Below are 191,563 nucleotides of genomic sequence, written 5' to 3'. Positions count from 1 at the left end.
CGCTGCTCTACCGACTGAGCTAACGACCCACTGTATTAATGGATCTATGATAACGCATTTGCTCTAGAATCGAAAGAATAAATTCATTCGTTCAAGCTAATTGGTTAAATTACAAACGATGAAAACAAAACAGAATCCAATAAAAAATGGATCCTGTTTTTCAAGTATTAGAAATACTAAGAATTAGTACGCTAACACTGCACGACGGTTTTTAGAATATGCAGCTTCATCATGACCTAATACTGCAGGTTTTTCTTCACCGTAAGATACTGTGCCTAATTTACCAGCATCAACACCTTTACCAGCTAAATAACCTTTAACTGCATCTGCACGACGTTGGCCTAATGCGATGTTGTATTCTGGTGTACCACGTTCATCAGTGTTACCTTCTACTAATACTTTAGCAGCTGGTGTTGCATTTAAATATGCAGCGTGCGCATCTAAGATTTGAACGTATTCACCAGTAATGTCATATTTATCAAAACCGAAATAAACGGTATTGTAACGTTGTTGAAGATCAGCAACAGAGTAACCGCCAAAAGTTTGAGCAGCACCATTGCCTGCAGCATCGTTGTTAGATGAACTACAAGCTGCTAATGCAGCTACAGAACCTGCAACTAATAATGATTTAACAAATTTGTTCATTAGATTTCTCCTAAATGAGTTTTTTATTTAGTTAAGTATGGAGACCAAGCTGGAAATTTAACTTGACCATCACTTCCTGGAAGGCTCGCCTTAAAGCGACCATCTGCAGAAACCAATTGTAGCACCTTTCCTAAGCCCTGTGTAGAACTATAAATAATCATAATTCCATTTGGAGAGAGGCTTGGACTTTCGCCTAGAAAAGATGTACTAAGTACCTCTGAAACGCCCGTTGTGAGATCTTGTTTAACTACATTATTGTTACCATTAATCATCACAAGTGTTTTTCCATCTGCACTAATTTGCGCGCTGCCGCGACCACCCACTACTGTTGCACTACCACCGCTTGCATCCATTCGATAAACTTGTGGCGAACCACTTCTATCGGATGTAAATAAAATTGAATTTCCGTCTGGCGACCACGCTGGTTCAGTATTATTACTCGCACCACTCGTCAATTGAGTAGGTGTACCGCCATTTGCTCCCATAACGTAAATATTCAGAACACCATCACGAGAAGAAGCAAAAGCTAAACGAGAACCATCTGGCGAAAAGGCTGGCGCGCCATTATGCCCTTGAAAAGATGCCACTACTTTACGTGTGCCAGAATTTAAATCCTGTACAACAAGTTGTGATTTTTTATTTTCAAACGATACATAAGCCAAACGCTGGCCGTCTGGAGACCAAGCTGGAGACATAATTGGTTGGGCACTACGATTGACGATAAATTGATTATAGCCATCATAATCTGCTACACGAACTTCATAAGGTTGCGAACCACCATTTTTTTGCACAACATAAGCGATACGAGTTCTAAAGGCACCACGGATCGCAGTTAATTTTTCAAAAACTTCATCACTCACAGTATGTGCGCCATAGCGTAACCATTTATTTGTTACTGTATAGCTATTTTGCATTAATACAGCCCCTGGTGTACCTGATGCACCAACCGTATCAATTAATTGATAAGTAATACTATAACCATTACCCGATGGAACCACTTGTCCAATTACAATTGCGTCAATTCCAATATTCGACCAAGTCTCAGGATTCACCTCTGCAACTGAAGTTGGGCGTTGAGGCATTTGAGACACCGCAATAGGATTAAACTTACCACTGTTACGTAAATCATCTGCAACTATTTTGCTAATATCTTCTGGTGCAGAACCAACAAATGGCACGACAGCAATAGGGCGCGCACCATCAACCCCTTCATCAATGACAATGCGTACTTCATCGCCAGCGAATGCATTGCTTCCAACAGCAAGTACAATCGCGAATACGCTCACTAAACGTTTTAATAATTTCATTTTGTTACCTTTAAAATTTAACAATAAATTTTTCTAAAGAATTATCGAATATCAAAGTCAATAATTGGTGATTTATATTTTTCATAAATTTCATCTGATGGCGCAGCTGGAACTTTTTTCGTTCTAGCCACCGCACTTAATGCAGCTGAACAAATATCATCAGAGCCTGAAATTTTTTGATACCCCAAGATTGTGCCATCTCGACCTAATTGAATTTTAATACGACAAACCTTTCCTGCAAAACTTGGATCTTTTAAGAAACGACGTTGAATCTCTTTCTTAATTACACCTGCGTATTGATCCCCAACCTTACCACCATCGCCAGAGCCAAGTGCAGCACCGCTACCTTGAGTTCCACCTTTATTTGTGTTTCCCCCTTTAGATGCACTGCCGCCACCAATATCTCCGCCATTTAAGAAATCATCTAGGCTTGCTTGATCTGCTTTACGTTTCGCTTCCGTAGCAGCTTTAGCTTTTGCCTCAGCAGCGGCTTTCGCTTTAGCTTCTGCATCAGCTTTTGCTTTAGCTTCAGCGGCGGCTTTTGCCTTAGCTTCCGCTTCTACTTTTGCCTTAGCTTCTGCATCAGCTTTCGCTTTTGCCTCCGCTTCAGCCTTTGCTTTAGCTTCAGCAGCGGCTTTTGCCTTAGCTTCGGCTTCTAGTTTTGCCTTAGCTTCCGCCTCTTGTTTTGCTTTTTGAGCAGCAATTTCTGCTGCTTTCGCTTTAGCCTCTTCTTCAGCTTGTTTTGCCGCAGCAGCTAAACGTTTAGCCTCTGCATCTGCTTTTAATTTTGCAGCTTCAGCCGCTTGTTTAGCCCTAGCCTCTTCAGCTTGCTTCTGTTTTTCCAACGCTTCTTGACGAGCTTGCTCTTGTTGTTTTTTTATTTCTTGCTGACGTTGCTGTTCTTGCTGACGTTTTAACTCTTCTTGTCGTTGAACTTCTTGTTGATGCTTAATCTCTTCTTGATTAGGCTCAGGTGGTTTTTCTTCCACAACAGGTTCTGGGCGTTTTTGTTTATCCGATTGCCCTTTTTTTTGTTGTTGAATACGCCCCCATTCCTGAGCAGCCGTACCCGTATCAACAATCACTGCCCCTATTACATCTCCTTCACCTTCTCCACCACCCATAATTTCAACGGTGTGATAAAGCGAACTTAAAATCAATAAGCCAAACAAGATAAAGTGCAAAAGGATAGAAATAGCAAAAGCATTGATTCCTTTCTTTTGTCGATTATTTTGCACGTGTTACCTACTTAGCTAAATGGGATTTGTCATTAAACCTACAGATTTAATGCCTGCAAGATGAAGTAAATTCAATGCCTTAATCACTTCTTCATAAGGCACTTCTTTAGCTCCGCCTACTAAAAATAGCGTATTATTATCCTTATCAAATTCCTGTCTAGATAATTGAGTAACCATTTCTTCTGTTAAACCTTCTTGACGTTCTCCGCCAATAGAAATCGCATATTTTCCAATGCCTGCCACTTCAAGAATGACGGGGACTTTATCTTCATTAGAAACCTCTTGGCTTTGCACAGAATCAGGCAATTCAACTTGAACGCTTTGACTAATAATAGGGGCGGTTGCCATAAAAATTAACACTAAAACTAAAAGCACATCTAAAAAAGGCACAATATTAATTTCAGATTTAATTGCTTTACGCTGACGACGAGCCATATATTCCTCTAAAATTTTAACTTATTTTTACCGCACTTTTTCTTCAAAGTGCGGTCAATTTTCCCTATTTTTAGTGAGGGGCTTTACCAAAGGCTTGACGGTGTAAAATCGTCGTAAATTCATCAATAAAATTACCGTAATCTTGTTCAATGGCATTCACTCGTAAACTTAAACGGTTATAAGCCATTACTGCAGGAATTGCGGCAAATAAACCAATCGCAGTGGCAATCAAGGCCTCAGCGATACCTGGCGCTACCATCTGTAACGTTGCTTGTTTTGCACCACTTAATGCCATAAAAGCGTGCATGATACCCCAAACAGTTCCGAATAAACCAATATAAGGGCTAACAGATGCCACTGTGGCTAAGAATGGAACTCGGCTTTCCAAACTTTCAATCTCACGGTTCATCGCAAGATTCATCGCGCGCATTGTGCCTTTAATAATCGCTTCAGGTGCGTCTGGATTTACTTGTTTTAAACGTGAAAATTCTTTAAATCCCACGCAAAAAATTTGTTCGCTGCCCGTTAATCCATCGCGACGATTAGATAGCCCTTCATAAAGTTTATTTAAATCTTCTCCTGACCAGAAACGATCTTCAAACGTACGTGCTTCTTTTAAGGCATTCGTTAAAATACGGCTACGTTGAATAATAATTGCCCAAGATATGATTGAGAAAGAAATCAAAATCACAATTACCAATTGCACAACAATACTTGCTTTTAGAAAAAGATCTAAAAAATTCAATTCTGCAGTCATTGCATACTCCGAAAAATTATTTTAAGTGATGAAACGCCGCTTTAACTTCTTTGGGAAACGCCACAGGTTTCATCTTGCCTAGATCAACACAGGCTACTTTAACAGTAGCCTTTGATAACATCAGGGTGTTGCGCATCAGTCTCTGTTCAAAAAGGATTGTAGCTCCTTTTACTTCTGAAACCTCTGTTTCCACCATAAGTAAATCATCCAATTTTGCTGCCACGCAATAATCAATGGCGAGCGTTTTGACAACAAATGCGAGTTGTTGTTCCTCTAGTAAGGTTTGTTGCGTAAAATTTAATGTACGCAAATATTCTGTTCTTGCTCGTTCAAAAAAATGCAAATAGCGAGCGTGATACACTACGCCACCTGCATCAGTATCTTCATAATACACACGAACAGGAAAAGAAAAGCAATTATCCAACATATTCTCACCCAATTGGTCGCAATAAACCTTGTATTCTAGAACCAGTTTTTGGGATAAGCAAGCTATCTATGAAAAAACTCAATAAGATTTTATTCATTTTAAAACATCTAAAATTTTTACCGCACTTTTAGTCTGACTAGCAAAAGATAAGGTAATGACAAATCATTTTTAACCTTTCTAATTGAGCAAAATCCATTCAAAACATAACCTTTCTTTAAAAATAGCCTCTATGTAATCTTAAGCCACCAGTATTTTTATTCTTGATATTTAGCGTTTCTATGCGACAATCTTTGCGGTTATTTACTTTAAAAATATGTTTTACTAGATGGATTACGAAAATCAAATTGCCAATATTTTCTCACTAAATGGCGAATTAAGCCAAAATATCAAAGGTTTTCGTCCTCGAGCTGAACAACTTGAAATGGCATATGCTGTAGGTAAAGCAATTCAAAATAAATCTTCTCTTGTAGTTGAAGCTGGAACGGGTACAGGAAAAACCTTTGCATATCTCGCACCTGCTTTAGTTTTTGGTAAAAAAACCATTATTTCTACAGGATCTAAAAATCTTCAAGATCAGCTTTTTAATCGAGATCTTCCAGCTATTAAAAAAGCCCTTAATTTCACGGGAAAAATTGCGTTGCTAAAAGGTCGGGCAAACTATCTTTGTTTAGAGCGTTTAGATCAAGTGATTGCTCAAGGTGTGCTTGGAGATAAGTCTGTTTTAGCTGAATTAAGTAAAGTACGAAAATGGAATAATAGTACTAAAACAGGCGATTTCACAGAATGTATCGAGCTTGCAGAAGATAGCCCAATTATTCCTCAACTGACGAGTACAGCGGAAAGCTGTTTAGGCACCGATTGCCCTAATTATTCAGAATGTTATGTAGCAAGTGCGCGTAAAAAAGCATTAAATGCTGATTTGGTTGTAGTTAATCATCATTTATTTTTTGCTGATATGGCTGTGAAAGAAAGTGGTTTTGGCGAACTTATTCCGAATGCAGAAGTGATTATTTTTGACGAAGCTCATCAGTTACCCGATATTGCCAGTCAATATTTTGGTCAATCTTTAACATCACGCCAGCTTTTTGATTTGTGTAAGGATATTAATATTGTTTACCGCACAGAACTTAAAGATATGCATCAGCTTGGCACAACATCTGATACCTTACTGAAAGTGGTACAAGATTTTCGTTTATTACTGGGTAATGGGAGTAATGTTCGAGGAAATTGGCGTGAGCTTTACAGGCAAAGTGCGGTGAAAAAAGCCTTTGAATTATTACAAGAGAAAATAGATTTTTTATCTGAAGTAATTAAATTAGCACTTGGTCGTTCCCAAACTTTAGACAGTATTTTTGAGCGTGTTGAGTCCATTAAAATCCAACTCAAACGTTTATCTGAAACAAATATTGTGGGTTATTGTTATTGGTATGAAGGAAATGGTCGCCAGTTTGGTTTACATATTACGCCATTGACAGTAGCAGATAAATTTGGTGCTCAGCTCGAAGCGAAAGAAGCCGCTTGGATATTCACATCTGCGACATTAGAAGTGGGGGGAACTTTTAATCATTTCTGCCAACGTTTAGGCATTGAAAATGCGACACAAAAAATTTTATATAGTCCCTTTAATTATTCTGAGCAGTCTTTGCTTTGTGTGCCTCGATATTTGCCGAATACTAATCAAGTGAATACATTAAATTCACTAGGCGAAATGTTATTACCTGTGATTGAAGCAAACAAAGGGCGTTGTTTTGTTCTTTGCACTTCCTATTCAATGATGCGTGGTTTAGCAGAATATTTCCGTGAAAAAAGTCATCTTTCGATTTTATTACAAGGCGAAACCTCAAAAGGCAAATTACTCGAACAATTTATAAAAGAAACGCATAGCGTTTTGGTGGCAACTTCTAGCTTTTGGGAAGGTGTAGATGTGCGAGGCGATGCACTTTCTTTAGTGATTATTGATAAACTTCCTTTTACTGCGCCAGATGAGCCTTTGTTGAAAGCTCGCATTGAGGATTGTCGTTTACAAGGTGGCGATCCATTCAATGATATTCAAATTCCTGAAGCGGTAATTACCTTGAAACAAGGCGTTGGACGTTTAATTCGTGATGTTACAGATCGTGGCGTTGTGATTATTTGTGATAATCGATTAGTGATGCGCAATTATGGCGAAACTTTTTTGAAAAGTTTACCTAACTCAAGTCGTACCCGTGATCTCAACAAAGTGATACAATTCTTACAAAATAAGTAAACGAGAATAATAATGCAAAATTTAACTTTATTGGCGTTGGACACCTCTACTGAAGCCTGTTCAGTCGCTTTATTGTATCGTGGTGAGAAAACACATATTAATGAACTAGCACAACGCACACACACTAAACGAATTTTACCTATGATCGATGAAATTTTGGCAAATTCGGGTTTAGGTTTAAATCAAGTTGATGCTTTAGCTTTTGGGCGTGGGCCTGGTAGTTTTACTGGCGTTCGTGTTGGTGCGGGGATTGCACAAGGTTTAGCGTTTGGTGCGGATTTGCCTGTCATTCCAATTTCAAATTTAACCGCAATGGCACAGGCGGCATTTGAATTACATCAAGCAGAAAATGTCGTTGCCGCAATTGATGCCAGAATGAATGAAGTCTATTTTTCTCAAGTAGTGAGAGAAAAAGTGCGGTCAGATTTTGGGGAAGTTTTTCAATGGCGAGAAATCATTAGCGAACAAGTTTGTTCTCCAGAACAAGCGATTAATCAGCTTCAAAATGATAACGCATTTAGAGTAGGGACAGGTTGGGCTGCTTATTCTCAATTTACTGAAAAAAATCTAACTGGCTCAGATATAGAACTACCTAATGCCTTATATATGTTAGAACTTGCACGAGTAGAATTTTTGCAAAAACACACAATTTCAGCTTTAGAGATTGAACCGATTTATTTGCGAAACGAGGTTACTTGGAAAAAATTACCAGGGCGTGAATAAGTTTAAATAACTGGAGGATAGAAAATGAAAGGAAAAATCACCTTATTTTTTACCGCACTTTGTTTCGGATTAACGGGCTGTATTGCACCACCAAAAGGGTTAGAAAAAGAGCGATTCTCAATTAATTCCTATCGCGAGATTTCTCCTCAGGATTTGACCTGTCATTGTAAAACAGTTCGACTTGGAGGAAAAATTGTCAATACTACCGTTTTAGCAAATCAAACAAAAATTGAAGTGTTAAGTTTACCCGTATCATCAATTTCAGGTAAACCATTTGTTGAATTGCAATCCGATGGTCGCTTTATCGTGTATTTCAACGGTTTTGTTGAGCCTGAAAATTTAAAAGAACGTTATATTACTGTAGGTGGTCAATTAGCTGGAACAGAGAAAGGCAAAATAGAACAAGCTGATTATACTTATCCTGTTGTTCAAGCGGATAAATACCGTATTTGGACACTCAGTACTACCTATGATTATCCAACAGATGATTGGGATGAAGATGATGATTGGGGATTTTTTAGATGGAGACATCGCCTTTGGTATGTTCAGCCTCAAATTCACTATTATTTGAATTAAATGATAAAATCTTAAGATTTTCCAACAAATTAGGATAAAAAATGGAAAAAATTTGGTTTCAAAATTATCCAGAAGGTTCTGAAAAATTTTTGGATACCTCAAAATATGAATCTATTTTGGATATGTTCGACAAAGCAGTGCGTGAACATCCAGATCGCCCCGCTTACATTAATATGGGGCAAGTACTTACTTTCCGTAAATTAGAAGAGCGCAGTCGTGCATTTGCCGCATATTTGCAAAATGAATTTAAACTTCAACGTGGCGATCGCGTGGCATTGATGATGCCAAATTTATTGCAATATCCCATCGCACTTTTTGGCATTTTGCGTGCTGGCTTAATTGCAGTAAATGTCAATCCACTTTATACACCGAGAGAATTAGAACATCAGTTGCAAGATAGTGGTGCGGTAGCGATTGTCGTGGTATCAAATTTTGCTTCTACCTTAGAAAAAGTTGTTTTCAATACTAATGTCAAACACGTTATTCTTACCCGAATGGGCGATCAACTTTCATTTGGTAAACGTACTTTGATTAATTTTGTTGTGAAATATGTGAAAAAACTCGTGCCGAAATACAAATTACCGCACGCAGTGACGTTCCGTGAAGTATTGAGTATTGGTAAATATCGCCAATATGTTCGTCCAGAAATATCGCGTGAGGATTTAGCCTTTTTACAATACACTGGCGGCACAACAGGCGTGGCGAAAGGTGCAATGCTGACACACGGAAATATTATAACCAATGTCTTCCAAGCAAAATGGATTGCAGAGCCATTTATTGGCGATCATTCTCGCACTCGTTCAGCTATTTTAGCCTTGCCTCTTTATCACGTATTTGCCTTAACGGTAAACTGCTTATTATTTTTAGAGTTAGGTGTCACGGCGATCTTAATCACCAATCCGAGAGATATTGAAGGATTTGTGAAAGAGTTGAAAAAATACCGTTTTGAAGCAATCACTGGTGTGAATACCTTATTTAATGCGTTGTTAAATAATGAAAATTTCAAAGAAGTTGATTTTTCTGCGTTGAAACTTTCTGTGGGTGGCGGTATGGCTATTCAACAGTCTGTAGCAACACGTTGGCACGAATTAACGGGCTGTAACATCATTGAGGGGTATGGAATGACGGAGTGTTCGCCATTAATCGCCGCTTGTCCAATTAATGTTGTGAAACATAATGGTACTATTGGCGTGCCAGTGCCAAATACTGATATAAAAATCATTAAAGATGACGGTTCAGATGCAAAAATTGGCGAAGCTGGCGAATTATGGGTGAAAGGCGATCAAGTAATGCGAGGTTATTGGCAACGACCAGAAGCAACCAGTGAAGTATTAAAAGACGGTTGGATGGCAACAGGCGATATTGTCATTATGGATGAATCATATAGTTTACGCATTGTGGATCGTAAAAAAGATATGATTTTGGTTTCTGGCTTTAATGTCTATCCAAATGAAATTGAAGATGTCGTTATGCTGAATTACAAAGTGGCTGAGGCTGTGGCAATTGGTGTTCCTCACGCAGTTTCTGGCGAAACGATAAAAATCTTTGTCGTGAAAAAAGACGATACTTTAACTCGTGATGAACTTCGCAACCATTGTCGTCAATATCTCACTGGCTATAAAATACCAAAAGAAATTGAGTTCCGAGACGAACTGCCAAAAACTAATGTTGGTAAGATTTTACGTCGGGTTTTACGCGATGAAGAAATCGCAAAACGTACAAAACATTAATGTCAAAATGGGATAGCAATATCCCATTTTTGTTCTTTTCAAATAAAAAATCACTATGATAAAAGAATGTCAAAATCCACCGCACTTTAGGGTCATTGCGGATAATGCTACGCTATTAGAAGTTTGTAATTTAGCCCAACAGAAAAGTGCGGTCGCCTTAGATACAGAATTTATGCGTGTTTCCACTTATTTTCCTAAGTTGGGATTAATCCAACTTTATGATGGAGAACGCGTATCTTTAATTGATCCTTTAGCGATTACGGATTTTTCGCCTTTTATTGCACTATTAGCCAATCCTAAGGTATTAAAAATCTTACATTCTTGTAGTGAAGATTTATTGGTTTTCTTACAAGAATTTGATCAGCTTCCACACCCAATGATTGATACGCAAATTATGGCCCGCTTTATTGGGCTGGGTGCATCAGCAGGCTTGGCAAAATTAGCACAACAATATTTAAATATAGAAATCGATAAAGGTGCAACTCGCACCAATTGGATCAAACGCCCCCTTTCTGATATTCAACTTCAATATGCCGCAGGCGATGTTTGGTATTTGTTACCGCTTTATCATATTCTTGAAAAAGAGTTAGCAAAAACACCTTGGGAACAAGCAGTAAGAGATGATTGCGAACTGGCTCTTTCTAAAACGCATAAATTACAAGAGCGAGATTCAGAAAAAGCGTATTTAGATATTCCAAATGCTTGGAAATTAAATTCATTAGAATTGTCTCGTTTAAGAATCTTGTCGCAGTGGCGACAAAATGTCGCAATAGAACGTGATTTAGCACTTTCTTATATTGTGAAATCAGAACATCTTTGGAAAGTGGCAAAGAATAATCCACGTAATACATCTGAAATGTTAGAAATGGGATTAACTGAAAATGAAGTGCGTGTGCGTGGTAAGAAAATTCTACAATTACTTTCTCAAGCAAGACGTATTTCGTCTAATGACTATCCTGAACCTATTGAACGTATTTCTGAAGATCCTCGTTATAAAAAAACAATTCAATTATTACAAGAAAAAGTGAATAGCCTAACACCAGCAGGTTTAACCCCTGAAATCGTTGCAAGTAAACGCACTTTGGATGAATTAATTAAATGGGTTTGGAAATATGATTGTTCTCAAGATAAACTACCAGAATTGCTGATTGGATGGCGAAAACCTATTGGTGAGAAGTTAGTTGATGAACTTAGGTAAATATAAAAAAGCGTTGGGCAAATAGCTCAACGCTTTTAGTTTCTACTCGTAGAGTTTTTTCACTTGTTCAGGTGTCATCACTCGTTGATATTTACTAAATTCTTTTGCCATATAGTAAGCACCAAAATTTGTTAAGTGATCTTGATCAGCGTACAATAATTTTCCTTCTGCCATAACGCTATCTTTTGGTAAATACTGTTGAGCATCTACCCAATAAACATTAGGAATATCTTTGATTAAATCGTGAATGATTTTGTTACTCGCATCAATATCGCCCATTCTACGAATTGGTTCCAAATATTTTTCAAGTCCATATTTTCCCAGTAAATATCCACGAATAGGCGATCTGCTAATAGAACTGTTATTTGCAAAGATATAAACTGATTTTGATTTAGCAAGTAATTTAACTGTTTCTACAAAACGATTTTGAAAGTCATCAACTAAGTATGATTGAGCATTAAATCGCGGAACAGGTTGCCCTCCCATTCTTAAATCATAAAATTCAGAAATAAAAACTACATTATATTTTTGTATTTCATCCCATTGTTGTAAGCATTGATTACTTACCTTAGATTTTTTATCAACTAACACTCGGCATTCAGGACCAGTATTTAAAATATCTGATTTCCATCCTTCAATATAGCCTACATAATCCAAGAATTGTTCCAAATGCCCAGCATGAGAATCACCGATAGTGATAATTTTACTTGGATGAGAATTTTTATGTGTAGAAAACGGAATATCTAATTCAATATGTTCTTTTTCTTTTCTAATTTGTTTTCTTTCATAGGTGTTATAACCAATAATAAAAAGAGAAGGAATTAGATAAAGATAGATAAATGCCTGTTTAAAGTTTAGTTTCGATTTTCTAATTGGTTGTTCGATTAAATAATAACTTAGAACTGAAAAAATTATTGTTAATATTATTACTATAGCGATAGATTGATTATTAATTTGTTTTTCGCCCGTTATATAATAAGCAAACGCAATAAAAATCCAATGATATAAATAAAGAGAATAAGAAATTTTTCCAATAAACACTATTGCTTTATTAGATAAACATAATTTAACGATGTTATTTTGTGATGTGGTATGAATAATTAATGCTGTAAAAATACAAGGAAGAATTAAAGTAATACCTGGAATAAATGCAATATTATTATTCATTAAAAATAAGCAGGAAAATAATAGTAATGTACTTAATATTGCAATAAGATTGCTTGCTTGCTTGCTTGCTTGCTTGCTTGCTGAAAGATTATGATAAATTGCCAACAAAGATCCTACAAGTAATTCAGGAAATCTTAGGTTAGAGAGATAATAAATATTAGGCTGATGCAATACTTCTTTGTAAAAGTTAGCTGAAACAAAAGATGTCGCAAGTAAAATAAAAAACAAAATTAGCGTTATAATAAACAATACTTTAATTTCTCTAAATTTTTTATAAGCTAAAATGAGGATAAGTGGAAAAATAAGATAGTATTGTTCTTCTACGGCTAATGACCAAATATGTAATACAGGGTTTTCATTCGCACTTAAATCAAAATAACCTTGTGTTAATCCTAGATAGAAATTAGATAGGAATGCAATAGCTAATTCAATGGTTTTTCTTAATTTATTGAAATCATTATAAATAAAAATAGCAGACGCAATGAAAGACACTAATGCCATCACTGTAATAAAAGCAGGATAAATTCGTTTAATACGTCGAGTATAAAATTGTTTAAGCGAAAAAGAATTCTGTTGAATTTCTGTGATAATAATACCCGTAATCAGAAAACCAGAAATAACAAAGAAAATATCCACCCCAAGAAAACCACCAGATAACCAGTTTTCATTAAGATGATAAATAATGACTGAAATAACAGCAATTGCGCGTAGTCCATCAATTTCTGGACGATATTTAATAGATGACATAATATTCCTTTAATAAAAATATAAACCGCACCTTTATTTCTGCGTCAAAAGTGCGGTTATTTTTTTATGTGTTTTTACACGTTGAATCGAAAGTGCATTACATCGCCATCTTGTACGATGTAATCTTTGCCTTCTAAACGCCATTTACCCGCTTCTTTTGCACCGTTTTCACCGTTGAATTGGATAAAGTCTTCGTAAGCGATAACTTCTGCTCGGATAAAGCCTTTTTCAAAGTCGGTGTGGATTACAGCGGCTGCTTTTGGTGCGGTTGCGCCGACTGAAACTGTCCAAGCTCGTACTTCTTTTACGCCAGCAGTGAAATAAGTTTGAAGATTTAAAAGCGCATATCCTGCACGAATTACACGGTTCAATCCTGGTTCTTCAATGCCTAAATCTTGTAAAAACTCGACTTTTTCTTCATCATCAAGTTCTGCAATTTCAGATTCAATCGCTGCACATACAGGAACAACAACAGCGCCCTCTTTTTCGGCAATTTCACGAACGCGATCTAAGTATGGATTATTTTCAAAACCATCTTCATTTACGTTTGCGATATACATTGTTGGTTTTAACGTTAAGAAGTTGTAACTCTTGATTGCTTGCAATTCTTCTTTATCTAACCCAACAGAACGAATCATTCCTGCATTTTCCAGCACAGGGAGAATTTTTTCCATAACGGAAAGTTCAAATTTAGCTTCTTTATCGCCACCTTTTGCACGTTTTTGTAAACGTTGGATTGCTCGTTCACAACTGTCTAAGTCTGCTAAGGCTAATTCAGTGTTGATAGTGTCAATATCATCAAGTGGGTCAATTTTCCCTGCAACGTGTACAATGTCATCGTTTTCAAAACAACGCACTACGTGACCAATTGCGTCTGTTTCGCGGATGTTTGCTAAGAATTTATTACCTAAGCCCTCGCCTTTGCTAGCACCTGCAACTAAGCCTGCAATGTCCACAAATTCCATCGTGGTAGGTAATACGCGTTCAGGCTTAACGATTTCTGCCAATGCATCTAAACGCGGATCTGGCATTGGCACGACACCAGTATTTGGTTCGATAGTACAGAATGGATAGTTTGCGGCTTCAATACCAGCTTTAGTGAGCGCGTTAAAAAGAGTAGATTTGCCGACATTTGGCAATCCCACAATACCACATTTGAATCCCATAATTTTTCCTTATTTTGAGTAAAACGGTTGTAAAACTAACCGCACTTTTAAATTTTAAAACTATTTAAACGGTTGGTCGCTTTGACCATTCCATCTTTGAAAATCATTTCCACACAATCAGTGGCTTCATCTAGCACTTTTTCAAGTGCATTGCGATCTGCTGGCGATGGTTTATTTAAGACGTAACCTGCCACTAAATCACGATGGCCTGGATGCCCAATGCCAATGCGTAAACGGTAGAAATTATTGTTATTGCCTAGTTGTGCCACAATATCTTTTAAGCCGTTATGCCCACCATGTCCACCGCCTTGTTTGAGTTTTGCGATGCCAGCAGGTAAATCTAGTTCATCGTGAATAACCAAAATTTCTTCAGGTTTAATACGGTAAAAATTTGCCAATGCCCCAACCGCTTTACCGCTTAAATTCATAAAAGTTGTTGGCACTAAAAGGCGTACTTCTTTTCCATTCACTAAAGTGCGGGCAGTTTTTCCGAAGAATTTACTTTCTGGATTTAGTGAAACGTTAAAACGACGTGCCAAGCGTTCAATAAGCCATTCGCCTGCATTGTGGCGTGTATCTGTATATTTATCGCCAGGGTTGCCTAAACCAACAATAAGTTTTATTTCTGACATTTTTATTTGATGATGTAAAAAATAGTGGCGTATTGTAGCGAAAAAGCCTTAAATTCTCAATCTATAAGGCGGAAACAAAGAGGTAATTTATTGCTCGTGATTTATCATTAAAAGTCACCGCACTTTTCCGTTATAATGGCTAAAATTTTTTAATGAAGAAGTAAAAATGAATCAGATTAACATTGAAATCGCTTATGCTTTTCCCGAACGTTATTATTTGAAATCTTTTCAAGTTGATGAAGGAATCACCGTGCAAACGGCGATTACGCAATCGGGGATTTTAAGCCAATTTCCAGAGATTGATTTGAGTACAAATAAAATTGGGATTTTCAGTCGTCCAATAAAATTGACTGATGTATTAAAAGAGGGCGATCGTATTGAAATTTATCGTCCATTACTTGCTGATCCGAAAGAAATTCGCCGTAAACGTGCAGCAGAACAAGCTGCCGCTAAAAATAAAGAAAAAGGAGCTTAAAAATGACCGCACTTTCATCTATTGATTTTTGTTTACCTGAACATATCACGCCAGAAATTTTTCTACGGGATTATTGGCAGAAAAAGCCACTTGTAATTCGTAACGGTTTGCCTGAAATTGTTGGGCAGTTTAAGCCACAAGATATTATTGAACTTGCACAAAATGAAGATGTTACTGCTCGTTTAGTGAAGACATTTTCTGATGATAATTGGAAAGTTTTTTTTAGCCCTTTGAGCGAAAAGGATTTCCAAAAATTGCCAGAAAAATGGTCTGTGTTAGTTCAAAATTTGGAGCAATGGTCGCCTGAATTAGGGCAACTTTGGAACAAATTTGGCTTTATTCCTCAATGGCAACGTGACGACATTATGGTGTCTTACGCGCCGAAAGGTGGCTCTGTTGGTAAGCATTATGATGAATATGATGTATTTTTAGTGCAAGGCTATGGCCATCGTCGTTGGCAAGTGGGTAAATGGTGTGATGCAAGCACTGAATTTAAACCCAATCAATCGATCCGAATTTTTGATGATATGGGCGAATTAGTCATTGATGAAGTAATGAATCCAGGGGATATTTTGTATATTCCAGCCCGTATGGCACATTATGGCGTGGCTGAAGATGATTGTTTAACCTTTTCTTTTGGCTTGCGTTATCCAAATTTAAGTAATTTGATTGATAGCGTAAGCAAAAGTTTCTGTCATCAAGATCCAGATTTGAATTTAAGTGAATTTGATTTACCGCTACGTTTAAGCCAGTCTGTACAAGCTACAGGTAAACTTGCAGATGAAAATATTCAAGCGATGAAACAGCTTTTATTGGATAAATTGGCTCATTCAGAAGCTTTTGATGCGTTGTTTAAGCAAGCCGTAGCAAGTGCGGTAAGTTCTCGTCGTTATGAGTTATTGGTTTCTGATGAAATGTGCGATCCCGATGAAGTGCGGTCAATTTTAGAAGAAGATGGCGCATTCCTTTCTCAAGACAACAATTGTAAATTGCTTTACACCGAAAATCCGTTGCGAATTTATGCGAACGGCGAATGGTTAGATGAACTTAATATAATTGAGAGCGAAGTATTAAAACGCTTGTCTGACGGCGAAAGTTTAGATTGGGTATTTCTATCTAATTTAGTGAATGAAACCGAAGATCCCGAAACTTCAATGGATTTACTGTTGGATTCCATTTGTAATTGGGTTGATGATGGTTGGGCGTTAATTGAATAACATGTCAGACAATATTTATTCCGTCTCTCAACTAAATTCTGCTGCGCGTCAGATACTTGAGGGCAATTTTTGCCAAATTTGGCTAACGGGGGAAATTTCCAATTTTACCCAACCTGTGTCTGGACATTGGTATTTAACGCTGAAAGATGAAAATGCACAGGTGCGTTGTGCAATGTTTCGTATGAAAAATTTGCGTGTAGCTTTTCGTCCACAAAATGGAATGCAAGTGCTTGTGCGTGCCAATGTGAGTTTATATGAGCCTCGCGGCGATTATCAACTTATTATTGATTCTATGCACCCAGCAGGCGAGGGATTATTGCAACAGCAATTTGAAGCGTTAAAAATGAAGTTGGCTGCGGAAGGTTTATTTGCTCAAAATCTCAAGAAAAATCTACCGCACTTTAGTAAAGCAGTGGGGATTATTACTTCTTCTACAGGTGCGGCATTGCAAGATATTTTGCATATTTTGGCACGCCGTGATCCAAGTTTAAAAGTCGTCATTTATCCCACTGCGGTTCAAGGCAAAGAGGCAACTGCAGAAATTGTGCAAATGATTGAACTTGCCAATTTGCGACAAGAAGTAGATGTATTAATTGTGGGTCGTGGTGGAGGTTCATTAGAAGATCTTTGGTGTTTTAATGAAGAAGAAGTGGCGCGAGCGATTTTTCGTTCAACCTTACCTATTATCAGTGCGGTGGGACACGAAACAGATGTGACGATTGCCGATTTTGTGGCAGATCTTCGTGCGCCGACCCCTTCTGCTGCGGCAGAGTTAGTTAGTCGTAATCAAGATGAATTATTGCAACAACTTCGCCATCAACAGCAACGTTTAGATATGGCATTTGATCGTTTATTTACGCGAAAAAGCCAGCGTTTGAAACAGCTTGCCTTACGATTGCAAAATCAACATCCACAGAATCAGCTACGTGCTCAACAAGCAAAAAATGAACAGCTTACGCATCGCTTGCAACTTGCTATGTTGCGTCAGTTTGAAAATACACAACAAAAATTCACCGCACTTTCTGTTCGTTTAAAACAAAATCCATTGCCATATCGAGTGCAACGTCATCAACAACGCTTAGAACAACTTCAAGTGCGGTTAAATTTTTGCGTAAATCGCCAAGTGACGGAGCGTCAAAATAAACTGGCAACGTTATGCGGAAAATTGGATGGTTTAAGCCCGTTGAAAGTATTGGCAAGAGGTTATTCCATTGCGGAAAACCCGCAAGGTAAGGCCATTGTTAGCGTGAAAGATGTCAATCAAGGGGACTTAATTACAACCCAAGTGGCTGATGGAAAAATTATGAGTAAGGTTTTGTAGAATATCTGTTTTGTAAAAATGGAGTAAAACATTATCTTACGAAAAAAGAATGCCGTGATTATTGAATAAATTATCACGGTATTTTATTTTGTGACTCACTTCAAACTTTCAACAAAAAGTGGAAACCTTCTATTTTTTTTGTAGTCTTTTAAGCGTATGATTTTGCGTTCAGTTTTGGAGAAAACAGATGTCAGAAATTCAACATTTTAGCCAACAAGATATAGAAATATTGGGAGAACAAACTTTATATGAAGGTTTTTTCACGCTTAAACAAATCCAATTTAAACATAAACTTTTTGCTGGAGGGCAAAGTGGCATCGTAACCCGAGAATTACTGATTAAAGGTGCCGCCTCAGCAGTTATCGCTTATGATCCAAAAGAAGATTCTGTGATTTTAGTCGAACAAGTTCGTATTGGCGCGGCTTATCATCCTGAATCTCATCGTTCGCCTTGGTTACTTGAACTCATTGCAGGTATGGTGGAAAAAGGCGAAAAGCCAGAAGACGTTGCTTTGCGTGAGAGTGAAGAAGAAGCAGGGATTCAAGTCAAAAATTTAACACATTGTTTAAGTGTGTGGGATAGCCCAGGTGGCATCGTGGAGCGGATTCATTTATTTGCAGGCGAAGTGGATAGCGCACAAGCAAAAGGCATTCACGGTTTGGCTGAAGAAAATGAAGACATTAAAGTGCACGTAGTAAAACGTGAACAGGCGTATCAATGGATGTGCGAGGGGAAAATTGATAATGGCATTGCAGTGATTGGATTGCAGTGGCTTCAATTAAATTATGCTCAGTTACAACAAAGTTGGAAACGTAGCTAGGGGGCATTAATGAAAAATACGTTTGTTTATCAGGCGGAAAAGCCTGTTATAAAGTTATTACAAATTACCGATCCCCATTTATTTAAAGATGAAAGTGCGGAATTATTGGGGGTAAATACACAAGCAAGTTTTGCTCAAGTATTAAAGGAAATTCAGCAAGAAAATCATGAGTTTGATGTGATTCTTGCTACAGGCGATCTTGTGCAAGATAGTAGCGATGAAGGTTACATTCGTTTTGTAGAAATGATGAAACCTTTCAATAAACCTGTGTTTTGGATTCCAGGAAATCACGATTTTCAGCCTAAAATGGCAGAATTTTTAAATCAGCCTCCAATGAACGCAGCAAAACATCTTCTATTGGGCGAACATTGGCAAGCCTTATTGTTGGATAGCCAAGTTTACGGTGTACCACATGGGCAACTAAGCCAGCATCAACTTGATTTATTAAAAGAAACCTTAGGAAAAAATCCAGAACGCTATACCTTGGTTGTATTACATCACCATTTATTACCAACTAATTCCGCGTGGCTTGATCAACATAACCTTCGTAATTCTCACGAATTGGCAGAAGTGCTTGCGCCTTTTTCCAATGTGAAAGCTATTTTATATGGGCATATTCATCAAGAAGTAAATAGTGAATGGAATGGTTATCAAGTAATGGCAACACCAGCGACTTGTATTCAATTTAAACCTGATTGCCAGTATTTTTCTCTTGATACCTTACAGCCTGGTTGGCGTGAAATTGAGCTACATTCAGATGGTTCAATTCGTACCCAAGTGAAACGTATTCAGCAAGCGGAATTTTTGCCGAATATGCAAGAAGATGGATATTAAATTTTGTGGACGTTTTAAAAATCACTTTCATAGTAAGCATTTTTAAAACGTCCACTATTCTAACCCAATAAAAGTGCGGTCAAATTTTTAATTGTTTTTAACGATTCGCCAGTTCAAAAATCATCGCTTCTGCTTGGCAACTAAAAGTGAAAGAAGCATTTAATTGAACGCCGTTTTCAACTGCCACGATTTCGCTTTTAATTTCGCAAGGATCGCTTTCTATATCGCGCGCTTTCTTCGTTAATCGCTCAAGCGCTGCATTGGCATCAGCTTCTGTGCTATAAAATTGATGTACTTCTACGCTACAGTCAGAGCCATCAATAATCGTGCCTACATCAACACAGCTACAAGTTAAGGATTCTTCTGCTTTGCATTTTACGGTCATTTTCTTTTCCTTATATGAATATTTTTGTGCATTTTATCATTTTTCTTTTTCCCCATAAATGACAAAAATTGAACAAAACAATCCATTAAATGCAAAAAGCTCCTGCTAACTAGTCGTAGCTCTAATAAAAATAAGGAATAGAGTTGCACTCAATAGATTCGGGCTTTATAATTGCCCAGATTTTTATTTATAACAAAGGGTTCCAAATGAAAAAATTTAATCAATCTATATTAGCAACAGCAATGTTGTTGGCTGCAGGTGGTGCAAATGCGGCTGCGTTTCAATTGGCGGAAGTTTCTACTTCAGGTCTTGGTCGTGCCTATGCAGGTGAAGCGGCGATTGCAGATAATGCTTCTGTCGTGGCAACTAACCCAGCTTTGATGAGTTTATTTAAAACGGCACAGTTTTCCACAGGTGGCGTTTATGTTGATTCTAGAATTAATATGAATGGTGATGTAGGTGTAGGTGCTTCTATAACAGGTGCTTCAGTGAAAATAACAAGGAACGGCTCAGCTTCACAGCGTAATGTTGTTCCTGGTGGCTTTGTGCCAAATCTTTATTTCGTTGCGCCAGTGAATGATAAATTCGCGCTGGGCGCAGGAATGAATGTCAATTTCGGTCTAAAAAGTGAATATGGCGATAGTTATGATGCTGGTATATTTGGTGGAAAAACTGACTTGACTGCTATCAACTTAAATTTAAGTGGTGCTTATCGAGTAACAGAAGGCTTGAGCCTAGGTTTAGGGGTAAATGCGGTTTATGCTAAAGCCCAAGTTGAACGAAATGCTGGTCTTATTGCGGATACTGTTAATGATAACCAAATAAAACAAGCACTCTCAACACAGCAAACAACATTAAGAGATCTTCCTAAGCATTTGACCTCTAAAGACAAATCTGTTGTGTCATTACAAGATAGAGCCGCTTGGGGCTTTGGCTGGAATGCAGGTGTAATGTATCAATTTAATGAAGGTAACAGAATTGGTTTAGCCTATCATTCTAAAGTGGACATTGATTTTACTGACCGCACTGCCACTAGTTTAGAAGCAGAGGCTATCAAGGCAGGTAAAAAAGGTGATTTAACCCTTACATTGCCAGATTACTTAGAACTTTCTGGTTTCCATCAATTAACTGACAAACTTGCTGTGCATTATAGTTATAAATATACCCATTGGAGTCGTTTAACAAAATTACATGCTAGCTCTGAAAATGGTAAAAAAGCGTTTGATAAAGAATTACAATACAGTAATAACTCTCGTGTTGCATTAGGGGCAAGTTATAATCTTGATGAAAAATTGACCTTACGCGCAGGTATTGCTTACGATCAAGCGGCATCTCGTCATCAGCGTAGTGCTGCAATTCCAGATACCAATCGCACTTGGTATAGTTTAGGGGCAACCTATAAATTCACCCCTAATTTATCTGTTGATCTTGGCTATGCTTACTTAAAAGGCAAAAAAGTTCACTTTAAAGAAGTAAAAGCAATAAGTCAAGCTACACTCACATTGGATACAACTGCAAATTATACTTCTCAAGCACACGCAAATCTTTACGGTTTGAATTTAAATTATAGTTTCTAATCCGTTAAAAAATTTAGCATAATAAAGCACACTTCCACACCAAGTGTGCTTTTTTTTATAAAATAAGGCAAAAATGACCGCACTTTATTACACTTATTATCCCTCGCCAGTGGGACGGCTTTTGATTTTATCTGACGGCGAGAGCATTACGCATATTGATTTTGAAAAAGAGCAATATGCGCCTAATCCCAAATGGCACAAGCAAGATGAATTGCCTGTTTTTCAAAAAGTGCGGTTAGCTTTTGAACGATATTTTAATGGGGAAGTTGAGCGGTTTGCAGACATTCCCTTAAAACCAGAAGGCACCGCGTTTCAACAAGCCATTTGGCAAGCCTTGCGAGAAATTGCTTATGGCGAGCTTTCAAGTTATGGCGAGCTGGCGTTACGGATTAATAATCCTAAAGCTGTTCGTGCCGTGGGCGGCGCGGTGGGGAGTAATCCCATTAGTATTATTATTCCTTGTCATCGCATTTTAGGCAAAGATCGGACTTTAACTGGTTTTGGCGGTGGCTTAGAGGCAAAACGTTTTTTATTACAGTTAGAAAAAATTCCCTATATTGATAAAGGCACTGAAAATACTAAGCCTCGCTTTTTTAAGAAATATCACGAATGATTCCACAAACCCTTGAACAATTACTTTCCCAAGCACAATCCATTGCTGGCTTAACTTTTGGGGAGTTAGCTGGTGAACTGCATATTCCTGTTCCGATTGATTTAAAACGTGATAAAGGCTGGGTAGGCATGTTATTAGAGCGTGCTTTAGGCGCAACGGCAGGAAGTAAAGCTGAACAGGATTTTTCTCATTTAGGTGTTGAACTAAAAACATTGCCGATTAATGCTGAGGGTTATCCTCTTGAAACCACCTTTGTGAGCCTTGCCCCGTTGGTACAAAATTCTGGGGTTAAATGGGAAAATTCTCACGTTCGTCATAAACTTTCTTGTGTACTTTGGATGCCTATTGAAGGCAGTCGCCATATTCCATTGCGTGAACGCCATATCGGTGCGCCAATTTTATGGAAACCAACCGCTAAGCAAGAACGTCAATTAAAACAAGATTGGGAAGAATTGATGGATTTAATTGTACTTGGCAAATTGGAGCAAATTACCGCTCGAATTGGTGAGGTTATGCAACTTCGCCCGAAGGGTGCAAATAGTCGCGCTGTGACAAAAGGCATAGGAAAAAATGGCGAAATTATAGATACCTTGCCTTTAGGTTTTTATCTAAGAAAAGAATTCACCGCTCAAATTTTGAACGCATTTTTAGATGTAAAGCCACTTTAACTTGATTTTAATACTCGTCAAAAACACGGAAAAAACCGACCGCACTTTTTAGCTCGTTGCCGTAAAAAATTAAAGGGATCCGATTTCGTTCCCAAGGTGGCACGCTTAATTCTTGCCAGATTTTTTTTATATCTTCTCTTGGGCGTTTCGGATGATGTTTAATTTTGCCCGAATAACCAAAACGAATAGAAATAGGCAAGTCCGTTTTTTCTAGCGTCACAGAAAAATCCTGCCAGTGGAAAATCAGATTATGTTCATTTTCTTGAACAGTGAGATTGCCTAAATTATCAGGTAAATTTAGCGTATTTTGTTCTAATTTTAGGGAGCATTTGGTTAGATCAGAAAACGGCTTAGTTAAATATAAACTATCTTGATAACGTCGAATAACTTTATTTACAAGCTGAAATTGAGGATTTGCCTCTTCTTTTGCAAAAACGACATCATTAATAAGCTGTGTAAGTTGGCGTTTACTTGGCATTTCAAGTTGGTTTTCCGCAAGCCACATACGCAAAAGTGCGGTTTGTTTTGCGAGAGAATATTGGCGGAACTGGCACAGTTTAAATTGGTTTTTAATTTGACAATGTTGTGCAAAGGCTTCACTCAATAAATCATTAATTAACTGTTGTTGCTCAAAACAATGTTGTGCGGAACGTTGCACGGCTAAATCAAAATAAGCCCAGCGTTCACGTAATTCTGGCAAAATTTCATTGCGTAAGAAATTGCGATCAAATCGATTATCTTTATTACTTTCATCTGTAATCCAGTTGAGTTTTTCTTTTTGAGCATAATCTTCTAACTGTGGGCGAGTAAAACTTAACAACGGGCGTAAAATTGGCATGCCGAATAATACGCTTTGTTGTTGCATTGCGCCTAAGCCTTGTAGCCCACTGCCACGTTTTAGTGCTAAGAAAAATGTTTCTGTTTGATCGTTTAGATGATGTGCTGTAACCAGCATTTCTTTCGTTTGAAGATGTTTTTTTATGGCTTGATAGCGTGCTTCACGCGCCCCAGCCTCAATGCCATTGGTTTTATCTACTTGTACTCGCTCAATAATCAACGGAATTTGAAATTGATCGCATAAGTCTTGGCAATGTTTAGCCCAACTGTCGGCATTGGGGCTTAATCCGTGATGAATGTGGATAGCTCGTACTGATAAAGGCGGTAAGTGCGGTTGTTTTTGACGAAGTTTTGCAAATAAAGAAAGAAGTACAGTAGAATCCAAACCACCACTCAAGGCGATAAGAAACCCTTGAGCGGTGGCTTTTTGGAGTTGTTTTTCAATGTCTGAAAGTAAATCCATTAGGCAACTTTTTCAGCTTTATAGTTACTGCTTGGATTAAGAATTTCAAAACGTGCAGCAATGGTTTGTAACTCGTAAGAACCCAGTTCAAAGGTGGTTTTCATTGTGTTTTCTCCTTTGTTGTATATTTAGATCAAAAAAGAGCGGCAAAAATCACCGCTCTTTTAGAATGTTAGTTAGCAATAACCGTAAGACATTAAACGTTCATAACGTCTATTTAATAATTCTTCTTTGCTTAGTCCGTCAAGTTCTGATAAATCTTCTTTTAAACGAAGTTTTAAGTTTTCAGCTATTTCTAGATAATTACGATGCGCACCACCTAAAGGTTCTTGCACAATGCTATCGATAAGATTTAATTCTTTCAAACGGCTTGCAGTTAATCCCATTACTTCCGCTGCAGTCGATGCTTTTTCCGCACTTTTCCAAAGAATAGAAGCGCAACCTTCAGGCGAGATAACAGAATAAGTGGAATACTGCAACATATTCACTTTATCGCCCACGCCAATAGCTAATGCACCGCCCGAACCGCCTTCGCCGATAACGGTACAAATAACAGGAACGGTAAGTTGTGCCATTTCGCGTAAGTTGCGAGCAATAGCTTCCGCTTGACCACGTTCTTCTGCGCCAATACCTGGATAAGCCCCTGGAGTATCAATAAATGTAATAATTGGCAATTTAAAACGTTCAGCCATTTCCATTAAACGTAACGCTTTACGATAGCCTTCGGGGGCTGGCATACCAAAATTGCGTTGTACTTTTTCTTTTACAGAACGACCTTTTTGATGACCGATAACCATCACTGGGCGACCATCTAAACGTGCCAAGCCACCAACAATCGCTTTATCATCAGCAAAAGCGCGGTCGCCAGCAAGTTCTTCAAATTCCGTAAAAATATGTTCAATATAATCTAATGTATAAGGGCGGTTTGGATGACGTGCCATACGTGAAACTTGCCAAGCATCAAGGTTAGCAAAGGTTTTTTTAGTGAGTTCGTTACTTTTCTTTTGTAAGCGTTTGATTTCATCAGTTAAATCAACTTTATCATCCGATGCTGCATGTAATGCTTCAATTTTTGCTTCTAATTCTGCAATCGGCAATTCAAAATCTAAATATTCTTGGTTCATTTTGTTATCCTAAAAAGACCGTAAAAATCGACCGCACTTTATCAAGAATTAAACTGTGGCGCAAATGGTTTTCACTGGTTGGGCAAGCTCATAATCGCTCTTTTTTGAAGAGTGATAAGACAAATAAAAACGCTGAACAAATCACAACGGAAGGCCCAGCAGCGGTATCATAAAAGGCTGATAAGATTAGCCCAGCTATAATTGACAACATACTGACTACAATCGCCCAGCCCACCATAGATTCAGGTGTTCTCGCAAAGCGACGAGCGGTTGCCGCAGGGATTATTAATAAGGATGTGATTATTAATGCACCGACAAATTTCATACTCAAGGCAATAGTCAATGCGGTTAATATCATTAAAATAAAACGCATTTTTTTGATATTAATGCCTTCAACTTGCGCGAGTTCTGGCGATACGGTGGTGGAAAGTAAGGATTGCCAAAAGTAAATTAATGTTGAAAGCACAATTATCACGCCAATGCCAATATAAATTAAATCGGTATAATTAATTGCGAGCAAATCCCCAAATAAATAATTCATTAAATCTACCCGTACATTCCGTAATAATCCTACTGTCACAACGCCGAGAGATAAACAGCTATGGGCGATAATGCCGAGCAAGGTATCAATAGAAAATTGCGTATTGCTTTCTAACCACACCATTGCGATAGCAAGAATTAAGGTCAGCACCACAATCGCAATGTAAGGATTGACTTGTAAGAAAATCCCTAACGCCACACCGAGCAAGGCAGAGTGAGAAAGTGTGTCGCCAAAATAAGCCATTTTCCGCCACACTACAAATACGCCAAGTGGCGCAGTAATAAGTGAAAGCAAAATGCCTGTTAAAAAGGCTGGAAATAAAATTTCAAACATTATTTATCCTTATTTTGACAATGCACTGCTGATGAATTACAACCGCACACATCTCCGTGTAAAGTGTGATGATGATTGTGATGATGGGTATAAAAGCCGATATTTTGTGCGATCTGATTTCCCCATAAACGCATAAATGTTGGATCATTTGAGAGAACATCAGGCGTACCTGCACAACAAATATGTTGGTTAATACACAATACTTCTTTACTGTCTGCCATCACAATGTGTAAATCGTGTGATACCATCAATACAGCACAATTTAATTTTTGTTGGGTTTGATGAATGAGCTGATAAAGTTCTGCCTGCCCAGTAATATCTACGCCTTGAGTGGGTTCGTCTAGCACAAGTAAATTTGGTTTATTTAAAATTGCACGCGCCAATAATACCCGTTGCATTTCGCCACCAGATAGTTTTTGCATATTATTTTTGCGTAAATGTGAAATAGAAAGTTGCTCAAGTGCGGTGGATATTTCTTGTGTTTTAATGCCTTTTTTTAGCGAAAGAAATCGCTCAACCGTGATGGGTAAACTATGATCTAAATGGATTTTTTGTGGAACATAACCAATACGAACATTTTTACTATAAATGACTTCGCCAGAAGTGGGCGTTTGTAGTTTTAATAAGGTTTTTAATAACGTTGATTTTCCGCCACCATTTGGCCCCACAATGGTAATAATAGAATTGGGATAGATATTTAAATTAATATCTTGCAGAGCGGTTTTTTGTGCGAAAACCACATTGATATTTTTTAATTGAATGAGCGGTTGTTGGTTTTGCTCGTTGCGAATGGCTGTGATATTCATAAAATCGCCGTGTTTTCAACAATGGTTGGGGAAAATAACGCATTTTTATAGAATTCTCAAGATTTTCTCTCTTGTGTCGAATATTTAAGCATTTGAATAATGCTTTTTCCATAGGAATGAATTTTCTTTATAATCTGTAGTCTGAATGCTGAAAACTTTTTTATTTTAGGGATGCCAGTGCAACACGTAAAATTAGCTCGAGATAGACGAAAAAAACGCACATATATAAAAGTAGGCGTGTTTTTTGTTGCTATTCTGCTTATTTTGACAGGCATTTTACTTACAATAAAAGACAAATCTGAAGAAAATCCCATATTTTCCACCTCTGACAGTGGGGAATATCACGAGTTAAATACATCGCCAAATAAAAATTCCACCGCACTTCAACCTGATGAAGATGCCACCTCTTATGATGATGAACTGCAAGCAAAAGATGATGAAGTTGATGAAGTAAAACTATCTTCAGATGATCTCGGTACTTTACCTCAACACGCACAAGACGCACTCAATGGTTTATTAGACGCGGCCGATCAAGCCATAAGAATTACTGATCAATTTAGCTATACGGTAACCGAAGGGGATACGTTAAAAGATGTTTTAGTTTTATCTGGTTTAGATGATTCATCAGTACAACCGTTGATTAAGCTTGATCCCGAATTAGCCCACTTAAAAGCAGGTCAGCAATTTTACTGGATTTTAAATAAAAATGATAACTTGGAATATTTAAATTGGCTGGTTTCTGAAAAAGAAGAACGTATTTATGAACGTCTCGAAGATGGGAAATTTAAACGCCAAGTTATTGAAAAGAAAAGTATTTGGCGAAAAGAAGTATTAAAAGGCGAGATTCAAAATTCTTTAAATAGTAGTTTAAGAGAACAAGGTCTTGATACGCGACAAATTAGCCAACTTAGTAACGCCTTACAATGGCAAGTGAGTTTACGAAAACTAAAAAAAGGCACTCAATTTGCCATTTTAGTTTCTCGTGAATATTTAGGCGATAAACTTACAGGTCAAGGTAATGTTGAAGCGTTACGTATTTCATCTGGTGGTAAAAATTATTATGCAGTGCAAGCGGCAAATGGTCGTTATTATAATCAGCAAGGGGAAACTTTAGGCAAAGGTTTTGCTCGTTATCCATTGCAGCGACAAGCGCGAGTTTCCTCCCCTTTTAATCCAAATCGTCGCCATCCAGTAACAGGACGTGTTCGTCCCCATAAAGGCGTGGATTTCTCTGTTTCTCAAGGCACACCAGTTATTGCACCAGCAGATGGTACAGTTGAAAAGGTCGCTTATCAGGCTGGCGGTGCTGGGCGTTATGTTATGTTGCGTCACGGGCGTGAATATCAAACTGTTTATATGCACTTGAGCAAATCCTTAGTAAAAGCAGGGCAAACCGTTAAAAAAGGCGAACGTATTGCGCTTTCTGGTAACACGGGCATTTCTACGGGGCCGCATTTACATTATGAATTTCGTATTAACGGTCGAGCAGTGAATCCTCTTACTGTTAAATTACCCGGTACTAGCAGCGGTATGAGTTCAGCTGAACGTAAACAATTCCTTGTTCGTGTTCGTGAAGCAGAAAAAATGTTAAAACCTTAGCTATATAAAGTGCGGTCAAAAATGGTCGCATTTTTACCTTATGTAAAATAATATTTACACTTTGTTGTAAAGAAATTATCATAGCCATATCTTAATTATTTCCATTCCCTGAATATGACGATTTCTAAATTTGATCCTCAAAAACCCTTCGATTGTTTTGTTGTACAAAGTGAAGCGATGAAAAGTGCGGTAGAAAACGCGAAACGTTTTGCTATGTTTGATGTGCCTTTGTTAATTCAAGGCGAAACGGGGACAGGAAAGGATTTGTTAGCGAAAGCCTGCCATTATCAGAGTTTACGTCGAGATAAAAAATTTATCGCAGTAAACTGTGCAGGATTGCCTGATGAAGATGCGGAAAGTGAAATGTTTGGTCGAAAAGTTGGCGACAGTGAAACCATTGGTTTTTTTGAATACGCAAATGAGGGTACAGTTTTACTCGATGGTATTGCTGAACTTTCATTGGGTTTGCAGGCTAAATTATTGCGTTTTTTAACGGATGGATCTTTCCGTCGAGTAGGCGAAGAAAAGGAGCATTATGCAAATGTGCGCGTGATTTGCACATCACAGGTTCCACTCCATTTGCTTGTTGAGCAAGGTAAAGTTCGTGCTGATTTATTTCATCGCTTAAATGTTCTCACTATTAATGTGCCTGCATTACGCAATCGCGTTGCAGATATTGAGCCACTGGCACAAGGTTTTTTACAGGAAATCAGTGAAGAATTAAAAATTGCAAAACCAACTTTCGATAAAGATTTTCTTCTTTATTTGCAGAAATATGATTGGAAAGGGAATGTTCGTGAGCTTTATAACACCCTTTATCGTGCCTGCTCTCTGGTACAAGATAATCATTTGACTATCGAAAGTTTAAATCTTGCTCCGCCACAAAGTGCGGTAATTTCTTTGGATGAATTTGGAAATAAAACCTTAGATGAAATCATCGGATCTTATGAAGCACAAGTTCTAAAATTATTTTATGCAGAATATCCAAGCACGCGAAAATTAGCTCAACGTTTAGGCGTTTCCCATACTGCGATTGCGAATAAATTGAAACAATATGGAATTGGAAAATAATTTTCCGATTTGAAATGGAAAAAGTGCGGTTGAAATTTCCTAAGAATTTTCAACCGCACTTAATAAATATTGATTGTCCATTAATGGTGTTGTGATTACTCTGCTTGAGTTTCCACGTTTTCAACTGCTTCTGTTGGAGCAGTATGATGATTATTATTGTGATGCGAAACTGAACGAGCAGGTACAACCGTTGAAATTGCGTGTTTATATACCATTTGGTTCACTGTGTTTTTTAATAAAATCACGAATTGATCGAATGATTCAATTTGACCTTGAAGTTTAATTCCGTTTACAAGGTAAATTGATACAGGAATGCGTTCACGACGAAGCGCATTTAAATAAGGATCTTGTAAAGATTGTCCTTTTGCCATTTTGCTATCCTTTGTTGTCGTTATTATGAAATTTGTTGATAGAAACGAGTTGTCTCCGTGTGTAAGTGTAGCAATAAACAGAAATATTGTCTATTTGCTTTCCCGCAACTTTTGCAAAATTGCTTTCATTTGATGATCTAGTGGTGCATTGAAACGTAGTGTTTCGCCATTTTTAGGGTGTTCAAACCGAATTGAAAAAGCGTGCAAAAACAAACGATTTAATCCTAATTCATTCATTTGTTTATCAAAATCTTTATCGCCGTATTTATCATCTAATGCAATAGGATGCCCAGCATATTGTGTATGCACACGAATTTGATGGGTTCGCCCTGTGACTGGTGAAGCCTTCACAAGCGTAGCATTTATATAGCGTTCTTCAATGCTGAAGCGGGTTTCAGATGGTTTTCCTTGCTCGCTGACACGCACAATGCGCTCTCCGCTAGATAATTCATTTTTCAAAAGAGAGGCTTGAATAACTTTTATATGGGATTGCCATTGCCCACGTACTAACGCTAAATAATCTTTTTGAACGGTTTTGACGCGAAGTTGTTCGTGCAAATTGCGTAATGCTGAACGTTTTTTGGCAATTAATAAAATGCCTGATGTATCGCGATCTAAACGATGAACCAGTTCTAAAAAGCGTGCTTCTGGGCGTAATGCTCGTAAGGCTTCAATCACACCAAAATTTAAACCACTTCCGCCATGCACCGCGATTCCTGAGGGTTTATTTAAAATAATCAAGCAATCATCTTCAAACAAAATTTGGTTTTCAAGTGCGGCAACTTTATTGAGATTTTTTGAAATCGGCACATCATTTTTTTCAGCCACACGCACAGGTGGAATGCGTACAACATCGCCTGTTTGCAATTTATATTCTGGTTTAATTCTGCCTTTGTTTACTCGCACTTCGCCTTTACGCACAATGCGATAAATTAAACTTTTGGGTACACCTTTGAGTTTTGCTAATAAATAATTATCAATTCGTTGTCCACTTTCATCTTCACTAATTGTCAGCATTTTTACCGATGAATTAATGATTTTTTCATTTTGTTTTGTCATTTTTTTTCCTTTTGAAAATCGCTGCAAATCATATCATAAAGGCACTATAAACGTAATATGAACGTCACTCTATGAACGCAAATTCGCCTTGCTAATTAATCGTTTTCTATGGATAATAGAGCCTCTTTTTGCGCCTAAGAATTTGCGTAAAAAAGGATAAGTTTTGTTGGTAAAAACTCAATGCAGCAATTGGCATAAGACATTGATAATCAACATTTTTCTTAAAATAAATCAGCCATTTGCAACGCGTGCGGAATATCGCGTTGTTTTATCAAGCAAATATTTATGCTTAATAACGTTATCAATGCACCCAGCAACATACAGTCGTGAGATTGACTGGCGCGAGAAACACGAGGTCGATAACGAAGCAAAGTGCGGTTTATTTTGAGTTTTTTTTAAATATTTAATAAGAGAATTGACAATGAAAAGAATGTTAATCAATGCAACTCAAAAAGAAGAGTTGCGTGTCGCGCTTGTCGATGGACAACGCCTTTTTGACTTGGACATTGAAAGTCCAGGACACGAACAAAAAAAAGCGAATATCTACAAAGGAAAAATTACTCGCGTTGAGCCAAGCTTAGAAGCGGCTTTTGTAGATTATGGTGCAGAACGTCACGGTTTTTTACCTTTAAAAGAAATTGCCCGTGAATATTTTCCTGATGATTATGTTTTTCAAGGTCGTCCGAATATTCGCGATATTTTGACTGAAGGACAGGAAGTTATCGTTCAAGTTAATAAAGAAGAAAGAGGAAACAAAGGTGCAGCCTTAACTACTTTTGTTTCTCTTGCCGGTAGTTATTTGGTGTTTATGCCGAATAATCCACGGGCAGGAGGAATTTCTCGCCGTATTGAGGGCGATGAACGTACTGAACTAAAAGAGGCATTAAGTTCATTAGATGTGCCTGACGGTGTAGGCTTAATCGTCCGTACTGCTGGTGTGGGAAAATCGCCAGAAGAATTACAATGGGATTTAAAAGTATTATTACATCATTGGGAAGCGATCAAACAAGCTTCACAAAGTCGTCCAGCTCCATTTTTAATTCATCAAGAAAGCGATGTGATTGTACGCGCTATTCGCGATTATTTGCGTCGTGATATTGGTGAGATCCTGATTGATAGCCCAAAAATTTTTGAGAAAGCGAAAGAGCATATCAAACTTGTGCGTCCTGATTTCATCAATCGCGTGAAACTTTATCAAGGCGAAGTGCCACTTTTCAGCCACTATCAAATTGAATCTCAAATTGAATCCGCATTCCAACGTGAAGTGCGTTTACCTTCTGGCGGTTCAATCGTTATTGATGTAACTGAAGCATTAACCGCCATTGATATTAACTCCGCACGTTCTACTCGTGGTGGCGATATTGAAGAAACGGCATTAAATACCAACCTTGAAGCGGCAGATGAAATCGCGCGTCAATTACGTTTACGTGACTTAGGTGGTTTAGTTGTTATCGATTTCATTGATATGACACCAATCCGCCATCAACGTGAAGTAGAAAATCGTATTCGTGATGCGGTTCGTCCAGATCGCGCCCGTATTCAAATTAGCCGAATTTCTCGTTTTGGTTTGTTAGAAATGTCACGTCAGCGTTTAAGCCCATCATTGGGCGAATCTTCGCACCATATTTGCCCTCGTTGTCAAGGAACAGGCAAAGTGCGTGATAATGAATCTCTTTCTTTATCTATTTTGCGTTTGCTGGAAGAAGAAGCATTAAAAGAAAACACTAAGCAAGTGCATACCATTGTGCCAGTACAAATTGCCTCTTATCTTCTTAATGAAAAACGCAAAGCAATCAGCAATATTGAAAAGCGTCATAATGTCGATATTATTGTTGCCCCAAATGAAGCAATGGAAACACCGCACTTTAGCGTTTTCCGCTTACGTGATGGCGAAGAAGTAAATGAATTAAGCTATAATTTAGCGAAAATTCACTGTGAGAAAGATGAAAATACTGAAGAATCACTGGTTTCTCGTAATGTGGAAACAACAGCTGTTATTGAACAACCAGCGGTTGAAAGTGCAGTAGTTGCGCTTTCTATTTCAGAAGCAGCCCCAACGCCAGTTGAGCGTAAATCAAATGAACCCTCTTTGTTAGCTAAAATTATTGCGAAGATTAAAGGTTTATTTGCGACTAAATCTGAAGAAAACAAACCGAAAAATAACCGCACTTCGCGCAATCCTAATCGTAATCAACGCCGTTCACAGGATCGTCGTTCTTCTCGTCGTCCACGTTCTGAAAATAACGAAACAGAAAGAACCGAAGAACAGGTTCGTAATGTCCGTGAGCGTAATCAACGCCGTCCGCGCCGTAACTTAGTGGAAGAAAGTATCGCTGAAAGTGCGGTAAATTCTACACCTGTTTTTGAGGCTAAAGAAGAAAGAACTGAGCCTGTCACTCAACGCCGCCAACGCCGTGATTTACGTAAACGCGTGCGCGTTGAAGATAATGAAACAGTTGTTGAAAATAACTTCAGCACGACTGAAAAAATGCCAGAAGTGGATGTAATTACGGTTCAAAATAATGATGAAAAACCCGTTCATCAGAACCAGCGTTCTGAACGTCAAGAGCGTCAGCGTCGTACTCCACGTCATTTACGTGCAGCGAATAATCAGCGTCGTCGCCGTAATCAAGAGCCAAAATCGCCAATGCCATTATTTGCTGCGGTGGTTTCGCCTGAATTGGCAAGTGGCAAGGCTTGGATTGATTATTCAACGGTAAATCTGACAAAAGAAAATCATTTCTTATCTGTGGATGAATTGCTTGAGCAAGAGAAAACTAAAAAAGGGTTTATCACGCCAGCAATGGGAATTATCGTTGAAGAAAAATCCCCTGATGTAAAACCTGCATTAGATTTTATTACTCAACCAGCTAATGAATCGGTACAGAAAAAAGTACAAGAATCTTTAGATCGTTTAAGTTCATATAAACCTCAAGAAGTTGTTGAATCTATTGATCCAGCAATTAATGTAGATGAACCTGAAACGCTCGAGAAAGTATCAAAATTTGTCCGCACTTATGAATTTAATGGACGTTTAGGAACAATTTCTTCAGTGCCCCATACAAAAGCGGAGATGACTTTAGCAAAAGCAAATGATGAAATGCCAGAGGCTTTCCCGATTAGGGCTTGGCAGGATTCTCGTTATTATTTCTATGGAAAAGGCGCGGCAGGACATCATTGTGCAATTAGCCACGTTTATTCTGAACCAACCCGCGCAAAATCAGAATAATCAAAAATAAAAATAGAATTGACGTAACCAACATTACGTCAATTCTTTTTATTTTATAAATACAGTTTGATTGAAAGCATAAAAAACCAATCAGTCAAATTTTAAGGCGGATCAGGAAACATCAGGTTCTAGAAGCATAAAACGCATTGGCTTTGGTTTTATTGGTAGTATTGACTATGACATTACACCGAATATTACCTTAGACTTAGGTTATCGTTATAACGATTGGGGACGTTTAGAAAACGTGCGTTTTAAAACTCATGAAGCCTCTTTCGGTGTGCGTTACCGTTTTCAATTAAACAAATTTAGTTTTCTATTTAAGCGGTCAAATTCTTCTCATTATTTGCAAAATGAGGGAAAAATTTGACCGCTTGTTTTTTCTTGAAAAGAAGCGTAAACTTCATCCAATTTTTAGTCGGGGTGCCGAAAGGCTGAGATGATACCCGTGAACCTGAAACAGTTAGCACTGACGTAGGAAACTAATATGCCACATATTCAACCTTTCTCTATCACGATTTTATCCTGTTTATTTTCCCAATTTTCTACATTTTATTACATCCGCTAATTGCTCACAGTGAATAGCGGGCATTTTTGTTTATTTTATATTCAACACAAGGAATGCTTATGCAATCAATTTATCTCTCCAAAATCCGTGAGCAGAATCCGCTCATTCATAACATTACCAATATTGTGGCAGCGAATTTTAGTGCCAATGGCTTGTTGGCATTAGGAGCTTCGCCTTTGATGTCGGCGAATATCGAAGAAATGCAGGAAGTACCGAAAATCAGTCAAGCATTGGTCATTAATATTGGTACGCTGATTGGTAAAGATCGGGAGGCGATGTTGCAGGCAGGAAAAACAGCAAATGAGGTTGGAATTCCTGTAGTGTTAGATCCTGTTGGTGTGGGGGCAACCAGTTATCGCCGTGAGACCATTCGCCAATTGCTGGCAGAAGTAAAATTCGCACTTATTCGTGGTAATGCAGGTGAACTGGCTGCCATTGCAGGCGAGGCGTGGCAGGCAAAAGGTGTAGATGCAGGGCAGGGCGAAGTGGATTTAAAAGCCGTTGCCGAGAAAGTGGCTCAACGCTATGGCTGTACGGTGTTGATTAGCGGGGTGGTGGATATTGTCAGCGATGGCACACAAACTGCGACCGTTCACAACGGCACGTCATTGTTCCCGAAAGTTACGGCTTCGGGCTGTTTATTGAGTGCCGTGTGTGCTGCATTTTTAGCGGTAAGTGAAGGGAATTATTTTTCTGCGACATTAGAAGCCTGTGTAGCATACACCATTGCAGGCGAGTGTGCGGCGCAAGGCTTAACCACACAAGTGGGACAGTTCCAAATCCGTTTGCTGGACGAGCTTGCTGCACTTTCCCCTGAAACCATTGGACAAAGAGGGCGCATTAATGAGTAATGTGAAACAAGTTTTAACCATCGCAGGGTCAGACAGTGGCGGTGGTGCAGGCATTCAAGCGGATCTTAAAACCTTCCAAATGCGCGGCGTGTTTGGTACATCCGTAATTACAGCTGTTACTGCACAAAACACACTTGGCGTATTTGATATTCACCCTATTCCACTGAAAACAATTCAAGCACAACTGGAAGCGGTCAAAAATGATTTCCAGATTGCAAGTTGCAAAATTGGTATGTTGGGCAATGCAGAAATTATTGAATGCGTCGCAGATTTTCTTGCTGATAAGCCTTTCGGCACGCTGGTGCTAGATCCTGTGATGATCGCCAAAGGCGGCGCCCCGTTATTGCAACAGCAAGCGGTGAGTGCATTAAGCAAAAAATTGCTGCCGTTGGCGGATGTGATTACACCGAACATTCCCGAAGCGGAAGCATTAACGGGGATTGCGATTGTGGACGACATCAGTATTCAACAAGCCGCAAAAGCGTTGCAAAAACAAGGAGCGAAGAATGTGATTATTAAGGGCGGACATTCGCTCAATTCGCAAAGTGAGCTGTGCCAAGATTGGGTTTTACTTGCAGATGGTCGTCATTTTACTTTGCAAAGCCCCCGTTTCAACACGCCGCATACACACGGTACGGGCTGTACCTTTTCTGCCTGTTTAACCGCAGAGTTGGCGAAAGGCGAACCGTTGCAAAGTGCGGTAAAAACAGCGAAAGATTTTATTACCGCAGCGATTTCTCACCCATTGAATATTGGGCAAGGACAGGGGCCGACAAATCATTGGGCTTACAGTCGCCTTTAAGGATTGAAAGATGAAAAATATTCAAAAAATCTTACCGCTTTACTTTGTGGCAGGCACGCAAGATTGCCGTCATTTGGGCGAGAACTTGTCAGAAAATTTATTATTCGTGCTTAAACAAGCGTTAGAAGGCGGAATTACCTGCTTTCAATTTCGGGATAAAGGCAAATTTTCGTTAGAACATACGCCCTCAGCACAGAAGGCATTGGCGATGAGTTGTCGTGATTTGTGCCGTGAATATGGCGTACCGTTTATTGTAGACGACAACGTTGATTTGGCGTTGGAAATCGAGGCGGATGGCATTCACGTTGGGCAAAGCGATATGCCTGTGCAAGAGATTCGAGCTAAAACAGATAAACCGCTAATTATTGGTTGGTCGGTGAATCGTTTAGACGAGGCAAAAATTGGGGAAAATTTAGCGGAAATTGATTATTTTGGAATTGGCCCGATTTTTCCAACTCAATCAAAAGAGAATCCGAAACCAACACTAGGAATGGCGTTTATTCAAACTTTGCGAAATGCGGGGATAACTAAACCGCTTGTGGCAATTGGTGGGGTGAAATTAGCTCACGTTAAAACCTTACGAGAATTTGGGGCGGATGGTGTGGCAGTGATTACTGCAATTACGCACGCCGATAATGTGCAAGCCGCAACAAAAGCATTACGGGAGGCAAGTGATGAATACGCAAAATAGTCTAAAACAGGTCGCGACAGCGACGATGGTCGGCACGGCGATTGAGTATTTCGATAACTACATTTATGCAATGGCAGCGGTATTGGTATTTAACCATCAATTCTTCCATGCCACAGATCCACTTTCAGGGCAGATTGCGGCACTTTCCACTTTAGCACTTACTTTTATTGCTCGTCCTTTGGGGGCAATATTATTCGGGCATTTCGGTGACCGTTTCGGGCGGAAAAATACTTTTGTGATGAGCTTACTGTTGATGGGTGTTTCCACTGTGGTTATCGGTTTGTTGCCAACTTATGACAGCATCGGTATTTGGGCGACAATTTTGCTCTGTTTATGCCGTATTGGGCAAGGTATCGGTTTAGGCGGAGAGTGGGACGGTGCAGCGTTAGTTGCGGTCGAAAATGCTCCAGAAGGTAAACGAGGTTGGTATGGCACTTTCCCACAACTGGGTGCCCCGCTTGGCTTGTTGTTGGCAAATGGCGTATTCTTAGGCATTACGGCGATTTTCGGGCAAGAAGCTATGACTGAATGGGCGTGGCGGATACCGTTTTTATCTTCCATTATCTTAGTGGCAATTGGCTTATATGTTCGCCTAAAACTGACTGAAGCCCCGATTTTCCTCGCTGCACTTAACAAGCCAAAACCTAAACGCTTACCAATGTGGGAAGTTTTCACAACCCATTTCAAGCCGTTTTTCTTGGGGATGTTAATTTGTATTGCAGGCTATGTGCTGTTCTACATTATGATTGCCTTTAGCCAAATTTACGCCAAATCTGCTCCAACGGTTTCGGAAGCAGGCTATGCGATGGGATTGGGATTTTCACCACAAATTTTTACCGCTTTATTGATGGCAAGTGCGGTTTCTTTGGCAATAACGATTGCCGTTTCGGGCAAATATATCGACAAAATTGGTCGCCGTATTTGGCTCATTTGGACAACTGTTGGCGTTGCGATTTTTGGTTTATCCTTGCCGTTATTTCTCGAAAACGGTACAACTACCAGTCTGTTTTGGTTTTTATTCATCGGTATGGGGTTAATTGGAATGGGCTATGGGCCATTAGCGAGTTTTTTACCTGAACTCTTCCCTACTCACGCCCGCTATTCAGGTGCTTCTTTAACCTATAATATTGCAGGCTTATTCGGGGCAAGTGTTGCGGCAATCATTGCCTTACCGCTGAATGCTCACTACGGCTTAAAAGGTGTGGGGATTTATTTAACCCTAAACGCTGTGTTGAGCTTGGTTGGATTATGGTTTATTTCAGAAACGAAAGATAAATTACTATCCTAAGATTTGAGGAATTAAATACAACCTATTAAGCGGTTAAATTTTACATAAAATTCTACTAAGAATTTAACCGCACTTTCCTTTACAAGCCAAATATTTTCTCTACAATACCCCACCTAACGATTTACCTTGTGTAAATCCCTGACCTGAAATCAGACAAAAGAGAATATTATGACAACCCAATTCAAACCAGAATTACTTTCCCCTGCTGGCTCCCTTAAAAATATGCGCTACGCCTTTGCTTATGGTGCAGATGCCGTTTATGCAGGACAACCTCGTTATAGCTTACGTGTACGTAATAATGAATTTAATCACGCTAATTTAAAAATCGGGATCGATGAAGCCCATTCCCTTGGCAAAAAATTCTATGTGGTAGTAAACATTGCACCCCATAATTCTAAACTCAAAACTTTTATTAAAGATTTACAACCCGTGATCGATATGAAACCAGATGCTTTAATTATGTCTGATCCGGGCTTAATTATGTTGGTGCGTGAAAACTTCCCCAATATTGATATTCATCTTTCTGTGCAAGCCAATGCGGTAAACTGGGCAACAGTGAAATTCTGGAAACAAATGGGATTAACTCGTGTGATTTTATCGCGCGAACTTTCAATCGATGAAATTGCTGAAATTCGCCAACAGGTGCCAGATATTGAACTCGAAATTTTTGTACACGGTGCATTATGTATGGCGTATTCTGGTCGTTGTTTGCTTTCTGGCTATATCAACAAACGTGATCCAAACCAAGGCACTTGCACCAATGCTTGCCGTTGGGAATATAAAATGGAAGAGGGTACGACAGATGAAGTAGGCAACATTGTGCCAAAAATCGATCCTGCTCAACAAATTGAAGTGAAAAATGTAGCACCAACCTTAGGCGAGGGTGCAGTAACGGATAAAGTCTTCCTTTATACAGAATCACAAAAGCCTGACGAGCAAATGACGGCGTTTGAAGATGAACACGGTACCTATTTTATGAATTCAAAAGATCTACGTGCCGTACAACATGTGGAAAAATTGACCGCACTTGGTGTGCATTCTTTAAAAATCGAAGGCCGTACAAAATCATTTTATTATTGTGCAAGAACTGCTCAAGTTTACCGCAAAGCCATTGATGATGCAGCCGCAGGCAAACCATTTGATGAAAGCTTAATGGATACGTTAGAATCCCTTGCGCATCGTGGTTATACCGAAGGTTTCTTACGTCGCCATACGCACGATGAATACCAAAACTACGAATATGGCTATTCTATTTCTGATCGTCAGCAATTTGTCGGTGAATTTACGGGCAAACGTAACGAACAAGGTATGGCTGAAGTAGCAGTAAAAAACAAATTCTTACTTGGCGACAATGTAGAAATGATGACACCACAAGGCAATATTAATTTCAAAATTGAAAAAATGCTAAATCGTAAAAATGAAACGGTTGATGCAGCACTAGGTGATGGGCATTTTGTATTCTTAAATGTACCACAAGATATTAACTTAAATTACGCTTTATTAATGCGTAATTTAGTTAATACCAATACAAGAAACCCACATTGCTAGTGTGATATAAAACAGAATTTAAATCATACCTAATTAAACATTACTGTTACTTGGCTTGCGTCGTTTGCCGATATTTTTCGTATCCTTATGACGCAATTTTACTTTTTTCTTCGCCTCTGTTTTTTTCTTTTCTTCACGTTTTTCTTTAATACGTGCCTTTTGTTTTTTGCTGACAGATTTCACTTCACCATCTTTTGGTGGCTTAGTGCGAGGCTCTAAACCCTCTAAAATGCGCGCCTTTAAAATTTCCTCAGTATAGCGTTTGATTTTACCTAGCAACTTGTAATCATGGGCTTCGACAAAAGAGACTGCCGTGCCCTTTTTACCTGCTCGCGCGGTACGTCCAATTCGATGCAAATAAGTATCCGCACTATACGGCAAATCAAAATTCATAACATGGCTTACATCGTCAATATCAATACCACGCGCAGCCACATCCGTTGCAACCAATACCGTCACAATACCTGATTTCAACTTATCAATCGCATTATTACGTTGAGTTTGTGCCATTTCGCCCTCTAAATACGCGGAACGAATGCCTCGTTTACGCAATGTTTCAGAAAGTTCACGCGCATCTTCACGACGGCGAACAAATACAATTCCACGCGTCACTTCTTCAGTTTCAATAAAACGTGCGAGCAATTTGATTTTGTGTTCATTGCTGTCTGCGTGGTAATACCATTGGTTGATTTTTTTTCTCTCTCGACGGCTTGGTTCCGCATCTACTTTCACAGGATCATTCAATAAACGAGCTGCGAAATCGACCAATAGCTCCCCTTCTAAGGTTGCAGAAAATAACAAGGTTTGTTTTCGCCAACGGGTTTCAGCTGCAATTTTTTCCGCATCTTGTCCAAATCCCATTTGTAACATTCTATCGGCTTCGTCAAAAATCAGCATTTCAACGGAACGGCAATCAAAATTTTCTGCCTTAATGTATTGCAATAAACGACCGGGCGTTGCCACCACCAAATCTTGATTGGTATTGAACACATCACCGTGATTTTGATACGCCACGCCACCTGTAATTGTCGCAATATTTAAATGGGTGAACTGCGCTAATTCTTCCGCTTGTTCTGCCACTTGCATTGCTAGTTCACGGGTTGGTGTTAATACCAAAATACGCGGCGGGCCTGGTTTACGACGCGGATAATCCAATAAATGTTGTAGCGCAGGTAATAAAAAAGCAGCAGTTTTCCCCGTTCCCGTTGGTGCCGAGCCTAATACATCACGCTCTTCCATTGCGGCAGGAATGGCTTCCATCTGAATAGCTGTTGGGCGAGAATAACTTTTTTTCTCAAGCGCCTTTAAAAGTTCGGGAGAAAGATCAAATTGTTCAAATTGGGATAAATTCATTATTGTGCGGTTCTTTGTTAAAATTAGTGGGGATTATACCTGAAAGTGCGGTCAATTTACGAAAAATTTATGAGCGGATTTACCTTTAAACAATTCCATATCAATCAAAATTCTTGTGCCATGAAAGTCGGTACAGATGGCATTTTGTTAGGTGCTTGGACTGATGTAAAACATTGTAAAAATATTTTAGATATGGGGAGCGGCACAGGATTATTGGCTTTAATGTTGGCACAACGAACTGAAGAAAACTGCCAAATTCAAGCGGTTGAATTGGATCCCATTGCAGCAAAACAAGCGCAAGAAAACATCAATAATTCAGTGTGGAAAAACCGCATCCAACTTATTCAAACGGATATACAACATTTTCTACAAACCACTGAACAAACCTTTGATTTAATTGTGGCAAATCCACCTTATTTTGAACAAGGTATCGCTTGTAAAAATGAGGAAAGAGAATTGGCTCGTTATACCAAGCAAAGCCACTTAAATTGGTTAGAATGGGCAGCCACGCGCTTATCTGAAAATGGGAGAATAAGTTTTGTTTTGCCTTATGATGCAGGCAAAACGCTTATAAAATCCACCGCACTTTTTTGCATAAAACAAACGAATGTCATCACTAAAATAGGAAAAACGCCCCAGAGAATGTTGCTTACCTTTGCCAAACAACCCGAAGTTTTAATGCAAGATCAATTGGTAATTTATGATGCGGATAATCAATACACTGAAGCGTTTATTGAATTGACTAAAGACTTTTATTTGAAATTTTAAAGGGGAAATCGTTTCCCCTTTAATCATACACTATCTAAAATACCACTTCGCTAACAACACACCCGCATTCACTGCAATGTTTAAGCCTGATTTAATTGGACTTGCGAGCGTTAAACGCACTTGTGTATCTTCTGGCGTCGCTAAACTTTCCGTAGAACTTTCACTTAGCACAAAAACCACTTTATTTTTTAACCGCACTTTATCCAATGGGTCGCCTTGTTTATTGTGCGATACGTGAATAATTTGATAGCCTGATTTACGCAAGTGCATCAAAGCCGAATCAATATCATCCGTTTCTAACACACGAATATATTCTGCGCCACCTTCTGCTACACGCATAGAGGCTCCCGAATACAGATTTTCCACATTATCGGCGACAATATTTTTCACGCCAAAATAAGCACAAGTACGCAATACACCTCCGATATTTTGTGCATTATTCACGTTGTCCAATAGCACTAAACAATCTTCTTTATGAGGAATATCCAAATACCCTTGCAACGTGAAAGCACGCGGTTTCTTCACCAATAAGCAAATGCCACCGTGATGTTCTGTTCCGCTCACTCGGGCTAATTCTTCACTATCTACAACGTGATAAGCCTTCTTGTTTTCGGCTAAATAACTCAATACCTCGCCAATTTTGTGTGACATTTGCACGGTTGCCCACAATCGAACAATACTTTCAGGACGCTCTGCAAATAAAGCTAAACAGGCATTTTCACCGTAAACCTTCATTTCTTCCGCACGGTTTTTCTTAATTTTTTCAGGCGCACGAGGAGAAAGCGCACCAGTTTTCTTTTCTTTCGTTTTATAAACCGTACCCGTACTTTTTATTGTCACTTGAACCTTAGGTTGTTCTGTATTTTTATTTGATGGTGCGCGAGATAAAGAAAGTTGCTTAATTCTAGTTTCTTTCACTTCTTGTTTATCACGAGGAAAACGAGATTTTTCGTTTCTATTTCCATTAAATTTATCATTAAAGTGCGGTCGATTTTGGCTTGGTTTTTCTCTGTATTTTTCACCTACTGAGCGTTCTTGAAAGGTTTTGCCTGCGGATTGAAAAGACGGTTTGCGTTTGTCGTTCATAGGGTTTCCCTGAGTAAAAATGGCTGTTTTTTAGCCAAAAAATGCTAAAATTTGTGAGCATTATAACGAAAAAAAGCCTTTTTTCTATTAATAAGCACGTGAAATATTGTAAACTAACGCACTAGTCTTTAATCACGAGATGGATTATGTTAATCAATAAAACCAAACGAGCTGAACAAAATTTAAATAATTTGCCATTCCTTGCTTTGCAAGCTGAGCAAATTGAATTTTTGGGTAGCTCGGCTGAATTTAAAACTCAAATTATTGAATTAATCAGAAACGCAAAAAAACGTATTTATGTCACCGCACTTTATTGGCAAAAAGACGAAGCGGGACAGGAAATTCTCGATGAAATTTATCGCGTGAAGCAAGAAAATCCACACTTGGATGTAAAAATTCTCATAGATTGGCATCGTGCACAACGCAATTTATTAGGGGCGGAAAAATCTGCCACTAATGCAGACTGGTATTGCGAGCAACGCCAAACTTATCAGTTACCTGATGATCCGAATATGTTCTTTGGCGTGCCAATTAATACGCGAGAAGTTTTTGGTGTATTGCATGTCAAAGGCTTTGTATTTGATGATACGGTGCTTTATAGCGGTGCAAGTATTAATAATGTCTATCTTCATCAATTTGAAAAATATCGTTACGACCGCTATCAAAAAATCACTCATGCCGAATTAGCTGATTCAATGGTAAATTTCATCAATGATTACTTGTTAGATTTCAGTGCAGTTTATCCACTTGATGTGACCAACCGCCCTCGTACTAAAGAGATCCGCGGTAATATTCGAGCTTATCGTAAAGACCTTGCTCAAAATGGAGAATATTCATTAAAAAGTGCGGTGAAATTACCGAATGTTTTAAGCGTATCGCCACTGTTTGGCTTAGGCGCATCGGGCAACGAATTAAATCAAGTAATTGAAGATTTATTCTTACAAGTACAAGAAAAATTGGTGATTTGTACGCCATATTTTAATTTCCCACGCACATTGCAACATAAAATAGCAACATTATTGGAAAGCGGTAAACAAGTAGAAATTATTGTTGGCGATAAAGTCGCAAACGATTTTTACATTCCACCAGAACAACCATTCAAAATGGCGGGGGCATTACCTTATCTTTATGAAAGTAATCTTCGCCGTTTCTGTGAAAAATTTGAGACTCAAATTGAAAATGGTCAGCTTGTGGTGCGTTTATGGCGTGATGGCGATAATACCTACCACTTAAAAGGTGTGTGGGTAGATGACCGTTATATTTTATTGACGGGCAATAATCTTAACCCTCGAGCATGGCGTTTGGATGCAGAAAATGGCTTATTAATTTACGATCCACAACAACAGCTTTTAGCCCAAGTGGAAAAAGAGCAAAACCAAATTCGCCAACATACAAAAGTATTAAAACATTACTCTGAATTAGAAGAATTGAATCAATACCCAGAACCAGTGCAAAAACTTTTGAAAAAATTTGCACGAATTAAAGCAGATAAATTGGTGAAAATGATTTTGTAATTATAAGAAAAGTTTTATGTTTTTTTCTTAAATTCGCTTCCAGTATTAATCTGATAAATTTTGTGGCAATCGTTCTAAAATGGCTTTCCAATAGGTTGAAGAACGTAAATTATGTTTACGGATGCAATCCACTACTGCATCTGCATTTCCCTCAAGACAAATTTGTTGCATTTCTAAATAAAATTGCTTTGTTAATTCACGGTGTTTTTTTTCTTTAAAAAATAACAACCCTATTCGCTGATAAACGCCTTTTAAACTATTGAAAATTAAACGATAAAAGGGTTTGTTGGCAACAACAGTAAATTGACGAAATAATTGGTAATCAAATTCTGTGTAATCTTGTGCTGTGTTTTGTAATTGCTCTAATTCAGCAAAAAGTGCGGTTGATTTTTGAGGGGAATTTTTTACTGCTTCATAAATGTAAGATTCCGACATTTTACTACGTAAAGAGAGCATATTATCAATAATTAAGGGCGCGGACTGCATATCCAAAGCAATTAGGGTTTCAATAATATTCGGCCCTGCAGCATCCCAAATATTATTTACTTTGGTGGGTTTGCCGTGCTGAATTGTTAGCCAACCATCACGAGCCAAACGTTGTAAAACTTCACGTAGGGTGGTGCGAGTTACACCAATCTTATCGGCTAAATCACGTTCTGATGGCAAATTACTGCCCGAAGGAAAAACATCTTGCCAAATACTCTTTACAATATATTCCTCTGCTAAAGCTGCTGGACTTTGGGCTTTTAAAATGTCGTTATTGTTTTGCATTACAATTAAAAATCAGATAAAAATCAAAAAAAATGCAATTTTATAAAAAAATTACTTGGTTTTTATTATCCTTTAAAGGGGGATATATTACAATGTTCGCGTGATAAAAATAATGGAGTTCACTATGACAAACATTCAGGCTTTTATGAAAAACTTTCTTGGGGCAAGTCCAGAATGGTACAAACTTGCCATTGTGGTTTTTCTTATTATAAATCCAATTGTTTTCTTTTTTATTAGTCCTTTTATTGCGGGTTGGTTACTCGTTGCAGAATTTATTTTCACATTGGCAATGGCATTAAAATGCTACCCTCTTCAACCGGGTGGTCTATTAGCAATTGAAGCTATTATTATTGGAATGACAAATGCCAAACACGTCAAAGCAGAAATTATGGCAAACTTTGAAGTGATCTTGCTACTGATATTTATGGTGGCAGGTATTTTCTTTATGAAACAATTACTGCTTTATGTATTTACTAAATTACTTGTCAAAATTCGTTCTAAAATTGCACTTTCTATTGCCTTTTGTTTTAGTGCTGCTTTTTTATCGGCTTTTCTCGATGCTTTAACGGTTGTTGCTGTTATCATTAGTGTCGCAATGGGATTTTATGGTGTGTATCACAAAGTTGCATCAGGCAATAATTTAATTGATGTGGTTGATATTTCAGACGATAGAAAAATTATTGAACAACAGCACGAAATCTTAGAAAAATTCCGTGCATTCTTACGTAGTTTAATGATGCATGCGGGTGTAGGAACTGCACTCGGTGGTGTAATGACCGTTGTTGGAGAACCACAAAACTTAATTATTGCAGAACAAGCAAAATGGAACTTTATGGAATTTTTCCTCCGTATGGCACCCGTGACTATTCCTGTGTTTATCTGCGGATTACTCACTTGTTTCTTGGTCGAAAAATTCAAATTATTTGGTTATGGCGAGAAATTACCAGACGAAGTGTGGAAAATCTTATCAGATTTAGATCGTACTAATTCAGAAAAAATGTCTAAACAAGATAAAATTAAATTAGGTATGCAAGCGTTAATCGCAATTTGGTTAATTGTTGGATTAGCATTCCATCTTGCCGCAGTCGGTTTAATTGGTTTAAGTATCATCATTTTTGCTACATCTTTCACTGGTGTGACGGATGAACATACTATCGGTAAAGCCTTTCAGGAATCTTTACCCTTTACTGCATTGCTCGTTGTATTCTTTTCTGTTGTTGCAGTAATTATTGATCAAAAACTTTTTTCACCAATTATTCACTTCGTTCTTTCTGCGGAAGAAAATACACAACTTGCTTTATTCTATGTGTTTAATGGCTTGCTTTCTTCTATTTCTGATAATGTATTTGTTGCAACGGTTTATATTAATGAAGCTAAAGCTGCACTGACTAATGGAGTAATTGCACCGCATCAATTTGAATTGCTTTCTGTTGCCATTAATACAGGTACAAACTTACCATCAGTTGCAACACCAAATGGACAAGCTGCTTTCTTATTCTTATTGACTTCATCAATTTCGCCATTAATTCGCCTTTCTTATGGCAGAATGGTTTATATGGCTTTACCTTACACGATTGTACTTTCAATCATTGGTTTACTGGCTATTGAATTTATTTTACCAGCTGCCACAATTTGGTTAGCAAGTTTAGGTTTAATTTTGCCAATTTAAGGAGAAAAAATGCTCGCGCTATTAAAACAATTTTCCGAAAAACGTTTTGTGTGGTTTTTATTGGCTTTTTCAAGTTTAGCCTTAGAATCCACCGCACTTTACTTCCAATATGGAATGGGCTTACAACCTTGTGTGCTCTGTGTTTATGAACGTTTAGCAATGATTGGCTTATTTGTAGCGGGCATTATCGCGTTACTTCAACCTCGCGCTTTCATACTTCGATTAATCGCCTTGGCTTTAGGTTTATTCAGCAGTATTAAGGGCTTATTGATTTCATTTCGTCATCTTGATTTGCAAATGAATCCAGCTCCTTGGAAACAATGTGAGTTTATTCCAAATTTTCCCGAGACTTTACCATTTCATCAATGGTTTCCATTTATATTTAACCCGACTGGCTCTTGTAATGAAAGCCAATGGTCATTATTTGGTTTAACGATGGTGCAATGGCTAGTGGTTATTTTTTCACTATATGTGGTTATTCTCACATTATTGTTAATCGCACAAGTGATTAAAACACGGAAACAAAGAAGATTATTTAACTAAAAAAATACGGTGAAATTTCACCGTATTTTTTATTACATTAAAATCAACCGCGCTTTATTCAACGGTAACTGATTTTGCTAAGTTACGAGGTTGATCTACATCAGTGCCTTTAATTAAAGCCACATAATAAGAAAGTAATTGCATTGGAATGGTATAAAAAATCGGTGCAACAATATCATTGACTTTTGGCATCGTGATGATTTTCATTCCTTCACTTGGCGTAAATCCTGCTTCTTTATCGGCAAATACATATAATTGACCGCCACGAGCTCGCACTTCCTCAATGTTCGATTTTACTTTTTCTAATAATTCATTATTTGGTGCAACAACAATCACTGGCATATCAGCATCAATTAACGCTAATGGCCCGTGTTTCAATTCTCCTGCCGCATAGGCCTCAGCGTGAATATAAGAAATCTCTTTCAATTTCAAAGAAGCCTCTACCGCAATTGGATAAAACGCACCACGGCCTAAGAAAAGCGCATGATGTTTTTCAGCAAAATCCTCTGCTAAAGCTTCAATTTCTGTATCAAAGGCTAACGCTTTTTCAATTTCAGTAGGTAAAGATTGCATTGCTTTAATAATTTTACGTTCTTTTTCTACAGAAATATGCCCTTTAACTTTACCAAGTGCCGTTACCAGCATTAATAATGCAGCGAGCTGTGTCGTAAATGCTTTTGTCGATGCGACCCCAACTTCAACACCAGCACGCGTCATAAATGCAAGATCTGATTCGCGTACGAGCGAAGATCCAGCAACATTACAAATTGTTAATGCTGCCATGTAGCCCTTTTCTTTCGCTAAACGAAGTGCGGCTAAAGTATCGGCTGTTTCGCCAGATTGAGAAAGGGTAATCAATAAGCTATTTGGACGGGTAACAAATTTGCGATAACGAAACTCTGATGCAATTTCAACATCACAGCTCACTCCAGCTAAAGATTCAAACCAATAACGTGCCACCATACCTGCATTATAAGATGTACCACAAGCAACAATTTGAATATGCTCAACTTTTTCTAAAATGCCTTTTGCACCATTACCGATTGAATCAACAATCACATTTTCGTGATTAATACGCCCTTCCATTGTATTAATAAGTGCGGTTGGCTGTTCGTAAATTTCTTTCTGCATAAAATGACGGAATTTGCCTTTCTCTGCCGCGTCATTTTCAAGATTAGACTCGTGAATTTCACGTTTAGCCTTATTACCGTGAGTATCATAAATATCAACTGTACGACGTGTAATTTCTGCAATATCTCCTTCTTCTAAAAAGATAAAACGGCGGGTAACACTTAAAAGTGCAAGTTGATCTGAAGCTAAGAAATTTTCACCGATACCTAAGCCAATCACAAGTGGACTACCAGAACGAGCTGCCACTAAATGTTCAGGATGACGGCTGTCCATTACCACCATACCATATGCGCCCGTGAGTTGTTTTACCGATTTCTGCACAGCCTCTAAAAGGGAATCCGTGCTACGCATTTCCCATTCAACTAAATGCGCGATCACTTCAGTATCTGTTTGCGATAAAAAGACATAACCACGAGATTTTAATAATTTGCGAAGTTCTTCGTGATTTTCAATAATACCGTTATGTACTACAGCAAAAGTACCTGATGAATGCGGATGCGCATTAGTTTCTGATGGTTCACCGTGAGTTGCCCAGCGAGTATGTGCAATTCCCGTTCCACCAATTAATGGTTTTTCTGATACGGCTTCATCTAAAGCTTTAACTTTGCCTAAACAACGAATACGTTGTAATTCATTTTGTTTATTGATTACTGCAACACCAGCTGAATCATAACCACGATATTCTAAACGATGTAAACCATTAATTAAGATTTCCGCTACATCTCGTTGCGCTACTGCACCGACAATACCACACATAAGTTTTCCTTATTTATTCTATTACTAAGTTTGTTTTTACATTTGCCACGCGTTTACACAATAAAAAAACCCTGCGCAATCGACAGGGCTTCATTTCATTGATGTTATCAATTATTTGATTGCATCTTTTAATGCTTTACCAGATACAAATGCTGGCACTTTAGATGCTGCGATTTGGATTTCAGCACCAGTTTGTGGGTTACGACCAGTACGAGCAGCACGTTCATTTACTTTAAATGTACCGAAACCGATTAATTGTACAGGCTCACCTTTTTTTAGGCTTGCAGTAATTGCATCTAAAGTCGCTTCTAACGCTGCTTTAGCTTGTTTTTTGTTTAACTCTGCAGCGTTTGCAATTGCATCAATTAAATCTGTTTTGTTCATAAATTTGTACCTTCTGTTAAATAAAAAGTTTGATTCTTTAAAAGTATCTTTGCGAATTTGTCGCAAAAACTGTGCAAAGGATAATCTAACTTGAGATGAATTAAAAGCATGATTTCTAAAAATTGTGACAAATCTCACGTTATTGATGAAATTCTATACCAATGTTAGATATACCCTCAGTCCGAATTTCATTTTTTAAAGCTAAAATTAATTCAATATCACGTTTTTCACATTCTTTAAGCAAACGATAAACTTGCCATTGCACATCAAGTTCTGTTTGAATATCTTCATTTTCTTTTAGTTTACTTTCTGACCAATCTCGTCCAGTTTCTGTTTCCAATAATGCCCTTATTGTTCCCAACGAAATTAAGCTTATTTCCACCGCTTTTTCTAAGGTTTCGCCCGCAATAATGGCGTGTAAAATTTCAGCTAAAGCCTGACAGGCATCTAACGCTGGCACAACACCAAAACTATCATAATCATTCACATCAGGAATAATGCTTTCTAATTTCTCCAACTGATTTTCAAAGTTGATTTTGACATCTTTAATTGTTAAATATTCCCACACCAAATTGAGAATATTTTGATACGTTTTGGCTTCAGCGCTAAGCTCGTTCATTTGACAGAACAATTTAAAATTTGGTGCCATACGTTCACATAAAGCAGCCATAAAAGTAAGATGTTGCCAACTTTCTAAGTTTTCTAAGCGTTTATGAATCGGATTTCGCATCTTATTTCCTTAATTCGTAAGAGTTGGAATATTTATTAATCGCATTTATGTTCCGCTTTACAAAGTTCAAGCGTCACATGAATTAATTTGCGAGCGATAGTACCCGTTGGCGGTAATTCTGGCAAGGGTTGATCATAAGAAAACCATTGTGCATCGTGAATTTCACTTTCCTGCAATGTTATTTCTCCGCTTTCATAATCAGCCAGAAAACCGACCATTTGAGAATTTGGAAATGCCCAAGGTTGGCTACCGAAATAACGAAGATTTTTTATTGAAATCCCTGTTTCTTCAAAAACCTCTCTCTGCACTGCTTGTTCAAATGTTTCCCCTACTTCGACAAAACCTGCAAGCGTCGTGTATATTCCTCCGTTAGGACTATAATGTCGCTTATGATTTGCCAATAGAATTTCGTGACCACGACGAACCGCAACAATAATTGATGGGCAAATCACAGGATAAGTTTGATACCCACAGTGAATACATTGCACTGCAAGCTCTTCTTGAATTTGTTGTGTTTTATGACCGCACTTTCCACAGAATTTATGGGTTTTCAGAAAATGATTAATTTCCACACCTCGGCTTAATATATGGAATTCATCCTCTGGCAGTGAAAGCAAGTTACGCAAACTCACATATTCTCGTTCATCACTTTCTTGCTCAGCCACAAGCCACAACGGATGATTTTTCCATTCTCCAATTTGCATTGCCTGTAATCCTTCCAGATCAATATCTTTAGCGATACCAAAAGGCAATTCATTATTCACTAAATACAGATTAGAACCTTGTGTAAGCAACCAATAACCAAAATCATCTTGTTGAAGTATTTTCATTTTTTCTCCATAAAAATAACCGCACTTTCAAAAGTGCGGTCATTATAAATCTTCTTTTATAACTCACTAATAATAAGAATGTTCGCCACGTTGATGCTCAGTTATATCTTTTGCACCTTTTAATTCATTCGGGAATAAGCTAACAAGTTGTTTTTCTACGCCATCTTTTAACGTAACATCCACCATTGAACAACCGTTACAGCCACCACCAAATTGTAAAACTGCGTAACCATCTTCAGTAATTTCAATTAAGGTTATACGTCCACCGTGATTTGCAAGCTGTGGGTTAATTTGAGTTTGAATTACATATTCAACACGTTCAATCAATGGCGCATCATCAGCCACCTTACGCATTTTGGCATTCGGTGCTTTTAAGGTCAGTTGCGCACCAAGCTCTTCGGTAACATAATCAATTTCTGCTTCTTCTAAGAAAGGCAAACTCACTTCATCAATAAATGCAGAAAAAGTATTATATTTCATTTCAATATCGCTTTCTTCCACGGCATTCGGGGGGCAATAAGATACGCCACATTCCGCATTAGGCGTGCCCGGATTAACCACGAAAATACGAATATTCGTTCCTTCTTCTTGCGTGTCTAAAAGTTTTCGAAAATGCACTTGTGCGGCATCAGAAATAGCGATTTGCTGGGTTGCTTGTTCCATAATTATGTCCTAAATACTTGAGAGAAAGTATCGGGAATAATACGCTTATCGCGCTTTTTTTTCCAGTGCTTTATATTAAGCTCGTGCCAGCCCCCACACTTGAATCTCCTCCACACCTAATTTTCGCAACAATTTTGAGATTTCATTGAGTGTAGAACCAGTAGTAATCACATCATCCACCAATGCTATACGACGATAAGGAAACTCATTTTTCAAAACAGCAAGAGAAAAGGCATTTTTTAAATTCTGACGACGATCTTTTGCACTCAAACCACGTTGAGCGTGGGTGTGTCTCACACGTTTTACGATATTGTTCAAATTAGGAATATCCAGCCAACGACTTAATTGCCGAGATAATAAATCAGCCTGATTATAACCCCGTCGCCACTGACGAAAATGATATAAAGGCACTGGAATGATTGCCTCTGGCAATTTAAGTTGATGCGTTCGTTTAGCATCACGCACCGCAAGATATAAAAGCCGAGCTAAAGTGCGGTCAATCCAAAATTGATTTTGAAATTTAAAACGCTGAATCAATATCGAAAGAGGTTCAATATAATGCCCAATAATGACCATCTTATCCCAACTTGGTTCTTGTTTAAGACAATTCCCACAATGCTGCGCATAATATTGCAATTCCACACCACAATGACCGCAATAAGGAAAAGATTTAATTTGTTTTTGGCAACCTGAACATAGCCCATTTTTTGCAATATGAAGATTGCCACGACAGTGGATACAGCGAAAATTAAAAAAATTCATCGTCTAAAAAAGTTATTTTTTCCCCGCACTTTTTTGTTTCAACGCCTCTAACGTTTCTCCTGCTTTTAAAATATGTGGCGTCACGAAAATCACGAGCTCACGTTTTTGATGTCGTTCACTTTCTTTGCTAAATAATCGTTTAATAACGGGTATATCGCCAAGCAATGGCACTTTATCTTCGCTTTTCGTGATTGTGTCGTGAAATACGCCGCCAAGCACAATGGTTTCCCCATCTTTGGCAAAAACCTGAGTATTAATTTCTTGCTTATCAATAGAAACCACCTCATTTTGTCCATAAGCGACACGAGAACCAGGGGAATTTTGACTCACCAATAAATCAAGTAAGATATTGTTATCTTTAGAAATATGTGGCGTCACTTCCAAACCAAGCACCGCCTCACGAAATTCCACAGACTGCGTATCGTTACGAGTATTACTCACGACGTAAGGAATTTCTGTCCCCTGTTTAATGCTTGCACTTTTCTTATTGGTAGTGAGTAAGCGAGGACTTGCAATAATTTCTACATTATTTTCACGCTCCAACGCACTCAATTCTAAATCAAGCAATCGCCCATTAATTTTCGCGACTTGTAATGCTATAGAGCCAGCAGGTGTCGTCGTTGTCGCAAAATTTACATTAAGATTATCCGCAATATTTTCAAAGCTATTGCCTGTAAGGCTGCCCGCAACTCGTCTTGCATTTTCAGTTGGATTAAAAATCCCCCACCGAACGCCAAGTTCTTTCAAACTCTCATCCGTAATTGTCACAATTCGCGCTTCAATAGCGATCTGTTCAATAGGCTTATCCATTTCAGCAATCAGTTTTTTGATATTTTGCACAAAACGAGGTTCATCCTGAATAACCAGCAAATTACTGCGATCATCAAAGGTAATGCTCCCCGCAGGAGAAAGCAAAGATCCACTTCCTGTTGTTAAGGATTTCATTAATTCAGAGGCTTTAGCAAAATGAAGTTTTATCGTATGACTCACTAAGTGCGGTTCATTTGTCGTAAGATTTCCTGCAACCTGACCTTTGCCAGATTGACTGCCGTTTAAATAATAAACCCCATCATCTTTATTCAAAGTAAGATGCTTACTTTTTGCGATTATTTGTAGCAAACGTGGCATATCAATATTGTTTAATTTCAAAGAGATCTTGTTTTCCAATATATCTCCAATCACTAAATTCACATCTTGTTGGAAAGCTAATTGCTCCAGTGTTTGGGCTAAAGGTGCTTGCGATAAACGAATAAAAAAACGTTCGTTATCTGTTTTAGGATTAGCAAAAACGATTAATGGCAAACAAAAACATACTAAAAAATAACCGCACTTTAAAAGATATTTCTTCATAATCTTCCTTTAAAAACTTAATTTTTTCCATTCACTACTATCACATTGCTCTCCGAGCTTGCGCATAAATTGAACATTGTTTTGGTTGATTTTTTCTACAATATAGCCCTCTTGAGCCACATCAACGCCCTCTAAAACGCTGTAAACTTGCAAAGCCTGATCTTGCAATAAGGCAAAGGCTTTATCTTCAGAAATCACTACGCCCACCAATTTTAAAGCGTTCAAAGGAATTTCAGCCGCTTGGCGATTTTCATCCGCTCCGCATAGATTATTAGGTACATCTGAGGAAATTATTTCTGTCTGTTCCATTACTGTTTGTGCGTTATCAAACTGAGAACGGTTACGCTGTGTTTTATCGAAAGGATCTTGTCCCCAAGTGCAATTTATAAAAAGCAATGCTGTTAGGAAAAACCAATACTTCATTTTGTCTCCCTATCTAACTGAAAAATAATCTCGGTTTGCAATGGGCTGTCTTCGGGTTTGATAAACTGCAAGCGACTCACTGAAAGCTGTGACGAATTAGCCAAAAGTGCGGTTAAAAATGTCTTCGTTTTCTCAAAATGACCTGTAAGCTGTAAATGCAAAATAGGCTTTTGCCCCATTTCCCAACGTAAATGCTGAGATAAACCGTTGCGTGCAGCTAAACGTTGAATTTGTTTATTCAAAGGAATAATTTGTGCAGCCAGTTCTGGAGAAAGTTTTCGACTTTCCGATTGCTGCTGTAAAGAAGTTAAAATTTTCTGTTGATGCAACAATTCTGAACGTTTCACCGCTAACTCATTTTCAATTTCATGGAAACGTGAACTCCCCTCGATATAATCTAAAACGGGGCGAAAAATCACCGCACTTAATAGCAATAAAAAGGTTAAACCGTGCACATAAAAAGGCTGACTTAGCCATTTTCCAAAAGGAGTCAAAGGATCGTTAAAAAAAGCTTTCATTTTTCCGCCCCTTGTTCCACATCAAAGTGAAAAAACAATGTATCTTGTTCAGGTTGAACCTGACTTAATTTCACATTGGGAAAATGTTTCTTTAAAAATTGATGAATCAGTTCAAATTCTGTTTGATCTTGCGCGTTACCTTCCAAGCTTAAGTTATTCGCATCTTGTTTAAATTTATTCAGTTCTCCTTGTTGAAAAGGTAATTCACTTAGCTGTTGTAAACTCTTTTTTACTTGCTCGTTGGGAATAGATGTCAAAACTTCACCAACTTTCACCGCACTGCGTAACTGATCAATTTGCATGGTATTTTTATGAAGCTGTTGATTAAGTTGTTCAAACGACTTTTGCTGTGCCTGCAAATTTTGTTTCTGTTGTTCAATCAAATTGCTAAAAGCCAACATTAAATTAATAGCAAGCAAGATAAATAAAGCGATATAAAAAGCTAAACGACGTAAACACTTTTGATGTTGATAAGTACGCCAAGGCAATAAATTCATCGACATTTAACCACCCACTTTTTGTTGATGTAAATCTTTTTGCCATAGCGCGTTGCCAAGTGCAATAAAAGGGAGTTCTGTTTCTACTCGCTGCCAATTTTCTAGTAATGGTGTATGACTTGAGGGAATTTGATAAACAAAAACTTGTTCAAGTTGTCCTTCAAAACGTTCGGTAAATTGTTCATAAAGTGCGGTCAAATTTTCGTGAGATTGTAAAATTTGTGATTGCTGAGATCTTTCACAAATCGCCAAGCAATAGTCATCTTCTTGAAATAAAAATAAGGTATTTTCTGACCGCACTTGTTCATTCAACAAATATTGAAATGCACGCAAAACAGCATTTGATGCAACATCCAATACATTAATTTTAAATGGCTGAAAATCTTGCAAATAAGTTTGAGCAGTACTTTTACGAATTGCAGTAACCTCTAATCGAAAACCTTGCTTTAACGGGGTAGAACGATAATCAAACCACAATTCTTCTAAAAAAATAGGCAGCTCTTTCTCAATCACAAATTTACATTGTTGATGACATTCTTGCGCATTTAACACTTGTGGCAACATTAATACTTTCGACCAAGTTAAGTGAGCGGGAATGCTTGCTACAAACTGCAAAGGAAAGGTTTTCCCTTGATATTGTGTTTTTAGCTGTTGTAAAAAACGATTTTTAAAATAACGATCATTAACAAAGATTTGATAACTTTGTGGCTGTTCGAGATCATCAAACCACACAAAATCAAAATAACTCTGCTTACGATGAATGCCGATTTGTAAAGTGCGGTAATTTTTCAGGGAGAATTGCATATTCTTTCCTATTCTTTAAAGGCTGAATCTTTTATACTTAACAACCAAATCATAGGTCTCTTGACAAGAATATTCATTAACGAAGCGAGAATTTTACGATGCGGATCGCAAAATTAATATTAAACACCCTATTAACTTTATGTATTTTAGGTTTAGTAGCAGGCGGAATGTTGTATTTCCACCTAAAATCTGAATTGCCCTCAGTCGAAGCATTAAAAACCGTTGAATTACAGCAACCAATGCAGATTTATACGGCAGACGGTAAATTAATTGGCGAAGTGGGTGAGCAACGCCGTATTCCAGTGAAATTAGCCGATGTGCCACAACGCTTAATTGACGCATTTTTAGCGACGGAAGACAGTCGTTTTTACGATCATCACGGATTAGACCCTATTGGCATTGCCCGTGCATTATTTGTCGCAGTGAGTAATGGCGGTGCATCACAAGGCGCAAGTACGATTACTCAACAATTAGCGCGTAACTTTTTCTTAACCTCAGAAAAAACCATTATTCGTAAAGCTCGTGAAGCCGTGCTTGCGGTAGAAATCGAAAATACCCTCAACAAACAAGAAATCTTAGAGCTTTATTTAAACAAAATCTTTTTAGGCTATCGTTCTTATGGTGTTGCAGCGGCAGCACAAACCTATTTCGGTAAATCATTGAATGAATTGACCTTATCGGAAATGGCTATTATTGCTGGTTTACCTAAAGCACCTTCAACAATGAATCCGCTTTATTCGCTAAAACGTTCAGAAGAACGCCGCAATGTGGTGCTAAGCCGTATGTTAGATGAAAAATACATCAGCAAAGAAGAATATGATGCTGCATTGAAAGAGCCGATTGTGGCGAGCTATCACGGCGCAAAATTTGAATTTCGAGCCGATTATGTCACTGAAATGGTGCGTCAAGAAATGGTGCGTCGTTTTGGCGAAGAAAATGCTTACACCAGTGGTTATAAAGTATTTACCACTGTACTTTCAAAAGACCAAGCTGAAGCCCAAAAAGCTGTGCGTAATAACTTGATTGATTACGATATGCGTCACGGTTATCGCGGTGGCGCGCCATTATGGCAAAAAAATGAAGCAGCTTGGGACAATGATCGCATTGTCGGTTTTCTACGCAAACTACCTGATTCAGAGCCATTTATTCCTGCGGCAGTGATTGGAATAGTGAAAGGCGGTGCTGAAATATTGCTTGCCTCTGGAGAAAAAATGACCTTATCAAGCAATGCAATGCGTTGGACAGGCAGAAGCAATCCTGTGAAAGTCGGCGAGCAAATTTGGATTCGTCAGCGTGCTAATGGGGAATGGCAATTAGGACAAATTCCCTCAGCAAATTCAGCATTAGTTTCTCTTAATTCAGATAATGGCGCGATTGAAGCAGTGGTGGGTGGCTTTAGCTATGAACAAAGTAAATTCAATCGAGCCACACAATCTTTAGTTCAAGTGGGTTCTTCTATTAAACCATTTATTTACGCGGCAGCATTAGAAAAAGGCTTAACACTTTCAAGCGTATTACAAGACAGCCCGATTTCTATTCAAAAACCGGGACAAAAAATGTGGCAACCGAAAAACTCGCCTGATCGTTATGATGGCCCGATGCGTTTACGCGTAGGATTAGGTCAATCCAAAAATATGATTGCTATTCGTGTGATCCAAACGGCAGGTATTGATTTCACAGCAGAATTTTTACAACGTTTTGGTTTTAAACGTGATCAATATTTTGCAAGTGAAGCCTTAGCACTTGGCGCGGCCTCTTTCACGCCATTAGAAATGGCGCGAGCTTATGCCGTGTTTGATAATGGTGGCTTCCTCATTGAACCTTATATCATTGAAAAAATTCAAGATAACACGGGTAAAGACTTATTTATTGCAAACCCTAAAATTGCTTGCATTGAATGTAATGATATACCTGTAATTTATGGCGAAACCAAAGACAAAATCAACGGCTTTGCCAATATTCCTTTAGGCGAGAGTGCCTTAAAACCAACAGATGACAGCACCAATGGCGAAGAATTAGATCAACAACCTGAAACTGTACCTGAACTGCCAGAATTACAGTCAAATTTCACCGCACTTAAGGAAGATGCAATTGATTTAATGGCCGCAGCAAAAAATGCTTCGTCGAAAATAGAATATGCACCACGTGTCATTAGTGGCGAACTTGCTTTTCTCATTCGTAGTGCCTTAAATACAGCAATTTATGGCGAACAAGGTTTAGACTGGAAAGGCACCAGTTGGCGTATCGCACAAAGCATTAAACGTAGCGATATAGGCGGTAAAACAGGTACTACCAACAGTTCAAAAGTGGCTTGGTATGCAGGATTTGGTGCAAACTTAGTCACTACAACTTATGTCGGGTTTGATGATAACAAACGAGTACTTGGGCGTGGAGAAGCAGGTACAAAAACAGCCATGCCTGCTTGGATCACTTATATGAAAACGGCTTTAAGTGATAAGCCAGAACGTAAATTGCCACTGCCGCCAAAAATTGTGGAAAAAAGCATTGATACTTTGACAGGTTTGCTTTCTCCAAACGGTGGACGCAAAGAATATTTTATCGTGGGAACAGAACCAACTCGAACCTATCTTTCGGAAATGCAAGAGCGTGGTTATTACGTTCCTACAGAGTTACAGCAACGCTTAAATAATGAAGGCAATACGCCAGCGACGCAACCACAAGAACTCTTCTAAAATGACCGCACTTTAGTACATAATCGGGCGAGTCAATTGGCTCGCCTTCGTTATTAAACAAATAAGGAATATATTATGCTGAGTTATCGTCACTCATTTCACGCTGGCAATCACGCCGATGTCTTGAAACATATTGTTTTAATGCTCATTTTGGAAAATCTTAAACTCAAAGAAAAAGGCTTTTTTTATTTGGATACGCACTCTGGCGTGGGGCGTTATCGTTTATCTTCAAACGAATCAAAAAAAACGGGGGAATATAAAGAAGGTATTGGACGCTTGTGGGATCAAACAGACTTACCCGAAGATGTTGCTCGTTATGTAAAAATGATCAAAAAACTCAATTATGGTGGCAAAGAACTACGTTATTACGCAGGTTCTCCATTAATTGCCGCGGAATTGTTGCGCCCACAAGATCGCGCACTATTGACCGAGCTTCATCCTAGCGATTATCCAATACTTCGCAATAATTTTAGCGACGACAAAAATGTCACCGTAAAATGTGACAATGGCTTTCAACAAGTCAAAGCAACGCTTCCGCCAAAAGAACGCCGAGGCTTAGTACTAATCGATCCGCCTTATGAATTAAAAGATGATTATGATCTTGTCGTCAAAGCCATTGAAGAAGGTTATAAACGTTTTGCCACTGGCACTTATGCGATTTGGTATCCTGTTGTATTACGCCAACAAACTAAACGTATTTTTAAGGGCTTAGAAGCAACGGGAATTAGAAAAATTCTAAAAATTGAGCTCGCTATTCGCCCAGATAGCGATCAACGAGGAATGACTGCGAGCGGTATGGTGGTAATTAATCCACCTTGGACATTAGAAACCCAAATGAAAGAAATTTTGCCTTATCTCACAAAAACGTTAGTTCCAGAAGGTACTGGAAGCTGGACAGTCGAATGGATTACACCAGAGTAATTCTCCATTATAAACGCCACTAAATTTCACCGCACTTTATAGCTTAAAAGTGCGGTAAGATTTTCTAAGATTTTAAATAAATCCCACAGTTCCCAAAAGCCCATTTTTTCGCTAGAATGCACGCAATTTTTGACTTAATAAAGGATAACATTATGTTTGGAAAAGGCGGTTTAGGCGGCTTGATGAAACAAGCCCAACAAATGCAAGAAAAAATGCAAAAAATGCAGGAAGAAATCGCACAACTAGAAGTAACGGGTGAATCTGGTGCAGGTTTAGTGAAAATCACAATTAATGGTGCACATAACTGCCGTCGCATTGACATTGATCCGTCTTTAATGGAAGACGATAAAGAAATGTTAGAAGATTTAATCGCGGCTGCTTTTAATGATGCGGTGCGTCGTGCAGAAGAATTACAAAAAGAAAAAATGGCATCAGTTACCGCTGGAATGCCATTACCACCAGGAATGAAGTTTCCGTTTTAATCGAACACTTGTCTTCCCCTGCTTGCGGGGGAAGGTGTCGCAAAGCGACGGAAGGGGGTTCCCCCTAAGCCTTCGGTAGCTTCCCCCGTAAATAGAGGGAGCGGAAAGTAGCCTTATATTTCATCTCAAATTATGCAAAGCAGCCCACTTTTAGAACACCTTATTGAAAACTTACGTTGTCTTCCTGGCGTAGGGCCTAAATCTGCGCAACGTATGGCTTATCATCTTTTACAGCGTAATCGTAGCGGTGGAATGAATTTAGCTCGAGCACTCACAGAAGCTATGTCTAAAATTGGCCATTGTTCACAATGTCGAGACTTTACGGAAGAAGATACTTGCAACATTTGCAATAATCCACGCCGTCAAAATTCAGGTTTGCTTTGTGTCGTTGAAATGCCAGCAGATATTCAAGCGATTGAGCAAACAGGGCAATTTTCAGGACGTTATTTTGTTTTAATGGGACATTTGTCTCCACTTGATGGTATTGGACCTCGTGAAATTGGCTTAGATTTACTGCAAAAACGCTTAGTAGAAGAATCTTTCCACGAAGTGATTCTTGCAACAAACCCAACTGTGGAAGGCGATGCAACAGCAAATTACATTGCTGAAATGTGCCGCCAACATAATATCAAAGTGAGTCGTATCGCTCACGGTATCCCTGTCGGAGGGGAACTTGAAACTGTGGACGGCACAACGCTTACTCACTCTTTTCTAGGTCGTCGTCAAATCGACTAATCTCCTCATACCATTATGCGTTTATTTATCGCCGAAAAACCAAGCCTAGCTCGTGCTATTGCTGACGTACTCCCCAAGCCCCATCAACGTGGGGATGGTTTTATTAAATGTGGCGATAATGATGTGGTAACTTGGTGTGTAGGGCATTTGCTCGAGCAAGCGGAACCCGATGTCTATGATCCTAAATTCAAACAATGGCGTTTAGAACATCTCCCTATCATTCCTGAAAAATGGCAACTTTTACCGCGAAAAGAAGTTAAAAAACAACTTTCTGTGGTAGAAAAACTAATCCATCAAGCTGATACACTCGTTAATGCAGGAGACCCTGATAGAGAAGGACAATTACTTGTAGATGAAGTGTTCAGTTATGCCAATTTATCTGCCGAAAAACGCGATAAAATTTTACGCTGCTTGATTAGCGACCTAAATCCAAGTGCGGTAGAAAAAGCGGTTAAAAAATTACAACCCAACCGTAATTTTATTCCTCTTGCCACATCCGCTCTCGCACGAGCTCGCGCCGATTGGCTTTATGGCATTAATATGACCAGAGCCTATACCATTCGTGGCAGACAAACTGGCTATGATGGAGTGCTTTCGGTTGGACGAGTGCAAACCCCTGTGCTAGGTTTAATTGTACGTCGAGATTTAGAAATTGAGCATTTCCAGCCCAAAGATTTCTTTGAAGTACAGGCTTGGGTTAATCCAGAGAGCAAAGAAGAAAAAACTCCAGAAAAATCAACCGCACTTTTCAGTGCCTTATGGCAACCTAGCAAAGCTTGCGAGGATTACCAAGATGATGACGGCAGGGTGCTCTCTAAAGGATTAGCAGAAAACGTTGTAAAACGTATTACAAATCAACCTGCAGAAGTCACCGAATACAAAGACGTTCGTGAAAAAGAAACGGCGCCCTTGCCTTATTCACTTTCTGCGTTACAAATTGATGCAGCAAAGCGATTTGGTATGTCCGCTCAAGCCGTATTAGATACGTGCCAACGCCTATATGAAACTCATCGTTTGATTACTTATCCGCGTTCTGATTGTCGCTATTTGCCCGAAGAACATTTTGCCGAACGACACAATGTATTAAATGCAATTTCAACCCATTGTGAAGCTTATCAACGCTTACCAAATGTCATTTCAACTGAACAGAGAAATCGCTGTTGGAATGATAAAAAAGTAGAAGCTCACCATGCAATCATTCCGACTGCCAAAAATCGTCCAATACATCTAACACAAGAAGAACGAAATATTTACAGCCTTATCGCTCGCCAATATTTAATGCAATTTTGTCCTGACGCAGAATATCGTAAAAGTAAAATCACATTAAATATCGCTGGCGGTACTTTTATAGCTCAAGCGCGAAATTTACAAACGGCTGGGTGGAAAGAATTATTAGGCAAAGAAGACGACACAGAAAATCAAGAACCCTTATTACCAATAGTAAAGAAAGGACAAATTTTGCATTGTGAACGCGGAGAAGTGATGAGTAAAAAAACTCAGCCGCCAAAGCCTTTCACGGATGCAACCTTGCTTTCAGCAATGACGGGCATTGCACGATTTGTGCAGGATAAAGAACTCAAAAAAATCCTGCGAGAAACCGATGGATTGGGTACAGAGGCTACTCGCGCTGGCATCATTGAATTACTTTTTAAACGCGGTTTTTTAACAAAAAAAGGGCGAAATATTCACAGTACAGAAACTGGAAGAATTTTAATTCAAGCGTTACCAGATATTGCCACCCAACCAGATATGACAGCTCATTGGGAATCGCAACTCACAGACATTAGTCAAAAACAAGCAACCTATCAACAATTTATGCATAACTTGAATCAAATGTTGCCTGATTTAGTCCGTTTTGTAGATCTTAATGCATTAAGACAATTAAGCCGCATTAAAATGATTAAATCCGATAGGGCGAAACCTAAAAGTGCGGTAAAAAAATCGAGTAAATCAAACGGTCAAACTGATTAAAGTTAAACCAATTAATATTTTTTTTATGCAAAGCACTTGCGAGAAAATTGAATTTTCTATAACATTCACGACCAGTTTTCTTGCAAAATTGCAAATTAGAGAGAAAAAATGTATCAAGTTCTTTTATTTATTTATGTTGTTGTCGCGATTGCCTTGATCGGGTTTATTCTCGTTCAACAAGGTAAAGGGGCGAACGCAGGCGCATCTTTTGGTGGTGGCGCATCAGGTACAATGTTTGGCTCTGCTGGTGCAGGTAACTTTTTAACACGTACTAGCGCGATTTTAGCAACCGTATTTTTTGTTATTGCTCTTGTTTTAGGTAACATGAATTCACATAAAGGCAATGTTCAAAAAGGTGCTTTTGACGATTTATCACAAGCTGCAGAGCAAGTTCAGCAACAACAAGCAGCTCCAGCGAAAGACAATAAAAATAGCGACATCCCACAATAAAATAGGATTAGCATAAAAATTAAAGCTCTGGTGGTGGAATTGGTAGACACGCTATCTTGAGGGGGTAGTGACCACAGGTCGTGCGAGTTCAAGTCTCGCCTAGAGCACCAAATTAAAAAATATACAGCACTAAAAGCATTACAAAGCCTTGATTCTACTGAAATCAAGGCTTTTTTATTCCCTATACGACTCCACTATAAACACTATCGAACCTTAGAATTTTAGTAATAGACTTAATAATATATTCACACTAAGGCAAAAAAATCTATTACTAAAACAGCATAGAGACTTGTAAATACTAGGATTATCGCCTAGTTTGTTATATTACTAAGTAGGGCTATTTTATGGCATACTTAACAAATCCGCTTTCTGACACCCAAATTAAAAAAGCAAAACTGAAAGAAAAAGATTGCTCCTACTTTTACAAACGATTCACGAATACATCCATAACTAAAAGGACTAAGCCCTGTAGATTACAGAGCTTAGTCCTTGATTTCATAGTCTAACTTTTTCAATGAAAATTATTTTTTACATTAAAAATGCGGTATTATTCCGCATTGTTTTTCGATTTAATAATGGCGTAAACCACACCTGTTGATAAAGCACCAATCGCAATTGCACCAAGATATTTCAATGGCTCAGACACAAATGGAATGACAAATAATCCGCCGTGCGGAGCTTGTAAGGTAATATTTAATCCCATTGAAATCGCACCAGCCACCGCACCACCAATCACAGAGCTAATAATGACTCGAATTGGATCTGCTGCCACAAATGGTAATGCACCTTCAGAAATAAAACATAAACCAAGAACAAATGATGCTTTCCCTGCATCGCGTTGGCTAACGGTAAATTTATTGCGAGCAATCCAAGTGGCAACTGTCATACCAATTGGAGGAACCATACCTGCGGCCATTGCCGCAGCCATTGGTGTATAAACTTGGGAAGCAATCAATCCAACCGAAAAAGTGTACGCTGCTTTATTTACTGGTCCGCCCATATCGATACACATCATTGCGCCGATAATTGTGCCTAAAACAATCGCATTCACTTCGCCCATTAAAGTAAGCCAATTACTTAGCTCTTTCATAATTTCAGCCACTGGTGGATTGATGAGGTAAATCATCGTCAAACCAACAATCATCGAACCTAAGAGCGGTAAAATTAAAATCGGTTTTAATGAAGTCAGACTTGCTGGAAATCGAATAATCACATTTAGCCCTTTCACCACATAGCCCGCTAAGAAACCCGCAATAATACCGCCAAGAATCCCTGCACCCGCTTCACTTGCCAGCATCCCAGCAATCAAACCAACTGCAAGTCCTGGACGATCAGCGATAGAAAATGCAATGTAACCGGCAAACACGGCAATCATTAACTTGAACGCCACACCACTACCGATATTTATCAACATATTGGGAAGATCTTGAAAAACTCCTGTATTTTCAATTACATTAAAACTGAACATAAAGGAAATCGCGATCAACAATCCACCAGCAACCACTAACGGTAACATATGAGAAACACCAGTCATTAAGTGTTTGTACACACCTTTTTTCTCACGGCTTTCTTCTTTCGTTCCCGCATTATTTCCACCATCAAAAATTTTGGCCTCTTTAAATGCTTTATCAAATTCTTGCTCAGTTTTCTTCAGGGCTAATCCTGTTGAAGTGCGGTACATTGGTTTACCTTTAAATTTATCTAAAGGCACGTCAATATCTGCTGCAACAAATACCAGATCAGCCGCCGCGACTTCTTCTGCAGTAATTTCATTGCCAGCCCCAACTTGACCACGGGTTTCAACTTTTACATTCCAACCTTGCTTTTTCGCATAGGCTTCAATCGCTTCGGCTGACATAAACGTATGTGCAACGCCAGTTGGACAAGCCGTTACCGCAACAATATTTTTTACACCAGAAACCCCCGTAAAACTCACCGCACTTTTCGGTGCAACATAATCAGCCCCATTGGCTAAGGCATTTGCCAACGTGACCTCAGGAGAAATCATGGCGATAGCTTCGCCGATAATAAAGACTTTTTTACCAACTAAATCGGGATTATTTGGTAAGACAGAACCAAATACAAGAACAAGATCTGCTTCGGCTGGTGTTTCTACAATAGAGACATTTGCTTTTTGTGCAGCTGCTCGAAAAACTTCATGTAATAAATAGGCTTTCGCATCGCCTACATTAGCTGATTGGGTTAAAAATAACTTCATACTATCCTTTAATCATCGTTATTTGTACTTTTTCTAAAATGGGGTCAAGTAAACTCAAATCACTCACACCGACATTACTTTGAGACACCGCAAAAGCGGACACAGCCGTAGCAAAAGCTAAGGTTCCTGCTTTAGATAAACCTTTTTCAAAACCATAAATTAAACCAGCTACCATGGAATCGCCTGCTCCAACGGTACTCACGACATTTTCACATTTTGCTGGTTCGGCTTTGAGCACGCCTTCATTATTAATCCATAAAGAACCTTTTGCACCCATTGAAATAATCACGTTTTCAATGCCTTCCGCTTTGAGTTGCTGTGCAGCGGCAATAATTTCTTCAAGACGATTTAATGAATGACCAACCCAAGCCTCAAGTTCTCGATGATTGGGTTTTACTAACCAAGGTTTCGCTTTTAATCCAGCGGTGAGCGCAGCATTGCTACTATCAAGCACCACTTTAACGCCAGCTTGATGAAGCTGCTTCAACCAATCAGCAAACAATTCAGGAGACACACCTCGAGGTAAACTGCCACAAACTGCGACAATGTCATAATCTAAACAATAAGCCAAAGAATCCGTTACAAATTGTTGCCAAACTTGTGGGCTTATTTGATATCCCAAGAAATTTAAATCTGTCACATCCGCTTCAGTCTCGGTAATTTTTACATTGATACGCGTTTTGCCATCAACACGGTGGAATTTATCTTCCAAACCGTGCTGATTAAACATTTGCTCGAAATCAGCTGAATTATCCTTGCCCAAAAAGCCACCGACTGCAACATTAACGCCTAAATCTTTTAGTACTTTTGCGACATTAATGCCTTTTCCAGCAGGGAATAAGCCCAATGTTTCTACCGTATTTACTTCGCCAAGTTGAATACGATTTAAACGCCCAACTAAATCATAGGCGGCATTTAAGGTAATGGTTACGACGCTTGCCATACTATTCCCCTAAACCCGATTCAATCACAGCACTGATTCCGTCAATAGCTTGTTGTGCTTCTTCGCCCGTCGCAACAAAACGTAAACGAGTCCCTTTCACTACGCCTAATGCCACAATTTTCATCAAACTTTTAGCACTCACTAATTGAGAATTACGATCAAGGTTTTGAACTGCTACGGAAGCATTATATTTCTTCACTTCGTTTACCAATATTGCACTTGGGCGAGCGTGCAAACCTTGCTCATTTTTAATCACAAACACGGCCTCAATGGCATTTGCTGGCAAATTATCATCTTCTGTTACCGCAGGTATGTGAATTTGATCGCCCATAATCTCAATGGTATCGGGTTCAGACGGTGGCACTGCCGAAACATTCTCTCCCAAGCCATTGGCTATCGCTTTGCCCAATGATTCTATCGCTTGTTTGGCATCTTCTCCCTCTGCCACAAAACGTAAACGATGACCTTGTGTTACACCAAGCGCAACAATCTTCATCAAACTTTTTGCGCTGACGACTTCACTTTCACGAGTAAGATTTTGCATGGTTATTTTAGAAGTGAATTTTTTCACTTCATTAACCAAATTTGCACTTGGGCGAGCATGTAAACCGTGTTCATTACGAATCGTAAAGGTTCCTACAACAGCACCTTCTACAGATTGAGTTTCAACATCACTCGATGAACCCAAAAGTGCGGTCAAAATTTCTGTTGAATTACCATTGAGCAAGGTTGTTTGAACATCGTCATCTAATAAACGCGCCAAAGTTGGATTAATTTGATCACCGACGGCTGAAACGGTTATCACGCCTTTTACGGCCTTGCCATTGTGGCTAAAAATTGTTTTAGCACGACTAAATGCTAAGGCATTTTTCACATTTCCTACGACAGAGTCCGTTACCCATAACCCTTTGCCAAGCGGTAATGCCGCATTATTTATCACTTCAGAAATAAAGCGATTTTCTACCGCACTTTGCACCTGTAATTGCCCCGCATTAATCGCAACTAAAGTTAATAAACTTTGGGTATTTACATCTAAACTGATATTGGCAGCAGGAATTTCAAATGGCTCAATTGTCTCGCCCATTAAAATCGCACAAAATTCAGCCACGTCAGTTATTTTTGCTAATTTTGCTGCGGTATCTTCATCGCTCAATACATGGGTTAGTTGGCGCAATAAGGACAAATGTTCATCAGAGCGTGCCGCAATACCAATCACGACATAAGCAATATTTCCTTCGCCCCATTCTATGCCTTGAGGAAATTGAAACACTTGCACGCCCGTTTTCTTTACCATCAAACGAGTATCCAAGGTGCCGTGAGGAATAGCGATGCCATTGCCTAAAAAGGTCGAGGTTTGCAGCTCGCGCGCTAACATTCCTTGCAAGTAACCATTTTCAACATTGTCTGCTTGAACCAATGCGGACGCTGCCATTTCAATTGCTTGTTGTTTATCAGCTGCATTAGCATTTAAATGAATGTTGCTTTCCGAAAGTTCTAACATTCTTGCTCCTTAATAATTTAAAAAGAAAGCTGCGGATGAAACAAATCGACCAGCAGCTTATTGAAAAACAATTATTTAGATGTACAGGCTTTCAGCAGCGCCTCACTACCTTGCACAATATATTCATCATTTTCTCCGCGAGCTTCGCCTTTTTGTAAATCACGCATCGCATCATAAATACCTTGAGCCATACTTTGCGAATCTACTTTTTCCCAACAGCTTACACTTAAACGTTTAAGATTAGCTTGCAATGCTTCCGCATGTAACACACCGCTATAATAAGCATATACATCAGAATCATGACCGCCTGTATAAAGTTTATCCTGAATTTGTTTCACAGGAACTAAAATACGACCTAAATACCAGTCATTCGCACCACTTGCAAAATTATCTACAAAGAAATTTTCATTCACACGACCTTTATATGTCGCCACAGTCGCTTCATAAGCAGCTGCATAGGATTTTTGATCGATTTTATCTTTATCTAAATCAATCACTTTTTTATCGTTCCCCATAAATGGAATATAGTTAGTAACCGATGACCAAGAAGAACAACCTGCCAATATTAACGTAAAAAATAAAACAGAGATTTTTTTAAACATAGTCATACCTGATTAAAGTTAATAAAACGCCGCCATTATACTGTCTGAAGGGGATTAAGCAAGGAAGCCTGTAAGGCTTATCTAGGCAAATGTTAATTTCGTATAAAATCAGTAAAATCAGACCATTGCTCAATACGAAAAGCGCGAATGTCTGTATAAGCCTCTTGAACGCCCTTTGGATGATAATCTTGAGTGTCTTTTACAACTAAATCAAAAGCAATCGCGTACATAGTTTTCCTTATTCAGCTTCGGGATCTTCAAGTAGGTGAGATAAGCGATAAATGTCTTTTTCACCAGATTGTAACAATGTGATATTCACCAACACATCACCATCTGGCAAAAATTCCGCAACCTCGCCAACCACATAAGGCACGCCAAATTGCCCAAATTGCTTAATACAGCCTGTTGGAATTTGTTGTCTTAGTTCCATATTTAACCTCAAATTTTTTATGGTTTTATAACATAATTTTGTAGAGAAATGGATAAAAATTTACCGCACTTCTACTCCTGCTCTTTTACTAAAGACACCAAAATCTGATCGATTTTAAAGTTTTCCGTATCAATCACTTCAAACTTGTATTTTCCGTAAACCACAGAATCGGTTTTTTTCGGGATTTTACGTAACATATACATCATAAAACCACTGATAGTTTCGTAGTTTTCTTCATCGGGAAAATAAGCAATATCTAATACTCGAGTTACCTCTTCTAATGGCGTTGCACCATCAATCAGCCACGAGTTTTCATCACGGCTCACAATATATTCTTCTTCGTTAGAAACCAATTCCCCCATAACAATACTCATCACATCATTTAGCGTAACAATACCCACTACAAGAGCATATTCATTCACAATAATCGCAAAATCTTCGCCAGTAGATTTAAACAATTCCAACACTTCGTAAAGAGAAAGCGTATCAGGCACAAATAGTGCTTTACGGAGTAGTTTAGGATCTGTGAGCACCACATTTTCATTTTGCAAATACATTGTGAGCAAAGTATGGGATTCGATATAACCTAAGATTTTGTCGAGGCCATTGTCACAAATCACAATTTTAGAATGGGAATTACGAGAAAGCGTATCCATCACTTCTTGGCGAGAAAAAGTGCGGTCTAAATATACGATGTTTTCACGGGTTGTCATTGTGGAAGTTACCGTACGGGCTTGCATATCGAAAATATTTTCGATCAAATAATGCTCTTGAGTTTTTAATACACCAGCTTCTGCGCCTGCTTCAACTACGGCGAAAATATCTTCAGAGGTCATGCCATCTTCACGCACAGTAGAAATGCGAAATAGACGGAAAAAGGCATTAGCAAGCGTATCAAAAAACCACACAAGCGGTTTAAACACATACATACTAAAATTCATAATACCCACAACGCGCAACGCCACCATTTCAGGATAAGTAATAGCAATTCGTTTTGGAATAAGATCGGCAAATAAAATAAACAAACAAGTCACTAATATAAAAGCGATTGTAGAGGCGGTTGGCTCAATCCAATTTCCTTCAAAAGAACGATTTAAAATATCTGCAATATAAGGACTTAGCGCACTTTCGCCAATTCCCCCACCCAAAATCGCCACCATATTCAACAAAATTTGAACCACCGTAATAAAACGACCAGGATGCTCTTGTAATTTAAGCACTTGAAGTGCGCACACATCGCCTTCATTTGCAAGAGATTGCAATTTTAACTTACGAGAACTCGCCAGAGAAATTTCAGCAGAAGAAACAACTGCACTACTTAAAATTAAAGCCACAATTGCCAAAATAGTATGAAATAATTCCATAATCATTACTCAAAAATATAAAAGAAAACGACCGCACTTTGCGACCGTTTGGGATATTACTTATCGCTGTCAAACCAGCCGCGAATAAATTGGATAGACAAAAATAATATCGCCAGCAAGAATACATATAAAATCCACGAAACAATCGGATTGCTTGGTGTGTCATCAGCAGTAATTTCTTTAATTGAGGTTGCATTACGATATTCATCCACGATCGTAATACGCCAACCATAGTATTTAATTTGCACAAGTTTGTTGTCATTACCCAAAGCCTGCGCTTCAGCCTGTAAATTGGCTGAGCCAAATTTGAAGTAGAACGGGAACCCCCAACGTGTATCTTCATTGCGATACACCATAATTTTGCCATCGTCATTTTGCGTATTGATGTAATACACATCGCGTGTTGGGCCATCAGCTGGATTCGATTTTGTGATGGGGCCATCCTTATCAACACGTTTAACTTCTACGCCAGTAACACGTGTCACATCGTAATGAGGAAATACATAATTCACTACGGAAAACATAAAACCGTGGAATAAAAAAACAACAATAAATAAGAAATATTTAAAAAACTTTCGCATACTTTTCCCTTATCAGAACTGTGCATTTATTCTACACGAATTTTAAATAAACGCTCGAAATTTTGTGTAGTGATTTGAGCAAACGCCTCTGCAGAAACGCCCTTTAAGGTTGCCACGTATTCACATACTTCTCTCGTATAAGCGGGTTGATTTTCTTTTCCTCTGTAAGGCACAGGCGCAAGATAAGGCGAATCTGTTTCCACCAATAAGCGTTCCATTGGTACATAACGAATAACCTCACGAATCGCTTCGGCATTTTTAAAGGTTACAATGCCAGAACAAGAAATGTAAAAACCTAAATCCAACGCTTTTTTCGCAAATTCCATGGTTTCCGTAAAACAATGAATAACGCCACCGCACTTTTCAGCATGCTGTTCGCGTAACATTGCAATGGTGTCATCGCCTGCAGAACGTGTATGAATAATCACAGGCTTATCTAATTGGTTTGCAATATCGATTTGGCTACCAAACACCACTTGTTGCGCCGCTTTATTGTCCGCACTGTAATAATAATCTAATCCAATTTCGCCAATAGCAATCACTTTCGGATCTTGCGCCAAACGCAATAAACGTTCTGCGTCATAAGATTCCTCTTCAAAATCAAGGGGATGAACACCACAAGCAAGCGAGACATTATTAAATTCCCGTAAAGAGTCATAAGCCTGCTCAAAACGGCTTAAGGTTACACCAATCGCAAGCAAATGTTTCACATCACGCGCGCGTGCTTTTTCCACCACATCTGCAATATTTTTGTGTAAATTTTCATAATCCAACGCATCTAAATGGCAGTGGGAATCAACAATGAACATAATTATTTTTCCTTATGCCTAAGGCTTTAACGCCATAGACGATATATCTTTAATTTATTGCGTTTCAAATACTTCTGTGACTAATCGCGTCAAGCCATCTAATAGCATCAATTCAACATTCACGCCATTAATCGTCAGCAAATCTGACCGCACTTGTTGCATAATTTTGATTGCTTGTAATAAACCAAGGGCAGTTTGCTCATTACTGAATTGTTCGATGCCACGCCCGAGATCCGCAACTTGTCGATGACTATCAATTTCAAGTTTATGTTTTAAACAATCAGAAAGAAAAGCCAAAATCCAATCCACTTGCTGAACATAGCGTTCTTTGTCAAACAACGGAAGCAATTCCAATGGCGAACGTCGGCGATAGAACACCCAAAATTGACGTAAGAAGTTTTTACGCTGTTCAATAAATCCTTCTTGTAACGTTTCTAATGCTAAAAGCGGTCTTCCAAGATTCATCGCAAGTGCGGTCAAAATTTCCTGATTTTCTACCGCACTTTTTGATTTCAACCAATCAACAGCCGTTTGTTCATTAGGCACGGAAAGATTCCACACTTGGCATCGACTGTAAATAGTTGCTAACAAACTTGCCGAACTATCCGCTTGAAGCAAAAAATAAGTATTTGGACGAGGCTCTTCCAATGTTTTCAATAATGCATTAGCAGCCGCTTCCGTTAAACGTTCCGCCCCTTGCACATACACCACTTTATTGCCGTTTTGTTGTGCGTGCTGCGCAACAATTTCATTAATGTCGCGTACTTGATCAACGCCAATATCCTTACCGTCAATGGGGCTTAATTCGTGATAATCTGGATGGCTATGGGCTTGCATTAAATGACAAGAATGGCATTGACCACAAGGTTTATCGCCTTGAGCTACACACATTATTTTCTGTGCAAGTGCATTAAATAAACTCTCTACGCCTAAACCAGAATCAGCTTTAATTAGCACAGCATGATGCCCCAACCCTTCGTCAAAGGTTTGAGCAATTTGATGATAAATTGGCGTTAGCCAAGGGTAAAGTGCGGTCATTTTTCGTTTGATTTCCACCAATTTTTAACCGCTCTTTCGATATCAGCTTGAACAAGTTCAATACTCTGCTCTGCATTAATCATTACTGCTTTTGGATTATCTTTTACTAACTCTAAATAGCGTGCTCGAGTACGGTGAAAAAAATCCAAATCCATTTGCTCAATACGATCTAATTCACCACGTCCACGAGCTCGCGCTAAACCGACAATCGGATCTATATCCAAATAAATTGTGAGATCTGGCTCAAAATCACCTAATACGGTTTCTTTCAAGGTGAGCATAAAATGAGGGTCTAATTGACGTCCGCCACCTTGATACGCCTGAGATGACATATCGTGGCGATCACCTACCACCCATTTTCCTTGCATTAAAGCAGGTTTAATCACGTTATCCACCAACTGAATACGAGCCGCATAAAGCATTAATAACTCTGCTTTATGTGTCACGGGTTCTTCGGTTTCATGTTTGATGAGATGACGTAATTTCTCTGCCAATGGTGTTCCACCAGGCTCGCGTGTAAATACGACATCTTGAATAGCAAGTTCATGCAAAACTCGCACAACAGACTGATGAGCAGAACTTTTCCCCGCACCTTCCAAACCTTCAATGACAATAAATTTTCCTTTCATATTTTCTTCCGCACTTTTATTTGGCATTTTTCTGACTGCGATACCAGCGTAAATATTCTTGCACCGCTTTGTTATGTTCATTCAAATTTCGGGTAAATTTATGCCCACCTGAACCATCTGCCACAAAATAATAAAAATCTGTTTTTTCAGGTTTTGCAACAGCCTGTAACGAACTTTCACTTGGCATAGCAATAGGCGTTGGCTGCAATCCATCAATCACATACGTATTATAAGGTGTCTTGGTTTCTAAATCTTTTTTGCGAATATTCCCATTGTAATTTTCGCCCATACCATAAATTACCGTTGGATCCGTCTGTAATTTCATTTTTGCTTTTAAACGGTTGATAAATACAGAGGCCACTTTTGCTCTCTCATTAGCAATACCCGTTTCTTTTTCTACGATAGAAGCCAAAATCAACATTTCATAAGGATTCGCTAAAGGTAAATCCTCATCGCGCTCGTTCCAAGCCTTATTTAATGCCTTTTTCATTCGCTCGGCCGATCGCTTAAGTAGCTCTAAGTCTGTGGATTTAGGCGTATAGTTATAAGTATCAGGATAAAGCCAACCTTCCACATTTTTTAGTTCAAGATTTTGACCGACATCTGGCAAGTCAAGTAATGTGAAAATGTCTTCGTTACTCTTATCTTTCAAGGTTTGCACCAAGTGCGGTGCATTTTCAAGATCTTTTCGCCAATCCTTGAAGGTTTTTCCTTCAATCCATTTTACATTGAACTGCACTTCCTTACCTGAATTAAGCAAATCCAGTAAATCTTGCACAGTTTTAACATTCTCAAGAGAATAAGTCCCTGCTTTTATTTTATTTAGCTCAGGTTTCAACTTCAGCAAATAAGGTAATAATTTCCCATCAGCAATTAACTTTTCTTGCTCAAAAAGTGTGGCTAATTTTGAACCTGTTGTGCCACGTTCAATAGTTAAAAGTTGATCTGCCTGCACATTTACTGGTGTTTTTACAAATTCAGTCATTTTGTAATAAGCAAAACTCGCCACGCCCGCTAAAATAAAAATTAAAAGTAAAATCGCAATTAAAAATTTCTTCATAAGCTATAAGAAAGAGAAAATAAAAAACAACAAAAGGGGCAATTAAGCCCCTTTATTTTTGATACTTTGTTATTTATTAAAATACTGAATATTCGCTCTTTTACGCAATGCTTTAACCCAATCGTTCGTCGCATCTTGTAATTGAGTATTTACTAAACGTTCATATGCTTTTTGTGTGTAGGCTTCTGCTGTAAGATCGCCATCACTTACGCCAGTTACTTCCAAAATATGCCAACCAAACTCAGTTTTAAATGGTGCAGAAATCACACCTTGTTTACTTTTCATGACGGTTTGCGCAAACTGTGGTGCATAAGTTTCTGGGAACGCATAACCTAAACTACCGCCATTCGCACCCGATAAATAATCTTTAGAATATTTTAAAGCCGCATCAGCAAAAGTTGTTTTACCTGCAATAATATCAGAACGAATTTTAGCTAATTGTTTTTTTGCTTGAGCATCATTTAACAATGGATTAAGTTTTAACAAAATGTGACGCACTTCGTATTCTTTACCTGTAACTTTTTGTGCAGTGCCTTGTGATTTTGCCTCATCCAACATTTTTTGACCAAGTGCAACCACTTCTTCACGCGTTACATCAATACTTTCTTGAATAGCTTTGTTACGTACAGCCCCCATCACCATTTGATTGGCAATTTGCTGACGGAATGTATTTAATGAAATGCCTTGATAATCTAACGCATCCAAAAATTGACCATAAGTTAAGCCATTTCTAGCTGCAGTGTCTTCCACAACACGATCGATTTCACGAGGATCAATTTTCACACCAGATTCTTGAATCGCTTTTTGCACTAAAAGATCATCAATAATTTTATCAAGTGCACTTTGGCGATCGCCTTTTTTACCCATATTGGCACGAACTTGGCTTTCTAAAATAGGAATACCATCTACTGTCGCGACAACACGTTCCTCCGCTTGTGCCATAGAAGTAAAAGCAACACAACCTAAAGTAGCCAATAAAAAAGATTTTAGAATAAATTTTTTCATTTTCATCTCATCAAAAAAGAGTCCATAACGTTGGTTAGAGTAACAATTCTATTGAAGGTTCACAATAGATAAGATTTATTTCCCTAGAATAGCAACTTCGTAACAGCCATCTTGTTTTTCAGTACGAACTTGTACAAGTTCATCACGGCTTGTTGGCACATTTTTACCTACGTAATCAGCACGAATGGGTAATTCACGATGGCCACGATCAACAAAAATCACTAATTCAATTTTTGCAGCACGACCAAAATCAGTAAGCGCATCCATTGCCGCTCGAATGGTTCGACCAGTAAACAACACATCATCAACCAAAATGACGGTTTTATCTTGAATATTCAAATATTGTGATGAACCACTATAAACTGGCATTTTATCTTCCTGATCAACCAAAGTTAAATCATCTCGATAAAAGGTAATATCCAGTTCCATTGAAGGTAAATTTATACCACTTAACTCTTCAACTCGACGTTGTAATAATTCTGCAATTTCCGCGCCACGGCGTTTAATTCCAACAATAACAAGATCATCTAAGGTTTGATGTTTTTCAATAATTTCGTGAGAAATACGCGAAATTGTGCGAAGAAAACGATCATGATCAATAATAATTTTTTCCATTTTTCCCAGCTTTATCAATAGTATTTCAATGCACAAAGTATAAAGAAAATACGCCTAAAAAGCGACGGCATTTGCACCATGTTTCTTGTTCGTTATACTATCCAAAACATTCCATCAAAGGAAATAAAATTATGCACTACTCTATTCAAGATTTTATTCAACTCATCGCCCAACTTCGCAATCCAAATGGCGGATGCCCTTGGGATTTAAAACAAAATTATGAATCCATGATTCCTTGTTTAACGGAAGAAACTTACGAAGTAATCGAAGCCATTGAGAAAAAAGACATACCAAATTTACGTGAAGAATTAGGGGATTTATTGTTGCAAGTCGTTTTCTTCAGCCAGCTTGCAACGGAAGATAAATACTTTACTTTTGACGATGTGTTACAAGATATCGCTGAAAAAATTGTACGCCGTCATCCTCACGTGTTTGGTGATGCAAAAGCGGGGGACGAAACAGAAGCTCTTTCCCGTTGGAACGAAATGAAAGCCAAAGAAAAACAAGGTAAAAGTGAAGAAACCTCTATTTTAGATAATGTGCCTCGTGCTTTGCCTTCTCTTACGCGAGCAACAAAATTACAAAAACGTTGTTCAAAAGTAGGGTTTGATTGGGAAGAAATTTCACCCGTATTTGACAAAGTGCGGGAAGAATTAGAAGAAGTTCAAGCTGAAATTAACCGCACTTCGATTGAACAAAATAAAGTAGAAGAGGAAATCGGCGATTTATTGTTCGCAACCGTCAATCTTGCTCGCCACTTAAAATGTGATCCTGAAGATGCATTGCGGAAAGCAAATTTAAAATTTGAACGTCGTTTTCGAGCAGTAGAGCAAGCGGTTCAACAACAAGGTAAGCAAGTGAATAATGTGCCACTTATTGAATTAGATTTGTTATGGGATGAAGTGAAAAAACAAGAAAACTAATTGAGAAGTGCGGTAAAAATTTCTCTCATTTTTTACCGCACTTTCTTCGTTAAAGTTGCTGAATATCCAGTGCCATTTGGTCTAGCATTTCATAACGTTTACGATACATAGAACGTTTTTTACTTGCGATATCTTCTAATTGTTTGCGTTCAATATCTAAAGGTAATTGCCAATAGTTATGGCGATATTCTCCTTGGTTTTCTTGCCAAAATTCATCGTAATTAAACAAAATCTTACTGCGCGCAGAAAGACGATATTTTCCTTGCGCTTTGTGCGGAATGCCCACTAACTCACATTGCCATTTTTCAGCAAGCATTTTGAACGCATTAACCAACATAAACATTGGTCGCATACCGTGTAATGCTTTCGTAGCCTGTTTCACAAGTTCTTGTGCATTGTCGCTTGAGGGGCCTTGAATTGAGGCGATAAGCAATTTATTCGGGCTTAAAAAAGTGAAAGACGCATCATATACTCGTTCGTTATTTTGATTGCGAATATTAATAGAAAAATATCCTTCAAAGGGATCGATATGATTAATACTCAACGATAAACGCAAATCCTCAGTTAATTGGGTTAGCACGATATGTTGTTGATCTAATAATTGTTGGCAAAGCGAACGTCCCATTTTTTCTTCTGCCAAACGTAAATTCTCCGTAATCGCCGTTAAACGTTCTGAAGCAGAAAAACGTTTATCGCAAAAGGTCGTCAGAATTGTATTAGTACGATAATAATCTTGTGTAAATAAAGACTGCCATTGCGTTTCTGTATTAAGGAAATCCACTAATTGATGACATTGCTTTTGATATAACCATTTATAGCCATAATAGCGTAATTTTTCCCGCACTTGTTTAAGAAAAGGGCGATCCTTAGAATAAGGATACATTTGAACGTAAGTGGGGAAAATAAAATGATTTTTCGTGGACATAACTCAATATTTTGTGAAATTTAATAAAATTTTTCGTTATTTTAGCCATTATCACTTCATTTGCCAAAATTCTTTTTTGTTTAAAACCCACTTTATAACTCAGATTTTGTTATAATCTTTTCCTTGAATTCCTTTTTCCCTACCCCAATATTTACCCAAATTATCGGAACGAAATTATAAGAGAGACCAATTATGGCGAAGAATACCCAACGTACAATGCCCGTATTGCCATTACGCGATGTTGTCGTTTTTCCTTATATGGTGATGCCACTTTTTGTAGGGCGCGTAAAATCAATTAATGCCCTTGAAGAAGCGATGAACGATGACAAACAGATTCTTTTGGTATCCCAAAGAGAAGCTGATTTGGAAGAACCTACCCCTGAAGATTTATTTGATGTGGGTACCATTGCTAACATTATTCAGTTATTAAAATTACCTGATGGCACAGTAAAAGTGCTAGTTGAAGGTCAAAATCGCGCGAAAATTAACAGTCTTGAAGACGGCGAAAAGTGCTTTTCCGCCCAAATTACCCCTATCGAAACCACTTATGGCGATGAAAAAGAGTTAGTGGTGGCAAAAAGTGCGGTACTTTCTGAGTTTGAAAATTATCTTACCCTCAACAAAAAAGTGCCTACAGATATTCTCAATGCCCTTCAACGTATTGATGATGTTGATCGCTTAGCTGACACAATGGCTGCCCATCTCCCTGTAAGCATTCGCCATAAACAAAATGCGTTAGAACTCGCTAATGTGCAAGAACGTTTAGAATATTTGCTTGGTATGATGGAAGCAGAGGCTGATATTCTCCAAGTGGAAAAACGGATTCGCGGTCGTGTCAAAAAACAAATGGAGAAAAGCCAGCGTAACTATTATTTGAACGAGCAAATTAAAGCCATTCGTAAAGAAATGGATGGTGGCGAAAATGAAGATACCATTGATGAAGTTGAACAACTGCATCAAAAGGTGGAAGCGGCAGGCATGCCAGCTGATGTACGCGACAAAGTAGAAAATGAATTACAAAAACTTAAAATGATGTCAGCCATGTCTTCTGAAGCAACGGTAATACGCAGTTATATTGAATGGATGATCCAAGTGCCTTGGCATCAACGTTCTAAAGTGAAAAAAGACATTGTTAAAGCACAGCAAGTTTTAGATACCGATCACTATGGTTTAGATCGCGTAAAAGAACGCATTCTTGAATATTTAGCAGTACAAGCGCGTTTAAACAAAGTGAAAGGCCCGATTCTTTGTTTAGTTGGCCCTCCAGGTGTAGGTAAAACTTCTCTTGGTCAGTCTATTGCCAATGCTACTGGTCGTAAATATGTACGTATGGCATTAGGCGGCGTGCGTGATGAAGCAGAAATCCGTGGTCACCGTAAAACCTATATTGGTGCATTGCCAGGTAAATTAATTCAAAAGATGGCAAAAGTGGGCGTAAAAAATCCATTATTCTTGCTTGATGAAATCGACAAAATGGCATCCGATATGCGAGGTGATCCTGCATCAGCATTGCTTGAAGTATTAGACCCTGAGCAAAACACCACATTTAACGATCACTATTTAGAAGTGGATTATGATCTTTCTGATGTGATGTTTGTAGCAACATCAAACTCTATGAATATTCCAGGCCCATTATTGGATCGTATGGAAGTTATTCGTCTTTCTGGTTATACAGAAGATGAAAAACTTAATATCGCAATGCGCCATTTATTAGCAAAACAAATTGAACGTAATGGTTTGAAGAAAGGCGAACTTACCGTAGAAGAAAGTGCAATTTTAGATATTATCCGCTATTACACACGTGAAGCGGGCGTACGTGGATTAGAACGTGAAATTTCAAAAATCTGCCGTAAAGCCGTGAAAAATTTATTAGTAAATCCAAAACTTAAATCTATCACGGTAAATTCAGATAATCTGCACGATTATCTTGGCGTAAAACGTTTTGAATTTGGTAAAGCTGACACGCAAAACCGCATTGGTGAAGTGACTGGTTTAGCTTGGACAGAAGTGGGCGGCGATTTACTCACTATTGAAACTGCCTCTGTTGTGGGCAAAGGAAAACTTTCTTTCACTGGTTCATTAGGCGATGTGATGAAAGAATCCATTCAAGCGGCAATGACCGTTGTGCGCGCTCGTGCGGATAAATTGGGTATCAATGCTGAATTCCACGAAAAACGTGACATTCACATTCACGTTCCAGATGGTGCAACACCAAAAGATGGCCCAAGTGCAGGTATTGCAATGTGTACTGCATTAATTTCTTGTTTAACAGGTAATCCTGTGCGTGCTGATGTGGCAATGACGGGAGAAATCAGTTTACGTGGTAAAGTATTACCAATCGGTGGATTAAAAGAAAAACTTCTTGCAGCACATCGTGGCGGAATTAAAACCGTATTAATTCCAAAAGAGAACGTTAAAGATCTTGAAGAAATTCCAGAAAACGTAAAACAAAATCTTGCAATTCATGCGGTAGAAACCATTGATGAAGTGCTTGGTTTTGCATTGGAAAATCCACCAGAGGGCATTGAGTTTGTTAAAGTGAAGGCTAAACCTAAAGCACCACGCCGTAAAGTGACGAGTAAATCAGAAAGAGCGGTCAATTAATTGAATGTTTTAGGGCTTGTGAAAACAAGCCCTTTTATTGATTTTAGAGATGATAATTTCATCTTTACACAAGGTTAATTTATACTTTTCCAAATTGAAAACTTGTTAATAACACAATGCCAAAACTTCCTCCACTTTCCCTTTATATACACATTCCATGGTGCGTTCAAAAATGCCCTTATTGTGATTTTAATTCGCACACACAAAAAGGCGATATACCAGAACAAGACTATATTTATCATCTTCTGCAAGATTTGCAGGCTGATTTGCAACGCTTTAAAGATTCTATTCAACAACGAAAACTCCATTCAATTTTTATTGGTGGCGGTACACCAAGTTTGTTCTCGGCAGAAAGCATTGCGTATCTCTTAAAAGAAATAAAAAAACAGATTGATTTTGAAGATAATATTGAAATCACATTAGAAGCGAATCCTGGCACGGTAGAAGCTGAACGCTTTAAAGGTTATGTTTCAGCAGGCATTACGCGAATTTCTATGGGAATTCAAAGTTTCAATGATGATAAATTACAACGTCTTGGGCGGATTCATAATGCAGCAGAGGCAAAAAGTGCGGTCAATTTAGCGAAAGTTTCTGGGCTAAAAAGTTTCAATTTAGATTTAATGCACGGTTTGCCGAACCAAACGTTGGAAGAAGCCTTAGATGATCTTCGTCAAGCAATTGAGCTATCTCCTCCCCATATTTCTTGGTATCAGCTCACTATTGAGCCAAATACGATGTTTGCTTACCGACCACCTAAATTGCCAGATGATGACGCACTTTGGGACATTTTTGAGCAAGGTCACCAACTTTTAACGATGGCAGGCTACCAGCAATATGAAACCTCAGCTTACGCAAAAGCAGGTTTTCAATGTAAACATAATTTGAATTATTGGCGATTTGGAGATTATTTAGCCATTGGCTGTGGCGCACACGGGAAATTGACGTTTCCGACTGGCGAGATTACTCGCTTTTCTAAAACCAAGCACCCGAAAGGTTATTTGCGTGGCGAATATCTTTACGAAGAAAAAAACGTGCCAGAAATTGACCGCCCTTTTGAGTTTTTTATGAATCGCTTTCGTTTGTTAGAAGCGGTACCCAAACAAGAATTTGAAGATTACACAGGCTTGTCGCAAAGTGCGGTGAAAAATCAAATTGATTTTGCCATTCAACAAAACTATATTGTGGAAAACGCTGATTCTTGGCAAATCACTGAACACGGCAAGTTATTTCTCAATGAACTTTTGGAATTATTTTTAACGGAATCATAGTTCATCCGTTAAACCTCTCATTGCTGAAAAATTACACTTGTTTATTAAATACTCTCGTAATAAAGTAACACAATCGTTTACTTATTAAGATAAGGAAAAGAAATGAATCAATTAGAAATGAAAAAACTCGCCGCACAAGCTGCATTACAATATGTAAAAGCAGATACGATTGTTGGGGTGGGAAGTGGCTCCACAGTGAACTGCTTTATTGAAGCTTTAGGTACAATCAAAGATAAAATTCAAGGTGCCGTTGCGGCTTCAAAAGAATCAGAAGAATTATTACGTAAGCAAGGTATCGAAGTATTTAATGCAAATGATGTCTCTAGCTTAGATATTTATGTGGATGGTGCGGATGAAATCAATCCACAAAAAATGATGATTAAAGGCGGCGGTGCAGCACTCACTCGTGAAAAAATCGTTGCTGCATTAGCGAAAAAATTTATTTGTATTGTGGATTCAAGTAAGCAAGTGGATGTGTTGGGTTCAACTTTCCCATTACCAGTTGAAGTGATTCCTATGGCACGCTCACAAGTAGGCAGAAAATTAGCCGCACTTGGTGGCTCACCTGAATATCGTGAAGGGGTGGTGACTGACAACGGCAATGTGATTTTAGATGTACACAACTTCAGTATTTTAAATCCAGTCGAAATGGAAAAAGAATTAAACAACGTTGCAGGTGTCGTCACTAATGGGATATTCGCGTTACGTGGTGCAGATGTTGTGATCGTCGGGACGCCTGAGGGTGCCAAAGTTATTGACTAATTCATAATAAAAATCATAAGGAAGCAAACATGACAAACAAAGTCTCTCTAGACAAATCAAAAATCAAATTTGTATTGTTTGAAGGTGTGCACCAAAGCGCACTTGATACGCTCCATGCGGCAGGCTATACCAATATTGATTACTATAAAAAAGCACTAGATGGCGATGAATTAAAAGAAGCCATTAAAGATGCACATTTTATCGGCTTGCGTTCTCGCACCCATTTAACGGCAGAAATGATTGAGGCCGCACCCAAATTAATTGCTGTGGGATGTTTCTGTATTGGTACCAACCAAGTGGATTTAAATGCAGCAAAAGTGCGTGGAATTCCTGTATTTAATGCCCCATTCTCAAACACTCGTTCCGTCGCAGAACTAGTATTAGGCGAGATTTTATTACTTATGCGCAATGTGCCACAAGCTAATGCCGAAGTACATCGTGGCGTCTGGAATAAATCAGCGACTGGATCTCATGAAGTGCGGGGTAAAAAACTAGGAATTATTGGTTACGGCCACATTGGTTCACAATTAAGTATTATTGCGGAATCATTGGGCATGGATGTATATTTCTACGATATTGAAAATAAACTTCCGCTTGGCAATGCTAAACAGCTTCGTGGCCTTCAAGAATTACTCAGTTCTTGTGATGTGGTTTCATTACATGTGCCAGAACTGCCCTCTACCAAAAACTTAATGAACGCTGAGCGTATCGCACAATTAAAACAAGGTGCAATTTTGATCAATGCTGCGCGTGGCACAGTGGTAGATATTGATGCTCTCGCTCAAGCCTTAAAAGATGGGAAACTTCAGGGTGCCGCAATTGATGTATTCCCCGTTGAGCCCGCTTCAATTAATGAAGAATTTATCTCGCCGTTACGTGAATTTGATAATGTGATTTTAACGCCACATATCGGCGGCTCAACAGCGGAAGCACAAGAAAATATCGGTTTTGAAGTGGCAGGCAAATTTGTCAAATATTCAGACAACGGATCAACCCTTTCTTCGGTAAACTTCCCAGAGGTCTCTTTACCAGAACACGAGGGAACAAAACGCTTATTGCATATTCACGAAAATCGTCCTGGTATATTGAACAAACTGAACCAAATTTTCGTCGAAGCTAACCTCAATATTGCAGCGCAATATTTACAAACTGACCCGAAAATTGGTTATGTTGTCGTAGATGTAGAAACGAATGACGCATCGCCATTACTGACGAAATTGAAGGAAATAGATGGCACAATTCGTGCGCGAGTGCTTTACTAAATAGAAAAAAGATCAGGTTAATGCCTGATCTTTTTTTGCTTTCTTATTCAGTAATCGAATAAGGTAACTGCACTCGCTCTAACAATATTTCACTATTCAGCAACCTAAATTGTTGCTCTGAATCAATGTCGTTATTCATCACAACTTGCAACCATAAAACACCGTCTAAATTGACCGCACTTGTAATCGTACCAGTCTTACGCCAATTGGCTTCAAGCTGCATTTCAATTTCACTGCCAATTTCCGCTTCCTGCTGGGTTTGCGCTTTAAAAATAAACATTGCGCGTTTGTTTGTACCACGATATTTCGCACGAGCCACAGTTTCTTGTCCGATATAGCAACCTTTGGTAAAAGAAATAGCTTGCTCAATAGCCTGTAAATTTAACGCTTGTGGGATAAATTCATTTTGCGTTTGCGGACTTAAATTTGGCAATCCTGCTTGAATATCAGCTACTTCCCAAATTTTTTCATCGCCATTAAAATTCACGGGCAATTCACTTTCATTCAATAAAATTGAACGTTGTTCATCAATTTCTAATGAAAAGTGCGGTGTAATTTTTCCACATTTTTCACCTATTACGCCAATGATTTGCCAATCACGTAAATCAAAACTGACTTTTGAAAATACCGCATATTTTTTCAAAGCATCCAGACCGCTTGGCAAAATATCTTTCTTAACGAGTAAAAAGAATTGTTCACTACTTACTTTAAACAAACGATAAATTGCATTCATTTTACCTTTTGGGTCACAGTGAGCTGTAAGTGTCGTTGCGCCACTTGCTAATCGCACAACATCAGAAGTTAATTGCCCTTGCAAATATTTTTCTGCATCCGCACCCTGTACTTCAATCAGCTGATATTGAGTAAGAGAAATAAATTGAGACATTCTGCTTTCCTATTCTAAATTCTGAATTTGCTCACGCATTTGTTCAATAAGCACTTTTAGCTCCACCGCAGAAGCCGTGATATCGGCATTAATGGATTTAGACGCAAGCGTATTCGATTCACGATTCAACTCTTGCATCATAAAATCTAATTTACGGCCAACCGCGCCGCCTTTTTTCAAAATATTCGTGGTTTCTTTCACGTGCATTTGTAAACGATCGAGCTCTTCCGCCACATCAACGCGTTGAGCGAGTAAAATCATTTCTTGTTCCACACGTTGCGGATCAAGATTAACTTGAGCATCTTCAAAACGTTGCAATAAACGTTCACGCTGCCATTGTAAAACTGCTGGCATTTGTGACCGCACTTTATCCGCTTCCACAGCAATGGCATCTAAGCGTTGTTGAATAATATCGTTCAGTTTTTCCCCCTCACGACCACGCATTGCAATAAAATCTGTCAGTAAATCATCAAAGGCTGTCAATAAATCTTGACTAATCGCATCTAAATCTTGCTCTTGTGCTTCCACCACGCCGGGGTAACGCAACACGTCTGTCAAATTAATTTCCCCTTCTCCAGCCTGAGCTTTAATCCATTGCAAAGACTGAATCACTTGATTCGCAAGATCTTTATTTAAATTCAATTCTGCATTTGTTTGTTTTTTTGTTTCAATGCGCAAAGAACATTCAATTTTACCGCGAGTAAGACTTTGACGAAGTTTCTCACGCAACGTGTTTTCTAATCCGCGAAATTGCTCGGGCAAACGGAAAAAGTTTTCTAAATAACGTTGATTAACGGAACGAATTTCCCATACCGCATCACCCCAATCTTTTTTCACTTCAAGGCGTGCAAAGGCGGTCATACTGTAAATCATAAGTTCTCCTATTTTCTCTTAGCTTTGTCTTAGTTGATTCGCTAAGTATTGTAACGAGATGAACACAGAAAGGGAAAAGAAAATTAACACAATAAAAATCTGGAAAATTATACCTCTTAAGTAAACATTTTTGATAAATTTTAACGATAGTAAAAATGTACTAAAAACACAATTTTTTTCAAAAAAATTGCTTTTTTTAATTTTAAAGTGTATTTTTAAGGCAATATAAAATCTAATAACATTTGAGCGAGCATATACAATATGAATTTTATCTGCACTTACCATCATCACCACACCTGATTATCTTTCAGGCGTGATTGTATGTTTGGAAGATAATAAAATATCTTCCGAGTGTGATAAAAATCAGTGTAAAAGCAATAAATACCCCTCGGAAGGCAATTTTCGAGGGGTTTTCTTTTATCTCAACTTTAAAATAGGAAAAACATTATGACAAACACAACAATGCAACCAAACCGCCTTCGTATTGCTTTGCAAAAAAAAGGGCGTTTAAGCCAAGATTGTGCCATATTACTTAAACAATGTGGCGTGAAAATTAATTGGAATGAACAACGTTTAATCGCTTATGCGGAAAATTTGCCGATTGAAATTCTTCGCGTACGTGATGATGATATTCCTGGATTGATTTTTGATGGCGTAGTGGATCTTGGGATTATTGGCGAAAATGTGTTAGAAGAGGAAGAGCTTGGTCGCCGTGCAGCAAATGAAACAGTTACATACAAAAAACTTCGCCAACTTGATTTTGGTGATTGTCGTCTATCACTTGCGGTTGATCGCGATTGTCATTATGAGAATGTGAAAGATCTTGCTAATAGGCGTATTGCAACTTCTTACCCGTATTTGCTCAAACGTTATATGAATGAGAATGGGGTGTCGTTTAAAAGTTGTTTATTAAATGGTTCAGTAGAAGTCGCACCTAGTGCGGGTATTGCTTATGCGATTTGCGATTTAGTATCATCAGGGGCAACGCTTGAAGCAAATGGCTTAAAAGAAGTGGACGTGATTTATCGTTCTAAAGCTTGTTTAATTCAGCGTGCTGAACCGCTTGAATCAACTAAACAAGCTCTTGTGGATAAACTACTCACTCGTATTCAAGGTGTGCAGCAGGCAGCAGAAAGTAAATATATTATGCTCCACGCTCCGAAAGAAAAACTTGAAAAAATCACTGCGCTTTTACCTGGCGTTGAAAATCCGACCATTTTACCATTAGCCAGTGATACAACTCGGGTAGCAATGCACGTAGTGAGCCAAGAAAATTTATTTTGGGAAACAATGGAGCAGTTAAAAGAGGCAGGAGCTAGTTCAATTTTAGTGTTACCAATTGAGAAGATGATGGAGTAAATGTAGTGCGAGCTTTGACTCACCATTTAAATAATCAATATCTCAAAATGGTGGGTTATCATCCATTTTACGGATACAAAGGAAAATAAACAATGCAAACAATTATTTGGAATCATTTATCAGAAACTGAAAAACGCAAAGTCATTATGCGTCCAGTCCAACAAAATGGGAAAAACATTCAGCAGGCAGTTAATGCCATTCGTGAAAATGTGGCATACAATGGCGATCGGGCGTTATTTGAACTCTGTGAAAAATTTGATGGCGTGAAGTTAGATAAACTCATTGTTTCGGCAGATGAAATTCAAGCGGCAAGTAGTCGGATTTCTGTAAAACTTCGCAATGCGATTGAGCAAGCCAAAACGAACATTGAAGCCTTTCACAAAGCACAGCAAAATCAGGAAATTGACCTAGAGATCCAAGAAGGCGTGCGTTGCCAAGTTGTGACTCGTCCAATTTCTTGTGTAGGGCTTTATATTCCGGGTGGTTCAGCACCGCTGTTTTCCACCGTATTGATGTTAGCTATTCCTGCTAAAATTGCAGGTTGTAAAAAAATCGTGCTTTGTTCACCGCCACCGATCTCAGATGAAATTCTCTACACTGCTCATCTTTGCGGTGTGGAAACTATCTACTCTATAGGTGGTGCTCAAGCAGTTTTTGCGATGGCTCAAGGCACGGAAAGCGTGGCGAAAGTAGATAAAATTTTCGGACCTGGAAACGCATTTGTGACAGAAGCAAAACGTCAGGTAGCACAAAATAGTACGGCGATTGATATGCCAGCGGGACCTTCAGAAGTGTTAGTAATTGCAGATGAATCGGCAGATCCTGAATTTGTGGCAAGCGATTTACTCTCTCAAGCGGAACATGGGGCAGATAGCCAAGTGATTTTGGTGGCGACCTGTGAAACTCTGGCAAAAGAGACCGCACTTGCGATTGAACGCCAACTTGCTCTATTACCTCGTGCTGAAACCGCTCGAAAAGCGTTAAACCACAGCCGTATTTTTATAGCAGAAAGCCTTGAACAAACGGTAGAAATTAGCAATGAATATGCCCCTGAACATTTAATTGTGCAAACAAAAAACGCCCGTAAATTATTACCATATTTAGATAACGCAGGCTCAATTTTCTTAGGTGCATATTCGCCTGAAAGTATGGGCGATTATGCCAGTGGCACAAACCACGTTTTGCCTACTTATGGTTACACCAAAACTTATTCTAGTCTAGGATTAGCTGATTTTAGTAAGCGAATGACAGTACAAGAACTCACACCAAAAGGTTTTAAAAACCTTGCTGAAACGGTGGAAGTGATGGCAGAAGCTGAGCAATTGGCAGCACATAAAATGGCAGTAAGTGTAAGATTGGCGAAACTCAATATCTAAGATATTAATTGTAGATCTAAGCACGACACGTAAGCAGTCAAATTTTCATACAACAATACGAAATATGTATGAATGATTACAATTCGCACATTTTACAATGGAAGAAAACAATAATGACAATCACAACTTTATCCCGACAAAATATACAAGCCTTAACGCCATATCAATCCGCTCGAAAACTCGGCGGCAATGGTACGATTTGGCTGAATGCAAATGAATATCCAACCTCGCCTAAATTTCAGCTTTCGGGTAAGGATTTAAACCGCTACCCCGAACCTCAGCCTCAAAGAGTGGTACAGGCTTATGCGAATTATGCGGGCGTTTCAACTGAAAATGTACTCGTTACTCGTGGCGGTGATGAAGGCATTGAATTGATAATCCACACTTTTTGCGAACCCAAACAAGATGCCATTTTATTCTGTCCTCCGACTTACGGAATGTATGCAGTGAGCGCTGAAACGGCAGGTGTGCTAAGTAAGACCGTGCCTTTAACTGACGATTTTCAGCTTAATTTGCCAGAAATCAAAAATCATCTTAATGATGTAAAAGTAGTCTTTGTATGCAGCCCAAATAATCCGACAGGTAATTTGCTCAAGCAATCAGATATACTCGATCTTTTGCAAATCACGGCAGGCAAAGCGATTGTGGTGGTGGACGAAGCCTATATTGAGTTCTGTCCTGAAGCAAGCGTTATTAATTTGCTTAAAAATTACCCGCACTTAGCAATTATCCGCACGCTCTCTAAAGCCTTTGCTTTAGCTGGATTGCGTTGTGGTTTTGTGTTAGCAAACCCTGAGCTAATTGACATCCTAAGTAAGGTAATCGCTCCATATCCTATCCCTGTGCCGAGTGCTGATCTTGCGGAACAAGCGTTAAGACCTGCGAACATCGCCACTGTTCAAGCTCTCACACAAGAACTTCTTTCCAATCGTCAATGGCTTGCTAAAGCTCTTTTAGTTTTACATCAAGTGGAAAAAGTGTATGAAAGTGAAGCTAATTATCTGTTGATCAAATGTCAAAACGGACAAGCTGTGTTTAAGGCATTGTGGGAACAAGGAATTATTTTAAGAGACCAGAATAAGACATTGCATTTACAAAATTGTATTCGCATTACTGTGGGAACAAGGAATGAGTGTGAGAAAGTTGTTGAAGCAATTAAGGAGGTAAAATGAACCACCTCCGATTTAAGTCACAGAGCGATTCGAGATTATTTAGTTTTATACTGTTTGTATAAAGCAAATGATAAACCTCATACCATTCATATAACATACACGGAGAAAAATATGCAACCTACTCTTTTTATCGACCGAGACGGCACATTAATTGATGAACCAAAAACTGATTTCCAAATTGACAGTTTAGAGAAACTAAAATTAGAACCGAAAGTGATTCCCGCACTCCTCAGACTGAAAGCGAAATACCGTTTTGTGATAGTTTCTAATCAAGATGGGCTTGGTACGGACGCTTTTCCTCAAACAAATTTTGATAAGCCCCACAATGTAATGATGGCATTATTTGAATCTCAGGGCATTACCTTTGATGAAGTACTCATTTGCCCGCATAAGCCCGAAGAAAATTGTCTATGTCGCAAACCAAAAATTAAGTTGCTTGATCACTATATTCGTAAAAATTTATTCGATATTGACCGCTCTTTTGTCATTGGTGACCGAGAGACCGATATGCAATTAGCAGAAAATCTAGGTATTCGAGCTATTCAATACGATCCACAGAAAATGAATTGGGATCTGATTGCAGAAAAATTGTTGGGGGAAACGGTCACAAATTGTGGCAAACGTCCGCCACGTTTTGCAGAAGTAATTCGTCAAACTAAAGAGACCGATATTAAAGTGCAGGTTTGGCTAGATGAAGCTGGTGTAAATGAAATCAAAACCGGCGTTGGTTTTTTTGACCATATGCTCGATCAAATCGCCACACACGGTGGGTTTAGAATGAACGTGCAGTGTAAAGGCGATTTATGGATTGACGAACATCACACGGTGGAGGACACCGCTCTCGCCCTTGGACAAGCACTGAAACAAGCCATTGGTGACAAACGTGGTATTGCCCGTTTCGGCTTTGTGCTTCCAATGGACGAATGTAAAGCAGAATGTGCTTTAGATTTATCGGGCAGACCTTGGATCAAATTCAATGCCTGCTTTAAACGCGATAAAGTGGGCGATTTTAGTACGGAACTCACTGAACATTTCTTTCAATCTTTGGCATTTTCAATGCTTGCCACGCTTCATTTAAATGTCACGGGTAATAACGATCATCATAAAATAGAGAGCTTATTTAAAGCCTTTGGGAGAACATTAAGACAGGCGATTCGGATTGAAGGAAATGAAATGCCAAGTTCAAAAGGAGTTTTATAGTTGAAAGAGCGGTTAATTTTTGTCGTATTTTTGCAAAATTCGACCGATTGTAAAAGGATAAAAAAATGACAAACATCACGATTATAGACACAGGTTGTGCCAACCTTTCTTCTGTAAAATTCGCCTTTGACCGATTAGGTTACAATACCGAGATCACTTTTGATCTCAATAAAATCAAATCTGCCGATAAGCTGATTTTACCTGGCGTAGGCACTGCAAATGCAGCAATGTATAATTTACAAGAACGTCAATTGATCGAAACCATTCAAAATCTAACACAACCAGTGCTAGGAATTTGTTTGGGTATGCAGTTAATGACCGAATTTTCCGAAGAGGGTAATGTGCCGACCTTAAACCTAATAAGCGGAAAAACTAATCGAATTCCCGATACGGGTTTACCGTTACCTCAAATGGGATGGAATCGCGTGCAATTTGTAAAAAACTGTCCGTTATTTGATGGTATTGTGCAAAATAGTCACTTCTATTTTGTGCATAGTTATGCAGTTAGCCCGAATGAACATTCGGTGGCAATAAGCAATTATGGTGTGAATTTTTCTGCTGCGATAGCGAAAGAGAATTTTTACGGTGTACAATTTCATCCCGAACGTTCGGGTAAAAATGGTGCGTTGTTGCTAAAAAATTTTGTGGAAAAAGTACCGTTTTAATCACTAGATCATATAGTCATACAGGATCAAACACAATGAAACAATCTATTATTATCCCTGCTCTTGATCTTATCAATGGTCAAGTTGTGCGGTTACACCAAGGCGATTATGCCAAGCAAACCACCTATTCTGACAATCCAATTAAGCAATTTGATAATTATGTACGTCAAGGAGCAAAACAACTACATCTAGTCGATTTAACGGGAGCGAAAAATCCCCAATCAAGACAAACCGCACTTATTGGAAAAATCGTTGAAGCAACACAATGTAAAGTACAAGTGGGAGGAGGCATTCGTACAGAGCAAGATGTGGCAGATTTATTGGCTGTGGGTGCGAATCGCGTGGTGATTGGTTCAACCGCCGTAACTCATCGTTCAATGGTAAAAAACTGGTTCATCAAATATGGTGCGGAAAAATTTGTTCTAGCATTAGACGTGAATATTAATGCAAGCGGTCAGAAAATCGTTGCGATTAGCGGTTGGCAGGAAGAAAGTGGTGTACTATTAGAAACGTTGATCGAAGATTTCCAAACGGTTGGCTTACAACAAGTTTTATGTACCGATATTTCACGCGATGGCACCTTGACAGGTTCAAATATTGGACTTTATCAAGAAATTTGTGAGAAATATCCACCTATTCAGTTTCAATCTTCTGGAGGGATTGGTTCACTGGCTGATATTGAGGCTCTAAAAGGCACAGGTGTGTCAGGTGTAATTGTAGGTCGAGCTTTATTAGAAGGAAAATTTACGCTTTCGGAGGCAATCAAATGTTGGCAAAACGGATAATTCCTTGTTTGGATGTACGTGATGGACAGGTGGTAAAAGGGGTACAATTCCGTAACCACGAAATTATTGGCGATATTGTGCCACTTGCTCAACGCTATGCGCAAGAAGGAGCTGATGAATTGGTATTTTATGATATTACGGCTTCATCAGACGGTCGTACTGTGGATAAAAGTTGGGTAGAACGAATCGCTCAGGTAATTGATATTCCGTTTTGCGTAGCAGGTGGGATTAAAACCATTGAAGATGCGGAAAAATTGTTTGCATTTGGGGCGGATAAAATTTCGATTAATTCCCCTGCTCTCGCTGATCCAACGCTCATTTCTCGCTTAGCAGATCGCTTTGGCGTACAAGCGATTGTAGTAGGTATTGATAGTTGGTTTGAACAGGAAACAGGTAAGTATTGGGTAAACCAATATACAGGCGATGAAACACGTACCCGACAAACTCATTGGCAGTTGTTAGATTGGGTAAAAGAAGTACAACAATGCGGTGCAGGAGAAATCGTGCTAAATATGATGAATCAAGATGGTTTACGAAACGGGTACGATTTAGCCCAGCTCAAGCTGGTGCGAGGAGTATGTAGAGTACCTCTAATTGCATCTGGCGGTGCGGGTAAAATGGTACATTTTCGTGATGCTTTTATTGAAGCAAAAGTAGATGGGGCATTAGCTGCCAGCGTATTCCATAAACAGATTATTGAAATTGGCGAGTTGAAATCCTACCTTGTGAAATCAGCCATCGAGATTCGGAGTGAATAATGAATATTACTAAAATAGACTGGCAAAAAGTTAATGGTCTTCTTCCTGTTATTATTCAAAATATAAGTACTCGTGAGGTACTAATGCTTGGCTATATGAATGAAGAAGCCCTTACAAAAACCATCAAAGAACGTAAAGTAACTTTCTTCTCTCGTACCAAACAACGATTATGGACAAAAGGAGAAATCTCGGGCAATTTTTTAAATGTGGAAGAAATGAGCTTAGATTGCGATAACGACACTTTGCTCATTTTAGTTGATCCCATTGGGGCAACTTGCCACACAGGTGAATACAGCTGCTTCCATCAATTTACCTCTCCACAATCAGAGAACAAGAAGCAACAATTTGCAAATTGGGCGTGGTTTATAAAATTAGAACAACATTTAAAAGAAAAGAAAAATGCAGATCCTTCTAATTCTTATACTGCAACATTACACGCAAAAGGTACCAAAAAAATCGCCCAAAAAGTGGGGGAAGAAGGTGTGGAAACTGCCTTGGCTGCGGTCGCACAAGATAAAGCAGAAGTCATTTCTGAAGCTACAGATTTGGTCTATCACTTAACCGTATTATTACACAATCAAGATCTTCAGTGGTACGAAATTATCGCAAAACTACAAGAACGCCATCAAGGGATTGGATTACATCCAGAAGGAGGAAATAAATAAGAAAATTGTCAGGCAATATTAAGTGAGCAATTAGAAGATTTGTTTGGGCAATTCAATATCATCGTAAAATACAGTGAAACTGTGGTAATTAAATGTATTGATAAACAACAAAATTTAGGAAATATCATTTTATTCCTTCTTCTTAAGCAACAATATAGCAAGGAAGATAGTAAAAAATTCACAATTTATAAATTTTATTTACAGACTGTAAATTATACAATACAATTATCGTAAATTTTTTATTACATCATAAGGAAACAAAAATGAACAAAACTGTAGGCAGCACACTTCTTGTTGCTGGTACGATGATTGGCGCGGGAATGTTGGCTATGCCACTCACTTCCGCTGGCATTGGCTTCGGCTTTACTTTAATCTTGTTATTGGGGCTTTGGGCATTATTAACTTTTAGCGCACTTTTATTCGTTGAGCTCTATCAAACTGCGGAAAGTGATGCAGGTATCGGCACACTTGCAGAACAATATTTTGGTAAAGCAGGACGCATTATTGCCACAGCCGTGCTAATTATTTTCTTATATGCATTAATTGCCGCTTATATCAGCGGTGGTGGTTCACTACTAAAAGATTTATTACCAAAAAGTTTTGGCGATAAAGTTAGCGTCTTATTATTTACCGTGATTTTCGGTTCATTTATTGTCATCGGCACACATAGCGTAGATAAAATTAATCGCGTGTTATTTTTCGTTATGCTTGCTGCCTTTGCTGTGGTGTTAAGCTTAATGTTGCCAGAAATCAAATTTGATAACTTAATGGCGACGCCAATTGATAAGGCTTTAATTATCTCTGCAAGCCCTGTATTTTTCACGGCGTTTGGTTTCCACGGTTCCATTCCAAGTTTAAATAAATACTTAGATGGCAATGTAAAAGCATTGCGCTTCTCTATTTTGGTCGGCTCTGCCATAACACTTTGTGCTTATATTCTATGGCAACTATCCACGCACGGCTTGCTTACACAAAATGAATTTTTACAAATCTTAAAAGAAGATGCGACTTTAAATGGCTTAGTAAAAGCAACCTTCGCCATCACTGGAAGCAATGTGATCGCAAGTGCGGTAAAATTATTTTCTACATTAGCACTTATCACTTCTTTCTTAGGTGTGGGATTAGGATTGTTAGAATGTATTGAAGATTTACTAAAACGTTCATTTAACGTTACAGCAGGCAGAATTTCACTTGGTTTACTGACTTTTATTCCACCACTTGTTTTTGCATTATTTTACCCAGAAGGTTTTATTTTAGCACTAGGCTACGCAGGTCAAATGTTTGCATTCTACGCCGTAGTATTGCCAGTTAGCCTTGTTTGGAAAGCTCGTCGTATTCACCGCAATTTGCCATATAAAGTGTGGGGAGGAAATCTGACTTTAATTATCGTATTGGTATTAGGCGTGATCATTACATCCATTCCATTTGCGATTCGTGCGGGTTATTTACCCTTTGTTGTAGGTTAAAAACAAACTAAAAATTTACCGCACTTTTTATCTAAAAAAGAGTAAATATTGTCCTAATTAATTTAGATAAAAATTTCAGACAAAACTTATCATTAATCTTATACAACAAAAAGGCTAAGTTCTAAAATTATAGAACTTAGCCCTTAAACTAAATGAAGTTCACTTCATCTATATTATACTTTCAATTATCGTCTTGTTTTCAATAGTTTTTCAGTGAGTTCATAAGCTCGAAGTTTTGCTAACTCTTTAGAAAGTTTTGCAACAAGTAAGTCATGATCTGCATCAGATCCGCGAGATACTATATTTTCTTCTGCTTTACGTTTTGCTTCGTGAATACGATCTGCATCTAATTCACTACCTCGAATAGCAATATCTGCTAATACTGTCACAATATTTGGTTGAACTTCTAAAAAACCACCAGAAACATAGATAACTTCTTCATTCCCATCTTTAAGAGTAAATTTAACAATCCCAGGCTTAATTGCTGTTAGCAATGGCGTATGTCCTGGCAAAATACCAAGCTCCCCTTCCACACCAGTTACCTGAATTTGTTTTACTTCACCTTCAAAGATTTTCTGCTCTGCGCTTACTATTGTTAAATTAAATGTCGCCATTTTGTTCTCCTTCAAATGACTTGAAGTGATTACATATTTTTGGCTTTTTCTAACACTTCATCGATTGAACCAACCATATAGAACGCTTGTTCAGGAATATGGTCATATTCGCCCTCTAAGATACCTTTGAAGCCACGGATGGTGTCTTTTAATGTCACGTATTTACCTGGTGAACCTGTGAAGACTTCTGCAACAAAGAATGGTTGTGATAAGAAACGTTCAATTTTACGTGCACGTGCTACCACTAATTTATCTTCTTCAGATAATTCATCCATACCAAGAATTGCGATAATATCTTTCAATTCTTTATAACGTTGTAAAATACCTTGTACACCACGAGCAACATCATAATGTTCTTGACCAACAACAAGCGGGTCTAACTGACGTGAAGTTGAATCTAATGGATCCACTGCAGGATAAATACCTAATGACGCAATTTGACGACTTAATACAACAGTTGAGTCTAAATGTGCGAAAGTTGTTGCTGGAGATGGGTCAGTTAAGTCATCCGCTGGTACGTACACCGCTTGCACAGAAGTGATAGAACCTGTTTTGGTTGAAGTGATACGTTCTTGTAACACACCCATTTCTTCTGCCAATGTCGGTTGGTAACCTACTGCGGATGGCATACGACCTAATAACGCAGATACTTCCGTACCAGCAAGGGTATAACGATAGATATTATCCACAAAGAATAATACATCTCGACCTTCATCACGGAATTTTTCAGCCATAGTTAAACCAGTCAATGCAACACGTAAACGGTTACCTGGTGGCTCGTTCATTTGACCATAAACCAAAGATACTTTATCTAATACGTTAGAATCTTTCATTTCATGATAGAAGTCATTACCTTCACGAGTACGTTCGCCTACACCCGCAAATACAGAGTAACCTGAATGCTCAATCGCAATATTACGAATCAACTCCATCATATTTACGGTTTTACCTACACCTGCACCGCCGAATAAACCAACTTTACCACCTTTTGCGAATGGACAAATTAAGTCGATCACTTTGATACCAGTTTCTAATAATTCCGTACTGTTTGATTGTTCTTCATAGCTCGGTGCCGAACGGTGGATAGCCCAACGCTCTTCTTCACCAATTGCTCCTTGTTCGTCAATTGGTTCGCCCAACACATTCATAATACGACCAAGTGTTTTTGTGCCTACTGGTACTTGAATTGGGTTATTTGTGTTTTCTACTTTTAAGCCACGTTTTAAACCATCAGATGTACCCAATGCAATACAACGAACTACTCCGCCACCTAATTGTTGTTGCACCTCAAGTGTTAAACCTGATTCAACTTTTAATGCATCGTAAACTTTTGGCACTGCATCTTGTGGAAATTCAACGTCAATCACCGCACCGATGATTTGTACAATTTTTCCTGCTGACATTACCGTTCCTCTTTTCTTAAATCGCCGCCGCACCGGCTACGATTTCATTCAATTCATTTGTGATACTTGCTTGACGAGCTTTGTTGTACACCAACCGCAGATCATTAATTAAATTACCTGCATTATCCGTTGCTGCTTTCATTGCTACCATTCGAGCCGCTTGTTCTGAAGCTAAATTATCTACAACCGCTTGATAAATTTGGGACTCTAAATAACGAACTAAAAGGCTATCTAAAAGTGCCTTTGGTTCTGGCTCATAAAGATAATCCCAAGTCTGTTGTCTTTCATTTAAATGATCGTCTTTAGATTCTGGTAAAGGAACTAACTGTTGCACAACAGGTTTTTGCGACATCGTATTAACAAATTTATTGTATGCAATATAAATTGCATCAATTTCACCATTACGATAAGCATCAAACATTGTATTTGCCACACCAATTAACTCTTCTAGAACGGGCGTATCGCCTAAACCAGAAAGCTGACCTTTGATATTAAATCCAAAGGAACGGAAAAAACTAATCCCTTTTGAACCTATTAAGCCCAAATCTGTAGAAATATTTTGTTCTTTCCAATTTTTTATTTGGTTAAGTGTGGTTTTGAATAAATTAACATTTAACCCACCACACATCCCACGATCTGTTGAAATAACCAAGATACCGATTTTCTTCACTTCGCGCTCAACTAAGAACGGATGTTTATAACCGATACTTGCCTTAGACACATGACTAATAACATTACGGATAGTTTCAGAATACGGACGAGATGCAGCCATACGATCCTGCGTTTTACGCATTTTCGAGGTTGCCACCATTTCCATTGCCTTAGTGATTTTTTGTGTACTTTGTACACTGGCAATTTTGGTTTTTATCTCTTTTGCACCTGCCATCTTATCTCTCCGTTACTACCAAGCACTATTCGCTTTAAAACCATCTAAAATACTTTTTAACGTATCTTTGATTTCATCATTATAGTTACCGGTTTTATTAAGCTCTTGCATAAATTCAGCGTGATTACGGTTAGAATAATCTAAAAGTGCGGTCTCAAAACTTGCAATTTTTGATAATTCCACGTCATCCAAATAACCAAATTCAACAGCAAACAATACAACCGCTTGTTCTGCAACAGATAATGGTGCGAATTGTTTTTGTTTTAATAATTCAGTTACTTTTTCACCGTGAGAAAGTTGCTTACGAGTCGCATCATCTAGATCTGATGCAAACTGTGCAAACGCTGCTAATTCACGATATTGAGCTAGCGCGGTACGAATACCACCCGCTAATTTCTTAATAACTTTAGTTTGCGCTGAACCACCAACACGAGATACCGAAATACCTGGGTTTACCGCAGGACGAATACCTGAGTTAAACAAGTTAGATTCTAAGAAGATCTGACCATCGGTAATAGAAATTACGTTGGTTGGAACAAACGCAGATACGTCACCAGCTTGGGTTTCAATAATAGGAAGTGCGGTTAAAGAACCTGTTTTTCCTTTCACTTCACCTTTAGTGAATTTTTCTACATAATCTTCATTTACACGAGAAGCACGTTCTAGTAAACGAGAATGTAAATAGAACACATCACCTGGATAGGCTTCACGACCTGGTGGACGACGTAATAATAATGAAATTTGACGATAAGCTACGGCTTGTTTTGATAAATCATCATAAACAATTAACGCATCTTCGCCGCGATCACGGAAATATTCCCCCATCGCACAACCAGCATAAGGGGCTAAATATTGTAACGCTGCTGATTCAGATGCAGATGCAGCTACCACGATAGTATTTGCAAGCGCACCATGTTCTTCTAATTTACGCACGACGTTTGCAATAGTAGAGGCTTTTTGACCAATCGCAACATAGATACATTTAATACCTGAATTACGTTGATTAATAATAGCGTCAATTGCTAACGCAGTTTTACCCGTTTGACGGTCACCGATGATTAACTCACGCTGACCACGACCAATCGGTACCATAGAATCGACAGCTTTATAACCAGTTTGAACAGGTTGATCAACAGAACGACGATCGATAACACCTGGCGCAATCACTTCTACTGGTGAGAAACCATCATTTTCAATTTCGCCTTTACCATCGATTGGCTGACCAAGCGTATTAACTACACGACCTAATAAACCACGACCAACTGGTACTTCAAGAATACGACCTGTACATTGAACTTCCATACCTTCCGCTAAATCTGCGTAAGGTCCCATAACTACAGCACCAACAGAATCGCGTTCAAGGTTAAGTGCCATCGCATAACGATTACCTGGTAAGGCGATCATTTCACCTTGCATCACATCGCTTAAACCGTGGATGCGAATAATACCATCGCTTACAGAAACAATTGTCCCTGTATTACGCGCTTCACTGACCACGTCGAATTGAGCGATGCGTTTTTTAATCAATTCACTAATTTCAGTTGAATTTAGTTGCATCTTGTATTCCTCTTATAATTGCAACTCGTTTGCGAGACGAGTAAGTTGCCCACGGCTACTTCCGTCAATCACAAAGTCTTCAGTACGAACAATCACACCAGCAATAAGTGCGTTATCCACGTTGCAATTTAATTTCACTTTGCGAGCTAATCTTTTTTCCATTGCAGCTGCAATTTTTTCGATTTGTGTTGCATTCAATGGTTGCGCAGATGTTACTTCAACTTCTGCAATAGCTTGGTGTTCCTCTACGTGATGTTTAAATTCTTCAAACACCGCAGGAATAGCACTCAAACGCTTATTTTCAGCCATTAACCGAATAAGATTTTGCCCATATTGATCCAATTGTTCGCCACAAATAGAAATTACTGTATCAGCTAATTTCTGTGCAGAAAGAGAACTACTTAAGTAAGCTTTTACCGTTTCATCTTCAGCTACGGCTGCAGCAAAACCTAACATTTCAGTCCATTTTTCGACCGCACTTTGTTCAATGGCAAAGTCGAATGCAGCTTTTGCATAAGGGCGAGCTATTGTAGTTAATTCTGACATAAGCTAAGCCTCTTATAACTCTGCAACTAATTTATCAATAATGTCATTGTTTGCCGCTTCATCAATAGAACGACCCACAATTTTCTCAGCACCAGCCACTGCCAATGAAGCCACTTTAAGACGCAATTCTTCTTGAACACGTTTACGTTCTGCTTCTACTTCTGCATAACCTTGAGCAATAATTTTTGCTTTTAGTTCTTCGGCTTCTACCTTCACTTCGTCTAATACTTCATTGCGACGTTTATTCGCAGCATCTAAAATGTCTTGAGCTTGTACTTTTGCAGCTGAAAGTTCTTGTTCAACAAGATTTTTCGTATCTGCTTGCTCTTTTTTAGCTGCTTCAGCTGACGCTAAAGCGTTCGCAATTTGGCTTTGACGTGTTTCAATCGCATTAATAATTGGTGGCCAAACAAACTTCATGCAAAACCACACGAAAAGTGCGAATGCGATAAGTTGACCAATCAATGTTGCATTTAAATTCACAACGTCCTCCTTACTATGCTTGTTTTACGTTGATAAGCAAATAAGGTGATTAGTGTAATAAACCGATGAATGGGTTTGCGAAAATGAAAAGTAATGAAATACCAACAGCAATCATTGCAATCGCATCTAAAAGACCAGCCACGATAAACATTTTAGTTTGTAAGCTAGATGCTAATTCTGGTTGGCGAGCTGATGATTCTAAGAATTTACCACCTAGAATAGCAAAGCCAATTGCAGTACCTAATGCAGCAAATGCAAGAAGAATTGATGCACCGATGATTGTAGCTGTAATTACAGTTTCCATAATTTTCTCCAATAGAAGTTAAGTTTTAGCCCTAGAGCCAGTTAATAAAAAATGATTAATGATCTGCTTTATTATAAGCAATACTTAAATAAACAACCGTCAACATCATAAAGATGAAAGCCTGCAAGGTAATAACCAAAATATGGAAAATAGCCCAAGCAAGATGTAACGGAATCCCTAATGCTGCAATGGCCATATTAGCGGAATACATCACAGCGATAAGAATAAAGATCAATTCCCCTGCATACATGTTACCAAACAAACGGAATGCGAGTGAAATTGGTTTAGCCAATAAAGTCACCGTTTCAAGAATAAAGTTAACAGGAATAAACGCCCAATGATTGAATGGATGAAGCGTATATTCTTTAACTAAACCTTTGAATCCTTTAGATTTTATTGTGTAGAAAAGAATTAAAAAGAAAACACAAATGGACATACCCAAAGTTGCGCTAATATCTGCTGTCGGCACTGCACGAAGATAATGAATACCGAACAAACCTGCAAATTGAGGTAAGAAATCAACAGGAATTAAGTCGATAGCATTCATGATGAATACCCAACAGAAAATTGTTAATGCAAGTGGCGCAACTACGTTACGTGGACCATGAAAATTTTCTTTCACGATTCCATTAACCCATTCCACAACAATTTCAACTAAGCATTGCATTTTTCCTGGAACGCCAGTTGTTGCTTTTTTTCCTACTCGAGAAAAAACAAATAGGAAAATAACCGCAGCAAGAATAGAAAAGAACAACGTATCTATATGAACATTCCAAAATCCATCCCCTGTTTTGAGAAAGGATAAATGGTGGCTAATGTATTCCGATGTTGTTTGTCCAGACATAATAAACCCTTAGTACAAGTATAAAAATCAAATTCGGCGAAGCAAAAATGGAACTAAATTATTCAACATTAATGCAATAAAAAAACCACTAAAAAAAATAATAAAATTTGTAACCGAAAAGTATTTAAATGAAATACTAATAAAAACAATGGTTAGAACAAATTTTATTGCTTCTCCTTTATAAAGTGCGGTCAGTTTTGTGGCTAAATGTTGTTTTCTATAAAAAACCACATACACAAAAACACCGAAAGGAATTAATGCCGAAAGAAATCCGAATAAAAAATCAAACGCACTTTTCATTTGCCATAAAGCAAAAAAACAAGCCAATAGCAGCATAATGACTATTTCAATAAAAATAGCTTTTTGATACTGAACTTTCGCTTGTTGTACAATTCTCGACATTTTTAAAACCTTAAAACGCTCTAATTATACATTTGATGAAATTAGATTCAACTTAAAAAGCACTGAAAAACGTTAACTAAATCACACTTTTAGAAATTTTTTACTAAATTGTAACTATTTAACGTAAAACGATTAAATGTCGTTCGCCTATAAGCTCTGGAACAGATAATTCAATCACTTTTTGAATAGTATATTTTTCATTCAATTCATTAATTTCATCTTCCTGATAAATCCCTTTTAATGCATAAAAATATCCATTTTCTTTTGGTAAATGATGACACCAATCTGTCATATCTTTTAGTGAAGCAAAAGCACGACTTAATACACCATCAAATTTATCTTCAGGTTGATATTCTTCTACTCGACTTAAAACAGGGATTACATTAGTTAGTCTAAGCTCACGTATAGCATTTCGAATAAAACTAATACGCTTACCTAAACTATCAAGGAGGACAAATTGTTTGGAAGGATTAATAATGGCCAAAGGTAAACCAGGCAAACCAGGCCCTGTACCAACATCAATAAAACGATCACCTTGTAAATAAGGACTTACTACAAGACTATCTAAAATATGTTTGACTAACATTTCTTGTGGATCACGAACTGACGTCAAATTATAAGCTTTATTCCATTTATTGAGTAAATTGACCAGATCAATCAACTGCTGAATTTGTTGATCACTTATTTTTATATTTGCCTGCGCAAGTAAACTGACTAATTTGGCTTTCATATTTATTATCTCTTTGGGAAATTGCGCTATTTTACTTAAAAGTGCGGTAGATTTCCTTAATGTTTTTAGTAACTTGATGGATTATTTACTAAATCAATATCCATTTTTATACCATAAATTGAATAAGCATCCGCATAATTCATTTCAAAGACTTCAATTGCTTCTGTTCAAGAACCAAAGAATGAATGTTCACTAAAAAATAAGTTTGTTCTGCTTCAGGAATGGAAAATGGCATTAATTTGAGTAAATCTTGATGAATAGCTAAAACTTGTGGAAAAATGACCGCACTTTGAATTTCTTCTAGCATTTCTGAATAAAGCGGAGAAACGCAACCTCCCCGTTCTATCCGACCTAAACTGCAAGCAATGTGTAGCAGCATAAAATCCACTTGAGGCGTATTCACATCCGCTTGCCAGTAATTGGCTAAACGAGCTCGTAAACGAAATATCACATCAATAATAGATTGATTTATTTGCTTGCGAATTTTCCAACGTTCTAATTGCTTAAATAACCGCATTTGTTTTTGTTAGTTCAAAATTTGTTCATTAATTTACCGCACTTTACTAAAATAAAACAGTGCATAGATCACAGTTTTGTAGCAAAATGGTAAAAAACTTGTAAGGATGTAAAAATGTTAGATTACAAAATGTTCAATCCATATGAAGGATTGATTTTTGATATGGATGGAACTTTAATTGATACAATGCCCGTGCATGCACAGGCTTGGACGATGGTGGGAGAGCGATTTGGCTATGAATTTGATTGCCAAATTATGTATAACTTAGGCGGGGCGACGGTTAAAACTATTGCAGGGGAAATGATGAAAGCGGCGAATATGCCATTAGATAGAATTGAGGATGTGCTTGCTGCAAAACGTGAGTTGTCTTATCAACTTATACCAACTCAATCAAAGTTATTACCAACCTTCGAGATTGTTAAATATTTTCATCAGAAAAAGCCAATGGCTCTAGGTTCTGGCTCACACCGTAAAATTATTGATATGTTGATGGATACACTGGCTATTGCGCCTTACTTTAGTGCCATTGTCAGTGCAGATGATGTAAAAGAACATAAACCACATCCAGAAACCTTTTTACGCTGTGCTGAATTAATTCAAGCAAATCCAAGTCGTTGTATCGTATTTGAAGATGCGGATTTAGGCGTGCAAGCGGGGTTAAATGCGGGGATGGATGTGTTTGATGTTCGCACGCGAGAAATTATTTCGCCAAGATAATGGATATTTTTTCATTTTTTAGTGCTGATTTTTGGCAGGCTAATAGCTTATGCCTTATGTTTATCAGCGCGTTTTTGAGTGCAACAGTATTACCAGGTAATTCAGAAGTTATATTTGTTGCGCTTGCTGTACCTAAATTAGTGTTGGGATCTTTATTTAGTACAGATATATTGGCACTCGTTTTTTTCGCCACGCTTGGCAATGGATTGGGGAGTTTAACTACTTACGGGATTGGGCGATGGATACCAAAATTCGATCCCAAAAATTACCGCACTTTATGGGCAATAAATCAGCTACGGCGTTATGGGGCGATTGCTTTACTTTTGAGCTGGCTACCTGTCATTGGCGATTTATTTTGTGCCATAGCTGGTTGGTTAAGATTAAATTTTGTAGCGAGTAGCCTCTTTATCTTTTTGGGAAAAATGGTTCGTTATGTTGCGTTATTATTTTTTAGTACGCCATTCTTACTATAAAATGCACAAGAAAAAACCCCACAATAAATGTGGGGAAAATAACCTAAGGAACCAATTTTATTAAAACAACTGCAAGTTGCTTGCACTATAAGACTAAGCCTTTATAAGAAAGTTCAAAGTTTTTTAAAAATTTTCAAAATAAAAATTTTTGTATAAAAGAAACCCCACAATAAATGTGGGGCAATAACCTAAGGAACCAATTTTATTAAAACAACTGCAAGTTGCTTGTTCTATAAGACAATGAACCTTACTATAAAGTTCATTAAAATTTGTAAAAAAGAAATATTTATTCAAATTATTTCTTAACCAACTGATTTACAAGGAAAATTTATGCCATTACTTGATAGTTTTAAAGTGGATCACACAAAAATGAACGCACCTGCAGTACGCATTGCAAAAACGATGCGCACGCCAAAAGGCGATAATATTACTGTTTTTGATTTACGTTTTTGTATTCCAAACAAAGAAATTCTTTCCCCAAGAGGTATTCATACACTTGAACATTTATTTGCTGGATTTATGCGTGATCACTTAAATGGCGATAGCATAGAAATTATTGATATTTCTCCGATGGGATGTCGCACGGGATTTTATATGTCTTTGATTGGCACACCAAATGAACAGCAAGTGTCTGAGGCTTGGTTAGCTTCAATGCAAGATGTTTTAGGTGTACAGGATCAAGCTAGTATTCCCGAATTAAATATCTATCAATGCGGAAGCTATACGGAACATTCCTTAGAAGATGCACACGAAATTGCCAAAAATGTTATCGCACGTGGTATAGGGGTAAATAAAAATGAAGATTTGGCACTCGATAATTCCTTATTAAAATAGGAAGACGCTTGATTAACCTAAAAAAGTTAGTAGTAAAAAACGCATTTTATGATCTACACCCCAAAAATTGACTAAATAACCAACTAAGGTGTAGATTTTTTATGACCAAATACAACACTCTTTTCAAACAACAAGTCATCGAATTTGATCTTCAAAATGGTAAAAATCGTTCACTTACCCGCAGGTATTTTCAACTTGCCTAAATAACACTAAAACGTTGGATTAACCAATTAATCATAGTTAAATCAATAGATTATCCGTACTTAGTAAGAAGCAAAATTACTTACCTGAATTTAAACTTAACATAATACAAGCGGTTAAAAATGGGCAATTTTCTGCAGAAGCCGCATATTTACATTTTGGCATTACCAATTCAGGCGTTGTTAATCAATGGCTGCAAGCCTTTGAAAAACAAGGTATAAACGGCTTAATCCTCAAACCTAAAAGTCGTCCAATCATGAAACCGAAATACCCTAAGATGCCACCTAAACCGAAAACATGAGGGGAAGAACTAGAATTGGAAAATTTACTACGTGCGGAGAACGCAATTCTAAAAAAGTTGCAAGAACTCAACCAACAAAAAAGACTTGAAGACGCAAAACCCAATTTTACATTCCGACCAAGGTTGGCTGTATCAAATGGTCGGTTATCAGGCGATTTTACGAGAGAATAGCATTCAGCAGAATATGTCAAGGAAAGGAAATTATTTAGATAACAATGCGATGGAAAACTTCTTTGGACGATTAAAAACTGAATGTTATTACGACAAACGATTTGAGACGTTCAAACAACTGAAAAAACAACTCATGAGTATATTCATTATTACAACCATGATCACATTCAGGGAAACTAAAAGGGCTGAGCCCTGTGAATGACAGAACTCAGTCCTTGAACTAAATCAATCTAACTTTTTGGGGGAAGATAAATCCCAACTTGCGGTCAATTAATAGCTTGAATTGATTAACACTTCTTCGCCATAGCCGCCTAAAGTTGGCATTGGTTGATAAGTAGAGTTTGCGGCACGCATTAAACGAATACCACGAACACCTGCTTCTTTAGCTGCTAGTACATCATCATCGCTGTCGCCATAGTGAATACTCACTTTATGTGAAATGATTGCAGGCGTTTTGTTATATTTTGTTGTACGTTCACGGCTGCCCATAAATTCAACTGGGTGCATATTCTTAATATTGAACGTTTTTTCTAAAATTGGTGTTACACCATCCACTTTGCCAGCAGTACGGCCAGTGAAAAAGTAAACTTGGTCGCCACGTGCTTGGTGCATATTAATTAAATCTATGGCAATTTGTTTAGGAATAGAATATTTATCGCAACCTGCATTTACTTCATTCCAGAAATCTTGGTTTTTCAAATAATCGTGTTTACCTGGTGAGAATTTTTGTTGTCCGTGGTAAAAGCAAGGGCTACTGAAAAGCACGGTATCATCAATATCAAAGCTTACATTAATTGGTGCTTTACCTTCTAAACTTTGTTTGATTTGATCAACACTAATCCAATGAATTGCTTGCTCTTGTAACATTTCACGAGCATTAGTGCCAGATTGAGTATAAGGTTCTGTTTTGCCTGCCATCGCTGGAACTGCAGCTGCAGTTAAAAGTGCGATTACAGATAATTTCATGACGTTTTTCATTGCCTTTCCTCACAAACGTTGATTTAAAAACCGCTCACATCATACATTTTTTTAGCTTATATTCAATAATTAGCAATCGTTTGCTGTTTCAAAGTATGATCCACTTCACATTTTTTATTTATGAGTGAAGAATAAATCTACAATATAAATTTCCCTCTTGAATTTAATCAATTTGTCGCCATATAACGAACAACTTTTCACTTTATAAAGGACAGAACAATGACAACGATTGTAAGCGTACGTCGCAAAGGGCAAGTCGTCGTAGGCGGTGATGGACAAGTTTCTTTAGGCAATACCGTAATGAAAGGTAATGCCCGTAAAGTACGCCGTTTATATAATGGCAAAGTGCTTGCTGGTTTTGCGGGTGGAACGGCAGATGCATTTACACTTTTTGAATTATTTGAACGTAAACTGGAAATGCATCAAGGGCATTTGCTAAAAAGTGCGGTGGAATTAGCGAAAGATTGGCGTACAGATCGCGCACTTCGTAAGTTAGAAGCGATGTTAATTGTGGCGGATGAAAAAGAAAGTTTAATCATCACGGGTATTGGCGATGTAGTTCAACCAGAAGAAGATCAAATTTTAGCAATCGGATCGGGTGGTAACTATGCGTTGTCTGCAGCACGTGCGTTAGTGGAAAATACTGAACTTTCTGCACATGAAATTGTTGAAAAATCTTTAAGAATTGCTGGTGATATTTGCGTGTTCACAAATACCAATTTCACTATTGAAGAATTACCGAATTAAGGAAAAAGCTATGTCTGAAATGACTCCTCGTGAAATAGTTTCTGAATTAGATCAACATATTATTGGTCAAGCCGATGCAAAGCGTGCAGTGGCGATTGCTCTGCGTAATCGCTGGCGTCGTATGCAGCTTCAAGAACCTCTGCGTCACGAAGTAACCCCAAAAAATATCCTGATGATTGGCCCAACTGGTGTGGGTAAAACTGAAATTGCGCGCCGTTTGGCAAAATTAGCTAATGCACCATTTATCAAAGTAGAAGCAACGAAATTTACCGAAGTGGGTTACGTGGGGAAAGAGGTGGATTCCATTATTCGTGATTTAACGGATAGTGCGATGAAGCTTGTTCGCCAACAAGAAATTGCGAAGAACAGAGCAAGAGCTGAAGATGCAGCCGAAGAACGTATTTTGGATGCTTTACTTCCTCCAGCAAAAAATCAATGGGGCGAAGTTGAAAGCAATGATAACAATAGCACACGCCAAACATTCCGTAAAAAATTACGTGAAGGTCAATTAGATGATAAAGAAATCGAAATTGATGTATCGGCGGGAGTGTCTATGGGCGTTGAAATTATGGCTCCTCCAGGCATGGAAGAAATGACAAACCAGCTGCAATCATTGTTCCAAAATTTAGGTTCAGATAAAACGAAAAAACGCAAAATGAAAATTAAAGATGCGTTAAAAGCGTTGATTGATGATGAAGCAGCGAAATTAATTAACCCTGAAGAACTTAAACAAAAAGCCATTGATGCTGTAGAACAAAACGGTATCGTCTTCATCGATGAAATCGACAAAATTTGTAAGAAAGGCGAATACAGTGGGGCTGATGTATCGCGTGAAGGCGTGCAACGTGATTTACTTCCGTTAGTGGAGGGTTCGACAGTTAGCACCAAACACGGAATGGTAAAAACCGATCACATCTTATTTATTGCATCTGGTGCATTCCAAGTTGCCCGTCCTTCAGATTTGATTCCAGAGTTGCAGGGGCGTTTGCCGATTCGTGTTGAACTTACCGCATTAAGTGCGGCGGATTTTGAGCGTATTTTAACGGAGCCACATGCCTCTTTAACCGAGCAATACAAAGCACTAATGGCAACAGAAGGCGTGAATATTGAATTCACAACCGACGCAGTGAAGAAAATTGCTGAGGCTGCATTCCGAGTAAATGAAAAAACGGAAAATATCGGTGCGCGCCGTTTGCATACGGTAATGGAACGTTTAATGGATAAAATTTCTTTCAGTGCAAGTGATATGAATGGTCAAACGGTCAATATTGATGCGACTTATGTCGCAGATGCACTTGGCGAAGTGGTTGAAAATGAAGATTTGAGTCGTTTTATTCTTTAAAGATAAAAATTTTACATATAAAAGTGCGGTAAATTTTTACCGCACTTTTTGTTTTCAGCATAGAGAAACTAATTAGTTTTTAATTTACTCCAATATTTTTCATAAATATCAACAGCTTCTCCTACATCGCCTTGCATAATTCCTTTTTCTACTTCTTCCGCTGGTGGGAATAATTTTGGATCATTAGCCACTTCCGCACTTAGCAGTGTTTTCGCCCCATTATTTGGCATAGAAAAGCCCATACGTTCAATAACAATTTTTGCATTTTCAGGGCGAAGTAAAAAGTCGATGAACTTATGCGCCCCTTCCACGTTTTTTGCCGAACTTGGAATAGCGTAGTTATCCATCCAGAAAATAGCCCCTTCTTTTGGATAAACAAATTGCAAAGATGGATTTTCTTTCTGAGCTAAGTAAGCTGAACCATTCCAAATCATCCCAATTGTAGCTTCGCCTTGTACGTAAGGGACTTCTGGCGAATCAGAGTTAAAGGTCACTACATTTGGTAACAGTTTTTCTAAACGTTCATAAGCTGTTTTGATGTCTTCTTCATTGGTGGTATTTGGCGATTTACCATCAAGTAATAATGCTACGTGGAACACTTCACGCGCATCACTGGTCATAAGAACTTTACCTTTAAATTCAGGTTTCCATAAATCCGCCCAGCTCGTGATGGTTTTAGGATCAATTTCATCTGCATTAACTTCAATACCTGTTAAGCCGTAAACATAGGGTAATGAATATTTATTTTCTGGGTCGAATTCTTTATGTAATAAATGTTTAGGAATTTGATGAATATTGGTCAATTTACTTTGATCAATCGTTTGAAGCATCTTTTCCTTAATCATTTTATTTACGTAGTAACTTGATGGAAACACCAAATCATAGCCAGAGCCAGTATTTTGAGTAAGTTTGAGTTTCGCGTACATTTCTTCGTTGCTTTCAAAGGTAGAATAAATTACCTCGATGCCAGTTTCTTTAGAGAACTGTGCGACTAAATCAGAAGGGACATAGTCTGTCCAGTTATAGACGTAAAGTTTGTTGTTGGCAAAGGCTGAAACCGCGAAAAGTGCGGTGGTGGAAAGGAAAAGATTTTTGAGTGAGTGAGCAAAGAATTTTTTCAATTTATTGACCTCCAAGGGTTATGATTCATTATTCAACGCACAATTTTTGTGCGCGCGCAGTATAGCATTTTTTTCTAAAAGGTTTGACATATTTCCCTTTAGGGGTAAGATTTTGCCAGTTGTTTCCTAAGGGATTTTTTATGCTTAATTTTGCCTATCAAGAACACGTTCGCTCTTATTATTTCGATTCTCGCAACCAAGATTTTCAATTTCCCCCACTTACTCAAATTGAACATACTGATGTATGTGTGATCGGTGCGGGATTTTTTGGTTTATCTGCGGCATTAGAACTGGCTGAAAAAGGGAAAAAAGTCATTGTATTAGAGGGTGCTAGAGTAGGCTTTGGCGCTTCTGGTCGTAGTGGTGGGCAGGCAATTAATGGCTTTGAAGAAGGCATTGATGAATACGTTAAACAAGTTGGCGAAGATAAAGCGCATAAACTTTGGAATATGTCATTAGAGGCCATTGATATTATTGATGAACGTATTGAAAAATATGGCATTCAATGCGATTGGAAAAAAGGCTATGCCACATTGGCATTAAATGAACGCCGAATGGATGACTTAATCGAAATGGAAAAAGAAAGTCATAAAAATTTTGGCTATCAGAATATGCAACTTTGGGATAAGGCTAAATTAAAACAGCACTTAGGCAGTGATATTTATGTGGGCGGCTTATTTGATAGTAATTCAGGGCATTTGCATCCACTTAATTATTGTTTAGGTTTAGCGAAAGCTTGTGTCGATCTGGGTGTTCAAATTTTTGAACAATCTCCTGTCGTGGATATGGTTGAGAAAAATGGTTGCGTTGAGGTTAAAACAGCTAAAAGTGCGGTTATTTCTCAAGACGTTATTTTAGCCACCAATGCTTATATTGATGCGCTCCCGAAATCTATTCATCACGGAATTAATCGTAAAATATTACCTGTGGAAAGTTTTATTATCGCCACAGAGCCGTTAAGCCAAGCGGTTGCTGATTCTGTCATTAATAATGGCATGTCGGTGTGTGATAACAATTTATTATTAGACTATTATCGTTTAAGTGCTGACAATCGCTTGCTTTTTGGTAGTGATTCTAGCTCAGAAAAAGATATGGTCGCGATTATGCGGAAAAATATGTTGTGTGTATTTCCGCAACTTGAAAATGTAAAAATCGATTATGGCTGGGCTGGCCCGATTGATATGACCTTAAACTCAACGCCACATTTTGGTCGTATTTCTCCGCATATTTATTTTGCTCATGGTTATTCTGGTCACGGTGTTGCTTTGACTGGTCTTGCAGGGCGAATTGTAGCTGAGGCGATTTTGGGTGACGATGAACGTTTATCTATTTTTGAAGGACTGAAAGTCCCTTCTGTTTATGGTGGTCGAATTATCAAAGATCTTGCGACAAAGATTGGTGTGCAGTATTACAAGTTTTTAGATAAATACCGTTAAAATACAACAATGTTTTTCTAAAGCATTGCCATCAAAATTGACTAAAATAATTAATTTTTGTATGGACATAAATTCTAAATCAGTTAAAAACTTTACCGCACTTTAAAGCAAGAATTAAAATAATATTTTTCGCTACAATTTGTGTTTTCCATTAAGAGAGAAATATGTCAGAAAATTTGTTACTTTTCAGCTTGTTAGCTGTTGTTATTATATTGATTTTATTACTTATTCTACGCCAGCAAAAATATACACATCTTCATCAAGAATTATTGAAAACGACTCAAGATTATAATCAGCTTGCCAGTAAATTTGATGAACTTAGTTGCATTAAAAACCAGTTTGAACAACAAACAATTAAAGTACAGACTGAAAATCAAGGACTGCAATATCGTTTAACTGAACGTGATGAACAAATACATCATCTCACGCAAGAACAACAAAATTTGACTGAAAAATTGACCGCACTTTCTCAAGAATTAACGGGGTTACAAACAACCTTAACAGAGAAAGAAAAATATTTTTCCGCACAACAACAGAACTTTGAACAATCCAAACAGCAGTTGGGCGTGGAATTTCAAAATCTAGCCAATCGGATTTTGGATGAAAAAAGTCGATCATTTAGTCAATCAAATCAAACGGCATTGGAAACCTTGCTCAAGCCTTTCCGTGAGCAAATTGAAGGTTTCCAAAAACGCGTCAATGAAATTCACTCCGAATCCGTGAAAGGCAATGCAGGCTTGGAAGCGGAAATTAAAAAAGTGCTGGAAATTGGTCTGAATATGTCGCAAGAGGCGAGTAATTTAACCTCTGCGCTGAAAGGCGAAAAGAAAACGTTAGGCAACTGGGGCGAAGTGCAATTAGAACGAGCATTGCAACTGGCAGGACTTGAAGAAAATGTACATTACCGCGCTCAAGCGCATTTTAAAGATGAACAAGGTGGACGAAATTACCCTGATTTTGTGTTGAATTTACCTGATGAAAAACACTTAATTATCGACAGCAAAATGTCGCTCGTGGCTTACGAAAGTGCGGTGAATTCTGAGGATGATTTTGAACGAGAGCGTTTACTGAAAGAACATATTTCTGCATTAAAAACCCATATTAACGATCTGCATAAAAAAGATTACAGCAATCTGATTGGCATGCGTAGCCCGAATTTTGTTCTTATGTTTATTGCGGTGGAACCTGCGTATATTGAGGCTTTAAAAGCTGATCCTGCCTTATTTAATTACGGTTATGAACGCAATGTAATTATGGTCTCTCACACTACGCTAATGCCGATTTTACGCACCGTGGCAAACCTCTGGCGTATCGAACGTGGTAATGCTGAAGCCAAAGAAATTGCTGAAAAAGCGGGCGAAATCTATAACCAAATTTGCTTGGTGGCAGAACGTTTAAGTAAACTCGGCAATACGCTTTCCACTGTCAGCAACCAATACAACAGCACCGTCACCGCACTTGTTGGCCAACAAGGTTTAGTTGGCAAAGTAGAACGATTTAAAACCCTTTCCGCAAAAGCCAATAAAACAATGCCCGATGTGGACTTATTGAATAATCAGCTGGATTTGGCTAGATTGAATGTCTTAAATCAAGAAAATCTTCAATAATTTATTCTCCGATTGAATGTAAATTTGGTCGGAGAATTTTTTATCCTATCTAGAAATTTTGTGATCAATATCCCAAATTTGAAATTTCTTAGTTGTTTTTCTATTTTTGTTATCTATATTTGTCCTATCGAAACGTTTCGACAAGAATGGAAAGAGGAAATATATGAAAAAAACAATGTTATTAAATGCACAACTTTCTCGTTGTATCGCTTCTGTTGGTCACACAGAAAGTTTGACGATTTGCGATGCGGGACTTCCAATTCCATTAAGTGTGGAACGTATCGATCTCGCATTAACTGCGGGAGTGCCAAGTTTTCTACAAACGTTGAATGTAGTAACGAATGAAATGTATGTTGAACGCGTTGTTATTGCAGAAGAAATTAAAGAAAAAAATCCAGAAATATTGACCGCACTTTTAACACAACTTCAACAACTTGAAAGCCATCAGGGTAATCAAATACAAGTGGAATTTGTATCACACGAAACTTTTAAAAAATTCACCCTCGAAAGTAAAGCTATTGTTCGTACTGGCGAATGTTCACCTTATGCCAATGTGATTTTATATTCTGGCGTGCCATTTTAATCAGGGTGAAATTATGGAAACTTTACTCAAAATTAGTGGTGTTGATAAGTCATTTCCAGGTGTGAAAGCCTTGAATAATGCCTGTTTATCTGTTTACGCTGGACGCGTAATGGCATTGATGGGGGAAAATGGGGCGGGTAAATCGACTTTGATGAAGGTGCTTACTGGTATTTATTCTAAAGATGCAGGCACAATTGAGTATCTTAATCGATCAGTTAATTTCAATGGACCTAAAGCCTCACAGGAAGCTGGCATTAGTATTATTCACCAAGAACTGAATTTGGTCGGTAATCTCACGATTGCAGAAAACATTTTCCTTGGTCGTGAATTTAAAACCTCGTGGGGAGCGATTAACTGGCAGAAAATGCACCAAGAAGCAGACAAGCTACTTGCGCGTTTGGGGGTAACTCACAGCAGTAAACAGCTTTGCGCTGAACTTTCTATTGGTGAGCAACAAATGGTGGAGATAGCCAAAGCCTTAAGTTTTGAATCCAAAGTTATCATTATGGATGAACCAACCGATGCGCTCACAGATACGGAAACCGAAGCCCTATTCAATGTGATTCGTGAACTCAAAGCAGAAAATCGTGGCATTGTTTATATCTCTCATCGTTTAAAAGAAATTTTCCAAATTTGTGATGATGTGACGGTTTTACGCGATGGTCAATTTATCGGTGAACGCATTGTGGCAGAAATTACAGAAGATGATTTAATTGAAATGATGGTTGGTCGTCGTCTTGATGAACAATATCCGCATTTATCACAAGAAAAAGGCGAATGTGTATTGGATGTGAAACATGTGAGCGGAAGCGGCATTGATGATGTTTCCTTCAAATTGCATGCTGGTGAAATTGTTGGTGTCTCGGGCTTAATGGGCGCGGGTAGAACGGAACTCGGCAAGCTACTTTACGGTGCTTTGCCAAAAACGGCGGGAAAAGTGCGGTTAAAAAATCAAGAGATTGAGAATCTCAGTCCGCAAGATGGTTTGGATAATGGTATTGTATATATTTCTGAAGATCGTAAAGGTGATGGCTTGGTTTTAGGCATGTCAGTAAAAGAAAATATGTCGCTCACATCGCTCGATCATTTTTCACAAAAAGGCAGTATTCGTCATCAAGCGGAAAAAATGGCAGTAGATGACTTTATTCTGATGTTTAACATTAAAACACCTAATCGTGATCAACAAGTAGGTTTGCTATCTGGTGGAAATCAACAAAAAGTGGCAATTGCTCGTGGATTAATGACTCGCCCAAATGTGTTGATTTTAGATGAACCAACTCGTGGCGTAGATGTTGGCGCGAAGAAAGAAATTTATCAGTTGATTAACGAATTTAAGAAAGAGGGCTTGAGTATTTTAATGATCTCATCTGATATGCCAGAAGTGCTTGGTATGAGCGATCGAGTGTTGGTAATGCGTGAAGGTAAAATTAGTGCAGAATTTTCTCGTGAAGAGGCAACACAAGAAAAGTTATTAGCAGCAGCTATTGGTAAATAAGAGTAGGTAAGTATGATGAAAAATGAAATATCTAATTTTCAAATAGGAAGATTTTTGATTGAACAGCGTTCTTTTATTGCGTTGATTATTCTTATTGCGATTGTATCAATGATTAATCCTGATTTTTTTAGCGTAGATAATATTTTGAATATTTTACGCCAAACTTCGGTTAATGCGATTATTGCAGTGGGTATGACTTTCGTTATTTTAATTGCAGGTATAGATCTTTCTGTTGGATCTGTATTGGCATTGACAGGTGCAATCGCCGCTTCAATGGTGAGTATCGAATTGCCTATTTTTTTAGTCATTCCTGTGGTTTTATTGATTGGAACACTTCTTGGTGGCATAAGTGGTGTAATTGTAGCAAAGGGAAAAGTTCAGGCTTTTATTGCTACCTTGGTTACCATGACCTTACTGCGTGGTATAACAATGGTTTATACAGATGGTCGCCCTATTACGACAGGTTTTTCGGATAATGCTGATCTATTTGCTAGCATTGGTACAGGCTATGTTTTAGGTATCCCAGTACCAATTTGGATTATGAGTATCGTGTTTGCGGTTGCTTGGTATATTTTAAAACACACACCAATCGGTCGCTATATTTATGCTTTAGGTGGAAATGAGGCAGCGACCCAACTTTCTGGTATTAACGTCAATAAAATCAAAGTATTTGTTTTTGCGGTGAGTGGATTTCTTTCTGCGCTGGCGGGTTTAATTGTAACTTCACGTTTATCTTCCGCTCAACCCACTGCTGGCGTATCTTATGAATTAGATGCAATTGCCGCCGTGGTAGTCGGTGGAACCAGTTTGATGGGGGGGAAAGGTCGTGTAATGGGAACTCTCATCGGTGCATTAATCATCGGATTTTTAAACAATGCATTAAATTTATTAGATATTTCATCTTACTATCAAATGATAGCAAAAGCGTTGGTTATTTTGGTTGCTGTTTTAGCCGATAACTATCTTGGTACAAAAAAACTGTAACTCACTTTAAGGAGAAACTATGAAAAAACTAACCGCACTTACTTCTGCTGTATTATTAGGTTTGGCTGTTTCTAGCTCTGCTTCTGCACAAGACACAATCGCTTTGGCAGTATCTACATTAGATAACCCATTTTTTGTAACGTTAAAAGATGGCGCACAGAAAAAAGCGGATGAATTAGGTTATAAGTTAGTCGTGCTTGATTCACAAAATGACCCTGCTAAAGAATTAGCTAATGTCGAAGATTTAACTGTGCGTGGTGCAAAAATATTATTGATCAATCCAACTGATTCTGAAGCTGTTGGCAACGCAGTGGCGATTGCAAACCGTAAGCATATTCCAGTAATTACATTAGATCGTGGCGCAGCTAAAGGAAACGTAGTGAGCCATATTGCATCTGACAATATCGCAGGTGGTAAAATGGCAGGTGATTTTATCGCACAGAAATTAGGCGATAATGCCAAGGTGATTCAACTTGAAGGTATTGCAGGAACATCTGCGGCACGCGAACGAGGTGAGGGTTTCAAACAAGCTATTGATGCTCATAAATTCAATGTGCTTGCCAGTCAGCCAGCAGATTTTGATCGAACAAAAGGTTTGAATGTAACGGAAAATTTGTTGGCATCTAAAGGTGATGTTCAAGCAATTTTTGCGCAAAATGATGAAATGGCATTAGGTGCATTGCGTGCGGTGAAAGCAGCAAATAAAAAAGTCCTTATCGTAGGTTTTGATGGTACCGATGATGGTGTTAAAGCGGTAAAAAGTGGCAAAATGGCGGCAACTATCGCACAACAACCCGAGCTTATTGGTTCATTAGGTGTTGTTACCGCTGATAAAATCTTAAAAGGCGAAAAAGTTGAAGCGAAAATTCCAGTAGATTTGAAAGTAATAAGTGAATAATCTATCTACTAAATAAGCTCGTTATATCATATTATGGGGCAAATTATATTTGTCCCATTGTGTAGAAAGAAAAAATATAACAATACAGGATAAAATAATGAGAAAAACCCTCACGGTTCTCGGTAGTATTAATGCTGATCATGTGATTTCTGTTCCTTATTTTTCTAAGCCTGGCGAAACATTAACTGGTGATAATTACCAGCTTGTCTATGGTGGAAAAGGTGGAAATCAGGCGGTAGCTGCTGCTCGGTTAGGGGCAAATGTAGAGTTTATTGGCTGTGTTGGCTCTGATGTTATCGGCGAAACAATGAAAAATGCGTTTGCGCAAGAAGGAATTGATACAACCCATATTAATACCGTTTCACAGGAAATGACGGGAATGGCATTTATTCAAGTTGCCCAATCGGGCGAGAACAGTATTGTGCTGGCTAGCGGTGCAAATGCACATTTGGGTGAGATGGTTGTTCGTCAAAGTGAGGCACAAATTGCACAATCGGATTGCTTGTTAATGCAATTAGAAACCCCACTTTCTGGTGTGGAGCTGGCTGCTCAAATCGCTAAGAAAAATGGTGTTAAGGTTGTGCTAAATCCTGCTCCAGCGCAGATTTTATCGGACGAATTATTGAGTTTGATTGATATTATTACACCAAATGAAACTGAAGCTGAAATCCTGACGGGGATAGCGGTAACCGACGACGAGCAAAGTGCGGTGAAAGCTGCGAGTGTTTTTCACGATAAAGGCATTCAAACCGTAATGATTACCCTTGGCGCGAAAGGTGTGTTTGTCAGTCGAAAAGGTAAAAGCCGCATCATTAAGGGCTTTTGTGTGCAAGCAATAGATACTACCGCAGCTGGTGATACATTTAATGGCGGTTTTGTTACGGCTTTATTGGAAGAAAAAGCCTTTGATGAAGCCATTCGTTTTGGGCAAGCTGCCGCTGCGATTAGTGTGACGAAAAAAGGGGCTCAATCCTCTATTCCAACGCGTCAAGAAACTTTGGAATTTCTTGAACACGCTTAAAGTGCGGTGAATTTTTAGGGTGTTTTTATGGCGACAATGAAAGATATTGCACGACTGGCGCAAGTTTCGACTTCCACAGTTTCACATGTCATTAATGGATCGCGTTTTGTTAGCGATGAAATTCGTGAGAAAGTGATGCGTATTGTCGCTGAACTGAATTACACCCCTTCAGCTGTTGCACGAAGCCTTAAGGTGCGCGAAACCAAAACTATCGGACTACTTGTCACCGCAACAAATAATCCCTTCTTTGCGGAAGTGATGGCTGGCGTGGAGCAATATTGTCAGAAAAATCAATATAATCTTATTATTGCTACAACGGGTGGAGATGCCAAACGCCTACAACAAAATCTGCAAACTCTAATGCACAAACAAGTGGATGGTTTGCTTTTGATGTGTGGTGATAGCCGTTTTCAGGCTGATATAGAGTTAGCCATTTCGCTGCCACTCGTTGTGATGGACTGGTGGTTTACTGAGTTAAATGCAGATAAAATACTCGAAAATTCAGCACTTGGTGGCTATTTGGCGACAAAAGCATTAATTGATGCAGGACATCGTAAAATTGGCATTATTACGGGGAATCTCAAAAAGTCTGTCGCACAAAATCGTTTGCAAGGTTATAAAAATGCGCTCTCGGAAGCAAAAATTGCGTTAAATCCTCATTGGATTGTCGAAAGTCATTTTGACTTTGAAGGCGGTGTACTTGGCATACAATCTTTACTTACTCAATCTTCACGTCCAACAGCAGTTTTTTGTTGTAGTGACACCATTGCTGTTGGTGCATATCAAGCTATTCAACAACAAGGCTTACGTATTCCGCAAGATCTTTCAATTATGGGCTATGATGACATTGAATTGGCTCGTTATCTCTCACCTCCCCTTTCCACCATTTGCCAACCGAAAGCTGAACTTGGCAAACTCGCTGTTGAAACACTATTGCAACGAATTAAAAATCCTAATGAAAATTACCGCACTTTGGTTTTAGAACCAACTTGTGTGTTAAGAGAGTCTATTTACAGTTTCAAATAAATTAGAATAACTCAATTTCCTTATTGCTATTTTCAAAAAAACTGCTATTTTCTTGCGGTTTTTTTGTTTATTTAACCCACTGTTTAATTTAGGAATAAAATCTTATGAAAGAAAACAAACCTGTTGATCCTTATGCGAAATATAACGAACAATCGAATATTATCGCGAAAATAATTTTTGCTAGTCGCTGGTTGCAAGTGCCGATTTATTTAGGCTTGATTGTCACCCTTGCAATCTACTCTTATAAATTTATCAAAGGATTATGGGAGTTAGTGATTAATGTAAATGATATGGATTCCAACACAATTATGTTAGGTGTGTTGAATTTGATTGATGTCGTGATGATCGCCAACTTGCTTGTGATGGTAACCATCGGCGGTTATGAAATCTTTGTATCTAAATTGCGTACGCGTAATCATCCTGATCAACCTGAATGGATGAGCCATGTAAATGCGACTGTGCTGAAAGTTAAACTTTCTATGTCTATTATCGGCATTTCATCTATCCATATGTTGCAAACTTTTGTGAATGCAAGCAATATGCCAGAAAAAACGATGATGTGGCAATTATTGTTGCACTTGGGCTTTTTAGTGTCGGCAATTGCTTTAGCTTATACGGACAAAATTTTGTATAGCACAAGCCATAAAACACATTAAAAATTTACCGCACTTTTAATCCCGTTCAAATTGAACGGGGTTTTATATATCATATAGTTACAATTTAATTTTTTAGTATGATACGCCGTTTAGAATAGGAAAGCTTAAATAAAATACTAAGATGTTAATCAAGTAGAAATTAATCTTCTAAATCTAGAGGCTCTTGCGAAAGTATAATTCCTGTCAGATCTGCGTAAATATAATCTTCTGGGAAAAAGGTTACGCCACCAAAATTCACTGGAATATCACTCTCGCCAGCACTGCTTTCATCTGCACTGACTGGAATTGGCGCAAGGGCATGAATACCAATATCGAGGTTTTCTAATTGCTGAATTTGGCGTACTGCACCATATACAATAATGCCTTCCCAACCATTATCAACGGCAAGTTGAGCCAATTCTGCATCAATCAAACCACGGCGTACCGCACCACCGCCATCAATGACAAGCACTCGACCTTCGCCGTTTTCTTCTAATACTTCAGCAATTAATCCATTACTTTCAAAGCATTTTACCGTAGTGACTTTACCGTAAAAATGACTTACGCCACCAAAGCTTGAAAAAATTGGCTCCACGACATCCACTTGTTCTGCATAAAGATCGCAAAGTTCTGAAGTATCAATAAACATAACTTTCCCCTATCAATTGTTGAAATGTTGTTTGCTTTAGTATATGCCGATTTAGCCGATAAGCAAGCCTAAACTAAACAAGATATTGATTAATAAAGAAATCATAGACATTTGAGCCAACATTGGACGCAATTCACTTGGCTGCTGACTGCGATAAACAAAGATCGCATGTTTAGCCAACAACGGCATTGCCAATACAAATAAATAATTTGTCCAAGAAATGGCCGTTGCCACCGCAAATGCTAAATAACATAAGGCTGCCACACTTAATAAAATACAGTGGTAAACTCGCCCCTTATATGCACCTAAACGAACGGCTAAGGTATTTTTGCTAGCTTTCGCATCCTGTTCAATATCGCGTAAATTATTGATATTTAATACCGCACTTGCCAATAAGCCAGAACCAATAGCAGGCAAAATAATGTGGCTAGCAATACTGTGAGTTTGCAAATAATAAGTACCGCCAACACCAAGCAAACCAAAAAATACCAACACAGAAATATCGCCCAAGCCCATATAGCCATAAGGTTTTACCCCAACTGTGTAAGTAATGGCAGCAACAATAGCTAAAATTCCAAGCCCAGCGAAAGCGAATAAATCTGAGAGGTTTTCATAAGCGATTCCAATCAAGAAACTTCCTGAAAGAAAACTTGCCATCACCATTAGAATTAATCCCCATTTCAGTTCTTTTGCTGAAATTGCGCCTTTTTGAATGCCACGTAATGGCCCAATACGTTCTTCAGTATCTGAACCTTTTTGATGATCCCCATAATCATTGGCAAAATTAGAAAGCACCTGCAATAAAATTGTCGTGAGTAAACAAAGCGCCATTACAAGCCCATTAAAACCTTGTGGATTCGCCCAATAACCTAATGCCGAACCCGTGAAAATCGATGCCAACGCTAAGGGCAAAGTTTTTGGTCGAGCCGTTTCCCACCACATTTTCAATTTTTCATTTGTCATTTTTTTTGACCGCACTTTTGATTACAATAAGCCGCGTATTCTACACTAAGACACCCAATTTATGAATGATTTAACCTTATCGCCTATCGCCATTATCCACACGCCTTATAAAGAAAAATTCTCCGTACCACGCCAACCTAATTTAGTTGAAGACGGAGTAGGCATTGTAGAGCTCTTACCGCCTTATAATTCGCCTGAAGCCGTGAGAGGATTAGAACAATTCAGCCACCTTTGGTTAATTTTTCAGTTCGACCAAATCCAACAAGGAAAATGGCAACCCACCGTACGCCCTCCACGGTTAGGCGGTAATCAACGCGTTGGCGTGTTTGCTTCGCGTGCAACACACCGCCCAAATCCTCTTGGTTTATCCAAAGTTAAATTACATCAAGTAGAATGCATCAACGGTAACGTTTTTCTCCATTTAGGTGCGGTGGATTTAGTGGATGGCACGCCCATTTTCGATATCAAACCCTATATTGCCTATGCGGATAGTGAGCCAAATGCGCAATCGAGCTTTGCCCAAGAAAAACCACCAGTAAAACTGACTGTTGAATTTACCGAGCAAGTCAAAAGTGCGGTAAAAAAACGAGAAGAAAAACGACCGCACTTAAGTCGTTTTATTCGCCAAGTGCTAGAGCAAGATCCGCGTCCAGCCTATCAACAAGGTAAACCGAGTAATCGTATTTATGGAATGAGTTTGTATGAATTTAATGTGAAATGGCGAATTAAAGCGGGTACGCTTGATTGTGTAGAAGTAATTGAAATAGAAAAAGACAAATAGATGGAATATATAATTAAGGCAGGTAATCCCTGCCTTAGTTAATTTAAATTTCTTATTTTAGGAAAAATTGCCCTTTAGCTAATTTAATAATTGTCATTAGAACTAATAAGCCAATCATTACATTTGAGAAAACAAAGGCAAAAATAGACACACCTTGTAAAACATTGCCATGATAGAAAGCGGTAGCACTGTTTGCCATAGACGCTAATCCGAATGAGAATCCCCATAAGCCAATGCTAAGTCCTTTTTCCACAATCCAAGGGAATAATCGCAATAAGAAAAATAATTGCAAAAATCCATATCCCCAAAGGATTTTAACTAAAGTATCCACTTCGCCATGATTGAGTGACAAATAAGCGGATACACATACAAACGAAGGCGCTAAAACAATCCCTATGGTGGCTCTAAATTGTGGCTCAAGAGATGAAATACGTAAATGTTGTAATAATACAGGTTCAAAAATAATCCAAGCAATCATTCCTGCGCCAAAGAATAAGTAGCCTAAATCGTTGTAGCCAAGTAATGCTAATGAACTTGCACTGGTAAAATTAGCAGCTACCGCAGGCAAATAAAACGGAGGTCGAGTAGATTTTTGCTCAAATACACCACCTTGCCATAATTCACTGACACGTAATGTTGAGAAAAGTAATTGACCAATCGTTCCAATCCAAATTAAAACTTCAGCAATTAAAGGATTCCAACGATAAAGAATATCGCCTACCAACATAGTTGTAATAGGAATCAATGCAATAAAGGAAAAACGAACTGGGCTATGATACTCTGCACGAACTTCCTCAAAGTAATAACGAAGTTTATACGCATACATTAAAATAAATAAAATCCAGACCGCACTTGCTACAATGCCAAGAACATCACTTACCATTCGCGCAGCAGGAAATAAGTTTTCTAAATGAAACCAAGCTAAAGATAAGGCTGCCAAACCAAGAGGAATACCGAAATATCCTGTTGGAAGAGGAAAAGGCTTTGTTGTATTCATAGTATGATCCTTATTTTGAAAAATATGAGCAAAGTGTAACATAACTATCAACAACAGACGTTTCTAAAAGTCTCAAATTTTTGTGAAATTTCTATAGAGAAACATACTTGTTGTTCTGGCATAAAACCTCTACCCATTTTCATAAAAATAAAAAACCCGAACTTTCATTCGGGTTTTCTTATACAGGGAATTAATTATTCCGCATCATCTGCCATGTTAAGCATTTCAGCTAAGTTCGCACTAGCATCATCTGCAGTCATGACAAATTCATCAGCGATAGCGGCTTCATCTTCTTCAGATAATTTCGCTACGACATCATCTACTAAACAATGTTTGTGACGATTTTGATGATACGCAAAACCTGTACCCGCAGGAATTAATCGACCTACGATTACGTTCTCTTTCAAGCCACGTAATTCATCACGTTTACCTGCCACTGCTGCTTCGGTAAGAACACGAGTAGTTTCTTGGAACGATGCGGCAGAGATGAAGGATTCAGTCGCAAGAGACGCTTTGGTGATACCCAATAATTCACGTTCAAATTCAACTGGTAGTTTGCCTTCTGCTTCGCGTTGGCGATTAACAATTTTCACGCGAGCCACTTCGACTTGTTCCCCTTCAAGGAATTCTGAGTCGTAAGCTTTAGTAATTACCGCTTTACGTAACATTTGACGAACGATAACTTCGATATGTTTATCGTTGATTTTTACCCCTTGTAAGCGGTAAACATCTTGCACTTCGTTCACGATGTATTCAGTTACTGCACGCACGCCACGTAAACGTAAAATGTCATGTGGTGTTTCAGCACCATCAGAAATTACGTCGCCACGTTGTACCATTTCGCCTTCAAATACGTTGAGCTGACGCCATTTTGGAATCATTTCTTCGTAAGTTTCGCCTTCTGTAGGAGTAATTAATAAACGGCGTTTACCTTTAGTTTCTTTACCGAAAGACACGATACCAGAAATTTCAGCCAAGATAGCGGGTTCTTTTGGTTTACGTGCTTCAAATAAATCCGCAACGCGTGGTAGACCACCGGTAATATCTTTAGTACCCACAGATTCTTGTGGAATACGTGCTAATGGTTCCCCTACTTTCACTGCTGCGCCATCGTCTAAACTTACGATTGCTTTACCAGGTAAGAAGTATTGTGCAAGAACATCAGTTTCAGGTAAGAAAATATCGTTGCCATTTGCATCAACTAATTTAATAGTTGGACGTAAATCTTTACCCGCAGTTGCACGTTCACCCACATCTTGAACCACGATTGATGATAAACCTGTTAATTCATCTGTTTGACGCGTCACAGTTAAACCATCAATAATATCTACAAATTTCACAAAACCAGATACTTCAGAGACAACTGGCATTGTATGTGGATCCCAATTTGCGATAGTTTCGCCTGCAGTGACTTCTTGACCGTCACCTTTGCTTAATACCGCACCATAAGGCACTTTATAATGTTCTTTAGTACGACCAAATGCATCAGTAATAGTTAATTCCGTGTTACGAGAAGTTAATATTAGTTTGCTTTCATCGTTAGTCACGAATTTTGCATTCATTAAATGCACTGTACCAGTGTTTTTAACTTGCACACTAGATTCTTTCGCTGCCGCAGATGCCGCACCACCAATATGGAACGTACGCATTGTTAGCTGTGTACCTGGCTCACCGATAGATTGAGCGGCAATAACGCCCACCGCTTCGCCTTGGTTGATTAAATGACCACGCGCAAGATCACGACCATAACATTTCGCACATACACCAAAATCAGTATCACAAGTTACAACAGAACGTACTTTTACGCTATCTACAGAGTTTGCATCCAACACATCACAGAGTTTTTCATCTAATAAGGTGTTACGCGGAATTAATACTTCTTCTGTACCTGGTTTTAAAATATCTTCTGCAGCAACACGACCTAATACTAATTCACGAAGTGGCACTTTTTCATCTCCACCTTCAATTAATGGGGTCATGACTAAGCCTTCGTGCGTACCACAGTCATCTTCTACAATCACTAAGTCTTGTGCCACATCAACTAAACGACGAGTTAAGTAACCTGAGTTCGCTGTTTTTAATGCCGTATCCGCCAAACCTTTACGAGCACCGTGGGTTGAAATAAAGTACTGTAATACGTTCAAACCTTCACGGAAGTTTGCTGTAATTGGGGTTTCAATGATCGAGCCATCTGGACGAGCCATCAAACCACGCATACCTGCTAACTGACGAATCTGAGCTGCAGAACCACGCGCACCAGAATCAGCCATCATAAAGATACTGTTAAAGGACGCTTGTTTTTCAGGATTACCTTCACGATTGATGACTTCTTCTTGAGATAAGTTTTCCATCATCGCTTTCGCTACGCGCTCATTCGCGGCAGCCCAAATATCGATTACTTTATTATAGCGTTCGCCTGCCGTCACAAGACCTGATTGGAATTGTTCTTGGATCTCAGCTACTTCTTCTTCCGCTGCAGAAATAATTTCGTATTTCTTCGCTGGAATTTCCATATCATCAATACCAACTGATGACCCAGAACGTGCCGCATACGCAAAACCGGTATACATAATTTGGTCAGCAAACATTACCGCTTCTTTTAAACCTAAACGACGATATGCTTCGTTAATCAGTTTAGAAATGGCTTTTTTACCTAATGTTTGGTTGAACAATGAATAAGGCATGCCTTTCGGCGCGATCATCCATAAGATTGCACGACCGATAGTTGTATCAGTCAGCGTGGTTTTCGCATCAAATTCGCCCGCTTCATTTTTCACATATTCAGTAATACGCACTTTCACGCGAGAATGTAATTCTGCTTCGCCTGTACGATATGCTTTTTCAGCTTCACGAGGATCTTGCAATAACATACCTTCGCCTTTACCGTTCACTTTTTCGCGGGTCATATAGTAAAGACCTAATACCACGTCTTGTGATGGAACGATAATAGGATCACCATTTGCTGGAGAAAGCACGTTATTGGTGGACATCATCAACGCACGAGCTTCTAATTGCGCTTCAAGGGTTAATGGAACGTGTACCGCCATTTGGTCACCATCGAAGTCTGCGTTGAACGCAGCACAAACGAGTGGGTGTAATTGAATCGCTTTACCTTCGATTAAGATCGGTTCAAACGCTTGGATACCCAAACGGTGAAGTGTTGGCGCACGGTTCAATAGAATCGGATGTTCACGAATAACTTCTGCAAGAATATCCCAAACGATCGCATCTTCACGCTCAACCATTTTCTTAGCCGCTTTGATTGTCGTAGCATAACCACGGCTTTCTAATTTCGCGTAGATAAACGGACGGAATAATTCCAATGCCATTTTCTTAGGTAAACCACATTGGTGTAAGTGCAAGTATGGACCAACAGTGATTACAGAACGACCAGAGTAATCAACACGTTTACCTAATAAGTTTTGACGGAAACGACCTTGTTTACCTTTGATCATATCCGCTAATGATTTTAATGGACGACGGTTAGAACCCGTAATTGCACGACCGCGACGACCATTATCTAATAAGGCATCAACAGATTCTTGTAACATACGTTTTTCGTTGCGCACAATAATATCTGGCGCAATTAAATCTAATAAACGTTTTAAACGATTGTTACGGTTGATTACACGACGATATAAATCGTTCAGATCTGAAGTCGCAAAACGACCACCATCAAGTGGTACTAATGGGCGTAAATCTGGTGGAAGAACTGGCAATACAGTCATAACCATCCATTCTGGTTTATTACCAGATTGAACAAATGCTTCTAATAATTTTAAGCGTTTAGTGATTTTTTTACGTTTAGTTTCAGAGTTAGTTTCTTGTAATTCTTCACGTAATTTTTCACATTCAGCTTCAAGATCCATACCTTTTAAGAGATCTTGAATCGCTTCGGCACCCATTTTCGCTTCAAATTCATCTTGCCAACGATCTTCAGCGTCAAGGTATTGTTCTTCTGTTAATAATTGACCGCGCTCTAAGTCCGTCATACCTGGTTCGGTCACGATGTACATTTCAAAATAAAGTACACGTTCGATATCGCGCAATGGCATATCTAAAAGTAAACCGATACGAGACGGCAATGATTTTAAGAACCAAATATGTGCAACTGGCGATGCAAGTTCAATATGACCCATACGTTCACGACGAACTTTAGTTTGAGTGACTTCAACACCACATTTTTCACAAATCACACCACGGTGTTTTAAACGTTTATATTTACCACATAAACATTCGTAATCTTTTACAGGCCCGAAGATACGCGCACAGAAAAGACCATCACGTTCAGGTTTGAACGTACGGTAGTTAATGGTTTCAGGTTTCTTCACTTCACCAAATGACCAAGAACGGATCATATCTGGGGAAGCTAACCCAATTTTAATCACATCAAAATCTTCACTGGTTTTTGATTGTGCTTTTAAAAACTTAACTAAGTCTTTCACAAATGTTCTCCTGTCGGAGTTAAAGGTTTAAAGTGCGGTTAAAAATTTCGGAGAATTTTGACCGCACTTCGGCGATTTATTGTTTCGTCATTCTTTCTCTTCGCTCCCCCTGTTTACGGGGGAAGGCAAGAATGAAATTACTCTTCGTCTAACTCAATATTTAAACCAAGTGAGCGGATTTCTTTCATAATTACGTTGAAAGATTCCGGTGTGCCTGGGTCCATATGTTGATTGCCACTTACGATATTTTTATACATCTTCGTACGACCATTCACATCATCGGATTTCACAGTTAGCATTTCTTGTAAGGTGTAGGCTGCACCATATGCTTCAAGTGCCCATACCTCCATCTCACCGAAACGCTGACCACCAAATTGTGCTTTACCACCCAATGGCTGTTGTGTAACAAGGCTATAAGAACCTGTTGAACGAGCGTGCATTTTATCATCAACTAAGTGGTTCAATTTGAGCATGTACATATAACCTACGGTTACTGGACGTTCAAATTTCTCGCCAGTACGACCATCGTAAAGGGTAATTTGACCTGAAGTTGGTAATCCACCAAGTTTTAATAGTTCTTTGATTTCCGCTTCGTCTGCACCATCGAACACTGGCGTTGCAACTGGTAAGCCTTTACGTAAATTTCCCGCTAAACGCAATACTTCTTCATCAGTAAAAGTGCTTAAATCCACTTTTTGTGAACCATTACCTAATAAATCGTATGCTTTTTGGATATAGCTACGTAATTTTTCCACTTCTTGTTTTTGTTTAAGCATTGTATTGATTTGATCACCAATACCTTTTGCCGCTAAACCTAAGTGAGTTTCAAGGATCTGACCGATGTTCATACGAGACGGTACGCCCAGTGGGTTTAATACGATTTCAACTGGCTGACCATTTTCATCGTATGGCATATCTTCAACTGGGTTAATTTTCGAGATAACACCTTTGTTACCGTGACGACCCGCCATTTTATCTCCCGGCTGGATTTGACGTTTCACTGCAAGGTAAACTTTCACAACTTTTAATACGCCCGGTGCAAGATCATCGCCTTTAATGATTTTCTTACGTTTCACTTCAAGTTTATGTTCAAACTCTTTACGAAGTTCTTCGTATTGCTCAGCAAGCTGTTCTAATTGGTTTTGTTTTTCTTCATCTGCAATGGTTTGTTCTAACCATTTAGTGCGATCTAATTTATCTAATTGCGCTGCATCAGCACCACTAGAAATAAGAAGATTACGCACACGAGCAAATAAACCAGCTTCTAAAATCTCTAACTCTTCAGTTAAATCTTTTTTCGCTTCACGAAGTTGCATTTCTTCGATTTCTAATGCACGTTTATCTTTTTCTACGCCGTCACGAGTGAAGACTTGAACATCAATAACCGTACCTGATGTACCATTTGGCACGCGTAATGAAGAATCTTTCACATCGGAAGCTTTTTCCCCAAAGATTGCACGTAACAATTTTTCTTCTGGGGTTAATTGAGTTTCGCCTTTAGGGGTTACTTTACCTACTAAGATGTCGCCACCTTTAACTTCAGCGCCGACATAAACGATACCAGATTCATCAAGTTTACTTAATGCAGACTCCCCTACATTTGGAATATCTGCCGTAATTTCTTCTGAACCTAATTTAGTATCACGCGCAACACAAGATAACTCTTGAATGTGAATTGTAGTAAAACGGTCTTGTTGAACAACACGTTCAGAAACTAACATTGAGTCTTCAAAGTTATAGCCGTTCCAAGGCATGAACGCTACGCGAATATTTTGACCTAATGCAAGTTCCCCTAAATCAGTTGAAGGACCGTCTGCTAATACTTCACCACGATTAATTGGATCGCCTAAATTCACACAAGGAATTTGGTTAATACAAGTATTTTGGTTAGAACGGGTATATTTGATTAAGTTATAAATATCAATACCAGCTTCACCTGCAATGGTTTCATCTTCATTTACTTTAATAACAATACGAGACGCATCGACGTACTGAACTGTACCTCCACGTTTTGCAACAACCGCAACACCTGAGTCAAGTGCAATTGGTTTTTCCATACCTGTACCAACTAATGGTTTGTCAGCACGTAATGTTGGAACTGCTTGACGTTGCATGTTCGCACCCATCAACGCACGGTTCGCATCGTCATGCTCAAGGAATGGAATTAATGCAGCCGCAACAGATACCACTTGTTGTGTCGAAACATCCATATAGTGAATATCTTCGGGTTTATATAAACCAGATTCACCACGTTCACCACGAGCAGTAACGAAAGCATCAGTAAAACGGTTATTTTCGTCTAAGTTTGAGTTTGCCTGTGCAATGATGTAGTTTGCTTCATCAATTGCAGATAAGTATTCAATTTCTTCAGTAACTTGACCATCAACCACTTTACGATATGGTGTTTCTAAGAAACCATAATCATTAGTACGTGCAAAAGCAGAAAGTGAGTTGATCAAACCGATGTTTGGACCTTCAGGGGTTTCAATCGGACATAAACGACCATAGTGAGTATTATGTACGTCACGCACTTCAAAGCCTGCACGCTCACGCGTTAAACCGCCCGGACCTAATGCAGAAATACGACGTTTGTGTGTCACTTCTGACAATGGGTTGTTTTGATCCATAAATTGCGAAAGCTGTGAAGAACCAAAGAATTCTTTTACTGCCGCAGAAATCGGTTTCGGGTTAATTAAGTCTTGCGGTGTGATTGCATCTAAATCACCTAAAGATAAGCGTTCTTTCACCGCTCTTTCAACACGCACTAAACCGATACGGAATTGGTTTTCAGCCATTTCGCCCACGCTACGGATACGACGGTTACCCAAATGGTCAATATCGTCTACTTCGCCACGACCATTACGGATGTCGATCAATTTACGCATTACCGCAATAATATCTTCATTGCTTAAAATACCCGCACCTTCCCCTTCTGGAAAAGCTAAAGAACGGTTGAACTTCATACGACCTACTGTAGATAAATCATAACGTTCTGCAGAGAAGAATAAATTATTGAATAACGCTTCTGAAGATTCTGGTGTTGGTGGCTCGCCCGGACGCATCATACGATAAATTTCGTAAAGCGCACTGGTTTTGTCATAAGTTGGATCGACACGTAGCGTTTCAGAAATATATGGACCGTAATCTAAATCATTAGTAAATAAAGTTTCGATCGTGGTGTAACCAGCTTGTGCTAATTTTGCAAGAGTCTCTAAAGAAATCTCACCATTTGCAGGACAAATAATTTCGCCAGACTCTAAATCAACATAATCTTTCGACGCAACTTTACCTAAAATATATTCAGAAGGCACAACCACTTGTGAGATATTATCTTTTTCTAATGCTTTAATGTGACGAGCAGTGATGCGACGACCACGTTCAACATACACTTTGCCATTTGCTTCAATATCAAAAGAAGCCGTTTCACCACGTAAACGTTCTGGCACTAAAGTCATTAACAATTTATCGCCAGAGATTTCAAAGGTAATTTTATCAAAGAATAAGTTTAAGATTTCTTCAGTGGTGTAGCCTAATGCACGAAGAATGATTGTTGCCGGTAATTTACGGCGACGGTCAATACGCGCAAATAAGTTATCTTTTGGATCGAATTCAAAATCTAACCAAGAACCACGATAAGGAATGATGCGTGCGTTATAAAGCACTTTACCTGAAGAATGGGTTTTACCTTTGTCAGAATCAAAGAATACACCTGGACTACGGTGTAATTGTGAAACGATAACACGCTCGGTACCATTAATTACAAAAGTACCGTTATCAGTCATTAATGGGATTTCCCCCATATAAACTTCATTTTCTTTAATATCTTTAACTGCGCGTGAAGAAGATTCTTTATCGTAGCTCACTAAACGTAATTTTACACGTAAGCCTGCTGCATAAGTTGAGCCACGAATTTGGCACTCACGTACATCAAACTCTGGCTCTTCTAAACGATAATCTACATATTGTAATTCTGTATAGCCATTATTGCTTACAATAGGGAATACAGAACGGAATGCCGCTTCTAAACCTTGCTGACCTTCAGGATCTTTTTGAATAAATTTATCAAAAGAATCCAACTGAATGGTTAATAAATAAGGAACATTTAAAACTTGCGGACGTTTACCGAAATCTTTACGAATTCGTTTTTTTTCAGAATAGGAGTAACCCATTGGTTTTCCTCTGCTAACTGTTCAGTGACCTAGCCACAAACTAACTGTGACGTGAATGACCGTTAAAATGACCGCACTCTGAACCTTACTTCTATAGTGGGGTGACAACTCAAATTACATAGAACGACAACTTGAGCAAAACAACGACAAATAACGGTGAATTTGTCATTGTGTAGATGTGCTTTCTATCAAAAACACGGTTAAATTAAGCAATAAAAGTCAAGATTGATTAAAAATCAATCTAAATCTTTGCTAATTTTAAGGCGGTAAATTTTAAATGAATGCAGCTTTCTCGTCAAGTTTAAAACTTATATAGAAATTTTATGAAAAAAAACCGCACTTTCAAAAAGTGCGGTTTAAAATCTATCAATTCTTTAAATTATAAAGAAGCTTGATCAACAGCAACACCTGCACCCATAGTGGTAGAGATGCTTACTTTCTTGATGAAAATACCTTTAGCAGTAGTTGGTTTTGCTTTATTTAAAGCAACCAATAATGCTTGAAGATTTTCTTTTAATTGAACTTCAGAGAAGTTTGCTTTACCGATAGTGGTGTGGATGATACCGTTTTTATCATTACGATAACGGATCTGACCAGATTTAGCATTTTTAACTGCTTCAGCAACGTTTGGTGTTACAGTACCAACTTTAGGGTTTGGCATTAAACCACGTGGGCCTAATACTTGACCTAATTGACCAACAACACGCATTGCATCAGGAGAAGCGATAACAACATCAAAATTCATTTCGCCTTTTTTGATTTGCTCTGCTAAATCTTCCATACCTACTAAATCAGCACCCGCTTCTTTAGCTGCATCTGCGTTAGCACCTTGAGTGAACACAGCTACGCGTACTTCACGACCAGTACCGTGTGGTAATACAGTTGCACCACGAACGTTTTGGTCAGATTTACGAGGATCGATACCTAAGTTTACTGCAACATCAACACTTTCAACGAATTTAGCTGTTGCGAATTGTTTTAATACCGCGATCGCTTCGTTGATTTCATATGCTTTAGTAGAATCTACGCCAGCTTTGATTGCTTTCATTTTTTTAGTCAATTTAGCCATCGTATTATTCCTCCACCACTAAGCCCATAGAGCGAGCAGTACCAGCAATTGATTTCATTTTGGTTTCGATAGTCGCACCAGTCATATCTGCTGCTTTAGTTTCAGCGATTTGACGAACTTGATCTAAAGTTACTTTACCCACTTTATCTTTGTTCGGTTTACCAGAACCAGATTTGATACCTGCAGCTTTTTTCAATAATACTGCTGCTGGTGGAGTTTTAGTGACGAAAGTGAATGAACGGTCTGCATATACAGTGATAACAACTGGAATTGGTAAACCTTTTTCTAAGCTCTCAGTACGAGCGTTGAATGCTTTACAGAATTCCATAATGTTCACACCTTGCTGACCTAATGCAGGACCAACTGGTGGTGATGGGTTAGCCATACCAGCTGCAACTTGCAACTTAACATAGGCTTGGACTTTTTTTGCCATTTTAGTTTTCCTCTAATTGGGTAATAACGCTATTAAATAGCTCCCCGATAATTTTCAATGCAACATATTGCACCACACAAAAATATGAGCCACGAACGGCTCATAATGGGCGCGGATTATATTAAAAGTGCGGTTGTTTTTCAAGCACTTCTTAAATTCGATAGAAGATATTATTGCGCATCACCAATTAATACTGAATCTAACGCAATTTCAATCATATCATTGAATGTTAATTGACGTTCTTCTGCCGTGGTTTGTTCGTGAGTACGAATATGGTCAGACACGGTACAAATCGTTAATGCTTTTGCACCATATTCTGCAGCCACACCATAAATTCCAGCCGCTTCCATTTCCACGCCTAAGATTCCGTATTTTTCCATTACATCGAACATTTCAACATCGGGTGTATAGAATAAATCCGCCGAGAATAAATTACCTACACGAACGGCTTTGCCTTTTGCTTTTGCAGCTTGAACAGCAGCTTGCGCCATATCGAAGTCAGCAATAGCTGCAAAGTCGTTATCTTTGAAACGAATACGGTTTACTTTTGAATCAGTACATGCACCTAAACCGATAATCACATCGCGCACTTTCACGTCCATACGAACAGAGCCACAAGAACCTACACGGATAATTTTTTTCACGCCATATTCAGTGATTAATTCTTTTGCATAAATAGAGCAAGATGGAATCCCCATTCCGTGCCCCATAATAGAAATTTTACGACCTTTATAAGTTCCAGTAAAACCAAGCATATTACGAACATTCGTTACTTCAACAACATCTTGTAAAAAAGTTTCTGCAATGTATTTTGCACGAAGTGGATCGCCAGGCATTAAAACAACATCAGCAAATGCACCTTCAGGCGCGTTAATATGTGGAGTCATAATTTTTCCTTATTTTTAATAATGAATAAAGTGCGGTCATTTTTTACCGCACTTTTTAATTGATTAAGATAAATTAAAGTGCTGCAGCACCTAAGCCGATAAATAAACCAGCAATAGTTGCACTCATTAAGTTAGCGAGAGTACCAGCGATAACGGCTTTAATACCTAAACGAGCAACATCACTACGACGACTTGGTGCCATACCACCTAAACCACCAATTAAGATTGCAATTGAGCTGAAGTTAGCAAAACCACAAAGCGCAAAAGTAATAATCGCTTTGGTTTTTTCAGTTAATACAATTGCAGAATCTGGTTGTAAATATTTTGCAAATTCAAGATAACCCACAAATTCATTAACCGCTAATTTCATACCGATCATTTGTCCTGCGATACCTGCTTCAGCACCATCAGTTACACCGATTAAGTATGCTAATGGTTTGAAAATTAAACCAAAGATAGATTGTAAGGTTAAGTCGCCATAACCGAACCATCCGCCTACGCCACTTAAAATACCGTTAATTAATGCAATTAAACCAACGAATGCGATTAACATTGCACTTACGTTTAATGCAAGTTGCATACCTGCACTCGCACCGCCCGCCATTGCTTCAAGTACGTTAGTTGGTTTTTCTGAATCATTGTCTTCTGGTTGTTTATCTGTGAATTGTTCGGTTTGTGGGAACATTAATTTCGCAAATAATAAACCTGCTGGTGCCGCCATAAATGATGCAGCGATTAAGTATGTCAATGGCACGCCCATTCCTGCGTAACCTGCCATTACTGAACCCGCGATAGACGCTGTACCACCCACCATAATGGCAAATAATTCAGATTGGGTCATATTTTTAATGTAAGGGCGAACAACTAATGGTGCTTCAGTTTGACCGACGAAGATATTCGCCGCCGCTGACATTGATTCCGCTTTTGACGTACCCAATGCTTTTTGTAATGCACCACCTAATACTTTAATCACGACTTGCATAATGCCGAGATAGTAAAGCACAGAAATTAAGCCAGAGAAGAATACGATAATCGGTAATACTTTCACTGCAAAAATGAAACCAGATGGTTTACTTGGATCCGCTAATCCGCCGAAAACGAAATTAATCCCGTCATTACCATAGGCAATAACATTGGATACCATATCCGCAGCGGCACCCAATGCTTGTTTACCTGCTGGCACATATAAAATAAGGGCGGCAAATCCTACTTGGATTGCTAACGCCCCTACTACGGTTCGAATACTAATCGCTTTACGATTATTAGAAAGTAACACGGCAATAGCGATTAATACGACCATTCCCAAAATGCTGCTTAACACACTCATTTGATTCCCCTAGATTAGTTAAGTTAATAAAATTCGGCTTATTCTACTTGTTTTCTTATGAAAAGTCGGCGAATTTTCACCGCACTTTTTGTAAACGTCTATAAAATAGTCAAAACCTTGTTAATTCCACATTGACGCGCATAAGCAGATAGCGCATTAGTTTCTTCCACACTTGGGATATGCGCTGATAAGCCAGCTTCATCACGTACACCTTTGCTATGCATGCGGATAATTTTTAATGCCACATCAGGATAATTTCGTAGTAGTTGAGCAACTTTGCCCACCAAATGTTCCGCATCAAAAAAATGCTTTAAAAAAACCAACCGCACTTCTTCCACTTTATTTAATGGCAACAAGGCAGCTAAATTTTGCAAATTCCGCTCCAGTTTATCGTTTTTTATATGCAAACGTTCTAGTATCACTTGCTGTGGTACAATACCTGCTTGATTTTTCCGATCGAAACAAAGTGTTTGCAAGCCAATGCCCTCGCCTTTGAGATCAAATAAAAATTTGTCAGTGACATCAATTAACGAACAAACACGATCAAACTCAAAAAAGCCACTACTATCCAAATAACAAGTCAATCCTTGCGAACGTAAAGCCTTAAAGAGTGGCACAAGTTTTTTGTGATGAATAGTGGGTTCTCCACCAGAAACCGTTACACCGCGAATAAATGGAACTGCCTCCATAACCTGTTCATACAAATACTGTAAACTAACCAATTTCGCATTTTCCGTATAACGAGGTATAGTTTCCGGATTATGGCAATACAAGCAATTTAGCTTGCAACCTTGCAGAAAAATACTCGAACGATTGCCTTGTCCCTCTACATTTGAAAAAGGAATAATCCGATGTAACGGCACAAAAATCTCAGAAAGTGCGGTCATTTTTCTAATTATTTTTCAGCGATCACATCTTTTTCATTGCGTAATTGGCGATCAAACACATTGGCACATTCATCCGTACCCGAGCCATACCAAGTTGTATCGCGTAATGCGACTTCGCCTTTACGGTATTTTTCAACTTCGCTTTTCTTCACTAGATAACCTGTAACACGAATTAAATCCGTGTTTTTCAAATAGGTGGTAATGTAGCGATAGCCTAAGGAAAATGCACCATCAATAATATCCACCACTGCATCGCAGTGATCTACATAAGTTTGATCAAAAGCGAATAAATCCCCTGTACCAGATGGGAAATATTTATGGAAAGGTGCAGATTGTTTCAAATGTGCAAGTAACGTTGGTTCTTCACCTACACGAATACGGTGAGCCGGTGCGTTGCGTTTGTCTTCTTCGTGGTTACTTGCACCCACTTGTGCGTGTAATAAATAACGATTGCCAGTACGTTCGGCATAAACTCCTTCGTGCGCATCAGTGATTTTTTTCAATTTATCCATAATCGCAGTGGCAATTTCATCGCCACGAACGCTCTTACCAAAGGTTTCATTTAAGCCTTCACATTGCAATAAGTGATTTGTGGCATCAGCCAACCCCACAATCGCAAACATTCCTGTAAAATTAGTGCGTTTGATAAAGCCCTCTTTTTCGAGGAATGAACTGTTAAAGAAATTACTTTCTTCTACTACAAATTTGTGTCGTTTATCCATGGTTGAAAGAGCACATTTCGCCACACGTGGTAATAATTCGTTTACCATTTCATCCGCACTTTTACAGGCGCGAGCAATTGTCCCTAGACGTAAACGCGTTAAGGTGTAGGCACCGCCACATTCAGGCAGTGCGTTATAGCAACTTGCTACGCCGTATTCTTCGCCTAGATCGGAAATATAGTAAGCATCGTTTGCAAAAGATGGTTTAGAAACCAACAAACAGGCTTTTGCTGCAAGTTCAGCAAATTCACGGCTCGTTTTAGATTTGTCATAACGAATAGTCATATTCGGTGTTGGTGCTTCAAGCTCAATCACGGCGCGTAAAATCAAGCGACCTGCTTTCGTATCATAAGGCCCAATATTGGCATGACAGAATGAGTCAGGCACAGTTTTATCAATATGATTTAAGAAACGTTTAATTTTTATGTAATCTTTTTCTTCATCAGTAATGAACGGTTCGAGCAACACATCAAGACGCCCAATATAAACAGGATAAGTCGTAATGGATGGCACGTGGGAGTAAAGAATCAATAATCCATCAAGTGCCTCATCAAGATCTTTTGGAGGCGGTAACTCTAAAAACTCGCAGCCCTTTTGGATATACACATTGTAATCAGGCAGGATATAACGAGGACGATAAATCGCGTAGCCTTCACATAAATCACAGATCATCTGATTCTGTAAAAAGCCCCATTCTTCATCGGTATAACCAAGCAAATTGCGAGGATCAAATAAACGCTCGGCAATATTCCCTAATGTCATTAATTTTTGATGATAAGTTAGATTATTGGCTTTAACCGTATCGAGAATATCTTGAAGTGAAGCTAACATAACGCCCCCTTTGAAAATGGTTTTGTATTGTACGCAATGGTAACAAAATAGACAATTTTGAAAACGTGAGGAAGATCACAGTTTTAGAAAATAAACATTATGCAAACGGTTACTCAAAATAAATAATATGTTTTTGATATAAATGAACTGACAAAATTATTTCTGTTTTTGCATCTTTCCTTTTATGATAAAACGGAATATAAAAGGTAATAAATATGAAGAAAAAAGTACGCGTTATACCCCACACATCTTGGGCTGCCACATCATTATGGACCGCGCAATATAAAACCATTTCAATCTTACTTTTTGCTCTTTCTATTTTAGGTATTGGAGATGGGCTTATTGTATTATCAGGTTTAGGATCGACACCTTGGACTGTACTTTCACAAGGTATAGCAATACAGACAAATTTTGATATTGGCTGGTCATCTTTTTTAATTAGTTGCGCAGTAATGTTGGTATGGAAACCTCTCAAATTACGCCTTGGGCTTGGGACATTATTAAATATTATCGTTATTGCTCTATTTCTAGGGATCACAACAAAAATACTGACGCCGCCAACCGCACTTTTTTCACGAATGATCTTCTGTCTGATCGGTATATTACTCTATGGTTTTGGAACTGCGTTATATCTCACTTGTCACTTAGGTGCAGGCCCTCGAGACGGATTAATGGTTGGTATTTGCCAACGTTTTCATTTAAGCATCAACGTGGTACGCTCAAGCCTTGAAATCTCGGTTTGTTTACTTGGTTTTTTACTTGGTGGTGTCGTTGGCTTGGGCACTGCCCTTTTCGCCACCAGCATAGGCAGCGTTGTTCAATTCTTCTTAAATATTATTGCTCGTTTGCCACATATTCCGTATGAAAAGTGATATTTCAGCTAACGCATTGTCTATTGAAATTAACTCTAAATTCATTTGAGTCTCTTTTCCCGCAGGTGGGCAAAATGCAAGATGCTTATCTACATCATTAATGGGTTTCCAGCGTCTCGGCTGAGAAGAACGACTATTTGGATAAAATCCGATAGTCGGAATATTAAACGCACTGCTCAAATGCAATGGCCCAGTAGATCCTGCAATAAATAAATCCGCACAAGCTAAAGAATGAGCAAAATCCACTAAACCTTTATTCTTATCGTAAATGACTACGCGTGAATCATTCACAAGATTTGCTAATTCATAGGCTTTTTCACTTTCGCCAGGCCCTGCAGTCAGCACAATATTGCAATCAAACTCAGCCAATAAGCCTTTAATTAAATCCGCATATTGCGCTAAAGAAAGATTCGTAGCTGAACCACCAGAACCGCTATGCACAAAGATCCATTTTTTATTTGCGGAAAGCCCTAAATTCTCTTGTAAAAAAACGCGCTGATTTTCCACCGCACTTTTCTCAAAGATTAAATAAGGCGGTTTAGGTTCAACAACTGGCATATTATGCTTTTGCAAAAAAGCCCGAACTAAATCTTGATTGTATTCAGCTTCTGATTTTTCAGAACGAGAACGGCGTTGTGTTAGACGATGATTATAAAGAATTTGAACCCATTTAGTCGCAGGTGCAAGGCGATATTTAATCCCACTTTTCCAAGCGAGTTTTCCATTATGGGTATTGGAAAAGAAACTAATTATTCCATCAAACTGCTGCGCTTTGATTTCCTGCACAAGACGTTTGAAATCCGTTTTATCATTTTTTTTACTATCAATAATAATATGATCAATAAACGGACAAACTTCCGCTAGAGGTGCAGTGTAACTCGGCACAAGTGCGGTTAATTTTAGCTCTGGATTTGAGGCTTTCAACATTGCAAAAGCTGGGAATGCTTGAACAAAATCGCCAAGTTTATCGTTACGAATAACTAAAATCTTTTCCATAATTTCTCCACTAAAATAAAAAAACCGCACTTGAAAGTGCGGTCGTATTTTATGTTATTTTTGTGGATTATAAAACATCAACACAATTTAAGTCTTCGAAAGATTGCTCTAAGCGTTTAGACATAGATTCTTCCATTCTACGTAACCAAACACGTGGATCGTAATATTTTTTGTTTGGCGCATCAGGGCCTTCAGGGTTACCTAATTGACCTTGAAGATATGCTTCATTTGCTTTATAGAAATTCAAAATACCATTCCAAGATGCCCATTGAGTATCCGTATCAATATTCATTTTGATTGCACCGTAGCCAATTGCTTCGCGGATTTCTTCGCGGCTAGAACCAGAACCACCGTGGAAGACGAAGTTAATTGGTTTCGCAGGAAGATTGCGTTCTTTCGCAACGAACTCTTGTGATGCACCTAAAATAGATGGCTTTAATTTCACGTTACCTGGTTTGTAAACACCGTGTACGTTACCGAATGCCGCAGCAACGGTAAAGTTAGGGCTTACTGGGTGTAATTGGTCATAAACATAAAGTACATCAGAAGGTTGTGTATATAAACGTGATTCATCTACATCAGAGTTATCAACGCCGTCTTCTTCGCCACCAGTAATACCGATTTCGATTTCAAGGGTCATCCCCATTTTATCCATACGAGCAAGATATTCACGGCAAATTGCCATATTTTCTTCCATTGACTCTTCAGATAAATCGATCATATGTGAAGAGAAAAGTGGACGACCCGTTTCGGCAAAATGTTTTTCGCCTGCATCTAATAAACCGTCGATCCAAGGTAATAATTTTTTCGCTGCGTGATCAGTATGAAGAATAACAGGCACACCGTATTCTTTCGCTAAAGTATGAACCTGTTTCGCTCCAGCAATCGCCCCTAAAACATCTGGACGAGTACCACTCGTTGGTTTGATACCTTTACCTGCGTAGAACGCTGCGCCACCATTTGAAAATTGGATAATCACTGGTGCTTTTACGCGTGCAGCAGTTTCTAACACGGCATTAACGGAGTCAGAACCCACACAGTTTACGGCAGGAATAGCAAAGTTATGCTCTTTAGCATAAGCAAAAACTTTTTGCACATCTTCGCCTGTTACAACACCGGGTTTCACGATATCTAATAATTTAGCCATACTTGTGTTTCCTTTTTATGTTTAGCGGGATAAGCCCACAATTTGAAGAATTTGTATTGATGATGGCATTTTTGATGCCACCATCAATATGTTATAGAGGAAAAGTGCGGTTAGTTTTTCGCACGTTTTTCAAGAATTTCTACTGCAGGTAATACTTTGCCTTCTACAAATTCTAAGAACGCACCACCACCCGTTGAAATGTAAGAAATCTTATCAGCAATACCAAATAAATCGATAGCCGCTAAGGTATCGCCGCCACCAGCAATAGAGAATGCATCGCTGTTTGCAATGGCGTGAGAAATGATTTCAGTCCCTTTACGGAAGTGAGGGAACTCAAACACGCCAACTGGGCCATTCCATAAAACGGTTTTTGCATTTTTGATAATTTCAGCCAATTGTTCTGCTGATTTATCGCCAATATCAAAAATAGATTCATCATCTTTCACTTCATTTACCGCTTTTTCTGTTGCTGCTGCCGTTTCAGAGAACTCTAAACCTACACGCACATCAACTGGAACTGGAATATCTGTATTTGCGGCTAATTCTTTCGCAACTGGAATTAAATCAGCTTCATATAAAGATTTACCCACATTGTGACCAGCTGCCGCAATGAAAGTATTCGCAATGCCACCGCCCACAATAATTTGGTCAGCGATTTTTGAAAGAGAATTTAATACTTCTAATTTAGTTGAAACTTTAGAACCGCCTACGATCGCGACCATTGGACGAGCAGGTTCTTTTAATGCTTTACCTAATGCATCTAACTCAGCCGCTAATAATGGGCCTGCACAAGCGATTGGCGCAAATTCTGCAACGCCATAAGTTGAAGCTTGCGCACGGTGAGCTGTACCAAAAGCATCCATTACAAATACATCGCAAAGTGCGGCATATTTTTTACCTAATTCTGGATCATTTTTCTTTTCGCCTTTGTTTATGCGTACGTTTTCTAAAACAACGATTTCGCCATCTTTAACATCCACACCATTTAAATAATCTTGTTCTAAACGCACATTAAAGCCTGCGTTTTTTAAGTAATCAACAACTGGTTGTAAAGAATCTTCTGGTTTGAATTCTCCTTCAGTTGGACGACCTAAGTGAGAAGTTACCATCACTTTCGCGCCTTTTTCTAAGGCTAATTTTAAAGTAGGAATGGTCGCACGAATACGCGCATCTGAGGTCACTTTGCCATCTTTTACTGGCACATTAAGATCTGCACGGATAAATACACGTTTACCGGCTAAATCTAAATCGGTCATTTTGATTACTGACATAATCTATCCTCTTGTTAAGTTAAAATTAAAATTGAAAACTTTTCGTATTATACCTACTTCGTGCTAGGTTGTAACGATTTAGATCAAAGAAATTCTTATTTGCTTTGGCAATTCATTACCTGCCATTTTTTATCATAACAAATAAATAATTCATTTCGACTAGCCCTCAAATACGCATTTTTTAATTGTGGATTATGTTGCTTCATCCAACCAAAAAGTTCATCTCTACTTAATTTTTGATTCGGTAATTTTAATGCGTTAAATAATTCCTGCTCCTTAGCAAAATATTGCTGGGCAAAATCAAAGGCGCAACTACCGTGTTTTTCCCATTCGCCTTGCAATAATTTCTCGCCCGGAGAAATCGCCAAATATTGTGCTAATAAACCTTTTGGCAAGGCGGGTAAATCGCCTTTGCAAAAACGAGGATGATCTGAAACAGTGCGAGCATTTGCATTTTGTGGCCATAGCCCATGTACAACCCAACCAAAAGTGCGGTTATTTCCACATTGATATTGGGAGGATGCAGGCAACTGATCGCCATATTTTTCACGCTGAATATCACAAAATCCAGGCGACCAAGATAATGCCAACATATAATAATCGACCGGTGCCTTTGCATTTTGCCCAATATGATCATTGCGCATAATCACATCATAGTTTGCAAAAACATCTGGATTTTTTACCGCACTTTTTTCAATATCTGTCCGCTTTGTCTCAAATTGAGGCTCTAATTTAGGTTCAGGTGCTTTTGTTTGCTTAGCCTGTTCGATTACGGGAGAAGACGATTGATGTTTAGCTTTGGTTGGATCAGTAAAATATTGCCAAATTGCTAATACAACAAGGATAATAAGAGAAAGAATGGAAGTAAGTTTTTTCATAAATTTTGTTTAGTTTTTGTCAATCAAGTTTTTGTCAGCTATAATTCGCCGCTTTCAACTTCTATTAAGGATCACAATGGCATTACTCATCACTAGCAAATGTACCAACTGCGATATGTGCTTACCAGAATGCCCGAACGAAGCCATTTCAATTGGCGATGAAATTTATGTGATCGATCCTGTACTTTGCACGGAATGTGTCGGTCATTACGACACGCCAACCTGTCAAAAAGTTTGCCCAATCACTAACTGCATTAAGCCCGATCCTGAACATCAAGAAACCGAAGAACAGCTTTGGGAACGCTTTGTGATGATTCATCATTCCGATAAGTTGTAGAAAATAACTTGCCTTCCCCTACTTGTGGGGAAGGTGCCCGAAGGGCGGAAGGGGGCTTTCTATATATCCCCTCAACCTTCGGCAGCTCCCCTGCAAACAGAGGGAGAAAAGTGTTTTCTCTAGGGAAAAATCAAATATTATCCCGCTACGGCTGGTAAATATCCCCATTGAATTAAAAATGGAATGACCATAATCACGACACCAATCAATAACGCAAATACCAAAGCAAAATTACCGCCAGCGACTCGATATGGCAATGTTGGATTTTCAATACGTGTACGCCACGCCAAACCAATTGGTAAAATTAAGCAATAGAACGCACACAATAAACCTGCGTAACTTAATGCTGTAATAAATCCTTCAGGATAAAACAATGCAAACACAAGTGGCGGTAAAAATGCGGCAATGGTTAAAACAAAGCGATTATTTGGCAAATGATAACGCTTGAATAAATCCCCCAAGCCTTCAAATACACCCAGCATTACGCCTAAGAAAGAAGTAATCAGTGCAAGTGATGAAAACGCACGCACAACCTCTCCCATAAAATGCGAACCTGTGATTTCACGTGTTGCATTTACCAAGCCATTTAGCGTTGGATCAGCTTGTAAAATACGCACAAACTCGCTTTGACTTAATACACCGTGGGTTGCTAACTGCCATACAAGGTAAGCAGCTAATGGAATCGCAGTACCAATCAAAATGGCACGACGAAATTTATCAACACTTCCACCTAAGTAGCTATTCACACTCGCCATAATAACGTGGAAACCGAAAGAAGTAAAAAATATTGGTGCCGCAGAAACCACAAAAGCATAATCCAAAGGCAATGCCATTAAATTATCTGTTGCTACTTTTGGAAGCATCATAAACAGCACAAAAGCAAAGGCGATTAACTTACCAATAAATAACATGCGAGTTAAGCCATCCACACCTTTCGTTCCCATAACAACAAAAGAACCTAATACCACCGTAAAAATAATAATCGCCGTTTTAAGCGATATTGCTTCCATACCAAAAGCCGTTGGCAAGCCTGAAAGTAAAGAGCCACCACCCGTAATATAAGCGGCTGAAAGTGCATAAAGTAAAACTAACAAACTCAACGTTGCTAAAATCCGTCCTGAAACCCCAAAATATTTTTCAGCGAGCGTGGCGACACCATCATCCAACTGATCCGCTGTTTGATACACTTCTACAAACAACAATCCGCTGTAAACCAATAACGCCCATAAACCTATGAGCAATAACACCGTATAACCAAAGCCCATGCCCGCTGATGTAAGCGGCATAGCAAGCATACCTGCACCAATGGTTGTGCCTGCAATAATCAACGCACTCCCAAAAGTTTTGTTTTTTAGCATAAAATTGTCCTTATAATGTTGTGTTTAAAAACTAATTTAAATCTGTCCGCACTTTTCTTTATAGTGTAAACGGCAAACAGAAAGGTAAGAATCATTGCCCCCAATTTGAATTTGCGCGCCTTCTTTAATCACCTCGCCCTGATCATTTAAACGCAAAACAAAGTTAGCCTTACGGCCACAATAACAAATTGTTTTTAATTCTTCGAGTTGATCTGCCCAAGCCAGTAAATATTTACTTCCTTCAAAAAGTTCCGCTTGGAAATCTGTACGCAAGCCATAACAGAGCACAGGGATCTTGAGTTTATCAACAACATCGCTCAACTGGTAAACTTGTTGCTTGCTAAGAAATTGAGCTTCATCCACCAGCACACAATGCACTTTTTCTTTTTTTAAGTGCGCATTAATTTCATCAAACAAATTGGTTTCCGAGCGAAATAAAAAGGCATCTTGCGAAATACCAATACGCGATGTGACTTTCCCCACGCCAAAACGATCATCAATCGCAGCCGTATAAACTAATGTGTTCATATCACGTTCACGATAGTTATAGGAAGATTGTAGCAACGTCGTTGATTTTCCGGCGTTCATTGTGGAGTAATAGAAGTAGAGTTTTGCCATTTTTTTCCTTCATACCTAGGGTAGGTATACCCTAGGTTCATTTCAGTATTATCCCTTTGGGATAAAGTGATTGTTCTCCAAAAGGTAAGTTTATTACTATAATTAGCTGTGGATATACCTACCCACGATAAAACATAAACATTAAATCGCTTCCAATTCCGTCATTGCCCAACGAGGCTTAACATCAATAGCCAGATCGCTATGCTGACCTTTTTTTAAACGTAAAAAACCTGTGTAAGCAATCATTGCGCCATTATCGGTGCAAAATTGAGGTTGTGGATAAAACACTTCTCCACCTAAATTTTGCATTAAGTGCGCAAGCGTTTCTCGGAGTTTTTTATTTGCACTTACTCCGCCCGCAATCACTAAACGTTTATAGCCAGTTTCTTTCAATGCGCGCTTACATTTAATGGCAAGTGTGTCCACCACTGCATCTTGGAAAGCATAAGCAATATCCGATTTAGTTTGTTCTGTTAGTTCGCCCTCGTTTTTAATCGCTTGATTAATCGTATTCGCGGCAAAGGTTTTTAAACCAGAAAAACTAAAATCAAGACCTGCTCGATCTGTCATTGGACGTGGAAATGTGAAACGATTTGGCGCACCTTTTTCTGCTAAACGAGAAAGTGCTGCGCCACCTGGATAATCTAGTCCAAGTAATTTTGCTGTTTTATCAAAGGCTTCGCCTGCAGCATCATCAATGGATTCGCCAATCACTTCATATTTTCCTACGCCATCTACACGTACCAATTGAGTATGACCACCCGATACCAACAAAGCAACAAAAGGAAAGTGCGGTGAATTTTTATCAAGCATTGGCGCAAGTAAATGCCCTTCCATATGATGAACACCAATCGCAGGCACATTCCAAGCATAGGCTAGAGAACGTGCGATAGTTGCGCCCACAAGCAATGCACCGACAAGCCCTGGGCCACTCGTATAAGCAATACCATCAATATCGCTCGCGGTTAAATTGGCTTCTTCTAATGCTGCCTTAATAAGAGGCGCCGTTTTACGGATATGATCGCGCGATGCCAATTCGGGTACAACGCCACCATAATCAGCGTGCAAAGCAATTTGAGTATAAAGTTGATTAGCAATTAACCCTTTTTCTTCATCATAAATCGCCACGCCCGTTTCATCACAGGAAGTTTCAATGCCTAATATTTTCATTGATTTTCTTCATTTATTACCTAAAATGTTGTGCGATTTTACCCTGTTTAAGCGGTTTTAACCAGTTGAACCACAAATATTAAGGTGAATTGGCATTCTATCCTTTACTTTTTGCCTAAAAGTAGATTAGAATTGCGTCCTTTATTAAATCTGTCATTTGCACACAGGTGCTTTGGCAAAAATAAAATTTTAAATTGCAATTAAATTAAACTCATTGAGGTGATTGGCTTATGCCTGTAATTAAAGTACGTGAAAACGAATCATTTGACGTAGCTTTACGTCGTTTCAAACGCTCTTGCGAAAAAGCGGGAATCTTAGCTGAAGTACGTGCTCGCGAATTTTACGAAAAACCAACTACAATTCGTAAACGTGAAAATGCAACACTTGCAAAACGTCACGCAAAACGCAACGCTCGCGAAAACGCGCGCAATACCCGTTTATACTAATTTATAGTATTTTCTGACTCGAGTTAAGACAAACCGTGAATCCTTTGGACTCACGGTTTTGTTACTTTAAGCACAACAAAAATCTACGCCAAAAACGACCGCACTTTCACACCACGATCACGGAGGCTCGACAATGAAAGGTCCTATTCCACGCCCCTTTATTGATGATTTACTAACAAAATCCGATATTGTCGATGTGATTAACACGCGCGTAAAACTAAAAAAAGCTGGCCGCGATTATCAAGCCTGCTGCCCTTTTCACCACGAAAAAACGCCATCCTTCACAGTTAGCCAAAAGAAACAGTTTTATCATTGCTTCGGCTGTGGCGCACACGGTAATGCCATTTCCTTTTTAATGGATTATGACAAACTTGAATTTGTCGAAGCTATTGAAGAACTTGCTGCTATGGCAGGGCTTGAAGTACCTTACGAAAAACGCGCTAATAACAGCGGAAAACCTCAAGCTAATTATCAAACCAAACGAAATCTCTATGAATTAATGCAAGAGATTGCCAAGTTTTATCAAAACCAATTACCATTAAATACGCAAGCACAAGAATATTTACAACAACGCGGGCTTTCAGCTGAAATTATTAAGCGTTTTCAAATTGGGTTTGTGCCGAATGCAATGGATACTGTACTGCGTAAATTTGGCGTTAATCGTGAAGAACAACAAAAACTCATTGAGTTAGGTATGCTTTCTCGCAATGATCGTGGCAATATTTACGATAAATTCCGCAATCGCATAATGTTCCCGATTCGCGATAAACGTGGTCGTACAGTGGCTTTTGGTGGACGAGTATTAACGGATGAAAAACCGAAATATCTGAATTCGCCAGAAACCATTACTTATCATAAAGGTAACGAGCTTTATGGTTTGTATGAAGCTTTACAAGCCAACGATGAACCAAAACAATTACTGGTTGTTGAAGGTTATATGGATGTGGTGGCATTAGCACAATTTGGCGTGGATTATGCGGTCGCTTCTTTAGGTACGTCCACGACATCAGAACAAATTCAACTTATTTTTCGTTCGACCGAACAAGTTGTTTGTTGTTACGATGGCGACCGTGCAGGACGTGATGCAGCGTGGCGAGCGTTAGAAAATGCGTTGCCTTATTTAGAAGATGGCAGACAACTCAAATTTATTTTCTTGCCAGAAGGAGAAGATCCTGATACTTACATTCGTCAATACGGCAAAGAAAAATTTGAAGAATACATCGAAAGTGCGCAATCTTTAAGCGAGTTTATGTTTGCACATTTAAGTCCTCAGGTTGATTTTTCTACTAAAGAAGGGCGCGGAAAATTAGTTGCGCTAGCTGCGCCGTTAATTCGCCAAATTCCTGGAGAAATGCTTCGCTTATCGCTACGCAATATGCTTGCTCAAAAACTTGGGATTTTTGATCAAACTCAGCTGGAAAATCTTATTCCAAAACAATTAGAACAAGCCAATACACAACAAAAAGTCGCTAATAATAAGATCAAGAAGACACCAATGCGAATGGTCATTTCATTGCTTCTGCAAAATCCTGAATTAGTAAAACGTATGTCTGAAAGCGGCGTGCAAGCATTACGTGCGGAAGCAGGGTTTGAAATTCTGGAAAAATTGACCGCACTTTGTCGCCAACGAGAGGGCATTACTACGGGGCAAATTTTGGAATACTTCCGCAATACGTCTTACAGTAATCCCCTTGAAATACTGGCAACTTGGGATCATTTATTAGACGAATCCGATATAATCAACGCATTTTCACAAAATTACCGTCGCTTAAATATTCAAGCTATTGAGCGCGATATTGAAATGCTTATTGCCAAAGAACGAACTGAGGGTCTCACTAATGAAGAAAAAACAGTACTTGTACATCTTTTAGCTGGTAAAGAACAGCAGAAAAAACAGTTAGTGAATCCGCTATAACAATGGTAGAATCCCAGGTTCATAAAAAAATCTTATCTTCTCAATCACATCAAGCAAAACGAGTATAAAAATGGAAAAAAATCAACAATCTACGGCTGAACAATATTCAGAACAAATTGAGCAATTGATGGAGCTAGGTCGTACACAAGGGTATTTAACTTTTGCTGAAATCAATGACTTATTGCCCGAAGATGCTATTGATCCTGAATATTACGACAAGTTGCTACAAACGTTGCAAAATGATGCAGGCATCCCTGTGTTAGATGAAGCACCAGAAAGCGATGATATGATGTTGAGTGATACCATCCCTGATGAAGATGCAGTGGAAGAAGCAACTCAAATTCTTTCTAATGTAGAATCTGAAATCGGTCGAACAACGGATCCTGTCCGTATGTATATGCGTGAAATGGGAACAGTTGATCTTCTTACTCGTGAAGATGAAATCAGCATTGCAAAACGTATTGAAGAGGGGATTGATGAAGTTCAAACCTCTATCGCAGCCTATCCTGAAGCATTAAATGGATTACTAAAAAACTATGATGATGTAGAAAAAGGTAATTTCCGTTTGACCGATTTAATTACAGGTTTTGTTGATCCAAATGCCGAAATAGAAGAACACAACGGACTTGATGAAGACTTTTCTGATGAAGATGAAAATGAAGATGATGAAGAAGAAGGATCGAGTAATGCAGATGTGGAAGACAATGAATCAGAATCCACATCAGATTCAAGCGACTCTGATAACAGTATTGATCCTGAAGTTGCTCGCGAAAAATTTCAGCAATTAAGAGAACAGCACTCTAAAACCCTTGCTGTTATTGAAAAACACGGTCGCTCTGGAAAACGCGCCCAAGATCAAATTGCACTACTTGGCGAAATTTTTAAACAATTCCGTTTAGTGCCAAAACAATTTGATTTACTCGTTCTATCAATGAAAGAAATGATGAAACGTGTACGTTATGAAGAACGTCAGCTACAAAAAATATTAGTGGATATAGCAGGAATGCCAAAGGATGATTTTGAAAAAATTATTACCACTAATGGCAGTAACAGTGAATGGGTAACAAAAGCGTTAAAATCTAGCAAACCTTGGGCTAAACGTTTAATTAAATATGAAGATCGTATTTATGAAGCCTTAAACAATCTAGCGATAACAGAAGAAAATACTAAACTTACCATTACGCAAATGCGTGACATTTGCGATGCAGTCGCACGAGGCGAACAAAAAGCACGCCGAGCTAAAAAAGAAATGGTTGAAGCTAACTTACGTTTAGTAATTTCTATCGCGAAAAAATACACAAATCGAGGTTTACAATTCTTAGATTTAATTCAAGAAGGGAATATCGGTTTAATGAAAGCGGTAGATAAATTTGAATATCGACGTGGTTACAAATTCTCTACCTATGCAACTTGGTGGATTCGTCAAGCAATCACTCGCTCTATTGCGGATCAAGCGCGTACAATCCGTATTCCTGTGCATATGATTGAAACGATCAATAAACTTAATCGAATTTCTCGCCAGTTATTACAAGAAATGGGACGTGAAGCAACACCAGAAGAATTGGCAGAACGTATGGGAATGCCAGAAGATAAAATCCGTAAAGTACTGAAAATTGCAAAAGAGCCAATTTCGATGGAAACACCTATTGGCGATGACGATGATTCGCATTTAGGGGATTTTATTGAAGATTCAACCTTAGAACTTCCTCTTGACTCTGCCACAGCACAAAGTTTAAAAGTTGCAACTCACGAAGTGCTTGAAGGTCTGACACCACGTGAAGCAAAAGTATTACGTATGCGTTTTGGTATCGATATGAATACCGACCATACACTTGAAGAAGTGGGTAAACAATTCGATGTAACACGCGAACGTATTCGTCAAATTGAAGCAAAAGCATTACGTAAATTACGTCATCCTAGCCGTTCTGAAACACTGAGAAGTTTTTTAGATGAATAGAAAGAAACTGATCTAATCTTAAAAAATCAGATAAATTTGTTTAAGGACTAAATTCTATCATCCACAGAATTTAGTCCTTTTATGTTTTACTTAAAACATTTTAATCATAAAAAAATCTGCATCCTAATTAGCTGGTTTATTTATTCAGCTTTAAGGCACAGATTAAAGTGCGGTAAATTTTTTTAAGATTTTTACGTAAATTATTTATTTAATTTCGCTTTGTAAGTTGGGTTCATTAAGTTTTCTACAGAAAGAATGTCATCTAATTGTTCTTCTGTTAATAAACCTTTTTCTAACACAACTTCACGTACGCCTTTACCTGTTTGAGCACAGATTTTACCCACTAAGTCGCCGTTGTGGTGACCGATAAATGGATTTAAGTAAGTCACGATACCGATTGAATTAAATACATAGTTTTCACAAATTTCTTTGTTTACAGTGATGCCATCCACGCATTTATCACGCAAGTTCACACAAGCATTGGTTAAGATGTCGATAGATTCGAACATTGCTTGACCAATCACTGGTTCCATTACGTTTAATTGTAATTGGCCTGCTTCAGATGCGAAGGTCACAGTGGTATCGTTACCAATTACTTTAAAGCAAACTTGGTTTACCACCTCTGGAACAACTGGATTTACTTTTGCTGGCATAATAGAAGAACCTGCTTGTAATTCAGGAAGATTAATTTCTTTTAAACCTGCACGAGGGCCAGAAGAAAGTAAACGTAAGTCATTACATACTTTAGAAAGTTTCACTGCAGTACGTTTTAATGCACCGTGAACCATGACATAAGCACCACAGTCAGATGTTGCTTCAATTAAGTTTTCTGCTGGTACACAAGCTAATCCAGTCACTTCAGCAAGATGTTTTACAACTAATTCTGTATAGCCTTGTGGCGTATTTAAAGCAGTACCGATTGCAGTCGCACCAAGGTTTACTTCAAGTAATAAACCTGCTGTACGTTTTAAGTTACGCACTTCTTCTTCAAGTAATACGGCGAAAGCTTTGAATTCTTGACCAACAGTCATTGGCACCGCATCTTGCAATTGGGTACGTCCCATTTTAAGAATGTGCGAAAATTCTTTTGCTTTATTGTCAAAACCGTCGTGTAAATATTGAATTTTATCGATCAATTTTAAGATGCTGTTATACACTGCAATACGGAAACCGGTAGGATACGCATCGTTGGTTGATTGGCTAGCGTTAACATGATCCATTGGATCTAAATATTGGTATTCCCCTTTCTTATGTCCTAATAACTCTAACGCCAAATTCGCCACAACTTCATTGGTATTCATATTCACTGAGGTACCTGCACCACCTTGATATACATCTGATGGGAATTGATCTAAGCATTTTCCAGTGGTAAGGATTTCATCACAAGCTGCTACAATCGCTTTTGCAATATCACTTGGAATTGCACCTAATTCGCCATTGGCTAAAGCCGTTGCTTTTTTTACCATTACCATACCACGCACAAACTCAGGCACGTCAGAAATGGTTACGTTAGAAATATTGAAATTTTCTACCGCTCTTAATGTATGAATCCCCCAATATGCTTCTGCAGGCACATCACGTTCGCCGAGTAAATCTACTTCTTTTCTAAATTGAGTCATTTTAATTACCTTTTTGGGTTAGTTAATTTATCGTCATTATAGAAATTTCAAGAAGAAAAAACTTGATGAAGATCACATTTTCAAAAAATGCTCTCAAGACATATTTTCATTTTTCGGATTAGTTTTTTTAGGGAAAAATGTTCTATCTATCAATCTTACACAGATTTCAATAGCCTACCAATTTTCTCAAATAATTTCTGAATTTGCTCTGCACGACACCCGAGTACCCGCACCATTAAACCATATTCATTGAGTTGTGATACGCCTATCAGTAGATCTTTTTCTTCCGTACTTTGTTGCTGCAAGGCTTGCACCTGTTGTTTGATTTCCGCATTATTTTTCGCCAAATTTAGATAAGTCAGCGAACCTTGATGGGAATAATTTTCCATCTGACTCAAAGCGGTAAGATTCATTTTAGACGGCAGCCACTGGATACAATCACTGACAAGCGGTCGTTTTTTGCCATCGTCTTTCAAAGTATAAATCTTCAAATGGGAAGAAAACTGACGGAAAGCAAAATGCTCATCATTCAATACCCGCCCAATCGCCACGATTTCACCGTAAATCAGCTCGCTTTGTTCGCCCATTTCAATATGGGTTTGCTGCTTAAAAACGGAATCTCTATGTAACACCAACGGATGCGGCAAATAGAATAAACGACTGTTTTCCGCAAGCAAAATATGGGTTGTTTGCATCGCACTGTCGCCTTCATTCATCGCCTGCACCCGAGTAAATGCCTGCGTATTTAAAGAAAGTGCGGTCAATTTTGCCAATGAAATATCAATCTCTAACAGATCGCCCGCCAGCACCCCAGGGGAGGACGACATTTGCATCGCATTCAAGCCATTCGCCCACGCATCATCGTAACTTGGCAACGTTATCACTTTAAAAGGTGGCGTCGCAAAGTATTCGGCAAGCTGGGTTTTGCCGTTGGAGGAAAGTTTGGTGGAAAGGGATAATTTGCTGTTCATAGATTTTGTAAGGGCTAATTACATTAGCCCCGATATTTCACCAATAATTGGGCAAATGTAATTTGCCCCTGATTAACGAACCAAAGATGCAGGTTCTTCCACATTCTTCAACAACGCATATTTTTCGATCCAACCGATCACGCCATCCAGATTTTCTTTTTTCATCAGGTTGGTAAAAATAAACGGCTGACCGTTACGCATACGACGAGCATCACGTTCCATGACGCTTAAGTCAGCACCAACGAATGGAGCAAGATCAGTTTTGTTGATCACAAGTAAATCTGAACGAGTGATACCCGGCCCACCTTTACGAGGGATTTTTTCCCCTTGAGCCACGTCAATCACGAAAATTGTCACGTCAGCCAAATCAGGGCTAAAAGTCGCTGAAAGGTTATCGCCGCCCGATTCAATAAATACAATTTCCACATCAGGGAAACGAGCCACCATTTCATCAACCGCTTCTAAATTCATCGAGGCATCTTCACGAATTGCTGTGTGCGGGCAACCGCCTGTTTCCACGCCCATAATTCGCTCAGGTGGAAGCAAACTGTTTTTTGTTAAAAATTCCGCATCTTCTTGGGTGTAAATATCGTTAGTAATGACTGCTACGCTATATTTTGACGCTATTTCACGAGTGAGTTTTTCAATTAACGCCGTTTTACCCGCCCCAACAGGGCCAGCCACGCCGATTTTAATGTAGTTACGCATAATGTTCCTTTTGTTTATCATCGTAGCAACTGTGTTGCTCATGGGTGTAGGGGCAAGTTACATTTGCCCCAATATATCAATGAATGTTCAAGGGCAAATGTGATTTGCCCCTACAAGTAAAATCTCAATAAAAAATAACCGCACTTACGACATATAAAGTCGCGTATAAAGCACTTCGTGTTGCATAGCCCGAATATCATTCGCCAGCGTTGCCGCACCAAGCCACTCTTCGTCGGGGTCAAGGCTTAATTCCACCGCTTGCACGAGCGATCCTCGCAAGTCAAACAGAATATCTTGCCCATCCATTTGGCTGAGAGGAATTAGCTTCACGCCGTTAGTGATTACACCAACTGCTGCGTTGTAGTAGAACGCATAGAGTGTGTCGGCTTTGGTTAAGCCCATGGCTTGAGCAACCATTGCAAACACTATCGGGAAATAGCCCTGCACGCGTTTTTCTACAATCGCTTGCTGGTAAGCTGTGAGCAACGTATGTGTTTCATAGCGAATAAAAATTTTCAGCAATCGTACGCCGAGTTTGAAACTCCCTTCACGACTTTCGCGTGCCACTTTGGTGGCGGAAAGTTGCCAATCCAGTTCGCACAAGCGGTCAAAATTGCCCTCGTTCATTGCATCGAAGGCAAGGGAAAGATACGCCCCGTCGTTGTAAATCCAGTTTTGTAAAAGCTGGGTTTGCACATATTCTTCTAGGGTCGCTTTGCTTTCTACCACACGTTGCTGGACGAAGGTTTCCAAGCCATTGGAATGGTTAAATCCGCCAATCGGTAAGGTGGGATCGACCAAGTGCAACAACGCACCTAAATCCGTTAAAGAGCGGTTTAATGTTTGTGCCAATGTCCATCTCCGTGATGATGATAGCCATGATGATCATGCGAATGACTGTGCGAATGCCCGTGACCTTGTGCAGAGTTAGCTCTCAACGCTTGGCTTAAACGGCGTTCTGCTTTTTGCGGATGAAATCCCGCGGCTTGCAGCCATTCAAACATCGGCTTATCGTAAGGTAATATTACTTCATCGCCATCTAAAAACAGCGGCGAATGTTTGTTGCCGATTTCATAACAAGCTCGAGCCATTTCAGGCAAGGTTTTCGGCGACAGCACAATGACTTCACTCGGTAAAATTTCAATCGCAATCACTAATTCATCGCTAATAAACACCACATCATCGTGTTTCAAGCGTTGCCCCTCTTTGAGCAAACGAAATGCTACTTCACGCCCCGTATTTGTAGTTTTACGCAAAATATTCCGTTCGCTTTCATACCACTGCAATACTATTCGTTCAATGGGCTGTGTGGTAATTTTGCCCTCTGCTTGAAGTGCGGTTAAATTTCCCAAGATATTTTCTATAATAGGGAGAATTGGGTTAATTATTTTCATCTTTCCTCTATAAATCCACTTTCTTCTCTTCGAAAGAAAAACTACAGCTACAATGATTTCTTATTTATCAAGTAAGGTGCGTATCGTACACGCCCTTTCACTAATTCGTCTATGAAAACAGTCCTTTAGAATAGGAAATATCGCTGACCCAATGGTACGCTATCCACAGGTTCACAGGTAATTAACTCTCCGTCCACTCGAACTTCATAACGTTCAGCATCAACAGTAATGTTTGGTGTTACACCATTATGAACCAGATCTTTTTTACCCACGTTGCGGCAACCTTTCACAGCAATGGTTTCTTTGTGTAAACCGAACTTCGCACGAATATCGGCTTTTTCAGCGGCTTGTGAAACAAAGAATACCGCTGTTTGTGCCGTTGCTAAGCCTTGTGCACCATACATTGGGCGGTAGAACACTGGCTGTGGCGTTGGAATTGAAGCATTTGGGTCGCCCATTTTGGCGTAGCTAATAAAGCCTTTTTTAATGACGACTTCAGGTTTTACGCCAAAGAACATCGGTTTCCATAACACGATATCTGCGATTTTACCCACTTCTAACGAGCCAATATGCTCCGCAATACCATGTGCAATTGCTGGGTTGATGGTGTATTTCGCGATATATCGTTTAATACGGAAGTTATCGTTTCCTTCATTACCTAGCTCACCACGTTGCATTTTCATCTTATCTGCAGTTTGCCATGTACGAATAACGACTTCTCCAATACGTCCCATTGCTTGAGAGTCTGAACTCATAATGGAGAAGACGCCCATATCGTGCAAAATATCTTCCGCTGCAATGGTTTCAGGGCGGATACGGCTATCAGCAAATGCCACATCTTCTGGCACGCGTTTATCTAGGTGATGGCAAACCATCAACATATCCAAATGTTCATCAATGGTGTTTTTGGTAAATGGACGAGTCGGGTTAGTTGAAGCAGGTAATACGTTTGAATACATCGCTGCTTTAATGATGTCAGGTGCATGACCACCACCCGCACCCTCCGTATGGAAAGTATGAATGACACGTCCATCAATCGCTTTCATCGTATCTTCCAAAAAGCCACTTTCATTTAGCGTGTCTGTGTGAATGGCCACTTGAATATCCATTTCATCTGCGACTTTTAATGCAGAATCAATCACGGCAGGCGTTGCGCCCCAGTCTTCATGGATTTTTAAACCTAATGCACCCGCTTCAATTTGTTCGCGTAGCGGATCTAGAGTTGAGCAGTTGCCTTTACCAAAAAATCCGACGTTTACAGGCAAGGCTTCTGCCGCTTGAAACATACGTTCCATATACCATGCGCCAGGGGTACAAGTGGTTGCGTGCGTACCATCAGCAGGGCCAGTCCCACCGCCAATTAACGTGGTAACGCCACTTTCAATCGCATGTTGTGCTTGTTGCGGACAAATAAAGTGAATGTGGGTATCAATACCACCAGCGGTTGCAATTAAATGTGCACCATTATGGACTTCCGTGCTTGCACCGATAATCATGTTTGGTGTGACGTTATCCATGGTGTCAGGGTTACCTGCTTGTCCAATACCGACAATGCGACCATCGCGAATACCAATATCGGCTTTGATAATGCCTAATTTAGCATCAATGATCATCACGTTGGTAATCACAAAATCCAATACATTCGGATTGTCGCGAGTTGCCGTACCGCTTTGAGCCATACCATCACGCACGCTTTTACCGCCACCAAATTTACACTCATCACCTTTGGTCAATAAATCTTGTTCAATGGTTGCCCATAAATTGGTATCGCCTAAACGGACTTTATCGCCAACGGTTGGGCCATAAGTTGCTACATATTGTGCTCTTGAAATTGTTAATGCCATTCTGCCCACCTTATAATTTGCCATCAATTTGATTATGGAAACCATAAATGATTTGGTTACCACCAAAAGCTACTAACTCAACCGTTTTGGCTTCGCCTGGTTCGAAACGCACCGCATTGCCAGATGGAACATTTAAGCGCATTCCTCGCGCCAAAGTGCGGTCAAATTTAAGGGCATTATTGGTTTCAAAAAAATGGTAATGTGAGCCAACTTGAATTGGGCGGTCTCCTGAATTTATTACTTCGATTTTTACGGTTTTTCTGCCGACATTAGCGAGAATATCGCCTTCGGCTAATTGGTATTCGCCTGGGATCATATCTTTGTTCCTTGTAGGGTGGGCTTTAGCCCACCATTGATATTTTTATTTTGGTGGGCTAAAGCCCACCCTACGGTTATCTGATTGGATTATGCACGGTAACAAGTTTTGTACCATCTGGGAAAGTAGCTTCAATCTGGACTTCATGAACCATTTCTGCCACACCTTCCATGACATCATCAACGGTTAAAAGTGTTGCGCCATATTGCATGACTTCCGCTACACTCATTCCGTCTCTTGCTGCCTCTTGTAAATGGCTAGCAATATAAGCAATAGTTTCTGGATAGTTTAATTTAACGCCGCGTGCTTTGCGTTTTGCCGCAAGTTCGCCCGCAAGGAAAAGCATCAGTTTTTCTTGTTCTCTGGAAGTTAAGTGCATATTTTCATTCCTTAATTTATTATACGAAAGTCAGCGAATTTTACGTAAAAAATCTAAAATAGGAAAAATATTTTGTCAGAATTTTTTGTAAGCCCCTTGAAAGAAAAAAAATCCTCCTTATATAGAAACCGCACTTACAAATTCTTAAGAAGGAAATTAATCATGAATATTCGTCCTTTACACGATCGTGTAATTATTAAACGTGAAGAAGTCGAAACCCGTTCAGCTGGCGGTATCGTATTAACCGGTTCAGCAGCGACTAAATCAACCCGTGCGAAAGTATTAGCTGTGGGTAAAGGTCGTATTTTAGAAAATGGCACCATTCAACCTTTAGATGTTAAAGTTGGCGATACCGTAATTTTCAACGACGGTTACGGTGTGAAAAGCGAAAAAATCGATGGTGAAGAAGTGTTAATCATTTCTGAGAACGACATCCTAGCAATTGTAGAATAATTATTAAATAAGGAAAAAGAAAATGGCAGCAAAAGACGTAAAATTTGGTAATGACGCACGCGTAAAAATGCTTAAAGGCGTGAATGTATTAGCCGATGCAGTAAAAGTAACCCTTGGCCCTAAAGGTCGTAATGTAATTTTAGACAAATCATTTGGCGCACCAACTATCACTAAAGACGGCGTGTCTGTTGCTCGTGAAATCGAATTAGAAGATAAATTCGAAAATATGGGCGCACAAATGGTAAAAGAAGTAGCATCTAAAGCAAATGATGCTGCAGGCGATGGTACAACCACTGCAACTGTGCTTGCGCAAGCTATCGTAAATGAAGGCTTGAAAGCAGTAGCGGCAGGCATGAATCCAATGGATTTAAAACGTGGTATCGATAAAGCAGTAAGTGCGGTTGTTTCTGAGCTTAAAAATTTATCTAAACCTTGTGAAACAGCAAAAGAAATTGAACAAGTAGGGACTATTTCTGCAAACTCTGACAGCATTGTGGGTCAATTAATCTCGCAAGCGATGGAAAAAGTAGGTAAAGAAGGCGTGATTACCGTTGAAGATGGTACGGGTCTTGAAGATGAATTAGATGTGGTTGAAGGGATGCAATTCGATCGTGGTTACCTTTCTCCATATTTCATCAACAAACCAGAAACAGCAACGGTTGAATTAGATAATCCATATCTTCTTCTTGTAGATAAAAAAATCTCTAACATTCGTGAATTACTTCCAGTGTTAGAAGGGGTTGCAAAAGCAGGTAAACCATTATTAATCATCGCTGAAGATGTGGAAGGCGAAGCACTTGCAACCTTAGTGGTGAACACGATGCGCGGTATCGTAAAAGTTGCAGCCGTGAAAGCACCAGGTTTTGGTGATCGTCGTAAAGCGATGTTACAAGATATTGCAATTTTAACAGCGGGTACTGTGATTTCTGAAGAAATTGGTATGGAGCTTGAAAAAGCAACATTGGAAGATTTAGGTCAAGCAAAACGCGTTGTTATCAATAAAGATAACACAACCATCATTGATGGTATCGGCGATGAAGCACAAATCAAAGGTCGTGTGGCTCAAATTCGTCAGCAAATCGAAGAATCAACTTCTGACTACGACAAAGAAAAGCTCCAAGAACGCGTGGCTAAATTAGCAGGCGGTGTGGCAGTAATCAAAGTAGGTGCAGCAACTGAAGTTGAAATGAAAGAGAAAAAAGACCGTGTAGATGATGCACTACATGCAACTCGTGCAGCGGTTGAAGAAGGTATCGTTGCTGGTGGTGGCGTTGCATTAGTTCGTGCAGCAGCGAAAGTTGCAGCAAGCCTAAAAGGTGACAACGAAGAACAAAATGTGGGTATCAAACTTGCATTACGTGCTATGGAAGCACCTTTACGTCAAATCGTCACTAACGCAGGCGAAGAAGCTTCAGTTGTGGCAAGTGCGGTAAAAAATGGCGAAGGAAACTTTGGTTATAACGCAGGAACAGAGCAGTACGGCGATATGATCGAAATGGGTATCTTAGATCCAACTAAAGTCACTCGTTCTGCATTGCAATTCGCAGCTTCTGTAGCAGGCTTAATGATTACCACTGAATGTATGGTAACTGATCTTCCAAAAGATGATAAAGCCGATTTAGGTGCTGCTGGAATGGGCGGTATGGGTGGAATGGGCGGAATGATGTAATTCGCTTATACGAGTAAAAAATCTATCCCAACAGAAAATTTGAGCTCTATATGACTTAGGGCTCAAATTTACTAAAATAAGGGATATTTTTTATTACCCTATTCTAAATTTATATATGATAAAAATAAAAAAACCCAGTTTTAAACTGGGTTTTATTTTATCTATTGGATAAATTATTCTGCAACAACGATTACATCTAATGTTGCAAATACTTCACCGTGAAGTTGGAAACGAACATCGTGATCACCAAGAGTACGGATTGGACCGTTTGGTAAACGAACTTCACTTTTCGCAATTTTAACGCCTGCTGCAGTTACTGCTTCTGCCACATCACGAGTAGTGATTGCGCCGAATAAACGACCTTCATCACCTGCTTTAGATGCGATAGTCACAGAACCTAATGCAGTAACTTCTGCTGCACGAGCTTGAGCTGCTGCAAGATTTGCTGCCGCTGTCGCTTCTAATTCTGCACGACGTGCTTCAAAGTGTTCAATGTTAGCTTTAGTTGCCATAACTGCTTTACCTTGTGGGATTAAGAAGTTACGTGCAAAACCTGATTTAACATTTACTTGATCGCCCACTTGACCTAAGTGAACAATTTTATCTAAAAGAATTACTTGCATTACCGTATCTCCTTAATTACTGATGATTGTCAGTGTATGGAAGTAACGCTAAATAGCGAGCGCGTTTGATTGCACGAGCTAATTGACGTTGGTACTTCGCACGAGTACCGGTAATACGGCTAGGTACAATTTTGCCGCTTTCTGAAATATAGTTCTTTAATGTAGCGATATCTTTATAATCGATTTCAACAACATTTTCCGCTGTGAAACGGCAGAACTTACGACGACGGAAATAACGTGCCATTTGGCTAGTCTCCTAATCTATAAATTCGATTTGCTCGGCATGTAAAACTAATTGGCATAACCCACTTTGGGTTTTATGTGATGTAATAAATCCCACCACCAAAATTTTACTACCGACCGTAATGCTTTGAGTTTTTTCTATCAATTGATTACCACTAATTTGAACTGGCATTTTTAACCACGCTTGACGAGTGAAACCACTTTCAATCTGATCAGAACGATGTTCTAACAAAAACTTACAATGCTCAATTCCACTAGGGCTTTTTAATCGCTTTGGTAACTGAGAAACGACTCCCATAACCGAAAAACGATTATCAATTTTCAAATTACTCTTCAGCATCCTCAAAATCGTTGTTTTCAACTTCAGCTAAAGGTTTACGTTCTTCTTTAGCCGCTTTCATTGGGGACGCTTCTGTTACGGCGTGCTTAGTATGGATAACAAGACTGCGTAATACAGCATCATTATAACGGAAAGTCGTTTCTAGCTCGTCGATGACTTGTTGAGGCGCTTCTACATTCATAAGCACATAGTGTGCTTTGTGTAATTTATTAATTGGGTACGCTAATTGGCGACGACCCCAATCTTCTAGGCGATGAACTTGACCACCAGCTTCTTTTACAGAACCGGTGTAACGTTCGATCATACCTGGTACTTGCTCGCTTTGGTCCGGATGAACCATAAACACGATTTCGTAGTGACGCATTACTGCTCCTTACGGGTTAATCAGCCTTTGACGTAGATCAGCCACCAATCTGCAAAGGCAAGGAACGAAAAATTCAATGTGGCTAAGGGTTGCGGATTATACTGATTTTTTTACGTTCCGCAACCAATTTGAGTTCTTTTTGAGCAAAAAAGAAGACCGATATTATAACAATATCGGCCTATCTCAAATCTTCTGTGATTAACGACTACGGAAAATAATACGACCTTTACTTAAATCATAAGGGGTCATTTCTACCGTCACTTTATCCCCAGTCAAAATACGGATATAGTTTTTACGCATTTTTCCAGAAATATGCGCAGTAACCACGTGACCGTTTTCCAACTCCACGCGGAACATAGTATTCGGTAAAGTCTCTAAAATTGTGCCTTGCATCTCAATGCAATCTTCTTTCGCCATTGTATCCTCTAAAAATAATCGATTTTTTATCCGCACTTTAGGCGGAAAAGTTAAGAAAAACGGGCGGATTATAGCCGTTTTAGCGAAAGGAAGAAAGATAAAATGGCAGGAAATAGAAAAATAACTTTGCACATTAATAATAACAAGTTACACTGACCTCAAAGAGATCCAACGTAGTCTATTCTTGTATAACAACTAAAGGTTTAGATCAAATGCAATTTCCAAAAATTATTGTTATCAGTTTAAAAAATTCATCAAGAAGAGCAATTATTTCAAAACGACTTTTAGGACTTGGATTAGAATTTGAATTTTTTGATGCAACTTATGGGAAAACATTACCGCAAGAAATATTAGACTCCGTTGATTATGAGTTTTACCCAAAAAATTATTTATCCCCAAAACCTTTAACACTAGGTGAAATTGGATGCGCAATCAGCCATATACGAGCATACGAGCATATTGTAGAAAATAAAATTGAAAGTGCAATTATTTTAGAAGATGATGCGATAATCTCACATTTTCTTAAAGAAATTGTTCAAGATGCATTAAATAAAGTTAAAAAAAACTATGACTTAATCTTTTTAGATCATGGTAAAGCTAAATCGTATCCTTTTAAGAAAAAACTTTACGAAGGCTATCGACTTGCTCATTATAGAGCCCCCTCCAAAAATTCTAAAAGATGTATTATTTACACTACAGCATATTTAATTACACAATTGGGAGCCTCAAAATTACTTAATTATGCTTATCCCGTAAGAATGCCTTCAGACTACTTAACTGGATTGATTCAAAAAACAAAAATTAATGCCTATGGAATTGAACCACCTTGTGTATTTAGAGGGTTAAGCATTGATTCTGAAATAAATCAAATTGAGCATCGATATGAATAAGCTAAAAGCCCTAAGATTAAAAGTTGGGAAATGGATGCTCGATAAATCATCAAGAGCAAACAATCCTCAAAGTTTAAAATATCTTAAGAGTTTCTTATTTTTGCGACAAGATGGAAAAATTGGCGACTATATCGTGAGTTCTTTTGTTTTTCGGGAGATAAAGAAATTTAACCCGTTGATAAAAATTGGTGTCATCTGCACGAAACAGAACGCTTATCTGTTTCAAAGAAACCATAACATTGATGAGATTTATCTTGTAAAGAAAAGAAACATTCTCGACTACATCAAGACGGCACTGTTTATTCGAAAAGAAAGATACGATGTTGTTATTGATCCAACTATTATTCTTAGAAACCGAGACTTGTTGTTATTGAGAATACTCAATGCCCGTAATTATATCGGCTATAGAAAAGCAGATTATAATATTTTTAATGTAAATATTACTAAAGAGGGCCATTTTTCAGAAATTTACAAAGAAGCTTTAGCTCAGTCAAATATTAGTCTAAGTGATGATCGCTATGACGTTCCGCAAGATGACTTAATTAAAAAAGAAATTCTTCAGTTTATTACTGATAACCAGTTAAATAACTTTATTACAATTAACTTTTATGGTGCGGGGAAAAATAGAAAATTTAACGATACTCACATTATAGATTACTTAGCATATATTAGAAGTCATCATAAATATCCATTGGTCTTACTCTCAACACCAGATACTCATAAGCATTTAAGTAGAATCGCTAATCAATTTGATGATGTATTTGTTTATTCAAAGCCTCACACAACGATCTATCATACAATTGAGTTGATTAGAAACTGCGCCCTACTTATTTCGGTTGATACATCAACGATTCATATTGCTTCCGGGTTAAATAAACCTATGATTTGTTTTTACTCGCAAGATAAAGAAAATTTTACGCATTGGCACCCTAATTCTAAGAATACATGCCATATTCTTTATTATCACGATAATGTTAATGAGATCTCTCCGAAAGAAATAAAACCAGAGTGGCTAGATATTTAAAGATGCCAACCACAAACTTTATCATTTACTAGACTATTTTATGAACTCAAAAAAACACTTAGGTCATACGGCGCGTAAACGCTTTGGTCAAAACTTTTTACATGATACTTCCGTGATTCAAGGTATCGTGGCGGCGATTTACCCACAACCTAATCAATTCTTAGTGGAAATTGGTCCTGGACTTGGTGCATTAACAGAGCCTGTTGGTGAACTTGTCGATCATCTGACAGTGGTAGAGCTTGACCGAGACCTTGCAGAACGTTTACGTCACCATCCATTTTTACATCAAAAGCTCACCGTTATTGAAACGGATGCGATGCAATTTGATTTTGGTGCGCTTTACACAAAAGAAAATTTAGCAGAAAAAGGGCAAAAATTACGTGTGTTTGGTAACTTACCTTACAACATTTCTACGCCATTGATGTTCCACTTGTTTAAATATCATGATGTGATTCAAGATATGCACTTTATGCTGCAAAAAGAAGTGGTAAAACGCCTATGTGCCGCACCAAATAGCAAAGCTTATGGTCGTTTAACGATTATGGCGCAATATTTCTGCCAAGTGATGCCTGTGCTTGAAGTACCGCCTTCTGCATTTAAACCTGCACCGAAAGTAGATTCAGCCGTTGTGCGTTTAATTCCGCATAAGGAATTGCCGCACCCTGTAAAAGATTTATATTGGTTGAACCGTGTTTGCTCCCAAGCGTTCAATCAACGTCGTAAAACATTACGCAATGCACTCTCAACGCTATTTTCACCTGAAAATCTGACCGCACTTGGTATTGATTTAAATGCACGTGCAGAAAATTTGGCTATAGCAGATTATGCACGTTTAGCGAACTGGTTGGCGGATAATCCACCAGCCGATATCAATAAAGATGAAATCTTAGATTCAGAAGAGTAAAAATAATAAAGGTGTAACCCTTGTTACACCTTGGCTTTCTACATAAAACGAACAATTTCTTTACCTTGCATTTCTTTAATACGTTGTTGTTCTTTCCATTTTTTTCTATTTAAAGCTCGTATAATATTTTCTTTTATCCGAGTTAAACGCTGTTTCAATGTCTTTTTCTTACGGATTTTTGGACGTTTTTGTCGTTCTTTTTCCAATCCGCTTGTTAATACACTTTTACTTTGATTCGCTTGGAGTTCTTGAATACAAATTGCTGGATTCAGTTGATAGACAATATAATTATCAACATCAACTAATTTATTAAAAATAAGTTGATCAACTGCAACAATTTCATCAGAAGGAATATTCTTTAAATATTCAATTACATATTTAGCCGCACCTTGAGAAATAATATAACCAGCCGTCCCCCAGTGAGTTGATTTTAAAATATCAAAGTTCCTAGAATTAAAAGGTGGAATTTTAGTTTGTTTCTCAAGTTTAACTGGCTGTAAAAAAGTTTCTAAACGAATAATAAAAATATCATTAAAATCAAAACGTGTTTTTAACCATTCATTTTGGTTCAAAAATACTTCCGCATTCTCGCCAAGAATTACATCATCTTCAAAAATTTTGAGATATTCCAAATTTTCATTCACACACTTATTCCATAATAAGAAATGGCTAATTAAACAGCCTTTTTCTCCTTTAGTAAGTATTCTAGATTCCTCTATATTATGTAATATGGAGTTTGATTGATTGATTGATTGATTGATTGATTGATAAGTGTACGCATTAAAGAAACTAAATGAAAGTTTTTTTGATTCAAATTGCTTAGTAATATGTTTGCGACGTTCAGTTGCATTTTCCATACTAATGACAATATTTTCAATAGCACTCATATTTAAATAAAAATGGAAATAACTAAATTTTTCGCATTCTACTATACAAAAAGAATAAATCAACAATAAAAGTCTGTGTTAAAATTCTCAAAATTTATTTATAAAAGAGCGGTCAAAAATGGCAACCTATTTCGTCGGTGATTTGCAAGGCTGTTATGATGAATTACAGCTTTTATTAGAACGTGTAGATTTCAATCCTACGCAAGATAAACTTTATCTTGTGGGGGATCTTGTGGCGCGTGGGGATAAATCACTTGAATGTCTTCGTTTTGTAAAATCACTTGGTGATGCAGCGCAAACCGTACTAGGGAATCACGATTTACATTTAATTGCGACCGCACTGGACATTAAAAAAGTGAAACCGCGTGATCGTGTTGATGCCATTTTTAATGCGCCCGATTTTGATGAGCTGATTCATTGGTTACGTCATCAGCCATTACTTGTCCATAGTGAAGAGTTAAACTTCCTGATGGCACATGCCGGTATTTCGCCTGATTGGGATTTGGAAACTGCGAAATCTTGTGCGGCTGAAGTTGAACAAATTTTACAGCACGGCGATTTTCATTATCTTATTGAAAATATGTATTCCGAGCAGCCTGATCGTTGGTCGCCTGATTTACAGGGCTTAGCGCGTCATCGCTACATTATTAATGCTTTCACTCGAATGCGTTTTTGCTATTTGGATCATCGCTTTGATTTTGCCTGTAAATCCCCTTTAAAAGATGCACCAGCGGAGCTCACGCCTTGGTTTAATTTAGATAATCCACTTTATAAACAGATTCCCATTGTCTTTGGACATTGGGCAAGTTTAGTCGATGAGCCTACTCCAAAAGGTATTTATGCCTTAGATACTGGTTGTGTGTGGAATAATCGAATGACTATGTTGCGTTGGGAAGACAAACAGCTCTTCACACAAAGTGCGGTCAAAAATTACAGTGATTTTTAAGGAAACACTATGCTCTCGCTTACGGCTGAATCTTGCGAACTGTTCAACATTCCTTTCTACCAATTCGCCCAAATGAAAAAATTCTGCCCAGAAGATATTCCAGCGATTAAAGCGGATTACAAATTACATTGGGATAATTGGAAAGCGATAATTCAATCTGTTTCAGCACAACTCGGTACGCCTTTTGCGAAACCGCATATTGAAAGCTGGACCAATGGTTGGCAAGTGCGGGCTCATTTCTTCGCTTATTTTAAATACGAGTTTAACCAAAATTCTGCCGCAATCTTTTCTGTGCTATTAAATCGTCGCCGACTAAGAGTGTGTTTAGATTGGCATTGCTATCGTGCAGATCGCTCACAAATTAATGTGCAACAATATAATCAGTGGATTGATCAATTTGATTTCAAACAATTTGCTGATTTTGAGATTTGGCGAGAGGATGAAAGTGAATATGATGATTTTCGCCAAGTGAAGGTCATTTCTGAAAAAAATCTGATCTTACGTTCAGATGAGGATTTTTGGTGCATTGGGAAAAGTATTGAAAAAGCCGAGTTAAATCAAATAGATCCCGTTTTATTTATTACACACACCATTCAACAATTACAACCGCTTTACGATCGCTGCCATCAATAAAGTATACCCTTAGTATAAATAATTGAGCTCTACATTATGTAGAGCCCAATATTTCAGCAAATTAATAAACTATCCAAATTTATGGCAACAGTTTAAAGTGCGGTAATTCTTATTGATGTTTTTAACTACACATCATAAGTAGTTGATGCTGTGTTACCGCCACGACCAGTCCAGTTGGTGTGGAAAAACTCGCCACGAGGTTTATCTGTGCGTTCATAAGTATGAGCACCGAAGTAGTCGCGTTGTGCTTGCAATAAGTTTGCTGGTAAACGTGCTGAAGTATAGCCATCTAAGAAAGTAATCGCAGACGCCATACAAGGCATTGGGATACCCACTTCGATAGATTTTGCCACCACTTTACGCCAGTCACTTAATGCGTTTTCTAAAATGCCTTTGAAGTAGCTATCTGAACCTAAGAAAACAAGATTTGGATTTGCTTCATAAGCATCGCGAATATTACCTAAGAAACGGCTACGAATGATACAACCTTCACGCCATAACAACGCAGTTGCACCATAGTTAATATCCCAACCAAATTGTTCAGAGGCTTCACGAATCAGCATAAAGCCTTGTGCGTAAGAAATAATTTTTGACGCTAATAATGCTTTACGTACCGCTTCAATCCATACTTTTTTGTCGCCTTCAACTGGTGTAATAGTTTTGCCGAATAATTGATTAGCCGCAACACGTTGATCTTTAAAGGAAGACACGCAGCGTGCAAAAACGGATTCAGTGATTAAAGTTAATGGAATACCAAAATCTAACGCATTGATACCTGTCCATTTACCTGTCCCTTTTTGACCCGCAGTATCCAAGATTTTTTCGACTAAAGGTTCTCCACTTGCATCTTTATAACCAAGAATGTCAGTGGTGATATCGATTAAATAGCTATCAAGTTCAGTATTTTTCCATTCTGCGAAGATGGCTTGCATTTCTTCATAGCTTAAGCCTAAACCTTCTTTTAAGAATTGGTATGCTTCGCAAATTAACTGCATATCGCCATATTCAATACCATTGTGAACCATTTTCACAAAATGACCAGCACCTTCGCCGCCGACCCAGTCACAACAAGGTTCGCCTTGTTCTGTTTTAGCTGAGATTGCTTGGAAAATTGGTTTCACATACTGCCACGCTTCTTGATTACCGCCCGGCATAATTGAAGGCCCGTGACGCGCCCCTTCTTCGCCACCAGACACACCCGAACCGATAAAGCGAATACCTTTCTCCGCCAAGGCTTTCACTCGACGGTTCGTATCTGGGTAGTTTGAGTTACCGCCATCAATAATGATGTCGCCTTCTTCCAGGTGCGGTAGTAATGCTTCAATGAATTGATCCACCACATCACCTGCGCGCACCATTAACATCACTTTACGTGGTTTTTCTAATTTAGCAGCTAAATCTTCTAAAGAGTATGCACCGATAATATTCGTGCCTTTTGCCGCACCTTGTAAAAATTCATCCACTTTTGAAGTGGTACGGTTATATGCCACGACTTTAAACCCGTGGTCGTTCATATTTAAAATGAGGTTTTGCCCCATTACGGCTAAGCCGATAACACCGATGTCGCCTTTTACTGACATTGTTTTCTCCTGTTTTTATTTAATTCATTGTCTTTGATTTCAAGATTTTTCGAAGTTCTTTTAACGCAATCACAGAATTCTTTGTTCTACTAGATGGATGAACAGTTCTATAACATAAAATGTCCTCACCATAATTCTCTAAAAGATGAAACTGTTCTAAATATTTTTTATCTAAACCAGGTACAACACTTTTACCCGATGGCTTTAGATCATTTTTAAAATAATCCCTTCTAGCAAGAATTGCTTGCGTATCAAGCCCTGATGCAAATATGATGATATTAGGTTGTAAAATTTCAATTTGGGCTTTTAATAAAGATTCTGATATTTTCTTTATATTTGCAAATACTGATTTAGTATCTATTTTACTAGGGTTCGATTTTTTATAAGATACACAGAATATATTTGCCCATAAAATACTTGCATTAGGGTTTTCTTGAGATACTTTTCTAAAGAAATTAAAGAAACATTTTCCTTTTTTATTTACTGAATCAGACCTTTCTAGATTACGAATAACCCAAGATTTACTCAAATCCATTAATTGATAAACCGAGTTCTGATCATATTTTTCTAGATACTTTAAATCCCAACCTCTAGTTTCTCTCCCTACAATTAAAATTCGATGTTTTTTCTTCTTAAAATCATCAGGCACAAATCCCAAATGAATTTTTGATAAATTGGAGTTACTTAGTAAAGCATCGATTATTTCTTGGTTTTCTTTAAAAATATCTTGGTATCTTTTCACCAATAACATCTCAATATCAAGATTTTTTGCCGATGCTTTATCCAAATACCATTCCGTCACGCCTTTTCTCCCACGATAGTGCACATTTCCCAACGTGTGCCTTTATCTACAAACACAGGCTATGAAGCGTGTGCTATCAGTAATCCATCTTCTTGCTACCTAAAAGTGCGGTCGAAATATGCATTAAATTTTATACAATTTCTCATACTAATCTTGTGATACACTGTTTTCTTGTATTTGTTGCAACGAAAACTGGCGTTTTCCTACAATCTCTTCTACCTTATTAGCAGGCAAACCCGCTTGTAATAATTCTTGACGTAAACTATCAAGCGAACGTTGAAATGCTTCACGCGCACGTTGTACTCCATCCACAATAAATTGCGCGTTGAAGTCGTCTTTTAATTCATAAAATTGAATGTTGGAAGCACAAGCAGCAAACCATTCAAAGCGCGCGGCAACCTCTTGCAATGCCAATGTGCCATGGGCTTGTTTAATGCCGACATCACTTAAATACACCGTACCTTGAATATTCATAAAACCATGTTTCTTTAAAATACGTTGAATATCCGCATAAGCATTACGCCAGCTTGGATTATGATAATATCTTTCCAAACAGTGCGTATCCATATCAAAAACGATTAATGTACGATCCATTTTTACCCGATTATAATAACTGTGCCGCTGCTTTATCCAAATACCACTCCGTTACCCCATTTTTTGCTTTAATTTTTGCAGCGGGATAAGGCAAGTTTTCTGCTGGGGTAGTTTGAATTTCTTTTAAAATATCCGCTTTGCTTTCGCCAGTGACCAAATAGGTAATGCGTTTGGCTTGTTCAATGAGTTTGGCTGTTTTAGAAATGCGAATTTGACCGCTTTCAGGGTGTTTTGCAATGACAGCTAGGTTTTCATCATCAAAATTGGTTTGATGTGGGAAGAGAGAAGCGGTATGACCATCAGTTCCCATGCCTAAAATGATCCAATCAAAAACACCGTTTGGAATGACCGCACTTAATTCTTCTTCGAAGCGTTTTAGTTCAAAGTGCGGTTCATTTTCGCCACGAATTCTGTGGATGTTTTCCGTTGGAATTTGAATATGATCAAATAAGAGTTTTTGCACTTCGCCATAGTTGCTTTCAGGATCAGATGGCGGAACCATACGATCATCTCCCCACCAAAAATGCAGATTTTTCCAGTTAATTTGTTCCGCATAAGGTGATTTGGCTAGGGTTTTAAATAATAACTTAGGTGTTGAACCACCAGAAAGGGAAATATGTACGGGATGATTTAATTGACTATAAATCACGAATTCTTGTGCAATTTTATCGACTGCATGTTGAGCAGTTGGGAAGCTGATATAGTTCATTGATTTTCCGTTAGGCTTTAGCCCACAATTTATTATGTTAGATAGTAAGATCGGTGGGCTAAAGCCCACCCTACATTAGATTAGTTAAACTTTTTTCTTCATCAATCCACTTGGTTTACGCCACACTTTGCCTTGTTTTGCGATTAATTTATCAGCTGCAACAGGCCCCCAAGTGCCAGCTTCATATTCGTGAATACGACCACCATTGGCTTTGTAATCTAAAATCGGTTGCACAAATTTCCATGCAGCATGCACAGCATCAGTACGAGCAAACAAGGTTGCATCGCCTTTCATCGCATCCAACAATAAACGTTCATAAGCGGTTAATACTTGCGTGCCTGCTAAATCTGCATAACGGAAATCCATTGATACTTCTTTCGCCTCAAAACCTGCACCTGGTTTTTTCAAACCAAAACGCATTGAAATAGCTTCATCAGGTTGAATACGAATAATCAATTTATTCTCTGGTGCATTTTGGCTGAATACAGGATGTGGCGTAGTTTTAAAATGGATCACAATTTCAGTCACACGAGCTGGTAAGCGTTTACCCGTACGAACATAGAACGGCACGCCAGCCCAACGCCAGTTTTCAATTTCACAACGCAATGAGATGTAGGTTTCAGTACGAGAATCTGCAGGCACACCTTTTTCTTCTAGATAGCCTTTTTCCATTTTGCCGTTAATTTCAGCCGCAGTGTATTGACCCAAAACAAGGTTATTCTCCATATCCTCCGAAGTTAATGGACGCAAACTATGCATCACTTTTGCCACTTCATCACGCATTGAATTCGCGTTAATAATCGCTGGCGGCTCCATTGCAACCATAGCAAGGACTTGTAATAAATGGTTTTGGAACATATCTCGCATTGCGCCAGAACCATCATAATAGCCCCCGCGCTCTTCCACGCCAATAGATTCTGCACCAGTAATTTCTACATAATCAATGAAATTACGGTTCCAAAGCGGTTCAAACCAACCATTTGAAAAACGTAATACGAGCAAGTTTTGAACGGTTTCTTTACCTAAATAATGGTCGATACGATAAATTTGGTGTTCTTCAAAGAAACGGTGGATTTGTACGTCTAATGCTTGCGCTGTTTTTTCATCGTAACCAAAAGGTTTTTCAACGATAATACGTTTCCAGCCATATTCTTCCGTATTTAAACCATGTGCAGCCAAACACTCAGGAATCACGCCATAAAGACTTGGCGGAGTGGACATATAGTAAAGGGTGTTACCACAGGTTTGATATTTATCGTGAAGTTCGTCTAAACGTGGAACAAGTTTGCCGTAATCTTGAGCATCCGAAGTATTCACTGCTTGGTAATAAAGATGAGAGCAGAAAGCATCTAAAGTGTCAGGTGTTGTTTCTTCATTATGAATTAACGCCTCACGCATTTTTTTGCGGAAAGTTTCATCGTTCAAGTCAGAACGTGCAACACCAAGAACGGAAAAGTTTTCACTCAAACGCCCGATTTTGTAGAGATTATAAAGGGCTGGAATGAGTTTACGATGAGTTAAGTCACCAGACGCGCCAAAAATGACGATACAATTATTATCAGTTTGCATAATTATTCCTTATTCGGCTTCCGAGTAATGTCGAAAATAATGCCGTATTCTAGAGAAAAAAACCAATCGAACCAATCAATTAAATTGAAAGACAGAACGCCAATCGAACGATTGATCGCCCACCATAACAAAATGCGGATTAATCAATGTTTCGCGTTGGTTATAGGTTAAAGGCTCAAAATGAGAGTCAAAAATGGCACCGTGAGTTTCATTCAGCAACACTTCTGCGCCAGCGGTATCCCATTCGCCTGTTTGTCCTAAACGAACATAACAATCTACTGCACCTTCAGCCACCAAACCGCTTTTTAAGCTACTTGAACCAACCACAACAAATTCACAAGTAAAATCCTTCGGCAAAATCGACCGCACTTTTTCTTGTGAAGTGGTTGCACCTACCGCAATTCGTAAAGGGCGATCAAAATTTGTCGTGTTTTTAGTGAGTTTTTTTACCTGATCCAGTTGTTTTTTAAACGCACCGAAATCACGCATTGCATAATAAGTTGTCGATAAAATTGGTGCATGAATAACACTTAACACGGGTTTATTTTTACGAACTAAGGTTATCAACACAGAAAATTGATCGGTACGATTAATAAATTGTTGTGTGCCATCAAGAGGATCAATCAACCAATATTCTTTCCAATTTTTACGTTCTTCAAAGGAAATATGACAATTTTCTTCCGAAAGAACGGGGATATTAGGGAAAAGTGCGGTCAATTTTTCGGTTAAAAATTGGCTCACAAAAAGATCCGCTTCCGTCACAGGCGTGTTGTCTTCTTTCAATTCAACATGAACCTGTTTTTGATAAAACTGTTGCAAATGCTTACCTGCTTGGTAAGCAATCAGCAATACTTGGTTAAGTAAGTGTTCGTTTAGCGTCAGCATAAAATTATTCTCTTGTTTTTGGCAGCAACCAAGGCATTACAAATAGAGCATAAAAAACCATTCCGCATGTGCTTATTAACCCGAGGGACAATCCCCCTTCGATCAACCAGCCCCAAAAGGAAGTGTCTTGTTCGCCGAGTAATAACAAATAAAAATAAGATGCCATATTGCAGTAAACAAATGAAATGATCGATGAAACTAATACAATCGAAGCAATGTTATAACGTGTGTAACGGAATTTTGCGGCTAAAAGTGCGGTTAAAAATGCGGGAATGGTGGCAAGAAGAAATGCTGTGAGAGCATAACTAGAAAAAGGAACGATAACGCCACTTGAGTCATCATCGAACCAAATCAAAAGTGCGGTGACAACTATCTGTAAAATCAGAGGGAAAAAAATAAGTGTTTTTAAGTAAGATTTCATAGTGAAAAATAGGTTATCCAGAAGATAACCTATTCTAAAATAAATTTAAGGATTAATCAGATTTTTTCGCACGTAATACGCGAGATGCAAAAATCACAATGCCCACGATAAATACGATTAAACCTAACCACTCGCCAATTGTATCCCAATTTTCAAGATTTAAGGATAATGGTGCTTCAGAACCGCCAGTGGTAACAGAAGCCGCAATAATGAATGCTAAAATTACCCCCATTAAACTTTCGCCTACAATTAAACCTGCAGAGAAAAGCGTACCGAAACGTTCTGCTTTAGCTGACACTTCTTTGTTACCAAGTTTTGCAATATGGCGAGCCATAATCCACGCTAGGAATGCACCAACAATCACAGGCGTATTAATTGATGGTGGTAAGTAAATACCAATCCCCACAGCAATAACTGGCAAGCTAAAGACTTTGTTGCTGACTTTTTTCAAAAATGCATCAATCGTAATTAACACAGCACCTAAACCCACACCAGTTAAGATGTAAGTCCATTCCAATTTATTTGTGAAAATACCTTGAGAAATGGCGGTCATTAACGTTGCTTGTGGTGCAGATAAGGCTTGTGAAGGATCCATATCTGGACGTGGCAACGCACCGCTGAAACCATACGCATGATATAAGATTTCTAATACTGGTGCGATAACAAGTGCACCGACAAAGCAGCCGATAATTAATGCAACTTGTTGTCGCCAAGGTGTTGCTTCAACTAATAAACCCGTTTTTAAATCTTGTAGATTATCATTAGAAATACAAGCTGTAGTGATTACGATAGATGCCGTAAACAATGTAAGTGCGGTTAAAAATTTCTGACCATCTACAGTTTCAAATAAGCCCGAGGCGTTACCGATTGACACCAATACTAATGAAATCACGATAACAGAAATAATTCCGATACCAGAAATTGGGCTTGAAGATGAACCCACTAAACCTGCCATATAACCAGAAGCTGCTGCCACAAAGAAGCCGATAAATACCGCTAAGAAAGTACAAACTACCACTAATAAAATGGAAAGCTCAGGCGAAATTGGTGCCGCCGCAATAAAGTGATGTAATGAAATAACAATTAACGCAACCGTCGCAATTAAGATATAAATCATTGTTTTTGGAGAAAGGTCAATATCAATACGATGTTCTGATGCCTCTTGCCCACCTTTCAGCATACGGAAAGAATGAACCATTCCTTCAATCATTGGTTTCATTAAAATCAGCAATGTCCAAATCGCAGCAATACCAATTGTACCCACACCAATATAACGCACTTTGGTTTTCCAAACAGTCATCGCAGAATCAATTAAACTTGCATCCGCGGCAATATCTTCTGACATTGTGAAATATGGCACTGCCACACCCCAAGTCAAAATAACACCGATTAACATTGCGATACCGCCGACAATACCAATTAAATAACCTGCACCAAGCAAGGCAAGTGAAAAGCCCATTGGTAATTGGAACGCCGCTTTTCCTGTTTGAATCCAAGCACTTGCACCATCAGCCATAACGCGTAAACCATTAGTTAAAAATGCAACTAATCCTGCTAAAACACCACCGTAAGCAATATCTTTCACGCCGCTATCGCCATCTGCATTATTACCTGCTTTCAAAATTTCTGCAGCAGCTACCCCTTCAGGATAAGGTAAATTACTATTTACCACCATTGCACGGCGTAATGGAATAGTGAATAACACGCCCAATGTACCACCAGCTGCACAAATCAACATCGTTTGCCAGAATGGAAAATCTTGCCAGTAGCCCATCATTAATAAACCAGGCAAGACGAAGATCACAGAAGAAAGCGTACCTGCTGAAGATGCTTGAGTTTGCACCATATTATTTTCAAGAATGCTAGAATCTTTGAAAAATTTGAGTACTGCCATAGAAATGACGGCCGCTGGAATAGATGACGCAAATGTCACCCCCACTTTTAGACCGAGATACACATTGGATGCAGTGAAAATTACCGTAATCAATGCACCGAGAATAATTCCTCGAACGGTCAATTCTTTTAAGTTTTCGTTATGCATAAATTGTTCCTTGAGCTTAAAAAAAGAAAACCGCTCAACCTTGTCAAAAATTTGACTATTTTTCAAGTTTTTTTAACATAAAATTTGTTTTATTGAAAAATGTTTAAATTAACCTGTTTTTATTTTTTTTCATTTAATAAAAATCCTATTAAAGAATAAAATTTTTAATAACAGTTCATTAGCATACTTTGTGGTACTATTTTGTCTTATCAAAATAAGGAGAAAATAATGGCAGAAAAAGAAGTCAGATTAGATAAATGGTTGTGGGCTGCCCGATTTTACAAAACACGGAGCATTGCTAAAGCGATGATTGAAAGTGGTAAAGTGCATTACAACAATCAACGTGCGAAAGTAAGTAAAATTGTGGAAGTGGGTGCAATGTTAAAACTTCGCCAGGGAAACGAAGAAAAAGAAATAAAAATTATCGCCTTAAGCGATCAACGCCGAGGTGCGCCAGAAGCACAATTACTCTACCAAGAAACCGAAAGTAGCGTGAAAAAAAGAGAAGAAATCGCGTGGGCAAGAAAAAATAATTCCCTTTCAATGCCCCATCCTGATCGTCGCCCAAATAAAAAAGAGCGGAGAGATTTATTGAAATTTAAACACCAAGATAAATTTGAATAAAAATTTCACCGCACTTTCTATGTTCTTAAGGTTTAATATCTCGCAAAATTGGATTTTGCATTGAAATCAAGGTTTCAGTGGATTGAATTTCATCAATTAACTGAATCTTGGTCGCCAAAACGGAATGTAATTCTGCAATTGTGTGTGTCATCACCTTTAAGAAAATCGAGTAATTGCCCGTTGTATAATAGGCCTCGACTACTTCATCAAAACTTTCTAGCTTTTTGATCACTTTTTCATAATCTTTTGCACTTTTTAGAATAATGCCGATAAAACAACATACATCATAGCCTAATTTACGTTCATCAATAATTACTTTTGTACCTTTAATAATGCCCGATTGACGCATTTTTTCGACCCGAACGTGAATCGTTCCTGGACTAACACCAAAATTTTTAGCCATTTCTGCGTATGGTGTTCTCGCATCTTTAGTGAGTACACGTAATATTTTTTGATCTAAACTATCAATGTTGTGCATAAAACTTCCTCCTTTAGATTTTATTTAATTTTTTCACAATGAATTAGATGATATTCAACCAAGAAAAGAAAGTAAATAAAATACTTGAAATAAAATCATTATTTACTGAATAATACTCAAAAATATTACTCCTCGTTAAAAAAGGTTATCAAAATGAAAAAGACATTTATTTTACAACAACAAGAAATCAGCTTTGTGAAGAACACTTTTACCCAAAATCTTATTGAGCAACTTGGCATTATTGAAGTGCAAGGCCCAATTTTGAGCCAAGTGGGTAACGGAATGCAAGATAACTTATCAGGCATTGAAAAAGCCGTACAGGTTAATGTGAAATGCATTCCAAATGCCGTATTTGAAGTTGTGCATTCTCTTGCGAAATGGAAACGCCATACATTAGCTCGTTTCAACTTTAAAGAAGACGAAGGCTTGTTTGTTCATATGAAAGCATTGCGTCCCGATGAAGATTCTCTTGATCCAACGCACTCTGTTTATGTAGATCAATGGGACTGGGAAAAAGTGATTCCTGAAGGTCGTCGTAATTTTGCATACTTAAAAGAAACGGTAAACGCTATTTATCGTGCTATTCGTTTAACGGAATTAGCCGTAGAAGCACGTTTTGATATTCCTTCCATTCTTCCAAAACAGATTACCTTTGTGCATAGCGAAGATTTAGTAAAACGCTATCCAGATTTAAGCAGTAAAGAGCGTGAAAACGCAATTTGTAAAGAATACGGTGCAGTATTCTTAATCGGGATTGGTGGCAAACTTTCAGATGGCAAACCTCATGATGGTCGTGCGCCTGACTATGATGACTGGACAACAGAATCTGAAAATGGCTACAAAGGCTTAAATGGCGACATTTTGGTATGGAACGACCAATTAGGCAAAGCCTTTGAACTATCCTCAATGGGTATCCGCGTAGATGAAAGTGCATTACGTTTACAAGTTGGCTTAACAGGCGATGAAGACCGTTTAAAAATGGATTGGCACCAAGATTTATTAAACGGGAAATTGCCATTAACTATCGGCGGTGGTATCGGTCAATCTCGCTTAGCGATGCTTTTACTTCGTAAAAAACATATCGGTGAAGTGCAATCAAGCGTATGGCCAAAAGAAATGTTAGAAGAATTTTCAAACATTCTTTAAAATCAATTAAGTAGATAACAAAAGTGCGGTAAAAATTAACCGCACTTTTTATTAGATGGAAAACTTAAAGAATACTTAATAGCTGGGCAAAATCATCAAACACCCAATCTGGATTGGATTCACGGATAGGGATATTGTAATTGTAGCCGTAAGTTAAACCAACAACTGCACAGCCCGCAGCGTGACCTGCGATAATATCATTTTTAGAATCGCCCACGAAAAGCACTTGGCGTGGTTCAAAACCAAATTTTCCGCATAAATAATAAAGTGGAGCTGGATGTGGCTTAATGGCAGGTAAGGATTGACCGCCCAACATTTCACTAAATAAATGATCAATGCCAAATGCGGCCAATACTGGCTGAACATGTCTTGTGGGTTTATTGGTAACAACTGCTAGGACATAGCCTTTTTCTTTCAGGATTTCTAAAGTTTCTTTTACATTTAGATACAAGCGGCTGACATTACATAAATTCTCGCCATAATAAAAATTAAAACGTTCTGTTACTTGCTTAACCTCTGTTTCAGTTAGCACTTTTCCTGTTTGTTTTTTCGCCCAATCTAACGCTCGAGCAATTAATACAGGCGCGCCATTACCGATCCAAGTTAAAACTAATTCTTCTGGCGCTTTCGGTAAATCAAATTCAGCCAAAGCAGAATTTACGGATAACGCTAAATCAGGCAGGCTATTTACCAAGGTGCCATCTAAATCAAAGCCAATAAGTTTAAATTGTGTGTTCATTGTTTTTCTCTGTTCTATTACGATCGTATTTTATTAAAATAACGGTTATGCGCTAACACTTGCTAACTGTGTACGCATTTGGTCAATAACTTGTTTATAATCTGGCTTACCAAAAATTGCGGAACCTGCCACAAACATATCAGCACCTGCCGCGGCTATTTCTGCGATGTTATCAACCTTCACGCCACCATCTACTTCAAGACGAATGTCATAACCACTTTCATCAATGATCTTACGAGCCTGTTGTAATTTCTTCAATGTTGCTGGAATAAAAGATTGTCCGCCAAATCCGGGATTAACTGACATTAATAAAACCACATCCACTTTATCCAAAACGTAATCTAAATAGCTCAACGGCGTCGCAGGATTAAAAACTAATCCAGATTTACAACCACAATCGCGAATAAGCTGCAAAGAGCGGTCAATATGTTCGCTAGATTCTGGGTGAAAAGTGATGTAATTCGCACCTGCTTTAGCAAAATCGGGAATAATGCGATCGATCGGTTTTACCATTAAATGCACATCTATCGGTTCGGTAATGCCATAATCACGTAAAGCTTGACATACCGCAGGCCCAAAAGTGAGATTAGGTACATAATGATTATCCATAACATCAAAATGAATAACATCCGCACCTGCATTAAGTACGTTTTGTACATCATTACCAAGACGAGCGAGATCGGCAGAAAGAATTGATGGGGCGATAAGATAAGGTTTCATAAAGGTTCTCCGTTGAGAAAATGAGTGCATTTAGTTTACTCACTTAAGTTCAAAAAACCAATAGTAATCCTTATATGAAATAACAAGATAAACAAAGAAAGGGCATCTAAATGCCCTTTCAGTCATGAATATAAATAGACGAAAATTTACACGTCCAGATTTGCTCTTAACGCATTCAGCTCAATGAACTCACGACGTGGCTCAACTTCATCTCCCATTAAGGTCGTGAAGAGTTGATCCGCTGCAACAGCATCCTTAATAGAAACTTTCAACATACGACGTGAATTTGGATCCATTGTGGTTTCCCAAAGTTGATCTGCGTTCATTTCACCAAGCCCTTTATAACGTTGTACTTCAAGGCCTTTACGAGATTCTTTCACCAGCCATTCAACGGCTTGTTCAAAACTACGTACTGGTTGTACTTTTTCGCCACGAATAACATAAGCACCCTCTTCTAATAAACCATTGAGTTGTTTATTAAGAGAAACAATTTTCGCGTATTCATTGCCGTGAACAAAATCAAAATTCAAGAAATAATCAGTATCAATACCGTGTTTGCGAACAGTAATCACCGCTTCATACACTTGGCGTTCCGCATTAAATTGTGTACGCACTGAATATTGATGCGCTTCTGTTTCTTTTGCAGTCAGTTGTTCAACAAAAGATTTACCCCAATTTTCAACCGCACTTTCGTTTTTCATCATTTCAACAGAAATTGGCGACTGATAAATTAATCCTTGCAACACTGGAGTTGGGTAATGACGGTTTAAACGACCGATAAGTTTTTGTACGCTGTTATATTCTGCCACCAATTTTTCAAATACAAGGGCATTCATTGCTGGTGCATTTGCACTGATATGTAATTCTGCGCCATCTAACGCAAGGGTTAATTCATATTGCTCCATTTCATCCGCATCTTTAATGTAGCGTTCTTGTTTTCCTTTTTTCACTTTGTAAAGTGGCGGCTGAGCAATGTAAACATAACCACGCTCAATCAGCTCAGGCATTTGACGATAGAAAAACGTTAAAAGCAATGTACGTATGTGAGAACCATCCACATCAGCATCGGTCATAATGATAATATGATGATAGCGTAATTTATCAGGGTTATATTCATCACGACCAATACCGCAGCCTAAAGCAGTAATTAATGTGCCCACTTCTTGGGAAGACAACATTTTGTCGAAACGTGCTTTTTCTACGTTTAAGATTTTACCTTTCAATGGCAAAATTGCTTGAGTTTTACGATCACGACCAACTTTTGCAGAACCACCAGCGGAGTCCCCCTCCACCAAGTAAAGTTCAGAAAGTGCAGGATCTTTTTCTTGGCAGTCTGCTAGTTTACCTGGTAAACCTGCAATATCTAATGCCCCTTTACGACGCGTCATTTCACGCGCTTTGCGTGCTGCTTCACGCGCACGAGCTGCCATAATAATTTGATTTACAATGATTTTTGCATCTGCAGGATTTTCCAATAAATATTCCTGCATTTTTTCATTCATCGCAGATTCCACCGCACTTTTAACTTCTGAAGAGACGAGTTTGTCTTTCGTTTGCGATGAGAATTTTGGATCAGGCACTTTAACGGAAATAATCGCCACCAAACCTTCACGTGCATCATCACCTGAAGTCGCCACTTTTTCTTTTTTCAGCATACCCTCGTTTTCCATATAGCTATTTAAGCTACGGGTTAAAGCCCCTCGGAAACCAGCTAGGTGAGTACCGCCATCACGTTGAGGAATGTTATTGGTAAAGCAATACACGTTTTCATTTACACCATCATTCCATTGCAATGCGACTTCTACGCCGATTCCATCTTTCTCAGCGGTAAAATAAAATGGCTTTGGATGAATTGGGTTTTTATTTTTATTCAAATATTCGACGAATGCTTGAATACCGCCTTCGTAATGGAAATGATCTTCAGAGCCATCACGTTTATCGATTAAACGAATAGATACGCCAGAATTCAAGAAAGAAAGCTCGCGTAAGCGTTTTGCTAAGATTTTGTAATCAAAGGTTGTGATAGCAAAAATATCTGAGCTTGGCCAGAAACGAACCGTTGTCCCCGTTGCCTCTGTTTCGCCAATCACTGTTAATGGCGATTGAGGCTCCCCTAAATGATAAAACTGCTCGTGAACGTGACCTTGACGACGAATGGTTAATTGTAACTTATCAGAAAGCGCATTCACTACAGATACGCCCACGCCGTGTAAACCGCCCGATACTTTATAAGAGTTATCGTCAAATTTACCGCCTGCGTGAAGCACAGTCATAATCACTTCCGCTGCAGAAACGCCTTCTTCAGGATGAATATCCACAGGAATCCCGCGCCCATCATCTTGCACCGATACAGAATTATCATCGTGAATTGTCACGATAATATCGGAACAATGGCCAGCGAGGGCTTCATCAATGGCATTATCCACCACTTCAAATACCATATGGTGCAAACCAGTACCGTCATCGGTATCGCCGATATACATACCAGGACGCTTGCGCACCGCATCAAGGCCTTTTAATACTTTAATGCTCGCTGCACCATAGTTATCATTGGTCGTTTCTGACATAATTTATCTCATTCTTTTGTAAATAAAAATTGGGCGGGATTATAGCAAAAAATCGCCGTTTTGGCGATGCTTTTCGGGAAAGGAAAGCGATAAAAAAAGGGCGAATAATTTCGCCCTATAACTTGTTATTTTTTCCAATTTTTTAGCGCATCAGCAAAGGCATTGCCCATCGCATTATTACCTCTTGAACTACGCTCCTCTCGTTGCGTATTTGCACGAGGTCTTGCGGATAAAGTGCGGTCAGATTTACTGTCATTTTTGACCGCACTTTCATCTAATCGCATCGTCAATGCAATGCGTTTACGTGGCACATCCACTTCTAACACTTTGACTTTTACAATGTTGCCTGTTTTTACCACTTGATGGGGATCTTCCACGAATTTATCGCTTAATGATGAAATATGCACTAAACCATCTTGATGAACACCAATATCCACAAATGCGCCAAAATTGGTTACATTAGTAACAGTTCCTTCTAAAATCATTCCAGATTTTAAATCCGTTATTTCTTCCACGCCCTCAGCAAATACAGCGGTTTTGAACTCGCCACGTGGATCGCGCCCTGGTTTTTCCAACTCTTTGAAAATATCTTGGACGGTCGGTAAACCAAATTGTTCATCAATGAATTGTTTTGCATCAAGCTGACGTACCACACCCGCATTACCCATTAAATCTTGAATAGATTGCGCGGTAGCTTGCAAAATTTTTTCGACCACAGGGTAAGCTTCTGGGTGAACACCTGAAGCATCAAGTGGATTTTTCCCTTCAGCAATACGCATAAAGCCCGCACATTGCTCAAAGGCTTTAGGCCCTAAACGTGGTACTTTTTTCAATTCTGCACGGCTTTCAAAACGCCCATTTTCATCACGATATTCCACAATGTTTTGCGCTAAGGTTTTCGTCATTCCAGCCACGCGAGCGAGCAATGGTGCGGATGCGGTATTTAAATCTACGCCTACCGCGTTTACGCAGTCTTCCACTACTGCATCAAGTTTACGCGCAAGTTGGGTTTGGTTTACATCGTGTTGATATTGCCCTACACCAATGGCTTTCGGTTCGATTTTCACTAATTCTGCCAATGGATCTTGTAAACGACGCGCAATTGATACCGCACCACGTAAAGATACATCTAAATTCGGGAATTCATTTGCGGCAAATTCAGAAGCTGAATAAACGGACGCGCCAGCTTCACTGACCACAACGGTTTGCGGTTTATTTTCTTTAATTTCTTTAATCACGTCTTTCGCAAAACGTTCTGTTTCACGAGAAGCTGTACCATTACCAATAGCAATTAATTCCACGTTATGTTTGCGGATTAAGCTGAAAATCGCCACTTGTGCTTCGGCTTCACGCCCCGTGTGTGGATAAATGGTAGTGGTATCTAATAATTTACCTGTGTTATCCACCACCGCAACTTTAACACCTGTACGTAAGCCTGGGTCCAAGCCCATGGTACTTTTCACGCCAGCGGGTGCCGCCATTAAAAGTGCGGTCAAATTTCTGGCGAAAACATCAATGGCTTCTTCTTCCGCTTTTTCACGTAAACTTGCCATTAATTCCGTTTCTAAATGCAACGAAACTTTGATTTTCCACGTCCACGCAATCACTTGCTCACGCCATTTATCTGCTGGCAGCCCCGTGAAACGTACATCTAAATAATCACGAATAATCTCTTCACAATAGCTTTGGCGACTTCCTTCTTCCGCATCAGGATCAGCATTTAAACTTAATTGTAAAATGCCCTCATTACGTCCACGGAACATGGCTAATGCACGATGAGAAGGCACATTTTTCAATAATTCTTGGTGGTCAAAATAATCTTGGAATTTTGCGCCTTCCGTTTCTTTGCCTTCGTTCACTTTTGATACGATAACTGCATTTTTCGCTAAATAATCACGGACTTTCGCTAATAAACCTGCATCTTCAGCAAAACGTTCCATTAAAATATAGCGTGCACCATCAAGGGCTACTTTGGTGTCTGTCACGCCTTTATCAGCATCCACAAAGGAAAGTGCGGTTGATTCTGGATCATTTTTTGGCTCATTCCAAAGTAAATTAGCCAATGGCTCAAGACCAGCTTCAATGGCAATTTGCCCTTTGGTGCGACGTTTTGGTTTGTACGGCAAATACAAATCTTCTAATTCGGTTTTGCTTTGTGTCGCATGGATTTTATCGCGCAGTTCATCAGTCAATTTCCCTTGCTCTTCAATAGATTTCAAAATAGTTTGACGACGATCTTCTAATTCACGCAAATAAATTAAACGGGTTTCAAAATGACGAAGTTGGGTGTCATCTAAGCCCCCAGTGGCTTCTTTACGATAACGGGCGATAAATGGAATGGTGTTGCCATCATCTAATAATTGAATGGCAGCGAGGATTTGTTGGGGTTGAACGGTTAATTCAGCCGCAATAATTTGGCTAATTTGTTGATTTAACATTGTCATACTTCTTTATTATAAAAAAACGAAGATAGAATACTGGTTTTAGCGAGCTGGCTCAAATATAATTCAAAAAACTTTCTTTTATTTTATTATGGCAAAATCAAATTATATTACCCGTCAAGGCTGGAATGAGCTTGACCAAGAACTCAAGTTTTTGTGGAAAGAAGAACGCCCAAAAGTCACTCAAGCCGTTTCAGATGCAGCTGCACTAGGCGATCGTAGCGAAAATGCCGAATATATTTATGGTAAACGTCGCTTACGTGAAATTGATCGCCGCGTGCGTTTTTTAACCAAAAGATTGGAAGTGCTACAAATTGTCGATTACAATCCAAAGCAAGAGGGAAAAGTTTTCTTCGGTGCGTGGGTGGAATTAGAAAATGAAGAAGGTGAAATTAAGCAATACCGTATCGTCGGTTGTGATGAATTTGCCCCTGCGAAAAATTGGATATCCATTGATTCCCCAGTTGCTCGAGCTTTAATCGGAAAAACATTAGACGACGAAGTGCGGGTAGAAACGCCATCAGGTTTTATTACCCTTTATATAAATAAAATTTGGTATGAGAATAACTCGGAAAAATAAAAGATGGTGAATATCTAAGCACAAAGAGAAAACTAATAGGCTAGATATAAACTATCTTACTTGCCTCTTTCCTTATTCGCTGCAAAATCAGCGCCTTTTGCAAGCATTCTCAACTGCAAAATCACTCGAGCTTTAAGTTGCTCACGTTCAGCTTTACTCATATCTAAAGCATTCGCCCCTGCAGTGAATACGATTGTTACGATGCCTTCCGCTTGAACATAAGCAACATATTGCGAATATTGATGTTTGTAGGAAATATATTCTGCTAACTCATCAACAAAATGCTTAATTTCTCGTGCTGCCGCAGTACGAAAAGCTTGAGAAGTGCCTGAACTTTCGCGTAATAGCAAGCGAAAAACGTTCGTGCTATTAGTAATAAATTCAAAAAATGTATCCACAGAAACAGAAATAACGCTACCGCCCGCATCAATACGTTTACGCGCTTGACGCATTAATTGGCGCAACATCAAACCTGCTTCATCCACCATTTCTAAGCCAAGTTCATCCATATCACTAAAATGGCGATAGAAAGAGGTAGGCGCAATACCAGCCTCGCGTGCCACTTCTCGTAAACTTAAATTAGAAAAACTTTTTTCTGCGCTAAGTTGATTAAATGCCGCATCCACTAAAGCGCGACGAGTCTTTTCTTTTTGAACAGCACGAACACCAGCCATTATTTCAACCCACCTAGAATAGATTTAACTTCATCGCTGACCGCACTTGCCACACGCTCATAACGATTACGTAATGGCGAACCAGGACGATAAACCAACGCAATGGTGCGTGATGGCTCTGGCGAATAACAAGGAATATATTTCACACCTTTGCGCGTACCTTCATTTAGTACCGCTAATTCAGGCATAAAAGTGATACCAGCATTTGCTGCTACCATATTGCGCAAAGTTTCAAGACTAGTTGCTTGGAAATGGGAATTTTCTTTTGCACCAGCAGTGAAGCAATAATCTAGTGCTTGATTGCGCAAACAATGACCATCATCAAGCATTAACATTTCTTGACCATTTAATTGGTTCATTGGAAGTTTACTTTCTTGAGCCCAAGGATGATGCTCTGATACGGCGAGTAACATTTTCTCGTTGAAAATAGGTACTTCAATAAAAGCCTCAGTTTCTGGAACAGTGGCAACAATAGCACAATCTAAACGCCCCGTTTCCAATTGTTCTAATAATTGATGCGTTTGCGCTTCATAAAGAAACACTTCTAAATCAGGGAATGCCGCTTTTAACATTGGCACAATATAAGGGAGCAAATAAGGACCAACCGTTGGAATTAAACCGATGTGTAATGGCCCTGTCATTTCTTTACCTTGATTACTCGCCATTTCTTTCAATAATTTAACTTCTCGAAGAACTGTGCGAGCCTGATCAACCAATAACATCCCAGATTGAGTAAACAACACTTTACGGCTAGTACGTTCTAACAAAATAATACCAAGCTCATCTTCTAACTTACGAATTTGCCCACTTAATGTTGGTTGGCTCACATTACAAGAATCGGCAGCACGGCGGAAATGTTTATATTCAGATAAGGCAACAAGATATTCTAGATCACGGATATTCATGAGATTTTCCCTATAGAAAAATTCAATTAAAAGAATAGAATTAATTGATTATGACTATATCATAATTTTCCCTATAATACAGCACGTAAAATTTAAATTAACAACCAATAGGAGAAAAAAACAATGTCTAATATGGAAGGAAAAAAAGTCCCTCAAGTGACATTCCGCACTCGTCAGGGTGATAAATGGGTTGATGTAACTACCTCAGAGTTATTTGATAACAAAACAGTGATCGTGTTCTCATTACCGGGAGCATTCACTCCAACTTGCTCATCATCACACTTACCACGTTACAACGAATTAGCGCCAGTATTCAAAAAATACGGTGTAGACGATATTCTTGTTGTATCTGTAAATGATACTTTCGTAATGAACGCATGGAAAGAAGATGAAAAATCTGAAAACATCACTTTCATTCCAGATGGTAATGGTGAATTTACCGAAGGCATGGGTATGTTAGTTGGTAAAGAAGATTTAGGCTTCGGTAAACGTTCATGGCGTTATTCTATGCTTGTGAAAAACGGCGTAGTTGAAAAAATGTTTATCGAACCAAACGAACCAGGCGATCCGTTCAAAGTATCCGATGCTGACACTATGTTGAAATACCTTGCACCACAACACCAAGTGCAAGAGTCTATTTCAATCTTCACAAAACCTGGCTGTCCTTTCTGTGCAAAAGCAAAACAACTTTTACACGATAAAGGCTTAAGCTTTGAAGAAATCATATTAGGTCACGATGCAACAATCGTGAGCGTACGTGCAGTTTCAGGTCGTGCTACTGTTCCACAAGTGTTTATCGGTGGTAAACACATTGGCGGTAGCGACGATTTGGAAAAATACTTTGCATAAGCAGGCAAGTATTTAGCTGATTATTATTTGAGAATGTAATTTAAAGGGCGCATTAAGCGCCCTTTTCATTTGTACGAATTTATTGCAAAAATCAATAATGGGGCGGTGGCGTTTCTTCAGATTGACTTGCAATGTTAGAGGGTTGAAAGTCTTTTAATTTATTTGCCATATAACGCAATTGGACTTGCATTTTATCAATATCAAATTGCTGTTGAACTAAAGCGTGATTTAATTCATCTAATAACTGTTCCTGAAATGCAATTTTCATTTCAAGTTCTTCGATGCGATTTTCTAACATTTGTTGAATTTGCATAAATTTTCTCTAAATTCTAAAAAAAAGTTGAGAATAGATAGAAAGCCATTTAATCTATTCCTCGTATTATTCCATTCATTATAAAGGATTAACTTATATGTTAAAAATTCAAAAATTATCTATCGCAGCATTAATGGTAAGTGCGGTAATTTCTAGTCAAGTTTTTGCAGAAGATAACACATTCGATGAAAAAGCGGCATCTTATGCAGTAGGTACGCTCATGGGCAGTCAAATGAAAGATCTTGTTGATTCCCACAAAGAAGTTATTAAATATGATAATGTGCGTATTTTAGATGGCTTAAAAGATGCTTTAGAAGGCAAAGTGGATGTTCGTAAAGATGAAAAAATCCAAAAAACCTTAGAATCTATTGAAGCAAAATTAGTGGCTGCATCAAAAGCAAAAGCAGAAGCGATTGCTAAACAAGCAAAAGAAGAAGGCGATAAATTCCGTGCTGAATTTGCTAAAGGTAAAGATGTAAAAACGACGCAATCTGGTTTAATGTATAAAATTGAAAGTGCAGGTAAAGGCGATACAATCAAATCAACGGATACGGTTAAAGTACATTACACGGGTAAATTACCAAATGGAAAAGTATTTGATAGCTCTGTCGAGCGCGGACAACCTGTAGAATTCCAACTTGATCAAGTAATTAAAGGCTGGACTGAAGGTCTTCAATTAGTGAAAAAAGGCGGAAAAATTCAATTAGTTATTGCACCTGAATTAGGCTATGGCGAACAAGGTGCTGGCGCATCTATTCCACCAAATTCAACATTAATTTTTGATGTGGAAGTATTAGACGTCAATCCGAAATCTGAAAAATAACGGATAAGTTTAATAGCGCGCGTTCTTTAACGCGTGCTTTTTATTATAAAAAACGAGCGGAATTTTTACCGCACTTTTAACCTAACGCTATGACATTAAACGATAAATATCCTTTCACTGATGAAGATCAGGCTATCATAAATTCCTACAAAGCAGTCGTTGATGGTGTCAGCGCACTGATTGGCGAGCACTGCGAAATAGTGCTTCATTCTCTGGAAAATATTGAACATTCTGCTATTTGTATTGCCAACGGACATAACACTAATCGACAAGTTGGTTCGCCAATTACTGATCTTGCCTTACGTTCGCTACGAAATATGCAAAGCGAAAGTGTTTCAAAACCTTATTTTACACGAGCAAAAGGCAGCGTACTGATGAAATCAGTTACTATCGCTATTCGTAATAAAACTCAACGTATTATTGGTTTGCTTTGCATCAATATCAATTTAGATGTACCCATGTCTCAATTTTTGCAATGCTTTATGCCAACGGAGCATACGAATGAAACATCTTCAGTGAACTTTGCGAATTCAGTGGAAGACTTGGTTGCGCAGACTATTGAAAAAACAATAGAAGAAGTCAATGCGGATCGCGCTGTTGCCAATAATACTAAAAACCGACAAATCGTCCTTTCTCTTTACGAAAAAGGTATTTTTGATATTAAAGATGCGATTAATTTAGTCGCTGAACGTTTAGATATTTCCCGACATACGGTTTACCTGTACATCCGTCAAATCAAACAAGAGCAAGAATAATGCGCTATATTATCGCCGTCAAAAGCCCTATTTACGGAAAGCAAGGGGCATTTTTAGCTTATCAATTTGCAAATGCCTTAATCAAAAAAGGACACGAAATCTCACAGATTTTTTTCTTCCAAGATGGAGTGAGTAACGGAAATGCATTAGTGTATCCAGCCAATGATGAAGTTAATTTACAAAAACATTGGCAAATGTTTTCCATCACCCACAATGTTCCTTTACATTTATGTGTTGCAGCATCTCAACGACGAGGTGTTGTTGATAACTTAACTACACCAACTACAGCTCACTACAATCTTGCAGAAGGATTTATAATTGCAGGTCTTGGAGAATTTATAGCAGCAAGTTTAAACGCAGATCGAGTAATAACCCTATGAAGATAGCCTTTTTATTTCGCACATCTCCACATGGCACATCCATTTCACGAGAAGGCTTAGATGCAATTCTTGCCGCGACAGCTTTTTGTGAACCCAATGATATTGGGATATTTTTTATCGATGATGGCGTATTAAATCTTATCGATAACCAACAACCCGAAATCATTCAACAAAAAGATTTCATTAGAGCCTTTAAATTATTAGATTTATATGATGTAGAACAACGCTTTATCTGCACAGCGTCTTTGCAGAAATTTAAATTAGATAATAGAGAACTTATCCTATCTTGTGAAAAAATTGACCGCTCTTTATTGCTAGAAAAGCTTAATCAAGCAGAAAAATTGTTTACTTTCTAAGGAATATTATGCTTTATACATTTTCTCAATCAGATTATCCCAAAACTGAACTAGATGACTATTTTTCATATATTACAGAAAAAGATGCGGTAGTACTATGGCAAGACGGTGTGTTATTGGCAATAAAATATCCTGATTATTTTGCCAAATGTAAAGGGAATTGCATGATATTAAAACAAGATATTTTAGCAAGAAATCTCACCGCACTTTTACCTCAAAGTAGCAAGATAAAATTAATATCAATAGAAGAACTTGTTGGAATCACTGAAAATTATTTACCACAGCTATCACTATAAAAATCAAATAATTTAGTAAATACTCAAGCAAAGTATCAGATATAGAATAAAAAAATGCGGAGAATTTTCTCCGCACTTT

General features: G+C 38.6%; 190 protein-coding genes, 1 tRNA gene, 3 pseudogenes, 1 riboswitch and 1 other annotated feature. Of the genes and pseudogenes, 84 read left to right on the top strand and 110 right to left on the bottom strand.

Annotated features, from left to right (window positions below; translation table 11 throughout):
• Positions 1-183: 183 nt before the first annotated feature.
• The 6 genes from pal to ybgC all read right to left on the bottom strand — a co-directional run bounded on the left by pal (position 184) and on the right by ybgC (position 4,809).
• Positions 184-645, bottom strand: coding sequence for a peptidoglycan-associated lipoprotein Pal (gene pal, locus HMPREF2813_RS02105; protein ID WP_005652235.1), 462 nt, complete (start codon positions 643-645; stop codon positions 184-186).
• 23 nt (positions 646-668) lie between these two features.
• A complete protein-coding gene (tolB, locus tag HMPREF2813_RS02100; RefSeq protein ID WP_048946909.1) occupies positions 669-1,952 on the bottom strand; it encodes a Tol-Pal system beta propeller repeat protein TolB in 1,284 nt (427 codons plus the stop codon).
• A 41-nt stretch (positions 1,953-1,993) separates the two neighbouring features.
• The gene (gene tolA, locus HMPREF2813_RS02095; RefSeq protein WP_065245019.1) at positions 1,994-3,190 is read right to left on the bottom strand and encodes a cell envelope integrity protein TolA; all 1,197 of its coding nucleotides are present in this window, start codon (positions 3,188-3,190) and stop codon (positions 1,994-1,996) included.
• 15 nt (positions 3,191-3,205) lie between these two features.
• A complete protein-coding gene (gene tolR / locus HMPREF2813_RS02090) occupies positions 3,206-3,625 on the bottom strand; it encodes a colicin uptake protein TolR (protein ID WP_005649190.1) in 420 nt (139 codons plus the stop codon).
• 70 nt (positions 3,626-3,695) lie between these two features.
• Complete coding sequence (tolQ, locus tag HMPREF2813_RS02085; RefSeq protein WP_042593340.1) at positions 3,696-4,382, bottom strand: protein TolQ; 687 nt, start codon at positions 4,380-4,382, stop codon at positions 3,696-3,698.
• A 16-nt stretch (positions 4,383-4,398) separates the two neighbouring features.
• On the bottom strand, positions 4,399-4,809 hold the full coding sequence (gene ybgC, locus HMPREF2813_RS02080; RefSeq protein ID WP_005649192.1) for a tol-pal system-associated acyl-CoA thioesterase: 411 nt from the start codon (positions 4,807-4,809) through the stop codon (positions 4,399-4,401).
• Positions 4,810-5,134: 325 nt separating this feature from the next.
• On the opposite strand from ybgC, the gene HMPREF2813_RS02075 reads away from it, so the two are divergent.
• Genes HMPREF2813_RS02075 through rnd form a run of 5 tightly spaced genes read left to right on the top strand, consistent with a single transcriptional unit; the run spans position 5,135 to position 11,284 of the window.
• Positions 5,135-7,057: a DNA repair helicase YoaA gene (locus HMPREF2813_RS02075; RefSeq protein WP_048946911.1), complete on the top strand. Its 1,923-nt coding sequence runs from the start codon at positions 5,135-5,137 to the stop codon at positions 7,055-7,057.
• Between the two features lie 12 nt (positions 7,058-7,069).
• On the top strand, positions 7,070-7,780 hold the full coding sequence (tsaB, locus tag HMPREF2813_RS02070) for a tRNA (adenosine(37)-N6)-threonylcarbamoyltransferase complex dimerization subunit type 1 TsaB (protein ID WP_048946912.1): 711 nt from the start codon (positions 7,070-7,072) through the stop codon (positions 7,778-7,780).
• 24 nt (positions 7,781-7,804) lie between these two features.
• Positions 7,805-8,356 (top strand): Slp family lipoprotein, encoded by a 552-nt coding sequence (locus HMPREF2813_RS02065; protein WP_048946913.1) that lies wholly within the window; start codon positions 7,805-7,807, stop codon positions 8,354-8,356.
• A 41-nt stretch (positions 8,357-8,397) separates the two neighbouring features.
• Entirely contained in the window at positions 8,398-10,086 is a 1,689-nt protein-coding gene (gene fadD / locus HMPREF2813_RS02060) for a long-chain-fatty-acid--CoA ligase FadD (protein WP_005656393.1), read from the top strand.
• 55 nt (positions 10,087-10,141) lie between these two features.
• A complete protein-coding gene (gene rnd / locus HMPREF2813_RS02055; protein WP_005656394.1) occupies positions 10,142-11,284 on the top strand; it encodes a ribonuclease D in 1,143 nt (380 codons plus the stop codon).
• Between the two features lie 42 nt (positions 11,285-11,326).
• Here the strand turns inward: rnd and HMPREF2813_RS02050 are convergent, their stop codons facing one another.
• The 3 genes from HMPREF2813_RS02050 to pth all read right to left on the bottom strand — a co-directional run bounded on the left by HMPREF2813_RS02050 (position 11,327) and on the right by pth (position 14,996).
• Positions 11,327-13,198, bottom strand: coding sequence for an acyltransferase family protein (locus HMPREF2813_RS02050; RefSeq protein WP_070646953.1), 1,872 nt, complete (start codon positions 13,196-13,198; stop codon positions 11,327-11,329).
• Positions 13,199-13,272: 74 nt separating this feature from the next.
• Positions 13,273-14,364: a redox-regulated ATPase YchF gene (ychF, locus tag HMPREF2813_RS02045; protein WP_048946915.1), complete on the bottom strand. Its 1,092-nt coding sequence runs from the start codon at positions 14,362-14,364 to the stop codon at positions 13,273-13,275.
• Positions 14,365-14,411: 47 nt separating this feature from the next.
• Positions 14,412-14,996: an aminoacyl-tRNA hydrolase gene (gene pth, locus HMPREF2813_RS02040; protein WP_005656397.1), complete on the bottom strand. Its 585-nt coding sequence runs from the start codon at positions 14,994-14,996 to the stop codon at positions 14,412-14,414.
• A 166-nt stretch (positions 14,997-15,162) separates the two neighbouring features.
• On the opposite strand from pth, the gene HMPREF2813_RS02035 reads away from it, so the two are divergent.
• The 5 genes from HMPREF2813_RS02035 to cpdA all read left to right on the top strand — a co-directional run bounded on the left by HMPREF2813_RS02035 (position 15,163) and on the right by cpdA (position 19,663).
• Positions 15,163-15,471, top strand: coding sequence for an RnfH family protein (locus HMPREF2813_RS02035; RefSeq protein ID WP_005652202.1), 309 nt, complete (start codon positions 15,163-15,165; stop codon positions 15,469-15,471).
• 2 nt (positions 15,472-15,473) lie between these two features.
• Positions 15,474-16,688 carry a ribosomal protein uL16 3-hydroxylase gene (locus HMPREF2813_RS02030; RefSeq protein ID WP_048946916.1) on the top strand — a complete coding sequence of 405 codons (1,215 nt, stop codon included), beginning with the start codon at positions 15,474-15,476 and terminating at the stop codon, positions 16,686-16,688.
• Position 16,689: 1 nt separating this feature from the next.
• Positions 16,690-18,009 carry an exodeoxyribonuclease VII large subunit gene (gene xseA, locus HMPREF2813_RS02025; protein ID WP_070646951.1) on the top strand — a complete coding sequence of 440 codons (1,320 nt, stop codon included), beginning with the start codon at positions 16,690-16,692 and terminating at the stop codon, positions 18,007-18,009.
• 187 nt (positions 18,010-18,196) lie between these two features.
• Positions 18,197-18,829 (top strand): ADP-ribose diphosphatase, encoded by a 633-nt coding sequence (gene nudF, locus HMPREF2813_RS02020; RefSeq protein ID WP_070646949.1) that lies wholly within the window; start codon positions 18,197-18,199, stop codon positions 18,827-18,829.
• A gap of 9 nt (positions 18,830-18,838) precedes the next feature.
• Entirely contained in the window at positions 18,839-19,663 is an 825-nt protein-coding gene (gene cpdA / locus HMPREF2813_RS02015; RefSeq protein ID WP_070646947.1) for a 3',5'-cyclic-AMP phosphodiesterase, read from the top strand.
• Between the two features lie 97 nt (positions 19,664-19,760).
• Here the strand turns inward: cpdA and HMPREF2813_RS02010 are convergent, their stop codons facing one another.
• Positions 19,761-20,048, bottom strand: coding sequence for a YfcZ/YiiS family protein (locus HMPREF2813_RS02010; RefSeq protein ID WP_005691446.1), 288 nt, complete (start codon positions 20,046-20,048; stop codon positions 19,761-19,763).
• Positions 20,049-20,254: 206 nt separating this feature from the next.
• Here HMPREF2813_RS02010 and HMPREF2813_RS02005 point away from each other — a divergent pair, with 206 nt between their 5' ends.
• The 3 genes from HMPREF2813_RS02005 to mutH all read left to right on the top strand — a co-directional run bounded on the left by HMPREF2813_RS02005 (position 20,255) and on the right by mutH (position 22,906).
• Positions 20,255-21,625 carry an outer membrane protein transport protein gene (locus HMPREF2813_RS02005; protein ID WP_070646945.1) on the top strand — a complete coding sequence of 457 codons (1,371 nt, stop codon included), beginning with the start codon at positions 20,255-20,257 and terminating at the stop codon, positions 21,623-21,625.
• Positions 21,626-21,698: 73 nt separating this feature from the next.
• Positions 21,699-22,238: a methylated-DNA--[protein]-cysteine S-methyltransferase gene (locus tag HMPREF2813_RS02000; RefSeq protein WP_005666549.1), complete on the top strand. Its 540-nt coding sequence runs from the start codon at positions 21,699-21,701 to the stop codon at positions 22,236-22,238.
• Complete coding sequence (gene mutH, locus HMPREF2813_RS01995) at positions 22,235-22,906, top strand: DNA mismatch repair endonuclease MutH (RefSeq protein WP_070646943.1); 672 nt, start codon at positions 22,235-22,237, stop codon at positions 22,904-22,906. Before HMPREF2813_RS02000 ends, mutH begins: the two co-directional genes overlap by 4 nt.
• 7 nt (positions 22,907-22,913) lie before the next feature.
• Here the strand turns inward: mutH and tilS are convergent, their stop codons facing one another.
• From tilS to znuC, 5 genes and pseudogenes are all read right to left on the bottom strand, one after another.
• The gene (gene tilS / locus HMPREF2813_RS01990) at positions 22,914-24,206 is read right to left on the bottom strand and encodes a tRNA lysidine(34) synthetase TilS (RefSeq protein WP_070646941.1); all 1,293 of its coding nucleotides are present in this window, start codon (positions 24,204-24,206) and stop codon (positions 22,914-22,916) included.
• A pseudogene (locus HMPREF2813_RS09500) lies at positions 24,206-24,313 on the bottom strand (pyridoxal kinase); the annotation flags it as partial. The gene tilS and the pseudogene HMPREF2813_RS09500, both read right to left, overlap by 1 nt.
• 69 nt (positions 24,314-24,382) lie before the next feature.
• Positions 24,383-25,330, bottom strand: a complete 948-nt coding sequence (gene accA, locus HMPREF2813_RS01985) for an acetyl-CoA carboxylase carboxyl transferase subunit alpha (RefSeq protein ID WP_005686868.1) — start codon at positions 25,328-25,330, stop codon at positions 24,383-24,385.
• A gap of 88 nt (positions 25,331-25,418) precedes the next feature.
• Positions 25,419-26,204, bottom strand: coding sequence for a zinc ABC transporter permease subunit ZnuB (znuB, locus tag HMPREF2813_RS01980; RefSeq protein WP_005686871.1), 786 nt, complete (start codon positions 26,202-26,204; stop codon positions 25,419-25,421).
• Positions 26,204-27,010: a zinc ABC transporter ATP-binding protein ZnuC gene (gene znuC, locus HMPREF2813_RS01975; RefSeq protein ID WP_005656411.1), complete on the bottom strand. Its 807-nt coding sequence runs from the start codon at positions 27,008-27,010 to the stop codon at positions 26,204-26,206. The genes znuB and znuC overlap by 1 nt, the downstream gene beginning before the upstream one ends.
• A gap of 171 nt (positions 27,011-27,181) precedes the next feature.
• Between znuC and mepM the strand changes: the two genes are divergently transcribed.
• Positions 27,182-28,609 carry a murein DD-endopeptidase MepM gene (gene mepM / locus HMPREF2813_RS01970; RefSeq protein ID WP_080291953.1) on the top strand — a complete coding sequence of 476 codons (1,428 nt, stop codon included), beginning with the start codon at positions 27,182-27,184 and terminating at the stop codon, positions 28,607-28,609.
• 114 nt (positions 28,610-28,723) lie between these two features.
• Entirely contained in the window at positions 28,724-29,680 is a 957-nt protein-coding gene (locus HMPREF2813_RS01965) for a sigma 54-interacting transcriptional regulator (protein WP_038440604.1), read from the top strand.
• Between the two features lie 95 nt (positions 29,681-29,775).
• Here the strand turns inward: HMPREF2813_RS01965 and hfq are convergent, their stop codons facing one another.
• The 3 genes from hfq to HMPREF2813_RS09945 all read right to left on the bottom strand — a co-directional run bounded on the left by hfq (position 29,776) and on the right by HMPREF2813_RS09945 (position 31,481).
• Positions 29,776-30,051, bottom strand: a complete 276-nt coding sequence (hfq, locus tag HMPREF2813_RS01960) for an RNA chaperone Hfq (RefSeq protein ID WP_005693756.1) — start codon at positions 30,049-30,051, stop codon at positions 29,776-29,778.
• Positions 30,052-30,141: 90 nt separating this feature from the next.
• Entirely contained in the window at positions 30,142-31,110 is a 969-nt protein-coding gene (rluC, locus tag HMPREF2813_RS01955) for a 23S rRNA pseudouridine(955/2504/2580) synthase RluC (RefSeq protein ID WP_038440601.1), read from the bottom strand.
• Between the two features lie 221 nt (positions 31,111-31,331).
• Positions 31,332-31,481, bottom strand: a complete 150-nt coding sequence (locus HMPREF2813_RS09945) for a hypothetical protein (protein ID WP_153232580.1) — start codon at positions 31,479-31,481, stop codon at positions 31,332-31,334.
• 50 nt (positions 31,482-31,531) lie between these two features.
• Here HMPREF2813_RS09945 and rne point away from each other — a divergent pair, with 50 nt between their 5' ends.
• The 7 genes and pseudogenes from rne to yegQ all read left to right on the top strand — a co-directional run bounded on the left by rne (position 31,532) and on the right by yegQ (position 40,084).
• The gene (gene rne / locus HMPREF2813_RS01950; protein WP_048946923.1) at positions 31,532-34,339 is read left to right on the top strand and encodes a ribonuclease E; all 2,808 of its coding nucleotides are present in this window, start codon (positions 31,532-31,534) and stop codon (positions 34,337-34,339) included.
• 100 nt (positions 34,340-34,439) lie between these two features.
• Positions 34,440-34,706 (top strand): annotated as a pseudogene (locus tag HMPREF2813_RS09495) (opacity family porin); the annotation flags it as partial.
• 39 nt (positions 34,707-34,745) lie between these two features.
• A riboswitch (TPP riboswitch) is annotated at positions 34,746-34,834 on the top strand.
• A gap of 129 nt (positions 34,835-34,963) precedes the next feature.
• On the top strand, positions 34,964-35,755 hold the full coding sequence (gene thiM / locus HMPREF2813_RS01945) for a hydroxyethylthiazole kinase (protein ID WP_005656428.1): 792 nt from the start codon (positions 34,964-34,966) through the stop codon (positions 35,753-35,755).
• Positions 35,748-36,557: a bifunctional hydroxymethylpyrimidine kinase/phosphomethylpyrimidine kinase gene (thiD, locus tag HMPREF2813_RS01940; protein WP_014550422.1), complete on the top strand. Its 810-nt coding sequence runs from the start codon at positions 35,748-35,750 to the stop codon at positions 36,555-36,557. The genes thiM and thiD overlap by 8 nt, the downstream gene beginning before the upstream one ends.
• A 10-nt stretch (positions 36,558-36,567) precedes the next feature.
• The gene (gene thiE, locus HMPREF2813_RS01935; RefSeq protein ID WP_005669209.1) at positions 36,568-37,248 is read left to right on the top strand and encodes a thiamine phosphate synthase; all 681 of its coding nucleotides are present in this window, start codon (positions 36,568-36,570) and stop codon (positions 37,246-37,248) included.
• Positions 37,232-38,536, top strand: coding sequence for an MFS transporter (locus HMPREF2813_RS01930; protein WP_041174598.1), 1,305 nt, complete (start codon positions 37,232-37,234; stop codon positions 38,534-38,536). Before thiE ends, HMPREF2813_RS01930 begins: the two co-directional genes overlap by 17 nt.
• A gap of 168 nt (positions 38,537-38,704) precedes the next feature.
• Positions 38,705-40,084 (top strand): prephenate-dependent tRNA uridine(34) hydroxylase TrhP, encoded by a 1,380-nt coding sequence (gene yegQ, locus HMPREF2813_RS01925; protein WP_005656437.1) that lies wholly within the window; start codon positions 38,705-38,707, stop codon positions 40,082-40,084.
• Between the two features lie 33 nt (positions 40,085-40,117).
• Here yegQ and srmB read toward each other — a convergent pair whose 3' ends face one another.
• A complete protein-coding gene (gene srmB, locus HMPREF2813_RS01920; RefSeq protein ID WP_014550420.1) occupies positions 40,118-41,437 on the bottom strand; it encodes an ATP-dependent RNA helicase SrmB in 1,320 nt (439 codons plus the stop codon).
• A gap of 69 nt (positions 41,438-41,506) precedes the next feature.
• Between srmB and HMPREF2813_RS01915 the strand changes: the two genes are divergently transcribed.
• Positions 41,507-42,205 carry a tRNA1(Val) (adenine(37)-N6)-methyltransferase gene (locus HMPREF2813_RS01915; protein ID WP_041174597.1) on the top strand — a complete coding sequence of 233 codons (699 nt, stop codon included), beginning with the start codon at positions 41,507-41,509 and terminating at the stop codon, positions 42,203-42,205.
• A gap of 30 nt (positions 42,206-42,235) precedes the next feature.
• Here HMPREF2813_RS01915 and HMPREF2813_RS01910 read toward each other — a convergent pair whose 3' ends face one another.
• Positions 42,236-43,291, bottom strand: coding sequence for a tRNA/rRNA methyltransferase (locus HMPREF2813_RS01910; protein WP_005686886.1), 1,056 nt, complete (start codon positions 43,289-43,291; stop codon positions 42,236-42,238).
• A gap of 146 nt (positions 43,292-43,437) precedes the next feature.
• Here HMPREF2813_RS01910 and pssA point away from each other — a divergent pair, with 146 nt between their 5' ends.
• Positions 43,438-44,805: a CDP-diacylglycerol--serine O-phosphatidyltransferase gene (pssA, locus tag HMPREF2813_RS01905; RefSeq protein ID WP_005686888.1), complete on the top strand. Its 1,368-nt coding sequence runs from the start codon at positions 43,438-43,440 to the stop codon at positions 44,803-44,805.
• A gap of 45 nt (positions 44,806-44,850) precedes the next feature.
• Here pssA and fadR read toward each other — a convergent pair whose 3' ends face one another.
• Positions 44,851-45,576, bottom strand: coding sequence for a fatty acid metabolism transcriptional regulator FadR (gene fadR, locus HMPREF2813_RS01900; RefSeq protein ID WP_005659812.1), 726 nt, complete (start codon positions 45,574-45,576; stop codon positions 44,851-44,853).
• 124 nt (positions 45,577-45,700) lie between these two features.
• Here fadR and nhaB point away from each other — a divergent pair, with 124 nt between their 5' ends.
• Positions 45,701-47,245 (top strand): Na(+)/H(+) antiporter NhaB, encoded by a 1,545-nt coding sequence (gene nhaB, locus HMPREF2813_RS01895; protein WP_005662599.1) that lies wholly within the window; start codon positions 45,701-45,703, stop codon positions 47,243-47,245.
• Positions 47,246-47,254: 9 nt separating this feature from the next.
• The gene (dsbB, locus tag HMPREF2813_RS01890; protein WP_005649288.1) at positions 47,255-47,788 is read left to right on the top strand and encodes a disulfide bond formation protein DsbB; all 534 of its coding nucleotides are present in this window, start codon (positions 47,255-47,257) and stop codon (positions 47,786-47,788) included.
• Positions 47,789-47,842: 54 nt separating this feature from the next.
• On the opposite strand, the gene glmS is transcribed toward dsbB, so the two are convergent.
• The 11 genes from glmS to HMPREF2813_RS01835 form a co-directional block, all read right to left on the bottom strand.
• Entirely contained in the window at positions 47,843-49,675 is a 1,833-nt protein-coding gene (gene glmS, locus HMPREF2813_RS01885; protein WP_014550418.1) for a glutamine--fructose-6-phosphate transaminase (isomerizing), read from the bottom strand.
• 111 nt (positions 49,676-49,786) lie between these two features.
• On the bottom strand, positions 49,787-50,059 hold the full coding sequence (locus tag HMPREF2813_RS01880) for an HU family DNA-binding protein (RefSeq protein ID WP_014550417.1): 273 nt from the start codon (positions 50,057-50,059) through the stop codon (positions 49,787-49,789).
• Between the two features lie 139 nt (positions 50,060-50,198).
• Positions 50,199-50,789 carry a YjaG family protein gene (locus HMPREF2813_RS01875; RefSeq protein ID WP_005656455.1) on the bottom strand — a complete coding sequence of 197 codons (591 nt, stop codon included), beginning with the start codon at positions 50,787-50,789 and terminating at the stop codon, positions 50,199-50,201.
• A 35-nt stretch (positions 50,790-50,824) separates the two neighbouring features.
• Complete coding sequence (gene nudC / locus HMPREF2813_RS01870; RefSeq protein ID WP_014550416.1) at positions 50,825-51,619, bottom strand: NAD(+) diphosphatase; 795 nt, start codon at positions 51,617-51,619, stop codon at positions 50,825-50,827.
• A gap of 66 nt (positions 51,620-51,685) precedes the next feature.
• Positions 51,686-52,282 carry a Fe-S biogenesis protein NfuA gene (gene nfuA, locus HMPREF2813_RS01865; protein WP_005656459.1) on the bottom strand — a complete coding sequence of 199 codons (597 nt, stop codon included), beginning with the start codon at positions 52,280-52,282 and terminating at the stop codon, positions 51,686-51,688.
• A gap of 75 nt (positions 52,283-52,357) precedes the next feature.
• Positions 52,358-53,044, bottom strand: coding sequence for a ComF family protein (locus HMPREF2813_RS01860; RefSeq protein WP_014550415.1), 687 nt, complete (start codon positions 53,042-53,044; stop codon positions 52,358-52,360).
• A 12-nt stretch (positions 53,045-53,056) separates the two neighbouring features.
• Positions 53,057-54,394, bottom strand: a complete 1,338-nt coding sequence (locus HMPREF2813_RS01855; RefSeq protein WP_014550414.1) for a type IV pilus secretin PilQ family protein — start codon at positions 54,392-54,394, stop codon at positions 53,057-53,059.
• A 9-nt stretch (positions 54,395-54,403) separates the two neighbouring features.
• A complete protein-coding gene (locus tag HMPREF2813_RS01850) occupies positions 54,404-54,817 on the bottom strand; it encodes a pilus assembly protein PilP (protein WP_014550413.1) in 414 nt (137 codons plus the stop codon).
• A complete protein-coding gene (gene comC, locus HMPREF2813_RS01845; protein WP_005662592.1) occupies positions 54,814-55,335 on the bottom strand; it encodes a competence protein ComC in 522 nt (173 codons plus the stop codon). The genes HMPREF2813_RS01850 and comC overlap by 4 nt, the downstream gene beginning before the upstream one ends.
• Positions 55,332-55,838: a competence protein ComB gene (gene comB, locus HMPREF2813_RS01840; RefSeq protein ID WP_014550412.1), complete on the bottom strand. Its 507-nt coding sequence runs from the start codon at positions 55,836-55,838 to the stop codon at positions 55,332-55,334. The genes comC and comB overlap by 4 nt, the downstream gene beginning before the upstream one ends.
• Entirely contained in the window at positions 55,839-56,636 is a 798-nt protein-coding gene (locus tag HMPREF2813_RS01835) for a type IV pilus biogenesis protein PilM (RefSeq protein ID WP_013527435.1), read from the bottom strand. It abuts the gene before it with no gap.
• A 98-nt stretch (positions 56,637-56,734) separates the two neighbouring features.
• Here HMPREF2813_RS01835 and HMPREF2813_RS01830 point away from each other — a divergent pair, with 98 nt between their 5' ends.
• From HMPREF2813_RS01830 to HMPREF2813_RS01800, 7 genes are all read left to right on the top strand, one after another.
• Positions 56,735-59,329 carry a penicillin-binding protein 1A gene (locus HMPREF2813_RS01830; protein ID WP_070646939.1) on the top strand — a complete coding sequence of 865 codons (2,595 nt, stop codon included), beginning with the start codon at positions 56,735-56,737 and terminating at the stop codon, positions 59,327-59,329.
• Between the two features lie 75 nt (positions 59,330-59,404).
• Entirely contained in the window at positions 59,405-60,250 is an 846-nt protein-coding gene (locus HMPREF2813_RS01825) for a 23S rRNA (adenine(2030)-N(6))-methyltransferase RlmJ (protein WP_005686902.1), read from the top strand.
• A 152-nt stretch (positions 60,251-60,402) separates the two neighbouring features.
• A complete protein-coding gene (locus tag HMPREF2813_RS01820; RefSeq protein WP_005629464.1) occupies positions 60,403-60,732 on the top strand; it encodes a YbaB/EbfC family nucleoid-associated protein in 330 nt (109 codons plus the stop codon).
• A 132-nt stretch (positions 60,733-60,864) separates the two neighbouring features.
• Positions 60,865-61,467 (top strand): recombination mediator RecR, encoded by a 603-nt coding sequence (gene recR, locus HMPREF2813_RS01815; RefSeq protein ID WP_005626527.1) that lies wholly within the window; start codon positions 60,865-60,867, stop codon positions 61,465-61,467.
• 15 nt (positions 61,468-61,482) lie between these two features.
• On the top strand, positions 61,483-63,438 hold the full coding sequence (locus HMPREF2813_RS01810) for a DNA topoisomerase III (protein ID WP_014550410.1): 1,956 nt from the start codon (positions 61,483-61,485) through the stop codon (positions 63,436-63,438).
• 108 nt (positions 63,439-63,546) lie between these two features.
• A complete protein-coding gene (gene secG / locus HMPREF2813_RS01805) occupies positions 63,547-63,888 on the top strand; it encodes a preprotein translocase subunit SecG (RefSeq protein WP_014550409.1) in 342 nt (113 codons plus the stop codon).
• A gap of 24 nt (positions 63,889-63,912) precedes the next feature.
• Positions 63,913-63,998 (top strand) — tRNA-Leu (locus tag HMPREF2813_RS01800).
• A gap of 437 nt (positions 63,999-64,435) precedes the next feature.
• Here the strand turns inward: HMPREF2813_RS01800 and HMPREF2813_RS01795 are convergent.
• The 14 genes from HMPREF2813_RS01795 to pyrR form a co-directional block, all read right to left on the bottom strand.
• Positions 64,436-66,106: a fructose-specific PTS transporter subunit EIIC gene (locus HMPREF2813_RS01795; protein WP_070646937.1), complete on the bottom strand. Its 1,671-nt coding sequence runs from the start codon at positions 66,104-66,106 to the stop codon at positions 64,436-64,438.
• A gap of 1 nt (position 66,107) precedes the next feature.
• Entirely contained in the window at positions 66,108-67,049 is a 942-nt protein-coding gene (gene fruK / locus HMPREF2813_RS01790; protein ID WP_014550407.1) for a 1-phosphofructokinase, read from the bottom strand.
• Position 67,050: 1 nt separating this feature from the next.
• Entirely contained in the window at positions 67,051-68,550 is a 1,500-nt protein-coding gene (gene fruB / locus HMPREF2813_RS01785; RefSeq protein WP_014550406.1) for a fused PTS fructose transporter subunit IIA/HPr protein, read from the bottom strand.
• 71 nt (positions 68,551-68,621) lie between these two features.
• Positions 68,622-69,152: a hypothetical protein gene (locus HMPREF2813_RS01780; protein ID WP_005662583.1), complete on the bottom strand. Its 531-nt coding sequence runs from the start codon at positions 69,150-69,152 to the stop codon at positions 68,622-68,624.
• Positions 69,153-69,244: 92 nt separating this feature from the next.
• The gene (locus HMPREF2813_RS01775) at positions 69,245-69,382 is read right to left on the bottom strand and encodes a hypothetical protein (RefSeq protein ID WP_005686917.1); all 138 of its coding nucleotides are present in this window, start codon (positions 69,380-69,382) and stop codon (positions 69,245-69,247) included.
• Between the two features lie 8 nt (positions 69,383-69,390).
• Complete coding sequence (locus HMPREF2813_RS01770; RefSeq protein WP_005649350.1) at positions 69,391-69,582, bottom strand: DUF5397 domain-containing protein; 192 nt, start codon at positions 69,580-69,582, stop codon at positions 69,391-69,393.
• A 71-nt stretch (positions 69,583-69,653) separates the two neighbouring features.
• The gene (locus HMPREF2813_RS01765; protein WP_014550404.1) at positions 69,654-70,952 is read right to left on the bottom strand and encodes a polyamine export protein PaeA; all 1,299 of its coding nucleotides are present in this window, start codon (positions 70,950-70,952) and stop codon (positions 69,654-69,656) included.
• Positions 70,953-71,002: 50 nt separating this feature from the next.
• The gene (locus HMPREF2813_RS01760; RefSeq protein ID WP_005686921.1) at positions 71,003-71,527 is read right to left on the bottom strand and encodes a DUF1523 family protein; all 525 of its coding nucleotides are present in this window, start codon (positions 71,525-71,527) and stop codon (positions 71,003-71,005) included.
• A 26-nt stretch (positions 71,528-71,553) separates the two neighbouring features.
• Complete coding sequence (locus HMPREF2813_RS01755) at positions 71,554-72,336, bottom strand: YchF/TatD family DNA exonuclease (RefSeq protein WP_005686923.1); 783 nt, start codon at positions 72,334-72,336, stop codon at positions 71,554-71,556.
• 54 nt (positions 72,337-72,390) lie between these two features.
• On the bottom strand, positions 72,391-73,374 hold the full coding sequence (locus HMPREF2813_RS01750; RefSeq protein ID WP_014550403.1) for a DNA polymerase III subunit delta': 984 nt from the start codon (positions 73,372-73,374) through the stop codon (positions 72,391-72,393).
• The gene (gene tmk / locus HMPREF2813_RS01745; protein ID WP_005686927.1) at positions 73,371-74,003 is read right to left on the bottom strand and encodes a dTMP kinase; all 633 of its coding nucleotides are present in this window, start codon (positions 74,001-74,003) and stop codon (positions 73,371-73,373) included. The genes HMPREF2813_RS01750 and tmk overlap by 4 nt, the downstream gene beginning before the upstream one ends.
• Positions 74,004-74,019: 16 nt before the next feature.
• Positions 74,020-75,063, bottom strand: a complete 1,044-nt coding sequence (mltG, locus tag HMPREF2813_RS01740; RefSeq protein WP_048946797.1) for an endolytic transglycosylase MltG — start codon at positions 75,061-75,063, stop codon at positions 74,020-74,022.
• A 69-nt stretch (positions 75,064-75,132) separates the two neighbouring features.
• Positions 75,133-76,068: a peptidylprolyl isomerase gene (locus tag HMPREF2813_RS01735; protein WP_041174596.1), complete on the bottom strand. Its 936-nt coding sequence runs from the start codon at positions 76,066-76,068 to the stop codon at positions 75,133-75,135.
• A gap of 75 nt (positions 76,069-76,143) precedes the next feature.
• Entirely contained in the window at positions 76,144-76,683 is a 540-nt protein-coding gene (pyrR, locus tag HMPREF2813_RS01730) for a bifunctional pyr operon transcriptional regulator/uracil phosphoribosyltransferase PyrR (RefSeq protein ID WP_005626142.1), read from the bottom strand.
• A 131-nt stretch (positions 76,684-76,814) separates the two neighbouring features.
• On the opposite strand from pyrR, the gene mazG reads away from it, so the two are divergent.
• The gene (gene mazG, locus HMPREF2813_RS01725) at positions 76,815-77,606 is read left to right on the top strand and encodes a nucleoside triphosphate pyrophosphohydrolase (RefSeq protein ID WP_014550399.1); all 792 of its coding nucleotides are present in this window, start codon (positions 76,815-76,817) and stop codon (positions 77,604-77,606) included.
• A gap of 49 nt (positions 77,607-77,655) precedes the next feature.
• Here mazG and HMPREF2813_RS01720 read toward each other — a convergent pair whose 3' ends face one another.
• Complete coding sequence (locus tag HMPREF2813_RS01720) at positions 77,656-78,531, bottom strand: VirK/YbjX family protein (RefSeq protein WP_005649364.1); 876 nt, start codon at positions 78,529-78,531, stop codon at positions 77,656-77,658.
• Positions 78,532-78,723: 192 nt separating this feature from the next.
• Here HMPREF2813_RS01720 and lon point away from each other — a divergent pair, with 192 nt between their 5' ends.
• From lon to serA, 4 genes are all read left to right on the top strand, one after another.
• On the top strand, positions 78,724-81,135 hold the full coding sequence (lon, locus tag HMPREF2813_RS01715; RefSeq protein WP_014550398.1) for an endopeptidase La: 2,412 nt from the start codon (positions 78,724-78,726) through the stop codon (positions 81,133-81,135).
• 116 nt (positions 81,136-81,251) lie between these two features.
• The gene (hemW, locus tag HMPREF2813_RS01710) at positions 81,252-82,403 is read left to right on the top strand and encodes a radical SAM family heme chaperone HemW (RefSeq protein ID WP_048946798.1); all 1,152 of its coding nucleotides are present in this window, start codon (positions 81,252-81,254) and stop codon (positions 82,401-82,403) included.
• Between the two features lie 102 nt (positions 82,404-82,505).
• The gene (gene rpiA / locus HMPREF2813_RS01705) at positions 82,506-83,165 is read left to right on the top strand and encodes a ribose-5-phosphate isomerase RpiA (RefSeq protein WP_005662566.1); all 660 of its coding nucleotides are present in this window, start codon (positions 82,506-82,508) and stop codon (positions 83,163-83,165) included.
• 29 nt (positions 83,166-83,194) lie between these two features.
• The gene (gene serA / locus HMPREF2813_RS01700; RefSeq protein WP_014550396.1) at positions 83,195-84,427 is read left to right on the top strand and encodes a phosphoglycerate dehydrogenase; all 1,233 of its coding nucleotides are present in this window, start codon (positions 83,195-83,197) and stop codon (positions 84,425-84,427) included.
• A 43-nt stretch (positions 84,428-84,470) separates the two neighbouring features.
• Here serA and HMPREF2813_RS01695 read toward each other — a convergent pair whose 3' ends face one another.
• Together HMPREF2813_RS01695 and HMPREF2813_RS01690 are read right to left on the bottom strand one after the other, a co-directional pair.
• Positions 84,471-85,313, bottom strand: a complete 843-nt coding sequence (locus HMPREF2813_RS01695; RefSeq protein ID WP_014550395.1) for a CAF17-like 4Fe-4S cluster assembly/insertion protein YgfZ — start codon at positions 85,311-85,313, stop codon at positions 84,471-84,473.
• Positions 85,314-85,322: 9 nt separating this feature from the next.
• Complete coding sequence (locus HMPREF2813_RS01690; RefSeq protein ID WP_011961668.1) at positions 85,323-86,186, bottom strand: YicC/YloC family endoribonuclease; 864 nt, start codon at positions 86,184-86,186, stop codon at positions 85,323-85,325.
• Positions 86,187-86,467: 281 nt separating this feature from the next.
• Positions 86,468-86,604, top strand: a sequence feature (His leader region).
• Between the two features lie 29 nt (positions 86,605-86,633).
• On the opposite strand from HMPREF2813_RS01690, the gene hisG reads away from it, so the two are divergent.
• The 9 genes from hisG to HMPREF2813_RS01640 all read left to right on the top strand — a co-directional run bounded on the left by hisG (position 86,634) and on the right by HMPREF2813_RS01640 (position 95,632).
• Positions 86,634-87,545, top strand: a complete 912-nt coding sequence (hisG, locus tag HMPREF2813_RS01680) for an ATP phosphoribosyltransferase (protein ID WP_005686952.1) — start codon at positions 86,634-86,636, stop codon at positions 87,543-87,545.
• A gap of 92 nt (positions 87,546-87,637) precedes the next feature.
• Positions 87,638-88,921, top strand: a complete 1,284-nt coding sequence (gene hisD / locus HMPREF2813_RS01675) for a histidinol dehydrogenase (RefSeq protein WP_005686954.1) — start codon at positions 87,638-87,640, stop codon at positions 88,919-88,921.
• Positions 88,922-89,034: 113 nt separating this feature from the next.
• Positions 89,035-90,093, top strand: a complete 1,059-nt coding sequence (gene hisC / locus HMPREF2813_RS01670; protein ID WP_011961667.1) for a histidinol-phosphate transaminase — start codon at positions 89,035-89,037, stop codon at positions 90,091-90,093.
• A gap of 111 nt (positions 90,094-90,204) precedes the next feature.
• Positions 90,205-91,293 (top strand): bifunctional histidinol-phosphatase/imidazoleglycerol-phosphate dehydratase HisB, encoded by a 1,089-nt coding sequence (gene hisB / locus HMPREF2813_RS01665; protein ID WP_011961666.1) that lies wholly within the window; start codon positions 90,205-90,207, stop codon positions 91,291-91,293.
• 65 nt (positions 91,294-91,358) lie between these two features.
• Positions 91,359-91,958, top strand: coding sequence for an imidazole glycerol phosphate synthase subunit HisH (gene hisH, locus HMPREF2813_RS01660; protein ID WP_005649382.1), 600 nt, complete (start codon positions 91,359-91,361; stop codon positions 91,956-91,958).
• Between the two features lie 35 nt (positions 91,959-91,993).
• Positions 91,994-92,743, top strand: coding sequence for a 1-(5-phosphoribosyl)-5-[(5-phosphoribosylamino)methylideneamino]imidazole-4-carboxamide isomerase (gene hisA / locus HMPREF2813_RS01655; protein ID WP_005649383.1), 750 nt, complete (start codon positions 91,994-91,996; stop codon positions 92,741-92,743).
• Positions 92,725-93,501, top strand: coding sequence for an imidazole glycerol phosphate synthase subunit HisF (hisF, locus tag HMPREF2813_RS01650; protein WP_005652059.1), 777 nt, complete (start codon positions 92,725-92,727; stop codon positions 93,499-93,501). Before hisA ends, hisF begins: the two co-directional genes overlap by 19 nt.
• The gene (gene hisIE / locus HMPREF2813_RS01645; protein ID WP_005649391.1) at positions 93,501-94,166 is read left to right on the top strand and encodes a bifunctional phosphoribosyl-AMP cyclohydrolase/phosphoribosyl-ATP diphosphatase HisIE; all 666 of its coding nucleotides are present in this window, start codon (positions 93,501-93,503) and stop codon (positions 94,164-94,166) included. The genes hisF and hisIE overlap by 1 nt, the downstream gene beginning before the upstream one ends.
• A gap of 263 nt (positions 94,167-94,429) precedes the next feature.
• Entirely contained in the window at positions 94,430-95,632 is a 1,203-nt protein-coding gene (locus HMPREF2813_RS01640) for an aromatic amino acid transporter (RefSeq protein WP_014550392.1), read from the top strand.
• Between the two features lie 185 nt (positions 95,633-95,817).
• Here HMPREF2813_RS01640 and HMPREF2813_RS01635 read toward each other — a convergent pair whose 3' ends face one another.
• The 11 genes from HMPREF2813_RS01635 to HMPREF2813_RS01585 form a co-directional block, all read right to left on the bottom strand.
• Positions 95,818-96,246, bottom strand: coding sequence for a F0F1 ATP synthase subunit epsilon (locus HMPREF2813_RS01635; protein WP_005649396.1), 429 nt, complete (start codon positions 96,244-96,246; stop codon positions 95,818-95,820).
• A 29-nt stretch (positions 96,247-96,275) separates the two neighbouring features.
• Positions 96,276-97,649, bottom strand: a complete 1,374-nt coding sequence (atpD, locus tag HMPREF2813_RS01630) for a F0F1 ATP synthase subunit beta (protein WP_005652049.1) — start codon at positions 97,647-97,649, stop codon at positions 96,276-96,278.
• Between the two features lie 16 nt (positions 97,650-97,665).
• Complete coding sequence (gene atpG / locus HMPREF2813_RS01625; protein WP_005662546.1) at positions 97,666-98,535, bottom strand: F0F1 ATP synthase subunit gamma; 870 nt, start codon at positions 98,533-98,535, stop codon at positions 97,666-97,668.
• Positions 98,536-98,550: 15 nt separating this feature from the next.
• The gene (gene atpA / locus HMPREF2813_RS01620) at positions 98,551-100,092 is read right to left on the bottom strand and encodes a F0F1 ATP synthase subunit alpha (RefSeq protein ID WP_005652042.1); all 1,542 of its coding nucleotides are present in this window, start codon (positions 100,090-100,092) and stop codon (positions 98,551-98,553) included.
• A gap of 12 nt (positions 100,093-100,104) precedes the next feature.
• Positions 100,105-100,638: a F0F1 ATP synthase subunit delta gene (gene atpH, locus HMPREF2813_RS01615; RefSeq protein ID WP_005642563.1), complete on the bottom strand. Its 534-nt coding sequence runs from the start codon at positions 100,636-100,638 to the stop codon at positions 100,105-100,107.
• A gap of 12 nt (positions 100,639-100,650) precedes the next feature.
• The gene (atpF, locus tag HMPREF2813_RS01610; RefSeq protein WP_048946799.1) at positions 100,651-101,121 is read right to left on the bottom strand and encodes a F0F1 ATP synthase subunit B; all 471 of its coding nucleotides are present in this window, start codon (positions 101,119-101,121) and stop codon (positions 100,651-100,653) included.
• A 49-nt stretch (positions 101,122-101,170) separates the two neighbouring features.
• Positions 101,171-101,425 carry a F0F1 ATP synthase subunit C gene (gene atpE, locus HMPREF2813_RS01605; RefSeq protein ID WP_005629249.1) on the bottom strand — a complete coding sequence of 85 codons (255 nt, stop codon included), beginning with the start codon at positions 101,423-101,425 and terminating at the stop codon, positions 101,171-101,173.
• 55 nt (positions 101,426-101,480) lie between these two features.
• Entirely contained in the window at positions 101,481-102,269 is a 789-nt protein-coding gene (gene atpB, locus HMPREF2813_RS01600) for a F0F1 ATP synthase subunit A (protein WP_005629251.1), read from the bottom strand.
• Positions 102,270-102,296: 27 nt separating this feature from the next.
• A complete protein-coding gene (locus tag HMPREF2813_RS01595; RefSeq protein WP_005686968.1) occupies positions 102,297-102,671 on the bottom strand; it encodes an ATP synthase subunit I in 375 nt (124 codons plus the stop codon).
• Positions 102,672-102,789: 118 nt separating this feature from the next.
• Positions 102,790-103,401, bottom strand: coding sequence for a 16S rRNA (guanine(527)-N(7))-methyltransferase RsmG (gene rsmG / locus HMPREF2813_RS01590; protein WP_048946800.1), 612 nt, complete (start codon positions 103,399-103,401; stop codon positions 102,790-102,792).
• A gap of 139 nt (positions 103,402-103,540) precedes the next feature.
• Positions 103,541-103,918: a PRD domain-containing protein gene (locus tag HMPREF2813_RS01585; RefSeq protein ID WP_048946801.1), complete on the bottom strand. Its 378-nt coding sequence runs from the start codon at positions 103,916-103,918 to the stop codon at positions 103,541-103,543.
• Positions 103,919-104,032: 114 nt separating this feature from the next.
• On the opposite strand from HMPREF2813_RS01585, the gene HMPREF2813_RS01580 reads away from it, so the two are divergent.
• The 4 genes and pseudogenes from HMPREF2813_RS01580 to HMPREF2813_RS09785 all read left to right on the top strand — a co-directional run bounded on the left by HMPREF2813_RS01580 (position 104,033) and on the right by HMPREF2813_RS09785 (position 106,839).
• Complete coding sequence (locus HMPREF2813_RS01580) at positions 104,033-104,635, top strand: beta-phosphoglucomutase family hydrolase (RefSeq protein WP_048946802.1); 603 nt, start codon at positions 104,033-104,035, stop codon at positions 104,633-104,635.
• Positions 104,635-105,108 carry a YqaA family protein gene (locus tag HMPREF2813_RS01575; protein ID WP_048946803.1) on the top strand — a complete coding sequence of 158 codons (474 nt, stop codon included), beginning with the start codon at positions 104,635-104,637 and terminating at the stop codon, positions 105,106-105,108. The genes HMPREF2813_RS01580 and HMPREF2813_RS01575 overlap by 1 nt, the downstream gene beginning before the upstream one ends.
• Positions 105,109-105,438: 330 nt before the next feature.
• Positions 105,439-105,942: an S-ribosylhomocysteine lyase gene (luxS, locus tag HMPREF2813_RS01570; RefSeq protein ID WP_048946804.1), complete on the top strand. Its 504-nt coding sequence runs from the start codon at positions 105,439-105,441 to the stop codon at positions 105,940-105,942.
• Between the two features lie 101 nt (positions 105,943-106,043).
• Positions 106,044-106,839 (top strand): annotated as a pseudogene (locus HMPREF2813_RS09785) (IS3 family transposase).
• A 46-nt stretch (positions 106,840-106,885) separates the two neighbouring features.
• Here HMPREF2813_RS09785 and aphA read toward each other — a convergent pair.
• Positions 106,886-107,593 (bottom strand): acid phosphatase AphA, encoded by a 708-nt coding sequence (aphA, locus tag HMPREF2813_RS01555; RefSeq protein WP_005649426.1) that lies wholly within the window; start codon positions 107,591-107,593, stop codon positions 106,886-106,888.
• 219 nt (positions 107,594-107,812) lie between these two features.
• Here aphA and hslV point away from each other — a divergent pair, with 219 nt between their 5' ends.
• Together hslV and hslU are read left to right on the top strand one after the other, a co-directional pair.
• On the top strand, positions 107,813-108,340 hold the full coding sequence (hslV, locus tag HMPREF2813_RS01550; protein ID WP_005662532.1) for an ATP-dependent protease subunit HslV: 528 nt from the start codon (positions 107,813-107,815) through the stop codon (positions 108,338-108,340).
• 10 nt (positions 108,341-108,350) lie between these two features.
• Positions 108,351-109,682, top strand: coding sequence for an HslU--HslV peptidase ATPase subunit (hslU, locus tag HMPREF2813_RS01545; protein ID WP_014550388.1), 1,332 nt, complete (start codon positions 108,351-108,353; stop codon positions 109,680-109,682).
• Between the two features lie 68 nt (positions 109,683-109,750).
• Here the strand turns inward: hslU and HMPREF2813_RS01540 are convergent, their stop codons facing one another.
• Positions 109,751-110,803, bottom strand: a complete 1,053-nt coding sequence (locus HMPREF2813_RS01540; protein WP_014550387.1) for an extracellular solute-binding protein — start codon at positions 110,801-110,803, stop codon at positions 109,751-109,753.
• Positions 110,804-110,943: 140 nt separating this feature from the next.
• On the opposite strand from HMPREF2813_RS01540, the gene HMPREF2813_RS01535 reads away from it, so the two are divergent.
• The 9 genes from HMPREF2813_RS01535 to HMPREF2813_RS01495 all read left to right on the top strand — a co-directional run bounded on the left by HMPREF2813_RS01535 (position 110,944) and on the right by HMPREF2813_RS01495 (position 120,509).
• Entirely contained in the window at positions 110,944-112,239 is a 1,296-nt protein-coding gene (locus HMPREF2813_RS01535) for an NAD(P)/FAD-dependent oxidoreductase (protein ID WP_014550386.1), read from the top strand.
• A gap of 164 nt (positions 112,240-112,403) precedes the next feature.
• Complete coding sequence (gene rmuC, locus HMPREF2813_RS01530; protein WP_014550385.1) at positions 112,404-113,846, top strand: DNA recombination protein RmuC; 1,443 nt, start codon at positions 112,404-112,406, stop codon at positions 113,844-113,846.
• A 163-nt stretch (positions 113,847-114,009) separates the two neighbouring features.
• Positions 114,010-114,429: a D-ribose pyranase gene (gene rbsD / locus HMPREF2813_RS01525; protein WP_005664526.1), complete on the top strand. Its 420-nt coding sequence runs from the start codon at positions 114,010-114,012 to the stop codon at positions 114,427-114,429.
• Between the two features lie 13 nt (positions 114,430-114,442).
• Positions 114,443-115,924: a ribose ABC transporter ATP-binding protein RbsA gene (rbsA, locus tag HMPREF2813_RS01520; RefSeq protein ID WP_014550384.1), complete on the top strand. Its 1,482-nt coding sequence runs from the start codon at positions 114,443-114,445 to the stop codon at positions 115,922-115,924.
• Between the two features lie 15 nt (positions 115,925-115,939).
• Positions 115,940-116,908 carry a ribose ABC transporter permease gene (gene rbsC, locus HMPREF2813_RS01515; RefSeq protein WP_005686986.1) on the top strand — a complete coding sequence of 323 codons (969 nt, stop codon included), beginning with the start codon at positions 115,940-115,942 and terminating at the stop codon, positions 116,906-116,908.
• Positions 116,909-116,927: 19 nt separating this feature from the next.
• Positions 116,928-117,806, top strand: a complete 879-nt coding sequence (gene rbsB, locus HMPREF2813_RS01510; protein WP_005686988.1) for a ribose ABC transporter substrate-binding protein RbsB — start codon at positions 116,928-116,930, stop codon at positions 117,804-117,806.
• Between the two features lie 97 nt (positions 117,807-117,903).
• A complete protein-coding gene (gene rbsK, locus HMPREF2813_RS01505; protein ID WP_014550382.1) occupies positions 117,904-118,827 on the top strand; it encodes a ribokinase in 924 nt (307 codons plus the stop codon).
• Between the two features lie 27 nt (positions 118,828-118,854).
• Positions 118,855-119,853, top strand: a complete 999-nt coding sequence (locus HMPREF2813_RS01500) for a substrate-binding domain-containing protein (protein WP_005686992.1) — start codon at positions 118,855-118,857, stop codon at positions 119,851-119,853.
• A gap of 104 nt (positions 119,854-119,957) precedes the next feature.
• Positions 119,958-120,509, top strand: a complete 552-nt coding sequence (locus HMPREF2813_RS01495) for a TIGR00645 family protein (RefSeq protein WP_005649445.1) — start codon at positions 119,958-119,960, stop codon at positions 120,507-120,509.
• A 139-nt stretch (positions 120,510-120,648) separates the two neighbouring features.
• Here HMPREF2813_RS01495 and rraA read toward each other — a convergent pair whose 3' ends face one another.
• A complete protein-coding gene (gene rraA / locus HMPREF2813_RS01490; RefSeq protein WP_005649446.1) occupies positions 120,649-121,137 on the bottom strand; it encodes a ribonuclease E activity regulator RraA in 489 nt (162 codons plus the stop codon).
• Positions 121,138-121,188: 51 nt separating this feature from the next.
• On the bottom strand, positions 121,189-122,100 hold the full coding sequence (gene menA / locus HMPREF2813_RS01485; RefSeq protein ID WP_005664512.1) for a 1,4-dihydroxy-2-naphthoate octaprenyltransferase: 912 nt from the start codon (positions 122,098-122,100) through the stop codon (positions 121,189-121,191).
• 61 nt (positions 122,101-122,161) lie between these two features.
• On the opposite strand from menA, the gene tsaA reads away from it, so the two are divergent.
• A complete protein-coding gene (gene tsaA / locus HMPREF2813_RS01480) occupies positions 122,162-122,881 on the top strand; it encodes a tRNA (N6-threonylcarbamoyladenosine(37)-N6)-methyltransferase TrmO (RefSeq protein ID WP_005664509.1) in 720 nt (239 codons plus the stop codon).
• Positions 122,882-122,933: 52 nt separating this feature from the next.
• Here tsaA and tehA read toward each other — a convergent pair whose 3' ends face one another.
• The 9 genes from tehA to HMPREF2813_RS01435 all read right to left on the bottom strand — a co-directional run bounded on the left by tehA (position 122,934) and on the right by HMPREF2813_RS01435 (position 138,648).
• A complete protein-coding gene (tehA, locus tag HMPREF2813_RS01475; protein WP_005669396.1) occupies positions 122,934-123,878 on the bottom strand; it encodes a dicarboxylate transporter/tellurite-resistance protein TehA in 945 nt (314 codons plus the stop codon).
• Between the two features lie 194 nt (positions 123,879-124,072).
• Positions 124,073-128,323, bottom strand: a complete 4,251-nt coding sequence (gene rpoC / locus HMPREF2813_RS01470; protein ID WP_014550380.1) for a DNA-directed RNA polymerase subunit beta' — start codon at positions 128,321-128,323, stop codon at positions 124,073-124,075.
• Positions 128,324-128,460: 137 nt separating this feature from the next.
• Positions 128,461-132,492 carry a DNA-directed RNA polymerase subunit beta gene (rpoB, locus tag HMPREF2813_RS01465; protein WP_011961657.1) on the bottom strand — a complete coding sequence of 1,344 codons (4,032 nt, stop codon included), beginning with the start codon at positions 132,490-132,492 and terminating at the stop codon, positions 128,461-128,463.
• A gap of 379 nt (positions 132,493-132,871) precedes the next feature.
• Entirely contained in the window at positions 132,872-133,561 is a 690-nt protein-coding gene (gene rplA, locus HMPREF2813_RS01460; protein WP_005687003.1) for a 50S ribosomal protein L1, read from the bottom strand.
• 4 nt (positions 133,562-133,565) lie between these two features.
• Entirely contained in the window at positions 133,566-133,994 is a 429-nt protein-coding gene (rplK, locus tag HMPREF2813_RS01455; RefSeq protein WP_005630840.1) for a 50S ribosomal protein L11, read from the bottom strand.
• Positions 133,995-134,164: 170 nt separating this feature from the next.
• Entirely contained in the window at positions 134,165-134,881 is a 717-nt protein-coding gene (deoD, locus tag HMPREF2813_RS01450) for a purine-nucleoside phosphorylase (protein ID WP_014550379.1), read from the bottom strand.
• A gap of 73 nt (positions 134,882-134,954) precedes the next feature.
• Complete coding sequence (locus HMPREF2813_RS01445; protein WP_048946805.1) at positions 134,955-136,208, bottom strand: NupC/NupG family nucleoside CNT transporter; 1,254 nt, start codon at positions 136,206-136,208, stop codon at positions 134,955-134,957.
• A 98-nt stretch (positions 136,209-136,306) separates the two neighbouring features.
• Positions 136,307-137,095, bottom strand: coding sequence for a 4Fe-4S cluster-binding domain-containing protein (locus tag HMPREF2813_RS01440; protein ID WP_014550378.1), 789 nt, complete (start codon positions 137,093-137,095; stop codon positions 136,307-136,309).
• Positions 137,096-137,103: 8 nt separating this feature from the next.
• The gene (locus HMPREF2813_RS01435; protein ID WP_005687007.1) at positions 137,104-138,648 is read right to left on the bottom strand and encodes a YjjI family glycine radical enzyme; all 1,545 of its coding nucleotides are present in this window, start codon (positions 138,646-138,648) and stop codon (positions 137,104-137,106) included.
• Between the two features lie 215 nt (positions 138,649-138,863).
• Here HMPREF2813_RS01435 and HMPREF2813_RS01430 point away from each other — a divergent pair, with 215 nt between their 5' ends.
• On the top strand, positions 138,864-139,520 hold the full coding sequence (locus HMPREF2813_RS01430) for a membrane protein YczE (RefSeq protein ID WP_005687008.1): 657 nt from the start codon (positions 138,864-138,866) through the stop codon (positions 139,518-139,520).
• Here the strand turns inward: HMPREF2813_RS01430 and HMPREF2813_RS01425 are convergent.
• From HMPREF2813_RS01425 to HMPREF2813_RS01410, 4 genes are all read right to left on the bottom strand, one after another.
• Positions 139,476-140,516 (bottom strand): glycosyltransferase family 9 protein, encoded by a 1,041-nt coding sequence (locus tag HMPREF2813_RS01425; protein ID WP_048946806.1) that lies wholly within the window; start codon positions 140,514-140,516, stop codon positions 139,476-139,478. The two genes, HMPREF2813_RS01430 and HMPREF2813_RS01425, sit on opposite strands and share 45 nt — an antisense overlap.
• Positions 140,517-140,583: 67 nt before the next feature.
• Complete coding sequence (fbaA, locus tag HMPREF2813_RS01420; RefSeq protein ID WP_048946807.1) at positions 140,584-141,663, bottom strand: class II fructose-bisphosphate aldolase; 1,080 nt, start codon at positions 141,661-141,663, stop codon at positions 140,584-140,586.
• Between the two features lie 110 nt (positions 141,664-141,773).
• Positions 141,774-142,934, bottom strand: a complete 1,161-nt coding sequence (gene pgk, locus HMPREF2813_RS01415) for a phosphoglycerate kinase (protein ID WP_015701714.1) — start codon at positions 142,932-142,934, stop codon at positions 141,774-141,776.
• Positions 142,935-143,029: 95 nt separating this feature from the next.
• The gene (locus HMPREF2813_RS01410; RefSeq protein ID WP_048946808.1) at positions 143,030-143,812 is read right to left on the bottom strand and encodes a ribonuclease T2 family protein; all 783 of its coding nucleotides are present in this window, start codon (positions 143,810-143,812) and stop codon (positions 143,030-143,032) included.
• 76 nt (positions 143,813-143,888) lie between these two features.
• Between HMPREF2813_RS01410 and HMPREF2813_RS01405 the strand changes: the two genes are divergently transcribed.
• Positions 143,889-144,149, top strand: coding sequence for a YfhL family 4Fe-4S dicluster ferredoxin (locus tag HMPREF2813_RS01405; RefSeq protein WP_005627640.1), 261 nt, complete (start codon positions 143,889-143,891; stop codon positions 144,147-144,149).
• Between the two features lie 137 nt (positions 144,150-144,286).
• Here HMPREF2813_RS01405 and HMPREF2813_RS01400 read toward each other — a convergent pair whose 3' ends face one another.
• The 3 genes from HMPREF2813_RS01400 to tsaD form a co-directional block, all read right to left on the bottom strand.
• Positions 144,287-145,507 carry an aromatic amino acid transport family protein gene (locus HMPREF2813_RS01400; protein WP_048946809.1) on the bottom strand — a complete coding sequence of 407 codons (1,221 nt, stop codon included), beginning with the start codon at positions 145,505-145,507 and terminating at the stop codon, positions 144,287-144,289.
• A 36-nt stretch (positions 145,508-145,543) separates the two neighbouring features.
• Positions 145,544-146,125: a thymidine kinase gene (locus tag HMPREF2813_RS01395; RefSeq protein WP_005688632.1), complete on the bottom strand. Its 582-nt coding sequence runs from the start codon at positions 146,123-146,125 to the stop codon at positions 145,544-145,546.
• Positions 146,126-146,266: 141 nt separating this feature from the next.
• The gene (gene tsaD, locus HMPREF2813_RS01390) at positions 146,267-147,295 is read right to left on the bottom strand and encodes a tRNA (adenosine(37)-N6)-threonylcarbamoyltransferase complex transferase subunit TsaD (RefSeq protein WP_048946810.1); all 1,029 of its coding nucleotides are present in this window, start codon (positions 147,293-147,295) and stop codon (positions 146,267-146,269) included.
• Positions 147,296-147,525: 230 nt separating this feature from the next.
• On the opposite strand from tsaD, the gene rpsU reads away from it, so the two are divergent.
• From rpsU to rpoD, 3 genes are all read left to right on the top strand, one after another.
• On the top strand, positions 147,526-147,741 hold the full coding sequence (gene rpsU, locus HMPREF2813_RS01385) for a 30S ribosomal protein S21 (RefSeq protein ID WP_005627632.1): 216 nt from the start codon (positions 147,526-147,528) through the stop codon (positions 147,739-147,741).
• A 133-nt stretch (positions 147,742-147,874) separates the two neighbouring features.
• Positions 147,875-149,656 (top strand): DNA primase, encoded by a 1,782-nt coding sequence (gene dnaG, locus HMPREF2813_RS01380; RefSeq protein WP_048946811.1) that lies wholly within the window; start codon positions 147,875-147,877, stop codon positions 149,654-149,656.
• A 70-nt stretch (positions 149,657-149,726) separates the two neighbouring features.
• A complete protein-coding gene (gene rpoD / locus HMPREF2813_RS01375) occupies positions 149,727-151,613 on the top strand; it encodes an RNA polymerase sigma factor RpoD (RefSeq protein ID WP_048946812.1) in 1,887 nt (628 codons plus the stop codon).
• A gap of 200 nt (positions 151,614-151,813) precedes the next feature.
• On the opposite strand, the gene aspA is transcribed toward rpoD, so the two are convergent.
• From aspA to ureA, 8 genes are all read right to left on the bottom strand, one after another.
• Positions 151,814-153,232 carry an aspartate ammonia-lyase gene (aspA, locus tag HMPREF2813_RS01370; protein WP_048946813.1) on the bottom strand — a complete coding sequence of 473 codons (1,419 nt, stop codon included), beginning with the start codon at positions 153,230-153,232 and terminating at the stop codon, positions 151,814-151,816.
• 155 nt (positions 153,233-153,387) lie between these two features.
• The gene (locus HMPREF2813_RS01365) at positions 153,388-154,203 is read right to left on the bottom strand and encodes an urease accessory protein UreD (protein ID WP_032824034.1); all 816 of its coding nucleotides are present in this window, start codon (positions 154,201-154,203) and stop codon (positions 153,388-153,390) included.
• Positions 154,204-154,275: 72 nt separating this feature from the next.
• Entirely contained in the window at positions 154,276-154,953 is a 678-nt protein-coding gene (gene ureG, locus HMPREF2813_RS01360) for an urease accessory protein UreG (RefSeq protein ID WP_005692066.1), read from the bottom strand.
• Between the two features lie 102 nt (positions 154,954-155,055).
• Complete coding sequence (locus tag HMPREF2813_RS01355) at positions 155,056-155,763, bottom strand: urease accessory protein UreF (protein WP_032824035.1); 708 nt, start codon at positions 155,761-155,763, stop codon at positions 155,056-155,058.
• The gene (gene ureE / locus HMPREF2813_RS01350) at positions 155,748-156,305 is read right to left on the bottom strand and encodes an urease accessory protein UreE (RefSeq protein ID WP_005687038.1); all 558 of its coding nucleotides are present in this window, start codon (positions 156,303-156,305) and stop codon (positions 155,748-155,750) included. Before ureE ends, HMPREF2813_RS01355 begins: the two co-directional genes overlap by 16 nt.
• 125 nt (positions 156,306-156,430) lie before the next feature.
• Entirely contained in the window at positions 156,431-158,149 is a 1,719-nt protein-coding gene (ureC, locus tag HMPREF2813_RS01345; protein ID WP_032824036.1) for an urease subunit alpha, read from the bottom strand.
• 10 nt (positions 158,150-158,159) lie between these two features.
• Complete coding sequence (gene ureB / locus HMPREF2813_RS01340; RefSeq protein WP_005657975.1) at positions 158,160-158,465, bottom strand: urease subunit beta; 306 nt, start codon at positions 158,463-158,465, stop codon at positions 158,160-158,162.
• 76 nt (positions 158,466-158,541) lie between these two features.
• Positions 158,542-158,844, bottom strand: a complete 303-nt coding sequence (ureA, locus tag HMPREF2813_RS01335; protein WP_005651922.1) for an urease subunit gamma — start codon at positions 158,842-158,844, stop codon at positions 158,542-158,544.
• A 162-nt stretch (positions 158,845-159,006) separates the two neighbouring features.
• Here ureA and HMPREF2813_RS01330 point away from each other — a divergent pair, with 162 nt between their 5' ends.
• Together HMPREF2813_RS01330 and groL are read left to right on the top strand one after the other, a co-directional pair.
• Positions 159,007-159,297 (top strand): co-chaperone GroES, encoded by a 291-nt coding sequence (locus tag HMPREF2813_RS01330; protein ID WP_005664453.1) that lies wholly within the window; start codon positions 159,007-159,009, stop codon positions 159,295-159,297.
• A gap of 22 nt (positions 159,298-159,319) precedes the next feature.
• Positions 159,320-160,966, top strand: coding sequence for a chaperonin GroEL (gene groL, locus HMPREF2813_RS01325; RefSeq protein ID WP_005649509.1), 1,647 nt, complete (start codon positions 159,320-159,322; stop codon positions 160,964-160,966).
• Between the two features lie 173 nt (positions 160,967-161,139).
• Here groL and rplI read toward each other — a convergent pair whose 3' ends face one another.
• The 5 genes from rplI to infA form a co-directional block, all read right to left on the bottom strand.
• A complete protein-coding gene (gene rplI / locus HMPREF2813_RS01320) occupies positions 161,140-161,589 on the bottom strand; it encodes a 50S ribosomal protein L9 (protein WP_005669433.1) in 450 nt (149 codons plus the stop codon).
• A 16-nt stretch (positions 161,590-161,605) separates the two neighbouring features.
• Positions 161,606-161,833 carry a 30S ribosomal protein S18 gene (gene rpsR / locus HMPREF2813_RS01315; protein WP_005598105.1) on the bottom strand — a complete coding sequence of 76 codons (228 nt, stop codon included), beginning with the start codon at positions 161,831-161,833 and terminating at the stop codon, positions 161,606-161,608.
• 12 nt (positions 161,834-161,845) lie between these two features.
• Entirely contained in the window at positions 161,846-162,172 is a 327-nt protein-coding gene (priB, locus tag HMPREF2813_RS01310) for a primosomal replication protein N (RefSeq protein WP_005639404.1), read from the bottom strand.
• Positions 162,159-162,536 carry a 30S ribosomal protein S6 gene (rpsF, locus tag HMPREF2813_RS01305; protein WP_005627620.1) on the bottom strand — a complete coding sequence of 126 codons (378 nt, stop codon included), beginning with the start codon at positions 162,534-162,536 and terminating at the stop codon, positions 162,159-162,161. The genes priB and rpsF overlap by 14 nt, the downstream gene beginning before the upstream one ends.
• A 198-nt stretch (positions 162,537-162,734) precedes the next feature.
• Positions 162,735-162,953: a translation initiation factor IF-1 gene (gene infA / locus HMPREF2813_RS01300; protein ID WP_005627617.1), complete on the bottom strand. Its 219-nt coding sequence runs from the start codon at positions 162,951-162,953 to the stop codon at positions 162,735-162,737.
• 212 nt (positions 162,954-163,165) lie between these two features.
• Between infA and HMPREF2813_RS01295 the strand changes: the two genes are divergently transcribed.
• Genes HMPREF2813_RS01295 through rsmA form a run of 3 tightly spaced genes read left to right on the top strand, consistent with a single transcriptional unit; the run spans position 163,166 to position 165,771 of the window.
• A complete protein-coding gene (locus HMPREF2813_RS01295; protein ID WP_044332889.1) occupies positions 163,166-163,843 on the top strand; it encodes a glycosyltransferase family 25 protein in 678 nt (225 codons plus the stop codon).
• Positions 163,836-164,867, top strand: coding sequence for a glycosyltransferase family 9 protein (locus HMPREF2813_RS01290; protein ID WP_080334098.1), 1,032 nt, complete (start codon positions 163,836-163,838; stop codon positions 164,865-164,867). Before HMPREF2813_RS01295 ends, HMPREF2813_RS01290 begins: the two co-directional genes overlap by 8 nt.
• A 40-nt stretch (positions 164,868-164,907) precedes the next feature.
• Entirely contained in the window at positions 164,908-165,771 is an 864-nt protein-coding gene (gene rsmA, locus HMPREF2813_RS01285; protein WP_005687050.1) for a 16S rRNA (adenine(1518)-N(6)/adenine(1519)-N(6))-dimethyltransferase RsmA, read from the top strand.
• Positions 165,772-165,809: 38 nt separating this feature from the next.
• On the opposite strand, the gene HMPREF2813_RS01280 is transcribed toward rsmA, so the two are convergent.
• Entirely contained in the window at positions 165,810-166,658 is an 849-nt protein-coding gene (locus tag HMPREF2813_RS01280) for a glycosyltransferase family 25 protein (protein ID WP_070646935.1), read from the bottom strand.
• A 118-nt stretch (positions 166,659-166,776) separates the two neighbouring features.
• On the opposite strand from HMPREF2813_RS01280, the gene apaH reads away from it, so the two are divergent.
• Positions 166,777-167,604, top strand: a complete 828-nt coding sequence (gene apaH, locus HMPREF2813_RS01275; RefSeq protein ID WP_014550367.1) for a bis(5'-nucleosyl)-tetraphosphatase (symmetrical) ApaH — start codon at positions 166,777-166,779, stop codon at positions 167,602-167,604.
• A gap of 9 nt (positions 167,605-167,613) precedes the next feature.
• Positions 167,614-168,237, top strand: coding sequence for a glucose-6-phosphate 1-dehydrogenase family protein (locus HMPREF2813_RS01270; RefSeq protein ID WP_014550366.1), 624 nt, complete (start codon positions 167,614-167,616; stop codon positions 168,235-168,237).
• Between the two features lie 125 nt (positions 168,238-168,362).
• Here HMPREF2813_RS01270 and gnd read toward each other — a convergent pair whose 3' ends face one another.
• From gnd to HMPREF2813_RS01230, 8 genes are all read right to left on the bottom strand, one after another.
• Positions 168,363-169,817 (bottom strand): decarboxylating NADP(+)-dependent phosphogluconate dehydrogenase, encoded by a 1,455-nt coding sequence (gene gnd, locus HMPREF2813_RS01265; protein WP_005649523.1) that lies wholly within the window; start codon positions 169,815-169,817, stop codon positions 168,363-168,365.
• A gap of 19 nt (positions 169,818-169,836) precedes the next feature.
• Positions 169,837-170,604: a hypothetical protein gene (locus HMPREF2813_RS01260; RefSeq protein ID WP_224064316.1), complete on the bottom strand. Its 768-nt coding sequence runs from the start codon at positions 170,602-170,604 to the stop codon at positions 169,837-169,839.
• 162 nt (positions 170,605-170,766) lie between these two features.
• On the bottom strand, positions 170,767-171,213 hold the full coding sequence (locus HMPREF2813_RS01255; protein WP_005687059.1) for a virulence factor: 447 nt from the start codon (positions 171,211-171,213) through the stop codon (positions 170,767-170,769).
• Between the two features lie 10 nt (positions 171,214-171,223).
• Entirely contained in the window at positions 171,224-171,922 is a 699-nt protein-coding gene (gene pgl, locus HMPREF2813_RS01250; protein ID WP_011961644.1) for a 6-phosphogluconolactonase, read from the bottom strand.
• Between the two features lie 84 nt (positions 171,923-172,006).
• A complete protein-coding gene (zwf, locus tag HMPREF2813_RS01245) occupies positions 172,007-173,491 on the bottom strand; it encodes a glucose-6-phosphate dehydrogenase (protein WP_011272106.1) in 1,485 nt (494 codons plus the stop codon).
• Between the two features lie 75 nt (positions 173,492-173,566).
• Positions 173,567-174,376, bottom strand: coding sequence for a 3'(2'),5'-bisphosphate nucleotidase CysQ (gene cysQ / locus HMPREF2813_RS01240; RefSeq protein WP_011961643.1), 810 nt, complete (start codon positions 174,374-174,376; stop codon positions 173,567-173,569).
• Between the two features lie 4 nt (positions 174,377-174,380).
• Positions 174,381-174,797: a hypothetical protein gene (locus HMPREF2813_RS01235; protein ID WP_011961642.1), complete on the bottom strand. Its 417-nt coding sequence runs from the start codon at positions 174,795-174,797 to the stop codon at positions 174,381-174,383.
• Positions 174,798-174,849: 52 nt separating this feature from the next.
• A complete protein-coding gene (locus tag HMPREF2813_RS01230) occupies positions 174,850-176,838 on the bottom strand; it encodes an OPT family oligopeptide transporter (RefSeq protein WP_005657939.1) in 1,989 nt (662 codons plus the stop codon).
• A gap of 228 nt (positions 176,839-177,066) precedes the next feature.
• Here HMPREF2813_RS01230 and hslR point away from each other — a divergent pair, with 228 nt between their 5' ends.
• The gene (gene hslR, locus HMPREF2813_RS01225; RefSeq protein WP_005654696.1) at positions 177,067-177,462 is read left to right on the top strand and encodes a ribosome-associated heat shock protein Hsp15; all 396 of its coding nucleotides are present in this window, start codon (positions 177,067-177,069) and stop codon (positions 177,460-177,462) included.
• A gap of 25 nt (positions 177,463-177,487) precedes the next feature.
• On the opposite strand, the gene asnC is transcribed toward hslR, so the two are convergent.
• The gene (gene asnC, locus HMPREF2813_RS01220; protein WP_005649540.1) at positions 177,488-177,940 is read right to left on the bottom strand and encodes a transcriptional regulator AsnC; all 453 of its coding nucleotides are present in this window, start codon (positions 177,938-177,940) and stop codon (positions 177,488-177,490) included.
• Between the two features lie 153 nt (positions 177,941-178,093).
• Here asnC and asnA point away from each other — a divergent pair, with 153 nt between their 5' ends.
• Positions 178,094-179,086, top strand: a complete 993-nt coding sequence (gene asnA, locus HMPREF2813_RS01215) for an aspartate--ammonia ligase (protein ID WP_005664417.1) — start codon at positions 178,094-178,096, stop codon at positions 179,084-179,086.
• A 64-nt stretch (positions 179,087-179,150) separates the two neighbouring features.
• Here asnA and HMPREF2813_RS01210 read toward each other — a convergent pair whose 3' ends face one another.
• From HMPREF2813_RS01210 to HMPREF2813_RS01195, 4 genes are all read right to left on the bottom strand, one after another.
• Positions 179,151-179,825: a phosphoglycolate phosphatase gene (locus HMPREF2813_RS01210; protein WP_014550365.1), complete on the bottom strand. Its 675-nt coding sequence runs from the start codon at positions 179,823-179,825 to the stop codon at positions 179,151-179,153.
• A 45-nt stretch (positions 179,826-179,870) separates the two neighbouring features.
• A complete protein-coding gene (rpe, locus tag HMPREF2813_RS01205) occupies positions 179,871-180,545 on the bottom strand; it encodes a ribulose-phosphate 3-epimerase (protein ID WP_014550364.1) in 675 nt (224 codons plus the stop codon).
• A gap of 146 nt (positions 180,546-180,691) precedes the next feature.
• On the bottom strand, positions 180,692-183,112 hold the full coding sequence (gene gyrB / locus HMPREF2813_RS01200) for a DNA topoisomerase (ATP-hydrolyzing) subunit B (protein WP_014550363.1): 2,421 nt from the start codon (positions 183,110-183,112) through the stop codon (positions 180,692-180,694).
• A gap of 125 nt (positions 183,113-183,237) precedes the next feature.
• Positions 183,238-185,550 (bottom strand): Tex family protein, encoded by a 2,313-nt coding sequence (locus HMPREF2813_RS01195; RefSeq protein ID WP_048946957.1) that lies wholly within the window; start codon positions 185,548-185,550, stop codon positions 183,238-183,240.
• Positions 185,551-185,644: 94 nt separating this feature from the next.
• Between HMPREF2813_RS01195 and greB the strand changes: the two genes are divergently transcribed.
• Positions 185,645-186,133, top strand: coding sequence for a transcription elongation factor GreB (gene greB, locus HMPREF2813_RS01190; protein ID WP_005687080.1), 489 nt, complete (start codon positions 185,645-185,647; stop codon positions 186,131-186,133).
• Positions 186,134-186,189: 56 nt separating this feature from the next.
• Here the strand turns inward: greB and fabR are convergent, their stop codons facing one another.
• The gene (gene fabR, locus HMPREF2813_RS01185; protein ID WP_005629669.1) at positions 186,190-186,807 is read right to left on the bottom strand and encodes an HTH-type transcriptional repressor FabR; all 618 of its coding nucleotides are present in this window, start codon (positions 186,805-186,807) and stop codon (positions 186,190-186,192) included.
• Positions 186,807-187,712 (bottom strand): DNA-binding transcriptional regulator OxyR, encoded by a 906-nt coding sequence (gene oxyR, locus HMPREF2813_RS01180; protein ID WP_005687082.1) that lies wholly within the window; start codon positions 187,710-187,712, stop codon positions 186,807-186,809. Before oxyR ends, fabR begins: the two co-directional genes overlap by 1 nt.
• A gap of 123 nt (positions 187,713-187,835) precedes the next feature.
• Between oxyR and pgdx the strand changes: the two genes are divergently transcribed.
• A complete protein-coding gene (gene pgdx, locus HMPREF2813_RS01175; protein WP_005657922.1) occupies positions 187,836-188,561 on the top strand; it encodes a hybrid peroxiredoxin PGdx in 726 nt (241 codons plus the stop codon).
• Positions 188,562-188,652: 91 nt separating this feature from the next.
• On the opposite strand, the gene HMPREF2813_RS01170 is transcribed toward pgdx, so the two are convergent.
• Complete coding sequence (locus HMPREF2813_RS01170; protein ID WP_005649565.1) at positions 188,653-188,874, bottom strand: SlyX family protein; 222 nt, start codon at positions 188,872-188,874, stop codon at positions 188,653-188,655.
• 97 nt (positions 188,875-188,971) lie between these two features.
• Between HMPREF2813_RS01170 and fkpA the strand changes: the two genes are divergently transcribed.
• The 5 genes from fkpA (at position 188,972) to HMPREF2813_RS01145 (ending at position 191,484) form a co-directional block, all read left to right on the top strand.
• Positions 188,972-189,697, top strand: a complete 726-nt coding sequence (gene fkpA / locus HMPREF2813_RS01165; protein WP_014550361.1) for an FKBP-type peptidyl-prolyl cis-trans isomerase — start codon at positions 188,972-188,974, stop codon at positions 189,695-189,697.
• Positions 189,698-189,786: 89 nt separating this feature from the next.
• Positions 189,787-190,452 carry a helix-turn-helix transcriptional regulator gene (locus HMPREF2813_RS01160; protein ID WP_005657913.1) on the top strand — a complete coding sequence of 222 codons (666 nt, stop codon included), beginning with the start codon at positions 189,787-189,789 and terminating at the stop codon, positions 190,450-190,452.
• On the top strand, positions 190,452-190,832 hold the full coding sequence (gene tusD / locus HMPREF2813_RS01155) for a sulfurtransferase complex subunit TusD (protein ID WP_014550360.1): 381 nt from the start codon (positions 190,452-190,454) through the stop codon (positions 190,830-190,832). Before HMPREF2813_RS01160 ends, tusD begins: the two co-directional genes overlap by 1 nt.
• Complete coding sequence (gene tusC, locus HMPREF2813_RS01150; protein ID WP_005687089.1) at positions 190,829-191,188, top strand: sulfurtransferase complex subunit TusC; 360 nt, start codon at positions 190,829-190,831, stop codon at positions 191,186-191,188. The genes tusD and tusC overlap by 4 nt, the downstream gene beginning before the upstream one ends.
• An 8-nt stretch (positions 191,189-191,196) precedes the next feature.
• A complete protein-coding gene (locus HMPREF2813_RS01145) occupies positions 191,197-191,484 on the top strand; it encodes a DsrH/TusB family sulfur relay protein (protein ID WP_005649577.1) in 288 nt (95 codons plus the stop codon).
• Positions 191,485-191,563: the final 79 nt, after the last annotated feature.

The sequence above is a fragment of the Haemophilus sp. HMSC066A11 genome (assembly GCF_001811665.1).
GTDB classification, from domain to species: domain Bacteria; phylum Pseudomonadota; class Gammaproteobacteria; order Enterobacterales; family Pasteurellaceae; genus Haemophilus; species Haemophilus influenzae.
Note: the sequence above shows the minus strand (reverse complement) of the source record. Positions and strands in the feature narration are given on the sequence as shown.

Coding starts and splice junctions, on each gene's coding strand:
- pal (WP_005652235.1), bottom strand. CDS start 645: ATGAACAAATTTGTTAAATCATTATTAGTTGCAGGTTCTGTAGCTGCA.
- tolB (WP_048946909.1), bottom strand. CDS start 1,952: ATGAAATTATTAAAACGTTTAGTGAGCGTATTCGCGATTGTACTTGCT.
- tolR (WP_005649190.1), bottom strand. CDS start 3,625: ATGGCTCGTCGTCAGCGTAAAGCAATTAAATCTGAAATTAATATTGTG.
- tolQ (WP_042593340.1), bottom strand. CDS start 4,382: ATGACTGCAGAATTGAATTTTTTAGATCTTTTTCTAAAAGCAAGTATT.
- ybgC (WP_005649192.1), bottom strand. CDS start 4,809: ATGTTGGATAATTGCTTTTCTTTTCCTGTTCGTGTGTATTATGAAGAT.
- HMPREF2813_RS02075 (WP_048946911.1), top strand. CDS start 5,135: ATGGATTACGAAAATCAAATTGCCAATATTTTCTCACTAAATGGCGAA.
- tsaB (WP_048946912.1), top strand. CDS start 7,070: ATGCAAAATTTAACTTTATTGGCGTTGGACACCTCTACTGAAGCCTGT.
- HMPREF2813_RS02065 (WP_048946913.1), top strand. CDS start 7,805: ATGAAAGGAAAAATCACCTTATTTTTTACCGCACTTTGTTTCGGATTA.
- fadD (WP_005656393.1), top strand. CDS start 8,398: ATGGAAAAAATTTGGTTTCAAAATTATCCAGAAGGTTCTGAAAAATTT.
- rnd (WP_005656394.1), top strand. CDS start 10,142: ATGATAAAAGAATGTCAAAATCCACCGCACTTTAGGGTCATTGCGGAT.
- HMPREF2813_RS02050 (WP_070646953.1), bottom strand. CDS start 13,198: ATGTCATCTATTAAATATCGTCCAGAAATTGATGGACTACGCGCAATT.
- ychF (WP_048946915.1), bottom strand. CDS start 14,364: ATGGGATTCAAATGTGGTATTGTGGGATTGCCAAATGTCGGCAAATCT.
- pth (WP_005656397.1), bottom strand. CDS start 14,996: ATGTCAGAAATAAAACTTATTGTTGGTTTAGGCAACCCTGGCGATAAA.
- HMPREF2813_RS02035 (WP_005652202.1), top strand. CDS start 15,163: ATGAATCAGATTAACATTGAAATCGCTTATGCTTTTCCCGAACGTTAT.
- HMPREF2813_RS02030 (WP_048946916.1), top strand. CDS start 15,474: ATGACCGCACTTTCATCTATTGATTTTTGTTTACCTGAACATATCACG.
- xseA (WP_070646951.1), top strand. CDS start 16,690: ATGTCAGACAATATTTATTCCGTCTCTCAACTAAATTCTGCTGCGCGT.
- nudF (WP_070646949.1), top strand. CDS start 18,197: ATGTCAGAAATTCAACATTTTAGCCAACAAGATATAGAAATATTGGGA.
- cpdA (WP_070646947.1), top strand. CDS start 18,839: ATGAAAAATACGTTTGTTTATCAGGCGGAAAAGCCTGTTATAAAGTTA.
- HMPREF2813_RS02010 (WP_005691446.1), bottom strand. CDS start 20,048: ATGACCGTAAAATGCAAAGCAGAAGAATCCTTAACTTGTAGCTGTGTT.
- HMPREF2813_RS02005 (WP_070646945.1), top strand. CDS start 20,255: ATGAAAAAATTTAATCAATCTATATTAGCAACAGCAATGTTGTTGGCT.
- HMPREF2813_RS02000 (WP_005666549.1), top strand. CDS start 21,699: ATGACCGCACTTTATTACACTTATTATCCCTCGCCAGTGGGACGGCTT.
- mutH (WP_070646943.1), top strand. CDS start 22,235: ATGATTCCACAAACCCTTGAACAATTACTTTCCCAAGCACAATCCATT.
- tilS (WP_070646941.1), bottom strand. CDS start 24,206: ATGGATTTACTTTCAGACATTGAAAAACAACTCCAAAAAGCCACCGCT.
- accA (WP_005686868.1), bottom strand. CDS start 25,330: ATGAACCAAGAATATTTAGATTTTGAATTGCCGATTGCAGAATTAGAA.
- znuB (WP_005686871.1), bottom strand. CDS start 26,204: ATGTTTGAAATTTTATTTCCAGCCTTTTTAACAGGCATTTTGCTTTCA.
- znuC (WP_005656411.1), bottom strand. CDS start 27,010: ATGAATATCACAGCCATTCGCAACGAGCAAAACCAACAACCGCTCATT.
- mepM (WP_080291953.1), top strand. CDS start 27,182: ATGCCAGTGCAACACGTAAAATTAGCTCGAGATAGACGAAAAAAACGC.
- HMPREF2813_RS01965 (WP_038440604.1), top strand. CDS start 28,724: ATGACGATTTCTAAATTTGATCCTCAAAAACCCTTCGATTGTTTTGTT.
- hfq (WP_005693756.1), bottom strand. CDS start 30,051: ATGGCAAAAGGACAATCTTTACAAGATCCTTATTTAAATGCGCTTCGT.
- rluC (WP_038440601.1), bottom strand. CDS start 31,110: ATGACAAAACAAAATGAAAAAATCATTAATTCATCGGTAAAAATGCTG.
- rne (WP_048946923.1), top strand. CDS start 31,532: ATGAAAAGAATGTTAATCAATGCAACTCAAAAAGAAGAGTTGCGTGTC.
- thiM (WP_005656428.1), top strand. CDS start 34,964: ATGCAATCAATTTATCTCTCCAAAATCCGTGAGCAGAATCCGCTCATT.
- thiD (WP_014550422.1), top strand. CDS start 35,748: ATGAGTAATGTGAAACAAGTTTTAACCATCGCAGGGTCAGACAGTGGC.
- thiE (WP_005669209.1), top strand. CDS start 36,568: ATGAAAAATATTCAAAAAATCTTACCGCTTTACTTTGTGGCAGGCACG.
- HMPREF2813_RS01930 (WP_041174598.1), top strand. CDS start 37,232: ATGAATACGCAAAATAGTCTAAAACAGGTCGCGACAGCGACGATGGTC.
- yegQ (WP_005656437.1), top strand. CDS start 38,705: ATGACAACCCAATTCAAACCAGAATTACTTTCCCCTGCTGGCTCCCTT.
- srmB (WP_014550420.1), bottom strand. CDS start 41,437: ATGAATTTATCCCAATTTGAACAATTTGATCTTTCTCCCGAACTTTTA.
- HMPREF2813_RS01915 (WP_041174597.1), top strand. CDS start 41,507: ATGAGCGGATTTACCTTTAAACAATTCCATATCAATCAAAATTCTTGT.
- HMPREF2813_RS01910 (WP_005686886.1), bottom strand. CDS start 43,291: ATGAACGACAAACGCAAACCGTCTTTTCAATCCGCAGGCAAAACCTTT.
- pssA (WP_005686888.1), top strand. CDS start 43,438: ATGTTAATCAATAAAACCAAACGAGCTGAACAAAATTTAAATAATTTG.
- fadR (WP_005659812.1), bottom strand. CDS start 45,576: ATGCAAAACAATAACGACATTTTAAAAGCCCAAAGTCCAGCAGCTTTA.
- nhaB (WP_005662599.1), top strand. CDS start 45,701: ATGACAAACATTCAGGCTTTTATGAAAAACTTTCTTGGGGCAAGTCCA.
- dsbB (WP_005649288.1), top strand. CDS start 47,255: ATGCTCGCGCTATTAAAACAATTTTCCGAAAAACGTTTTGTGTGGTTT.
- glmS (WP_014550418.1), bottom strand. CDS start 49,675: ATGTGTGGTATTGTCGGTGCAGTAGCGCAACGAGATGTAGCGGAAATC.
- HMPREF2813_RS01880 (WP_014550417.1), bottom strand. CDS start 50,059: ATGAACAAAACAGATTTAATTGATGCAATTGCAAACGCTGCAGAGTTA.
- HMPREF2813_RS01875 (WP_005656455.1), bottom strand. CDS start 50,789: ATGCGAAATCCGATTCATAAACGCTTAGAAAACTTAGAAAGTTGGCAA.
- nudC (WP_014550416.1), bottom strand. CDS start 51,619: ATGAAAATACTTCAACAAGATGATTTTGGTTATTGGTTGCTTACACAA.
- nfuA (WP_005656459.1), bottom strand. CDS start 52,282: ATGGAACAAGCAACCCAGCAAATCGCTATTTCTGATGCCGCACAAGTG.
- HMPREF2813_RS01860 (WP_014550415.1), bottom strand. CDS start 53,044: ATGAATTTTTTTAATTTTCGCTGTATCCACTGTCGTGGCAATCTTCAT.
- HMPREF2813_RS01855 (WP_014550414.1), bottom strand. CDS start 54,394: ATGAAGAAATATCTTTTAAAGTGCGGTTATTTTTTAGTATGTTTTTGT.
- HMPREF2813_RS01850 (WP_014550413.1), bottom strand. CDS start 54,817: ATGAAGTATTGGTTTTTCCTAACAGCATTGCTTTTTATAAATTGCACT.
- comC (WP_005662592.1), bottom strand. CDS start 55,335: ATGAAAGCTTTTTTTAACGATCCTTTGACTCCTTTTGGAAAATGGCTA.
- comB (WP_014550412.1), bottom strand. CDS start 55,838: ATGTCGATGAATTTATTGCCTTGGCGTACTTATCAACATCAAAAGTGT.
- HMPREF2813_RS01835 (WP_013527435.1), bottom strand. CDS start 56,636: ATGCAATTCTCCCTGAAAAATTACCGCACTTTACAAATCGGCATTCAT.
- HMPREF2813_RS01830 (WP_070646939.1), top strand. CDS start 56,735: ATGCGGATCGCAAAATTAATATTAAACACCCTATTAACTTTATGTATT.
- HMPREF2813_RS01825 (WP_005686902.1), top strand. CDS start 59,405: ATGCTGAGTTATCGTCACTCATTTCACGCTGGCAATCACGCCGATGTC.
- HMPREF2813_RS01820 (WP_005629464.1), top strand. CDS start 60,403: ATGTTTGGAAAAGGCGGTTTAGGCGGCTTGATGAAACAAGCCCAACAA.
- recR (WP_005626527.1), top strand. CDS start 60,865: ATGCAAAGCAGCCCACTTTTAGAACACCTTATTGAAAACTTACGTTGT.
- HMPREF2813_RS01810 (WP_014550410.1), top strand. CDS start 61,483: ATGCGTTTATTTATCGCCGAAAAACCAAGCCTAGCTCGTGCTATTGCT.
- secG (WP_014550409.1), top strand. CDS start 63,547: ATGTATCAAGTTCTTTTATTTATTTATGTTGTTGTCGCGATTGCCTTG.
- HMPREF2813_RS01795 (WP_070646937.1), bottom strand. CDS start 66,106: ATGAAGTTATTTTTAACCCAATCAGCTAATGTAGGCGATGCGAAAGCC.
- fruK (WP_014550407.1), bottom strand. CDS start 67,049: ATGGCAAGCGTCGTAACCATTACCTTAAATGCCGCCTATGATTTAGTT.
- fruB (WP_014550406.1), bottom strand. CDS start 68,550: ATGTTAGAACTTTCGGAAAGCAACATTCATTTAAATGCTAATGCAGCT.
- HMPREF2813_RS01780 (WP_005662583.1), bottom strand. CDS start 69,152: ATGTTTAAAAAAATCTCTGTTTTATTTTTTACGTTAATATTGGCAGGT.
- HMPREF2813_RS01775 (WP_005686917.1), bottom strand. CDS start 69,382: ATGTACGCGATTGCTTTTGATTTAGTTGTAAAAGACACTCAAGATTAT.
- HMPREF2813_RS01770 (WP_005649350.1), bottom strand. CDS start 69,582: ATGGAACTAAGACAACAAATTCCAACAGGCTGTATTAAGCAATTTGGG.
- HMPREF2813_RS01765 (WP_014550404.1), bottom strand. CDS start 70,952: ATGATTATGGAATTATTTCATACTATTTTGGCAATTGTGGCTTTAATT.
- HMPREF2813_RS01760 (WP_005686921.1), bottom strand. CDS start 71,527: ATGCGAAAGTTTTTTAAATATTTCTTATTTATTGTTGTTTTTTTATTC.
- HMPREF2813_RS01755 (WP_005686923.1), bottom strand. CDS start 72,336: ATGTTCATTGTTGATTCCCACTGCCATTTAGATGCGTTGGATTATGAA.
- HMPREF2813_RS01750 (WP_014550403.1), bottom strand. CDS start 73,374: ATGACCGCACTTTACCCTTGGCTAACGCCAATTTATCATCAAATTGCT.
- tmk (WP_005686927.1), bottom strand. CDS start 74,003: ATGAAAGGAAAATTTATTGTCATTGAAGGTTTGGAAGGTGCGGGGAAA.
- mltG (WP_048946797.1), bottom strand. CDS start 75,063: ATGAAGAAATTTTTAATTGCGATTTTACTTTTAATTTTTATTTTAGCG.
- HMPREF2813_RS01735 (WP_041174596.1), bottom strand. CDS start 76,068: ATGAAAAAATTTATTCTAAAATCTTTTTTATTGGCTACTTTAGGTTGT.
- pyrR (WP_005626142.1), bottom strand. CDS start 76,683: ATGGAAAAAATTATTATTGATCATGATCGTTTTCTTCGCACAATTTCG.
- mazG (WP_014550399.1), top strand. CDS start 76,815: ATGCACTACTCTATTCAAGATTTTATTCAACTCATCGCCCAACTTCGC.
- HMPREF2813_RS01720 (WP_005649364.1), bottom strand. CDS start 78,531: ATGTCCACGAAAAATCATTTTATTTTCCCCACTTACGTTCAAATGTAT.
- lon (WP_014550398.1), top strand. CDS start 78,724: ATGGCGAAGAATACCCAACGTACAATGCCCGTATTGCCATTACGCGAT.
- hemW (WP_048946798.1), top strand. CDS start 81,252: ATGCCAAAACTTCCTCCACTTTCCCTTTATATACACATTCCATGGTGC.
- rpiA (WP_005662566.1), top strand. CDS start 82,506: ATGAATCAATTAGAAATGAAAAAACTCGCCGCACAAGCTGCATTACAA.
- serA (WP_014550396.1), top strand. CDS start 83,195: ATGACAAACAAAGTCTCTCTAGACAAATCAAAAATCAAATTTGTATTG.
- HMPREF2813_RS01695 (WP_014550395.1), bottom strand. CDS start 85,313: ATGTCTCAATTTATTTCTCTTACTCAATATCAGCTGATTGAAGTACAG.
- HMPREF2813_RS01690 (WP_011961668.1), bottom strand. CDS start 86,186: ATGATTTACAGTATGACCGCCTTTGCACGCCTTGAAGTGAAAAAAGAT.
- hisG (WP_005686952.1), top strand. CDS start 86,634: ATGACAAACACAACAATGCAACCAAACCGCCTTCGTATTGCTTTGCAA.
- hisD (WP_005686954.1), top strand. CDS start 87,638: ATGCAAACAATTATTTGGAATCATTTATCAGAAACTGAAAAACGCAAA.
- hisC (WP_011961667.1), top strand. CDS start 89,035: ATGACAATCACAACTTTATCCCGACAAAATATACAAGCCTTAACGCCA.
- hisB (WP_011961666.1), top strand. CDS start 90,205: ATGCAACCTACTCTTTTTATCGACCGAGACGGCACATTAATTGATGAA.
- hisH (WP_005649382.1), top strand. CDS start 91,359: ATGACAAACATCACGATTATAGACACAGGTTGTGCCAACCTTTCTTCT.
- hisA (WP_005649383.1), top strand. CDS start 91,994: ATGAAACAATCTATTATTATCCCTGCTCTTGATCTTATCAATGGTCAA.
- hisF (WP_005652059.1), top strand. CDS start 92,725: ATGTTGGCAAAACGGATAATTCCTTGTTTGGATGTACGTGATGGACAG.
- hisIE (WP_005649391.1), top strand. CDS start 93,501: ATGAATATTACTAAAATAGACTGGCAAAAAGTTAATGGTCTTCTTCCT.
- HMPREF2813_RS01640 (WP_014550392.1), top strand. CDS start 94,430: ATGAACAAAACTGTAGGCAGCACACTTCTTGTTGCTGGTACGATGATT.
- HMPREF2813_RS01635 (WP_005649396.1), bottom strand. CDS start 96,246: ATGGCGACATTTAATTTAACAATAGTAAGCGCAGAGCAGAAAATCTTT.
- atpD (WP_005652049.1), bottom strand. CDS start 97,649: ATGTCAGCAGGAAAAATTGTACAAATCATCGGTGCGGTGATTGACGTT.
- atpG (WP_005662546.1), bottom strand. CDS start 98,535: ATGGCAGGTGCAAAAGAGATAAAAACCAAAATTGCCAGTGTACAAAGT.
- atpA (WP_005652042.1), bottom strand. CDS start 100,092: ATGCAACTAAATTCAACTGAAATTAGTGAATTGATTAAAAAACGCATC.
- atpH (WP_005642563.1), bottom strand. CDS start 100,638: ATGTCAGAATTAACTACAATAGCTCGCCCTTATGCAAAAGCTGCATTC.
- atpE (WP_005629249.1), bottom strand. CDS start 101,425: ATGGAAACTGTAATTACAGCTACAATCATCGGTGCATCAATTCTTCTT.
- atpB (WP_005629251.1), bottom strand. CDS start 102,269: ATGTCTGGACAAACAACATCGGAATACATTAGCCACCATTTATCCTTT.
- HMPREF2813_RS01595 (WP_005686968.1), bottom strand. CDS start 102,671: ATGTCGAGAATTGTACAACAAGCGAAAGTTCAGTATCAAAAAGCTATT.
- rsmG (WP_048946800.1), bottom strand. CDS start 103,401: ATGAAAGCCAAATTAGTCAGTTTACTTGCGCAGGCAAATATAAAAATA.
- HMPREF2813_RS01585 (WP_048946801.1), bottom strand. CDS start 103,918: ATGCGGTTATTTAAGCAATTAGAACGTTGGAAAATTCGCAAGCAAATA.
- HMPREF2813_RS01580 (WP_048946802.1), top strand. CDS start 104,033: ATGTTAGATTACAAAATGTTCAATCCATATGAAGGATTGATTTTTGAT.
- HMPREF2813_RS01575 (WP_048946803.1), top strand. CDS start 104,635: ATGGATATTTTTTCATTTTTTAGTGCTGATTTTTGGCAGGCTAATAGC.
- luxS (WP_048946804.1), top strand. CDS start 105,439: ATGCCATTACTTGATAGTTTTAAAGTGGATCACACAAAAATGAACGCA.
- aphA (WP_005649426.1), bottom strand. CDS start 107,593: ATGAAAAACGTCATGAAATTATCTGTAATCGCACTTTTAACTGCAGCT.
- hslV (WP_005662532.1), top strand. CDS start 107,813: ATGACAACGATTGTAAGCGTACGTCGCAAAGGGCAAGTCGTCGTAGGC.
- hslU (WP_014550388.1), top strand. CDS start 108,351: ATGTCTGAAATGACTCCTCGTGAAATAGTTTCTGAATTAGATCAACAT.
- HMPREF2813_RS01535 (WP_014550386.1), top strand. CDS start 110,944: ATGCTTAATTTTGCCTATCAAGAACACGTTCGCTCTTATTATTTCGAT.
- rmuC (WP_014550385.1), top strand. CDS start 112,404: ATGTCAGAAAATTTGTTACTTTTCAGCTTGTTAGCTGTTGTTATTATA.
- rbsD (WP_005664526.1), top strand. CDS start 114,010: ATGAAAAAAACAATGTTATTAAATGCACAACTTTCTCGTTGTATCGCT.
- rbsA (WP_014550384.1), top strand. CDS start 114,443: ATGGAAACTTTACTCAAAATTAGTGGTGTTGATAAGTCATTTCCAGGT.
- rbsC (WP_005686986.1), top strand. CDS start 115,940: ATGAAAAATGAAATATCTAATTTTCAAATAGGAAGATTTTTGATTGAA.
- rbsB (WP_005686988.1), top strand. CDS start 116,928: ATGAAAAAACTAACCGCACTTACTTCTGCTGTATTATTAGGTTTGGCT.
- rbsK (WP_014550382.1), top strand. CDS start 117,904: ATGAGAAAAACCCTCACGGTTCTCGGTAGTATTAATGCTGATCATGTG.
- HMPREF2813_RS01500 (WP_005686992.1), top strand. CDS start 118,855: ATGGCGACAATGAAAGATATTGCACGACTGGCGCAAGTTTCGACTTCC.
- HMPREF2813_RS01495 (WP_005649445.1), top strand. CDS start 119,958: ATGAAAGAAAACAAACCTGTTGATCCTTATGCGAAATATAACGAACAA.
- rraA (WP_005649446.1), bottom strand. CDS start 121,137: ATGTTTATTGATACTTCAGAACTTTGCGATCTTTATGCAGAACAAGTG.
- menA (WP_005664512.1), bottom strand. CDS start 122,100: ATGACAAATGAAAAATTGAAAATGTGGTGGGAAACGGCTCGACCAAAA.
- tsaA (WP_005664509.1), top strand. CDS start 122,162: ATGAATGATTTAACCTTATCGCCTATCGCCATTATCCACACGCCTTAT.
- tehA (WP_005669396.1), bottom strand. CDS start 123,878: ATGAATACAACAAAGCCTTTTCCTCTTCCAACAGGATATTTCGGTATT.
- rpoB (WP_011961657.1), bottom strand. CDS start 132,492: ATGGGTTACTCCTATTCTGAAAAAAAACGAATTCGTAAAGATTTCGGT.
- rplA (WP_005687003.1), bottom strand. CDS start 133,561: ATGGCTAAATTGACTAAAAAAATGAAAGCAATCAAAGCTGGCGTAGAT.
- rplK (WP_005630840.1), bottom strand. CDS start 133,994: ATGGCAAAAAAAGTCCAAGCCTATGTTAAGTTGCAAGTTGCAGCTGGT.
- deoD (WP_014550379.1), bottom strand. CDS start 134,881: ATGACTCCACATATTAACGCGCCTGAAGGTGCATTTGCTGATGTTGTT.
- HMPREF2813_RS01445 (WP_048946805.1), bottom strand. CDS start 136,208: ATGAGTGTGTTAAGCAGCATTTTGGGAATGGTCGTATTAATCGCTATT.
- HMPREF2813_RS01440 (WP_014550378.1), bottom strand. CDS start 137,095: ATGACCGCACTTTCTGAGATTTTTGTGCCGTTACATCGGATTATTCCT.
- HMPREF2813_RS01435 (WP_005687007.1), bottom strand. CDS start 138,648: ATGTTAGCTTCACTTCAAGATATTCTCGATACGGTTAAAGCCAATAAT.
- HMPREF2813_RS01430 (WP_005687008.1), top strand. CDS start 138,864: ATGAAGAAAAAAGTACGCGTTATACCCCACACATCTTGGGCTGCCACA.
- HMPREF2813_RS01425 (WP_048946806.1), bottom strand. CDS start 140,516: ATGGAAAAGATTTTAGTTATTCGTAACGATAAACTTGGCGATTTTGTT.
- fbaA (WP_048946807.1), bottom strand. CDS start 141,663: ATGGCTAAATTATTAGATATCGTGAAACCCGGTGTTGTAACAGGCGAA.
- pgk (WP_015701714.1), bottom strand. CDS start 142,934: ATGTCAGTAATCAAAATGACCGATTTAGATTTAGCCGGTAAACGTGTA.
- HMPREF2813_RS01410 (WP_048946808.1), bottom strand. CDS start 143,812: ATGAAAAAACTTACTTCCATTCTTTCTCTTATTATCCTTGTTGTATTA.
- HMPREF2813_RS01405 (WP_005627640.1), top strand. CDS start 143,889: ATGGCATTACTCATCACTAGCAAATGTACCAACTGCGATATGTGCTTA.
- HMPREF2813_RS01400 (WP_048946809.1), bottom strand. CDS start 145,507: ATGCTAAAAAACAAAACTTTTGGGAGTGCGTTGATTATTGCAGGCACA.
- HMPREF2813_RS01395 (WP_005688632.1), bottom strand. CDS start 146,125: ATGGCAAAACTCTACTTCTATTACTCCACAATGAACGCCGGAAAATCA.
- tsaD (WP_048946810.1), bottom strand. CDS start 147,295: ATGAAAATATTAGGCATTGAAACTTCCTGTGATGAAACGGGCGTGGCG.
- rpsU (WP_005627632.1), top strand. CDS start 147,526: ATGCCTGTAATTAAAGTACGTGAAAACGAATCATTTGACGTAGCTTTA.
- dnaG (WP_048946811.1), top strand. CDS start 147,875: ATGAAAGGTCCTATTCCACGCCCCTTTATTGATGATTTACTAACAAAA.
- rpoD (WP_048946812.1), top strand. CDS start 149,727: ATGGAAAAAAATCAACAATCTACGGCTGAACAATATTCAGAACAAATT.
- aspA (WP_048946813.1), bottom strand. CDS start 153,232: ATGACTCAATTTAGAAAAGAAGTAGATTTACTCGGCGAACGTGATGTG.
- HMPREF2813_RS01365 (WP_032824034.1), bottom strand. CDS start 154,203: ATGAACAGCAAATTATCCCTTTCCACCAAACTTTCCTCCAACGGCAAA.
- ureG (WP_005692066.1), bottom strand. CDS start 154,953: ATGAGCAACACAGTTGCTACGATGATAAACAAAAGGAACATTATGCGT.
- ureE (WP_005687038.1), bottom strand. CDS start 156,305: ATGAAAATAATTAACCCAATTCTCCCTATTATAGAAAATATCTTGGGA.
- ureC (WP_032824036.1), bottom strand. CDS start 158,149: ATGGCATTAACAATTTCAAGAGCACAATATGTAGCAACTTATGGCCCA.
- ureB (WP_005657975.1), bottom strand. CDS start 158,465: ATGATCCCAGGCGAATACCAATTAGCCGAAGGCGATATTCTCGCTAAT.
- ureA (WP_005651922.1), bottom strand. CDS start 158,844: ATGCACTTAACTTCCAGAGAACAAGAAAAACTGATGCTTTTCCTTGCG.
- HMPREF2813_RS01330 (WP_005664453.1), top strand. CDS start 159,007: ATGAATATTCGTCCTTTACACGATCGTGTAATTATTAAACGTGAAGAA.
- groL (WP_005649509.1), top strand. CDS start 159,320: ATGGCAGCAAAAGACGTAAAATTTGGTAATGACGCACGCGTAAAAATG.
- rplI (WP_005669433.1), bottom strand. CDS start 161,589: ATGCAAGTAATTCTTTTAGATAAAATTGTTCACTTAGGTCAAGTGGGC.
- rpsR (WP_005598105.1), bottom strand. CDS start 161,833: ATGGCACGTTATTTCCGTCGTCGTAAGTTCTGCCGTTTCACAGCGGAA.
- priB (WP_005639404.1), bottom strand. CDS start 162,172: ATGCTGAAGAGTAATTTGAAAATTGATAATCGTTTTTCGGTTATGGGA.
- rpsF (WP_005627620.1), bottom strand. CDS start 162,536: ATGCGTCACTACGAAATCGTGTTTATGGTTCATCCGGACCAAAGCGAG.
- infA (WP_005627617.1), bottom strand. CDS start 162,953: ATGGCGAAAGAAGATTGCATTGAGATGCAAGGCACAATTTTAGAGACT.
- HMPREF2813_RS01295 (WP_044332889.1), top strand. CDS start 163,166: ATGCAATTTCCAAAAATTATTGTTATCAGTTTAAAAAATTCATCAAGA.
- HMPREF2813_RS01290 (WP_080334098.1), top strand. CDS start 163,836: ATGAATAAGCTAAAAGCCCTAAGATTAAAAGTTGGGAAATGGATGCTC.
- rsmA (WP_005687050.1), top strand. CDS start 164,908: ATGAACTCAAAAAAACACTTAGGTCATACGGCGCGTAAACGCTTTGGT.
- HMPREF2813_RS01280 (WP_070646935.1), bottom strand. CDS start 166,658: ATGAGTGCTATTGAAAATATTGTCATTAGTATGGAAAATGCAACTGAA.
- apaH (WP_014550367.1), top strand. CDS start 166,777: ATGGCAACCTATTTCGTCGGTGATTTGCAAGGCTGTTATGATGAATTA.
- HMPREF2813_RS01270 (WP_014550366.1), top strand. CDS start 167,614: ATGCTCTCGCTTACGGCTGAATCTTGCGAACTGTTCAACATTCCTTTC.
- gnd (WP_005649523.1), bottom strand. CDS start 169,817: ATGTCAGTAAAAGGCGACATCGGTGTTATCGGCTTAGCCGTAATGGGG.
- HMPREF2813_RS01255 (WP_005687059.1), bottom strand. CDS start 171,213: ATGGATCGTACATTAATCGTTTTTGATATGGATACGCACTGTTTGGAA.
- pgl (WP_011961644.1), bottom strand. CDS start 171,922: ATGAACTATATCAGCTTCCCAACTGCTCAACATGCAGTCGATAAAATT.
- zwf (WP_011272106.1), bottom strand. CDS start 173,491: ATGCAAACTGATAATAATTGTATCGTCATTTTTGGCGCGTCTGGTGAC.
- cysQ (WP_011961643.1), bottom strand. CDS start 174,376: ATGCTGACGCTAAACGAACACTTACTTAACCAAGTATTGCTGATTGCT.
- HMPREF2813_RS01235 (WP_011961642.1), bottom strand. CDS start 174,797: ATGAAATCTTACTTAAAAACACTTATTTTTTTCCCTCTGATTTTACAG.
- HMPREF2813_RS01230 (WP_005657939.1), bottom strand. CDS start 176,838: ATGCATAACGAAAACTTAAAAGAATTGACCGTTCGAGGAATTATTCTC.
- hslR (WP_005654696.1), top strand. CDS start 177,067: ATGGCAGAAAAAGAAGTCAGATTAGATAAATGGTTGTGGGCTGCCCGA.
- asnC (WP_005649540.1), bottom strand. CDS start 177,940: ATGCACAACATTGATAGTTTAGATCAAAAAATATTACGTGTACTCACT.
- asnA (WP_005664417.1), top strand. CDS start 178,094: ATGAAAAAGACATTTATTTTACAACAACAAGAAATCAGCTTTGTGAAG.
- HMPREF2813_RS01210 (WP_014550365.1), bottom strand. CDS start 179,825: ATGAACACACAATTTAAACTTATTGGCTTTGATTTAGATGGCACCTTG.
- rpe (WP_014550364.1), bottom strand. CDS start 180,545: ATGAAACCTTATCTTATCGCCCCATCAATTCTTTCTGCCGATCTCGCT.
- gyrB (WP_014550363.1), bottom strand. CDS start 183,112: ATGTCAGAAACGACCAATGATAACTATGGTGCAGCGAGCATTAAAGTA.
- HMPREF2813_RS01195 (WP_048946957.1), bottom strand. CDS start 185,550: ATGTTAAATCAACAAATTAGCCAAATTATTGCGGCTGAATTAACCGTT.
- greB (WP_005687080.1), top strand. CDS start 185,645: ATGGCAAAATCAAATTATATTACCCGTCAAGGCTGGAATGAGCTTGAC.
- fabR (WP_005629669.1), bottom strand. CDS start 186,807: ATGGCTGGTGTTCGTGCTGTTCAAAAAGAAAAGACTCGTCGCGCTTTA.
- oxyR (WP_005687082.1), bottom strand. CDS start 187,712: ATGAATATCCGTGATCTAGAATATCTTGTTGCCTTATCTGAATATAAA.
- pgdx (WP_005657922.1), top strand. CDS start 187,836: ATGTCTAATATGGAAGGAAAAAAAGTCCCTCAAGTGACATTCCGCACT.
- HMPREF2813_RS01170 (WP_005649565.1), bottom strand. CDS start 188,874: ATGCAAATTCAACAAATGTTAGAAAATCGCATCGAAGAACTTGAAATG.
- fkpA (WP_014550361.1), top strand. CDS start 188,972: ATGTTAAAAATTCAAAAATTATCTATCGCAGCATTAATGGTAAGTGCG.
- HMPREF2813_RS01160 (WP_005657913.1), top strand. CDS start 189,787: ATGACATTAAACGATAAATATCCTTTCACTGATGAAGATCAGGCTATC.
- tusD (WP_014550360.1), top strand. CDS start 190,452: ATGCGCTATATTATCGCCGTCAAAAGCCCTATTTACGGAAAGCAAGGG.
- tusC (WP_005687089.1), top strand. CDS start 190,829: ATGAAGATAGCCTTTTTATTTCGCACATCTCCACATGGCACATCCATT.
- HMPREF2813_RS01145 (WP_005649577.1), top strand. CDS start 191,197: ATGCTTTATACATTTTCTCAATCAGATTATCCCAAAACTGAACTAGAT.